A 228,608-nucleotide genomic window follows, 5' to 3' on the forward strand; every position below is an offset into this window, starting at 1 on the left:
CCGGTACAATACCGAGGCCATCTCTTAGCTGCCTAAGGCTCTTTTTATAAACTGTCCATATTATGGGGTACAGTTCATGTCTGGGTGGAAGGGAGTCTTTTTTGATTCCGGAACAAGCGCAGTTCATTTTTCTCCTCCGAAAACGGTTGGCCGAGTCCTTGTAGAGTTTGTCCCGAGGAGACTTGGATGTTCGTCCGCAGAAAGTGAAGGTGCGGAACTCCTGCAGATACTGGAAAAACAAAAGGGCTCTCTACAAGCTGAGACGGATGATACCATGTCATCCGTCTTTATTTGAATAAAACCCAGGGGGTGACAGCGGATTGTTGTTAGTATTTCCTCTTTTCCCATTCTTCGCTGGAAAAGGAGAGGGGAGTTCCATTCATTTCAGCCCCATGGATGTACCATCCGCGGTTGTTGACGGAGGTATCCGTTTCGTAGGTGAACCGGACATATTTCGTTTCTGCCGGAATGGTAAGAGATTTTTTCTCCCATGCCTGGCTTCTGCCTGTAAGGGACAACACTTCTTCCCAACTGCTGCCGTCTGTGGAGGTTTCTATTTTTCCGAAATCGAAACCGCTCTCGATCTGGTGCCATGTGGAGAACGAAAGGGTCCGGTCTTTATAGAGGTTGACTTCAGCGGTCATGGAACGGGATAACTGGTCACCATAGCCGGCGAACCACGTCTCCTTCTTCGATTTTGGTGCCGTTACCGGGATGGCATCAGCAACGGTACGGGCAAAGGCCCGGCGGGTAGGCGAGGTGGAAACAGTCTCCCTCGTCGGATGAACCCGGTTGGTGAGCAATATCGCAATGGTCTCGTTTTCTGGATTCACGACAATCGATGTTCCGGTATATCCGGTGTGTCCATAGCTGGATGGGGAAGAAAGAGCATCCATAAACCATCCCTGCTGGAGCTCCCAGCCAAGGCCGTGATCATCTCCAGGAAACTGCGGGATCCGGTTTTCAGTCAACAGTTCGACGGTTTCAGGTTCAAGGATTCGTGTACCCCCGTACTTTCCATCTTTTAAGAACATGTGGGCAAAAACGGCTAAGTCTGATGCGGTTGAAAAAACGCCGGCATGGCCGGCAACCCCGTCCAGAGACCAGGCACTTTCATCATGGACGTCTCCCCACACCAGTCCACGGTTTGTCCAAGGCTGATATTCCGTTGCAGCGATACGATTCTTCAGATGTTCCGGCGGGTTGTACATCGTGTCATCCATGCCAAGGGGGGCGGTAATTTCCTGTTGAACGAAAGTATCCAATCTCATGCCGGAGAGCCGCTCCACGAGCGCGCCGAGGGTGATCATGTTGAGGTCGCTGTAGGTGTAGGTAGATCCCGGAGCGTGTTCAAGCGGGTATTGAAACACGTGCTGCAGCCGGTCGTTACGGTCACCTTCCACCTGATAGAGAGGGATCCATGGCTTAAAGCCGGAAGTATGGGTCATGAGCTGTTCAATGGTTACGTCTTCTTTTCCATTCCCTGCAAATTCGGGGATGTGTTTGGCTACAGGGTCATCCAGCTTGAATTCACCCTGCTCGTAAAGCTTCATCGCTGCTGTCGTCGTGAATATTTTGCTGATGGAGGCCAGGTCAAAAATAGTGTCTTTGGTCATGGTGATGGGGTGGGGTGTTTCTGTCCGGTCTGCATCTTCATAGCGGACTGCATACCCGTAGGAGTTTTCTTTAACAATGTGTCCGCGCCTGGCAACGAAGGCGACAGCTCCGGGCATGACGTCATTGTCGACAGCGGTCTGCAAAATGTTATCCATATGCTTCAGTGGTTCTGTTCTCATTCCTGCACCTCGAATCGATCCTGGATGTAACACGGGAAGCGTTGGATAGGTACGGTCCCATGCGTGGTTATTGGGAGAGGATGTCCCCTGTTGGTACGGATTGACTTTCGACGGGATTTCAAGACTTGCCTTCGGTGAAGCTTCGACAACCCCTGAATATAACGTAACCCCAAGAGTCGTTGTGAGTATGATTGACAACGCTTTCTTCCTCATCACATTCCTCCTTAATTTTCCATTCTTCTTTCATCTTAAAAGAAGTCCATATAGATGTCTATACCACTTTTGAACGGTCTATTGAAAATACTGGTAATTATCGGGAACCATGGGCCTCGTTTATGCAGCGGGCCTTTTTAACCAATTATCAGAAAAATCGTCATTTTAGCAAAGTTGATAGAAGACCGTCGTGACAGTCTTTAGGAGATGTATATAGGACTAATTGATAATGATAATAGTTATCAATTATTATTGACATTGAAAATCATTATCAACTAAGATGGTATTGGATCAACAACAAGACGATAAAGGAGTTGGAAACATGAGTGTACATACGGAAGTTTCAAATCATCAGCTGCTGGAGCAGCAGGAGAAGAGAGAATCGAACGCCCGGTCCTATCCGCGACGCATTCCACTGGCGATCAAGGAAGCGGAAGGCATTCATATCACAGACGTGGAAGGGCGGAGATACATCGATTGCCTGGCCGGTGCGGGGACGCTTGCTCTCGGTCACAATCATCCTGTTGTGACTGCGGCGATGGAGAAAGTCCTTCATGACCGTCTGCCTTTACATACATTGGACATTACCACCGAAGTTAAAGAAAGCTTTGTTGATGAGCTGTTTATGAGTCTGCCGGAATCTTTCCGTGAAAGGGCGAAAGTGCAGTTCTGCGGTCCGACAGGAGGAGACGCGGTTGAAGCAGCGCTTAAGCTTGCTAAAACCGCGACAGGAAGGCAGAGTATTTTAACCTTCCAGGGAGGATACCATGGCTCCACACACGGGACGATGTCCATCAGCGGCAACCTCGCTCCGAAGCAGCGGGTGCAGGGACTTGTTCCTGATACCCATTTCCTTCCTTACCCCTATGATTACCGCTGTCCATTCGGCAGAGGTGGCGAAGAGGGAGCTGAGCTGAGTGCTGCCTATATCGAACAACTCCTGGATGACCCGGAAAGTGGAATCCTTCCCCCAGCTGCAATGATTTTTGAAACAGTTCAGGGTGAAGGAGGATCGATCCCGGCCCCGGTTGAATGGATCCAGGAGATGCGGAGGATTACGAAGGAACGGGGAATTCCGCTGATTATCGATGAAGTTCAAACAGGCATCGGCCGTACGGGAAAACTGTTCTCGTTTGAACATGCAGGGATTGTTCCGGATGCTTTCGTCCTGTCCAAAGCGATTGGAGGGAGCCTTCCTCTTTCTGTTCTCATCTATGACCGTGATTTGGATGCTTGGGAACCGGGCGCGCACATTGGAACCTTCCGGGGCAACCAAATGGCGATGGCGGCAGGGACCGCAACTTTGAAATATGTGAAAGATCATCGGATTCCAGATCATGCCGAGCAGATGGGAAGGATTTTGATGCAGGCTTTAAATGATATCCAAAAGGAATACCCTCAGCTGGGGGATGTCCGAGGCCGCGGGTTGATGATCGGAGCTGAAATCGTAGACCCAGCAGGTAAGGAATCTAAGCGGGGCAGCTTCCCGGGAGATGGCAGACTTGCCAGTCGTATTCAAAAGGAATGTTTTGATCGAGGACTCATTTTAGAGGTAGGAGGGCGTCACGGCGCTGTCGTCCGTTTTCTGCCGCCGCTGATTATTACGAAAGAACAGGTGGAGGAAGTTACGGATATCTTCCGTAAAGCTGTTGAAGCAACAGTGAAAGGATATGTCAATGAGGACTGAATCCAGGAAACAGACTGATCTTTTCGAATCCTTTTTCCTTCACCAGGAGGAAGAGAGTCTCCAGGCATTTCAAAGTCAGGTGGAGGCGGTCATGCAAACATTCACGGAAACATTCAAGCAGGCGGATCATCCCTTCTCCGGCGCACAACCGGAGGAAATCCGCAGGCAGATCGAGGCCGTCATGGATATAACAGAAGAAGCCCGCCCTTTCCAGGATGTGCTGAAGGAAGCAGTTCAGCCTGTCATCCGCGACAGCCTGCATGTCTCCCATGAAAAAAGTATGGCGCACCTTCACTGTCCCCCGCTCCTTACGGGAATTGCCGGTGAACTGCTGATCGGAGCTTTGAATCAATCGATGGACTCGTGGGACCAGAGCCCTGCCGCTACTTATGTGGAGGAGGCCATGATCCGGTATTGGACATCCAGGGCAGGCTACGGCAATCAGGCGGATGGCGTTTTTACCAGTGGAGGAACTCAATCCAATTATATGGGACTCCTGCTTGCGCGTGATGCTTTCTGCCAGAAAAATTGGAACCAGAACGTTCAGAAGCAGGGACTGCCGGAAGGCTTCACAAAGCTGAGGGTCCTTTGTTCAGAGGAAGCTCACTTTTCTGTGAAAAAGGCCGCAGCACAGCTTGGTCTTGGAGAGAAAGCTGTCGTTTCCGTACCGGTCGATGAAGAGCACCGGATGGACTGTTCCGCTCTACGGCAGATCATAATGGAAATGGAAGAACAGGAACTGCTTCCTTTTGCCGTTTTTGCTACTTCCGGAACAACAGATTTTGGAAGCCTAGACCCATTAGAGGAACTGGCAGACATCTGCAGGGAAAATGACATCTGGTTTCACGTTGATGCCGCTTATGGAGGAGGGCTCCTTCTCAGCAGTCACCGTCATAAACTGGCCGGTCTGGAGCAGGCAGATTCCATGACCCTCGATTTTCATAAATGGCTATACCAGCCAATCAGCAGCGGTGTATTTCTACTGAAGGATTCCGATCATTTTAAATGGATTGCCCATCATGCCGATTATTTGAACCCGGAACAGGATGAACAGGAAGGCGTTCTGAACCTCGTCAACAAGAGTGTCCAGACGACCCGGCGTTTTGATGCATTGAAAATTTTCCTGACGTTGAAAACGCTCGGCACAGATTTGATCGGCAGTATGATCGACCAGACGATTGAGACAGCCCGGCTGGCGGCGCAGGAAATGACAAGGCGGTCTGCTTTTTATCCGGCAAATCCAGAACCACAGTTGTCGGCCGTCGTCTTTCAGTACAGACCGGATGATGGTGATGGGGACGTGGATCGCTTGAACCGGAGACTGCAGCAAGCGTTATTTCAGGACGGAAGAGCGGTGGTAGCGAAAACGAAGGTCCATGGAGAAACCCATCTTAAGCTTACAATTTTAAATCCGAGAACGTCGATCGATGATGTGAAGGACGTACTTGATCGTGTCGAACAAACAGCAGTACACCAGAGGACAGAAGGAGGCAGCCTTGATGAGAGTTGAAGAAAGAGCCGAACAGGCTTCGATGCAGAGTTTCCTTAATTGTTATTTAAGAGAAACGCAGGAATTTGAACGAATCGATACAGAATATCATCCATTCCGGGAGGAGGGGCAGACCGTGCTTCGTCTGCCTCTTGGCAGACAGGACATTCACCTATACGTAAACGTAGACTACTGGTCCTTGACAGGCAGACACCTTTTCCGGTTTCCCGCATATTACAAAACGGGTCGTTCGGGAGATTACCATACCCTGGATTATGTGACGATGACGACGCTGATCGTAAAGGAATGGCTCATCGGAAACGGCCGTGAATGGTCTGAGGACGAACTGGTGCTGAGGGTTCTGCTCAGCTGCAAAAAAGTCAAAGGCTATATCAAAAAGCGTGAGGGTGATCAGGAACAGCTTTCTGATGAGTTCTTTACATTTATAGAAGCTGAACAGTCGCTCCTTTTTGGTCATCTTCTGCACCCTACTCCAAAAAGCAAGCAGGGCCTCACGGATCTTCAGGATGATCTCTATACACCCGAACTGAAAGGGCGCTTCCAGCTTCATTATTTCAGCGCGGATCCGTCCATAGTAGCGCAGGATTCCAGTCTTTCCAAGCCGGCTGTCGAATGGATCAAGGAAGAGGCGGTCAAAGGAGATCGGTCCGATAGAATGACAAAAGAATGGGAGAAAGGGAGATATCTGCTGCCGCTTCATCCGCTGCAGGCGGAGAAGGTACTTCAGGAACCAGAGGTTCAGGAGCTTCTCACCAAAGGGCTGTTAACAGACCTCGGACCGGCAGGGGCGCCTTTTACGGCTACTTCTTCCTTCAGGACTCTATACAATGAAACCTCCCGTTTTATGTATAAGTTCTCGGTACCTGTGAAAATTACAAACTCTCTCCGCATCAATCAGCCGAAGGAGCTGGCGCGTGGCGTGGAAGTATCGAGACTGCTGGATACAGAGCTTGGAAGGGAGATGAAGGAGAACCATCCTGATTTTCAAATTATTAAAGATCCTGCTTCTGTAAACGTGAGAACAAATCGAGAGGTGTCCGGTTTCGAAGTGGTCCTCAGGGAAAATCCGTTTTATAACGATGAGACCCAGGTTACGGCAGTCGCGGCCCTCGTTCAAGATCATGCTTATGGGAAAAAGGCGAGACTGGCTTCCATCGTCCACAACCTGGCTGAAAAAGAAAAGCGGGCCACCGAAGATGTGAGTCTCGATTGGTTTGACCGCTATTTATCCATCAGCCTGGATCCGATTCTCTGGCTGCTGTCCAACTATGGAATTGCGCTCGAAGCTCATCAGCAGAATTCAGTCGTACGCTTAAAAGAGGGGTATCCGGAAACGTTTTATTACAGAGATAACCAGGGGTATTACTTCAGCCGTTCATCTGCCGAGAAACTATCGGCCCTTCTGCCATCCTTGAATGAGGAAAGTGACACGATCTGTGACGATGTGGTGGCTGAAGAACGGCTCCGCTACTACTTTTTCTTTAATCATCTTTTTGGAATGATCAACGGCTTCGGTGTAAACGGTCTGGTGGAGGAGGAAAAGCTCCTGGACCTGCTTCGTACCCGTTTGGCAGATTGGCTGCCGATGAATGTGGTTCACACACTTCTGGAGGAAGAGAAGCTTCCATGTAAGGCCAACTTGTTAACGCGACTGTATGATATGGATGAACTTGTCGGTCCGATGGAGTCCCAGTCTGTATATACGAACGTGTATAACCCTCTGGCTGCGAAGGTGGGCGCACATCATGAGGTTTGATTATGAAATCTATGATCCTGCCATCGCGCGGACGCTGGCATTCAGACAGGCGCAGGAAGGGGACGGGCCGCTCGTACATAAGTGGATGAATGAGGACCATGTCCATCCATACTGGCAGCTGAACCTCCCCTGGCCGGCCTTTCACACCCATTTTCAGAAGGCAGTGAATGATCCTCACCAAACGCTTTATATTGGATGTATACACGGGATGGCTATGAGTTACTGGGAAGCTTACTGGGTGAGGGGGGATGTCATAGAAGACTTCTATCACCCGCATCCTTTCGATCAGGGCATTCACCTGCTGATTGGTGAGAAAGATTTTCTGGGCCGCGGGTACGCCCTGCCGTTATTAAAAGCCATGGTGCAGTTTCAATTCAGTCACGAGGATACATCAAAGGTCGTGGCTGAGCCGGACATCCGCAATGAAAAGATGATTCACGTTTTTCAAGCGTGCGGATTCAAGCCGGTGGGACCGATCACACTTCCTGATAAAGAAGCACTTTTAATGTTTTGTGAGCGGGAAGAGTTCGAAAGGAGATGGAAAGATGAAGCATTCATCCGTATATGATGTGATTGGAATAGGACTTGGGCCGTTCAACCTCGGGATGGCAGCGCTCCTTGATCCTGTCGAGGACGTCTCTGCGCTCTTTTTCGAAAAGGAAGAGGAATTCAACTGGCATCCGAACATGCTGATTGAAGGCACGACCCTCCAGGTCCCTTTCTTTGCTGACCTTGTCAGCATGGCGGATGTCCGAAGTGAGTACAGCTTTCTTCATTACCTGCAGGAACATCAGCGGCTCTACCATTTTTATTTTTTGGAAAAGTTCCATATTCCACGAAAAGAATACAATGCCTACTGCCGCTGGGTGAGCGGACGCCTTTCCTCCTGCCGCTTCGGCCGAACCGTTACCCGTGTAGAGGTGGTGGAAAAGGACGCCGGGTCTGTTTATGAAGTGGGGGTCCTTCGTGGATCGTCAGGGGTGGAAGAGGTGTATTACGCAGAGAATGTCGTCCTCGGAATTGGCACACAGCCCTACATACCACCTGCTTTTCAAGAGGCGCTCGGAGATACGGTTTTTCACACCTCTGAGTATTTAAAGAAAAACCTCCATCCCGACCAGTCGATTGCTGTCCTTGGATCCGGCCAGAGCTCTGCGGAAGTCTTCCTCGATCTTGCCCGCAGCCAGCAGGAAACCGGGGGACGTCTTCAGTGGTTCACAAGGTCGAATGGATTCTTTCCTATGGAATATTCAAAACTCGGCCTTGAATATTTTTCGCCGGATTACATCGATTTCTTCTATGAACTGCCGCAGGAAAAGAAGGATGCGCTCCTTAAGGATCAAGGGCTTTTGTATAAAGGGATCAGCGCGGAAACCATTGCGGATATTTATGACCATTTATATGAACGGACCATTGAAGGAGCGTCCCCGGACATCCATCTCCAGGCCATGACGGAACTGACGTCCATCCAATGGGAAAACGGCCGGTGGGCACTGAATGGTGTTCATAGGGTCAAAGAAGACAAGGTGGCGGCAGAAGCGGATGTAGTCGTTCTGGGAACGGGCTACCAGCCTGCGGTACCTCTATTTCTACAGCCGCTGACGGACAAGATTTTATGGGATGATCAAGGCCGTTTCCAAGTGGAGAAAACGTATGAACTGAAAACAAACCTGAATACGCGGGGGGATCTTTTTGTTCAGAATGGTGAACTTCACTCCCACGGGGTAGGGGCACCGGATCTGGGGCTTGGTGCACACCGGAATGCGGTCATTATCAACCGGCTGGCCGGCCGGGAGGTATACCCGGTACAGGCGGAAAATGTGTTTCAGACTTTTGGAGCATCCAGGCAGCCGGAACATTCAATCATAAAGAAATGAGGGATGAACATGTATAAACAAGCGGAAGTTTCCAAGCAATTCAACGAAGCGGACTGGAAAGAAGTCAATCGTAAGCTGATGGCGAAAATGCTGGCCGAATATATGTATGAAGATATGATCCACCCAGAGGTGGCTTCGGAGAATGGGAAGAAAAAAACATTCGTCCTCCAGGCCCCGCACGGACGGGTATATACATTTGAAGCGGTCAGCCGCCTGTTTGACAGCTGGGATGTGGCAGAAGCATCCATAACGGTCACACAGGACGGCGTAGTGAAAGAACCGTATGATGCGGTTCAGCTTCTCATTGATCTTAAAGATAGGATTGGCATGAAACCGGAAACGACGGGGCACTTGATCAAAGAGCTTCAGGCAACCTTAACAGCAGACCTTTACTTGAAAAATCAAACAGACCGGACCTCCCGTGATTTGATCGACCTTGATTATGCAGAGCTGGAGGGCTGCATGACCGGACATCCGTGGATCACCTACAACAAAGGCCGGATCGGCTTCGGTTATGATGACTACTTGAAGTACGCGCCGGAACAGCAGGAAGAAATATGTCTTTCCTGGCTGGCCGTTCACCGTAGTCTCGCTGAATTCCAGGCTGTGGAAGGGCTCTCCTACAAGGAACTGTTGGAAAAAGAGCTCAGCCCTGAAGAGAGAGAACAGTTTGCAGACGTTGTGAGAGAAGAAGGAAAAGATCCTGACGACTATTATTTCCTTCCTGTCCATGAATGGCAGTGGAAAAATAAGATTGTGCTGCATTTTCCGGGCGAATTGTCCCGAAAAACAATCATTCCGCTCGGTGATGGTCGGGATAAATATCTGCCGCAGCAGTCCATCCGTACGTTCGTCAACCGAAGTGTACAGGAGAAACACCATGTGAAGCTGCCAATGAGTATTTTGAACACCCTCGTCTACCGTGGTCTTCCCGCTGAACGGACAAGGATCGCTCCGAAAGTGACAGCGCTCATCAAGGGGATGTATGAGAAGGATGATTTTCTTAAACAGGAGTGCCGGGTGATTCTTCCTGGAGAGAACGCCAGCATCAATGTAGATCAGCCTCATTTCACATCCGTAGACCAAACACCGTATCAATACTTGGAAATGCTCGGGACGATCTGGCGGGAAAGTATTTATACATATATAGACGAAGGAGAGCAGCCCATCACTCTTGCCGCACTGCTTCATAAAGACTATGAGGGCACCCCTTACGTACAGGAACTGATGAAAGCGTCAGGCATGGAGCCGGAGGAATGGATGCGCCAATTTTATAAAGTGGTCATGGATCCGCTTCTGCATTTCCTGTACCAATACGGGACCGTATTCAGCCCCCATGGTCAGAACACGATTCTAGTATTGAAAGACTACAAGCCTCACCGCCTGGCAGTCAAAGATTTTGTTGATGATGTCAATGTGACGGATCAGCCGTTCGAAGAGCTGGAAGGTCTCTCTCTCGAAATGAAGGACGTACTCCGCAGTGAGCCGCCTGAAGGGTTGACTCAATTTATTTTTACCGGATTGTTTATCTGCCACCTGCGTTATTTCAGTGATGTACTGGAAACGTATGAGCTGTTGGATGAGGAAACATTCTGGGAACTGCTCGCAGAGGCGATCCACGATTATCAGCAGAGATTCCCTCAGTTGAAGGAAAGATTTGAGTTATTTGATTTCTTTAAGCCGACGATGACCAAGTTGTGTCTGAACCGGAACCGTATGGTTGATTATGGATATGGAGATGGTGATGACCGACCTCATGCATCGGAGCATGGTCAAGTAACGAATGCGCTGGCCGCCTTCAAGAAAAAAATTAAACAGACAACTTGACGAAAAGAGGGATCATGGTGGAACTTGTCGTACAAAAATACGGGGGAACATCCCTGCAGACCGCTGAAAGGATGGCTCAGGCGGCAGATCGGATCATCAAGGAAACAAAGAAAGGGAGGCAGGTCGTTGTTGTTGTTTCTGCCATGGGCTCTACAACTGACGACTTGACGGCCTTGGCCGGACAGGTTACCACACGTCCTGCTGCAAGGGAACTGGATCTCCTCCTATCGACGGGGGAGCAGGTGTCCTGTGCGTTGATGGCGATGGCGCTGCAGGCACGGGGAATAGAGGCTGACGCGCTGACCGGGTCCCAGGCTGGTCTTGAAACCGATGCGACTTACGGATCGTCCATTGTGAAAAGCGTCGATCCCCTCCCTATCCGTCAAAGGCTGGAGGAAGGGAAGGTCGTCGTCGTCAGCGGTTTTCAAGGCTGTCCAGGCGGTCATGAGGTGACAACGCTCGGCCGTGGAGGATCGGATACGACGGCGGCGGTACTGGCAGCAGCCCTGAAAGCCGCCCGTTGTGAGATTTTCACTGATGTGGACGGGGTCTATACTGCAGATCCAGGTACAATCAAAGGAGCGCAGAAATATGAGGAGATGGATTTTGAAAGTCTTTCAGCACTAGCAGAACTCGGGGCGTCCGTTGTTCATCCGCGAGCTGCTGAAGCTGCAAAATCCGGTCACATCCCTTTAGTTGTCCGTTCGAGCTTCACGGAACAGGAAGGGACGACCGTGCTTCCTGCCAACGCGCGCACCTATGCCTTTCCGGTTATTGGAGTGACTTATGAAACCGGATTATCCCACCTCTCCATCCATGGAAGTATGGATATGAAGAAACTGGAGGAAGAGTGGAAGGAAACGTTGAACCCTTGGAAGGCCGCTCAACATACGGGCGGATGCCAATACCGTGTCATCATCCGTGATGAAGACGTATATGATACGAGGTCTTTTCTTACCCGATTCTGTGGTAAACTGGCGTGCCGGGTGTCTGAGCATGCCACAGGAAGAGCATTAGTGCACGTGGTTTTCAAATCCGGGGAAGAAAAACAAAATGCGGAGGCGTTCCTTCAACAGCTTCCGCTTCCGTCTGGCGTTATCGTACAGAGTCAGCCGCATGTCTGGAGCATCGATGTTGCTGAGAATCACAGAGTGGATGTCTGCCAGGTGCTTCATGACTATTGTATGAAAAGAGAGACAGATCCCGTATCAGCCGCAAATTAAAAATCCCTGATCTCAGCAATGAGATCAGGGATTTTTTTTAGGATAAGCTTTCACAGACGAGCCCATCCTGATCCGAACCATCCAGCCGGTGCGGATCGTCTCCGGGTCCGCCGGCGTCTTCATAAAAAGCCTGAGCTTCTTCCTGAGTATCAAAATCAGAACAGTCCTTGTCAAAGCCTTCGAAGGTGTCTTTCGTATTGTTTGATGAACGTTTTTCTGCTTGTTCCACTTCAAAACCTTCAGCGAATCCGTCCTCGGTCACATAACCTGGAAGACTCCATATCCCTTTTTCACCGTCGGAAGCTTCCTGTTCCGCTTCCTTCAAATCTCCCGCGTGTGTATAGGGAGGGTCATAGACGTAGGCATAGCGGGCAAGGCCTTTTTCCAATAGAAGCTCGTTGAAAGATGTATCACTGATCCATATGTAGGCAAGCAGCCGGCCGTATTTGTCGCGTTCCGGTCCGTCAAACTCCAACTGTACTTCTTTCCCGGTTAATGTATCCTTTGCAAATTGACTTGCCTCCTGCCCGAAAGGCTGCACAGGTTTGTCCGGGTGGACGGTCTCCGGTGTATCCACCAGAAGCAGGCGGACGGTTTCTTCAGCGCCGTTCCACTCCACGCGAATGGTGTCGCCATCGACAACACGGGTCACGGCGGCAGTTTCAAGATCTCCTGAAGCCGACTGCTCCAGCTGGCAGCCGGTGATGAGAATGGAAGAAAGAAGGAGAAGGATCACAGGTTTGATCCATGAATGTGTATCAGGCATCTGGTGTACTCCTTTCCCTGTCATACGACGATCTTTATTCTACGTTTCTTTGTCCGCTCCTTCAATGGACGGGAAGACCTGGTTTTGACCGAACGTTTCATTTATAGAAACTTTTTTTCTTTTTTTGAAGAGGTATGATGAAGGGGGATACTATAGACACGTGCGAAAGCGAGGAATGATGATGAAACAGTATGAAGCGGCAACGTTGAAAAAAGGATTGCGCATTCTTGATGCCCTGACAGAGAAGGATATGACACTTACGGACGTCATGCACCACTTTTCCTTCAAAAAATCCACAGCTTTCCGTCTCTTGTACACGCTTGAATCTATGGGATATATAAAAAAGACCGGCCATGTGTATCGTTCTTCTCACAAAACCGGTGCGGGACTGGACCAGTATGAACCTATGTTCAACTGGCTGTCTGTCCCTCCGCTGATTGAAATGAGTGAAGAAGTAGAGGAGACGGCCTATGTCGGCGTGTTGTTTAAGACAGATGTGGTTACAGCCCAGGTCGTCGACGGCCCTCATTCCATCCGGGCGCATTCCCGTGTGGGCGACCGGTCTCCTGTCCATTTGAGCGCCCTCGGAAAAGTGATGCTTGCTTTTCTGGGGGAAGAGCAGCAAAGCCGTGTATTGGAGGAGTTGAAATTGACACCTAATACGGATCGGACGTTTGTGGATTCCCATCTTTTCAAGGAGCATTTAAAAGTTATCCGGAGCCAGGGCTATGCGGTTGACGATGAAGAAACAGAAAAAGGTCTCCGCTGTATAGCTGCTCCTGTCGTACTTCAGGGAAAAGTCATTGCGGCTATTGCGGTTTCCGGACCGGCAGAGCGGCTTCACCGGAAGCGTGATAAAAGCGTTGGAAAGGCATTGACTGCCTGCAGCACCCTCCTCGCACAATTGTTTGAAACAGCAAAATCTTCATAAAGGGAGAAAAGGTGTATGAAGGAAATATCAACAAAAGTTTATATCGCACTGAGTGCCCTTGCTGTCAGCGCGTTTGCTATCGGAACCACCGAATTCGTTATCGTCGGGCTCCTGCCGACGGTGGCCTCAGATCTAGGCATCACGGTAACAAAAGCAGGAACGCTTATCTCTGGTTATGCAGTGGCCATTGCCATCGGAACCCCTGTTGTAACAGCAGTAACAAGTAGAATACCAAAAAAATTCTTTCTGCTTTTATTATTGATGGTGTTTTCAGCTGGAAATGCCGCTGCAGCTATCGCCCAAACGTATGAATTACTCCTGGCGGCTCGTGTGGTAACAGCTGTGGCTCATGGAGTGTTCTTTGCGGTTGCTGCCACCGTTGCCGCTGATTTAGTACCGGAGCATAAACGGGGAAGTGCCATTTCCATTATGTTTACAGGTTTAACGGTTGCGACGATCGCCGGCGTCCCTATGGGTACGTACATCGGTCAGAACGCAGGGTGGAGGGTCACCTTCATTGTGGTGGCGGTTCTTGGCCTCCTTGGCCTTGTCACCACATTCTTTGCCGTGGATCGGATAGCGAAGTCAACCACGGGTCCCACAGTGAGCGACATTATCGTTCTCGTTAAGCATCCGAAAATCGTTTCGTCCTTGATGATGACGGCTCTTGGTTTTGGAGGGACCTTTACCATTTTTACGTATATGACTCCCATTCTTGAAGAAGTGAGTGGTCATCCTTCTGACTGGATTTCCCTTTTACTGCTTATTTACGGAGTGGCTGTAGCGGTCGGGAATATTCTTGGAGGGAAATGGGCAGATGGCCATCCGGTCAAGGCACTCCGGTACATCTTCGGAGTACAGGCCGTCGTACTGCTTCTGCAGATGCTCCTTCTTCCAAACAGGATTCTGAGTATAGTATCAATCGTCCTGCTTGGGCTGTTTGCCTTTATGATGTCACCGGGCGTCCAATCCTATATTGTAACGCTCGCTGAAAAACTGGCCCCCTCTGCAAAAGACCTGGCGTCCGCCTTTAATATCGCTGCTTTTAATGTGGGGATAGCCGCCGGATCTGCTCTCGGGGGAATGGCCGTGAACAGGTTCACGCCTCTTGACGCGGCATGGATGGGAGCCCTCATGGCCGCTGCTGCCTGTGTTTTGGCGGTTTGGAATACGAAGAGTGACCGAAAACAATTTATTTAATGGAGTTGATTTATCATGAAACAACAGTTGGAACATCTGGAACAAAGGCTGACATTTAAACAATTCACGAATGATGATGCCCTGAAGCTAGGGTTGACACTTGTGGATTATGCTAAAGAAACAGGGGTATCCATTGCGGTGCACGTGGAGAGAAACCGGGTACCGCTGTTTACCCATCTCATGGAAGGTACGTCAGAAGAAAATGTCTCCTGGCTTTACCGGAAGAAATCGGTCGTGGACCATTATCATCACAGCACCCAGTTTATTGCAGCAAGGTTTGAGGAGAATGGAACGACTCACTCGGAAAGCTCTCTCCTTGACCCCGCCCGGTATCAGGCTGTCGGCGGTTCCTTCCCAGTCCGTATCCCACATGTGGGAGTGATCGGGTCGGTGACAGTGGCAGGACTTACTCCACAGCTTGACCACGAATATGTAATCGAAGGTGTGGAACGCTTCCTGGCAGAATAGGAACAGAAAGGAGAGAGCCGTATGAGGCCGGCTCTCTCCTTTTATTTGGGCTGCCTTGCATGCTCCTCGTTCATTTCTTTGAGAAGAAATACGATTCGCTCCCGTTCCTTGGGGGAAAGCTCATCATAGCGGTCCAGCTCAGATTGTACATACCGGATTGTCGGATTTCCTTCTTTCGGCTTTTTTACAAAATAGGTCGTAATGGAACCTGTAAGCATCCCGATCAGCCCGATCCCTATGACCATCAGAAAAATGGCGACGAGCCTTCCGGAAAGCGTGGAAGGGGCAATGTCTCCGTAGCCGACTGTGGTGACCGTCACGATCGACCACCACAATCCGTCTGCATAAGAGTAAATATTTTCCTCGGCATGCCGGATAATGACCGACGAGGCAAACAGCATGACGGACGAGAACAGGAGAACACGGTCCAGTCCGTTAGTCCTGAGAATTTTAAGCAGGTGGGGGAAGTGACGCCGGACAATGAGCAGCATTCGCAGAAGACGGAACAGCCTGGCCGCACGGGCAAGCTGAAAAATGCTCTCTAAAGGAATGGCGGCAATGACTTCAAGCGGATGCTTTTTTATGTATTGAAGTTTGTCCTTTGAACGGAGGATCCGGATGGCAACGTCGACGAAAAACAGCAGCCAGACAAACCGGTCCAGGAAGATGGCAGCTGGATGATCCGACCATAAATACATGACGGATAATAGTGCAAGTGTGAGTAGAACGGTTTCGTAGATGACGGCCCATTTTTTTACCATCAGAAAAATCCCTCCCTGAATGCGTGTACGTCCTCCTATCTATTATAAATCGGTCTGCCGAGTTGACAACCTGCTAGTTTCTTCGAGAAACTGGGACTATATGAAAAGAAGGAGAGATACATATGGCATTTGTCATTACGCAGCCCTGTGAAGGCGAACAGGCAGGAGAGTGTGTCACTGTCTGCCCGGTCGACTGTATTGAACAGGGGAAGGATCAGTACTATATCAATCCCGATATCTGTATCGACTGCGGAGCCTGCGTGTCGGTGTGCCCGGTGGATGCGATAGTTGAAGAGTATGAGATGAGGCCGGAGGAAGAGCCATATCTTGCAAAGGCCGAAGCCTTCTTCGGGGTCGAATGACGCAGGGAAGCTGGTAAAATAAGTATTGTTAATAAGCAGGAAAACCGGGTAAACAAAGAGAAGTAATGATATAATCTTTTAATCTTTGTACAGGAGTTGATTGGATGCTGATGTCGGCTTATCCGCCCGAAAAATCATTCGAGGACAGGTATGCTTTAATTGACCACCTGAGAAATCTCGGCTACACCGAAGACCTGCTTGGTAAGAAAACGGTGGAGATGACGCTGCCGGAACTGCAGCAGATCTACATCAATCTGGAGTATCAAAGAGAAGAGCGTGCGTAGAAAAAGCTGAGGGAACGGCGTATGTTCTATCGTTGACTTTTAGGTTTTAAGTTATATTGAAATAGAAAAACCGGAGCGGGGAGCTCCGGTTTCAGGGGAGACACATCCAGGTAGAGTTTGTTTCATGCCTCGACGTTCATTATAACCTTTTCTATATTGAAAAAACAAATATCCACTGTCAACCAGTGATGAATGAACCAGAAGGTGGTGAATACCTCTGGTTCTTTTTTGTAGATTGGAGAACAGACGTCCGTCCCCCATCATCGATTAGTAGTAAAACGATGCACCTACGATAATCAACAGGATGAACAATACGACGATCAGGACAAATGAACTTCCATAGCCACAACCACCGTAGCCGCCGTAACCGTAGCCACCATAACCACAGCCCATGCTTTTCACCACCTTTTTTTCTGCTATATCACAAACTATGTAGAAAAGGGGGAGGAGGGCAGGGCGTATGCCCGGGCCAGCCGGGTTAAAGGCTTCCTGCCCTTCCGATGGTCAGGTTCATAATCGCAGACAGACGAAAAGAATAGTGAAAAACATCCATACAACCCAAGCAGAAGAAGGGTGGAAACCGTCAGAAGGAACGGGTCCACCTTTTTTCTTTTTTTTGAAGAAAAATCAGAGCGATCCGACAATAAGTGATCAGGAAAAGAATCGTGGGGGCTGTCCCACCGGCGGTCCTGTATTAGGAATTGGATGATCATTCCTGATCCGTGCCCGCAAGTCAACTCACCGGTGAGAACCGGAAGATCGATAGAATCCATCATAGTAATACAGGAAAAAGGGCTCGGCAATTACAAGTGATCGAAACGAGTATAGTTGTACCGCTCCTTTTTTGACAATGAGAAAGAAGGGGTTCTCTCTAATTGAACGTTTCTTCATTCCAGGATTTCATCTCCCGGCAAAGTGACATACACCCATCGTTTATTTTTCTTTTTTCTCTTTTAAAGCCCGTCATGGAGATAAAAAAGAAAAAAAGAAAGTCTTTCCAAACGGAAAAAGTCAACCGTCCCAACGGTGTAAGCGCTTCACGAATTCATTGAATAATTGGAGTGTTCAGAAAATTTACTGAAAAGCTGTTGACCTTCTGTGAAAATCCGTTTAGAGTAGTCCTCAATCAACCACATCGATTACACCCAATCGTCCGGTTGGTTCATGTGGAAGCCCTGAACTTGGACCCTGTATAAGTGGAATACTCACCTTCTATAGAGGGTCCATATTTTCTTTATCATTCTTTAACTATTTTACACATTAAATAATAAAAGAAAGGAGTGCTGAGGATGAGCAGCCAATGGATTTATATGAGCGGCGAGTACGTGAAGAAAGAAGAGGCCGTCGTTTCTGTCTATGATCATGGTTTCTTATATGGAGATGGGGTGTTCGAAGGCATTCGCGTTTATGAAGGTAACATTTTCAAGCTCGATGAGCATTTAAACCGCCTTTATGATTCAGCGAAATCGATCATGCTCCAAATTCCATATGAAAAGGAGGAGCTTGAGGAAATTATCGCAGAGACGGTCCGCCGCAACCAGCTGGAAACGGCATATATCCGGGTTGTCGTTTCAAGAGGATCAGGCAATCTTGGTCTGGACCCATCCAGCTGTGCAAATCCGCGCCTGGTTGTCATTGCTGAAGCACTCGCTTTATTTCCAAAAGAACTTTACGAGCGGGGAGTCCGGCTTGCATCTGTCTCCAGCAGAAGAAACCGGCCGGATGTCCTTCCACCGCAGGTGAAATCTTTAAACTACTTAAATAACATTCTTGTAAAAATGGAAGCCAATCAGGCGGGTGTGGATGAAGCGCTCATGCTGAATGACCAGGGGTATGTAACGGAAGGTTCCGCCGACAACATTTTTATTGTTAAGAACGGGACCATCTTTACACCACCAACCTATCTAGGTGCCCTTGAAGGAATTACAAGAAACGCCATCATGGATCTCGCAGAAGCGAAAGGCTATACCGTCAAGGAACAGCCGTTTACACGGCACGATGTGTATGTTGCAGATGAAGTTTTCCTCACTGGAACTGCTGCAGAAGTCATCGCCGTCGTCGAAGTTGATCAGAGGCAGGTAGGAAATGGGAAACCGGGTGTTGTGACCAACCATCTCTTGTCTGAGTTCAGACAGGTAACAACAACAGATGGTTACAAGGTATACGGCAAGGATCAGGCGCACGTAAGCTGATTAGACGCATTTTGAAAACTGAATCAACGTAAAACAATGAGAGGAAAAAGGGATAAGGCCTTGTATTCACAGAGAGCCGGGGTTGCTGGAAGCCCGGAAATACATCTTATTCTGACATCATCCTTGAGTGTCCCCGCTGAACGGTATGCTTAGTAGGCCGGACCAGGTGTATCACTGCACCTGTTATCAAAAGGAGTTATGACGACTCCATGAGGTGAAGCTTTTGAGAGCTTCATGAACGAGGGTGGTACCGTGGAAGTAAAGAGAGACCTTTTCACCCCTCACGTTCCTGCATCATTCTGGTGGTGCATGAGAACTTGAGGAGGAGAAGGTCTCTTTTTTATTCGACAAAGAGCAGGTGGAACAGCGGAAAATCCGCTTTATTCTTCACAATTACTGCAGGAGGGATGAAAAATGAAAGCACAGGCAAGTGCGGAACAAAAGACCGCAGTGAAAACAGGGGCCGATTTACTTGTAGAAGCATTGATTGGCCAGAGTGTTGATACGTTGTTCGGTTATCCAGGAGGAGCTGTGCTGCCGATCTACGATGCCATTTACCGGGCGGAAGGCAGCTTTGACCACGTGCTTCCAAGGCATGAACAAGGAGCCATCCATGCAGCTGAAGGCTATGCCCGTGTTTCCGGCCGTGCTGGAGTTGTTATCGGCACATCAGGACCAGGGGCAACGAACCTTGTGACCGGTATTGCCGATGCCATGATGGATTCGATCCCACTCGTCATCTTCACCGGACAGGTGGCGAAAGGGGTCATTGGTACAGATGCTTTCCAGGAATCGGACATCATGGGAATCACTACACCCATCACGAAGCATAACTATCAAGTTCAGAATATTGAAGATCTTCCGAGAATTGTGAATGAAGCTTTCCACATTGCCACGACCGGACGACCGGGCCCTGTCGTCGTGGATATTCCGAAAGACATCAGTTCAACCGTCTTTGAAAAAGACCTCAACAAGGATTTTCATCTTCCAGGATATCAGCCGACGACGAAACCGAATCCTATGCAGATCAATAAGCTGCATGAGGCCCTTCTTGCAGCTGAAAAGCCGGTCGTTCTGGCCGGATCCGGCGTTATCCATGCCAAGGCTTCTGAAGAACTGAGGACGTTTGTAAGAAATTACGAGCTTCCGGTCACCTCTACTCTTCTGGGTCTGGGAAGTTACCCCGGAAGTGACCGTCTCTCCCTTGGCATGGCCGGGATGCACGGGACCTATGCAGCAAATATGGCCCTGTACGAATGCGATCTGCTCATCAACTTCGGCTCGCGGTTTGATGACAGACTGACAGGCAATTTGAAGCATTTTGCACCACATGCCAAAGTGGCGCATATCGATATCGACCCTGCAGAAATCGGAAAAAATGTGGAAACCCACATCCCAATCGTATCAGATGCGAAAGCGGCTCTTACATCGTTGAATGAAAAAGCCGTGCAGAACCTGGATCACCATAACTGGATGATGAAGGCAGAAAAGAACAAACAGGATTTCCCTTTGTGGCATGACCAGCCGGATGCAGATATCGTCCCCCAGTGGCTTCTCCAGAAAGTCTATGAATATACGAAAGGAGAAGCAGTTGTAACGACAGATGTCGGCCAGCATCAAATGTGGGCGGCACAGTATTACCAGTTTGATCAGCCGAACCGCTGGGTCACCTCAGGAGGTCTTGGGACGATGGGGTACGGTTTTCCAGCTGCGATTGGTGCTCAGCTGGCAGATCGGAAATCCACCTGTGTGGCGGTCGTCGGCGATGGCGGTTTCCAAATGACGCTGCAGGAACTGTCCGTTCTCCAGGAGCGGCGGCTTCCAGTCAAAGTTCTTATCGTCAACAATCAGGCGCTCGGAATGGTAAGGCAGTGGCAGGAGAAGTTTTACAGTGGACGCTACTCCGAGTCGATCATGGATGTCCAGCCTGATTTTGTGAAGCTGGCGGAGAGCTACCAAGTACCTGGATATAAAATTGAAACCCAGGGACAGCTGGAGGATGTACTTCCTGAAATTCTGAGCAATGATCAGCCGGCCCTTATCGACTGCCGGGTTCTACAGAAAGAGAACGTCTATCCAATGATTGCACCAGGAAAAGGAATCCACGAGATGATTGGGGTGAAACGATGAAACGCATCGTGACAGCAACGGTTCATAACCGGAGCGGTGTCCTGAACCGGGTCACCGGTCTCCTCGCTAAACGACAGTTCAATATTGAAAGCATATCTGTCGGCCGCACAGAAACCGAAGGAGTATCCAAAATGACCTTCGTCGTCGAGGTGGAGGATGAGAGGAAGCTGGAGCAGCTGACGAAACAGCTGAACAAACAAATCGATGTCCTGAAAGTATCGGACATCACGGACAAAGCCATCGTAGCAAGAGAACTGGCGATGGTGAAGGTCATCAGCAACCCTCAGATCCGCAATGAAATCCAAAGCATTATTGAGCCATTCCGGGCGTCGATCATTGATGTGAGCAAGGAAAGCGTCACGGTTCAGGTGACTGGTAAATCCGACAAGGTTGATGCTCTCATCGATCTGCTCCGCCCTTATGGAATAAAAGAATCAGCAAGAACCGGGCTGACCGCCTTTACGCGCGGCCACCAGCCCCAGGTAGCAGAATTCAAATCTTACTCCCTATTAAAATGATGAAAGGATGGATGTAACATGGCACACGTATACTACCACAATGATATTAAAGATGAGGTTCTAAAAAATAAGAAAGTAGCTGTCATCGGATATGGCTCCCAGGGCCATGCCCACGCATTAAACCTGAAAGAGAGCGGTCATGATGTCGTTGTTGGTCTTCGTAAAGGGAAATCATGGGATAAAGCTGTGGAAGACGGTGTGGAAGTGAAGACAGTTCCGGAGGCTGTAGAAGGTGCCGATGTCGTAATGATCCTTCTTCCGGATGAGTATCAGCCGAAAGTGTACGAAGAACAGATCAAGCCGAATCTGAAATCCGGTGCAGCGCTTGCTTTCGCCCACGGATTCAACGTTCATTTCAATCAGGTTGTACCTCCTTCCGATGTGGATGTGTTCCTAGTCGCTCCAAAAGGGCCGGGACACCTTGTCCGTCGTACATTTGAAGAAGGAGCAGGGGTGCCGGCCCTGATTGGTGTAGAACAGGATGTAACAGGTGAAGCCAAGGAGGTCGCCCTTGCTTACGCGAAGGGAATCGGCGGCGGCCGTGCCGGTGTTCTGGAAACCTCCTTCCAGGAAGAAACCGAAACAGATTTGTTCGGTGAGCAGGCCGTTTTATGCGGTGGTTTGACCAGCCTCGTCAAAGCAGGCTTTGAAACATTGACAGAAGCCGGTTATCAGCCGGAAGTTGCTTACTTCGAATGTCTTCACGAATTGAAACTGATTGTAGACCTTATGTATGAAGGCGGTCTGGAAGGCATGCGTTACTCCATCTCCGATACCGCTCAGTGGGGTGATTTCGTCTCAGGGCCACGCGTCGTTGATGAAACTACGAAAGCCCGCATGAAAGAAGTCCTGACAGATATTCAGACCGGTAAGTTTGCTAAAGGTTGGATTCTTGAAAACCAGGTGAATCGTCCTGAGTTCACAGCAATCAATGCCAAAGAAAGCCAGCATCAAATCGAAAAGGTGGGTAGAGAGCTCCGTGAATTAATGCCGTTCGTCAAGAAGTCCCAATCCAAAGAAAAGGATGTGGTCACTCATGGCTCACGTTAATGTCTTTGACACGACTCTGCGCGATGGAGAGCAGTCCGCCGGGGTCAACTTGAACCGTTTGGAAAAAATGGAAATTGCTAAGCAGCTGGAAAGGCTTGGTGTAGACATTATGGAAGCAGGGTTCCCTGCTTCCTCCCAGGCGGATTTTGATGCAGTCAAAGAGATTGCCGATACGGTGCGCGGCTGTTCAGTGACAGGACTGGCGCGGGCGAACAAGCGCGATATCGATATTGCGTGGGAAGCATTGAAAGGCGGAGCGGAGCCGAGACTTCACGTCTTTCTTGCCACCTCTCCGATTCACATGACGCATAAACTGAAAAAAACGCCGGATGAAGTGGTGGAAACGGCGGTGAATATGGTCCGCTACGCCCGCGAAAAATTCCCTTATGTCCAGTTCTCCGCAGAGGATGCGCTGCGCTCGGACCGGGATTTTCTCGTTCACATCATTGAACAAGTCATTGATGCGGGGGCTTCAGTAATCAATCTGCCGGATACGGTCGGTTTCACGACACCGGATGAAATCGGCAGTCTTTTCCGGTATGTAAGGGAGCAGGTGCCTAACATTGATCAAGCGGTCCTCTCTACGCATAACCACGATGATCTGGGGATGGCCGTCAGCAACTCCCTGGCAGCTGTCGAAAATGGAGCCGGTCAGATTGAAGGGACGATCAATGGAATTGGCGAGCGTGCGGGAAATGCCGCTTTAGAGGAGATTGCCGTTGCCTTTCAGATCAGGCAGGACCGCTACGATTTCCAAACGGGGCTGGTTCTTAAGGAAATTAAGCGGACGAGTGATCTTGTCAGCCGTTTGACCGGGATGCAGGTTCCGGGGAACAAGGCGGTTGTCGGACGCAATGCCTTTGCCCATGAGTCCGGCATTCACCAGGACGGTGTCCTGAAGGAAGCCACGACGTACGAAATCATTACACCGGCTATGGTGGGCATTGATTCCAACCGGATGGTTCTTGGCAAACACTCCGGCCGGCATGCCTTCAAGCAGAAAGCGGAAGAGCTCGGCTTTGAATTGAACGAAACGAAGCTGAAAGAAGCGTTCGCATCTTTCAAAGATTTGACCGGCAAGAAAAAAGAAGTCACCGACGATGATCTTTTTGCGATTCTTACCGATACGCAGACCGAACATGAAGACCAGCCGAAATACGAACTGAAAGCCTTCCAGGTCCAGTACGGCAGCATCAACCGCCCGACCGCTACGGTTCTTTTAACGAAACCGGATGGAGAAAAAGCGGAAAAAGCCAACACCGGCGAAGGAAGTGTCGAAGCGATTTATAACACACTGGATGATTTGATTGATGCGGATGTTCATCTGCAGGATTATCAACTCAGCTCCATTGGAAGAGGACGTGATGCACTGGCAGAGGTTCACGTCCAGCTGACTGTCAACGGGGTAAAGGCCTCCGGACGTGGATCGGCTCAGGATGTGCTGGAAGCTTCCGCCCACGCATTTTTAAATGCGGTCAATCGTACGCTTTATCAGCATAAACGTCACGAAGGCTACGAAAAAGTGCAGGTATAACAAAGGGGGATGTACATGGAGAAACATATAGTTTTACTGCCGGGCGACGGCATCGGTCCGGAAGTAACGAAAGCAGCCAGACAGGTGCTGCAGGCGGTCGCCGACCGTTACCAGCATACCTTTACATTTGAAAGTCATGACATTGGCGGAGCAGCCATCGACCAGCATGGGACACCGCTCCCGGATGATACGGTCCAGGCGGCTAAAAAAGCCGACGCCATTTTCCTTGGAGCTGTCGGGGGTCCGAAATGGGATCAGCTGCCGGGTCACATGAGGCCGGAAAAAGGGCTGCTGGGTATCCGCAAGCAGCTTGGATTGTTTGCCAATCTCCGTCCTGTCCAGGCATTTCAACAGCTGCTCCATGCTTCCCCTTTGAAAAAGGAAGTCGTTGAAAACAGTGATCTGTTGATAGTCCGGGAGCTGACCGGCGGTTTATATTTCGGACAGCCGAGTGAGCGTCGCAATAACGGACAGGAAGTCGTGGATACGCTGGCTTATGAGCGCCATGAAATTGAAAGAATCGTCAATCAGGCTTTTCAAAGCGCCCGTGTCAGAAGAAAACACCTGACATCGGTAGATAAAGCCAATGTCCTGGAATCCAGCCGGATGTGGCGGGAAATCGTTGAAGAGAAAAAGGCGGATTATCCGGACGTGACTGTCGAGCATATGCTCGTGGATGCCGCAGCGATGAAGCTTGTAACGAATCCATCGTATTTTGATGTGATAGTTACGGAAAACATGTTCGGCGATATTTTGAGCGACGAAGCCTCTGTCTTAACCGGTTCTCTAGGCATGCTTCCATCAGCAAGCCTGAACGAACAGAGTGTCGGCCTTTACGAACCTGTCCACGGTTCGGCTCCGGACATTGCCGGACAGAATAAAGCCAATCCAATTGCAAGTATTCTCTCCACTGCCATGATGCTGAAGCACTCCTTCGGTATGGAAGAGGAAGCCGAACAAGTGCAAACAGCAGTGACCGGCGTACTGCAGGAAGGGTACCACACCGCAGACATCGATTTGAAAAACGGTGTAAAGGTCAGCGGAAGTGAACTGGCAGCTAAAATCGTTGACCAGATTAGTACGAGTGATGCAACAGAAAACATTATGCGCTGCTATGTATGAGCGGTACAACAGAGAAAAGAAGGGAGCGGAACGGAATGAGTCAACCAAAAACCATTGTTGAAAAAATTTGGGATCAGCATGTCGTCCACGAAGAAGAAGGGAAGCCGAATCTTCTCTACATCGACCTGCATCTGGTTCATGAAGTGACCTCTCCCCAGGCGTTTGAAGGGCTCCGCATGAGCGGAAGGAAAGTGAGGCGGCCGGATCGTACGTTTGCTACGATGGATCACAACGTGCCGACCATCCACCGCAACGTCATCAAGGATGAAGTTTCCAAGAAACAGATGGAAACACTCGAGACAAACTGTAAGGAATTTGGAGTACGGCTGGCGGATATCAACCACCCGGACCAAGGCATCGTCCATGTCATCGGTCCGGAGCTTGGGTTAACCCAGCCGGGCAAAACAATCGTCTGTGGAGATAGTCATACCTCTACACACGGGGCTTTTGGCGCCCTCGCATTTGGAATCGGCACGAGTGAAGTGGAGCACGTGCTGGCCACTCAATCTCTCTGGCAGGCCAAGCCGAAAACCCTTCAGGTTCATGTGGAGGGAGTTTTGGGCACAGGAGTGACAGCCAAGGACTTGATTCTGGCGATCATCGGTCGATATGGCGTCCGTTTCGGTACCGGCCATGTAATAGAATACACGGGCGAAGCGGTCCGTAATCTGACGATGGAAGAACGAATGACGGTCTGTAACATGTCGATTGAAGCGGGCGCACGTGCTGGTTTGATTTCACCGGATGAGACCACAGTCGAGTATCTCCGTGGGAAGCGTTACGTACCTGAAGGAGAAGATTTTGAAGAAGTCAAGGAGCAGTGGCTGTCACTGGCATCGGATGAAGGGGCGGAATACGACCAGACCCTTACCATCCATGCTGATGAAATTGAGCCCCAGGTTACATGGGGGACCAACCCTTCTCAATGTGTTCCTGTCGGCGGACGTGTCCCCGATCCGGAGCAGGTGGAGGATGACCGTGACGGCATTGAGCGGGCAATGGATTATATGGGCCTTGAGGCGAATCAGGCAATCGAATCCATACCTGTTGACCACGTGTTTATCGGATCCTGTACAAACTCCCGTTTGAGCGATCTGCGCCGGGCGGCTGAAATCGTCCGTGGCGGCCGTGTCCACGAAGGGGTCAGGGCTCTTGTTGTCCCTGGCTCCAAATCAGTAAAGGATGCAGCAGAAGCCGAAGGCCTGGACACCATATTCCTGACTGCCGGATTTGAATGGCGCGATGCCGGCTGCAGCATGTGTCTGGCGATGAACGATGATATCGTTCCACCGGGTGAGCGGTGTGCGTCAACATCGAACCGTAACTTTGAAGGCCGTCAGGGGAACGGGGCGCGTACCCATCTTGTCAGCCCGGAAATGGCAGCGGCAGCAGCTCTTGAAGGCCGTTTTGTAGACGTCAGAAAATATGCCAGTGCGGTAGGAGGGTGAACAGATGGAACCACTAAAACAGCACAAAGGTCTGGTCTACCCATTGAATCGATCGAATGTCGATACCGATCAGATCATTCCAAAACAGTTTTTAAAACGGATTGAGCGTCAGGGATTTGGTCAGTTCCTCTTCTACAACTGGCGGTTTGATGATGACGGCTCTCCACGCGGGGACTTCTCCCTGAACAGTCCGAAGTATGATGGAGCCTCGATTTTAGCAGGGGGAGAGAACTTCGGATGCGGGTCCTCCAGGGAACACGCCCCATGGGCGATCCAGGATTATGGTTTCCGTGTCGTCATAGCTCCGAGTTTTGCTGATATCTTTTATAACAACTGCTTCAAAAACGGGATTCTTCCCATTCAACTGCCGAAGCCTGTTGTGGATCAGCTGATGGAAAAGGCGGAAGCGGAGGCTTATGAAGTGGCCGTGGATCTTGAGGCACAGACGATTGATGGCGGCGGTTTCGAAGTGGCATTCGATATCCAGCCCTATCACAAAGAAATGCTTTTGAATGGCTGGGATGAAATTGCCGTTACGCTGACTTACGAAGATAAGATCGACCAATTTGAAGAAAAACAAAAAGGAGTGAAGACGTTGGGGATTTCTTAACGCTGGCTAAAGTAATGGATGCACAGGAACAGCTGCAGGAGGTTGTGCACCGCACGCCGCTGCAGACGTCAAAAACCTTTGATGAACGGACAGGGCATCACGTCTATTTGAAGATGGAAAATCAACAGAAAACCGGTGCGTTTAAAGTCAGGGGAGCTTCCTATAAAGTTGCCTGCCTAACGGAAGAGGAAGCCGCCTGTGGAGTCATTGCCGCATCCGCAGGCAACCACGCCCAGGGGGTGGCGGTTGCTGCAGCGAAGCGGGGAATTACGGCAAAAATCTTCATGCCGGAAGGAACACCACAGGCGAAGGTGGAAGCAACGGAAGGCTACGGAGCATCCGTCGTCCTTACCGGTGAATCCTTTCAGGAAGCTTATCAGGCAGCACGGGTCGAACAGGAACGGTCCGGAGCGACTTTCCTTCATCCCTTTGATGATTATGAAGTCATGGCCGGTCAGGCTACGGTGGCTGTGGAAATGCTTCAGCAGCAGCCGGATCTTGAACGCCTTTTCGTACCAATCGGAGGAGGCGGGCTGATCAGCGGCGTCGCTTTTGCTGCGAAACAGCTGAAACCGGACATTACGGTGATCGGTGTTCAATCAGCTAAAGCACCATCCACCTATAATGCGCTTTATAAGAAAGGACCGGAAAAACTGACGTCTGTTTCCACAATCGCAGACGGCATTGCCGTGAAAGAGCATGGAAGGTTAACGTATACGTGTATCCAGAAATACGTGGACCAGGTCATCACCGTGGAAGAACATGAAATCGCCCAGGCGATGCTTCTGCTGCTTGAACGGGAGAAAACCCTTGTAGAGGGGGCTGGTGCCACAGCGCTTGCCGGCCTTCTCCAAACATGCCACACATTTGAACAGCAGCAGTGCGGCGTTGTTTTGAGCGGCGGGAATATGGATCTCTCCCGGCTGCCACTGGTCCGAAAGCTGGCCAACCCAAAAAAGGTTGTCATCGCATAAGGTAAGAGGATTAAACCAGAAGAAAACCGGCAGCGGTTTCTTCTGGTTTTTGTAGGTTGAATAAAGAAACAAAGGCGGATGGTTCGTCTCAGAGGGAAGGGGATGGTACAATACTCGTGAATCTATTTATTACATAAGAGGTGAAAATGATGAATCAATTTTTACAATATAACCCGACTCGTCTGTACTTCGGCAAAGGCCAGATCGAGCAGATGGGCAAGGAAATCACTACAGGGTCGAAAGTGCTTGTGGTATATGGCGGCGGAAGCATTAAGCGGAACGGTGTGTACGATGAAGCTGTCGGCATGCTGAAATCTCTTGATTCCGACATTTATGAACTTTCCGGTGTGGAGCCCAACCCACGCTTAACGACGGTACAAAAAGGTGTGGAGATCTGTAAGCAGGAAGGGATTGATTTCCTACTGGCTGTCGGCGGAGGCAGTGTGATTGACTGTACAAAAGCAATCGCAGCTGGTGCACAGTACGATGGAGATGCCTGGGATCTCATTACCGGCAGCGCTCCTGTCGAAAAGGCGCTTCCGTTTGGTACCGTCCTTACGCTGGCCGCAACTGGTTCGGAGATGAATGCGGTATCTGTCATCACAAACTGGGAGACAAGAGATAAACTTGGCTGGGGATCGCCGCACGTATTCCCGACGTTCTCGATTCTGGATCCTTCCTATACATTTTCTGTACCGGAACACCAGACAGTGTACGGCATTGTCGATAGTATGTCTCACGCGTTGGAGCACTATTTCCACCGCACTCCGAATACACCAATGATCGACGGGTTTATCGAATCGCTGCTTCGCACAGCTGTTGAATATGGACCTAAACTGATGGAAAACCAGCAGTCCTATGAGTACCGCGAAACAATGATGTATATAAGTACGACAGCTTTCAATGGTACGCTGTCCAATGGAACCGATGGAGGCGACTGGGCGACACACCGCATCGAACATGCGCTCTCAGCAGTATATGATATTCCCCATGGCGGCGGTCTGGCCATCTTGTTCCCAAACTGGCTCGAGCACGTGCTCCAAGAAGATCCAAGCCGCGTGAAGCAGCTGGCCGTCAACGTCTTCGGTATCGACCCTGAAGGAAAAGGGGATACCCAGCTGGCTGAAGAAGGGGCGGCAGCCTTAAGGGAGTTCTGGAACTCCCTCGGCGCTCCATCCACTTTAAAAGATTACGATATTGACGATCAAGACTTTGATTCCATCGTTGAGAAAACATTCATCAAGCCGGGGGTCGGCACGTATAAAGAACTGGACAAGGAAAGTGTCCGGGATATCCTGCGCCGTTCCCTGTAAAGTGAAAAGACCTGAGAGGATTGTAGTCCTCCCAGGTTTTTTTTTAATAGAAAAATGAATTTTTGTAAGCATTTACCTCTTATTCATAGATTAGTTAGAAAATTTACATGGGGGTTACATTTCAATTAAATCTATGTATTTTATCTGGGTATTCAATGATTTCAAGATATAATTGTAAGCAATTGCAGAAAAATGTCGAAATTAATCAAATGAACAAGGAGACATTCGATTGAAAAAGCTTACAATTATATTGACACTTATCCTTCTAGCTGCCAATTTCTCTATTACCACCGTGTATGGGGAGACTAAACCTGATTCTCCTGATATTCTTAGTGAATCAGCAATTGTAATGGAAGCAAACACCGGGAAGGTCATTTATGAGAAGGACGCCGACCGTGAGATGTACCCCGCTAGTCTGACTAAAATCGCCACAGCGATTTATGCGTTGGAAAACGGAGACCCGGAAGATCAGGTGACGGTTAGTGAAGAAGCGAGGAATACAGGCGGATCGAGTGTTTTCCTAATGGAAGGGGAGCAGGTTTCTCTAAAAAAGCTTGTCCAGGGACTGCTGATCAACTCAGGGAATGATGCCGGGACGGCTATAGCTGAGCATATGAGCGGCAGTGTAGACAGCTTTTCTGAAGAGTTGAGTGTCTTCCTACAAGAAAAAGTCGGAACGGAGAAGACCCATTTTACCAATCCGCACGGTCTCTATGATGGTCAGCATACGACAACAGCAAGAGATCTCGCTTTAATCACCCAGTACGCGATGCAGAATGAAACCTTTATGGAAATCTTCGGAACCAAAACCATGGACTGGACGGGAGAATCATGGGAAACCACGTTATATACCCATCATAAATTGTTCCGTGAAAACCCGTACGAAGGCATCACAGGCGGTAAAACCGGTTTTGTTCCACAAGCCGGCTTTACGCTGGCAACGACAGCATCCCGTGAAGACACAGATTTCATCGCCATCACAATGAAGACACCGTATCAAGATCAAGTGTACACCGATACGGAAAAACTCCTGGACTACGGATTTGAAAATTATGAAACATCCTTCGTCCCAAAAGAGGATCTCCTTGGAGACAATAAGGACGAATATATTCTACCGGGAGAGATTCCCTATACCTCTTTGAAAGGGGAAGGGGTGGAAGCTTCGGTAGATGACAACGGGAAAGTGACGATCAGCAGTGAAGAAGGCACGCCGTTGACATACTATCAGTTGGAAGAGAAGACGGATTACGTAACGAACGTTCCGGAAACCGCTGATGCACAAAAAAAGCAGGACACCTGGACGGATTATCTGAACTATTTGATCATACCTCCAAAGTTCTGGGCGTTGGAAGTCCTTCATTTCTAAGGCTGATGAATACGAAGGATATCCTTTTTCAGAGGATCTTAAAAGAAGGGTGGCAGGATTGTTCCTGCCACCCTTCTTTTTATTTTTTATAACGGTCAATCGTTTCTTGAAGACGGCGGGCAACGGTCTGAGGGTGCCCCGTCAGCTCCTCTTTTGTAAGCGTCAGCGACGCACGGCTTTCATCCATTTCAAGCGCTTCAGCGAATAATCCGCCAAGTCCCCGGGCACGGCGGTCTACTTCAAGCATGACTTCGACATGGGTTTCATTAAGGAAGAAAATGGTCTCCAGTTCATCTAGGTAGGAGCGGTAGTTTCCGCCAGGTGCGAATTCGAATTCCTGTACATACCCGTGCCGTTTGGAATATTCCATCTCGACCTTTCTTAATCGGAAGCCGAGCTGGTTTTCCAGCGCCTCCAGAATGGTTTGAATGTATGGATGGGGAGCAATGGTGACCGGATCGCGGTCTTCTGGATCAAGTGCTCTCGGAATATCAAGTCCGGTTTCAAACCATATCGGAAGACGTCGTCCAAGAGAAGACGGAACGTGGAAGGGGATTTGGATGGAAAAAGGAATTTCCTTTGTCTCTCCCTCTTGAACCGTGATTGGTCCGGATAGTGCGTATTTCTGCAGGGACACTTCTTCTTTCACTTTACGGTCATCCACCTCGCGGACAGCTTCAGTCATTAAAAAGATATGAATGGCGTCAATCGACTGTTCCACGTCTCCCCCTTGAATAACGACCTTACCGTGAACGTCTTCACCCGGGATGAATTGATCCTTTTCCAGCTGGGTATCCACCTTGGCGGCTCCGACACCGACACTAGCTAATAATTTTTTGAACATACGATCTCCTCCTTTTGTATTGTATACGGATGAAAAGAAGAATTGGGTTCAAAAAAATTTGTTCAGCTTCTTCATGGGTATAAAGGCTCTATTGCAAGGAAGGTTCAGGGTGTTGGTTTAGGATAAAAGTTTCAGATGAGTGCTGGAAGGGAATGAAGTTCTTTCAGAGGCTGTTATTCTTTATCAAGGTAAAATATTTTGTTCAAAAAAGTGAAAATTTTCTATATTTGGTCGATATTAGAGAATAAGGACCAGGTAGAAAGGAAGAGGCTAGTGTTACATAAAAAAAATCGAACGATGTTGTTGTTTTCAGCGGTGGGATTGGCTTTGATGTTTTTGATTCATCTCATTCACAGAAATAGGATGCACCATTGGTCAGCTGCGGATTTCAGTGCCTACACGCCGTATCTGTACATGTACATGGTGGTGCCGTTGCTGCTGTTTATATTATCTTCCGTATTCTATTACAAAAATAAGACCCATCAGGCGCTGCCGTGGATACACGCGCTTCTTTTTACGTTTATCAGTATCGGCATGATCACGAACGGGGAAGGGATGGTCGTTTACCATTTTTCCATCTTTTTAGTTGTTGCTCTTGCCGCCTTTTATGACCGGGTGGCGCTGCTTGGCTTGATGACGATTGTTTTTGGTTTGTTTCACTTCGGTGCTATGTTTACAGGTACCGAATTTTTCTATGGAACGTCAGATTATACGTGGTTTATGTTCGCGCTGCATGGGGTTTATCTCCTGCTGACAAGTGCAGGGACTACCTATCAGATTGTCTTGAAAAACCGGCACGTCCAGGAATTGAAGGCCCTGTCGGATGAAAAGCAGGAAGAAACCAAGCGGTTGATGGAACAGCTTCAAACCGTGGGTGCTGCCCTTAAGGATACGGTCCAGCTGTTAAACCGTTCTTCCCAGAGCTCGAGCGATTCTTTTAAAGAGTTGGAAGATTTAATAGAGCGACGTCATGAGAACACGGATCTTCAGGTCAAAGAAGCGGTGAAGAATGCTGACGACCTTTCGCATATGCATGAGGCCGTGGAAAGCATGAATCAAAACCTTCATGGGGTCCTGGACCAGGCGGCACAGACGGCCCGGGTTACCCAGGTAGGGGAAAATTCGCTGCATCAGATTATGGATCAGTTGAACCAAACTGAATCAAGCATTCAGCAAACGAATGAAACCGTCCAGCTGTTAAGCACGTCGTCGGAAAGTATTTCACAGGTTACGAAAGACATCGCATCCATTACAGAAAATACAAGGATGCTTGCTTTGAATGCTTCCATTGAAGCGGCTCGGGCAGGAGAACATGGCAAGGGATTCAGTGTGGTAGCGGCCGAGGTACAACGGTTGTCTCAACAGTCGGAAGCTTCGACAAGGAAAATCTTTGAGATCGTGGAAACCATCCAGCATTACGTTCATCAGGCTGATCAGCGTTCAAGTGAAGGAATGGAACGTATGACTGCGAGCCAGAAGCATTTAGACGAGATGGAGACGAACTTCAAGGATATTCTCAAGCAGTCACAGCACGTAAAGGGTGAAGCAAAGGAAATCCAAGCGTTTGGCGAAAACCTGACAGTAACAGCAGATGGGTTATCCCGTTCGTTTGAACAGCTTTTATCTTTTATAAAAGAGGGGAAAATCCAGAACGATCATATTCGAGATGTGTCAAAAGGACAGCTGAAAACAATCCAAACGATGGGGGAAGAAGTTCAACAGCTGACGGATATGATCTTGGACATCCAGCAGATTACGGAAGAGATGGATGCCAGCCATTTGGAAGATTACAAAAGGCCTCTGCCTGCGTTGAAAGATGTCAGTTGATCAGTTTAAAAAACCCGGCACATATGGATGCCGGGTTTTTTCGTCGTTCATCATATGGGGGGGGAGGTGGTGAACATGCCTGTCAAAGGGTATTTTTCTGTGCTCTATTTTTAATCTGTAAGCCTCCCCAGAGAAAGAGGGGAAGCAGAAAGCCATGGGTGACTGCATAAGGCAGCCATGTGTCAGCGACAAAGTTTTCATAGTAGGCCATGTCCGGATAGGCGACCAAAGACAGGACAATCATTCCCATGCCCAGTGGAAGGAGGAGGATCCGATGATTGTCGATGTTAAGGAATTGGGCAATACCAACGGAAGAGGCATAATAGAGGACCGTCAGTTTGAAAAAAATCGTAATCATCCAAATAATGGCGATGATGATTTCCAGCCCTTCCATAAAGCCTGCGATGTTTATCTTCTCAGCTACATTATAGGTTGGATAGGCATTCAGTGAGGTTAAGTCACTTCCGAGTACTAAAAGACTCAGGATCGTTATGAGAAACAGAAATCCACCACCAATCATGCTGCCGATGAACCATCCGTGAGCTGTTTTGGGACTTTCTTTGACATAAGGGATCACCATCAGGAGCGCGACCATTTCAAGGTAAGGCGTGCCGATCATCACCGTTGATCCATCGATAATCTCCTTGCTGGTACTGTCGAAAAAAGGACGGAGATGATCCATATTCATTTGAGGGCTGATCGAAAATATAAGAAACAAAAAAAGCAGTATCATCCACGGCATAAAGATTTCAGCAGATCGTCCGATGGTTTCTACTCCGAGATAGCAGCCCACAATGACGACGAGTAAAAAGAACAGATGAATAAATGTCAGGGGAGTTTCCGGTATAATCTGGGTCGTCATGAAATCACCGATGTTCCTTAGGACGAGAGCGGATAAAATATAAAGGAAAGCAAGATAAAAGAAACTGAATAATCGACCAAGCCATGCACCGAACACGAAGGTGCAGGCCTGGACAAAAGACTTCCCCTTCAGGCTTTTCCAAACCAAAATGTAGAACAGGACAAGAGAGGCCCCAACCAGGATGGAAAGCAGGACAGAAACCCATGCGTCATGCTTCGCAGCTGACGCAATAGGGGAAGGCACAATCAAAATGGAGCTGCCAATGGTGAAGAAAATGACAATAAACATAAACTGTCTTGGGCTGATGGCTGGCTGATTCAATACGTTCGACCTCCTTTAAAAGTCAAACCAGGAAAAAATCCATGCATAAAAAGCTTTAACATAATCAAGTGGGTTGGGAACATTCATCCCCCTGGCTTCCCATATACTCATGGTCACAGCTGTTAGCAAAGCGATTATGAAGCACGCGATTTCTTTCTTGTTCTGTTTTTTCCAAATTCCTGGGAATTGGAGTGAAAAAATGACGGAGGCGGCGAAAATGATCCCGATGATTGGCCACATAAGCTTATCCTTTCTTATCGATCTGTCGCGATGAATTTCCTCTTGAGCGAACCTCTGCTTTGACATCTACTTGCACACGGACATCTTTGAATACTTCGTCCCATTCGCTTTCTAAGGTTTTCCAATCATTTTTTTCATACCGGTGAACCGCCTGACCAAATCCGAAGATATCGCTTTCAAAATCACTCTGTGCAGCAACAATCGCTGATTGGACGATGGTTTCGATTTCTTCTTCCAGTGCTAGATTGATCTGATCAATGCCTTCGGGCTCCCCAATACTGATATCACAGTTCATTTCACCGATGTTCCCCTCCGCTTCAATCAATACGGAAATGCTCGGAGTATCTCCATCCATCTCTGCTGTAATGGACGATGTTGAACGGAGGAGTTCCACGCTCGATGTTTCACCATTCTCACAAGGGTGGGTCACGATGGTACTGCTGACTTCCCCTGTTATAAAGTTGAATCCTAAGCTTTGTTTTTCTGTTAACCATCCGGCAAGTCTGTCTTCCTTGAAGACGGCTGTTTCGTCCAGCTCCAGTGTTGTCGGTGCATCCGCCTGTTCAACGTTGGACATCCGGTTACCTACATCCTCCTCCCCGTTTAATAGAAGACCTCCGAGAACAGCTTCCTCACCGGGGCTCCGTATCTTGGAAATCAAGGTATCAATGTGTACGCCTGTCGTGACCCCCCAATGGCTCTCCGCGTTCTCAATCGAATTCATCACTTTGTTTGCAGGGATTTTTTCATAAGGCGTAAGAACACTTAGGATGTTCTCCACCGAGGCATTCTTGGCAACGGTTATATAATAGGATGGGCGAAATTCATGGTCTCTGTATAAAAAATCGAGGGCAGGCATGATCCCGTCTTCTGCTAGTGATTCACCGATGACGACAAGTCTCATTTGAGATAAGTATATTTTCCTTGGTGTTTTAATCGAAAGCTTTCTAAAAGCTTCAAACAGCGTCTCTCCTGTAATGGTATAGGTGGAGACAGGGGGCCGGGTGGTCGGAGCCTCCGTAGCGACTTCGGACGGGTTGATGACCTGGACGGTGATCAAATATTCTCCCTGATCATTTTTGTCAATCCCGGTAGCAACCGCAATCCCCAGCTCATCCAGCTCTCTGCTGTTCCAACAGCCGGTCAGCATGGCTAGGCAGATCATCGCTGATACAACAGCTCTCATCGTTGGAATTTTCATGACTGCTTCTCCTTCGTTCCGCCGTGTTTAGAACCTTTATAGTCTTTCGTCAATGCAGCGGATTTCGTGAACAGCTTCCAATGAGGCAAACGAAGAAGCACATCTTTTTGGTCCTTCGGGATCATTGGAGCAAGCGGGGACATGTAAGGAACCCCGAATGACTGTAAACTGCAGAGGTGAAGAACCATGGCGATTAATCCTAGAATGATCCCGTATAAGCCGAATGTCGCTGCCAGAGTCATAAAAACAAAACGCAGCATTCGTATTGGGATCGCAATATTGTAGGAAGGGAACACAAAGCTGCTGATCGCTGTAATGGCTACGACAATAACCATGGCGGGAGACACGAGCCCGGCCTGGACAGCGGATTGTCCCAATACGAGAGCCCCTACAATGGATACAGCTGAACCTACGGGCTTAGGCAGCCGTACACCGGCTTCCCGCAAAATCTCAAAGGTCAATTCCATAATGAGCGCTTCAAAGAATGCAGGAAAGGGAACGCCATCGCGCTGGGCTGCTAAGCTGACCAGCAGCGTAGGCGGAATCATTTCCTGGTGGAACGTAATGAATGCGATATACAGGGATGGTGTGAATAAAGCAATGGTGAAACAGACGAGCCGCAGCAACCGAAGGAGGGAGCCGATATCCGCTCGTTGATAATAATCTTCACTGGATTGAAAGAAATGGATAAATAAAGCAGGGACCAAAAGGACATCCGGTGTCCCATCGATGACAATTGCAATCCGGCCTTTCGCTATGCCCTCAGCAATGGCGTCTGGTCTTTCTGAGTAATAGATCGTTGGAAAGGGAGAGTACTGGGCATCCTGAATATATTCTTCGATGTAGCCACTTTCGAAAATGCTGTCGACGTCGATTTGATCCAGACGCTGGTGCACTTCCTTTACCACCTGTTCTTCAGCCAGCCCTTCGATATAAACTACAGCAATGTCCGTTTGTGAAAGTCTGCCGATGGTTTTCCCATCCATCCGGAGCTTTGGATTTTTAATCTTTCTTCTCAACAGAGCCGTATTGGTACGGAGGGTCTCATTAAAAGACTCTTTAGGTCCGCGGATGACCCCTTCAGAGGTTGTCTCCTGGACACCCCGGTCCTGCCATCCTCTCGTATTCGCCAGGAGGGCTCTGTTTTCATTTTCAAGAAGAAGGATGGTTTCTCCACTCAACAGGGAAGAAAATAATGGACGGAAATCATCGGTCTCCAATAACTCACCTACAGGGAGGGAAACCGTTTTGATCCGGTCGTACAACTGGTCGGAACTGGATGCTTCTACAGGCATATCTAGCATGAGGGAGCTCATGATATAATCATGGATCGTATCTTTATCCACCAGACCGTCTATGAAGAGAAAGGCGCATGCTGTCTCATTAATCATCACCCACCGAACAGCCAGATCCGAGCTGAAACCCAACTGCTCCTGGATATGAGCCACATTTTCACGAAGAGAGAAAAAGAGAGGATGGGGCTGTTCTTTTGGAGTTGTTAAAGGGGACCGGCTGTTTTCTGAATGATTCTCCATCAAGTCCTCTCCTTTTCTGTCCTATTTTATAAATAGCATGCGCAGGGTCAGAGAGATTATGATTTTTTTCTTTATGTAATCTCAGGCGGGTCTCTGTGATGAATAGGAGGAACCGGTAAATTTTTAATGGAAGAAGGAATAGAGAGGATTTCTACACGAAGACGTGGAAATAGGGTTAGAATAGAAGCAGAAGATGAAGGAGGGAAAATGCATGGGGTATGAATTGAAAACAAAGCAGAATGACCGCAGTGTCATAGAGTTTATTGAAGAGGTGGAATCAGAAAAGAAGAAAGAAGATGCCTACCGTCTCCTCGATATCTTTACAGAAACCAGCGGATATGAGGCGAAAATGTGGGGAACAAGCATCATCGGTTTTGGATCCTATCATTACAAGTACCCTACCGGCCATGAAGGAGATGCACCACTCGTCGGTTTTTCTCCCCGAAAAGCCCGGCACAGTCTTTACTTCGCAACAGGGGATGATAAAAGAGCCGAACTTCTGGAGCAGCTGGGGAAGCATAAATCGGGGAAAGCCTGTGTCTATGTCAATAAGCTGGAGGATATCGATACGGATGTTCTGCAGGAGCTGATCAGACAGTCGATCACTTTCCTGAAACAAACATACCCGGACCAATAAAAGAATGCCTCTCCCATGCAAAGGGAGAGGCATTCTTTTATCGCTGTTTATGGTTGAACAGTTCCATGAAGGCGTGATACATTTCCGTTCCTTGAACCGTAAATAATGACAAGGCTGTTAAAGAAAACAGGCCGATCATAATCATTCTGAACCAAAACATTGGTGGTCCCCCTTTACTTTTTTGATATGGGTTCATCAAAAAGGAAAGGGTGATAAGTAATTGGATTGGTAAAAGATTGTCGTCAGCCATGTGGGTCTGCCCGTATTCCACGCAGCATCCGTAAGGGAAAGCGGGGCGATCCGGTGATCCGTCCGGGCAGAGCCGGTGAAAAAGATTCCATCCACAGCCGATGGCTCTTCTTCAAGTGAAGGCTCCTCCTCCGTCACCGTGGGGCTTTCCTGAAGATCTGCTTTTACAGGGATGCGGGACAGATCCGGATGGGAAAGCATAAGGCCCAGGCCCACCATCCATATCAGCATGAACAACGGCTGTAACTTCTTCAAAAAAGCCCTCCTTTCCGCTTCAGGATAATCCTATTATACAAAAGACGCTTTTATGTGCAACCGATTTGTTTGTTAAGAAAGCTGATCGAGGCTTTCATTCATATCTTCCGCTTCATTTCGGTAATGGAAATAAAAACCTGTCCAGATCACTGCATAAATGACGAGGAACACAGCCGTGAAAATCAGGAAGCTTCCTAAGGTCAGGGTCAGCCATCCGGCATAAATCGCCAGCGGGTAATAGCCGAGAGTTACCGTTAAAAAATGAAGAAGGGTCTGCTGGATAAGGTGGAATGACTGGATTTCGAAGTATAACGGGCTGACAGCAAACAACCAGCCCGCCGCCATGGCCGCCATAGAATTTTTAACGAAGTCACCGCTGTCCAGGACAGGCGTGTCTCCGAAAAAGATCAGCGCATAAACAATGACGGTGGATAAGAAGGCTCCGAAGAAAATGCCCCCTGCACTTCTGATTAGAAATGTTTTCATCTGCTGTCCCTCCTGTTCATATTCAGCATCTCTTTGATATTCCCCACGTAGTGTCTGGATGCATATTCTTTTTCTCCTGATTTGAAATACACGCAGAGGGTGCCGTTAAATGAAGGCTCAAACCGGCTCATTTCATATAGGTTGGCGAGGACGGACTTGGAGATTCTGACAAACCGCTGGGAAGGAAGGGAGCGCTCCAATTCGTAAAGTTTGTCCTTAACCTTGAACGAGGCGTCTCTGGTATAGGCAAACACAGCCTCATCCTCGGATCGGAAAAACTGGATATGCTCCGGCTTGAGAATATGCTGGCTTTCACCGTTTTTTCCGACAACAAAATCCTGTTTTCTTTCATGAAGGAAATCGAGGATTTCCTTCACTGTATCATCGACTTGACTGCAGTGGATTGTAATGCTTGTTTCCGGATGGTTTTCATCCACGTCAATACTCACTTTCATGGCTCACTGCTCCCTCCTGCCGCTTTGGAACTAATTTTAGTATAAGCGTGGTTTGGCTATTCTGTAATCATCATACCGGCGAACCGCTGTTTTGGAAAGGTGAGGGGTGGATAAGAAAAAGTGACCTGCAAAAAGGCCCGCTGTCAGGAGCGGACCGGGCTTTGTATGTACTGCCAGCCGAGTAAAGCCATTTCCAGGGCTACCCGCTGTTCGGAGCGGAGAAAGTGAGGTCCCAGGATTTCCTCCAGTTTCTGTATCCGATGATAAAGGGTCTGCCGGACAATGAACAGGCGCTCCGCCGTATCTTTTTTAGAACCATAGCTTTCCAGATATGCCAGGAGGGTCTCCAACAGTTCGGTGTCATGAGATTCATCATAGGAAAGAACATCTCCGAGAGTGTCCTGAATGAAAGATTCAAGGCGTCCCTGCTTATCATCTTCCACGATCAGCCGCCACGGATGGAGTTTTTCATAAAACGGAATTTCAAGCTGAAAAGCGGCTTGGATATGGGCGGCTTCCTGTGTGCACCGCATGGCCCTGGGGATTTCTGATAGGTTTGTAAACAATGGTCCATAGCTGATGGTATGATACATACTGCGTACTTTTTCCTTCATCACCTGCAAAGATCTGAACAGCCGTTCTGGAACGTCTTGTTTCCGTTCATCCAGAAGGAGAAGGACGAGTTCGTCCCGATGCTGAAGCGGGAGTGGATGAAAGCCTTCCTTTTGAAAAAAGGATTGGAAAATGTCCCGCTGATAGGGGATGCTGTCATCATATCCCGTCAACAAGCAGGGGATCCCCCGTGCCTCATTTTTTCCGATGGTCTTCTGGAGGTAGGGCAGCACCTCTTTATCCGTCATTGTGTCCTCCAGCCACCGGCTCACCCAGTTTTCCTGACGGGGCATGAGCCGGGAGGACTGTAGAATCAGCTGGTTGATATCCTTGGATATATCGATGAACCGGACTTCCTTGTCAAAGACGACGACGGGAAGGTCATGGTCATCCGCCAGCTGCAGGAGTGAAGGGGGAAGCTGGTTGATATAATCACCGAGTTCTATGCAGAGACAGGTGACTTTTTTTTCGATAAGCTGTTCAAGGAAGGAACGGGCATGCTGCAATTCCTTTCCCCATCCGATCCCTGTCGTCATGACACATTCACTGCCGTGAAGCAGGTGTTTCACTTTCGTCAATTCAAGGATGTGCGCCCAGGAAACAGTCTTCTCCAGACCACCGCGGCCGGCCAGAATGGAAGCATGCTGGAACTGGGGGCGCATCAGCATGTCGTGTACCGTAAACATCATAGGGGACATAGAAAAATCAACCTCCTGTATGTTTTTACATTGTGTACATGGGTTGATCCTGAAAGTGGTCCTGATGTCTAATGTGCATCTCAGCGGTCCATGCTATGGTTAATAATAATCTCTCAATTCAAATATATCTGAAAATTGTCGATGGGGAAAGGTTTCTTTAGTGAAACAGGATGTCGGTATTAGATAAAGGAGGATCTATATGAAAGAGAAAAAAACCTTCGAGGATGACCCGCGGTACCGGGTGGCCGACAGGGAAGCGCTGATCGGCGTCGGCCTTGTCATCCTTAACTTCCTCATGTGGTTCGGCTCGGCGTACGGGCTCGGATCAAAACCGGTTTCGGAATACAATTATATTTTCGGGCTGCCGGACTGGTTCTTTTACAGTTGTGTGGTAACGACCGTTGTCATCATTCTTCTCGTAATTCTTGCTGTGAAGTATTTTTATAGGGAAGTCCCGCTGGATGAGGAGGATGAATCATGAACTGGGCAGTTGTTGTCCCCCTTTTAGTTTTTCTCGTTATTATTTTCTGTATCGGCTTTTATGCATCGAACCATTTGAAAACCACATCCAATTTCCTGCAGGAGTATTTCCTTGGCAGCCGGCAGCTGGGTGGGTTTATCCTTGCCATGACGATGATTGCTACATACGGCAGCGCGAGCAGCTTTATTGGCGGACCCGGTGTCGCTTATACGATGGGTCTCGGCTGGGTGCTCCTTTCCATGACACAGCTTGCTACAGGATATTTCGTTTTATCGGTACTTGGAAAGAAATTCGCTATTATGGCAAGGAAAATCAAAGCCGTAACGCTGATCGATTTTCTGAAAGAACGCTATCAAAATAAATGGGTCGTCATTTTGTCAGCGCTCAGTATTATCCTGTTTCTGTTTTCGGCTATGGCGGCCCAGTGGGTGGGCGGCGCCCGGCTGATCGAGTCATTAACGGGGCTTTCCTACACAGCGGCGTTATTCATTTTTGCTGTTTCTGTACTCGTCTACGTCATTATCGGCGGCTTCCGCGCGGTAGCGATTACCGATACCGTCCAGGGCGTCGTCATGTTCTTCGGGACGCTCATCATTTTGATCGGGACCATCATTGCAGGCGGTGGAATCGGACCGATCATGTCGGATCTGGCAGCGGAAAATCCGAATTTGATTTCCCCGTATGGCGCGGATCAGTCACTCACACCGCTTTATGTGTCTTCCTTCTGGATTTTAGTCGGTGTCGGTGTCGTTGGTCTGCCGCAGGTGGCGGTGCGCGCAATGTCATATAAAAGTTCGAAAGGAATGCACCGCGCTTTGTTGATTGGTACGGTTGTTGTCGGGTTCATTATGCTCGGCATGCATTTGACGGGTGTCTTTGCCCGCTCTGTCCTTCCAGGTATAGAAGTCGGAGACACGGTCATGCCGAGAATCGCGATGGAAGTGCTGCCGGCCTGGCTCGCCGGAATTGTACTTGCTGCCCCGATGGCAGCGATTATGTCGACGGTGGACTCGCTGCTTTTGCTGGTCAGCTCTGCTGTCGTTAAGGATGTGTATTTGAATTATGTGAAGCCCGAGGCGGACGACCGGACGATCAAAAAAATCAGTATCGGTGTCACGACGGTTATCGGTCTGCTCGTCTTTGCTATGGCGGTCAATCCGCCCGAGCTGCTGATCTGGTTGAATTTATTCTCCTTCGGCGGTTTGGAGGCGGCCTTTATCTGGCCGGTGATTATGGGCCTGTATTGGAAAAAAGGCAATGCAGGCGGAGCAATGGCCTCGATCATCACCGGGGTCGGAAGCTATGTTGTATTCCATTCATTCATGCCGAATGCTTTCGGAATGCATACGGTCGTTATGCCGGTGCTGTTGTCGTTCGCTGCGTACGTTCTTGTCAGTCTCATCACGATGAAACATCATGCCAAGGTTCAGGATGAAGTCATTACCAAACTATGGAGTGCATAGAGGAGTGGATGGAATGATCTTGATTGATGAAAAAGCACGTGTAGAGAGGGATACAAAAGAAGTGGTCGATCTGACGCAGGCGCTCGTCCGGATTCCAAGTGTCTACCGGCCTGGAGTGAAGGATGGAAATGAAGAAAAAACCGCCCATTATGCGGCCGCTTACTTGGAAGAGATGGGGATGGACGTCCATGTGGAGGAAGTCGAACCGGGCCGGCCGAATGTCATTGGAATTTATGATACCAAAAGGCCTGGGAAGACCTTGTTGTTTGAAGGTCATACCGATGTGGTGACAGAAGGAGATCCGGCCCGTTGGACGTATGATCCATTCGGAGCTGAGATTGTCAAAGGACGGATGTACGGCAGGGGCACGAATGATACGAAAGGAAATCTTGCCTGTGCCATTACAGCGGTCCATTCCTTGATCAAGGATGAAGAGGAGCTGAATGGGAAAATCATTCTGTGCATTCCTTGTGATGAAGAAGGGATGATGATCGGCATTAAACATTTTATCCAGCAGGGATGGGCGCGTGATGTAGATGGAGCTGTCATATGTGAACCGGAGGAAAACCAGCTCTGTACCGCTCAAAAAGGGGCGATGAGGATCCAGATTGATGCCTACGGCCGTCAGGCGCATGGGGCAATGCCCCTTTCCGGGCTGAATCCGAATACGAGGATGGCGAAGATCATCACGGCTTTGGATGAACTGGAGCAGAGGGAAAAAGAGAAGACCGGGAAGCATGAGCTGCTTGGGTGGCCGAGCATCACACCGACAATTCTGCAGGCCCCTGTATCCGGTGAACCCCAGATCAATGTAGTGCCGGAACAGTGCCGGACAACGTTGGATATCCGTACAGTTCCAGGCCAGGATCACGAAGCTTTAAAACGGGACATCCAACAGATCCTGGATAGGACGATGGAAGGGGATGCGGGGTTCGATGCGGAAATGATCGTTCTGGAGGAGCGCCCCTGGACGAAAACGGACCGGGAGAACCCAGTGGTAACGGCGGTGGCGGAAGCCTATAAAAAAGTGACGGGCAAAGCGCCGGTATATAACGGTGTCCCCGGAGCCACAGACGGAACATTTCTTCACCTTGCCGGCATCCCCATTTTGACGACGGGTGGAGGAGACCGGGAAGTCCCCCATCAGGTGGATGAATACATCGACATCTGTGATCTTGTGGAAACGACCCAGTTATACAGGCAGACAGCACTCGAATTTCTTCAGGAGCCGAAAGAGTCATGAAGCTCGCGGTCATGGCAGGTGACGGCATCGGCCCCGAGGTAATGAACGAAGCGCTTAAAGTGTTGAACACCCTCTCTTCTCTGGATTCAACACTTCAGCTTGAGATGGAAGAGCTGCCCTGGAGCAGTGCGTATTACATGGAAACCGGCAGGATGATGCCTGCGGACGCTCTCAGTTATCTGCAGCATTTCGATGCCATCCTATTCGGAGCGATCGGAGATGCCCGGGTGCCTGATGAAGTGACCATCTGGGATTTAATCATGCCAATCCGGAAGGAGTTTCAGCAGTATGTGAACGTACGGCCTGTAAAACAGCTGAAGGGCGTCGCCTCCCCGCTGGACACGAAAGCCCCGATTGATTTCGTCGTCTTTCGTGAAAATGCAGAAGGGGAATATTCCCATATGGGCGGGAGGATGTATGGACAAACCAGTCAGGAGATGGCGGTGCAGACGACGGTCATGACGAAGGCAGGCATCCGCCGACTGAGCAGGTATGGTTTTGATTATGCGAGAAAGCATGGTAAAAAGACCGTCACAAGTGCTACAAAATCCAATGCGATCATTCATACGATGAAGCTTTGGGATGATGTGGTCCGGGAAGTTGGGCAGGAGTATCCTGAGATTCGTCTTTCTCCTGTCTATATCGATGCACTGGCCGCCTACTTTATCAACCGGCCGGAATCGTTCGAGGTGGTCATTGCCTCGAACTTATTCGGAGATATACTCACAGACCTCGGGGCCGGGATTGTGGGGGGTCTCGGCTTATCCCCTTCTGCGAATTTAAACCCGGAGGGACAGTTTCCATCCATGTTTGAGCCCATACACGGATCGGCTCCGGATATATCAGGCAAAGGCATCGCCAATCCTGTAGCACAGATCTGGTCTGCGGCATTGATGTTGGAGCATAATGGACGGCCGGATCTGAGTGATTTGGTCATGAACGGTATGGAAGCTGTTCTTGCTGAACAGGAGATCCGCACCCCTGATCTTGGTGGGAAATCCAGCACAGCCGATATGGGCGATGCTATTATCCGTGCCATCCATGCCCAAACGTAAAGGAGGAATCAGAAAGTGAGAGTCAAAGGCAGACATATCATTGTTACAGGAGCTTCTGGAGGAATGGGACAGGCGGTCATTTCCAGACTGTTGGAAGAAGGAGCCTCCGTAACGGCGGTAGACCGGGTCCGCATGCCGGACATAGACCAGCGAATGTATCCATTTGTGGAAGCGGATTTGACGAAGGAAGAAGATGTGGAACGTGTTGTGAAGACTTCCATTGAACAGAATGGACAAATCTACGGCGTCGTCAACGCTGCTGGTATGGCCCAGGCTGCAGCCCCTGTTGAAGAAGTGACAACAGATTTCTGGGATATGGTCATGAATGTCAATGCAAAAGCGGCCTTTCTCATGTGCCGGGCCGCTGTTCCTTATATGAAAAAAGAGCAGTGCGGGGTTATTGTGAATATTGCCTCCATTGCAGTTGAACGGGTGAGGCCGGGCCTCAGTGCGTACATTGCTTCCAAAGGAGCTGTGACTGCTTTTTCGAAAGCGCTTGCGATAGAGCTGGCTCCTGACAGCATCCGTGTCAACGTCATTCACCCCGGTCCGTCTGATACCGGCATGCTTGGGGAATTTGTCCGGCCCGGAGAGAATATGGATGATACAAAGAGGGAGGTGTTTCAGAGGTCTGTGCCACTGGGACGGTTGATTGACCCTGATGATATTGCCCATGCCGTCGTATACCTCGTTTCTGATGAAGCACGTATGACGACCGGCAGTGTTTTTTCCATTGATGGCGGCCGCGGATTATAAAGGGGGAAATGAATGTGCGCATACTTAAGAATTTAATTAATGGTGTCTGGTCAGAACCTTCTGCCGGTGCACGGATGGATATACATAATCCTTCGACTGGAGAAGTGATCGCCGATGCTCCCGCAAGCAGCAAAGAGGATATAGACCTGGCCGTATCGGCAGCAAGACACGCTTTTAGTGCAGGAGACTGGCCGTTGGTGAAGCCCTATGAACGTGGACAGATGCTTCTGAGGGTGGCTGAGATGATCAGGGAGAATAAAGAGTCTCTCGCCCTTCTTGAGACGCTTGATACGGGAAAGCCGATTTCACAGGGAAGGGCGGATGTGGAGGCAGCGGCCCGTTATTTCGAATTTTATGGGGGAGCCGCCGATAAAATCCACGGGGAAACCATTCCGATTGAACCGGGGGTGCTCGACTATACCCTTCGGGAACCTGTGGGCGTCACGGCTCACATCATTCCTTGGAACTATCCGCTTCAAGTAGCCTCGAGAAGCTGCGCAGCCGCTTTAGCTACAGGCAATACGGTCGTCATGAAACCGGCGGAACAGACGCCTCTGACTGCCGTGGAGCTGGGGATGATTCTCCAGCAGGCAGGGGTCCCTGATGGAGTCGTCAATCTCGTCCTTGGAGAAGGACATACCGCAGGAGCTCGCCTGGCTGGTCACCCTGATGTGAACCATATAACGTTCACAGGATCTGTGCCGACCGGGACGGAGGTTATGAAAGCCGCTGCTGAAAACATCGTCCCTGTCACTCTGGAGCTTGGGGGGAAATCACCGAACATCGTATTTCCCGATGCATCGCAGGATGAAGCGGTCGAATGGGTGGTCAAATCGATCATTCAAAATGCCGGCCAGACATGCTCCGCAGGTTCCCGCCTGCTCGTTCATGCGGACTGCAAAGCTTCGTTCGTAGAGAAGGTGATTCATCGAATGAACCATTTGAGCATGGGTCCTGGAGAAAGCGACCCGGATATCGGTCCGATTTTATCGGAGCAGCAGTGCCGGCGGATCGAGAACTTTATGAAGAAGGTGGAGGCAGATGGTGGGAAGTTTCTGCTTGGTGGAACACGTGCCTACGTTTCAAATGCACCTGGAGGCTGTTATTTCAAGCCGACGATTATCGACGGGCTGAGGCCTGAAAGTGAGATAGCCCGAGAGGAAGTCTTCGGTCCTGTCCTCTCTGTGTTCGCCTTTGAAACCGATGAGGAAGCGGCTCATCTTGCCAACAGCACCGAGTATGGACTTGTCACAGGTATTTGGACGAAGGACGTGTCACGTGCCCATAAGCTGGCGGAAAAAGTGAAGGCTGGACAGATCTTCATTAACAATTACGGTGCCGGCGGAGGGATACAGATGCCCTTTGGCGGTTACGGCAAGAGTGGGTTTGGTAGAGAGAAGGGGCTTGAAGCTTTAAGAAACTATACACAACTGAAAAACATCGCCTTGAAAATGTAATGTCTCTGTATACGCCGGCTTTCACGCACGCATGCTAACAGAAATGCAGAGGAGGCGTGCCGCATGAAGGATGCACCTTATCATTACGATGGAAGTGTTCAATCAAAGGGAAAATATGAGCAGCCGGAGGAAGTTGTGATTCCAAAGGACATCAGTCGTCATCTGTCTGGTAATCCATATGTGAATCAAGAGGACGACTCGTTGTAAGAAGAAACCACATAAGATTGGACCCAGCCTGTAGAAAACTTCTGTTTTCCTACAGGCTGTTTTCATGCCTTCAGGTGATCATTCCGCTCCTTTTTCCATAATTTATTGCTTTTCTGTTGTAGTAAGTTTCCTTCTTTGCTGCACACTAATGAGCATCAGAGAATGGAAAGGAACGATGAACCGTGGCTGAAGTGCTGTATATCACAGCCCACCCTCATGATGAAACTGCTTCTTACAGCATGAGTGTCGGCAAAGCATTTATTGAGCAGTATAAAACCGCAAACCCAGAGGATACGGTTACGCCGATTGATTTGTATAAGGAGTCCATCCCTCACATCGATGCGGATATTTTCAGTGGCTGGGGGAAACTGCAGTCCGGAGGTGAACTCACCCCGGACGAGGAAAGAAAAGTATCCCGGCTGAAGGAATTAAGTGATCAGTTTACGAGCGCTGATAAATATGTCTTTGTAACACCTATGTGGAATTTCTTTTTTCCACCGGTTATGAAAGCCTATATTGATTCCGTTGCGGTGGCAGGGAAAGCTTTTCAATATACGGAGGAGGGTCCTGTTGGTCTGCTGACGGATAAGAAAGCCTTCCATATCCAGGCGTGCGGCGGCATTTATTCTGAAGGACCGGCCGCAGGAATGGAGATGGGGCATCGGTACCTCAAGACCGTCATGCAGTTTTTCGGTATTCCCTCGATTGAAGGGTTGTTCGTTGAAGGGCATGCGGCTATGCCTGATAAAGCCGGGGAAATAAAGTCGACAGCTGAAGCGAGAGCCAAGGATGCCGCAGAAACGTTTTAAACTTTCAAGATCCGCTGGACAGGCGGGTCTTTTTTTGTGAAAAAATGACAGAATATTGTTTTAATTATGGGATAAATGGGAAAATAATACATGTTATATCTTTAAATCATGTCACGGAATTCAGCAGCCGACGCTTAAGGGAGTCTATTATTTTGAGGAGGAACGAAATGGCTACAAACAACCGGGCGGTAGCGTACACAGGAAATGGCGGCGTAACGGTCAAGGAAATCGAATTCCCCGAACTTGTCCTGAAAGATGGGCCGGGTGTGAATCCGAAGAATGTCGGGCGCAAGTGTGAACATGGAGTCATTTTAAAAGTCGTCTCCACCAACATCTGCGGAAGTGACCAGCATATGGTCCGTGGACGGACGACGGCACCGGAAGGGCTCGTGCTCGGCCACGAAATTACAGGAGAAGTCATTGAAACAGGAAGAGATGTCGAGTTTGTCAAAAAAGGGGATCTGGTGTCTGTACCTTTTAACATTGCGTGCGGAAGGTGCCGCAATTGTATTGAAGGGAAAACCCACATCTGCCTGCATGTGAATCCCGACCGACCTGGTTCAGCGTATGGTTATGTCGACATGGGTGGATGGGTAGGCGGCCAGGCAGAATATGTGATGGTGCCTTACGCAGATTTTCAGGTTCTCAAGTTTCCGGATAAAGACGAAGCGATGGAGAAAATCCTTGATTTAACGATGCTCTCAGACATTTTCCCGACGGGATTTCACGGTGCCTATAAAGCTGGTGTGAAAATGGGTTCCACTGTGTATATCGCCGGCGCGGGTCCTGTCGGGCTTGCTGCTGCTCACTCCGCCCAGCTTCTCGGTGCGTCTGCTGTCATCGTCGGTGACTTGATTGACGAACGGCTGGCGCAGGCGGAGAGCTTCGGCTGTGAAACGATCAACGTTGGAAATCATGACAATATCTCTGAACAAATCGAACAGATTCTTGGTGTTCCTGAAGTGGATGCGGCTGTAGACTGTGTCGGTTTTGAAGCTCACGGCCACAACCATCAGGAAGCACCGGCAGCGGTTTTGAACTCCATTATGGACGCAACAAAAGCAGGGGGCGGACTCGGTATTCCCGGGCTTTATGTAACAGAGGATCCCGGTGCATCTGAGGAAGATGCACGGCGTGGACTGCTTAAGCTCGATTTCGGGCTAGGCTGGGCTAAAGCGCAGTCGTTTGCGACCGGGCAGACGCCTGTCATGCAGTATCATCATGGATTGATGATGTCGATATTGAAAGGAAAAGCCGACATTGCGAAAGCGGTCAATGCCACCGTCATCGGTCTTGATGAAGCCCCGCGCGGCTATGAGGAGTTTGATGGGGGAGCCGCTAAGAAATTCGTTTTGGATCCTCACAATCTGATCCGTACGTAAAAATGAAAACGCATCCCTCATTGGAGAGGGATGCATTTTTTTATGAGAGAAAAAGCTGGACATGTGTTCTTCCGCTATCAGGATCCGACTTTGCGGTACTCCTCCGCCATCGGAAGCTCCTTTCCTTGTGTGAATCCGCTGATGATGACGACAAGGCCGATGTTGCAGATCAGGCCGAGAATCCCTGGGTTAATATCCAGCGGTGTAGTCGGTGCAACGAGCTGGAAATAATAGTTCACGACTGTACCGGTGATCAACCCTGTAATGACCGCGGGTTCTGTGACTTTCTTCGAATAGAGCGCTCCGTATACGCCCGGGGCGAACTGGACGATTGATCCGTATGCACCAAGCAGGAGGGCAATCAATCCCTGGCCTCCAAAAACAGTAATCACATAGGCGAGTCCCCCAATGACAAACACACCGATCCGCATGATTAAAAGGGTGGTTTTGGAGGAAAGGTCGCGCTTGATATTCTTTACAAACCCGTCGGTAAATTCGAGGGAAGCACTGTGAGTAATGGCATCGGCTGTACTCATGGCTGCTGCCAGGGCACCGGCTCCGACAAGACCGTACACCCAGCCTGGCAGTGTAAGGACCGTCGTGATCAAGTAAGGGAGAATCTCGTCAGGTGATCCAATTTGGGACGGATCAATGACATTGACAGCTGAAAATCCGACGAACAACAAGGGGATCAAGAACAGGGCGAATACAGGATAGACGAGAACGGTCTTCTTAATGGTCCGTGCTTTCGTGGCATAGGACTTAGAAAATAAATGAGGCCACATGAGAAAGCCGATGGTGGAAACGAGAATCGTTGTCGTATAAGCCATCGCACTCATCGTGGATCCCTCCGCGCCGATCTGAAGGAAGCCCGGAGCGGTCTCTGTTAAATTCCTGAACATATCTGGAACACTGCTGTGGAGCTGGTTCACAATGGTCAATCCTACCGTCCAGGAGATAATGATCATTAGAATGCCCTGGAAAACATCTGACCATGCGGCTGCCCGCAGACCGCCGGTTGCTACATAGACGACGACAATGCCGTAGGACAATAAGGCACCGAGCCAGAAAGGAATGCGGCCCTCTGTCATAATGCTGAAGATGTAAGCCATTCCTTTCATTTGAGTAGCCAGATACTGGATAGAGGCGAGCAGGGCAATGATTCCGATCATCATGGCCAGCACACGGCTGGAATAACGCAGCTGCATGAAGCCGGCGACGGTATATATGTTATGTTTCCGTCCGATCCGTCCGATTTTCGGACCAATGATGTACCAAGGTAAAATAGCGAAAGCGGTGTATGTGATGATATAAAGCGCTGGAGCACCTCTGGAGAAGGCCCACCCCGGAGCCCCGAGGAAAGAGAAGGCACTGAAGACGGCTCCCCCCATTAAAAACCACATGACGAAGAGACCGAGGTTCCCTTTAGCTGTCGTGAATTCTTCCAGAGACTGCTTATCCTGATTGCGGCCGGCAAGTACGCCGATCAATAATGCGATGACAAGATAAGCGATCATCATAATCATTGCAATCTGCCACTGAGCCATTTACTGGACCCCCTTTTCATCTTTGTCCGGATCGAGACGATAAAGAAATAATACAATGATAAAGGTGATCAGGATCCAGAAAATCACCCAGAATACCGAGAAGGGGAGACCCATGATGAAGGGCGTCTCCCGGTTACCAAGGGTGAAAAGCGGGAAAACCATCAACAGGAAAGGGATGGCGAGGGATAGACAGTAGATTTTTATAAAGCGTTGTTTACTCAATAGACGTCCTCCTTTTGTAACGTATACACGGTTTTTCCATTCAGGATGGTCATTTCGACCTGCATATCCGGAAGCTCGGAAGCAGGACATTTCATAATGGAACGATTCAGTAGGATAAGGTCGGCCGCTTTGCCTGGTTCCAGCGTTCCCTTCCTATGTTCTTCTTGCGAAGCGTAAGCGCCTCCCCACGTATAAGCCCGGATCACCTCCTCTAGTGGAGCCGTCTGGTTTTCTCCTATGATCCGGCCGCTTTTACTGCGCCGGGTGACCGCTGCATACAGGCCGTAAAAAGGATTTGGAGTGGTAATCGGACTGTCTGACCCAATGGCGTAAGGAATGTATGGATCCGAATAGCTTTTTAACGGGAACATATGGTTGATGCGTTCTCCATAATCTTTCTCATAACCATCACCGAATTCATAAAGGAACGATGGGTTCGGAATAGGAACCGCTCCGGTGTTTCGAATCCGTTCGACGAGGTCGGAAGGTGCGATTCCTGCATGCTCGATCCGGTGGCGGGGAATAGCTGCTGGTGCCTGATCGAGCGCTCGCTCAATGGTGTGCAGCATCATGTCTACGGCTTCATCGCCCATCGCATGAGCGGTTATCTGCCAGCCACGACGGTGGGCCTCCAGAAGTGGTCCGTCGAGTTGATCCTGGGTGATGTATAACATACCTCTGTCTTCGGGGTTGCTGTTATAGGGTTCTCTTGTACGGCAGGTAGGACCGCTGCTGCTCCCATCAATAAAAAGCTTCGCCGGTCCAATTTTGAACCATTCATCACCAAGGCCTGTTGAAATGCCGCTTTCCAATCCCGCACGAACCATTTCCGGAGCGTTGGACAGGGAACCGTACAGAGCATAGACGCGCTGCTTCACGATGCCTTGCTGGACAGCCTGCTGTAAATAGCGGATATGCTTCGTCCCATAACCGCCGGCATCATGAACACTTGTAATGCCGTAGGATAAGAAGTCCTGAGAAGCAAGCGCTAATCCGTGGAGAACTTCTTCTTCACTGTAATCCGCGTGCTGGAAGACGGTCATATGAGCGGCTTCCAGCAGCAGGCCGCTCAACTGTCCGTTGATTTTGTGATAAGACCCGCCCACCGGGTCTGGAGTGGTTTCCTCGATTCCTGCCATCTCCAAGGCTTTGGTGTTTACGCAGGAGATGTGTCCGCACGTCCGGACGACTATGATCGGATGGGAGGTGGACACTTTGTCCAAGTCCCACTTCGTTAGATGCCGATTCTCGGCCAGTTCGTTTTGATTGTAGCCCCAGCCGCGCACCCATTGGCCTTCAGCAGTTTCCGCAGCCCTTTCTGTCAGTGCCTTCAGAACTTCAGGAATCGTCCGGGGTTTTTTACAGTTGACACCGAGGACATTCGTTCCGTAAAGCTCGAGGTGGACATGGGCGTCAATGATTCCGGGCATGAGCGTTCTCCCCTTTAGGTCGACAACCTCTGTGTGGGCGCCGGCGGTTTTCATGATTTCATCGTTCTTTCCCGTTTTGAGGATGCTTTCCCCCTGGACTGCAAGTGCGTCATACACATGGAAATGTTCGTCCGCTGTGACAATTTCACCGTTTATAAAAATTTTGTCTGCGTGCATACGTTCCCCCTTTCTAAGCTCCGGCAATTTCCATCGCTGTATGATAAAGCAGTTCCACCCCTTTTTGTAGATCTTCCATTTCTGCATATTCCAGCGGGTTATGGCTGATCCCTTTTTCACACCGCACAAAGATCATGCCGTAATCACTGATATAGGACATGAACAGGGCGTCGTGAAACGGACCGCTCATGAGGGTGGGAGATTGATAACCAAGCTGTTCATCGTGCTTCTTCATAATCTCTTTAATCCAGTCCGCGCAGTAGCGGGGATCACTCTTGGTATCTTCTGTAATGGAGTAGTCGAGGTTCAATTCTTTACTTGTTTTTTCTATTAATTGATAGAGTTTTTCTTCCAGGCGGTTTCTCGCGTCCAGGTCGATATCCCTCAAATCAATGGTGAACTCGACCTTTTCGGCAATGATGTTTCTGGAGTTCGGGAAATTCTGGATGCTTCCGACCGTTCCGACGGTATTTGGTGTTCCTTCCCTGAGGACAAGTTCATTGAATTCTTTTGTAATGATGGCAGCACCGAGCATGGCATCCTGTCTTAAATGCATCGGTACAGATCCGGCATGGCCGGCGAAGCCTTCCAGGGTCACCGTAAGCCAGATCGGTCCGGAGATGGCTGAAACGATGCCTACAGGCTTATCTTTTGATTCAAGGACAGGCCCCTGTTCAATATGAAGCTCTAAAAAAGCTTCAATATCACCTGGCTTGTAGACGGGACTTTCCGATAAATCCGGCTCGACACCGAATTCCCTTAAAGCCTCGAGCCGGGTCATCCCGTTTTTATCTTTTCGAAGTATCTCCCCTTCCTCCAGCTGACCGATGAGGCCGCGTACACCAAATACCCCTTTGTTAAATCGGGATCCTTCTTCATCAGCAAAGCAGATCACTTCAATCGTGCGTACCGGCTTTATGTTTTGCTCTTTCATTGTATGTACAACTTCAATCGCTCCAAGAGCTCCGGCGGTTCCATCAAAACGGCCCCCGTACGGCTGGGAATCAATGTGGGACCCCATCATGAGAATAGGTTGATCAGGCTCGGTGCCCTCTGTACGACCGATCAAATTGCCGAAACCATCAATTCTGGTCGTCAGCCCGGCTTCTTCCATCCATCCTTGTACGACATCAACCGCTTTCCGGTCATCCTTGGAATGGGCGAGCCGGTTCACACCCGTTTCTCCAATTTTCCCGATCTCCGCAAGTGTCATGAGATGATCTTTATACCTGTCCTGATTGATCTGCAACAATCATCGCCTCCTTTGTTTTTATCACTATATCAACATCTGAATTGTCTGACAATTAACATAATGTAAAACGCTGTTGGATATTGGTGGAAGGTGTGACTATTCCTTTTGTCAGGCATAAAAAAACCCTCCGGCAGGTCCGGAGGGAAAAGGATCAAAAGGTCAGCGTCTCTCCATCCTCAGGGATGTGAATAGACGGATAACCGCTCGTATAAGACTTCAACTCTTCTCTAGTTAACAGGCAGTGGTTCAGGGATTCCATGTGCACAGCGAGTATCTCGGACTCTGGTGCAGCCTGGGCGGCAGCTGTGACATCTTCTTTCGTCATCGTAATCGGCCCGCCCTCTAAAAATTGAGCGGCCCCCGCGTTCACTACGATGACATCAGGACGGCGGGAGGCCAGCGTCTGTTCGACTTCTTCATACCAAACCGTGTCCCCGGCAATATAAAGACTTTTCTCACCGTCTGCTTCAAAAAGGAGACCGGACACCTTTCCCGTTATAGCTGTCATTTCTTCCGATCCGTGACGTCCCGGGGTGCGGGTAATCCGGATGCCTTCTATATCCACACCATTTTGGAAGGAGTGGACATGGGTGAATCCTGCGTCCTGCACAGCTCTCACGTCTTCCTCATTTTGAGCGAACAGAGGCGTTTCTTTGGCTAGAACAGCCTTCGCTTCGTCATCAAAATGATCAGGATGAAGGTGGGTGATGAAGACAGCGTCCACATCGGTCAGACTTTCGGCATCAACAGGCAGGGGGGCGGTCGGGTTCCTTAAATCCTGATGCGGCGAATTTGGAAAAGCCGGCATCGCTCCCTGTGTGGAAAGGAATGGATCGATTAAGAAGGTTTTTCCTCCATAGTTCAATTGTAATGTTGCATTTCGAATCAGCTTGATTTTCATAAAGCCTTCCTCCTTTTATCTCTGTTGACAATAGCGTACTATGAAGGGAAATAGGAGTACACCGCATTAATCAAGTGTTTGGCTGAAAAGAGTTGAAATATGAAAGGAAGGCAGAAGTCATGGACAAAACCGATGAGAAAATTATAGAAGAGCTGAAAAAAGATGGCCGGATGACGATGAAGGAGCTGGGAGCTCATGTCCATCTCACAGGACAGGCAGCAGCGGCAAGAGTCTTGAAGTTAGAAGACGAAGGGCTGATTGAATCCTATACAGTCCGCGTGAATGAAAAGAAGATGGGCTATCCTGTCCACTGTTTTTTGAATATCTACACAGACAGCCTGAATCATCAACCCTATTTTACATTTCTCGAGAACCATCCATCATTCGTCAGGAATAATTATAAAATCAGCGGGGAGGGGTGCTATTTACTGGAATGCCGTTTTCCTTCCAATGAGGTGCTGGATGAATGGCTGGTAGAGCTTAATCAACGGGTGAGCTATAAATTATCCATTGTCATCCGTAGCTAGAGGAGCATTCAATGGAGAACCCCCTGTCTTTCAACTCTTTACAGATAAGGTAAAGAAAGTCTTGATCCAGACCCATCTCGGCAGCCTGACGGTAGGTCAGTAGGAGAAGGGGATCCGACAAGGTTTTGATTGACGAAGCTTTCAGGTGAACGATTTGTTTTTTGTTATCGTCACTGTTTTCCATAGGACGCGGGGGTGTTTTACTCATGGTTATGCCTCCTGAGCGGAGCCGGTTGCACTACTCACTCCCTGTGATTCAAGTGCCCACATTAAAAATCACAGTTCATCGTGTCTCGTTTATTTTATTTTGATACGTATACCCTTCCATTCACAAAAGGAAACGACCTGAACATCAGGGGGCTGTTTCTTATAATCGTCGTTGTTTATACTCTATTATTACCACAAAATGACTGATTTTGTAATAGGAAGAAAGACCGTGATGCACAGATGTGTATACGTTTTGTACATCTTCTTTTACAAAGGAATGACAATTTTCATAGACAAATCTGTTGGAAGATGTCGATAATAGAACAAATGGGTGCAAGAAGAGAAAGAGGGATGAGGTTGTTTGTGATCATTCAGGAATTTTTTATAAATATCTGCATCGTAATTGCCCTCGTTTTTATGTATCTGCAGGTTCGGTGGACGAAACTGCTGCCTGCGGTTTCTAAACAGAACAGTCAGTGGATCGACGGGGTTGCAGGCGGATTGCTTGGCATTTTGCTGATGTATTTTTCTATACAGGTGACAGAACAGACGATTATTGATCTGCGCCATCTCCCCGTCATGCTTCTGCTCTTATACATAGGGATCCGCCCGGCTTTGTTGAGTGCTGTCATCATTGCTTCCGGACGGCTGTTGTATGGGGTCAATCTTTCTTCGATGGCCGCTGTCATCTTAATGATTTTCTTGTTTATCGGTTATATGTGGCTGTACCAGAAGGTTCATCACAGGGAGAGTCCGCTCAAATCCTCCTTTCAAATGCTGCTCTGGTCGAACATCGTCTTTTCGATTGTCATTTCCTTGGTAATCAGGGACTGGGGCACACTGCAGTTTCTCATTCCCATCTACTGGCTGATTTCATTTATCGGTGGGATGCTGGCTTCCTACCTCGTCCATTACCTGCGGAGGTCTCATTATCTTTTTAAAACGTATGAAGAGCAGTCATCCGTCGATTATTTGACTGGGTTATATAATGTGAGGGAGTTTGACCGCCTCTGGAACCATAGTGTGAGAAACGCCGTGGAAAAAGAGGAAGCGTTGACTCTGCTTGCCATCGACATTGATTTCTTTAAGCGCGTGAACGACACATATGGGCATGCGGCCGGTGATGAAGTACTGCGGCAGCTGGGGAGTACCTTGAATGAGGTAACCCGATCCTTTGATATCGTATCTAGAAACGGTGGAGAAGAGTTCACTGTTATCCTTCTGGACTGCAGCAATGAAGCCGGCAGGGCGAAAGCAGAAAGCATTCGGCGGACGGTGGAACACCAAGAGTTTCTCCTCCCTGATGGAGAAAAGATTTTCATTACGGTCTCTATTGGGGTGAGTACATATCCTGACCATGTGTCAACAGCGAAGGGATTATTGGAAAAAGCGGACGAGTCGTTATATGAGGCGAAACACTCGGGGAGGAATAAAGTTATATCTGCATGAAAAAGGATGCCTGTGAGTCAGGCATCCTTTTTATTTTGTTATTTGTTCTAAACGATTTAACAGGTCATCAAGCTCCTGGGAGATTTTGAGGAGTTCTTCATAGCTGCGTCCATCTTCATAGGCTTCATACATTTTAGCCCGGACGCCTTCGATCTTTTCATTCAAGTTTGACAAAAAAGTTGTATTCAGCATAAGACACCTACCAAAGAGACCTTCCACTATAGTGGAAGGTCTTATTCATAGTGATAGATTATACAGAAGGTTAAAAACTTCTACAAATTTTATGCCTTTTTGATCTGCTTTTTATCGGCTTTATATATCAGCCAAAGAGCGGCGAGTAGAAGGATGAACGCTGCGATACGCTCCCCGTCCAGGGGAATTCGGAGTCCTCCGAACCATCCGAAGTGATCGATCAGAATTCCGGCGCCGAGTTGTCCGATGATGGTGGAAATGTTGGTGGCAATGACACCGATCTGCGGAACAGCGAGAACGGTGAGAAACAAGTAGCCGACTCCGAACCATACAGCACTCAACTGCCAGGCAGGAGCCTCCAGAATTTTCATAACGTCGCCACTGCCGAAGAAAAGGACGAGCAGAGCAAGCATGAGTGCTCCTGTTATAAAAGTGAAAAAGGTCGTTTCATACGTGCCGGCTTTTCTGCTTAATGCTCCATTGATGGAGCTTTGTGAACTGAGTAGTGTACCCCCTGCCACAGAGGCGGCGATAATCAGTAAGCCCATAAGAATCCTCCTTTAATAAATGAGAAACAGTGATATAGTCATCAGGACAACAGCAAAGATTTTTTCTTTAGGAACAGGAGCGGCCCGGCTTCCAAGCCATCCTCTCGATTCAATCAGCAGACTCATGAGAAGCTGCCCGACAATGACACTGATCATGGCGGCACCTACACCGACCACCGGTATGGCAAAAATTAATATAGTTAAATAAATGATGCCCAGCAGTCCGCCGCTCATCTGCCACCTGGGCGCTTCGGTGGTGGCAGAAAGCTTTCCTTTACCAAAAAAGAGTACAATAAGTCCAAGAATGATGGATCCGGCTGCGAAATTATAAAAGCTGCTTTCAAGTTTTCCAATGGTCTTTCCGAGTTCTCCATAAACAGCTCCTTCGATACTGAGGGAAATGCCTGCCATCAGAGCAATGAAATAAATCCAGATTTTCATATGAAAAGTTCCTCCTTTGAACTCATATCTACATATCTAAAATTATCGATATATCGGTGGTAAAAAAAGAGCTTAAAGCTCTCTTTTTATAAATTCCGCGACTTCCTCAATTTTTTCCTCACGTCTCCGGTAATAGGTCCATTTGCCATGGCGTTCGGATTCCAGCAGTCCGGCATGCTGCATCATCGCCAGGTAATGGGAGACCGTCGACTGGGAAAGGGCGGCTTTTTCCTGAATATCTCCGACACAGACGCCGCCTTTTTCATTGATGTTCTTAGATAGATGAGCGGTCGGCTTATCGAAATGCTTTTCAGGATCTTTCAACCACATAAGCATATCCAATCTTGTCTGGTTGGCTAATACTTTGAAGATATCGATGTAATTTTTCATAGGCCTATATTAATCGAGGATTATCGATATGTCAACGACCGTGCCTTTCAACGGCCCTCTTGTCATAGAGAAGTGGCATGTTTCTATTTCTTCTACATAACCTACTAGTAACAAGACTAGACGAGGAGTGATCAAAAATGGGTTTCACATACGGGAAAACAGAACTGATCCAGGAGCTGCAGGAGCTTTTTGCAAGGCATAACGTTCGTTCCGTTGAGGTGAAAGAACCGGGAACCTTATTTTTAGTAGAGGCCGATGGCTCCCTTTCCATTGGTGTGAGGGCCGCCATCACATCTTTTGAAGAGAAACCAGGCGCCAAAGGCAGTCGGTTTAAAGTGATCCAGGGGAAGAAAAAAACCTGAACCCATTTATCAAAGGGGTTCAGGTTTCTTTTTATTTGGCTTTTTTCCAATAGGCTGCTTCCTTACTTGAACGGAGAGGTGGGAATGTATCACCGCTGCTGAGTTCGATATGTTTTTCATCTTCCGTAACGTTATTATTCTTGCGGCCATCGGCTAAACCATCAAATTCATAAGTACCTGATTCAGGAGCTTTTTCGCCTGTCTTATAACGATCTGCCATACGTATACATCCTTTCCATTTAATGATTTCCTGTGCGCACATTAGCTCTATATCCGGGTTTTCTTCGTGTTAAACCATTTTGGATAAAAATGGGTATTATGTCGTATGTGCATCCCTGAGTGCGTGATGATTGACATATTCAACGAAGAAGATTATTATGATGATTGTTATATAGTATGTATAGCAACATTATGAATTCGAACTAAATAGGCGGAAGGCCTGAATATATGCTGGAGGGATTTTTTAATGACAAAAGTATTGTTTGTTAAAGCAAATTCTAGACCAATTGAACAATCCGTGAGTGTGAAGCTGTATCACACGTTCCTGGATCATTATAAAGAGAATCATCCGGATCACGAAATTGAAGAGCTGGATCTGTTTGAAGAAAATCTGGGGTACTACAATACCGATAAAATCAACGGCATGTTCAAACTGTCTCAAGGGATGGAATTGACTCCCAACGAAGAAGCAGCCACGAAGACAGTCAATGGATATTTAAACCAGTTCCTGGAAGCGGACAAAGTCGTTTTCGCCTTCCCATTGTGGAACTTTACGATACCGGCAGTTCTTCACACCTACTTTGACTATCTGGCTCAAGCAGGTAAAACGTTCCGTTATACGGCGGAAGGACCTGTTGGGCTGCTTCCTGATAAAAAAGTGGCTGTTTTGAACGCCCGAGGCGGTGTTTATTCCGAAGGACCCGCTCAATCTGCTGAGATGGCGGTTAACTACGTGGAAAACATTCTTGGTTTCTGGGGCATATCAGACATTACGACGCTCGTTATTGAGGGGCATAACCAATTCCCAGACCGTGCGGAAAGCATCATTGAAGAAGGTCTGGAAAAAGCAGAAAAAGCGGCCGTTTCCTTCTGACTTTTTCAACGCATCCCATAAATTGGGCTGCGTTTTTTTAAGCATAATGGTTGCTAAAGGTCAGGATAACCCCTACTCTTAGCATAGACTTTTAAAAGGGAGGGTACACCATGAATATCCAGAAGGGAATTCAAATCAGCGGCATTCTTCAATTGAACGAATTTAAGAAATGCCACGCTTTTCATTTTAAACGCATGAAATTATGGACTTTGTTCAGCACAATGGTGCTGTTTACGATATTGTTTTACGGATCTGTGGATGGAGCCTGGTGGCAGAAGGGACTGGTTTCTATAGGATATGCCTTGATCCCGGCTGCTTTTGTCTTCCTGATCATGATGTTTGTCCTCCATCTCCGCTCGACAGGCGTTTACAAAGCCGATTATTATGCTAAAAATGCATGGACGTATACGATTGATGATAAGGGCATTACCGAAAAGATAAAAAAGCAGAGTCACTGCTACTTATGGAAAGAAATTGCGACGTTGAATGAAGTGTCAACGATGTTTGTCCTGTATACGAAGGATAAGCAGACGATCATTCTGCCGAAACGATATTTTGCTTCCGTCGAACAGCAGCAGGAATTCAAGGATTTCGCTGACCGTCATCTCAGAAAACAACCATATAAACGCTGGATTCCAGCTTCCACGTAAACGCAGAGCTTTTTGCTCTGCGTTTTTTGTTTGTAGAAAAAGCCTGAGTTAACCATTTAGAGTTGTTTATGATGAAGGCTGTCTGCCGGAATATGAAAAAGATTGTCCTCCATCCAGCAAGGGTGAGCTGGATGGAGGACAATCTTTTTCGATTTTAATGAACTCCCAAGGAGCGGTGCCCCTTCCACTCCTGCGGAAGAACGAGTGGTCCGAGATCGCCGAGCGTGGGTTTTGCGAGGAAGCTCGGGCGCTCGTCCGCGGAAAGGGAAGGGGCTTTCGCTCCTGGCGGTAAGAAAGAAAAAAGCTTGTAAAGAAACAGGGGTCTCTCTACAAGCTGTAAACGCAGAGCCTTTGCTCTGCGTTTTTTTATGGTAATGGATTGCCTGCTTGTTGAAAAACGTGCAGAGGGTGGAAAATTTGTATACATTCGAGGGATATTCCGTAAGCGCTCCAGGTTCCTGTGCTAAACTGGAGAAAGCAGGAAAACAGGAAAACAGGGAGGAGTTGAAAGAAGATGGAGGAAATCCGCAACATCTTTTGTGTAGGGCGCAATTATAAAAAGCATGCGGAAGAGCTTGGCAATCAGGTGCCGTCAGAGCCGCTCATTTTTATGAAGCCGACCCACGCGTTACATACAACGGAGGGGGAAGTCCACTTACCATTTGAGCAGGGGGAGATCCACTTTGAAGGAGAGTTGGTTGTAAGGATGAGAGAGGACTACCATCCGGATAAACCGCTCGATGCAATGCTCGACGGCATCGCCCTCGGCATCGATTTCACAGCGAGAGATGTACAGTCGAAGCTCAAGGAAAAAGGTCATCCCTGGACAATGGCGAAAGGCTTTCCTGGATCAGCTGTAGTCAGTCGGTTTGTGCCTTTCCCAGGGGAAGAGGCTTTTCGTGAGGGGGCATTTTCCCTTTTTAAAAACGGAAGAATCGTTCAGAATGGGTATCCGGAACGAATGATTTTTTCCCTGCGGGAGCTTATTGACGTGATCGGAGGCCGTCTCGGGCTCGGCCAGGGAGATATCATTTTCACGGGTACACCGGAAGGAGTAGGACCTGTTGCGCGTGGGGATGTTTTTACATTTGAGATGGAGTCGGGAAGTCAATCATATGCCTTCGGACCTCTTCATATCCAGTAAAGAAAGCAGAGAAAAAGTATAGGTCTTTTCTAGGAGCTACCCCTTTTATATGAAAAGAATCTCTTGGACATGTTCTTACATACATGGGGAACAAGAAGAAAAAGAAACGATCAAAAAAGCTGCCGATAAATTTCTCGACAGCCTGGAAAGCGGAGCCATCAGGCTCCGCTTATTTTTATTCATTCATTGAAGCTGCTTTCCTGTCCAACCACTCAGTCGCATTGGATTTGGTTTAGTTTTTCCGTCAACTTCATATTTTCACCGTAATCGACAGGACAATCAATCAGTACAGGCCTGTTTAAAGAAATGGCGTGTTGAAGGGTTTCTGTAAGATCATCACCCTTCTCTACTGATAGAGCTTCAAAACCGAATGCTTCTGCCAGTTTGGGGAAGTCGGGGTTTCCGAAACCTATATGAGAAGAGCGCTCGAATTTCTTCTTCTGATGCCATTCAATCAATCCGTAGCCTTCATCACGCCATAACAGAATGATCAGAGGAAGCTGGAGTCTTACTGCCGTTTCCATTTCTGCTTCTGTCATCAAAAGAGAGCCGTCACCACACACGGCTACAACCGTTTTATCCGGGTGAGCCAGCTTAGCTCCTACAGCGCCGGGTACAGCTACTCCCATGGAAGCAAGCCCGTTGGAAATCAGGCACGTGTTAGGTAGGGCGGCCGGATAGAGGCGGGACATCCACATTTTATGTGCGCCCACGTCGGAAATAACGATGTCCTCATCCTTCAAAGTCAGGCGCAGGTCGGAGATGATTTTCTGCGGTTTCAAAGGAAAGGAGTCATCATCTTTATGGGCGTTCATATCTTCAAGCATCTGACTGCGCACATGTTCCGCCCATGAAAGGTCCCGCTCCTGACTTGAGAGGGATGTATTCAACTGAGCCAGGTTTTTACGAATGTTCCCAATGACATTCACCTTGACAGGATAGTGGGAATCGATTTCAGCTGTTGCCGTATCGATATGGAGGACAGGGGTGCGGCCGGAAGGGTTCCAGCTTTCCGGAGGTGTCTCTGCCATATCAAAGCCGATCGTGATGATTAAATCAGCTTTGCTGAATCCGCAGGTAATGTAATCTGTCCCGCTACCTGCTGCAAATAGATTGTGTTCATGCTTCCAAGAGAGTGCCCCTTTTCCCATGAAGGAGTGGACAACAGGAATGGAGGCTTTTTCGGTCAACTCCTTGAGTTCCTCAGAAGCTCCTGCCCTGGTCACTCCATTTCCGGCTAAAATGAGTGGAAACCGTGCTTTCTTTATGATTTCCGCTGCTTCCTGGATCACGGACGTTTCTGCTGTCGGCAGAGTGGAGCGGCTGATTGGCAGCGGAGCGCCCTCTACTTTGGTTTCGGCAATATCTTCGGGAAGATCGATGTGCGTCGCCCCCGGTTTTTCCTCCGCGGCAACTTTATATGCTTTCCGTACGGCCTCCGGGATCATTTCACCTGTCTTGATCTGGGCATTCCATTTGGTCACAGGTTCATAAATATCGACAAGGTCATAGTACTGATGGGACTCTTTATGCTGACGATCAAGGCCTGCCTGACCGGTAATCGCAATCAATGGGCAGTGGTCCATGTTTGCGTTTGCCACGCCTGTTAATAGATTGGCAGCACCGGGCCCGAGCGTGGCCAGGCAGACACCGGGTTTTCCGGTCAAACGTCCATACGTACTTGCCATAAAAGCTGCACTCGTTTCGTGTCTTGCTGTGACAAATTGGATGGATGAGTCCAAAACAGCATCCATCACATCAATATTTTCTTCACCCGGCACGCCGAACATGTACTCGACGCCTTCATTTTCCAAGCATTGAATCAGTAGTTGAGCTGCATTCATCGTCCTATTCCTCCTGTCCTTATTATCTTGTGTAAACGTTCCCTGTGAGCAGAAACTCAAACAAGATCTGGAATCGAATGCCAGTTTCGATGAATGTGGAAAGCTTGTAAACCGCGCCATGACAGCTTTTTTAATCCTGTCATGACATCTGTGACAAACATGCGTTTAGATTGTCTTGAGATAAGAGTTGTAACCGCTTTATCATAAGGTTACAGAAGAAACACACGAAAGAGACGAGGAGGAAACATTATGAGTGAAAAGCAGCAAGCTGGTTTCCGTGCCCGGGTACAGAAGTTTGGCAGCTTTTTAAGTAGTATGATCATGCCGAACATCGGCGCATTTATTGCATGGGGACTTATTACCGCCTTATTTATACCAGATGGATGGTTTCCAAATGAAGATTTAGCCGAAATGGTCGGTCCGATGATTACCTATCTCCTTCCATTATTGATTGGTTTTACAGGTGGACGTCTTGTCCACGGTCTGCGAGGAGGAGTGGTTGGTGCGACAGCGACGATGGGGGTTATCGTTGGAGCAGACATTCCGATGTTCCTTGGAGCCATGGTGATTGGTCCATTCAGTGGCCTTGTCATCAAATATGTAGACAAACTGTTTGAAGGTAAAGTGAAATCCGGTTTTGAAATGTTGATCAACAACTTTACGGCCGGTATTGCCGCAGGTATTCTTGCTATCATTGGTTATTATGTGGTCGGACCGGTTATGGCTGGTCTGACAAATATCCTCGGAAGTGCTGTAGAGTTCCTGATCGGTGCCGGACTGCTTCCTCTGGTCAACGTCTTTATTGAACCAGCGAAGATTTTGTTCCTGAACAACGCCATCAACCACGGTATCCTGAGCCCGATTGCAGTGGATCAAACGCAGGATCTTGGAAAATCAATTCTTTTCCTGCTTGAGTCCAACCCAGGACCTGGACTTGGTGTCCTGTTAGCCTTTACGATCTTTGGAAAAGGGGTTTCCCGCCAGACAGCACCTGGAGCTGCAATCATTCATTTCTTCGGTGGGATTCATGAAATCTACTTCCCTTACATTCTATCCAAGCCGGCCCTGCTTCTAGCTGTTATTGCAGGTGGTGTATCAGGGACAGCAACCTTTGCCGCTCTTGGTGTCGGACTGACAGCTACACCGTCCCCGGGTAGTATTATCGCTATCGGGACATTGACAGCACGTGGAGATCTATTGGGAGTCATTGCAGGTGTATTGATTGCCGCCCTCGCTTCCTTCCTTGTTGCTTCCTTGATTCTGAAGCTGAGCAAGAAAGAGGACGAAGATGATTTGAACCAGGCGACAGCTCAAATGGAGCAGATGAAAGGGAAGAAGAGTTCTGTTTCCAGTCAGTTGACCAAGGATGAAGGAACACAAGAAGCTTCTAAAGAGCAGGCTCCTTCTGGAAATACAGAAGAAGTTCCATCTGTACGTGAAGGGGATATTGACCGGATCATCTTCGCCTGTGACGCCGGTATGGGGTCCAGTGCGATGGGAGCATCTCTTCTCAAAAATAAATTCAAAAAAGCAGGCATTCATATTGATGTGACGAACATGGCGATCAATGACCTGCCATCTGATGTGGACATCGTCATCACGCACAAAGATTTGACAGAGCGTGCCATGCAGCGTGTACCAGGAGCCCATCACATTTCCGTGGACAACTTCCTGAACAGCCCGCGCTATGATGAGCTTGTCAATGAACTGCAAAATGATGAGAAGCCTGAAGAATCCCAGGAAAAAGCGCAGCCTGCGCCATCTGGAAATACCGGAGAGGTTCCAGCCGTGGATGAAAAGGAAATTGACCGGATCATCTTCGCTTGTGACGCCGGCATGGGATCCAGTGCAATGGGAGCTTCCCTTCTTAAGAACAAATTCAAAAAAGCAGGGATCAACATCGACGTAACAAACATGGCGATCAATGACCTGCCATCTGATGTGGACATCGTTATCACGCACAAAGATTTAACAGAGCGCGCGATGCAGCGTGTACCGGGAGCGCACCACATTTCCGTGGACAACTTCCTGAACAGCCCGCGCTACGATGAATTGGTCAATGAATTGAAAGAAGACGAATAAGCACGAAGTAAAGGAAGCCCACGCGGCTTCCTTTTCAGCTTGTAGAGAAACCCCTGTTTCTTTACAAGCTTTTTTTCTTTCTTACTGCCAGGAGCTCAAGCCCCTTCCCTTTCCGCGGACGAGCGCCCGAGCTTCCACGCAAAACCCATGATCGGGGGTCTCGGACCGCTCGTTCTACCGCAGGAGTGGAAGGGGCACCGCTCCTAGGGGATTCTTTAAAACGCTCATCCTTGCTGGATGGAGGACAGACTTTTTCATGTTCCGGCTGGCAGCCGTCATCAGCGCCTGTTCTTTTCCACGCAAGCCGCAACAGCGCAGCTCGTGCCGTTCTTTTGAGTATGCGAACCTGCTTAGTGCACAATCTCCCTCCTATATGTTCTAATGTCGGCAGGAGGAGCGTTCGGTGATGGTGCCTGCGGGAACAGCACGCGTCTGGTCCATCTGTGAGCGTTCTGTTGGAGGATGTTTTCTTTTTTAATTTTGTCACAGCCATCGTGACGATAGTGGGTTTACTTTCTGTTGAAAACCCTTACGAACCGGGCTAAGATGGAAATATAGAAAATAAACTAATTAAATGTTGTCAACGAGGGAGGTGAGGCAGATGTATGTGACAGCCCGCGAAAGAAAGATTTTAGAGCAGCTTTTTTCGAGGGAAGAGACCGTGACGATCAAACAGGTGGCTGAGGATCTCGGTATAAGCACGAGAACCGTCCACCGTGACTTGAAGGGAATTGAAAGTGTTCTTGAGGAGTACGGGCTCCATTTATCCAAACAATCCGGAGGCTGGCTGACTCTGGAGGGCCCCTTTGAAAACCGCCGACAGTTCAAACGGGAGCTTCACCAGCAGGAAACGGTGGATTATACGCCGGAAGAACGCCAGGTGCTTATTTTATCGAAGCTGTTGGAATCGCGTGAGCCCGTGAAATTGTCCGCTTTAGCTGCGGATTTAGGAGTAACGTCAGCGACCGCCAGCAATGATCTTGATAAAGTGGAAATCCATTTGGAGAGTTTTGATCTTACGCTTGTCCGCAGGCGTGGGTACGGTGTGGAAGTCAACGGAGCTGAATCGGGTATCCGTAAGGCGATCAGTTCGCTGATCATGAAACACTTGAATGAACTGGATTTGTTCTCGATTCTTCAGCAGAATATGCAGGCGGAGAAAAAGCCTGTTTCCTCCATTTCCGGTCAGGTGCTTGAATTTGTTCAGCCGGACAAGCTGACGCTTATTGAAACCCATGTTGATCAATTGAGGGACAAACTGCATTATCCACTCGCAGACAGTGCCTATATTGCTCTGGTCATCCATCTTGGGCTTGCGATCGAACGGATTCAATACGGGGAAATCATTCTTATGGAAGAAGAACAGCTGGATAAGCTCCGGCACTCCAAGGAGTTTGAATTTGCCAGGGAGCTGACACGGATGCTGGCGGATGCGTTTCAACTGGACATCCCGGAAGCGGAGACAGGTTTCATTACGATGCACTTGATGGGAGCCAAAGCGCGTTATGACCGTCATTCGGTACTAGAAGATTCAAGTATGAGCGTAGCGTTCAAGACGAAACAGCTGATCACAGAAGTTACGAAACGGACAGGCATCCATTTTCAACAGTCCGACCGCCTGCTCCACGATTTGGTGGCCCACCTGAAGCCGAGTTTATACAGGCTTCAGCACCAGATGGGGATTGAGAACACGTTTACCGATCAGATGATGGTGGATTACCCGGAGCTTTTCGTCCATATCGAAGAAAGTCTTGCTGAAGTTTTTCCTGATCTTTACTTTCCGAAAGAAGAAGTGGCCTTTGTTGTCATGCATTTCGCCTCCGCTCTCTTAAAGTTGGAAGGCAGAAGGGGACTGGATATCCTTGTTGTCTGCTCAAGCGGAATCGGGACAGCTAAGATTCTGGCCGCCAAGCTTCAAAAACGATTCCATGAGATAGAAACCGTAGAGCACCGTTCTCTTTTTGAGCTGAAGGATATGGTGAAGGAAAATTATGATGTGATCGTTTCTACGATTGAACTCCCGGATATAGAAGACTATGTCAGGGTGAGCCCGGTCCTGCCGCAGAAGGATGTTCATAAGCTGGAGCACACCATCCGGCGTGTCCAGGTGTTTCAGCATTTGAAAGAAGCGAAAAAGGATTCGAAACCCTCGTTGACCCGGGTGGACTTCCGGCAGGTGAGAGACAGGCTGAAAAGCTGGAGGAGCTTTGCTGATGTTATTGATCATCTGCTGAACAGGCTCCGTGTTCTGGAGGCAGATGGTTATGATATACCCAGTGTGTTGACAGCGATGACGGATCGCTTGGCTGCAGACGGTGTCATTCCAAACGGTCCTGCTGTTCTGGAAGCCTTGTTGGAACGGGAGCAGAAAGGCGGGCTCGCCATCCCTGGTACATCCCTTGCGTTGTACCATACACGCAGTGAGTCGGTGAAAGAGCCCTCCTTTACAGTTAACTTCACTCATGAGCCGGTGAAGGCTGTCGATATGGGTGGGGAACACGCTGACGTACACACCATTCTGCTTATGCTCGCACCGGCGGATATGAGCAGGGAGGGTCTCGAAACACTGAGTTACTTGAGTTCGCTGATTGTTGAGGAGGAAGAATGTGTGGCTGTTCTGGAATCCAGAGAGGAAGACACCATCGTCAATTACCTCAGCACAAAGCTTTATGAATATTTACAAACTAAACAATAAGAGGAGAATGAATCATGTCTAACAACATTTTGACAAAAGAAAACATTGAACTGAACCAAACCCTGGCGACGAAAGAAGAAGCGATCCGTTATGTAGGCGGTATTTTAAATGGTCAAGGTTATGTAGAGGCGTCCTATATTGATGAAATGCTGAAACGTGAAGAGCTGACTTCCACATACATGGGTAACTTTGTAGCGATCCCTCATGGTACAGAAGGTGCAAAAAAAGCGGTACTTGAAACAGGGATCAGTGTTGTGACGGTACCAGAAGGTGTGGATTTCGGAGGCGGAAACATCGTGAAGCTGTTGATCGGTATTGCTGGTAAAGGCGATGAGCATCTTGAAATTCTTTCTCAAATTGCGATTGTATGTTCGGAAGAAGAAAACGTACAAAAGTTAATTGAAGCAGAAAGCAAGGAAGAAGTCATTCAAATGTTCAGCGAGGTGGAATAACATGAAGGCCGTTCATTTTGGAGCAGGAAATATCGGCAGAGGGTTTATCGGGGCTCTGCTGGACCAGTCAGGATTCGAAACGATTTTCGTCGATGTCAATGAAACGCTGATCAATCAGTTGAATGAACGCCGGAGTTACACGGTGGAGCTTGCCGGCTCAGCTGAATCCCTGGAAGTCCATCACGTTTCCGGTTTGAACAGTATCCAGCAGGAAGCGGCCGTTATTGAAGCGATTGCTGAAGCGGATCTGATTACGACAGCGGTCGGCCCCCACATTCTCTCTGTCATCTCAGGCCTCTTAGCTAAAGGCTTGAAGCAGCGCAGCCGGAACAACGGTGGTTCTGTGAATGTGATCGCCTGTGAGAACATGATTGGTGGTAGTGAATCGTTAAAAGCCTCCGTTCTGGAGCATCTTGAGGGTGATGAAGCGGACGCTGTGCTTGCAGAAACAGGTTTCCCGAACGCAGCGGTCGACCGTATTGTTCCTGACCAGTTTAACGAAGATCCGCTGGCCGTCAAGGTAGAACCTTACTATGAGTGGGTTGTGGAAACGCCGGCAATTAAAGGAGAGCGCCCGGCTGTCGAAGGCATTACCTATGTCAGTGATCTAACGCCGTATATTGAGCGGAAATTGTTTACCGTGAACACGGGGCATGCGGTTCCTGCTTATCTCGGCTATTATTATGGTCATAAAACGATTATGGAAGCGATGAATGATCCAAAAGTGAAGGATGTTCTTCGTGGTACGCTTGCTGAAACAGGGGCCGTTCTTGTAGAGAAATACGGCTTTGACAAAGAAACACATCAAGCGTATGCCGATAAAATCATCGAGCGCTTTGAAAACCCGGATCTATCTGATGAAGTGACCCGCGTCGGTCGTGCCCCGAAAAGGAAGCTTGGACCGAAAGACCGTCTGATTCGTCCAGCCTTCGAGTATGCTGAACGTATGAACGAAGAGCCGTCCCACCTGGCAGAAGTTATTGCTGCCGCCCTCTTGTATGATTATAAGGAGGATCCGGAAGCAGCTGAAATCCAGGAAGAATTGAAAAACGAAGGACTTCAATCCACGTTGGCCCGCGTTTCAGGTCTGGACGCCGGTCATCCGCTCGTCCAGCTCGTAGAACAGAAATACAATCAAATGAAAGCATAAAAACAACCCCCGTCCAGTGTGTAAGCCTGGCGGGGGTTTTCCTTATATCCGGTCCCTGCGCTCTTTATCGGATATGAGCGGGCAGGTCGGGCAGCATTTGCTTTTATCCGCATCATGGAGCATATATTTCATGCAGCAGTGCCGGCGGACATAAGTTTGTTTTCCCTCTTCAGAGGTGTACCAACGGAATTTGAAGTAGAGCGGATTGCGCTCATTTTCATGGAATAGCTCGTTTGATGTGAACCAGCGGAATACTTTTTCCAGCTGATCCGGATCCACCCCTTCTTTTTCAAGCGCACACATGCGCTGATGCAGGTTGTGGGAAACGATGGAACGCATATGGGCAGCCTTGCATTTGGAGACGTGGGCGGCTGTCTGGAACAACGGCTGGAGATGATGTACGATGAACGTACGAATCTGTGCTTTTACATATTCCTCGGATACATCTTCGACTTTATGGGCGCAGTCTTCCGCAAGGATGTAATTCATGACGTTCTTTTCTTTCTGTTGAATCCCATAATGCTCCGGGTGTCCATCAAACAAAATGCCATGACGGACGATGGATTCAAACAGACCCATCGTAAGAACCGAGTACATTTTTCCAAATAACAGCCCGGCAACAGACAGATTCGGGGCTGCAAGATTGTCCGCCTGGGCGGTCAACAGACGCTCAAGGTTTTCTTTGTTTTCAATCAGGTCTGTGACGTTGTGTGAGACATGTCCGGCATGCGGTCTCCCGATATAGATGCGATGGTTTTTTTGAATATTTTGGAATGCAGTCTTCATAAATATGACTCCTACATGTGATTTTATAGTGATAATCATTATCAAGTATAAAATATTTTCTGTCTTTGGACAACAGGTAGAGCATAACCAGAGGGGGAAGAAGAGTATTCTAACGTTACAGGCAGTATGGGGAGATTATTCCCTATTGTTTGAGGGAATAGACCCCGGTACATAAAATGAACCCCGGCAAGAGGTGACAGAAATGAAAGAAATAAGTAAACTTCAACATCAAGAAAAAGCGTCGTTGTCTGTGCTCCATCAGCTTCTTCAAGCCATCATACGTGAGCATGTTTTTGCTTATGAATGGAAGAATGGGGACAGAGAAATCCACTTGAAATCCAAAAGAGGAATGATCCATGTAATCGTGGAAAAAACATACATGCTCGGCCAAATAGACATCAGCCGTGTCTTTCATATAGACGATAATGGGGCAGAGTCTGCGGTCACAACGCCGGAACAGCTGCTGGATTTCCTGTATGCCCCTGATGAAAAAGAGTCCGTCCAGCGGTTTTATGATGAAATGGTCAACAGTGCTTCAAACTATGCCCTGGCCCTTGAGGCGGCATCCATCAGGAAAACGACAGCCGTTAATGAAGCCTGCAGACGGGGAGCGGAAACGATGCTGTCCTATGTGGAACATAAAAAACGGGAGAATGCTTCTTTCAGTCCACTCGTCTATTTTGAACAGTGGGTCATTCAGGGACATACAATCCATCCCGGATCACGCACGCGAATGGGTTTGAGTACGGAAGACATCCGCACTTTTGCGCCGGAATGGGCGGGGAATCCAGGTGTCATTCTTGCAGCGGTACATAAAGACGTCTTGCGGCAGACGACGATGGGGGCGGAAACAGCTTCATCCATTTTATTCAAAGAATATAAAGGACTGGAGCATGCTTTTGAAGCGGCCTGCAGACAGAAGGAAGTCAACAGGGAGGACTATGAACTTCTTCCTGTCCATCCCTGGCAGTGGGAGCATACGATAAAACCGGACTATAAGGAAGAACTGGACAGCGGTCTGGTATTTCCGGTCCCGGCGTACACCCTTCCAATGACAGCCTTGATTTCTTTTCGTACCCTTGCTCCCGAAGGAAGCGTCACCCGCCATCATATAAAAACGGCTGTGAACGTACAAATGACGAGTGCAGTCAGGACCGTGTCCGCCGCTTCAACAAAGAACGGTCCTGCCTTATCCCGTCTTTTTGAAACCCTGTTAAGTCAGGACCCTGATTTGGCCGGGCGTCTGTCTGCGATGAAGGAATCCGCCGGTCTACACTACGAACCCAAAGGTCCGTTATCTGCTGACGTCAGACATGAAAAGCAGAAGAATCTGGCAGCCATTCTACGTGAAAATCCGGAACAGGATCTGAATGAAGACGAAGTCGCTGTCCCGGCGGCTGCTCTTGTAGCTGACTCCCCAATCAGCGGTCGGTTAATTGCCCGGGAAATGATGGAGTCGATGGAACATTCAACGGCAGCATCTTTTATCAAAGCCTATGCGGAGGCTGTCCTCCCGCCGATTCTGACGCTTTTGACGAAGTATGGTATTGGAATGGAAGCCCATCTGCAGAATTGTGTGGTTGTATTTTCAAAGGGACGGCCTGAGCGTATCATTTTGAGAGATTATGGCGGCATCCGGATGATGAGCGGGCGGCTCGAACGCTTTTTTGATCAGCTGCCGATTGATCCGGCTACGAACCTGCTGACCGAGCAGCCGGAGGATCTCCTGCATGTCTTTTCTCATGCGCTGCTTCATAATCACTTCGGCGAAATCATTACGGCTCTCGCAAGATCCCTTGGCTGTGGAGAGGATGAGATGTGGGATGAAGTCCGAAGGGTTATTCATGATCAATATGAAGAGTTGAAGAAGCTTCCTTCCATTCAACGAGAGGCGGAAGAAGACGAGAGGGCCTTATGTTCCGGCCCGTCTAAGATGAAAGCCCTCGTTCAAATGAGACTCACAGATCAATATACAGACTATCGTTATGTGGATGCTCCCAATCCACTGACAAAGGAGGTGACGAAGAAATGATTCCTACAGATCTTCACACGATGCCCCGACCGATTTTTGAAGAGGAGAAGTGTCTGGAGTTCCTGACCACTTCGTACCCGGAACTCGTATCCTATTTCCATAAACATAGAGATAACGGGAGAAAGGGAATTCTGCATAAACTGGCCGATTCGATCCTTCGCGAGAACATTCAGGGGATGTATCAAACCGCTCGGAAGGTTGAAGTGGAGCGTGGGACGCTGCTGGCAGATGGAATCCCCGTCTCCGAAGAGCCTCTGTATAAGGGGCTGAAAAACCAGCCTCTCGAAGAAGGCAGGGACTATCTGTTCATCTGCCGGGGTGATTATGGTGTCTTATTTCCAATCCGCCGGGTATCTGCCTTCCAAATGATTGAAACGGCGGAGGGAATCCTGTTTGTCTCCAGCGAAGGCTGCCGGCGTGTGGAATCAGCGGCTGACCTTCTTCATCTATTATTTTCCGTGGAGGATTTTCCGAACCTGTTCCCATTTACACGGGAACTGAATAATGGAACGGCGAATTTAACAATGGCACTTGCTTTTGATGAGGTATGGAAGGATGGAGTGAAGAAGGAAGCCTATAACCTTGGAGCGGATACACTGTTTTCTTATCTGGCCTCTAAAAGAGGGTCCGGATTTTCGCCAGGATTGTTTTTCGAACAACTTGTCGTCGAGGGGCATCATTTACACCCGGGAGCTAAGACGAAACTCGGTCTTTCCTATCCAGATGTGTTCCGGTTTTCACCTGAATTTCATCAGCCGTTTACCATCCGGTTTGCGGCTGTGAGGCGGAGTGCGCTTGTTATGACAGAGACCGGCCTGGAGGAGTACTTTTCGGATCAGGCAACGGCTGCCCGACGGGAGCTTGCAGATAAAGGGTATGAAGCGGGGGAGTATGAGGTGATCCCTGTCCATCCGTGGCAGATGGAAAACGCTCTTCCCGTTATTTATGAAAATGAGATAAAAAGCGGGGTGGTTGTTCTATTGGATCAGCCATACTTGGATGCGGAAGCTACCTCATCGTTTCGAACTGTGGCCCCGAGAGGGAATGAACCGGTCATGAAATTGGCGGTCAACAGTCAGATGACATCCACGATCCGGTCGATTTCGATGCAGACGGCTGTGAATTCCACTGTCTTTTCCCGTCTGATTCAGGACATCTACGAGAAAGAATCAGATATGAAGAGCTTCGTTCCTCTGATGGAGCTTTCCGGTGCGGCCTTCCAATCGGACGACCGCCTTAAAAGCAGGAATTTAACAATGCTGCTGCGGGAAGACATCGATCATCATTTGGAGGATGAAGAATGGGCGGTGGCTGGAATGGCCCTCTATGCCGAATCTCCGATCAGCGGCCGGACCGTTTTGAGAGATATAATCGAAGAACTGAGCCGCTGTGAAAAACTTACGATAGCAGAAGCATCGGAATCCTTTTTCAAGACCTATGTTGAGAAGGTTCTTCCCGGTTATTTGAAGCTGATGGTGAAATACGGCATCGCCCTGGAGGGGCATTTGCAGAACAGTATTCCCGTCTTCAAAAACGGCCGTCTTTCCCGTTTCTTCTTTCGTGACTGGGGCGGATCGCGCATTTATACAGACCGTCTCCGCAGCCGCGGTCATACCCCGGCGTTTGCCGCTGATTCTGTCAGTGTGACAAACAATTTGTCCGATATGCACCATAAGCTGTATTACACGGTCTTCCAAAATCACCTCGGGGAAATCATCCGCCAGCTGAGTGAGTGGACAAATGCCGGAGAGACGTGGTTCTGGGACGTGGTGAAACAGCAGTGTGAACAGATACTGGACGAGCTGGCAGTTGATGAAGCATCAGACAAGGCTGTGAAGGAAGACCGTGATTTCCTCTATCAGCCTGTGGTCATGCACAAATCGTTGACAAAAATGCGTCTTACGAACAGTCAAGGGTATGGGTACAATGAAGTGCCGAATCCGTTAGGGCGTCAGGTTGTGGAGGAATAAGGAATGGATATCCAGAAGATCATCAATGAAGAGCATCAAGGAAAAGACCCCGCCTGTGCGTATGTCTATGACCTGCAGCAGCTGAAAAGCCATGCGGAATCACTGAAGTCGAGCCTGCCGGACTTTTGTGAATTGTATTATGCTGTAAAAGCAAACCCGGACCCTCATGTTTTATCGGCGCTTACTCCTATCGTAGATGGTTTTGACACAGCATCAGAGGAGGAGATGAATAAAGCAGGGGGAGAACGGCCGCTTCTTTTCGGTGCGCCTGCTAAGAAAGACAGGGAAATCGCATCCGCTGTAGAAAAAGGGATTCGGTACATCAATGTGGAGAGCCTCCACGATCTATACCGGATCAATGAAGCGGCTGGGAAATCTGGAAAAGTCATGCCTGTCCTGCTGCGCGTCAACCTTCGAAAGGATGTGCCGGAAAGTCATCATATGATGTCTGGAACACCCACCCAGTTCGGTATTGATGAATATCAGATGCCGGATATTCTGAAGGCTGCGGCCGGACTGGATCATGTCGATGTGAAAGGTTTCCATTTTCACGCCATGTCCAACAACCTCGATGCGGAAAAGCACGTAGCTTTTACCGGTCTCTGCATCCAGAAGGCTAAGGACTGGGCCGGTGCGTTCCATCTGGATCTGGAAACCGTCGATGTCGGGGGAGGCATCGGTATTAATTACTGGGACCCGGACACACCTTTTGACTGGACGACGTTCGTTAAAGGTCTCCAACAATTAGAAAAAGAAGCCGGGGACATGACAGTGATTTTGGAGCTGGGACGCTATATGACAGCCGGATGTGGTTATTATGTAACAGAGGTTCTGGACGTGAAGAAAAACCATGAGCATGCCTTTGCCCTTGTCCGCGGCGGCTCCCATCATCTACGTCTGCCGGCGGCGTGGAAAATGAGTCATCCGTTCCAGGTCATTCCTGTAGAGGGGTGGGAGAAACCCTGGCCCCGCCCTCAGGTTTTGGACCGGAATGTAACGATCGCAGGGGAGCTCTGCACACCGAATGATGTGCTCGTCCGCGGGGAGAAGGTGGATGCTCTTCGTGTGGGTGACCTTGTCGTTTTTGAATTTGCCGGAGCGTATGCCTGGACGATTTCACATCATGACTTTTTAAGTCATCCTAAACCTCAGATGATTTATTTGAATGAATAATGTAAGCCGTCCATTATAGGAGGCTTCAAGGCTGTCGAGAAAGCTTTCGACAGCTTTTTTTAGTTTGGATACTGTTAAAGCTTGTTGCTGATATACGAAGAATGCAAACGATCATTCTATTATGATAACTTTAGATTTTTTACTTTCACGATGTAATCATTGAATTTTTTGCCCCGAATTGGATATATACCTTGAAACTGAGTATTCCAGTAAAGGGCAGGTTAGTTGAAGACTCAGTTTCGAGATAATTGTATCCTTATAACATAACTTTCTGTGGTAAAATGTGGATTAAGCTAGTTCTTTTCACATGCAAAAGGGGGATTATATGATAAGTGAAATTTTCTTGAGAAATGTAGCAACTTATGACAATGAGGGTGCAAAAATTAAAGGATTAGAAAAAGTGAATTACTTTTATGGAAGCAATGGTTCTGGAAAAACAACTATTTCTGAAGTGTTGCGTAACTATGACCAATTTCCAGATTGCCATATAACGAAAGCTAAACCTGACCACAAGATATTTGTTTATAATCGAAATTTTGTTGAAGAGAACTTTAGACAGAACGAATCTATAAAAGGTATTTTCACTTTAGGAAAAGACCAAAAAGAAACCATAGAACAAATTAAGGAAAAAAAAGAAGATATAGTGAAACATAGAGAAAAAATTAGCGACTTGAGGGAAGGGTTAGAAAAGAAAGAAGACGAAAGGTCCAGTAATGAAAGGATTTTTATGGAAGAGTGTTGGAGAATAAGAGATAATTATAAACCATATTTCAAAGAGGCATTTACAGGTTATAATAAGGACAAAAAGAAACTACTGAAAAAATTTATAGAGGAAACTGATAATAATAAAGAATTAAAGGACTTTGAAAACTTAGTCCAGAGAAAAGAGGCACTTTTTGAACGGGAGCTTGTTAAAAGAGACACTATACGTCTCATACAATCCACTATTGAGTTCCAAGATATTTCTATCCTAAATACAAAAATAATTGGTGCAGATGATGTAGACATTTCTAACTTAATAAATAAATTAAGCATAAGTGATTGGGTACTACAAGGGCATGAACATATGCATAATTCTAATGGTATTTGCCCATTCTGTCAGCAAGAACTCCCAGAGGAGTTAGATGCTAAATTACATAGTTACTTTGACCAAACATACTCTGATCAAATAAATAGGTTGAAAAATTTTTCTGAGATCTATGAGAAATATGCAGAAGGTATTATATTCCAATTAAAAGAATTAATTAAAGAAAAAAATGATTATTTAGACAATAGTAAGCTCCATGATATCTTTCTATTAATTGAAGCTAAGATAAAGGACAATATGAACCTAATTAAGAGTAAAATTAATGAACCAAGTAAGGTTATTGTTTTACGAGATGTTTCTCAGAACATCATTGATGTAAATGCTGAAATTAAAAGAGCAAATGAGTTAATCACAGAAAATAATGTCTTAGTGACTAATGCCAAAGAAGCTAGAGAGATATTAATTGAAGATATATGGAGATATTTGATTGAGCAAAATAAGAAGAATTATTCCAGATATAAGTCAAAAGATGTTCAGTTGTTTAAAGAAATAAATGGAAGGGAAACTGGATTGAAAAACAAGGTTAACCATAGGAAACAATTGGAGGAAGAGCTTTCTCGACTTCAAAAGCAAGTTACAAACATTAAACACTCAGTAAATGAGATAAATAAGAGGTTAAACTCCTTTGGTTTTACAAATTTCAAATTAGATACCGCCTCTGAGAAAGGTCATTATAAGATAGTACGGGAAAACGGGGAAGATGTAGATAATACACTAAGTGAAGGTGAAAAGACGTTTATAACTTTCCTTTATTTTTATAATTTATTAAAGGGCAGTACAGATAGTGAAGAAATCACTACTAATAAAATAGTAGTGTTAGATGATCCGATATCTAGTTTAGATAGCAATATTCTGTTTATAGTAAGTAATCTTATTAGAGAAATTATTGAGGAGGTAAGAAGCGATACAGGAGATGCTAGACAATTGATTTTACTGACACATAATATTTACTTCCATAAAGAAGTTTCATTCAAACAATCAAAACAATCTCGCAGCGACGAATCGTTTTGGATTGTTAGAAAAACAGATAACAAATCTTATGTTCAACAATATGATGAAAATCCCATTAAGTCTTCTTATGAACTTATGTGGAAAGAGTTATTCCATTTAAAGAACCAAAGCTTAATAACCACTCAAAACGTGATGAGAAGAATTCTGGAAAATTATTTTACTTTCTTTGGAGGAATTAATTTAACAAATATAGTCAATAAGTTTGAGGATGAAGAAAAAATGATCTGTAGATCATTAATTTCTTGGTTACACGATGGTTCCCATCATATTAATGAAGATTTATATGTAGAGAGAAGTTTAGATGCTGTGGAAAAGTATTTAGATGTATTCATGCGGATTTTTTATAAAATGGGGCATGGTTCTCATTACGAAATGATGATGGGAAATGTTGAACAAGTTGTAACTGAAGATGGTTTAAGTGAAAACGAAATAGATATAGGAAACAAAGAAGCTGCATCTACAAGTGAATAATAAGTTATAGCAAGATAACAATTATAGAGGAGTATTTAAATGAACAGAGAAGAAGTTGAAACCTATTTTAGAAATCATCAGCAGGAAGCTCTAAGGCGTACTAATGAGCTTATGAAAAGTCACTTTGGAAGGGTATATTCCAATTTTAATGGCCTTATAGGTGGTAAATTTAGAACTTATGGTGTAGACGTAGGTGATTGTGATACAGCAGAAGAATGTGTTGAAGCTTGGTTGGAAGGGAATGAAAAAATTTATCAACGTGAGAAGAATCAATCTGATAAGTCTTCTTATAGAATAAAATTAATGCTTCAAGACGAATACCTTAGAAAGTTTATTGAGAATTTTGTAGCAAAAGCTTACTTCAAAAATAAGTAACTTTAGTTAAGCACTAAAGCCATAAAACCCCTGGCTTTGATTATCTTGAAATCGAGTCTTCAATTAACGGGGGCTTTATTTTAATAAGCCTTTTAAAAGGAGGAACTTCCGCGAAATGGAAGAACCTCTTTTTTTTTCAAATTTAGAAGGTTAGATAACTTTTAAGTTTATGTCCAAAAATTTTCGTACTTTATGTCACAGTGTGATATAGTCGTAGTGTGACATACTTAAAAATGGAAAAAGGGGCTAGATTAATGAAAAAGCCTGAAAAAACATACATACCTATGACCGAAACGGCTTTCTACATCTTGCTTGCATTAACTGAACCCCGCCACGGATACGGCATCATTAAACACGTAGAGAATCTGACAAAAGGAAGAATAAATTTAGGTTCGGGGACCGTTTATGGCACATTGACGAAGATGCAACGCGATGGTTTGATCGTTAAATACGCAGATGGTGAGCGGAAAAAAGTATATGAAGTTACAGAAGACGGTAAAAGGATCATGAGAATTGAGATAGAAAGATTGAATGAGCTTTATAACAATGCGATTCGATATAGGGGGGAGTTTTTATGACCACATCGATTTTTCGACCCTTTTGGAGTTACGACCCGATTAAAACGGAACAATGGCTAGAAAAGAAAGCAAGTGAAGGGCTTATTTTGACTGGATTCAATCGGTGGTCAAGGAAGTTCCATTTTAAAAGAGAGGATCCTAAAACCTGTGTCTATAGACTTCAATATGAGAAGGTTGACCACTTCCCACAAGCTTTAGTAGAGGCGGGCTGGAAATCAATCACGAAAGAAGGTCGTTGGAGAATGATTCGCCATGAAGGTGCTGCGAACAAGGAGCCTCTAAGGGATAATATGGCCTCAAGAAACAAAGTTCATTTCTATACTTTCATGGCTGTTTTCATTTATATGCTTGTCGTTGCCGGGATTGTTGGAATACTTACTCTCACAGTACTTTTAGGTGGTGGATCGGCGACGTTCGTTCCCAGTCCTTATTGGGCAATAACCATTACTGTAGGACTGACGCTTTGGACTGTAGTTCCTTATTCAACACTGACGTTACATAAAGGATTGAAAAAACTAAAAGTAGATCCATCATTTTCTACAGAACGGAACTCGAGCCTTATCAAGTTTACGAAATGGCGGTTAGCCTGGGCGTTTGCTCCTGACCGTTTAGAAAAATGGTTGGAGTGTATGGAACAAAAAGGATATCGCTTAGAAAAAGTCAGCAGATTTGGACTTCGTTTTTCCTTCAGTGAAGGAGAACCGAGAACGGTAAGCTATGCGGCCGATTTTCAAAAAGCGGTTGAGTCGGACTATTTTTATATGCATAGTGATCAAGGATGGAGTCAATTGTTTCATTCTTCTTCTCCGTTCATGTCTTGGACATTATGGGCGAAAACGTACACTAATGATGAGGAAAAACCCCAGCTGTACAGTGACCCACATCAAAAGTTAAAGCATGCCAAACGAGTTACTCTGTGGCAGGGGGGCATATTTTTACCTTTGGTGATTCTATATATATGGTTAATCACAATGAAGATCAGTAGTATTCTTCAGGGGGAAATTCTAGATTCTACCTTTTGGGTGGTAGTTGTGCAAACCATCGTCATTATAGAATTCGGTTATTTTTCTGTTCGTTCCTTATTGTATTATAGGCGAGTAAGAAAGACGATACAGTGAAGGGACAGAATAACTCCGATCCACCGCTTTAATAAGGCTGGGGTGTCTTGAATACTGGATTGTTATGTTTTATTAAATCTTCATTTATCTTGAATTCAAGTCTTACATAAACGGGGGCAATTCTTAAACAGTTATTTTACTCACTTTCTGTATTTGTAGTGAAAAATTTGGTGATGAAAAAGTAATGAGAAGGGGATACGTTATCGAAAAAGAGAAGGATGGTAAAGTAATATTATTAACTATAGGTTGGTTATCGGCTATATTAGCTTTTGGTTTTTTTCCATTTTTTCTTGGAGCAGTTGCTATTAGTATGGGAGTTGTTTTGAGAAGGGATTATGATGTTGGTAAACAAGGGACTGGATTAATTGTGATAGGGATTATAGGTATTGTTGTTGGTACGGTAATAGGTGCTTTAGCACCCTGGTAAGCGTGTTTGAGAAGAGTGCTTTTGCGAATATTTAGAGTCAATAATTTAATATGGCATCTTTCCAGGCATACAATGCGCACCTTAAAAACAGCGTACAAAATTAAATTAAAACTGTGCTTCTGTGCCCTTATTATTAGGTTCTGTTAGTATAGAAAATAGGACTTCCATAATTATGGAAGTCCTATAATGTTTTGGTGCCTTTGAAGCTTATTTTTGTTGCTCCATTTTGTCGGGAAAAACAATTTCATCGAACACTCCAACAGAAGCTTCGTCTTTGACTTGGACAGAAACTGAATACTCATTTGGATTTGCGCCATTAAATAGCTGATACATCATTCCAGCCATCCCTAAACTGAAAGAAGCGGAACTATCCAAGCTATTTACGTACCTTTCCTTTTCTACAACCATTGTAAAATCAGTTAAGGAATCGTTGTAAGTGATTTTTTGTAGAGAAGCATAGTTTAAATCTCGGCTTGTTTTTAGTTCCTCAATTGTCTCAGGAAGATTTGTTTTAATTTCCTTCATTATTTCTTCACGTGTGGAATTGGACATTTTATAGGAATACGACCCGTTCTCATTCGCCGTTATGCTTACTTCTCCTTCTACACCTTCAATAACATCTTCTGATGTCTGGCGTTGAAAGAGGTAGGCAGGAAGGTTAACCTCCACTCTGTCTTCAGTTTGGGGTTCTTGGTTTACACTTTCCTGTTTGTTTTCTTTATCAATATCAATCTTTTCTTCGTTAGAGCCACAAGCAGCTAGCATAATAAGTGAAAACAAAAATAAAATAGTAAGTACTTTTTTCATATGATAACTTTCAGCCTTTCCATCTTTGTATTTCTAAATTGAATTGCTTTTGAGGTTAGGTTTTACCCGTTCCTTTAACAAATAAGATTTTTCATACCTCAAACATAGACAACCTAAGTGTATCATAGGTTTCAACGCTTGGTATTAATTCCCTTTTTAAGAAATTCTAAATATTAAGCACCCACTAAAGTCGGTTGTTATTTTAAGATCTGCATGAGAATATCTCCAAATGTAGACCTCAAGTATAGAGTGCGTTAGTTTGGAAGCTCGAAGGTATCTCTAATTCGAGTCTTCAAGTAACGGGGGCGATTGCTTAATAGAGCTTTTGTCTAATGTGTAATGCGTGACATTCTAATTATCTATAATTTGGAGGACCATTAATGGAGATTACAGCAATAAGTGATATTTCCCAGGCTAAAGTCATTGATTTTTTCAAGCAGCATTGGGGTAGTACAGAAATGGTTATTTCTTCTGGGATTTATGATTGTAGTAAACTGGACGGATATGCGGTGTTAAATAGTGACAAGACAGTTATTGGTTTAATTACTTATATAATCACCAACGATACATGCGAAATTATTTCTTTGGATAGCAAAGAAGAAAATAAAGGGGTCGGGACCTCTCTTATAAAAGCAGTTGAGAGAGGTGCATTAGAGAAAGAATGTAAATACATAAACCTTATAACCACTAATGATAATTTATTAGCCCTTAGGTTTTACCAAAAGCGAGGCTATGTTTTAGCGAATATATTTAGAAATGCAGTTGGAAAAGCAAGGGAATTGAAACCTGAAATTCCATTGGAAGGTAATGATGGTATTCCTATCAGAGACGAAATAAAGTTGGAAAAGTTTTTATGCTAACGTATACATCGATTGAAAATTCATTCTAACATCTTGAAGTCAAGTCTTTCGTTAACGGGGGCGATTGCTTAATAAAGGCATTCGTTCTAAATCCTTAGAATTAATTGACTTAGTATAAACATTACAAGTAATATGCCAATTCCTAACACGCCATATCCAAGATGTCTACGTTCTGACAAATACTCCCCTTTAATAGCTTTCCAATCTGGATAGAAAAAGCTAATCACTCGGACAGCTATTATGCCAATCATAACTAAAACGACAGCTAATACTTCCATTAGTATAACTCCTTTTACATATCTAGTTTCCTTTTCCTTTCTGTGTAAAACTAAGAGGAGTAAGTTTGTTGTCGTTTATAAATTTATCTTGAAACTGAGTCTTATAAAAACGGGGGCAATTCTGAAACAGAAGAACTCCTCTTCTTAACGTCTTGGGTAGGTTAGTTGAAGGTTTAGGGAGGTTTTTTGTGCCAAAATCAGTCTTAGGAAAGTTATGCTTGTTAATGTTGGTTATATTTTTCATCCAGATTGTTTTGTTTGTGAGAATGATGTCTATTAACTTTTTTGGAGCCATGGTTCAATTCATTAAATTCACTCCATATACAAGCGTAGTTGGCATCATACTTGGGCTAACGAGTTTAAATAAAGAAAGGGAAAAGAGAATAGTACCTGTTATTACACTTATCATCGGTGTAATATTCCTTTTAATATTTCTTCTCTTCCTATTCGGTTTTTCCTTTGGTGGGTAATTTTACATCAGGTCTAAAGACAAAGTATTATTTTGATTTCGAGTCTTATGGAAACGGGGGCGATTGTACAATATAGTAATTCACGCTTAGATAGTCCTGTAATCACTTCAAATAACAGAAATATGGAAAGTGAGGAAAGCTTATGATTAAACCAAATGCTTTACAAAAGGGGGATCGGGTAGCAGTTATCGCTCCGGCTGGACCACCAGATAAAGATCACCTTTTACAAGGAAAACGCGTATTAGAAAAGATGGGACTTGAAGTTGTCCTTGGTCGTCATGTGTTTGATGTAGATGAAGAGCCTGAAACTGTCTATCAGAAGCGGGTTTCTGACTTGCACGAGGCGTTTTTTGCCCCTGCTATCTGCGGTGTTGTTTGTGCAAATGGAGGGTTCGGAACAGCAAAAATTGCTCCTATGATCGATTACGAAAAAATACAAAGTAACCCTAAAATATTCTGGGGGTACAGTGACATTACATATCTGTTGAATGCCATTCAAAAATCGACTGACCTAGTTACTTTCCACGGTCCTATGGTGGCTTCCGATCTGAATGACGAACAAAGAACAAAGGAGACAGAGTCCTCGTTTTCTCCTTTGTTTACCAAAGAAATAATGACCTATGATTCTCATAAATCTGCTCTTAACACTCTAGTTCATGGTACAGGAGAAGGACATTTAGTTGGAGGGAATTTAACATTACTAACGAATGGATTGGGCACACCTTATCAAGTTGACACCAAAGGGGCAATTCTACTAATAGAGGAAGTTGGAGAACCAGCGTTTCTTGTTGATCTAAAGCTTACTCATCTGAAACAGGCAGGGGTGTTCGATGAGGTTCAAGGTGTAGTCTTAGGTAACTTTCATGAGGAATCAGCTGAAGGTTTGGAATTAAGAAAAGTGCTTCAAAACTTCTTCGTAAGTGCTTCTTTTCCTGTGGTTGATAATTTTCACTTTGGTCATTGCCAGCCAAATTATGGTGTACCAATCGGGGTAAATGCAAAACTTACTACTACTCCGCCTCAATTGTTTGTGGATTCGGGAGTAAAGTAATTCATCTATGGGGTTTGAACTTATGGGTAGCAACTGAAATACCTTTCATTCAAGTGATAGACTTATCTTGAATTCGAGTCTTCAAGTAATGGGGGCAATTCTTTAACAGAAGAATTGCCCCCATTCTTAATGTATTGGGCAGGTTTCTATAAGACTCAGTTTCGAGATAGTTAGCTTTTGAAACTTAATTCAAACAAAATCGTACCTGTACTATGAGTTTTAAATACAAATTTTGTCTTTGTCCTGGAGGGTTATTTATGGTTGGAATTAATGTAAGAGAAAAAGACGGATATGTTATTATTTCGTGGCATTTTAGTAAAGTGGAAATACATAAGACTGACATTATAGAAGTTATTGATGATGATACTTATGGTGGCGAAGAGAAAACTGCAGTAAGAATGGGGTATCCATATGCCACGACCGAAAGACTTTTTATAAGGACAAATAATCAGAATTATATTCTTTTCACCAACAACACATCAATAAAAGGGAAAATTGAAAGTATGATGAACACATAATTTTATTGGAAGTGAAGGCAGCAAATGCCTTGATTTCGAGTCTTCAATATAAGGGGGCAATTATTCAATAAGGTAGTTGTCTTTTATATCTAGAAAGTTACGGGGGTGCGACGGGATGCCTTAAGAGGGGGAGTAATATGATAGTAAACACAAAACAATATGAAGTTTGTAATCTCCATTACAAAGTAAGATCTGCACAATTCAAAGACGCGCAAGCTTTATCTGAATTAAGGTTACAGATAGATGGTGAAACTGAAAATTTGGATAGAGTTAAAGGAGAAGCATACATAAACGAAGAAGGATTTAAGGATATAATCAAAAGTGACTCAGAAAGTTTGAACACCATTTTCTTGGTAGCTGAAGTAAATGGAACCCTTGTTGGTTTCTCTAGATGTGAAGGAAATGCATTAAAAAGAAGTTCTCATAAGGTAGAGTTTGGTGTAGGTGTATTGATGAATTATTGGGGATATGGAATAGGAAAGAACTTCTTAAAAGAAAGTATTAGTTGGGCAGATGCAAATAACATAAAGAAAATCACTTTGAATGTCCTGGAAACAAACGAGAAAGCAATAACTCTTTATAAAAATTATGGTTTTGAGGTTGAAGGTGTATTACAGAAAGACAAGTTGTTATCTGATGATAATTACTACAATACGTTGTTGATGGGGAGATTAAATTAATTATAATCGTAATTATCTTGATATCGAGTCTTAAAGAAACGGGGGCAATTCTGAAACAAAGGATTACCCTCTTTTACTTTTTTGTAGGTTGGCCTAAGAATTGAATTCAAGATATTATATCTAAAAGGTTTCTGTTTAGAGTTGTGCAATTGCTTAATTATTGAAATAATTGGAAATTAAAAGGGGAGAGCGATGAGAAAACCAACCAAGTATTCTGTAATACTAACATCTGTGATATTAATTGCTATACTTGCTTTGGCTGTTCTATACTCAAATGATTTTATTTTTATTTCTTTTTGGTTTGTTTCTATTATTTCAGTAGCAGCATTAGCAGAAATTATTCTTTCATCCAGAGAAATTTACCTCTCAAAAAGCAAAAAGGGGATATTAATAAACAGTTTATGCTTGCTGATTTGTGTATTTGTACTTTTGATACCATTAACTTTTATCTACTTTATAAACCAATAAAGGTAAAACGCAATGTCTAGAAATCGAGTATTTTGTAAACGGGGGCTTTACTGAAATAAAGACAAGTATGGTGAATCAAAAATAAGCAGAACTTACTGCTGATTTAACTATACTCACTTCTCTACAATTCTCAATGTTTTTCATTTGAAGCGATTCATCCAAATTAAAGATAGGGGAAATCAATTATTTTTGATAAATTGTTGTTCCCGAAAACTTAATATATTATTTCGAAAGATGTAACTTTAAGTTTAGAGAGGATGTTTTACATTTTTAAAAAAATATTTGCATGGTTTTATTTAGCTCTTCTATTATGTTATTTGAGAATGAGCCTTTTGATTAAAAGAAGAGAAAATGTACGCAGCATATTAACACGCGTAGAAAAGACACTTAGAGATTCTGGGGTAATGAATGAGAATTATGAAGAGGGTACAGTCAGACCTGGGAATAAGACCATTGAACGACTGCTTCATGCTTTTGTAGTGAACAGGTCTTATTCAGGAGAAGAAGAATACTATGTGTACGTAGCACTTTCATTAGTTGAAAATCATTGGACCATTTTCAGGAAAATTTCGCTTTTATTTGCGCTTGTCTTTGTGTTGTTGTGGATCGGAATTCGAATATATGTGAGTTATTTCTTTTCCATTTCAGGAATTATTGCAATGGGTATGTTTCTTTGGCTGTTTGCAGCGCCCCTTCTTGGTTTATTAAGTGGTATTTTGGTTCCTGGGTGGAAAAAATATCCTTTAATACTTTTAAATCTGGGCCTTCTGATTTTTATCAATTTCAGTCTGGTATAAGGTATTCCGTACTTCTGCCGCTTAAATAAATATTGAACAAAAGCCCCCCCGTATGTACAAGACTCGATTTCAGCATTTATTAGCATTTGAGGTGAAAATTGTTATGTGGAATTTTATTTATTTTTTATTTTTGGTAGCAATCTTATTTTTCATTAATTTAATAGTGAATGAATATTTTAGTAAGCACACAAAAGCTTTTAAGGATTTGATTGTTATCTCACTAATACAAGGTGTAATTATAAATGGAATCCTTTATGGTTTCCAAATAATCAATAACTTTACATAACTGTTTGAGTAGATTAATGTTTCTCAAAAGAGATACTGGCACACTGTGCTTTCCTTATATGTGAACCTGATATTAGGTAGAAGCCAGCTTTAATTACCTCGAAATCAAGTCTTCCTGTAACGGGGGCTTATCATCAATAAAGGTTACCTCCTGTGATAGAAGAACCTTCAAGGAAATCGAGTGATTAGCGAGGGATAGTATGTATGAAGCTATTATAGAATGGAATACTGTAGCAATATAAGTATCTCGAATTTAGTCTTCCTGTAACGGAGGCAAATCCTAAACCTAATGGTGCACCTTTTATTGAAGGATATTCTTAATTTGGGTCAGCCTCAAGTACATATCTTATCAAGATTAAGAAACTAATACCTTCCTAAATACGTCTTGATAATAACAAGACGTATTATAAGTAACTGGAGAAGGGTGGTTTTATTGAAAGAGAACAAAAAGCACATGATTCGGTGGAGAAGCTTTACCGTTTTTTCGTGTACTATAGGATTGCTGGTTGGTATATTTTCAGTTATATCAGATAATTTACCATACTTTGGTGAAAAGATAACGATGATTGAATTTGTCGTATCCTATTTAGCAGTCATGATCAATTCTTTGCCAGTGTGGTTTTCACTAGCGATGGTGGCTGGTTTTTTATTTGCAAGGGAATTGAAAGGGTCTGTAATTGTAGGAGTAATCTATACGCTAGCAGCTATAACGTTTTACTTTGTAATTAGCAATATCTATGGAAGCAACACAGTAACTAGTTCATTTGTTGAAAGAGTACTCAGGTATTTGTTGTGGTACATAGTTTCTGCTGTTGGGGGATTGTTAGGTGGAAGTGCAGGATTTTTATTGAAAAAGAACCATTATACCATCCTAATTCTAACTATAGGGTTAATGGTGCAGATAATCATAAATGGGGGAAGTAGCTGGAACAACATGGTTGGGATCGCTCAAAATACAACATATTGTTTAATGCTTGTAAGTACAATTATATATTTAATAATTCAAGGGAAGAGACATAGCTTATACATGCAAAGCTAAACGGGCTAAGTCTACATCTTCTCCAACATACCTTGAACTCGAGTATTCATGTATAGGGGACTTTAGTTGAATAAGTCAAATATAAAAAAGGAACTTTCATAAAATAGGAAGTTCCTTTTGTAGTAATATCTACAGTAAACTTTAACAATGCCTTCGTTTTAAAGTTAGAGAACATTAAGCTGGTCCGGAGGGCTGTGTAGGCCATATGTGGCCGAGGCAGACATCCACCGATAAGCAAGAGTGGCCACGGAGAAGACCAGGACTTTTACAATATTTAAAAGCTATCCTGTGGACGGTTTCATGAGCATTTATTCTATCAATCTATTCATCTTATTGTATGATGAATAGAGAAGAAAAGGAGGAAAGGCAATGGCATCCAGTAAACGAAACACATCCGGTCCGTGGAGACCTTTTCTTTTTCTCCTTTTAGCGGCTGGTCTTGTTTACCTCATTGTACAGGAAGCTGGCGGTGGTGGAGTGATGAGCAGTATCGTTGAGGAACAGACGGACCCGCTATCAAACAATGTCCGGCAGTATGAAGAGGAAGTGGAGAAATACGCAGCCGAAGAGGGGATTGCAGACCAGACGGATGTGCTGCTTGCCCTTATGATGCAGGAATCCGGCGGCCGAGGGGATGACCCGATGCAGGCGTCTGAGTCCTATTGCGGGGAAGTCGGCTGTATAGAAGATCCGGAAGTATCCATCAGGCAGGGAGTGTCCTACTTTGCCACAACGCTGGAAAAGGCAGATGGCGATGTCAAGCTTGCTTTGCAGGCCTATAACTTCGGGGCCGGTTTCATCGACTATGTCATGAACCGTGGCGGTGAATATACACAGGAACTGGCCATTTCTTTTTCAGCAGAAAAATATGAAGAGTTGAAGGGTACGGGGGAATACAGCTGTATCCGGGAAGAAGCTGAGCAGTATGATGCCTGTTATGGGGATATCTATTATGTAGATGCTGTACTTGATTATTATGAAGAAGAAGGGGGCGTATCATGAGTGCTTTTACAGCGGTCACCTATGATGTCTGTCCGCACGAATCATTATTTGAAGCCATGAACAGCTATGTAATTGAAAAGGAAGAGGATATAAAAGCCGCTGCAGCCAAAGCGGCCGCCCAGGATGTGGCTCCTGTTGTCCACGTATACCAAACGCCGGTGGAGGATGAATCAGCTCCCCTGCTTTATAAAGAATACACCTTTGACGCATACACGTGCCGCTGTGGTGAACCCCGGGAATGAAAACTCATTCCCGGGTTTTTTTGTGTGGAAGAAGATTGAAAACCTTCAATTATTTTGAAATAATAAATAAAGATTCATAGAAAGGGTGACGATTGGTGAGGGCAGTTGGATTAAACCATCTTCTTTATTCGGTCTCAGACTTGGAGCAGTCCATCCATTTTTATCAGGACATTTTTGGCGCGCGTCTGCTTGCGAAGGGGAAAACGACCGCTTATTTTGATCTTGCAGGGATATGGCTGGCCCTTAACGAAGAAAAGAATATACCGAGGCCTGAGCAGGCGTCCTACACGCATACCGCTTTTTCCATAGAGGAAAACGAACTCCCATCAATGGTCTTGAAGCTGGAGGACCGGGGTGTAAACATTTTGAGCGGCAGGGAACGGGAAGACGGCGATCGGTCATCGGTCTATTTTACAGATCCTGATGGGCATAAATTCGAGTTTCATACCGGGACATTGGCGGACAGGATGGATCATTACAAAAAGACGAAGCCGCATATGGAATTTTATGATGACTGATCAGGAGGGGCAGGATGGGATACAAAGGTTCATCTATTTATGACAAAAATGAATTTTTTGATGCTTTTTTACACCGGCGCAACCGCCGTGATAGTCCGAATAATGCGATGGAAAAGCCGGCTTTTCTAAACATGATGGGAAAGGTTCATGACCAGCGGGTGCTGGACCTCGGCTGTGGAGATGGCTCCTTTGGATTGGACCTTTGCAGGGCCGGCTGCCGGATCTATGAGGGAGTAGAAGGGTCAGCAAACATGCTTAAGGCCGCACAGGAAAACCTGAAAACCGCCCGTGCTCGTCTTCACCATACAATGGTGGAAGACTTTAGAATGGAACCGGAATCCTATGATCTGATTACTTCAAGGATGGTGCTCCATTATATAGAAGAGGTGTCCGTAGTCTTCCGAAGCGTCTATCAAGGCCTGAAGCCCGGCGGCCGCTTTGTATTCAGTGTGCAGCATCCGCTTCTGACATCGACTACAGCGCCGTCTGATCAGCCTGGAGGGCGTACGAACTGGGTGGTGGATGATTATTTTCATAGAGGAGAGCGGAAGGAACATTGGATCGATCATGAGGTCATCAAATATCACCGTCCCGTAGAAGTGTATGTTCAAGAGCTTCTGCAGGCGGGGTTCCGGATAACGGGACTGAAAGAAGGTTGTCCTTCTCCGGATGCATATAAAACGAAAGAGGAATATGAGCGGCGCATGAGAATTCCGCTGTTTTTGATTCTGGGTGGTGAAAAAAGGTGAAGTTCGTCTTACCAGTGATAGCTGTGTTGTCTCATGACGCGATCATCCTTCCTAAAGCGAAATTCTTGAAGAACGGTCCTTAACAAGAAAAGATTTTTTGTCGGATGCCGGCTGGGTACATGTGCATGGATAAGGAGAATCTGCATGCTGATCAAATTAATGAAATGTAAAGTGAGTCCTGAAAAGAAAGAGGCTTTTTCAGAAGCGCAGGCTTCATGGAGTCTCCTCAGAGAAATCCCGGGGTTTTTAGGGCAGGCCGGCGGCTGGAGTAAAAAACATCCCGACCGCGCCTTTATTATCGCCTTCTGGAAGGACCGTCACTTTTATGATGCTTTTATGAAGGACAGCCACGATGAGGTGTTTCATCAGTCCGGACAGGAACGGACTTATGAAAGGCTGGACGTCCAACTGTATGAATCACTGTACAACATCACAGGCACCTCCCCCGCAGACGTTTTGGAGAAGGCTGCCTTCCTTCGTCTGGCTTTCACGCAGGTGAAAAAAGATAAACTCGACAGCTTTCTTACCATACAGGAAAACGTTTGGAATCCAGGGATGGCTGCTTCACCCGGTATGACTGGCGGATTTTTTGCGGGACATACGGAAAGTGAGTCCTGTTACCTCATTTTATCGAGCTGGGCCAAAGAGGTGTATCACAGGCAGTATCAATCGGATGTGTTTCCGAAGCTGTTGACAAACGCCAAGCCTGGAAACCTCGTGGTGACACTTACAGGAGATGGATGTGTGCTTGAAGAGAACTGGCGGGTAACCCCTGTTTTAATGGGGCGGCATTCATGAGTGGAGGAGAAGCGGGCTGCCAGACAGAAAAGGAAAGATCGTAGGGTTCGAACTGAGCATCCCGCAGCCCGAAACAGCGGCCTCGTTTTATAAAGATGTGTTCGGATGGGACGTTGGGGATCCTTCCCATGGGTATGCACCGGTTTCCACTGAAAAGGAGAACGGCATCTATGGCGGCATTTCCAAAGGCGGTGGTGACTTTCCACATCGCGTCCGTATCCATATGGAAGTCTATTCCATTGATGAAACGCTTGCAGAAGCTGAGAAAAGTGGGGCGCTTGTAGTAAAGGGGAAAATGGAATCGGAGGATTTTTCCCTCGCCTATCTCGTTGATCCGACTGGGATCGAATTTGGACTTATCGAACGAAAGGAGCGTTCCTCATGAATCTGCATGACCATTTGTATCAACAGGAAACGGAACTGTTAACGCTGGAGGTGAGGTCTTCCAAAGAAGAGCTCGACCGGCGGCTTGCTGATGACTTCCAGGAAATATCCAGTACAGGGGCAGTCTTCGGAAAAGAACACGTGATGGAACGTCTGCCGCAGGAAGAGGACCGCGGTCTGACATGTGAGCAGTTTCAAGTACAGCAGCTCGCCGAAGATGCTGCACTGACCACCTTCCTGCTTCATATCAAAGAGACAGGGAAAACGTCATGGCGGAGCTCAATTTGGAAAAAGTACGGAGAAACGTGGAAGATGGTTCATCACCAGGGGACCCCGACTCCGAAATGAACGCACGCACAGGACTTGTTCCTGTGCTTTTTTGTGCGGTTATCTATGAAAATAAGGTTTTATCAATAATTTTCTGGAGATGTCAATTCGTTTATGAATCTATCAACGAAATGGCATATCTATCAACGAACAGGCTGATCCAGGCATTTTCAGCGGTTTGCAAAGAGTGTGGAGAGGGGTAAGAGAAGAGTAGTTGACCTTGGGTGAAAGGAGATCATCATTATGCTATTCCGTGGTATTCATCCTTCCGAGCCCTCCAAAGCCTCTGTCGTTACAGTCATCATCGGCTTCTTTTTGATGGGTGCGGCGTTTTACGGCTTTATTGAGCTGGCGGAGGATGTGATGGAAGACGAAAAATTTGCGGTCGATCAGGCCGTGTCGAATATAACAGCATCGCTGTCCACCCCTGGAATTGATCAGTTCATGGGAACGGTGACGGAGCTTGGGTCTGTCTGGTGGATCACGGCCGCTTCTGCTGTGACGCTGATTTATCTCGCTTTCTTTTCTAAAACGAGCCGGTGGCTGTGGGTGTTCTTCCTCGTCAATATGATCGGCATCAGTGCGTTAACAAAAGGGTTAAAGCTGCTGTTTGAGCGGCAGCGGCCGGAAGTGCTGGAGCAGTATGACGGTGTGGGCTACAGTTTTCCGAGTGGTCATTCGTCAGGAGCGATGGCGTTTTACGGGTTTTTGATCTATATGATCGTGATCAGTCCCCTTCGCAAAAAATGGAAATGGACGATCAATGTTCTTTTATCAGCGTTAATCGTTCTTATTGCTGTAAGCCGGACGTTTATCGGGGTGCACTATTTCACCGATATCGCAGCAGGTCTCGCGCTTGGTCTCGGCTGGCTGCTGATTTGTATAGCCTCTCTGGAAATGATGATGTGGCGCCGGCGCAAAAACCATCAAGCCTCTGAAAAACAAACGATGTCGTCATGAGGAAACGTCCGGCTCTTCAAAAGAAGGGCCGGACGTTTTTTTGTTCGGTACCCAAATGTTTCCAACCGGGTGTTACAATGGATGGGACAGGAGGGAGAGCGATGGGTAAATATGCCAATCAGCTGAAAGATGAATACTTCCACGAGAGGCTGAATCGATTACGAAGCGAAGGCTACATCGATGAAGAGACCTATACTTATATAAAAACACAGGATCAACACTATAAGGAAGCCGTGGCCGCAAGGATCGAGCGGCAGCAGATATCCGAACCGGCTGAAAAAGAAAGGCCGAAGCCGGCTGAACCGGTAAAGAAGGTGAAAAAACAAAAGTCTCCCGAAGAGGTGAGAGAACGGAACATTACGTGGTCCTTGATCCTCGGAGTAGCCCTCCTGCTTATGACGGGGGTGATTCTTGCAACGAGTCAATGGGACCAGATGGGACCAGGAGCAAAGCTCTCAGCCATCATTGGAGTATCTCTCTTCTTCTTTGCGCTCAGTTACGGGACGAAAAGGGTGCTTGGAATTGAAAAGACGGCTTTCGCCTTTTTGACACTCGGCAGTTTATTGATCCCGGTGGCAATACTGGCCGCCGGTTATTTTGAACTGTTTGGCAGCTATTTTTCGTTGGACGGAGAAGGGCGCTACATCCTGGGCGTGTCAGGGACACTGATTCCACTGCCTTTATATATCCGCCATGCCATGGTTTACCGCTCGCGGCTGTATGTATGGATATCGCTGGTTTTCATGAGCATGACCACGGCATTTGCGGCCGGGGCGCTGCCTGTCGGTACAGATGGGTTTTACCTCATCGTTATGGTCTACAACGCTGCTCTGCTTGGGGGGTATATCCGTTTTAGAAAACAAAAGCGCTGGCAGCTGTTTACGAGAGAACTACCATTATATACCCAGCTGCATCTTGTCTTATCGACTCTGTTCATGCTCTTCTTTTTTGAAGAGGAGGTCTTTTACAGCTTTAACCTGCTGCTTACAGCGGCCATGTATATGGCGATGGTATTTATTTACGGGACGAAGGAATATCAATTCGTCTTTTCCGCAATGCTCGCCTATGCTGTCTATCAGCTTGTCGAACACTCGCCGCTGCAGCACATCGAAGAGGTGTTATTTCCCGCGGCAGGTCTGCTTTATTTAGGTTTTGCCTATGCCGTGAAGCAGCAGGGCTTTGTCAAAAAGATGTTCCACTATACGAGTGGTGTCGTTTCTATTTGTGCTTTTATCTATATTACGTTCCAAAGTCTGCAGCTCCGGGCTGAACAGGATTCCTGGCTGCTTCTGGCTGCGTATCTGATCATCATGATCAACTATCTGCTGCTTGCTGTCGTTTCAGGACGTGCCATTTTCAAGTATATGGCACCGGTTTTTTATATAATCAGTGCCGCACAGCTCTGGTCACTGATTGGCAGTGGACCGATGTATCTGTTTGTCTATACTGCCGCTGCACTTCTCTGCCTGTACCCAGGCCTTTGGGGAGAAGGCCGCTGGATGAAGCCTGTCAGGTTCAGCAGCTTTTACATAAGCCTGCTGGCAATGGCTGCTTGTATTACGCTGACTTGGACGATGGAGGCCTATGGGCATCTATCGCTTCAGTTTCTCGTGAGCTCAGCGCTCGCAGTGGCTGTCTACAAAAAGGGAGCTGAACAGGACTGGCGATGGACAGCCCAGTGGTTTCATCCTGCAGCCCTCTTGATTTCCATGATTCTCATCTACCAGCCGATGACAGACCGGCTTCCGGCGTATGGAGATGGTTTTGGATATTCGTTTCATTTGGCCTGTTCCGGGCTGCTCCTGTTAGCGGGGGCAGGCGGTTGGCGGCTCTTAAAGGAAAAACCAATGGAGATAAAGACTTTTTACATCGGGCAGGGCACCTATATCGCAGCCATGGCACTGCTGCTTGTCGATCCGCTCGTGGATCAGATATTTGTCCGTCCCCTGTTATTGTTCATCGGTTTATTCGTCACGTACGGTCTGACGGTCTATGGATCCAAAGCATCCCTTTGGATATTTCCGGCCTTAACGACAGCGGGTTTTTATTTGTCGCTCATCAAACCCCTGCCGCTTCCCGGATTTGACGGAGCGCTCGTATACAGTCTGTTTGCACCGGTATTGCTGCTTGTCCTTGCAGAAAAAGGGAAAGCACTCGGGCTTCGTCCGTCCTTTTACTTGCTGGCTCATGGTATGCTTCCGGTCATCATCGGGTTGATGTGGCTGACGACGCTTGGAACAGAGGGCGTTCATCCCCTGTTTTTCCTTGTACCTCTGGGTGTGTACAGCTGGAGCTCCTGGCGGGAAGAACGAGAGATTGGCCGGCGGTTGATGCTTTATGCCGCTGCCTTCCTTGTATATGTTTTGATTTACACGCTTTCAGAGCAGTGGGGTCTTTGGACGCTGATCCCGGGCGAATATGCGTTTATGATCACCACGGTTATTCTCGGGTTCGTCTGGACCTTTTTGTCTCAGCCTTGGAAAAAACTCCTGGACTGGTTTTTGATTCCATTTTCCATTCTTGGTCTTGCGCTGATCATGAGCCGGAGCGGCCTTATGGCTTCCTGGGAAATTGCACCTATGTGCGCATACGTCATCATCACGCTTGTGTTGATTCATCTCCGCCGCTGGTGGTATGTCCTGTTCCTGCCGCTGCTTCTCACGCTGTTGATGTGGGAGAACATCGGACAGATTTGGGGCAGGGACGTATTGATTCCGGTTCTTGCAGCTGCAGCTGTGCTCGTGTACGGGGCAGGTGGGTACCTGTTCCGTTCCCTCGTCCCTTCCAGACAGAAAGTGGATGCCTATGCGTTCACCGCCCTGCTTTATATCGGTTTTCTTACGATCTATACGGCGGCCTACGGGAACGCATGGGTGGAAGTCCTGCCGCTGCTTCTCACAGGCTCATGGATGATGGTATCCGCTTCAAGATGGAACCGTCCCTTGTTTGATAAGGTGTCCTACACGATCGGGAGCGGCTGTTTTTACATTGCTTATCTTTGGATCCTTGTTGACTATGAGGCCTACGTTCCTGATCTATTGGAAGCTGAACTGTATACCCTGCCGCTGCTGTTCGTCCTTTATCTGTTACGAAAACGAACGTGGCACGAGTACAGGGGGGGCATGAGTCACGTGCAGTCCGCGCTCCTTCTTTTCATTGCGGCCTACCTTGTGAGCGATGCGATCATCAGTCATACGCTCTGGGATGCGTGGATCATCGGCGGTTTGTCTGTAGTGTCCATGGTGACGGGGATGCAGCTTAAGATCAAATCATACTTTTTTACAGGAATGGGTGTGCTCATTTTTAATGTCATCTACCAGACGAAGCCCTACTGGGGCCGGGCGCCGTGGTGGGTGTACCTGTTGACGGCAGGACTGTTATTGATCGGGACGGCCAGCTACAACGAATGGCAGAAGCAGCAGTCCGGCAAAGGAAAACCTGTGGAACGGAAACTTAAAAAATTGTGGCTGTCCCTTAAACAATGGGATTAGCACGCTTTTAGGCTTCTGTCATAGGATGGGGAGAAAAAGGAGGGTCTCGATGATGAATCATCCGTCTCATATGTCTCCCCGGACCGGAGGACAGCAGCAGGGAGCGAAGGATTTCTGCCATCAGCACCTTTATCAAATGATCCAGATCGAAAATCATGATGGTTCCGTTCATGCCGGCATTCTGCACAGCTTCGACGACGAACAGCTGTATTTGCTCAAGCCTGCCGGTCAGCAGCAGGTGCCGCAGAGCCAGGGCAGTGCTGACAGCCGTTTGTTCTTCCCGTTTTTCGGTCCTTTCGGTTTATTCGGCTTTCCGTTCTGGGGCATCCGCCGTTTTGGTCCCTTTTATCCTTACTACTGGTATTGAACGGGGCCGCCTTGTTTACGTATATCATTTAACCCGTCCCAGGATAAGAGGAGAGGACGGGTTTTTGTGTGAGTGATTCTGGATGCACATCCATCATCCAGCCACCCTCTCTGGTTCATCCCTTGAATAGGTGGCCAGGCGGTTTGTCTGTATGAATCCGCCGATGATCAGGAGGATTCCAAGCGTGGAAAACAACCACCCTCCACCGAAAAAGGAAAGGAAGAGGCCGCCTGTGAACGGACCAGCGGACCGGGAGAAATCCCAGTGCAGGCCGAACAAGGCGAAATATCTTCCTTTATGAGCCTGCGGGGCAATCGCGCTGATGAACGTCTGCATCGGATTGAGCACCAGAACAGCCCCAATACACAACAACAGCTGTGATACAATAAGTCCAACGAAATGAGAGGAAAACGCAAAACCAAATGCAGCCGCTGTATAAAACAGCCATCCGGTCTGGATGACTCGGGTCCGCGGCCATTTTTCCGCCCAATGGGCAAGCAGGACTTCAAAGCAGATGAAGAAGAGCGTGCCGGTCATCTGCAGGACCGAAAACGTCCAGAGGTAATCTTCCGTGTTCTCTTTCAAGTAAACCGGCCAGTTGGTTTCCATCTGGGCATGAAACAGACTGATCGGCAGCATGCTGCAGGCAAGGAAGGCTGGTTTTTTATAGGGGACAGGCTTCCGCTCTGAAACTCCTGTAAGGACACCGGTCCATGACTCCGGCAGCCACAGCCAGACGATCAAGGCATAGATGAAGGTGAGCACAGCCATCAGAGCGAACAATAACGGTGGATGCCAGCTGAAAAGCACCGCTCCAACAGCAGGTCCGGCCAGTGCGCCGATATTTGAACCTGTCTCCAGCAGCGCAAACGTCCGTGTTTGTTTTTCTAAAGGAACCGTTTCTGATATCTGCGCCCTGGCCGCAGGGATGTAGACAAACCGTCCAAGTCCATTCAAAAAAGCACAGACGGCAAACGTCCATACATCGGCAGCCACGATAAATCCGACCATCGCCGTTATTTGAAAAAACAGGGAGCCTAAGAGCACTGGTCGTCGGCCGAAGCGGTCGATCCACCTGCCAAAAAGCAGTGTGAAAAGAATTTCCGTGAAGGGCTGGATCCCAATGATTAAAGCAGCCAGTCCCAGGTTTTCTTCGAATCGGTCATACATATACAAGGTTAAAAACGGAAGTAAAAGGATGGATATAAAGGATATGAGCGTATGACCGCCGGCTTGAATCATTATCGTCCGTGTTACCATCACCAAGTCCCCTTTCCTTATGAAGTAAACCTATTGTATTGGAAAGAAGGAAGGACGGACGAGGCGGTTCTTGCGGTTATATCAGCAAATCTTGCTCAATAAAGGAAGATGCAGCATGGAAATGAGGCTCGATCTCGAGCATACCGGAGTTTTACTATTCGATTTACAGCAGGGGGAGGCGGATGAAGCTCACCCTCACGACCATTACCAGATCAGCATTCCGATGTCCCGGAGCATCGCAGTCCGCCATAACGGTACGCATCTGCATCTGGATGCGGAAAAAGCACTGATTGTGCCTCCTGGTGATGTCCATCAGCATGAAGCTTCCGGGGGAAAAGGGATGATCATGCTGATCAGCTTTAACGAGACTGTTGTCCAGAAGGTCCTGGAGGGGCGGCTTGGACAAAGTGCCTCCCCCGTAGATTTTTCAGCACTCCAGCCCGTTCCCGCTGCAGTCGTGAAGGAAGCAGAAAAACAGATACAGACAGCTGCTTTTAAAGGAATCGATCAGGTACTGTCCAACGAGGAAGCTTTTACAGAAACCATCCTCACCCATATAGAGGGCTCTCACACAAACTTATGGCAGCAGGCAGCAGCCGATCATCTTCACCGTCCAGAAGGGATTGCTGCCCAGGTACAGGCCTTTGTAAATGAACATTTCAGGGAGGATCTGACGCTGGATGTGGTTGCCTTTCAAATGAATATGAGCAAATACCATCTGCACCGGGTGTTCGTGAAACAGACGGGACGGACGCCAAGAGCGTACATTCATGAGATCCGGCTGGAGGAAGCGGCAAGACAGCTGATGAATCCGGGACGTGATATTACGACAACGGCCTTTGATGTGGGGTATCAGTCCCTCAGTACGTTTTCCAGGGCCTTTAAAGCCCGTTTTGGTGTAACGGCAAAGGTGTATGCCGATCAACATCGGTGAAGGGGAGCTGTTCTTTTTCAATGGCGAACGAACGTTTTCCGTCCAAAGTTGTAGAAAAAGTTCCGTCATTTCCCGGAGTCCGATTTTTCCTTTCAGAGATAAGGTAAGAGCAAGGAGGAATCGAAATGAACATAACAGTGATCAGTGGAACACCAAGAAAGCAGGGACGGACAAGGCAGGCAGCCACAAAGGTGGCGGAGAAGCTTCAAGCTTCGCTTATTGATTTGAGTGAAGACCAGCTGCCTTTATTTGATGGTACAAAACAGCAGGAGCATCACCCGGCTGTCATGAAATTCAAGAAAACCGCAGCGGAAACGGACGCGTTTGTCTGGGTATCGCCGGAATATCATAACGGGATGAGCGGAGCCTTGAAAAATGCACTCGAATTTCTGGATGGGTCCCATTTCAAAGGGAAAACAACCCTTCTGTTTTCTGTCTGTGGCGGAGGAAAAGGCGGTATAAATGCGGTCAACCAGATGAGGACGATCGGCCGGGGCCTGTATGCCATGATACTTCCGCAGCAGATGGTCTTCGACCCGGAGGATTTCGATGCGGAGAGCGGATTAAAGAAAGGAACGGAGGACCGGCTGGACAGCGTCCTTGCTGAGTTTCACCAATACCTTCCCGTAACAAACTGATGGAAACGGAGGAAAAGGATGCGTGCGTATGACCGTGTGGAAGAATTAACAATCATGAAAGGGATCGCGGAAACTTTGAATCTTTGTAACGACATGAATGAAATGCTCCAGGCTGTCCTTGAGAAGCTGTTGGAGCTGACCCATTTGGAAGCGGGCTGGATCTTTCTCGTTGATGAGGAGCCGCATTATACGCTGATCGCCGATTACGGTCTGCCGCCGGCGCTTTCCAGAGAGGAAAAAGCGCCGATGTGTTCGGGTGACTGCCACTGCCTGCACCGCTATTGGAACAACAAACTGACAGAGCCGGTCAATATCATCGAGTGCAAACGGATCACAGAAGCTGTGAAAAACAGACGTGGGGACACGGAGGGAATCTCTCACCATGCGACGATTCCCCTCGGCGATGGGACGGAATTTTTCGGGATGTTGAATGTCGCAGCCCCTTTTAAGGAACATTTTTCAGAGGAAGAACTGACCTTGATGCAGTCCGTCGCCTATCAGATCGGAACCGCCATCAAGCGGACGAGGCTGTATCATGAGGAACAGAAAAGAGCAGAGCTTTATGAAAAGCTGAATAAGGTGGTTCGTTCCATCAACAAGGAAGAAGACATCCCTGGCTTATGTCAGACCACAGTCACGAAAGGAATGGCTCATTTTGGCTGGCAGGCGGCAGCCATGTACGTGAAGAAAAACCATGTGTACATAAAACAAGCGTCAAGCGGCGGGGAATTCTCGGAAGAGATTAAGCAGGTTCCAGAAAAAAACGGAGAATCAGAGGCCATCCATCACATCACCATAAAGGACGAGACCGTGGGGCTGCTTCATACGGTCTCAGGCAGCAGACACCCTTTTCAGCGCAGAGATACTGAAGTCCAACAGGCCCTCGTCCGGAATATGGCTCTTGCAGCTGAGAGCCTGAACCTTCAGAAAGAACGCCGGGAGCTTTTGCTGCATGAAGAAAGGAAGCGTCTTGCCAGAGATCTGCACGATTCAGTCAATCAAAAGCTTTTTTCCCTTTCTTTAACTGCCCGTGGAGTAAAAGAAATGATTCCAAATGACCAACAGGACCTCCGGGAGATGCTGGAGGACATGCTGCTGCTTTCACAGGAGTCCCAGAAGGAAATGCGGTCGCTGATCTGGCAGCTTCGTCCGGTCGGGATTGAAGAAGGATTGAGTGCAGCTTTGAAAAAATATGCCGTCCATCTCGGCATCACGGTGGATATCGATATGAAGCAGGTTCCGGACTGGTCGGGAAATGCGGAGGAAACATTATGGCGGATCGGCCAGGAAGCCCTCAATAATATCAAGAAACACACCAACGAGACCACCGCTGCCGTCCACTTTTATGAAACAAAAACAGGGGCAGGTATGGTGCTATCCGATTGTGGTCCTGGAATCGATGATCATGAAGATGTCGAGGCCCGTACCCTTGGATTGACGAGTATGAGAGAGCGGGCCGAACTGGCCGGCGGTTCTTTTTCCATCCATAGTGTGAAGGGACGGGGCACAGAAGTACGAGTATTTCTCCCTCATAAGGGAAACCGAAAGGAGCGGATGGAATGAGTATACGGGTGATGCTCGTCGATGATCATTTAATCGTTCTGCGCGGACTGAAGTTCTTTTTGAATACCCAGCAGGATATCGAAGTGGTGGGAGAAGCGGAAAATGGCCGGACGGCATTGGAAAAAATGGAGGAGTGTTCTCCTGATGTCATCCTGATGGATTTGATGATGCCGGTGATGGACGGGGTAGAGGCGTCTAAGGAGATTCTTCAACGGTATCCAGAAGCGAAAATCGTCGTTCTGACCAGTTATTCCGATCAGGATCACGTTATCCCCGCCCTTCAGGCAGGCGCGTCCGGGTATCAGCTGAAGGACGTAGACCCGGATGAGCTCGTCCGGACCATCCGCGCCGCTCACCGAGGTGAAAAGCTGCTCCACCCGAAAGCGACCCAGCTGTTATTAACAGAAATGAACCAGGGTCATAGAGGTAAATCGGCGGAGGTCCCGTTCAGATTAACAAAACGGGAAAAGGATGTGCTTTACCAAATAACCCTCGGGAAGAGCAATAAGGAAATTTCTGCGGCTTTGTTTATTACAGAAAAAACGGTCAAAACACATGTGAGTCATCTATTAAGCAAACTCGACGTCCATGACCGCACACAGGCGGCCATCTTTGCGATGAAGGAAAAAATGTTCGAAGAATCCAGCAGCTGATTGAACTGTCCTCTTTGGAAAGGAGGAATCCTCTTTTTGGAGTCGAATGTAAATAAATAGAATATCCAAAAGGAGGAGTAGCCTGTGAGCCGTCTGGTACATTTTGAAATTCATGTCGATGATATGGAGAGGGCGAAGGAATTTTACAGCCGCGTGTTCGGATGGACGTATGAGGATTACAGTGAATATGCAGGGATGCCTTATTACGGAGCTGTGACCGGGGATGCCTCTACACCCGGCATTAACGGCGCCCTGATGCAGCGTCAGGGACCGGCCCCGGAAAAAGGGCAGGCGGTCAACAGCTTTGTCTGTACGATGAGTGTCGAGAATTTCGACCGTACCGAAGCTTTGATCAAAGAGCAGGGGGGCACCGTAGCTATGCCGAAATATGCGCTGCCTGGTATGGCCTGGCAGGGATATTTCCATGACACGGAAGGCAACCTTATCGGCATTCACGAACCGGACGAACAAGCGCAGTAAGAAAACCCCTCTCGAAGGGGTTTTTTATTTTGGGGAGAGATGGTTAACGATGTGGATTACGGAGCGTCTGGAATTAAAAAGCTATAAAGAATGCGACGTTGATTTTCTTCACAGCATGCTTTCAGACCCTGAAATGATGACTTATATCGGAAATGGCAAGACAAAAACGGAAACTGAAGCCCGTGAATTCCTGAATTGGATCCATACTCATGAGGAATCAGATCCTGATCTCGGCTTGAAGGTTCTGGTAGAAAAGGAGAGTGGGGAACGTATCGGGCATGCCGGCTTGGTCCCCCAACAGGTTGACGGAAAAAAAGAGGTGGAAATCGGTTATTGGATCACCACCGAATTTCAAGGACGGGGATATGCAAAGGAGGCGGCAGCTTTTCTACTGAGATATGCGAGGGAGTACCGCGATGAGGAACGATATATCTCCCTCATCCAGCCGGACAATACAGCATCAGCTCATGTCGCACGTTCGATCGGCATGCATAGGTCTAAGCGGATGCTTATGAAAGAGGGAGAGGTAGACATGTATATGATCACTATAAAATAAAGGAGAGTCCCAGTCTTCTTTTTTTAATGTCAATACTCGCTCTACTTAATTATAGTATAACTACACTGTCAAAAGTATTTGACAGTATGTTTGGGTTTTATTACCATTTAAATGTAAAATACTTTTGACAGTCAGCTGAAGAAAAAAGGTGGGAACGAATTGAAAAACAAGATTAAGCCGTTAAGAGAAAAGCTTGGGGTTTCCCAGGGAAGACTTGCCGATCTGTGTAATGTCAGCCGTCAGACGATCAATGCGATAGAAAATAACAAGTATGACCCCACCTTGAAACTGGCATTTAATATCGCAAAACAGCTAGGAACCACTGTTGATCAAGTATTTAAACCATAACCGTAGAAGGGGACGTGTAAGATGAATGTATTTTTAACAAACTTAGTTATTCCGTTTATCTGGCTTGGTATTGTAGGGGTGTTGTCCGGCAGTCAAGAATTTATCTTCAAGCCTAAAGAAGATGAACGAAAACAGTGGATTAAACAAAAAGCAGTGATACAAAGCTGGTCAACAATCATTCTGTTCATGCTTACAAATCTTCTCTTTGAATTCTTTAATGTGGGAGATTCCCGCTTGGAGGGCATAAAAACAAATTATCCTGAGTTGTTTTATTTAACGATATTATTCCTGAGTTATTGTGTATTCTATTTTATCAACAGCAGGAAGGTAAGTGCATAGAAGTCTGCCGGCAACGAACGATGTACTTAAATGAGGTGGTTTTATAAAAAACATCATTGAATTATTGTCCAGCTTTTTATTTGTTACAGGATGGTGCATCACAGCTGCTGCTGTCTGTTACCTCATTCCAGCCCTGATGCTAGGAGGGTCTTTCCTGCTCCTCTCTATTTCGAGTATTTTATTGGGAATGCTCTTCGTTTGGGCTTCTAAACAGGTATAGATAATGATCGACACTTACATAAGGTTGGGGAACAAAAGGCTGATGCCGAACAAACCATTTATCGCAACTCCATCAATCCCACCCAATCATCTTACTCCAGCAAAAAAATGATTGGCGACAGATATATATAGGATTAATCACGGTGACTATGCTGGATTTTTATCCGCTGATCTATCATTGAAAATAACAGCAATAATGGGAAAGAGCCCACATTGGTTTAGTAATTCAAATACATAGGTTTGACTTGAAGGGGGGGCGTTTCGTGAAGGGAATCTTTAGAGCATTAGATGGGAATATCGAGCAAGTGGATAAAAGAATGGACAACCTCTTAACTTTTATCGGGATCTTTGTAGTATTTATCGTTTCTAAAGTGTTTGATACATCACTGATTTTCTTCATGTTCCTTATCATGGGTCTACTCTTCCTAAGGCTGGTCTGGGATATCATTCATTTAAATTCAAGAGAACAAAAGCGTTACAGGCAGACATTGAGTATCGCTGTGCTGTTCCTGTTTTTGGCCGTTATTTTATGGTTTGTTGTAAGGATACTACTGCCTTACCCATTGGGAATTCTTTATTCATGAACAAAAAAGGATGTCAGCTCGGTCCGTGTTTAACGACTCTCATTATAACGATGACGCTTATTCAATAATTGATGTGGTAGAAGAGAGATGTTGTTCCAGATGTTATTATATCCTTCACATTAGATAAAAACGACAAAGAAGGGCGCCTGGTTAAGGCTGCCCTTCCTTTTCGTTAAATAGTCCAGCTCCGTTCGATTTAATATGTAAATCGCGCTGTGGAAATGGAATTTCAATATTTTCACGGCTGAACGCTGCATAAATGCTGAAGTTCAGGTCACTTTTGATCGGGATCAAGTCCTCCGGTTTGGATATCCAGACAAACAGCTCAAAGTCCAGTGAGGAATCGCCGAAGCCTTTAAAGTTTACGAAAGGTTTCGGATCATTGAGGACATACGCATTCGCTTCGTGAGCGTCCGCGGCTACCTGCAGAAGAGCGTTCTTCACGTTTTCCACATCGGAACCATAGGCGACACCGACCGGAATGGTTAGACGAAGGCGTGGGTCGGAAAAGGAACGGTTGACCACTTTTTCTTCAAGAAAATACGAGTTCGGAATGATGATGTGCTCATTTTCTAACGTGCGTACGATCGTCGCCCGCATGCTGATCCGCTGAACATCACCAACCACATCATCAATGAGAACCCGGTCGCCTACTTTGATCGGCCGTTCGAAAAGAAGAATCAGTCCGGAAATAAAGTTGGAGGCAATGTTCTGCATCCCGAAACCAATGCCGACGCCGAGCACTCCGGCAAAAACGGCAAGGGCGCTGAGATCAATGCCTACTGTCGTCAAACTGATATAAAACGCGATCACCATGATGACGTAATGGATGACACGTTCCATAGTGAAACGGGTTCCTTTATCTAGTTGATGCCGGTCATAAAAGAACGGAAAGATGTACCTGTTCAAAATCCGGGAAATCCGGAAGGCGAACGTCAGAATCAGAAGCGCCACGATAATGAGAAAAAGGGTGACATCCACACTTTCTATAGGGATGAGCTCGTAGAACAGCCATTTGGAATCGGCAAAATAAAAAATGATAAAGACGAGAATCCCATTGTAGGAAAACCAATTGATTAAAGATAGAAAAGCTTTTTCTGCCCGTGGACGACTTGAAAACAGGCGTTTCACAAGTCCTGTTAATATCCATCGAAGGAGGATAACGGCGGTCAGGAAAAGGATGACGGCTAAGATATCCTCCCACGACCAGCTTCTCCAAGAGTCCAAAAAACCACCTCACTTGTCACGTTTGTTTGTTCATCCTACTATGTCTTTTACCCTCCGTCAAAAAAGCTAAGCCCAGGCTTGATTCTTTTCCATAATTCTCTCTAATTTGACACCCGGCCGCCGATATAAGAGATAGATGAAAAGAAGAGAGGGAAAAGACGAGTGGAAATGACAGGTTCCTATAATACATGGTTTGTAATTTTATCGATTGTTGCAGCTGTGGCCGCATCATTTGCTTCGTTGACGATGGTGGAACGGTTGAAAAAGGCTTCTGGACTGACGAAGTGGAAATGGATAGCAGCTGGAGGGCTTACGCTGGGCGGCGGCATCTGGTCGATGCATTTTGTTGCGATGCTCGCCTACGACATGGGCATGCCGGTCCGGTATGATTCATGGCTTCTGACAGTCAGCATCCTTTCCTCAGCGGGAGCGAGCTTTCTCGCGTTTTATTTGATGAGTCGCGGATTGAAAAAACGGATCGACGCAGCTGTCGGTTCGATCGTAATCGGCCTCGGCATCATTTCGATGCATTATATCGGCATGGAAGCGATGATCATGGAGGCCGCGATCCGGTATGATGCGCAGCTTGTTGCCGCTTCGGCAGCCATTGCTTTTGCGGCTTCTTTTACCGCTTTAATTGTTTTGAAGAGTTTTATGAATTATCCAAGAAGGTTGAAGCGTTTTAAAATAGGGGCCTCCTTGGTGCTCGGGGCCGGGATCAGCGGAATGCATTATACTGGAATGGCATCAGCAAGCTTTTATCATGTGGAAACGTCAGCTCAGACCGATCCTTTTATAGACCCGACGCCGCTCGGGTACATCGTGACGTTCGGAGTGTTTGTGTTAATCGGCCTGTTTATTTTAGTGAACCGATACGATACGAAAATGGAAGAGCACAGCGATCATATCCTTTTCATGGATAACCTGTACCAGACCATTGTGGAATCGGCGAATGATGCCGTGATCACCATGAACCAGGAAGGGAAGATTCTCGCCTGGAACCAGGCAGCTGTCGATACCTTCGGGTTCAGCCAGAAGGAAGCGGTCGGCCAGCTGATCAATATCGTCGTTCCGCCTTCGTTTTATGAAGCACACCCTGAAGGGGCGGCTCTGTTTTTGCAAAAAGGAGCAGCGCGTGTGATTGGACAGACGGTGGAACTCGAGGGAATGCACGCCACAGGAAGGGTATTCCCCTTGGAATTATCCTTATCCTCGACCTCCAACGACGAGCAGACGTATTATACCGGAATCATCCGTGATATATCGGAGCGTATTCAACAGCAGGAGCGGATCAATGAGCTCGTGTATAAAGATGAACTGACCCATCTTCCGAACCGGAGAATGCTGAACGATCACTTGGAGACCGTGCTTATGCAGGCGCATAAAAACAACGAGGAAGCCGGCGTCTTGTTCTTGGATCTGGATCGATTTAAACAAATCAATGATGTGTATGGACACAAAACAGGGGACGCCTTGCTGAAGCAGGTAACAGAGAGACTGCAGGCAGAGTCAGGAGATCACGATTTTGCTGCCAGGCAGAGCGGGGATGAGTTTATTCTGGTTTTGAGAGAGACAAGTTCCTATAAAGCCGGCATGGCTGCCAGTCAGCTGCTTGATGCTCTGCGGGAGCCTTTTTTCATTGATGAGGTGGAACTGTTCGTGACGCCGTCGATCGGAATCAGTCTTTATCCGCAGGACGGCCTGGAAGCGGATGACCTTATTAAATTTGCAGATACAGCGATGTATCAGGCGAAACAAGAGGGCGGCAACCAGTATCAATTCTTTACGATGGAGATTAATGAAGTGATTTCCAGGAAAATGATGCTGGAAACCGGTCTGAGAAAAGCGGCCGGACGCGGAGAAATCGAGATTTACTATCAACCTCAGGTCGTTATTGGTACGGGGGATGTGAAAAGTTTCGAAGCGCTCGTTCGTTGGAATCACCGTGAACTGGGACTTGTCTCTCCGCTGGATTTCATTCCACTTGCTGAGGAGACAAAGCTGATCATTCCACTAGGGAAATGGATCCTCAAAAAAGCCTGTACTCAGTTCAAAACATGGCTTGATGAAGGTCATGAGCTTTTTCATATCTCTGTCAACATTTCAGCCGTCCAGTTCAACGATCCGGGATTTGTGGATTCCGTTAAGCAGATACTGGACGAAACCGGTCTGGATCCGAAGTACCTTGATCTCGAGTTGACGGAGAGTGTCGTACAAAATCCACAAACAGCGATTCCTTTTATGCATGAGCTGAAAGCGATGGGGATTAAAATATCCCTCGATGATTTCGGGACCGGGTATTCCTCCTTGAATTATTTGAAGGACTTCCCGCTTGATACCCTTAAAATTGATAAATCGTTCATCCAGACGATCCACAAAAGTTCCAAAGACAGGGCTGTTGTAGATACGATCATCCATATGGCTCTCAATTTGAACTTGAACGTCATCGCAGAAGGTGTAGAAACGCCGTCCCAGCTGGATTACTTGATTTCAAGGAAATGCCACCAGTACCAGGGGTATCTGTGCAGTGCCCCGGTGCCTCACGATCAAATCACCACCCGTTTTTTCCAGCCAGTTAAAGGAGCACCTCTGACATAAAAAAGCTGTCGGGATCATTCCCGACAGCCTGGAACTCTCTTTCCTTTTGGAAAGGGAGTTTTTAGTTTTCTTTTAAGGCTTCAACCATTTTCTCTGCAGCTTTTTCACTGGACATCGGGTTCTGGCCGGTTACCAGATTACCGTCGCGGACCGCGTAGGCGCTCCAGTCATCCCCTTTGGAAAATTCGCCGCCTTTGTTGCGCAGTTCTGTCTCCAGCATGAATGGCATATGCACATCCAGACCCATGCCGATTTCCTCGGAGTCTGTGAATCCGGTCACTTTTTTGCCGCTGACAATCGGTGTGCCGTTTTCATAGGTCGCATGTACAAGACCACTAGGACCATGGCAGACAGAGCCGATAACGTTGTTCTGTTCCGCATGCTGCTGCAGGACATACTGAAGTGTTTCGTTTTCCGGGAAGTCGAACATTGTCCCGTGTCCGCCTGGAAGGAAAATACCGTCAAATCCGTTGGCATCTTCTTTGGAAAGCTTCGCTGTATCCTTCAGCTGTGCTTGAGCTTCCGCCCATTCTTTCACTTCTTCTTCAGGAATACTGTTGGGGTCGAGGGGAACTTCTCCGCCCTGGATACTTGTTACTTTTACCTCATAGCCCTGCTCTTTGAAGGCATTATAAGGAACAGCATACTCCTCAAGCCACAGGCCTGTTTTATGATCATCTGTGATTTTAGTGTGATTGGTTACGACCATTAGAACTTTTTTGCTCATGATGGTACCTCCTAAATAAGTGATGTTACACGATAAGTTATACACGATGAAGGACAGGAACGAAAATAGTTTGCTCAAACGGGACACATTTACTCATCTGCTATACTTGAATGTGGATAATCAGGAAAATAAAGGGGGGGTGTCAAGTGAGGAAGGTGGAGGTTGTCTCCTACGATTCGAACTGGTCTTTTTTATTTGAACAGGAAAAGCAGCTTCTGGAAAAAATTTTCAGTCCAACACTGGTTGAGGTTCATCATATCGGCAGTACTGCTGTTCCTGGACTTGCGGCCAAGCCGGTGATTGATTTACTTCCTGTCGTCAGTGATTTGAGAGCGGTCGATGAAGCTGCCGCTGCAATGGAGGAGGCAGGATATGAAGCGAAAGGTGAGAACGGATTACCCGGCCGTCGTTTTTTTCAAAAAGGAGGACAGGATAGAACCCATCATGTGCACGTATTTGAAGTGGGAAGTCCTGAAATAGAGCGTCATCTCGTATTCCGTGATTATCTTCGGACGCATGACGCGGAGCGGAACGCTTATGGCCGGTTGAAAAAGCAGCTGGCGCAGGCACACCGTTTTAATATCGACGCGTACATCGAGGGAAAAGGTGGGTTTGTCCAACAACTTCAACAAGACGCATGGGACTGGTCACGCAGCTGAGAGGATATATAGGTTGAAACTCTATCCAAAGAACTGCTTCCTTGGGGCTGTTTTGTGGAAATTATCTGTTAATTATTATAATATTATGTAATATTTGGTAAGGTGTAGAAGATCCCATATTCGAGGAGGAAGACGTATACATATGCGGAAATTATCCAATGCTGCAGTCCTGACGTTGACGAGTCTTGTTTTGTTTTTTCCTTTTCAGCCTGTCCAGACAGAAGTGACGGCTTCTCTGGAACATGAAGAATTGGTTGATCAACTCAACCTTCTATTAAGTGATGAGAAGCTGGACGGAGCGCTGAGCGGTGTGAGTGTCCGCTCAGCCGACACGGGGGAGGTCTTATATGAACATGATGCTCATGACCGGTTGAAGCCGGCCTCCAACATGAAACTGCTGACGGGAGCGGCTGCCATGGACACGCTGGGACCTGAGCACACGTTTGATACGCAAGTGTTTTCAGAAGGAAAAGTAAAGGGCGGTAAACTCCATGGCAACCTTTACTTAAAAGGGAAGGGAGATCCGACGCTTTTGTACGAGGATTTTCATGGCCTTGCCCAACAGGTGAAGGACCAAGGGATCAGGTCAGTCAAAGGAAACCTGATTGCAGATGACACATGGTACGATGATATCCGTTTGTCTGAGGATATTTCCTGGAATGATGAAACGCGTTATTACGCCTCTCAGATATCCGCCCTGACGGCTTCCCCGAACAAAGATTATGATGCAGGAACGGTGATCGTCGCTGCCTATCCAGCGGCGGAGGAAGGGGAAGAGGCCGTTGTCGAAGTGACACTGGAAACAGACCACGTGACGATTATCAATCAAACGAAGACGGTTGCTGAAGATGGAGAGAAAGATGTCACGATTGAACGGAAACACGGTACAAACGAAATTATTGTGGAAGGGACTATTCCACTTGAAGGCAGCCGGTCCCGCTCCTGGGTGGCGGTTGATGAGCCGTCTGGACTTGCGCTTGACCTTTTCCAAAGAGCGTTGGAGGAAGCCGGCATAAAGGTAAAAGGAAAGCTGACGTACGCACAAACACCGGAGAAATCCGACCTTGTTGCATCTCATACATCGATGGCGCTTGAGGACCTGTTCATCCCGTTCATGAAGCTTAGTAATAACGGACACGCCGAGGTATTAATCAAGGAAATGGGACGGACCGTTTACGATGAGGGCAGCTGGGATAAAGGGTTGGATGTCGTAGAAGAGTATGTGCAGACGATTGATGTGGATGCAGATACGATGCGTCTGCGCGATGGGTCCGGCATGTCGCATGTCAATATGGTTCCGGCCGATGAAATCTCAGAACTCTTATATAAAGTTCGCCAGGAACCGTGGTATGACGCGTTCTACACATCCCTTCCCGTGGCAGGAAAGGAAGAAAGTTTTGTTGGTGGTACATTGAGGAACCGGATGCAGGACACAGCAGCTGAAGGGAATGTCCATGCCAAGACAGGGTCATTGACTGGTGTGACCTCGCTTTCCGGCTATGTTACAGCGAAAAGCGGAGACGAGTTGATTTTCTCCATCCTTTTGAATAACTATTTAGGCTCAGTTCAGGTGATTGAGGATGAGCTGGCAGTAACTCTTGCTGAATATGAGGGATAAGATACTAAAAAGGTGGTCGGGAAAGTGTTCCGACCGCCTTTTTGATTGTTGTGGCAGACAGAAAATGATGGCAACGGATGTCTTTTTCTCCATCGAAAGACGTAGAAAACATCGGTCTGTCCCCTGATGTGATTCCTTTCCCCTCTCTTTACCATTAAGGTATCGCTGTGAAGGAGGAATGAGAAATGCTTATTGAAAAAGTCATGCTGGATACACGGCCGCTCAAGGATATGAAACATTTTTACGAAGAGGTCCTCGGTTTTAAGGAGAGAGAATCGGAAGAAAATCAACTGACCATTGAAGCTGGGAGAAGTACCATCACTTTTCAAAAAGTAGAGGAGGGAAATCCTTTTTACCATTTCGCCTTTGATATCCCGGCAGACCAGTTTCAGGTGGCGAAAGAGTGGGTGAAGGCACGTACCCCGCTCCTAAAAGAAGAGGATCAGGATGAGGTGGCCTTCGAGCATCTTCAGGCCTGCGCCTTTTACTTTCAGGATCCCGCCGGTAACATTGTCGAGTGTATCGCAAGGCGTACGGCTCCACAGAGTGATGGACAGCCGTTCTCCATAGAGAGCCTGCAGAAGGTCAGTGAAATGAGCTTTGTAGCGGTGGACGCCGGGCAGGGGGGTGAAGTTCTTGAACGGTTGAATCTCATTGAAAGAGAAAAGCGCCCAATCCGGCCGCACCTCCTGAATTTTATGGGGGAAAAGGAAGACGAAAGCTTTCTTTTGCTCCTCGAACCGGGTAGAAAGTGGCTGTTTTCTGATCAGATGGCGGAGGTTTATCCTGTAACGGCTGTCCTAAAGGGGAGAGGGACCGCGTACGTGGGTGAGGGCGGTCTCGTTTCTGTCGAAGAGTGGGAGGGGGGTGTGTAAATGGAAAAGATGCTGGGTTTGTGGCTGGATGAAAAGGGCAGGTACGGGATTGCTAAAATGACTCATCCGGTCTTCGGTGTTTCCTATCATCCGCTCCGCTTTGCAGGTCATGGAACGTATACCATTATCAATCAGCTGTGGTATACGACGTATAACGGAGCAAGGCAGTATTTCCGTCAATTCACAAACAATGATTTTGCATCAGGACGGATGAGGAAAGCAGGTCATGGGAATGTGCAGGTGAATAATGGAAGCATCCGATTTCCTGCCTGATTTTTGAAACGTTTCTCCTTGTTGACCGTACTAAAGGTGAACGTCCCAGCAGAGAGAGGGAGGAATGACTTGTTTACAGGGGAACGCATACATCTGCGAAAAGTAGAGGAAAAAGACGCAGCCATCTACCATCAATGGAGAAATGATACGGAAGTCATGAAGACAACCCAGCCCTACCTCGATGTCCACACCTATGAAAGCACCGAACAATTCATCAAGATGATCACCACCACAGACACATCGAAAAGTTACATGATTGAAGAAATTGAAACATCAGAGATCGTTGGAATCACTTCCATGATCGGGATGGATTACAAAAACAGGCATGCGGAAGTGATCCTTGATATCGGCGAGAAGGAGAAGTGGGGAAAAGGGTACGGCCGTGAAGCGTTTGAACGGCTTTTGGATTACAGCTTTCTGGAATCGAACCTCCACAAAGTGTCGCTCAAAGTCTATGCGTTTAATGAACGCGCCGTCCGATTGTATGAGCATACAGGTTTTACAACAGAGGGACGTCTGAAGGAGGAGCTTTTCCGAAACGGTTCATGGCACGAACTGCTTGTCATGGCCCTTTTTCAAACCGATTATCTAAGAAGGAGTTGAACCCGGTGCCGAAACTATGGATTCATCTGGAAGGATTACTCGTCCTCATTTTGTCGTTTTATTTTTACACAACGACCGGCTATTCGCTCTGGTTGTTTCTTCTTCTCCTTCTTGCACCTGATGTATTCATGCTCGGCTATATCATAAATACGAAGGCGGGAGCCGTCCTATACAATATCGGCCACACCTATGTAGTGCCGGGACTTTTTCTCCTCTCCGGTCTATATTACCAGTGGGGGCTTGTAACCGCTTTGGCGCTGATCTGGACGGCTCATATCGGGATGGATCGGACCATCGGCTACGGTTTAAAGTATGGCACAGATTTCAAACATACCCACCAGCAGAGAATATAGGAGGGAATCGATGATTACAGTTAGAAATGCCGTCAAGAGGGATGCTTCCGGCATCCGTGAGGTCTGTATCAAGGGGAATCAGGACACGTACGCAGCGATTTACAGCGAGGAATACTTGCAAAACGTCATCGATGAATTTTATAACCTGGACCGCATCCAAAAAGAGATTGTTCCTGCAGGGAGAGACTGGAGCGGCTACCTAACTGCTCTTGAACATGACAGGATTGTTGGTGCAATTGGCGGCGGAATGATCGATCAGAAGGCCGGGGAAATCTATGTCCTCTATCTCGATCCGGATTACAGAGGCCGGGGAATCGGTACGAAGCTGCTGGAAGCCTTGACGAAGCAGCAGAAGGATCTTTATGGAGCGGAAGAACAATGGGCTTCGGTTCAAAAAGGCAATGATAAGGGCATTCCATTTTACGAAGCCAGAGGTTTTGTTTTTCAAAAGGAGCAGCCGGGTTATGGGGAGAGTAAGGAAGCATCTTCTTACATCTCTCTCCGTTACAGGCGGGGGCTTCTGCCTTAAATAAAAGGTTCTGTTAAAGTTTGGTGTTGATGTTTGAATAATCGAGTGAGATTTCACAAGGATATTTATCTTGAAGCTGAGTCTTTCGCTAAAGGGCAGCATTCCTGTGAATTAACACGATATATGGTCGAAAAAATGAGGCATCATAAAAAGCCTAAAGTTCATTTTAATTTGCTTCTTTATTTATCGTGTTGTGTGGAAGGTGACAATGAGGGTCGTCTAGAAGGTGATTATCTATATGAGGTTTTGCATGAATTATCCCAAAGTTCAAATAAGAATGTAAAAGGATTTGCAATGTATTATTTGGAAAAATTACAAAGTAGACTAAATGGATAACACTCTTCTTCTAGTAAATGGTGTGTACGCTATTGAATCACACAAAATGTCTTAAAATCAAGTCTTTCTGTATCGGGGGCTAATCTTTGATAATGGTTGGTTCCCATATCTAAATATATAGACGGATATTATTTAATTAGCCAGCCATTTAATTGAATTAGTGGATGGCTCAGTATTATAACACTCGAAATAATTGGCATTGTAAGACGGTCATTAATTATATAGATAGAGGGATATAGAGGGGGGGGTTATATGTCTAAAATTGATAGTATGTTAGCAATTTTATGGATGCTTCGTACAGGTGAAAAAATTACTGCAAAACAAATTTCGGAAAAGTTAGAGATGAATATAAGGACTGTGTATCGTTATATTGATACAATTTCAACAAGCGGCGTACCTATTATTTCAGAACCAGGACATAACGGTGGTTACACTTTATTAAACAATTTTATTGAGGCTCCTCTTTTTTTTGATTTTGAGGAGCAAACTTCGCTATTTCACGCTGCTGTATTTGCAGAAGAAGCCGGATATTATGGTGGTGAGGCACTAAATAGGGCCATTTCAAAACTAAGTAACTACTCAAATAAAGAGCAGGAAACAAAGGTAAACCAACATTTAACGAGTCTTGAAGTGATCAGTCGATCAAGTTCATTTTCTATGGAACCTTTTTTGAAGGAGTTGGAGCAGGCCGTAGCAGACGGGTATTCAATAAAAATCGTTTACCATAAAAGTGGAGAAAAACAGTTAGATGATAGATTGATCGATCCGTATAGAATGATTTATTGGAATAATAAGTGGTATGTAATTGGGTTTTGTCAATTTAGAAATGATATCCGTAGTTTTAGAGTAGATCGGATTGAAAGTCTAATGTTAACCGAAAATAAGTTTAACCGGCCCAAAAATTTTTCAGCACGTGACTTTTTTACAAGAAATCTTCTTCCATCTATAGAAGATAAGGAAGCGGCAACTTCTTTCGTTATTAGTGGGGATAAAAGTGTATTGGATGATATATGTCATCATTGGTTTTTAGGACATTATTTACAAGAACGGACTTCAAATCGAGCCGTCTTTCTTCTAGAAAAAGATGTGCTCCATACATACGTACCCTATTTACTTTTACCGTACAATCAGTCAATTAAAGTTATTGAGCCAATCAGTCTAAAAAAACGACTTGTTGAAGTTCTGTCGGAATTAATAAAATTTCATGAAGTATAATCACTTCCCTGACACTAACTGTCAGGGAAGTTTTATTATACTAGCTATATCAAATGTGATTGGGGTGTTATTGGATGCAAACAAAAAAAGTTTTTTTATATGTATTTGATACAATGTCAGACTGGGAATATGGATATTTAATTGCTGAACTAAACTCAGGAAGGTATTTTAAAAAAGATTTAGCACCTTTAAAAGTAATGACAGTAGGAGCTAATAAAGAAATGATTACAACGATGGGAGGACTGAGCATAAAACCAGATATGTCCCTTGATGAAATTACACTACTTAGATACTAGAAAGCATACAAGTAATAACTTAGAATATACTAAAATGGTATGTCCTAACTATAAAGGAGAAAAGTTCTATGAGTTGGGATCTGCGGTATCTGATGCGAATTTAATTACTGCATCAGGGGTAGCTCCTCTGGAATTTGCCCTGGAGGTACTGAAAAAAATAGATGTATTTACACCAGATACATTACATTCATGGTATAACCTAAGTAAGGCTCATAAACCTGAATACTTCTTCCTGTTAATGGATTCAATAAATAGATGAGCTAAATAAAGCAAATTTGCAGATTTATATTATTCTAAATAATTACCATGCTTTTTGGAAGTGAGGGGACGGTTTTAGCGCTTCAGATTAAGGCATAAGAACTCCCTAGCTTTGATTATCTTGAATTCGAGTCTTATAAAAATGGGGCGTTTATTCATTAAGAATCATCGTTTGTCTTAGCATTCAGATATTATTTATTAAACATTAGTGTATGATAATGAAATTTTATAAATCTGCACTTTTTATTAGATGATCAGTCCAATCTATTTCTCTACTTCATCATAAATTATAGTAATGCACTATATCTATTATGAGAGGAAGAGTTAATATGGCTGAATGTCTTTCAAGTAATATCCCGCGTACGGTTAAAGTTAACAAACAGCAAGCATTCAATGTTTGTGCTTTAACTACAGGCGACCCCGAATTAGAATCCAGAGTTATTGTTACTTTAGGGAACCCGTCACAAAAAGAAGATTTTGATTTAGTTATTTTTATTGGGGGAGCCTTTTTACCAGTAGAGTTTAATGAATATGGAGTTTTTATTTTCGAAGAACCTATGTTAAACAGCTGTGCCTTGTTATTCATCACGTTTAAAGAAAAAGGAGAGTATCTTTTTGAACTAGATTTAGTTCAAGATGAAGGGAATTTACCTCTTGCTAATCTAACTCTGGAAGTTACAGCTGTTAAGGGAGAGTAATATTCTTAGATAAATTCAATGATTTATTTACAAGCTTTTCAATATCGTGCTAAGCAATAGGCATCTTGAATGCGAATTTAAACGGGAGCGATTATTCATAATGAATAATCGCTCTTTTTTAGTTACTGTGTTATAAGTTTTATTTTATTTTGAGACAAACGTTTTTACCAAAGAAGAGGATTTGAATACTCATTCAATCAATCGACAGTACGATCAAAGCTAATGAATACACCAAGTGGGGGGCATAGAGACCTCCGTAAAGATGATGCTGTCACAGGTTACGGTTGGGAATGTTGGAATACCTGGTTTCTCCAACAATCTAGTGACTAGGTATGATTACTCATTTGAATTAAATTCTGTACAGTTGACAGACATTATTGGTATCGAAGTTTTCAAAAGCTGAATTTGACTTCTAAATATTATTACTCATTTAACCATAGTCACTGGACATGACGCTACATGTAGGACATTAAAACTTACACTTCCTAGTATTTTACTCTTTATAGCACCTAAACCTCGTGAACCCATTACGATACTATACACTTTCGATTCTTTTGCTTCTTTCGCAATTTCATAGTCTGGTGAACCAATTCTTATTTTTGTGTGTACAGTTACCTCTTGATTCTCAATGACATTTAGTGCTTCATCCATTACTTCTTTCGCATTTTCTTGCTGGTACCTACGCACTTGTTCTTTGCTTACAAAGCGGTTAATATTAGGAGAATTGTAATTATATTGAACATTTAAAAGAAGAAGCTCAGCATCGATTGCTTTAGCTATCTCAATTGCATGTTTTAAAGCTCTTAACGAAAAATCTGAACCATCAATTGGAACTAAAATTTTTTGTGACATTAACATTCGCTCCTTTAGAGGAATTTATTAACAATATCATTTACCAACCCAGAGAAAGCGCTTTCGGTTATTCTGATAAAATAGCTTAATCCATACGGCTATTCATTGAACCTTTGACTAATTCGATGTGCTAAGGTATTCCTTAAGTTTATTTTATCAGATTTTTTGTCATATAATAACTTTTATATTGGAGGGAGCAGGAAATAAAACTAAGCTAAAAGATGCGATAATATATGGTTTAGTGAGTTGCCGAGTTAGGCTGATCAAATTCATGATTTTGACAGCATTCTCTTCAATATCTTGATTTGAGTCTACTGTAATGGGGACAATTGCTTAACAAAAGAATTGTCCCTTTATTACGTGAAAGCTTTTCTCCTAAAAGCATAGAGCTGCATGCACTATTTTTAAATCATTCACGTAATGAGGAGGGGAAAGTGTGAGAAGGAAGTTAGGAATAATTTCTACTGTTTTATTTTTAGTAAGCCTAGCTGCATACATAACGATGCTGTCAGGTAATGACGCTTTTCTTTTTGCTGGTGTAGTGATTGCTGTATTAGGGTTGGTATTTGCCATGTTCTCTGAAAAAGGAACATACAGAAAGATCGGATTCATTGGCAATGGATTGATTATCTTAGTGACAATAATTATCCCCTTTATAGTTACTACATTTTTTTGGAATACACCCTGAATCTGAATGGGAAAAGGAGATTATTTTGAATTCAAGTCATCACGTAACGAGGGCGTTTGCTTAGTGAAGTAATCGCTTTTATCATTAACTTTAGAGGAATCAAGATTATATTGTATAAGCGAATGAGAGGAAGTGAAGGGAAATAGTTAGATATATGGCTGTTCTTTTAATAGGTATCGTAATTATTGTGGCAGGGTGTGACGATAGCATAGATGTGTCAGAAAGTAAAAAAGCAAATAGTACTCAAGAACAGCCTGCCTCTACGGAAAGGCAAGAAAGAGAATCTGATGGATATAAAATGGATACGGAGAATTGGGAAATGGGATCGTTTGATACAGTTAAAAAAAAGGTGGATATAGGTGAATATCAAACAGGTCCCATATCAATTGATGTTAAAAGGGTGAGTTTGAGGAAATGGAACTTTAATACTGAAGCCTATGAATCTTTGCCAGAGGGCGAACAACAGGTTCTTGAGTTATTTATAAAAATTGCTACAACAGATAATGAAATTAATTTTACTGATAAGAATTTTCACGTAACTACAGATACTGGCGAAACTTTTAGAGAAGCTGGAAAGCATTTAAGTAGTTATCTTAATGGAAGATATATGTTTGAAGCAAAAACCTCACGCACCCTTGTTTACTACTTAGAAGGGAATCTTGAGGAAGTAAATAAGGTGAATTTTATAATTGATGCTCCTACTAATGAAAACGGAGAGTCGTTGGGTGAAAATAAGGAATTTATAGTAGAATTTTAGTTTCGTTTCGGTTTATCTAGAGTTATCTTCCTGTAGGGTAGCATGATCGTATGCAATCCTTATAACTCAAAATCCTAAACACCGTGACTTGACTAGGATTTTCCAGCAGAAATAAGGTTAACCTTATTGTTTTATTCCAAATTGATATAATAAGATAATTTCTTCTTTTATTGCATTAAGAGCTTGGTTAACGAGATTTGACCGGCTTGTTAATCTGGAGCAAGTGCGGTAGTATTTGTTCTGCTTTTATACGTGAAATCGAAGCTTATTTACTATAAACGAAGCACAGAGTGATCAACTCTGTGCTTCGTTTTTTAAAAATAAAGTTTTATAGATGTTTTTTGCAATTAATCCAACACTGCCTGGCATTTGATTGATTAAGATGGTTAGGCAAGCATGTTCGTTTGGAAAATATAGGGCGAGTGATTCGTACCCTTGTATTCCACCACGATGACCGACTGCATTTGTTTCATCATAAAATTGAAATTGAGCTAGCCCTAATCCATATTTTTCTGTCCCCTCGCCAGTATATGAAAAACTCATCATTTCTTTTAGAGATTCGTCTTCTAGTAATTCCCCGCTCATGAGCGAAAAAAGCCATTTATTAATCTCATCAGGGGTCGACACCATTGCTCCAGCTGTCCAGGGGATAGAAGGGTTGTAAAACGAAAGTTCTTTTCTCTCCCTTGTTTCTTCCGTTAAATCATCCGTTAAACTGGAATGTCCATGAGTAGACAATCGCATGGCCTGCTTTGGAAGACTAGTGTTCTTAAGTTCTAAAGGGTGAGTAAATAACGCATCCAAGACGTCGGATGCCGATTGACGGGTTATCTCTTCAATGATCATACCGAGGATAATGAAGTTCGTGTTGGAATAGTTAAATGGAGCGCCGGGCTCTTGATTTGGAGATCTTTCTGCTGCTGTTTTAATTAAAAGGGCCGGAGGCAAATAGTAGTCTTGTATCCCATATGAAACCAGTGCTTTCCCTTCATGCTTCATTGATATGTAATCTTTTAATCCGCTTCTATGTTTAAGAAGGTGACGGATCGTTAAGTTCGGGTGTAGATTTGGGTGATGGACAAAGTCTAATACTTTTTGATCAAGGTCTAATCTTCCTTCGTCTTTTAATTTCAATATAGAAGCCGCTACAAACATTTTCGTAAGGCTGCCGACTTGAAACCGATCATTTAAAGAAAATGGTCTTTTGGTGCGGGCAGATGAGTATCCGCTCTGTAAAAGTATGTGTTCTGTATCTGAACGCATACTCATACTAATTCCGGTAACGTTTTTCAAGTGCACGGCTTCGTCAAGAATGTCCTGGACATCCTGCATCGTTTCACTTCCCCATAGTTTATCATTCCATTATAAGGAAATTTATTTAAAAATCAACTCGCTTAGAAACTGAATGAAGACCATGCTCTAGATGGTCCAAGACAGGCAGCTCCCGCTAGCTCTTTGGGATGTGATACTAGTAACTCCACTTTTTAATTGTTATTTTTAGTTAAATTATAAGTTTTCTGAATAGTATACCATTCAGTACCTTGCAATGTTCAGTACTGAATGGTATATTATGGAAGTAGAATGGAGGAATATCCTTCCATTTTTTGTAGGAGGAAATGATTATGAATGCGCAATTTAAAAAAGGGGCCCTCGAGTTATGTGTGTTGGTTCTGATCTCAGAGAAAGATCGATATGGATATGAACTCGCTCAAGACACCGTTGGTTATATCAATATTGCTGAAGGAACGTTGTACCCGTTGTTGAGAAGATTGAACAAGGAAGGTTTTTTGGAGACTTACTTAGCACCTTCCTCAGAAGGTGCTGCAAGGAAATACTATTATATAACGAGTCATGGAAAAGAAAGGATGGATCGGCTGGTGGAGGAGTGGGAAGATTTCACCAGTTCCGTGGACCATCTTTTAAAGAGTATGGGGAGGGAGTAGTGATGAGAAAAGAACTTTTTTTTCAAAGACTCAAGAAGGGACTATCGAAGCTGTCAGAAAAGGAAAAAGAGGAGATCATACTCGATTATAAAGAGTATATTGATTCGGCCATTGGGGAAGGAAGAGGCGAAGAAGAAGTTATTACCCAGCTTGGGAACCCTGAAAAAATTGCAAAAGAAATTGAAGCGGAAATGATTTGGGACAGTGCCGAGAGAGATCGGTCTGTTACGCAATTTCTCCGAGCTTTGGCTGCGTCCTTAAGTATCAGCCTATTCAACATTATTTTGGTGTTAGGTCCGGCGGTTGCGGTATTGACTCTGTATATAGGATTTTTCATGGGATCAATCGTCCTATCATTATCACCGTTGGCGTTTGGTCTTTCCCTTCTTATGGAGAATTCAGTATTTATACCTGCTGAATTTTTTCTCTCCATCGTTTTAGGAAGTCTGGGCATAATGCTGACTATGGGATCATGGTTTGCCGGGAAAAAATTATATCTCTTCAGCCTCGTTTACTTAAAATTTAATAAAAAAATGATCATGGGGGAATCACAATGAAAAAATTTATAATTGGCGTCTTTAGTGTGTTTATCATAGGTCTCCTTGGACTGGCTGTTTCAGTTTTAACAATGGATCGCTTTAAACAGGAGGTACGTGCCAACGAAGAATACCCTGTAAAAAATGTTCAGTCCATAGATGTCCAAATGACCTCGATGGATGTGGAAGTGTCCCGTAGTAACGACGACAAAATTAATGTCTCCTCCAAAGGAGAAACTAGAAAGGAAGACGAGTCTTTTTACCAAGTGAATTTGGAACATGGAGGACTGGAAATCCATCAGACAGAACAAAAAGATTTTCAACTATTTTCTTTTTTTAGAGCTAAGGATGCAAAGCTCAAAATGGAAGTTCCTGATAAAATGTTCAATCGCCTCACTATGGAGACTACGTCCGGAGACGTGATGATTTCCAACGTTCAGGTGCAAGAAGCCAATATAAATTCTACATCTGGATCGATTGAAATAAAAAAGAGCATCTTCGAGGAAGACTTCACTTTGAAAACAACCAGCGGTGATGTAAAAGTCCTTTCAAATACTATTCATAATGGAAAATATCATACAACAAGTGGTTCCATTTCAGATGAACGTACGGAAGGGGAAAGGATAAACTATCAAACTATATCAGGAGATCTGCAAGTGAATCGCAGCCTCCCTGTCAAAGGTACAAAAGTCCAGACAGATAGTGGGGACGTTTCCTTTCTTTATCACACATCCTCCGAATCTTTAGCGTTAGACTTTGAGAGTAACTCAGGAGACCCTGTTATAGAATGGGTGGATATGGTTTTTAAGGATAAGTCAGATCATAAAATTATTGGAATGACCAGTGAAGAGAATTCTGCTAACCAATTAATGGTGCGTACACAATCTGGAGATTTTAGTTTACAAAAAGAGTAAATGGAATTGGACTTAAACTACAACCTCAGACTAGCATAGTGCTTTTTATGAAAATGGCTGAAGTCATAAAAGTATATGGCTTCTTCGTTCTTGATTATATAAACTTGAAAACATAATTCCATATACCTTGAATTCAAGTCTTTTGCTAACGGGAGCGATTATTCAATAAGAATAATCGCCTTTTCTTTAACTAAATATAGGGGCGGTGATGTGAAATTGAAAAATCACACGGTTAATATTGTTATTTTTTCCATGAAACTGTAGATTTGATATGATATATTTGTTTATTATTGATTAATTAGACAAATCTCTTATAGAAAAATGGGATAAAATCATAACAGCTTGGAGAGGGGGGATGTTATTGAATAGGAAAAGCACAACGGGAAAATGGCCGGCCTATCCAGGGATAGGGATTTTTGCAGCGGGCTTTTAATTTAGTGAGATTAAGGATAGCAAAAGGTAGGATATTTCAAAAAAGAGTCTATGAGTCTTCAAGAATTATATCGATTGCTCCATAAAGAAATGGGCATCAGATATAAGTTTCTGTGAATCAGCTTTTCTCACTAAGGTGATTAATTTCTCTTTCAATAAGACACACAGAAATTTCAAAGGCTTCTATCCGCCTTTTAGCTAAAGTGATTTGAGATTTATATCTATCAGGATTTTCTTTAGCTTCAAAAGTTTTTACAGTCTCTCTAAGTTTGTTTAGTGTTGAGTCAATTTGACGTTTTGCTTCAATTAAATCAGATTTTTTAAGATCCATTTAAGTGCCTCCTTTTTTATTGATTCATGATTACAATTTATTTTACTTCCGACAAACAAGATGTTTTAGCATATAGGATTTAAAGAGGACTGTCAAAAACGTTTGTCTAGTCTTTATGGTCTCTTGACGGGTTTCCATAGAATTGGAAGATTCTATATTATTAAAACATATTAACTAAGTTTTATCAGAGCCAAACAAAGAAAGCACGCCCGTGAACTCCGGGCGTGCTTTCTTTTATAAGAACATGGACACAAATACAGCGGTGATGAAGCTGGCAAGCGTTCCGCCTATGATGGCTTTCAAGCCTAGGCGGGCAACCTGGGACTGCTTCTCCGGAGCCAGCGATCCAAGACCAACAATCAGCTGGCCGATCGAGGATAAGTTGGCAAAGTTACAGAGAGCCACAGACATGACGGCCATGGTCATCGGAGAAAGATCCCCGGACATCTGCTTCAGGTTGGAATAGGCGAGAAACTCATTCGCCGCAAGCTTCGTCCCAATCAGGGAAGCAGCCTGGAAGGCATCTGAAAGAGGAATACCGATAACGACAGCGAATGGATAAAAGAGATAGCCGAAAATGGTGGATAAATCTGTTCCGATCAATCCTAATCCACCATTGACCAACGCAATGACGCTGATAAAAGCGATCATCAATCCACCGATGCTCGCTGCAAGCTTTACTCCATTGACGGCGCCGTCTGAAATCGCTTCAAAGACGTTCGCCTGGCCGGACTTTTCGAGCGACACGGTTTCGTTCAGCTCAGAGGTTTCTGTTTCCGGCTCCAACAGCTTGGCCATAACAAGGGAAACGAAGGGCACGCTGAAGATGGCAATCAATAGATACGTCAAATCAATGCCCATTTCTACATAGCCGACGAGGATCGCCCCGCTGGCAGAGGCTGTTCCCCCGACCATGATCGCAAAGGTTTCCGATTTGGTCATACGGCTCAAGTATGGCTTCACCAGGAGAGGCGCTTCGGCAACTCCTAAAAAAGTATTCCCAACCGCGCTGAATGATTCGACCTTTGAGGTTTTCAACAGCTTTCCAACGATCGTGCCGAGGAACTTCACTATAACCGGCAGGATACGGAGGTAGTATAAACCGGAAATAAGGGCGGAAATAAAGATAAGGGCACCTAAGACATGGATGGCAAATACAAAGGTGACGCCTGTTTCTGCAAGCAGTGGTCCAAAGACAAAATCGATGCCGGCCGAGCTGTAATCAATGATGTGCTGGATGAATAGAGCAGCCTTTTTCAAAGCGGCTTGACCGATAGAAATGTTCAGCATCGTATAAACGAACAGCCCTTCAATCAATAAGCCGGTCAGGATGGTCCGCCACTTAATGTTTTTTCTGCTGCTGCTCAACAGCCACCCCAGTCCAATAAGGGCAGCGAGTGAGAGCAGTCCGGTGATGATCTGCATGATGTAGTCCTCCCTGAAAATGACGGATCCCTTAAGGTGATTAGACGTCAGACGACAAAAAGGCCTCTTTCCTTTATACAGAAGGAAAGAGGCCTGGGGATCCAGCTGTGCATAGAAGATCCCCGTCTGTTCTTTCCTTATAGTCCGGCTCTTTACGGCAGCCGGGTAGAAACTTGCGGACCATATTTCCGCATGTATATAAGGAATCCGTTTGAAATGATATGTCTCGCATTCTAGCAGAATCAGAGAATGCGAACAATGGATATCCGGGAAGTTGTAAAATTGGGAACTTTCAATCCCGCATCCTAGAAAAGGAGCGCAGCTACAGGTACAGCCGCGGCTGCGAGGACAGGGATGACTGATGTCATAGAAAAGCTCGGACGGGCCGGGGCAAGAAAACCAACCGGGTTATCCGCTGGTGAGGCGAGGTAATGGACGAGCCGGCTCCATCGGCTCTTTTGTCGTGGGATATCCGGTACATCGACATCGTATTCGGCCAGCTTTTGGGCAAGTTCTGTGTGATCATGTGTCTTATTTTTCACAGGTCTTCCACCTCCAGATGCGTTTTTAAAGTTTGAATGGCTTGGTGAAGTCTCGATTTTACAGTCCCTAAGGGGATGTGAAGGATGGCTGCGATCTCTTTTTGAGGAAGATCATGGTAGTAGTAAAGGAGAATCACAGCCCTCTGCAGATCTGGAAGTTCGCTGACTGCCTGCTGGACCGTAAGCTTTTCAGCAGGGTGCAGTGAACTTTCTTGTGAGGGAACTAAAAAGGGCAGCAGGCTCCGCCACTTTTTTCTCCGGTTCAATTTATTAATCATTAAACGGTACGCGATCTGAAATAAATAGGATTTCAAGGCACCTTTAGACGGATCATATTGGTGCTTGTTTGTCTGCAGGCGGAGAAACGTATCCTGGACGATATCGACACTGAATGGTTCATCTCTCGTATAACGGTAAATAAACGAATACAATGGCCCGTGAAAGGCGGTATAAATCTGTTCAAAAGCCTCTTCATTCCCCAACTGCCATGCCTCCATAACGGCTTCCGGCTGGTTCACGAAGCTTCACCCATCCGGGCACGGACAGACTTCAACGTCCGGCTGAGGCGGCTGAATAAATAAAGGAAAACGACAATCGTCCACGCCTGTGCCTGATTCGTAAAAAACTGCACATAAGGATTTTCAACGGTCGCGCCTGAACTGATCATCACGTTAAGAACCTGTACGCAGATGATCGTATAAACCGCCAAAACGACAGTTAAGGTATCAAAAACATTCCAGCGTAAAAAGAGCTCTGTTTTCTTGTAATCAATCTTTCCGTTGCTGCGGACGATATACTTCTTTTCCATCGGAATCGTGACAGACAGTATGACCACCAACCAGACAAACATGATACCCATCGAAATGATAAAACCGATGCCCATTCCAAGTCCTCCTTTGATCTCTTCTAACAACTATACCAATGAGGAAGAGGAAAAGTTCGCGTGAAAAGGAAAAAATTGTTTTATTTTTCGCCTTCTGAAATAATGGAAGGAAAATAGGGAGGGAGAGTGAGATATGTTGGAACGAATGGATACATTCTGTCTTCATGTTCGTCATCTTTCAGAAGCAAGGCGGTGGTATGAAAGAATCTTAAATGCTCAAACGGCTTATCAGGAGGAAGATTACTGTGTACTGACTATTGGCGGCGGCGCGCCGTTGACGTTGGAAGAGGGCGAAGTAAAGCCGGGGTCCAGCTACCCGATTTTTTACACAAAGGATTATGAAGGTATGTATATGTACCTGCAGGAAAAAGAAGTGAAAGTTGGAGCGAAAAAAGAGGATGAAGCCAGACAGTACTTTGATTTTTATGATCTGGACGGCAATAAGCTGCAGGTGTGTTCCTATGAGTCATGAAGGGGGTATTATTGGAATGACAGACGCCTATATCCTATGGTTACCTGGTTACATCCAGCGGTGATGATGAATTGAGCACCTACCTGAAGAAAGAAGTACATCAGCCGGTGCGGTAAAAATCCTTCGATTTAATACTTCCGTAAACCACAAAGGGCCTTCATCCATGTATAATAGAGGAAGAGAGAAAACGGGAACAGTGCCTTTGTTTCCGGTCGTTCTTGGACAATACTGGAGAAGAAAAGGAGGCCCTGCATGCGACACGATATACAACCGAATGAGCGCGCTTTTTCAACGAAAGAAGTGGCTGAAGAAGTAGGGATCGCAACTACTACCGTTCGTCGTTATGGGCAGATTCTTGAACGGAATGGATACGAGTTCTTTAAAGATGGCGACAGGCGGATCTTCGTCGCCTCGGATATAGAAGCCTTAAAGGAAATCCGCGATACGGACCTCCCACAGGATGAACAGGCAAGAATCGTCGTGGAGGAGCAGAAGGAGAAATTGAAGGGGTACACAGAAACGGCGCTGACTGTATCGGATACATATTCCTCTGCTCTTGGAAATCCCGGTCAGACCGAGGAACTCCTCAAACTGCTTGCCGGAGAGCTCGCCGCCTCAAGAGAAATGAATGTCCAGTTGAAGCAGGACATGGCCGAGCTGAAAAACACGGTCTCCCGTCTGCAGCAGGATCACCACGTCATCAGCTCAGGTGTCGGTAACTTTTCACAGAAAACCCATACGAAGCTTGACCGGATGATGGAAGATCAGAAGCAGCAGTATGAAGAGATGCTGGAGAGAGAAAAAGAAAAAAGTGAACTGCTTAAAGAGGAACTTCAGACGATGCGTGCCGAACAAAAGCAGGAATGGCAGGCACAGAATGATTTCAACCGCCGTCTGGAAGTCACCGTAAAAAACACTAAAGGTCCCTGGGAAAAGCTGTTTTCCCTGTTTCGAAAATAAATCGAGCGGGAACGCTCTTTAACGTAAAGAAGGCGCAGCTGTTTTGTGAAGGTAGAAAGGACGGGCTGGACGTAACGGGTTTTGGACAAAAAAAGGGGGATCTCATTGATTGAAAATCTTCTTTGGGGCGGTACGCTGCTCCTCGTCGTAATGTTGATGGTGTTTGTGGACATTAAAAGGGAAGGGCACCACAGAAGCCATCCCAGCCGCCTGCAGATTCCCGAAGACCAGCCGGAACAGAGTACGATTAGCAAAGGAAGTACCCGGAACTGACAAAAAAACCTGTTGAAAAAAGATGCATCTCCCGCTGAGATGTTTCTTTTTTTATGGTCAAGCCTGGTCGAAAGGTTCGCAGGTCAACACGAAGGATGGTTGTCGAATGGAAGTATTCACGGAGAAAGTGCTTTACATAGCTTTGTTCATTTTAGTCATCCATACCATTGAAACGCTGGCGTATGCGGTGCGGATGTCAGGTGCAAGAGTGGGCCGGATCGCCTCAGCTCTTGCCTTGTTTAATTTGATGGTCATCGTTTCACGGATGGCCAATATGATGCAGCAGCCATTTACCGGAAGTTTGATTGATGCAGCTCCGGTCGAGAACACACTGGCTTTTGTTGAAGATCAATATCGAATCATCATCGGAGCGTCAACGGTGGGGACACTGGCCGGGATTGTCCTCCTGCCCACGTTTATTGCTCTTTTTTCCAGAGCCATCGTCCATTTATCCAACAATGGAGGATCTGTTCCGGTGCTGTTAAAGACGTTTACAACGAAGGATTATTTCAAGAGGGGCCTTCATCTATTCGCGCTTCCAAAACGGAGTTACTTAAAGGGCTTTTCGTTATCTAACATTCCGAAGCGCTTGTTTTTTGTCAATATGTTGGTAACGTCCATTTATACGATTGGAGTCCTCTCGGCACTCTATGCAGCGCTTCTGGCTCCGGACAGAGCATCAACAGCGATCATGGCATCCGGACTCATCAACGGCGTGGCGACCATTCTGCTTGTCGTATTCGTAGATCCGAAAATTTCAGTGATGGCGGATGATGTCATCCAAAAGCGCGGAAGCTACAGCCAGCTGAAGAACGTATCCCTGCTTATGATTACGTCACGGCTGCTTGGAACACTTCTTGCTCAGCTGCTGTTCATACCAGGAGCTCATTACATCGCCTGGTTTACGAAGTTTATCGTTTAATGAAAAGGAGAGATGTGGATGATGTTTACGTTTGTTCCTTTGACCATGGACCTGGTGGATGAGATTGGTGCTTGGGATTACGAAGGGTTCGTTGAACAGGTAATCATGACCCCTTATTATGAATCGTACAACGGCGACGGAATACTGAAGGGCCCTGGCGGCTGTGATGGTTATGCCGCTCTTTTCGATGGAAAAACGGTGGGGTTGTTCGAATTTACTCAAAAGAAGGATTTCCTGGAAATCGGACTCGCCCTGAAGCCTGAGTGGATCGGGCGGGGATTCGGAGAGACCTTCGTCCGTGAAGGGATCGCTTTTGGTGTTCAACAGTATGAGGGGATTTGTTCAATTATCCTCACTGTTTCCGTGGAAAATGAATCCGCAGTGACGGTCTATAAGAAAGCAGGTTTTTCCATCGTACGTGAACGGGCCGGTGAAGTGGAGATGGAAAAGTTTATAAAATAAAACCCGCTTGTCGTGTGGGTGATCACGTTCCGCTAATCGGTGGATGCTTGCTGCGGGCACGGCTTTAGTTCGTGCTGCTCCCGCAGGCGTCACCACCGAACGCTCCTCGTGACAGTCACATAGTGAGTTGATAAAAAGGCCGGACTTCTGTTGAACAGAAGTCCGGCCTTTTTATATTGCCCCATAAGGAATGACATTTGCTCCCATAAGAACCTTGTACCACAGGATAACATGCCGGATGTCTCACGATAGGGAATTCAAAATCATTTCGTATAAAGGTATGGTGTACGCATGCCTGCAAGAACAGGAAATGTGCAACCTTCACACAGCCGGAGATGGGCGAAGGAGAGCCTTTTTTGATTCCGGGAGGTGCGAAGACTGTTCCACTCCTGCGGAAAAACGAGCGGCCGAGGCCCCACAGGGTGGTTTTCCCGAGGAGGCTCGGACGTTCGTCCGCGGAAAGGGAATGGTCTGCGCGTCTGGAGGCATTAGAAAAACATGAGGCATTTCTATAAGCTGACGCAGTGCATTATGAACCGGGTTTTTTACTGCATCTGTTGTTCGTGCAGGTGGAGCTTGGTTTCTTTCGGTTTCGTTTCGGCGATGATTTTTCCTCTGCGGATCGACCAGCGGACAGCGGCCTGTTGTCGGACGGCTTCATATTCATCAGCCGCATCCAAAACGATCAGGTTGGCAGGTCTTCCTGGGTGGATGCCGTAGTTCTCATCCAGATTGAGAATGTCGGCACTGTTCTGAGTGATGAAATCCATCCCCCGGACAATCTGGTCATAGCCCGTCAGGTGGGAAAGGTGCAGTCCCATATGAAGCACTTGAAGCATATTTCCTGTTCCGAGTGGATACCACGGATCGAAAATATCATCATGTCCGAATCCGACATTGATTCCAGCTTCCTGAAGCTCCTTGACTCTTGTCAGTCCCCGTCGTTTCGGATAGCTGTCAAACCTTCCCTGCAGGTGGATGTTGACGAGCGGATTGGCGATGATATGAATGCCGGAGAGCTTGAGCACACGGAACAACTTCGATGTATAGGCGTCGTTGTAGGAGCCCATCGCTGTCGTATGACTGGCCGTGACTTTATGACCGATGCCGCGCTCAAGGGCTTCAGTCGCCACCACTTCGACAAACCGTGACTGTTCATCGTCGATTTCATCACAGTGGACATCGACGAACCTGTCATATTTTTCTGCGAGATCAAAAGCGATTTTTAACGACTGAACGCCATACTCTCTTGTGAATTCGAAGTGGGGGATGGCTCCGACGCCGTCCGCACCTAACTGCAGCGCTTCTCCAAGGAGTCCGGCTCCGTTTTTATACGAAAGGATGCCTTCCTGTGGAAATGCGACAAGCTGAAGGTCCACAAAAGGCTTCATTTCCTGCTTTACTTCAAGCAGCGCCTTCAAGGCGGTCAGGTCAGGGTCTGTCACATCGACATGTGTTCGTACGTGCTGGATGCCATTGGCGATCTGCATGGAGAGCGCCTGTTCCGCCCTTGATTTGACATCCACATGAGTCAGCTTTTCTTTTCTCTCCGACCAGCGCTGGATGCCCTCAAAAAGGGTGCCGCTGTGGTTCCAGTCCGGATCTCCGGCTGTCATTGTTGTATCCAGGTGGATATGCGGCTCTACAAATGGGGGGAGGACAAGGTTCCCACCTGCATCCAAGGTCTCGCCATCATAGTCATTCCCAGCGTCCTGAGTAACGGATGTAATTCGTTCGTCATCTATTTTTATTGTCCAGCTTCCATCTTTACCCCTTAATCGTGCATTGGTGATGATCATATAACCTCTCCTTTATTCTCTTTCATATCATGTGCGGCGGCTTTCTGTGTCAGTTTTGTTAGGAGGATGTAGACAAGTGCTGCCCCGGCAAGAGCGTTGACAGGTGCCATTCCCGGAACGAACTGGGAGGCAGCCACACCGGCTGCCCAGGCGGCAAGTCCCTGCCAGCGAAAGTTTTTCAGTGGTGTATCCTGATACGCATGCTTCCGGTAGTTCAGGAAGTAATCAGCAAGCAGCACGGCACCAATCGGCGGCAGGGCTGTTCCCAGGACTGTCAGCCAGCTGACGAAGTTGTTATACAGCCACATCGCAAGCAGTGTCCCGACTACTCCGTTGAAAATAACCACTTTGTTTTTCGTGATTTTCGTAATGCTTGAAAAACCGAGTCCGGATGCGTAGAGGGCGTTGTCGTTGGTTGTCCAGATGTTCAAACCGAGAACGAGGATGGCCGGAATGATCAGCCCCTGCGTGAACATCACTTCAGAAATGTCCGCCTTGCCTGTAGCCATCGCTCCGACTGCCCCGAACAGGAACATGAGCGAGTTTCCGATGAAAAAGGCAGCCACAGTACTGATGACGGCCGATTTCTTTGTTTTCGAAAACCGGGTGAAATCTGGTGTCAGCGTCCCGGCGCTGATAAAGGATCCGATGCAGATGGTTAAGGCAGCCGTCAGACCTATCGATTGTTCCGGTGTGTACTGCCAAAGACTGTCCATCCCTCCCATATCCTTCGTTGCCTGGAACACAGAAAAGCTTCCCAGCACAGTAATCATCGGCACAGCGATAAAGCTGAGCAGCATAAGGGCTTTCATTCCGAAAAAGGCGGTTGCTGTCATAAGAAGGCCGGCACCGGCAATCAACCAGACCATATCAAGGCCTGTTGCCTGATGTACCGGGAGGGCGAACATGACAACACCGACACCGAACCACCCGACCTGTGTTCCTCCAAGGAGAAACGAAGCCAGGTATGAACCTTTTTCTCCAAACGCCCAACGGCTCAACAGGTGTGTGGAAAGCCCGGTTTTGGCGGAAATATAAGCGAGCCCGCCTGTATAGGCTCCTAATATCAGATTTCCAAGCAGAACAATCATTAAAAACTGTGGAAAGGTCAACCCCATTCCGAGCGTCCCTCCGGACCACATGCTCGCCGAAAAGAACGTCAATCCCATCATGACCATCAGCATTTTCCAAAACCCCTGCCGTTCCGACTGCGGGACGGCGGTTAATGCATAATCCTTCATATATCATTCCTCCAGTATCTTTGTGTAAGACACTGGTACCAGGGAGCGGAAGGGGTCAGGAAACGAAAAAAAGCTTCCTGCCGTTTCCGACAAGAAGCCTCCCAAACGTCACCAGAAAGAAGGGGCGTCTGCCGGCTTCTCTGGTGGTCGTTTCCTATACGCGCTGTCCTTGTCAGCCTCACGGGACTGAATTAAAGGTACCAGTATGATATTGCGTTCATTATGCCTTTATCCTTCTGCTTTGTCAACATCATTTTCTTAACTTTTCAACTTCAAGCGCTTTCATTAAAAAGGCAGGTGTCACCTTATGCTAAGATAGTATAAAAGAGTGATAAGGAAGAAAGGAGAAAATCTATGTCATCCATGTCTGAACGTTTCTATAAATTTGCTGATCAGGAGTGTGGCGGGTCAAGCCCTCTTTACCAGCATCTGGCTCAACAGATCGCTGAAGACAAAGAGATCCTTCAGCTTGCCGAAAAGGCTGCGGAAGGACAGCCTGTGCCCAACCTGCTGTTCGGAGCTGTGCATTACCTTTTAATGGTAGAAACCGAGCATTCACTGCACTCGTTTTATCCGACCTTTACGAGTATTCCCAAGCCGGAGGAGCAGGCTTATTCAGCCTTCAAGGACTTTGTCGCTACGTATAAAGATGAGATCCAAACGCTTATGCAGGAAAAACGTGTGCAGACGAATGAAGTACGTCGGTGTGCCTACCTATACCCTGTCTTCTGCCACATCGCAGCCCGTACGAACCGTCCGCTCGGCCTGATTGAAATCGGCACGAGTGCGGGACTGCAGCTGCTTGTAGACCGTTATTCTTACAGCTATGGCAGGGATACAATCTATGGTTCCGCCCGGTCCCAGCTGCATCTTTCGTCACAGATCCGTCATGGAACGCTCCCGTCTTTCCTACAGCGGCCTCCGTCCATATCAACAAAAATTGGTGTGGATCTCCACATTTGTGATGTGACGAACGAGGAGACGATGATGTGGTTGAAGGCGCTTATCTGGCCGGAACACAAAGAAAGACGTGAAAATCTGGAACAAGCGGTGCAGGAGCTCCGGCTGAATCCGCCGGACTTTTTTGAAGGAGATGGCGTGGATGTCCTTCCGAAGCTTGCCAGGCGTGTTCCAGTAGAGGAGACGCTGTGCATTTTTCATACCCACGTCGCCAATCAGATGCCGGATGATGGAAAACACCTTCTTCATAAACGCCTTATGGATATCAGCAGTACCCGCCCTGTGTTTCATATCTATAACAATATGAGGGATGAAAATCTTCATATGGATGTTTATGAGAACGGGAGAATTGAAACCCATACCATTGGAGCGACAGACGGCCACGGCCGCTGGTTCGACTGGTTTCTTGAAGAACCCGTTCCAGAAAGGACAAAACAATGACGACGACTTTTGATAGGTTAACGGTTCCTACGGAGGAGCACGTCGCGGCCTTCAACCGCTGGAACAATGATGAGGAGCTCATCCCACTGATTCGTCCCAATAAAAACGCCGAAGAGCTGTCCGGCAGAAGCTCTATGACACTGGCAGATTTGGAAAAACGACTGAGCGACCATACGATTTTTCTGATCTATGAGGATGGAAAGCTTGTCGGCGAGATGAATTACATGATTGATCCACCGCACCTTTTCAAAAAAGAACCCCGGTCTGCATGGATCGGCATTACCATTGGTGAACCTGAGGGGCGCGGGAAGGGGATTGGTGCCCTCGCCATGACTTACATCGAGGGGAAAATCAAGGAAGCCGGGTTGAAAAGGATTGAACTCGGTGTATTTGAATACAACACAAGAGCCCGGCGTCTGTATGAAAAAATGGGCTACAGCGAAGTGGCGCAGCAAGCGGAGTTCACGTACTGGCAGGGACGGATGTGGGCAGACGTGCGGATGGAGAAGCAGATCATTCATATATAGGAGAGGTTGAGAAAGGAGCGGCCTGTCGGCAGCTCCTTTTCTATATCTCACTCTTCTGTTTCTTTGAAAAAAACGTGTACACAACATAAGCGATAACAGCCACGACCCCGATGTTTTTGAACGTCGTATATCCAATGTCACCTTGAACGATCTCAAACACAATAAATCCAAGTATAACCAAGCCTCCGAGCGCTATAAGGATAGCTTTCGTTTTCTTTTTCATAGCATCCTCCCTTTCCTTTTATTCTCCCCTACCCTTTCTGATGAGTAGTAAACAGAAATTGGAAAACAGGGAATATCCGTTCTTATGGAACCCTTCCCTGTCAATTTGTGATTTTTCTGAAAAAAGGGATTGCCAGGATGTGAAGAATTTGGCATAATTATTCTCGTCATTACTATTCAGGGGGTGGAAGGATGGAACAGGTAGTAGCCATTTGGAAAGATGAGAAAAATGGGCTCGGCATTATTGAGGTGAAAGATCAAGTGTTTGGTTCATCATTTCACCCGGTCTGTTATCAGAAAGAAAGCGAAGGAAACTACTCCATTATCAATGGGTTGTGGTATACGACCTATCACGGTGCACGCCAGTATTTCCGTGCGAAAACAAACCCTTATAGTGGATACGGGCGTATGCGCAAAATCCAGTAGCTCATCCTTTAGGGAGGCAAAGCTGTGAAGGGTAACACAAGGAAACTTCTGCCCAGCAGGTGGACGAATTCAGGTGCCTCTAAAATTTTACATATCACAAAAGTCTCTTTGAAGAAGTTTTCTTACCTGAATCAGGATATCCATAATCAACGATACAGGCCTCGGCTTTTTTTGCAGATTCATGGAATGATACGTGGCAGCACCCTCATGTATTTGATTTTGAACGAACCCCGGAGACTTCTCCGGGGTTTTTGTTATGAATATAAAGACCTAAGACATTTGTTTTAAATCTATGAAAATAGTTAAAAATGGTAGAAAAAACGATGTATCCATTGATTTTTTGTTCGTTATAAAGGAAAACGCGGCAAAATAAGACTTTTCTATTTGAAAAAAGCATTTTATAATGAACACAATCATTCGTTAAAACGAACAAAAAGAACGAGTTGTTCTGCTGAGCCTGTCATACAGGACTGCGGAACGAACCAATGGAGGTAATCGAATGGAAAATGTGGTACCCATCCCGTCTGTTCAGGATGACCGGCCGACGCTGAATATCCATGGCGTCAAACATACGTACATGAAACCGAGAATTACAGCATTCATTCCCGCCCACAATGAAGAAAAGTCCATCCGGGACTGCCTTGCCGGCCTCGGTGATCAGACGCTCCCAAAAGACGTGGAGCTTGATGTTATTGTCATCGCCGACAACTGCACAGACCGGACAGAAGAAGTTGCTCTCGCTGCAGGAGAAGAATTCAATCTTAATTTGAAAGTGTTGACGACCATCAATAACAAGCAGCGCAAAGTAGGCGCGTTAAACTCTGCCTGGAAGAGCATCTACGGTGATCCTCTGGACCTCTACGATAAGAAACCGAGTGTTTATGAGGAATTTTACAAAACCTCGGTCAAGGCGATCCTCGGGATGGATGCCGACAGCCGCCTCGCCCCGGATGCTCTGACGCAGCTCTGGGAAGGCCTGATGAGCGCCAGAAACATCGGCGGGGTGATGGCGAAGTATACGATGCGCATGCCGAAAAAGAAAAGCCTGATTTCTAAAGATGATGTTCATTATGAAGAAATGATTGCAAGCGGTCAATATGGCGGTCCGATGACGCGCTGGTGGACCCATCAGCAGAAGCAGGACATGGCAAGCTGGCTGCTTGATCTTCAGTACCGGGGGGGAAGCACCTATGTTCTCGGTGGGCAGGCAACGTTGTTCCGCCCGGAAGCTCTCCGGGACATTATTGAGGAAAACAAACTCGATGGTCCGTGGCAGGATGAAAGTGATGTAGAGGATATGCTGTTAACCTGGCAGATCCAGAAAAAGTGGAAAACACTCATCAGCCCCAAAGCCCGCTGTTTTGTAGATTCGATGCGTTCCTACCACACCTTCCGTCAGCAGCGGAACAAATGGCAGGGAGGGACGGTGGAACTTCTGACCAACAGCGACATCGGCGTGAAATCGAAACACCGTTCGAAAATCTGGCGTTCCCAAATTAAAACATTCATCGATTTGATGATCCGCCTGTTGTTCATCAGCCTTCTGACCGTATCGGTGGCAACCGATCAATTCTTCTGGTCGTGGATCTGGCTGACACCGATCATCCTTGCTTCTGTCCTGAATACGATTCTTGCCTTGAAAACACCGATGCACCGACCCATTGACGTCATTCTCGCCGGGTTATTGATCAGTCCTGAGATGTATATGTGGGTAAATTTTGTGACCTTTTCCCACGTCTGGCTCGGCAAGCTTTCCGCCCATAAAAAAGATGGATGGGCCATCCAATACAGTGCTGAGCGTGGAACAACGAGGAGTAAACTGGCGGAAGGTCTGGTCGGAATCGCAGCCGCTGTTGGAGTACTCGTCTATCTGGCCTTCCATTACCGTGACTTCCTGACAAGCACCCCTGTTCAGGAAGCGGTGTACCCTTATCTCGACACAGGCTGGGTGATGTTAACCGTACTTACCATCTATACCTCATTGTTAATGGCGTACCAAATCTGGACGCTTCGTGGAAGACACACAGCATAATCACTTGAATTAAAGGAGGACGTTAGGATGAAAGTAAAAAAAGCGATTATTCCAGCAGCGGGTTTTGGGACGAGGTTTCTTCCAGCAACGAAAGCGCAGCCGAAGGAAATGTTGCCCATTGTTGACAAACCGACCATCCAGTACATTGTAGAAGAAGCCATCCAAGCGGGTATCGAAGAAATCATCATTGTGACAGGAAAAGGGAAGCGGTCGATCGAGGATCATTTTGACACGGCTTTCGAATTGGAAAAAACGCTGCTGGATAAAGGCAAGCAGAAACTGCTGGACCAAGTCCGTTACACGACCAATCTCGCTGATATCCATTACATTCGGCAGAAAGAGCAGAAGGGACTCGGTCATGCAGTCTGGTGTGCCCGCCACTTCATCGGTGACGAGCCGTTCGCTGTGCTTCTCGGTGACGATATTATGAGGAGTTCGAGACCGGGCATCCGCCAGCTGATGGATATTTATGAAGAAACACAGTTCCCGGTCATCGGTGTGAAAGCTGTACCGATGGAAGAGACCCATAAATACGGGGTCATCCAGCCGGCTGCCCAGCAGGGACGGTGGTACGATGTGGAAGGCTTTGTTGAAAAACCAAAACCGGGAACGGCCCCGTCCAATATGGCGATCATCGGCCGCTACGTCCTGACCCCTGAAATATTCGCCTTCCTGGACCGGCACGAAATCGGAGCTGGTGGGGAAATCCAACTGACGGACGCGATTGACCGTCTGAACGACATCCATTCTGTCCATGCCTGGGAGATGGAGGGGCGTCGCTATGATGTAGGGGAGAAACTTGGGTTTGTCCAGACCACGATTGATCTTGCTCTTGAACGTGAGGAGCTTCAGGAAGACCTGTATCAGTATATGAAGAAAGTGGTCGAAAACTATGAAATCATGCGGATGAAAACACAGATTTCGTAAATAAGAACCGTTTCTGTCTGTTCACAGACAGAGACGGTTTTTTAGATTGCCGCTTAACAAGCGTATGAAAATGAGGCCCCGGGCCATGGCTGATCCATGTTACGATGGAAACAGGCTGGAAAATGTAGATGCTTCTTATAAGGAGATAGGGAACATGGACAACTCCTACGCGGTCGGGTGGGGAACGCTCGCCTTGATCAACGCCGGCCTCGCTCAGGGGAGAAATCGGACAGGATTGTATTGGTTTTTGTTATCGCTCCTGCTTGGTCCGCTGGCGATATTGATTCTTTTATTCGTAGAAAAAAGGGGAGGGTGATCTTAAAAAAGTACGCTGGCTCCCGTTCGAAATGGACGACATACATAAAAAGATAGATAACCTGATGATGAAAAGAAAGAAGGAGGGACATCAATTGTGATTGTCGGTCGGATTGTATTTGTTTTAGGATTGTTTTTTGTGTTTTTTAGTGCGGTCGCTGCGGTTGTGATGCTTTTTACGGGCAGGGGAGGATCTGTCCTTCCGTGGTTTGGTCTGTTGAATGGCTTCATGGCCATGGGCGTCGGCGACCTTGTTATCAAAGCGAATCAGACGGTGGATTAGGTGATGATGATGGGTGGATTTTTCGTTCTTGTAGGTGTAGGTTTGTTTTTATATGTCGTCTTTACCGTGAGTTACATGGATAAAAAGATGAGAAAGCAGGAAAGGGATATAGAGGAAGTGAAATCTCTTTTAAAAGTAGTGATTAAAGAGCAGGAGCGGCGCAGGGAAGGAACATACTGGAGGGAGTGAATGCTGTGAATCTATGGATACTCATCGGGGGCGGGATTGTGCTCCTCTTTACCCTGGATTTTTTGTTGAAAAAGCTGTTGGGGATAAAGAAGACCCGGTACGTGCAAGAAACATCAGGAAAAAAAGCTTACCAATGGGTGAGAGGTGTGGCCGCCGTTGTCTTTGTAAGTCTTCTCTCGCCTGTCCTTTCTCTGGAGTCTACCTTTTATCTAAGGGTATTCTGGGTCAGCTTTCTTGTCATCATGACAGGCATTGAGGTTTGGTTTGAATACCGATACATCAAAATATCCAGGCAGTTTATCAAAACACTCGCCCTCGGGTCGGTGTTGATCACTTTTGCCCTATTCATCCATTAAATTAGGAAAGGCGGGAAAGAGGATGAAGCTTGAAAATGCCGTTTTTTTGAATGCGGAAGGATGTTTGGAAAGAGGCGGGTTTCGCATAGTGAACGGGAAAATCACCTTTCAACCTGACGCTCAGGAGGAAGAAGTGATGGATTGTGAGGAGTACATCATTGTGCCTGGATTAGTGAATGCCCACTTTCACAGCTATTCCCCTTTAGCAGCCGGGTTGATGAAAGAGATGGCTATTCAGGACTGGGCTGGTGATTCTGACCAGGGCCGCATCCAGCAGCTGTTTTTTGATTATCTCGATCATTATATGTCCCAAGAGCTTTTCTATAAGGTGGCGCAGAAGAGTTACATCGAAATGGTGAAAAGCGGGATAACCTTCGTGAGCGACTCGGATCCCGGCCCATCTCCGTGGCAGCTGAGTGAAGCGGTGAACGAACTGGGAATCCGGGGAATCGTAGATACATATGAAGAAATCGGGGAGTATCATAACAAAATCAACGGACGAGTGATGTTCGGAACGCACTTGCTGGAAGAGGAAGACGTGACCGAAGAGGAACTGCTAAAGCTGCAAAATGAGAAAGAAGCGTACAAGGCGGTCCGGATGACCCACTGCATGGAAAACAAGTGGCGCCACGACCTTGTTTACGAGGCGTTCGGCCGGTCCAGCGTCGAGCTCTATCAGGAGCGCGGCCTGTTGGATGAGGAGACTGTCCTTTTTCACGGTGTCTATCTGTCTGAAAAAGATATCGAAAGGATTGCAGATCATGAAAGCTCCGTTGTGCACTGTCCGTTATCCAACCTCGACACCGGAGCAGGGGTGGCGGATGTTCCTCTTATGATTGAAAAAGGGGTGAACGTCTCTCTCGGCACCGATTTCGTCCACACGAATATGTGGGACCTTATGAAGATGGTGTATTACGGATTGAAAATCCACCAGCCGGTCGACCGCTTTTCCGCCGTAGACGTGTGGAAGATGGCAACAGAGAACGGCGCGGCCGCGTATGGAATGCGGGACAAGCTGGGCCGGATCGCAGAAGGCTTTGAGGCGGATCTTGTGTTCATCAGAAAAAATGAATATACAGGCACTTTCTTTGAGAACGAACGATTTTCCGATGCTCTCCACAACCTGTTATTCCAAACGAGGGACGAGGATGTGGCGCACGTCATGGTCAAGGGGGACTGGGTGATGAAAGATAGAAGGATGACGAACATCGATGAAAAGGAAATCAATGAGGCATTTGTAGAAATACGTCAGGAATTCAGGGAATATGTGGCCCAGCGGGAGCTATCCTGATGCAGGCGGTCCTGTTTGATCTGGATGGCACGCTGCTTGACCGGGACGCTTCTGTACGGATGTTTATTACCAGGCAGTATGAGAGATGGCAGGAGGCGCTCAGCATCATTCCTAAAGAAACATACGTGCAGCGGTTTATCGAACTGGATGACCACGGATACGTTTGGAAAGATGTTGTCTATCAGCAGCTGATTGAGGAGTTTGATATCAAAGGTGCAGCGTGGGGAGAATTGCTGGACGACTATTTGAAACATTTTCAAGATTCTTGTGTACCCTTTCCTTTTCTCATTGAAATGGCAGAGGGTCTGCAAAGCAATGGGTGGAAGCTCGGAATCATAACAAATGGACACGACCCCTTCCAAATGGACAACATGGAGGCGCTCGGCATCCATTCTTATATGCAGGAAATTCTTATCTCCGAATCTGAAGGCGTAAAAAAGCCGGATTCAGCCATTTTTAAAAGATCGGCCCGGCGTCTGGGAGTGCCGGTGGAAGCCTGCGTATTTGTTGGCGACCATCCGGAAAAAGATGTCCAGGCAGCAGCAAAAGCAGGTATGAAAACCGTTTGGAAGAAGAACCCGCTTTGGAAAACAGCAGAAGCCGATGCTGTGATCACCGGATTAGAGGAAATTCCTGTAGTGCTGCGTAACTTACTGAAAAAAGAGAAAGCGGATATCATTCAAGGGCACTGTCCCGGTCTGTCTGTGCATGCTATGGAAGGATATGAGCTTGGTCAGAACAATGACGTCTACCTCATCAATGTGAAGTATGTGTTCCGCTTTCCGAAATACAAGGAAGGGGTTCAGAAGCTCATTCAGGAAACGCGTGTCCTTGATCATATTCAAGGGAAACTCCCTCTTTCTATTCCTGAACCTGTATACAGGTTTTTGGATGATCAGGAGCCGGAGAATGCTTTTGCGGGCGTCCGGTGGATCGAAGGAGAGCCATTGTGGCCTGAGGATATGGAAAGACTCGAGGAGTCCTTGCAGAAACACATCGCAGGACAGTTGTCCTCGTTCCTCTGTAGACTTCACAACATACCGACCGAACGTAGGACAGTAGAGAAGACGACAGCGGAACAGATAAAAGCTGACCTTGAAACGTTATATGCAGACATCCAGCATCGATTGTTTCCTTTCATGTGCGGCCCTTCCACGATAGAGGTGAAAGATACTTTCGAAACCTTTTTTGAGCAGGAACGGTTTACGTTTTCCACAACGCTCATTCACGGAGATTTTGGTCCGTCCAACCTGCTCTGGGATAAAAAGAGCAGGCAGGTCACAGGTGTGATAGACTTCGGAGAAACAGGCATCGGCGATCCTGCCTATGATTTTGCAGGTCTTCTGTCCGGTTACGGCGAAGCTTTTGTTAAAGAGGCATTGTCTCTGTATCCAGGCGGGGCGCAGATGTTTGAACGTGCCCATTTCTATAAACAGACGTTTGCTTTGCAGGAGGCGCTCTACGGTCTGAACTATGGGGACAGGGCGGCTTTTGAAAGCGGAATGAGCAGGTATCAGTGATGGAAAAAGGAGGGGAATGCATTGGTCAACTATCATAACCGTACGTTTGTATCCGTCGAAAACAGCCCAGGTGGGGAAGTTTCGTCCAAAACACAGTTTACGTATTACCAGGAGGGCCGCATCCTTTATGCGGATTATGCAGGTGGAGATATTATCAAAGGGCGGCTGATTGGAATTGTCCATGAGGATGATACGCTCGAATTCAGATACAACCATATCAACACCGATCATGAAATCAGAGGAGGTAAGTGCCGGTCTGTGCCGCACATCAACGAAGATGGACAGCTGGAGCTGCATGAACAATGGCAGTGGATGGACGAGGAACAGACAACGGGTTCGTCCATCATTAAAGAGGTCGAGTCACGGGAGCTGCACCGTACATTTAAAGAGAAGAACCTGTAAATGCACGATCGAGGGGAAGAAAGAAGGCACGATCACGGACAGCCCGGGATCGTGCCTTCTTTTTATTCCTTTACATACTTTTCAAAATGCCGGCCCCAGTGCGGCTGAGTTCCGTCCGCATCCTTAAATCCATAAACGTCGGAAAGTCCCCACGTACTCAGTGCCTGTCCGTTAAACCGGGCGGCATCCGGATCGAGTACGAGGTTTTTCAACGCCTCTCCAATGTAAGCCGGCGATTCAGAGGCGATGAAGTGAGGATCGACCTCGGCGCCCTCCCTCCAGTTTTCCTCTGTCACACCAAAGTGTTCCAGCATCGCTTCGGAACGGAGGAACCCCGGTGTCAACGAAACAGTGGTAATGCCAAAGGCTTTCAAATCCTCCGCCATCGCTGCGGCCATGTGGATGTTCGAGACTTTGGCAAGGCTGTAATAAAAACTGCCGCGGTAATTGTAGTCGGTGCCATCCGTTATTTCTACAATCAAACCGGAGCGGTTCTTTTTCATAAGCGGTACAGCATGATGAGCCGTAATGATGTGAGCCTGCACAGCCTGATTCAGGAGCTGCAGCCCTTTATTCATATCATGTTCCGCGATATCTTTTCCCCATTCAGTCAGCGGGTCTCCGCCCCAGATATCATTGACGAGGATGTCGAGTTTTCCGTCTTGTTCCTCTTCAATCTTTTGAAAAAGTTTTTGAACATCTTCTTCTTTCGTGTGGTCGACTTTGACGGGGATGCCTGTCCCGCCGGCTTTTGTAACAAGTTCCGCACTTTCTTCAATCGTTTCCTTCCGCCCCATCGGGGATTGTGCTTCTCTTGTTGTCCGTCCGGTGACGTAAACGACAGCTCCGGCTTCTCCGAGTTTGACAGCCATTGCTCTGCCTGCTCCCCGGGTTGCTCCTGCTACTACAGCGATTTTATTGTTCATGGTCATATAATCTTCCTTTCCTTTGCGTTACCTGTATCCTACCTTTAATCTATGACAAAGAGTGTCATACTTAAAAAAGAGGAGGGAATTTTTTATGAAAGCAGAACGTTTGATAAAAATCCTTCTGCTTCTCCAGCATGGACAGACGATGACAACGCGCCGGATGGCTGAGGAGCTGGAAGTATCAGAACGGACCATCCACCGTGATATGGAATCCCTGAGTGCTGCCGGACTTCCGGTGTATGCAGAGAAAGGAAGAGCAGGGGGATGGAGACTCGTCGATCATTGGAAACAGAAGCTCAGCTGGTTGAAGGAACAGGAGATGCTGGCTTTATTTCTTCCACCAGCAGATAAAATCATACAGGATCTCCACATGGATGATAGCGGGGACGACCGAATGCAGAAGCTGCTTTTATCACTGCCTGAACATTCCAGAGAGGCGGCGCGGAATGTATGGTCCCGTATATATGTAGATATGGGCACATGGAAAAAACGGGGGGAGGAAACAGGTCCTTCTCTGGATATTTTGAAAAAAGCGGTCATGGAGGAGAAAAAGGTTCAATTGATTTACGAAAAAGCTGATGGGACGGTGACAGAGGGAACCATCTGCCCGCTCGGTTTGATTGCCAAGTCGAACCAATGGTACGTGGCTGCGCTGAATGATCAGGGAGAGTACCGGAACTATAAACACGCGCGGGTCCAAGCGGTAACAGAAACAGACGAAACGTTTGAAAGACCTGCTGACTTTCATCTGGCTTCCTATTGGGAAGCGTCTAAAAAACAGTTCACACGCAATCTTCCAAAGTATCCTGTTACACTCCGCGTTTCACCGGAGGCCTACCGCCGCCTCTTTTTTACTCCGCGTTTTGTCACGCCGGATGGAGAAGGCCGTAAAGGGGCTGATGGCTGGGTGGAGCAGCCATTGTTGTTCAACACAGAAGAAGAAGCGGCCGGTTTTGTCACAGGATTCGGCGGACAAGTGAAGGTGTTGAAGCCTGAAGCACTCATTGGAAAAATTAAAGCGAGAGCACAGGGCATTCTGGACCTTTATAAATGAATCTCAGAAAGGCATGAACCCTCCTGTTTTTTTGATATGATATAGAAGAAGGAAATGTCAGGAAAAGGGAGGACGAAAATCATGGGGAAAATAAAAGTAGGACTGTTGTTCGGCGGGAAATCCTCGGAGCATGAAGTGTCGCTTCAGTCTGCGAAAAACATCATGGAAGCGGTGGACCATGAACGGTATGAAGTGACGTTGATCGGTATTGATAAGCAGGGGGGCTGGCATTTAAGCAGCCCGGATAATTACTTAATTAATGAAGACCATCCGGACAAGATTGAGCTCCATATATCCAACAATAATGTTGCAGTGGTCCCGGGCCGGGAAAAGGATCAAATGATTTCCCTCACAGGATCAGAAGCATTGGAGCAGCTCGATGTCATTTTTCCGATCCTCCACGGCCCCTTAGGAGAGGATGGGAGTGTGCAGGGGATGATTCGGATGGCCAATCTTCCTTATGTCGGTCCCCATGTACTAAGCTCCGCGGTGTGCATGGATAAAGACATTACGAAAAAGCTGCTGCAATCAGCCGGGTTTCAAGTTGCTGACTGGTTGACGGTGAAACGTTCGGCATCAAGTGCTCCTTCCTTTGAAGAAGTAGAGAACAACCTTGGTGTTCCTTTCTTCATTAAACCGGCGAATCAAGGGTCCTCCGTCGGTGTCAGCAAAATCAGGACAGAAGCGGAGTATAAAGAAGGCCTGGACAAAGCGCTCCAGTATGACCACAAGGTAATGATTGAAGCGTTCGTGGAAGGCAGGGAAATCGAGTGTGCTGTGCTCGGAAATGATCATCCCGCCGCTTCCACCGCTGGAGAAGTGCTGCCCAACAGTGATTTTTATTCCTATGAAACGAAGTATATTGATGAAAACGGAGCGTCTCTGCAAATCCCCGCTGACTTGGATGAGAAGGTTATGGAGAACATCCGCACTCAGTCCGTACAGGCGTTTGAAGCTCTGGAATGCCAGGGCCTTGCACGGGTGGACTTCTTCCTGAAAGAGAATGGTGAGCTGATCATCAATGAGGTGAACACGCTGCCCGGTTTTACTAAAATCAGTATGTATCCAAAACTGTGGGAAGCGAGCGGTATTTCTTATCCGAAGCTGATTGAGAAGCTGCTGGATCTCGCCATCGAACGGCATCATCAGGATCAAGCATTGAAGAATACCGTTGACTAATCGGAGGAAGAACGCTTCATAAGCGAGGCTTCCCTTGTAATCAGAATCGCTGCGATAAGATGAAAGAACCAGTCCCATGGTGTGTAGAAAATCATAAGAGAAGCGGCTATCCCGACAAGGTTTCCTGCGATGGGAAGGCCGCTTTTTTTTGCGAGTAGAAGGACAAGCAAATGAACGGCTGCCATTACCGTGAACGAATAAGGAATGAAGATTAAAAACGATCCGTAAACGGGGACAATGGTCATAAACTCTATACTGCCGGTGATCCATTTTAGGACCTTGATCGTTTTCATAGTCGTGCTCCCTCCTTTCTCTTTCATTTAAAAGGGGGGAGGAAAAAGCGTCAAGGGAATGGACTGATATATTGGGGATTTCATTGATATATTTGGATTTTGATTGATATATCTCAAAAAAAATCGATATATGCCCCAAAAAATTGATATATCCACTATTTAATTGATATCCTTCCAAAAAGCCATAAAAAAGAAAGCCGTCTTTCAACCGCTCTCTCAGGCAAACCTGCTTTCCTTTACCTTCCACTGCTTATCTGAATCGATGACCCGGTTCAGTTTAGTGCAGAACGTTTCCGCTTCCAAGAGGGTCGCGAATGTTTTAGTCAGATGGCTGCTTGAATCTTTTAATGTTTCCACTTTCCCATTCCGTGTGCGTTCTATAAGGAACATCTTTGCTCAGCCTTTCTATATCAGCAGGTTTATTTACTATATTTATATAATATTGTCTCACGAATATGGATAGAAAGGAACAGCTCGATGTGTTTTGACATATTCCTTTAATATTGTAAAGGATCATGTAATAAAAGACATAAGAAAACCCTCCAGTCAAAGCTGGAGGGTTTTCTTATGGGTTACTTGGCTTTCTTCCAATAAGCAGCGTCCTTATTGGAGCGGGTTGGCGGAAATGTATCTCCACTGCTCAACTCAATATGTTTTTCATCTACCGTTACGTCCGCATCGTTCCCGCTGTTTACCAATCCGTCGAATTCGTACGTGCCGTTTTCAGGTGCTTTTTCTCCAGTCTTATAACGATCTGCCATCTCAAAAAACCCCTTTTCATTTATGTTTGTTACATAGAGAATATACCCATCTCTATTTCCTATAAACGTAAAAAACACATAGAAATGGAAGTTGTTTATTATTCGGGAAAAATGATTGGTGTAATTAAATGACAGCTGCGTATAAAGAGGGAGGAATAAAGATTCCGCTCCCGTGGTTTAGTTATATGGTGATGGTCGGTATGGTTCAGCCTCCATGTATCCTTTTCACTTACTTCCAAGGTATAAAAAAGGGTACCATGCCACAAAAATGTGCATACTTACGTGGCCTTGAATGCTGTGCTATGCTAGGTCTGCATCACCGAAACAAACCAGATTCAAGGAGGGAAGCGTGCAGGTGAAACCATCATAGGGACGATCGAAAGTTCGGAGGGAACGGACAGCAGGACGCCTGTGAAGCCTTGGTGATGGAATGGGACTCGGAAAGAGAGAAAGCAGAGGCCCTCTGCAGCCAAAGGCGGACATTGACGACAGCTCTACTTTGAACGAGCTCAATAGGCGGATGCCGTTTTACCTTTTCAGGCGGATTTATCCTGAACGATAGAGATCAGCTGTAACAAATCCCGGTCTGAATGGAATTTTCAGGTGCTTTAAACAAACCATATAGAGAGTAATCCTATCATTGATATTTAAAAGGAGACGATTGGAATGGAACCGATTCAAGCATTAAATCAAAGATACTCAACAAAGGAATTCGATCAGACGAAAAATATCTCTGCTGAAGAAATTGAAAAAATTAAAGGGATGCTCCAACTGGCCCCATCTTCTACAAACGTCCAGCCATGGCATTTCATTCTCGCAACGACAGAAGAAGGGAAGAAGCGTGTCGCCAAAGGTGCGGAAGGAATGTTCAGCTTTAATGAACCGAAAGTACTGGACGCTTCAGCTGTTGTCGTTTTCGCAACGAGAACCGAGATTACCGATGAATTCCTGCATCATATCAGTGAAAAAGAAGATCAGGACGGCCGATTTGCTGAACAGAAATTTAAAGAGATGAACCATAACGTGAGAAAAATGTTTGTGGATACCCACAAATATGACATGAAGGACCTTTATCACTGGTCTGAAAAGCAAACATACTTGAATGTGGGGAGCTTCCTGCTTGGTGTTGCTGAACTTGGTATCGATGCTGTTCCAATGGAAGGCATGGATATGAAAGCACTGGATGAGGAGTTCAATCTCCGTGAAAAAGGATTCACGTCCAGCGTAGTTGTATCGCTCGGCTACCGTACGTCTACAGACTTTAACGCGGATCTGCCAAAATCAAGACTGGATCAGGCGGAAATCATTGAGGAAGTGTAAGTATAGATAGAAATAAAAACAGGTAAGGCTGCGGCCTTACCTGTTTTTATTGATTGTTTTTCCATCATGAACTGGATTCCATAGAGGAGGGCGGGAGGATGGACGCAGATGAAATGCCTGATCGTATGGTTATACTTCTTCCATTTGTAGGCTGCTCCACTCCCAGCTTTCTGCTTTAAGGGAGGCATTGATGGTATTCAGGAGAGTCTTTCATCATCCATACCTATTTAACTTGCCGAAGGGGAATGTGAAATTCAAAGAATTGCTAGGAAGAATGGGTCGATTCAGTTGAAGAAAGTGGTCCGATGACGAGGCTGTTATAGGGTTTCTTAAGGTGCGTGCGGAGGTTCGCCTATGCTGGATATGGAGCTGCATTTAAAGAAATATACAAAAAAAGACTTCCCAAAAGGGAAGTCTTTTTCAACGAGTAACGATTACTTTTGAACGTTAGCCGCTTGTGGTCCGCGGTCGCCTTCAACGATTTCAAACGTTACTGTTTGGTTTTCTTCTAGAGTTTTGAAACCTTCGCCTTGAATAGCAGAGAAGTGTACGAATACATCGTCTTGTCCTTCTACTTCAATAAAACCGAAACCTTTGCTTTCGTTAAACCATTTCACATTACCTTGTAACATAAATTGTTACCTCCTGCGTGGATCTGATCCACATTGTATTACTATAATTGCTCTGCATATTCATTCCAGACGAAAGTCACTCAAAAGTTCCTTCTGCTTTCATTCCTAAACGAACAAGAATAATTAATTACTACTATAACAGCAGCTATGGGATAAGTCAACAACACAGAAAAAAATCCCGGCTTTTTTTAATAAATGGTTTGTTCAGGCTGAGGGTTAAACGTTAAAGACTTCTTTTAAGTGATGACGGAGTTCCGACACATATTTTTCGATATCCGGATTCTTCATAACATCATGCGCACCGAAGCTCTTCAACGGTTCAAGACCTACATATTTGTTCATATTGTGCAGGTGATCGAGAGCTCCTTCAATGTCCTGTCCCTTAAAGAATTTTTCCGAATCGTTGAATGCGTATTCCGGTGCATTCCATGTTGTGGAGAACATATATTTTCCTTCTATTAATCCACCGTGACCGTATTCGCCACCACCGCCGAAGAACACGCCGGGTTCATAAACGGCATCAATATAAGTTTTGAAAGCACCTGGAAGGCTGAACCAATTGATTGGTGTTTGGAAAATGATGGTATCTGCCCATTTGAACTTCTCCTGCTCTTCTTTCACGTCGTAGCCGTCTTGAACGACCGTTGTTTTGATATTGTAAGAACCTTCCAGGCTGTTGATGATTTCATCGAACAAAGTTTTATTTAAACGCCCTGGTGAAAAGGACCAGTATTCGTGTCCGTTAATGATGAGTATGTTTTCCATGATGATTCCTCCTAATGGTTATATAGTTCGAAAACCATCGAACTGTTATGTATAGTAGCACCTTTTGTTAGGTTTTGCAACGATTTATATCTTACGGAATAAGTGACCCACGGATGTGTTTATAACCATAAAAAAAAGAGCCGCACAGGCTCTTTGATCTCAAATATCTTCTTCTTTGACTACCGTAACAGCCTTTAATAACCCTGGGAATTTTTCGTCAACTTCATCTCTTCGTAGAGAATAGATATGCTCCTTTCCTTCAATTCTTGCTTTAATCAGTCCGGCTTCTCTCAACACTTTTATATGGTGGGAGACCGTTGATTTCGGCAGCATCAATTTCAGGGAATAGGCTGTGCAGTTATTTTCGATGCTTTCATCTAAACAACGAATGATTTTTATTCTATTCGGTTCACTTAATGCGTGAAGGACTTTGGTAAAAGGAATGGTTTCAATAGGTGGTTGATAAGGTGATTTCATACAGGTCATTTTAATGTGTTCATACTTGAAAAGCAAGCGTAGAGGTTTTAGGGGCGGGCTTTATTCGTTTGAGAATGCATACAGGGGATTCATGCTGAACGTTGTACGTCTGGTCAACTCCATTTATTTTATATTTTCAGAATAGGGCTAATATTTACTATTGTTGGAAGCGTCTTCATTTTTAAATACATTACTTATATACTGAAAACGGCAGGAATAAATAAAAACGGCAGAAATATTTCTCGGACGTTTTTTATTTTGCAACAAGAGAGGAGAAATTTATGTTGGAAAACAAACGTAAAGGATTGTTTCAAAAAGGATTGGATGTCATTGAACGCGTGGGGAATAAACTCCCGCATCCAATCACATTGTTTGCTGTCCTGGCTCTGTTGGTTGTTCTTATATCGGCTGTAGTCTCGAGCTTCGGAGTCAGTGTGGAGCATCCTGGTGAAGAAGGGGAAATGGTTGAAGTCAAAAACCTGCTCAGTGCCGATGGCATCGAGTACATTTTTTCCAGTATGACAGACAACTTTATCGGATTCGCGCCGCTTGGGGTTGTCCTTGTGACGATGATCGGAATCGGGCTCGCAGAACGGACAGGGCTGATCAGCGCGTGCCTTCGCGGTTTCGTATTATCTGTTCCTCGAGCGTTGATTACATATGGTCTCGTATTCGCTGGTGTCATGTCCAGTGTAGCCTCTGATGCCGGTTATGTAGTGCTTCCGCCGTTGGGAGCCGTGATTTTTGCCGCTCTCGGACGCCACCCGCTTGCAGGTCTGGCTGCGGCTTTTGCCGGTGTTTCCGCCGGATTCAGTGCCAACTTGTTTTTATCAGCGACCGATCCCCTGCTGGGAGAGCTGACGATTGATGCGGCAGCGATTATTGACCCTGCCTATGCAGATGGCATGAACATTGCGATGAACTATTACTTTATCATTGTATCGGTCTTTCTCCTCACCTTCGTTGGTGGGCTTGTAACTGAAAAAGTTGTTGAGCCGCGTCTTGGTGAATACAAGGGACAGTTCCGCGAAGAGTTAAAAGGGCTTGAGGCCGTAGAAAAGAAAGGGTTGAAATGGGCAGGTATTTCGATAGCTATTGCTGTTGTATTAACGGCATTGTTGATTCTTCCTCCGGGCGCACCGCTGAGAGGGGAAGATGGTGCGATTATCCAGTCGCCATTCATGAGTTCCCTTGTACCAATCATTACAATTCTGTTCTTTATTCCAGGGTTGTTTTACGGCATTGCCACGAAGGAAATTAAAAATGACAAGGATGTGGCCGAACAGCTTTCAGATACGATGGCATCGATGGGGATGTTCATTGTGCTCGCTTTCACGGCTGGTCAGTTTGTCGCTTACTTTTCAGAAACCAATATGGGGCTTGTGATTGGGGTTTATGGTGCTGAACTGCTCGAATCCACCAATCTTTCGGGCATCCCATTGATTCTAGGATTCATCCTCGTTGCGGCTGTCATCAATCTGTTCATCGGCAGCGCATCCGCAAAGTGGGCGATGATGGCCCCGGTGTTCGTACCGATCATGATGCAGCTCGGCTATTCTCCAGAGCTGACACAAATGGCGTACCGGGTAGCCGATTCAACGACGAACATTATTACACCACTGATGACCTACTTTGCGATCATTATCGCCTTCGCTCAGAAGTACGATAAGAAAATGGGAATCGGAACACTGATTTCCGTTATGTTCCCATACACTGTTTTCTTCCTGATTTCCTGGACGATCATGCTGATCATCTGGATGATGACAGGAGTGGATTTAGGGCCGGGATCACCGATTCATTATTAACAAATCCAAAGGACGTCCGCCATTACGGCGGGCGTCCTTTTGTATTCTTCACGTAAAAATAATTGTGTTACAATACAGATAATTACAAATATGGGGGGTGTCATACCTGAAGGAAGGTCGAAAGGATATGAGCGAAAAGGAAAAACTGGAGGAAATTGAACGATTGTATGCGGTAGAAGAACGCCGGAGTGTCATCCTGAAAAAGCAGACAGGCCGGGGGCTTTATGAGCCTGTGGAAACGACGGAAGAGGGGGCACTTCTTATCGATTTAGACCATCCCCGACAGCGTGAAATATGGAATATCGATAACGAATAACTCCGTATTAAGAAAGCGAAATAACCGCAGGCAGCAGAATGACATCCTTCATCCACGAGTTTGCTACCTACATAACACCTCTTTAAAACTTCAAAGCTGTACACTAGAGATCTTTCCCACCAGGCTGCGGTCGTCCATTCCAAGTCTTTGTGATTAAAAATATCTAAAGGTGGGGTTGTCGTGAAGCACTATGCCGTCTTTCAAATGCCTGAAATCATCCACTATGGGCGTGGAGCCTTTCAAACGATTGGAAAAGAAGCGTCTCTCAGGGGAAGGAGAGCGTTGATGATCAGCGATCCTGTCATGGACAAGCTGGGATATGTCAACGAAGGCCGGAAGTACTTAACTGAATCTAATATGGAGAGCGTTGTTTATTCAGGAGTTGAATCTGAACCGACAGACGTTTATGTAACCGAAGCTCTCGAATTGTTCCGAACAAAGCAGTGTGATGTTGTGATCTCTCTGGGAGGCGGAAGCTGTATAGATACAGCTAAAGCCGTTGCTGTCCTTGCATCGAATGAAGGGGATATCGGTGATTACCGGGGCGGAAAGAAACCAGTGGATGTAAAGCCGGCTCCTCATCTGGCGGTACCGACAACAGCGGGGACCGGTTCGGAAGCAACGGATGTAACCGTCATTACGAACACCACGGATGATGTGAAAATGATGATCAAACAGCCGGCCTTTTTGCCGGATGTGGCGATTGTTGATCCGGCGCTCACTCTATCTTCACCGAAGCATGTCACAGCAGCTACAGGAATTGATGCCTTAAGCCATGCGATTGAAGCTTATGTATCGAAAAAATCTCATCCAATGGCCGATTCTATGGCTCTTTCCGCTGTGAATTTGATTGTCCAGCATTTGAAAACGGCTTATCATGATGGGGATAACATCGATGCGAGAGAAGCGATGTCCTTGGCTGCGATGCAGGCGGGGATTGCGTTTTCCAATGCCTCTGTCTGCCTGGTTCACGGCATGTCGAGACCGATTGGTGCGCTATTTCATGTTCCCCATGGGTACTCAAATGCGATGCTGCTGCCCGCTGTGCTGGAATTCAGCAGGAATGAGGGGGTGGATCGACTGGCCGACATAGGGAGGATTTTTTCTTCAGGCGGTCTATCTTCCAATGAACAAGCGGCAGATCACGCGGTGTCTTCCGTTAAAGAGTTGTGCCGGGAGCTGCACATCCCCAATTTAAAAGAATGGGGTATTGATAAACAGGATTTTGAAAGCGTTATCAATAAAATGTCTGCGGATGCATGGGACAGTGGAAGTCCAGCCAGCAATCCTAGAGTACCGACGCTTTATGAAATGGAAGAGCTGTACCGCATCTGCTTTGACTATGATTTTTCACAACTGTCACCCGCAGGACGGAACAGGGGATAGCAGGAATAGGAGAAGCTCCCTCACAGGATGTGGGGGAGCTTCTTATGAACACCACTACCTGATCAGAGAAGAGGAACTGTAATGGCATGGTCATTTTTCAGAAAGTCGTTTTTCGAGTTCACTTTGACTTCCATAGGTATACTGCTTATTGGTTCAATGCCGTATTTATTTTTTAACATCCGATCCCAGATGGATGTGCTACTCATGATTGAACGGAACGAGTTGGATAATACACTTTTTCTACATGATACGATTGTCTTGAACTTTCAGGAATACGTCGGACACATATGGAGTACGGCCCAGCTTCTGCTGGACGGTGGTTCGGCTGTATATTACCATCAAGGCCGCTACTTTCCACTTTTTCCAGAGCTGTTCGACTTGTTCATAAAGTCGATGTTTTATCTAGTATCAGGACTTGCTCTCGGTCTGGTGGCTGCCGTTGGATTTGCGGTTGTGATTATGGTTCAATCCAGTAAACGACGGTCGTTTCCGAAAATGGTTGTGTTCGTCCTGGAATCTCTCCCGGATATCTTCATCATCCTTGTTTTACAATGGTTGATCGTGTGGGTCTATAAGAAGACAAATATTCTGCTGTTTGATATCACCAGTACCTTTGATGGTGATCCTGTCCTGCTGCCGATTCTCGTGTTGTCGATTCTTCCCGGTATTTATATAACCAAATATCTGTTGGTGACTTTTGAGTTGGAGGAGGAACAGCCCTATGTAACGCTGGCCAGAAGTAAAGGGTTGAGCAGGTGGAGGATCCTGATCATACATATGTTTCGAAATGCCTGGCTGACGTTGTTCAATCATTTTAAAAATATATTCACTTTCGCTTTAGCCAATCTTCTGATGCTTGAAATTATCTTTGATATCGATGGATTCATGACATTTTTATACGAGCACAGTGTGCTGAATCCGGAAATTCTGACCTTCAGCTTATTTCTGGTATTTATCCCTTTCTTCTTGGTATTCATTGTCATCCAATGGGGCCTGGAGTCCAGATTTTTGAAGGGGGGAGGCAGCCATGACTAATGCCCGCCGGTGGATGGTGGTGATCGGTTCTGTTTATCTTCTTATCTTATTGGCAGCCAGTTTCAGTTACACGCTTTTGATTGAACAGGGACAGGCCGATCCGAAAAAATTGTGGCTGGACGAAAATGGAGATTTGAAAGCTGTTGCGCCATTTCCTCCATCGTTTTCCTATCCGCTGGGCAGTGATGCGGATGGGAAGAGCTATTTTATTAAAATCATCGAAGGAGCGAAGTATACGATCGGTCTTTCTGCCATCATTGCGATGGGCAGGGTTTGTTTCTCAGTAGCAGGAGGATATCTTCTGTTTCGCCTGCCACCTTCCATCAAACAATGGTTTAAAGGACTATCCAATGCCCTTCATTATGCTCCGGCAACCATCTTTACGTATGTGCTCATTACACCGGTCGTCCTAACCTTCAGCTGGAGTTATGACCTGACAACGAAGATTGTCTTTCCGTGCTTGGTGATTATCGTAGTGGGGGTACCGGTGCTTTCTCTTTATGTGCAGAAGGAAATCGACCTCGCCTACCGTCATGAGTATATTGAAAGCGCCAGAATCATGGGTGCGGGGAAATTCCGTATTTTCAGGAAGCATCTATCTCCGTACTTAAAACCGAAGCTTGCCGTTATGTTTGTTCAGCAGATCGGGCAGTCGCTGATTATTTTTGCCCATCTCGGACTTTTAAGTATTTTTATAGGAGGATCGGACACAAGAGTGATGGAGTATGATGTGAAAACGGGGGAAGCTGTGACAAGATCTTTTTCCATGTCAAACGAATGGGGAGGGATGATCAGCGAGAACTTTCAATACTTCCGTCCGTTTCCATGGATGGTCCTTGCTCCTGTGACTGCTTTTGCCCTGACCATTCTTGCTGTCAATATGATCGCCTATGGATTGAAAGGGGAGCGGCCGGCGGAAAGGGTGAAGGAGCAGGGAATTCATGAGGAACAGGAGAACGCTTCCTTGGATAAGGAGAAGTTCCGGATGGTGAAGTGAAACCACCCCTGTTCTTTAGCGGCTGGCTTGCTCCCCGCCCTTTTGCCAGTCCGATTCCGAATAGCAGGCCGGACTATAACGTTCGCTTTGTGTAATAGTGGCGGTTAGGCTGAATATATTCAGCGCTCATCTATAAGCCTACTGTTCTCCTGAATCCTTCCTATTTTGCGCCCTGACAGCCGCTGATATCAACGTACTTACGTGAAAATCTGCGGTCTGATCAGGATAGGTTTGGACGTCCTGGTTTGTGAAAGATAGATAGAGAAGGGAAAGGGTCATCCCGCAGTTTTGAAAAAGGAGGGTGAAGGTATGAGGCGCCGGACAGAAGTGCGAACGAAGAAGGAAAAGAATAGAGACATCGGCGGCTTTGTTTTTATGATTTTATTGATAGCGGCTCTTCCGCATCTGTATGAAACCTTCAGTATTGCTGTGAATCTCGTTCTTGTATTGTTTGTTTATGGACTGTTGATGCTTCTGATTACTCTTTTTTCAAGGAATTGATCTGTCGTTTGAAAGTCTTAACTGTGTACCCCTTCCATAAAGAGAGGGAGAAACATTGAAACAGCTTCCATCATATGGAATGATAGAAGGGTGCTTTTGTAGAGTGGGAAGGAGATGCCATGAATAAATTCTTTATTTGCTGTCCCTTCCAAAAAGTGGCAAATGGAAGCTTGAAGCCTCGATTGATGATCGGCCGCATGAATTTTTCTTCGTCCACGTTTATAAGAGGGATGAATAAGGAGAAGGAGTTTTTTTATTGAGACGTACATACAGTTTATGGTCGGCAGGGTTGAGTGTATCCGCAGTTCTGCTGATTGTTTTGTCCTATGGGGCCGCTCCGGCTGATCCTGAGGGCTTTGGAAAAATCATGATACAAACCTGCTTTTTCGGAGCGCTGGCTTCAGCAGTGGCAAGTCTCGCGCTGAGCTTTCTGGCTTGGAAGAACAAAGAGAGAGGTTTCTTAAAATGGACGGCTCCACTTATCCTTTTGGGGACCCTGCTGGTGTTTCTCGCTCTATTCGTTTTCATGGTTATCAGTTTTTTGTAGTCGGAAGGAGCAGGGAAAATGGAAAAAGAAAAGTTATACAGGAGGACAGCTGCGTCCAGTCTGGTCATCAGTCTGCTCATGTGGGTGCCGAATCTCGTTTTTCAGACAGCCAGCCCTTTATGGCTGCTGACTTTTATTATCGCTCCCATCGGGGCTGCCTTTGCTTTACTTGCAAAAAATTACTGGCTCATAGCAGCGAATATAATCATGTTCTTCAGTTTTTTCATTCTGATGGCGGGTGGCTACTGGATTCAGTCTCTTATAGATGGACAGCCTTGAGCAAGGGGATAAGATATCATCGGTCTAATTCTTGAAAGGGAGCGTTTTCGGTCGGATTACCGGTCACAGTGTACATCCGCTCTTGTAGAGAAGTAACAGCAGAAATAAGACATTGAATAACGCAGGATATAGAAATATTTATCTTTTGTGAAGGTTACATAACAACTGCGGGGAGGTGAAAGGATGTTGATGCAGGTGTTTTTTATGTTTGCTGCATTATCCATCCCAGTTTCAATTTTGTTTGACAAAGAGGCGGTGGGAGTACTGGCGTCCTTGTTTTTTATGCTGGTGGCTGCCTTTTTCAGTAAACCGAGGTTCAGCAAGTAGTTCATATGTACAAAGGTGAAGCAGATAGTTCTTGAAGCACAAGGAAAAGATGGATGACTTAAACACCCTTATGTTCGTAAGGGTGTTTCTTTTTTGATAAAATAATGTAGTTTGAATTAGGAAAGGAGGTGGAAGGTTTGCTTGAATCTTCCATTAAAAATGGTTTTCGAGTTCTTGAAGGGAACTGGCTTAGAATAATCGGAGTCGTGTTTCTCTGTTACATCATTAAATTGATTGCCGGCACTCTGCCCGTCCAGGGAACGATCATCATCAATTTCGACCCATTGGCAGTGCTGAACTCTGAGACGTTGTTATCTTTAGTCTTAGCTTCTGTACTGAACAGCTTTCTCTTTTTTATTATGGTTGATTACATAACAAATACCGCCTATACGATGCGGCGTCGTTTTGCTAAGGCATGTGCTTTTCCTTTTCAAAACTGGCAGCTGCTGTATAAAGGGGCCATTGTCTTTTTCTTATCCAATGTGCTTCTAACTATCATTGGGATGATGGCGATTTATGCAGCGCTCGGCGGCTTGGTTTCCATAGCGGGTGGAAGTCTCACGGTACTGGCTTTGTATGGAGTGCTGCTTCTTATATTTGCCGGCGTCGTCTGGCTGTTTTTAAGTATTTCTCAGGCTGTCTATATTCTGTACCATGATCCGGATATAGGAGTGATGGCAGGTTTGAAGCAGAGCTTTTCAATGATGAAAGGCTCCAGATGGCCGCTGCTCGGGCTGTTTCTACTCATGATGGTCGCAACAATGCTTGGAGCGTTGCTTATCGGACTTGGTGCTTTCGTGAGTATCGCTATTTTCGAAGTCGTGCGCCTGTCTTTTTACAAAGAACTTCTGCAGAAAAGGCGCAGGGAAGAGTGGCACGCAAAAGTGAATGGATGATCAATGTTCTGCCTGCTCCAATTGAGCAGGCTCAGGCTGTAAAAAAGGTCCGTGTTATCTAATTAGAGTTGCCCGCGTGTCGTGTTGAGAAGTACGTTCCGATTATCGGTGGCTGCTAGCCGCGGGCACGAACCGCAGGCGTCACCACCGAAAAATCCTCGTGCCGACGCCTGCGGGGAAACAGATTTACCATATTTGAGCATAGCTTCGCAGACTCAAAAGAACACTACAGGCTGCGTAACTTCCGCTTGCGTGGGGAAGAACATATTCGTGACTAAAGGTTGAGGACAACTCCTTTGGAGACACTAAAAAAACGCGCTTTTTTCTATGAGAAAATCCTGCTCTAATTGAGCAGGATTTTTTTGGAAGTGAATTGAAATCAGATTTGCCGGACTGTTATATTTATATATCTATTTGCTTGGGGTAAATGGGGATATATTCTACAAGGCCTTCTTTGATTAATCGTTTGATTTCAATAGAACCCGGGTAATGCTATTCCAGAAAACTAAAAGGAATGCAAAGGATGGTTCTATGACTAAACGAGTGGAAATACCGACAATATCAATGATTGGTTTATTGGCTTTATCCATTATTTTCGGTTGGTTCAGGTACGGATACGGATTGTTGTTCACTGAATTCAGTGCCACATTTGATCTTTCGGCGTCCCTGCTCGGAGTGATTTCCAGTATGACGTTTATTACGTTTATGGCGGGCGCGCTTATGGTGATTCTTCTTGTATCTAAATTCGGAGCCCGGCCGATGATTTTGGGAGGTATCTTTGCTGCTTCAACGGGTCTTTTAATCGCAGCGCTTACGGACAGCTGGCTCATTTTTGCCGCCGCCTGTCTGTTGGCAGGCTTCAGTCCCGGGTTGACCTGGTCGTCTTTTTCAAAAAGTGTGACCCAGCACGTAGAGGAAAGGGTGCAGGAGCGGACGCTTGCCATCATCAGTACAGGTTCTTCTGTTGGCTTGATCTTTATATCTCTTTTATATTTACTTCTGAACGGGGACTGGCGGATCATCTGGGGCGGGGGTGCCGTGTTCGGTTATTTTATTCTTATATGGGCCTGGCGTTCTGTTCCCGAAAAAAATGCAGAAACTATCGGGTCCCCGATTAAGATGGCGGATCTGCGTCCTCTTTTTACAAAAGAAGCCAATCCCTTTTATATCGCTTCGTTTCTATTTGGCGTAACAGAAGCAACGTACTGGACGTATGCGGCAGATTTCGTCCAGGAAAACTTCTCGATCACAAATGCCAATGCCGTCTTCTTTTTGATTACAGGAATGGCTGGTCTTGCCGGTTTGTGTGCGGGTGACATAATCAGCAGACTGGGCATGCGGATGAGCTTTATCGTGACCATCCTTATTTATTCGTTGAGTATTGCCGTTCTGTATTTGTTTCAGGGCTGGATTCTGGTATGCATTTCAGGTGCTCTGTTCGGGGCTTCCTTTATGCTGTATGCAGCCTACCTGCCGATATGGAGTGCGAAAGTTTTCCCGAATATCCCTGCTCAAGGCTTCAGTATCTGTATTGTCATTTTGAATGTCGGAGCGGTTATCGGTCCGGCGGTCTTCGGCTGGATTCTGGCTTATTCACCGTATGAGCTCATTTTCCTGCTGCTTGGAATCGTTGGATGCCTGAAAGTTTTTGCTCTACCTGTCACTGAAAAAGCGTAAGAAAAGCCCGTCCTGCAGACGGGCTTTTTTTTCGTGAAACAACGTGCATGGCCATCCTGCATGAACAGTCTCTTTCGTGATACAATACAGATAGTACCAATTATTGGATGTTTTTGAGGTGAAAAAGAGCCTTGAGTGGCTGAGGCGGTAGATATCATACATATAAAAAGGGAACGTTTAACAATGAAGATTCGTATGGGAAGAGAACGGGGTCTCCTGCTATTAACTAAGGAGGTGGAAGGATCGTGGATTGGATCGATATCATAGGGTTGTCTGTATTAACCGTTTTGTTTTTATCCATCTATAATTATTTGTTCGAATCCAGAAAGTAAATGTGAAAGGTACATAAAAAAGGCTCCAGACCATCGGCATGGAGCCTTCCCGTTATGCTTCTGCTTTTATAAGCTCATAGTATTTGTATAACGCCTGTGTTCCGTTATTTTCACCACCGGCCTCTGCCAGCTGATCATACAGCTGCTTTGCGAGCTTCAGACCCGGAATGGGAATGTCCAGTTTTTCTGCGGACTCGATGGCAATCTGCATATCCTTAATGAAGTGTTTGACGTAAAAGCCGGGGTCGAAGTTACCGTCGATCATCCGCGGACCGAGGTTGGAAAGGGACCAGCTGCCGGCAGCACCGAATTCGATGCTTTTCAGAACGGTTTTCGGGTTGAGGCCGGCTTTCTCTGCGTAAAGGATTGCTTCTGTCACACCCATCATGCCTGAAGCGATGGCAATTTGATTGGACATTTTCGTATGCTGTCCGGCACCGGCTTCTCCTTGAAGGACGATGTTTTCCCCCATGGCTTCGAAGACAGGCTTGATTGATTCAAATGCATCCGCCTCTCCGCCGACCATGATGGTCAGCTTTCCGTTACGCGCACCGACATCACCTCCGGACACAGGAGCGTCAAAGGCGTGAATATCCTTTTCCTTGGCTTTGTTAGCGATCGTCTTCGCTAAGTCAGGAGAGGAAGTTGTCATATCGATGACAGTGGAAGCTGGTCCGGCATTATGTAAAAGGCCGTTTTCGCCGAAATATACTTCTTCCACATCCTTGGGATAGCCGACAATCGTAATGATGATGTCGGATGCTGCTGCTAGGGAAGGGATGTCCTCACACCAGCGGGCACCGTCCTCAATAAGTTCGACCGCTTTTTCTTTTGTCCGGGTAAAAAGAGAAAGGGGATACCCGGCCTGCATCAAATTGCGGGCCATGCTTTTTCCCATGACTCCTGTACCGATAAATCCTATCATTGGTTTGTTCATGCGTAACCATCCTTTCCAACAGATTTATATGTAGTATAACAATTCTGAAAACGAAGAGATAGGTAAAGGCTTGGAATGTTTGCTTATAAGAAAGAAGGGAGAGAAACAATGAAGAAAATATTTTTTATCAGTTCAGCGGCCATTATTATTTTGGCAGCGACGGCTTTTCTATTGATATACCAAAGTCATGCAGAAGTGATGGAGAAGACGAATGACTGCTATGACATGGGCGGCCTGCCCAAAATGGAAAAGTCCGGATTCATGGAGAAACATTTTGAATGTAAAGTGGAAACAGAATAAACGTCAAGCAGGAATTCCAGCAGGAGAACGGGAAGATAATGAGTGTAGACCATTATGAATGGAGGCTGACCATGAACTCTACTGTCAAAGGGAATAAGCTTGTCTTGGAACGTGTCTTTCAGGCGCCTGTGGAACTTGTTTTTCAAGCCTATTCGGAACCGGATCGTTTGGAAAAATGGTGGGGTCCGGAAGGCTGGGAGACGAAAGTGAAGACGTTCGAGTTTATGCCGAACGGAGTCTGGCATTATGGAATGACGTGTGTGGATGAAGACATGGGAGAGTTTTATGGGATGCAGTCATGGGGGCTTGGAATCTTCCAGTCTATTGAACCGATGAAAAGGATACAGTATAAGGATATGTTTTCAGACGCGGAAGGCATGGTGAATGAACAGCTTCCGATGATTGACATTGATCTTCGGTTTATTCCGGAAGGGAAAGAAACAAGGCTGGTCATTGAAAGCGAGTTTGAATCTGAAGCCGAACTCCAGAAGCTTTTGGAGATGCAGGTCATTGAAGGGATGACATCCCAGTTCACCTGCCTGGATGAGTATTTGTCTAAAGTGAAGATGCATTAATGAAAAGAGCTTGGAGGAAAACATGACGTTTTCCTCCAAGCTTTTCCTTGTTTCTCCATTAAAATTCCTGATAAACGACTGGTTACTGACCCTGCATCACTCCGGATGATCTGAATCCTGTCACAGGAAGGCGCAGTCCGTCATTCAGTACAATTTCCGGGATGGATAATTCCATATATCGTCACTGTTTGAATAAAGTATGGTTCTTTCTCTATCTGCCACTTCCATTTTATAGTAAACTGAATTTGTCAGAAAATATAAGATTTTGTTTGAAAGACGCTAGTCTGAAGACATGTTAGAATATATGAAAAGCAGCATCATAGAGACCTCCCATTTTCATCTGGTTGGATCGACAGACAGGACCCTGTCTGACTGCAAGGAGGACGAAACATGGTTGAAAGCATCGTTGATGTGGATTACAAAGAAGTGATGGAGTATTCGCTCGACCCTTTGATCATTCACACAGATTACAAGATTATCTACATAAATAAGGCAGCTGAAAAGCTGTTTCAAACGACGAAAGAGGAAGTAACGGGAAGCAGTCCGCTGGATATATTCCAGGAAACGTCCAAAGGGGCCATTCAGAACCGGATTCTTTCGGCTTATGAGAAAATTAGCGGATGTGATTGAGGAGACGGTGTACCGGATGGACGGAACGCCTGTGCCTGTCGAATTATACTGCCACCCTGTCAAAATGGGAGATCGCAGAGCCATTCAATCCTATATCCGTGATATTACCGAAAAAAAGGCTATCGAGGAAAAGCATCAGGCCGTCGTGAAGGAGATCAACGAATTATCCGCCACCATCGTACCGATAATGAATGAGACAGCTGTGCTTCCCCTGACAGGGAAAATCGATCAGGAAAAAGCCGGGCAGATTCTGGCCGTCATTCCTGAGAAGGTGCAGAAGCAGAAACTGAATCATTTAATCATTGATTTTTCCGGAATTTATACGTTCGATCGTGTTGTCATCGATTCATTGTTTAAAATCAACCGCGTGCTTTCGCTTCTCGGTGTCAAAACGATTGTTACAGGACTGCGCCCCGGAATGGCCATAGAAGCCGCTCACATGCACATGGACTTATCGGAAATTCCGGCCATGGCGGATGTGAAAGAAGCCCTTTCCTATCTTGGTGTCCATTCGACACAGTCATCATGAATGCGATTGAAAAGCAAAGGACCTTGGTACCATCAGGGTCCTTTTTTCATTGTAAGTATGAAAGGAGGACATACAGTGGAAAAACAAAAACGAACGAACCAACCACCTAAAGGAGTCGTGCGTGGCGTGCTTCTGTTAGGCACCGCTCTCCTCTTATCCATGATTCGTGGAGTAACAGGCCTGGATTCAGCTGGACTTGGAGAGGTTTACATACCTTTGCTGATCGGGGGATTCCTGCTGTTTCTATTATTCAGCCTGTTTCTGCTTTGGAAGATCTACCGCGGGAGGGAGTGGGCCAGAATCACTCATCTCGGATTGTTTACCTTCAGTTTAATCAGCAGTATGGGGGAGACCGTTACGTGGTTCGATTCCGCCCCTTTTTTCTTTTGGTTATATGTTATGGAGACGCTCCTTGTCATCGGGGGCTTTGTGCTGTTATTTCAGCGGAAGTCGTCCCAATGGTTTATGAAGTAGTAAGGTGAGTCCATCGTCTCATGTTTACCGGTCTCAAAACGTATCGCTTTTGTTTGTCCTTTTCCTCTGCAATAATTACTAGCAGAGAAAAAGGAGGAGGAAAGATAATGACAAACAATGTTCCAACATCTGTACAACCATTATTTGAAAAATTCAATAGTGATCAGCTTGAACTTGCAAACCGGACCGTAATGGCGCCGATGACACGCGGTTTTTCCCCGGGCGGTGTACCGAATGAGGAAGTCGCCGCCTATTACCGCCGCCGTGCGGAAAACCATGTCGGTTTGATTGTCACAGAAGGTACAGGGATCGGTCACCCGGCTTCTGTATCAGGAGAAAACATTCCTCTTTTCTACGGCGAAGAAGCGCTGCAAGGATGGGAAAATGTCGTGAAGGAAGTGCACGAGGCCGGTGGTAAAATCGCGCCGCAGCTCTGGCATGTGGGCATGACCCGGAATGAAGGCGACCTCCCAAATCCGGAAGCCGCTGCAGTCGGTCCGTCCGGTCTGAACCTGGATGGTGAGAAAATCAACGAACCGCTCACAACTGAAGAAGTGGAAGATCTTGTAGAAGCCTATGCGGCCGCTGCCGGCCACGCGAAACGTATCGGCTTCGATGCGATTGAAATCCACGGCGCCCACGGCTATTTGATTGACCAGTTTTTCTGGGAGCAGACCAATAAACGTTCAGACCGCTTCGGTGGAGATCTTGTGGGGCGTACACAGTTCGCGGTGGAAATCGTGGAAGCCTGCCGCCGTGAAGTTGGTCCGGATTTCCCGATCATTTTCCGTTTCTCCCAATGGAAGATGAATGATTTTCAAGCGAAACTTGTTGAAACATCGGAGGAGCTGGAGCAGTTCCTGAACCCTCTCGTTGAAGCCGGCGTGGATATTTTCCACTGCTCCACCCGCCGTTTCTGGGAGCCGGAATTTGAAGGCTCTGACTTGAACCTTGCTGGATGGACGAAGAAAATCACAGGCAAACCGGTCATTTCCGTCGGTTCTGTCGGACTTGATGGTGTGTTCACATCCTTCACCAGCACAGAAACATCAAGCCTTGATGGATTGATGGAGAAACTGAAGAACGATGAATTCGATCTTGTAGCGATCGGTCGTTCCCTGCTTCATGACCCGGCATGGGTGAAGAAGGTGGAAGAAGGTCGTTCCGATGAACTGAAGCCGTTCGATAAAGAAGCTCTTGGTAAACTCTATTAATATAGTAGAAAAGCAGGCATGGAATTTCCGTGCCTGTTTTTTTTGGTTGTCTAGGGTAGAGAAGGATAATAGAGGTGAAGGGGCGAATGGTTTGTATAGGAGTTTTCTAAAATTCTCTTTTGAAGGAGGGAAATCAATGGAAGTGAAGACAGCAGATTTATGTGATGACTATCCGGACAAGCTTCGTATAGCCTCCCCTGGATTAAAAAGCTTTGGTGGAGTAAAAAGCTTTCACGGTCCTATATCAACCGTCCAGGTGAAGGATGACAATGTGCTCGTGAGAAAGGCGCTTGAAACCATCCCTCCAGGAAATGTATTGGTCGTCGACGGCATGGGCTCGCAGAACTGCGCCCTTATGGGAGGGAATCTAGCCGCTATCACTGAGAAGAGGAACCTTGCTGGTGTCATTATCCACGGGTACATAAGGGATTCGCTTGAAGTGGCGGACACAGACGTCGGCGTTCTTGCTCTCGGGACTTTTCCGTTGAAAAGCAAAAAGGAAGGGAAGGGAGAGGAGAGTATTCCTTTAACTTTTGGAAACGTTGTCTGGCATCCGGGGGATTATGCGTACGTGGATGAAGACGGAGTCGTTCTTGCAGAAGAAAAGCTCCATGATTGATTCATAGGATTGTCCATGTATAAAAAGCTATCATTCTGTCTATCCTTCTAGTAGAAAGGGTGATGGTGATGCAGTATATGGAGAAAACGAATCAAGTGATGCTCGAACTGATATCCGGGGAACGCCTGTCATTCGGAAATTTTTCCTATGAAGAAGGTGGATTTACAGACGGAAGAAATACAATTCCTGAATGGGAAGTGCGCCAGTTTGTCCTCAACTATTTCCTGACACTGGAAAACTTGAAAATTAACGCTTAAAGCTGCTGATGAGACTAAACGTTTACAGTTGTAGAGGTACTCCGTGTTCTTCCCGTCCAAGGTAGTCTGAGTCCGTATCCGCAGCCTGCATTCTCGTATGAGCGGAATGTGACCATAAATACAACACGCGGGCAGCTATACGTTTAAAAAAGCTTGAAAACTTCTGATAAGATCAGAAGTTTTTTTGTTTTATAAGAGTTTCCATGTTTGGAAGAGAGACAGATGGGTTAATGGTTCCCATAAAAAGGAAGGGGGCTCACTTATGAAAAAAGTGAAGCTTGGCCGCAGTGAAGTGGAAGCTACCCGCATTGCTCTTGGAACATGGGCCATCGGCGGCACAGGATGGGGCGGGACGAACGAGGACGAATCCATCCAGACGATCCAGGCCGCTTTGAGTAAGGGTATCACGACGATAGATACGGCACCTGCTTATGGGAAAGGGTTGGCCGAGGAGCTTGTAGGAAAAGCCATCGCCTGTTCACACGTTCCGAGAGATGAACTGGTCCTTGCTGCGAAAGGCGGGGTGGATTGGACGAGGGAAAGCAGCTGGCGGGACAGCCGGCCGGATCAACTGGAGAAGGAACTTGAAAACAGCATGAAGAGGCTGCAGACGGATTATCTTGATATTTATCAGGTCCACTGGCCGGACCCGGATTTTCCTATCAAAGAAACGGCAGAAAAGATGCGGTCGTTTTATGAATCCGGCCATATCAGAGCGATTGGTGTGTGCAATTTTAGTCCGGAGCAGATGGACGAGTGGCAGAATTACGCTCCCATCCATACCGCCCAGATGCATTTGAATCTGCTGCAGCGCTATCTCATTGACTGGTTCGAATACAGTCACAATCATGAAATCGCCACCCTTTCCTGGGGATCGCTTGCTCATGGTATGCTGACAGGGAAGTTTGATAAAAATGCTTCTTTTCCGCAAAGTGACCTAAGGAGTCATATTGAGCTCTTTCAAGGGGGACGTTTTCCACAGTTGATTGAAGCTGTAGAATCCTTAGAGGAATTCGCATCTAAACGCGGCCACAGCCTCATTTCATTAGCAGTCCGGTGGCTGCTGGATCATAAGCCTGGTACCGATGTAGCCTTGTGGGGGGCGCGGAAACCGTCCCATCTGGAAAGAGTGGAAGAGGTGGATGACTTTCAGCTTTCCCGGGAGGAATTGTTGATGATAGATGAAATGTTGTACAGCCACACGCATGATCTGCGAAATGGATCACTGAAAGAGTACGGTCCGCCTGTACGGTCTGAAATATAGGCGGTAATGGATAGAGCAGGAATTTTTATAGTTCTTCCTGCTCTTATTTATGTATACCGAACGGTTTAACTGGATAATTTTTTTCAGATTGCTTATCCTGTACATAGAGAAGAAAAGAGTTGAAGGAGGTCATTCATAAATGAAAGCCATGCAGGTCACAGGTTATGGTGGTATCGAAATGCTTGAAGAAAAAGAGGTGCCTGTTCCAGAACCGAAATCTGGTGAAGTTCTTATTAAGGTGGAAGCGTGTGCCATTAACAACACGGAAATCTGGATGAGGGAAGGGGCATACGGACAGGGCAGCCAATCCGGCTGGCGCCCGGAAGGTGTTCAGTTTCCGAGGACTCCAGGATCGGACATTACGGGTACGGTTGTAAAAACGGGTGATCGGGTGGAACCTTCCCTTGAGGGAGAGAATGTCGTGTTATTCCCGTTCACATCGAGCGGAGAAGAAGGACTGGAGCACATCTCAGAGGATATGTCCTTTATAGGCTCAGAATATGACGGGGGATATGCCGAGTATGTCGTCTGGCCGGCTGAACTTTGTATGCCGATGCCGTTGGAGGATTTCACGGAGAGTGCGGTCTTCTCCGTCAGTGGATTAACTGCATGGCATATGGTTGAACAGATTCAAATTAAGCCTGGTGAAAAAGTGATGGTGACGGGAGCCAATGGCGGCGTTGGATCTTTGAATGTCCAGATTTCTTCTCAGGTATTTGGAGCAGAGGTGATCGCTGTTGTGGGAAATCTTGATAAAGCAGAGCAGTTGAAAGAACTGGGTGCTTCTCATGTCGTTTCCTATAAATCTGATAACCTCGATAAAGATATTCTTGAAGCCGCCGGCGGTCCGATTGATGCTGTGCTTGATGTGGTCGGAGATGCTTTATTCTCGACTTCCCTTCAAGTGTTGAAAAAAGGCGGACGCTTCTGCACATCCGGTTCTGCAGGCGGTCAAAAGACAGAGCTCGATTTCCGTACGCTTTATTTGAAACACATTACGATGTATGGCTCTGTGCTCGGAACAAGAGAGGAATTCAAGAAGATGCTGAAAGCTATATCAGAAGGTAAATTAAAACCCGTCATTGAACGCACCTTTCCGCTTACGGGGGCGAGGGAAGCCCAGCAATTCTTTAAAGAAGCTGGAAAGCTCGGAAAAATTGTCCTGCTTCCGGAAGGAGAATAAGAAGAAAGACCGGACCCATCTGCGGTCCGGTTTTTTTGTTTGTCATAAAGGAGGCTGTCCTTCTATGATAAGATGAAACTAAAACAAAAGGAGGGGGCAAAGCAGCATGAAACAGGTGGTCGTCCTGCTTTTCTTTTTTTCGGATTATCGTCAGGGTGCAGTCAAGGGGAGAGGGTAGAAAAGGATGAGGAAATAACTTTTGCCACCGACGCGCAGGCGGAAGCCTATTTTCTTGACGAACATGCAGAGAGTGATGTGGAAGTTATGCTGACAACGAGCGGGGAGAAAGTATGGATTGTACGTGCGGGGAATCACACCTACAGCATCTTCGGATTGAAGGAAAGGAAGGAAGAGTATGCGATCGTGAGGGTTTCCGCTCAATTATCCCTTCATAATACCAATCGGAGGAGGAATGGAAGTCTCCTCTCCACATGGAACGGACTACACGGTTTTGTTCGTGAAGAAAGGAAGAAGGAATGACCTGGCAGGACCAGTCACAGTTACGTATCTTCCTATTTTCAATGGGGAGGCAGAAGCCGCTGTACATAACGGACACATCCTGGATACGGAGGACTCTCATTCTGGTGAGAGCGCTGTGAAATCCTCGGAGACGATCCAATAAAGAGCATCTGGAAAGGAAGAGGGGCTTCCGGTCAGAGGCTCTTTTTTCAATGGAATAGAAAGGCGGTTCACCTACTCCATCTGCCGATAAATAGTAGAGAATTGTCGAAGGATGTGATCAGATGATAGGTAGAAGGATGCAAAGTTGCTTTAAGGACATGTTCAGGAGTTTGAGAAGCAGACAGAAAGGCAATAGATTCCCAGACCGTGAGTGTGAAAGTTCAGCAAACAGAAAGGAAAGGAGGCATCAGGAACGGTTTCTGTTGTTTACTCTATACATCATGACGGACCCCTGTCGAAGTGAGTCGGCACATTTTTAACAGCAGTTTACAAAATCTGCTTCTCTTCAAGGGGAATGCAGGTTTTTTGTATGTAAATATGACTAGTAATTCCTTTTATTTCCTTGAAAGCGTATAACTTGTGTCGATTTATTAACAATGTCTTGACTCTTCTTTGACAAAATCGTGAACGGTTGTTTGCATTTTTGTAATTTCTGATATAATTTATCAAGCGTTATGATCTATAAGAACAATATAGATTCTTAGTTTCATACTTATATAGGTTGGTTGATAGGAGGGTGAAAACTAATGAAAGCTAAGCATCTTCGCAAAAGATGGTTAGGGCTGCTTCCACTTGGATTGATTTTGTTCCTTAGTGGGTGTGGGCAGCTTGAGATGACAGTGCTCGATCCCAAGGGGCCTGTAGCAGAAAGTCAATATGAACTGATTAAATATTCTCTTTGGTTTATGTTAGGCATCATCGTTGTCGTATTCGCTCTTTTTGCGTTCATGGTCATTAAATATCGTGAAAATCGTCCCGGACGTAAAGAAAGCGATTATGATCCGAATCTGCACGGCAATACCACGATTGAGATTATCTGGACTGTCATTCCGTTAATCATCGTTATTCTACTGTCGATTCCGACAGTGACGACATTGTTTGATCTGGAGAAATCTCCAGAGCCTGCAGAAGGGGAAGAGGCCAAGGAGCCGCTTGTCATTCATGCAACAACAGCCGACTGGAAATGGTTCTTCAGCTACCCTGAAGAAGACATTGAGACAGTCAACTATCTGCACATTCCGGTGGACCGTCCGATCGAATTCCATCTGACATCCGCGGATTCCATGACAGCTTTGTGGATTCCTGCTCTTGGCGGGCAGAAGTACAACATGGCGGGAATGATGAACATTCTTTACCTGGAAGCTGACGAAGAAGGCGTCTATGACGGACGTAACTCTAACTTCAACGGCGAAGGATTCGCTGCTCAGACGTTCAAGGTTCATGCAGAACCTGAAGAAGACTTTAACAGCTGGGTCAGTGACATCCAGAACGAAGCCCCTGAGCTTTCGAAAGAACAGTACGAGGAGCTTCTGAAGCCTGGCTTGACGGAAAAGGATGAATATTCGTCCACACACCTGGAGTACTACGACCACGCTAGTCACGAAGGGATGGGCTTTGTAGCCGAAAACTATGCAGAACTCTTTAAAGAGAAACTGCACCTGGATGAAATTGAAAAACAAGAAGAATTTCAATAGAACGTTAAGAAAGCAGGTGAAAACATGGGCATTACAGATATATTAGTCACCGGTGAGCCGATTATATATGCCGCCATGGTATCCATAGCGCTTGTATCCATCGCCATTCCTGTCCTATTAACTTACTTTAAGAAGTGGGGCTGGCTCTGGCGTGAATGGCTGACGACTGTTGACCACAAAAAAATCGGTGTCATGTACATTCTCAGTGCATTGCTGATGTTATTCCGCGGCGGTATGGACGCCCTGATGATGCGTGTCCAGCTCGCTTTTCCGGATTTGGGATTCCTGGATTCCCAGCACTATAACGAAATTTTCACAACGCACGGAACGGTCATGATCATCTTCATGGCGATGCCGTTCCTGATCGGATTGATGAACATTATTGTTCCATTGCAGATCGGAGCCCGTGACTTCGCGTTTCCTTGGTTGAACGCCATGAGTTTCTGGTCCTTCTTCATTGGAGCGATGCTCTTCAATATTTCCTTCGTCATCGGTGGTTCACCAGATGCCGGATGGACAAGCTACACACCACTTTCCGGTGCTGCCTTAAGCCCGGGACCGGGTCAGAACTTCTACCTGATGGGTCTTCAACTATCCGGTATTGGTACACTGGCAACGGGGATTAACTTGATGGTAACCATCCTTAAGATGCGTGCTCCTGGAATGAAGCTGTTCCATATGCCGATCTTTACATGGTCCACTCTTGTGACATGTTTCATTATCGTATTTGCGTTTCCGATCCTGACTGTTGCGCTTGCACTTCTTACGATCGATCGTATCTTCGGAGCTCACTTCTTCACGCTGACAGCTGAAGGACTTCCGATGATGTGGGCCAACTTGTTCTGGATGTGGGGACACCCTGAGGTTTATATCGTTATCCTTCCGGCTTTCGGTATCTTCTCGGAAATCATTGCCACATTCGCGAAAAAGCGTTTGTTCGGGTACCATGCGATGGTCTGGTCAATGATCATCATTGCGCTGTTAAGTTTCCTTGTATGGGTGCACCACTTCTTTACAATGGGAGCCGGAGCGTTTGTTAACTCTGTATTCTCTATATCTACGATGCTGATCGCAGTGCCGACAGGGGTTAAAATCTTTAACTGGCTTGCGACACTCTATAAATCGAAAATCGAGTTTACGGTTCCGATGCTTTGGTCTTTGGCCTTTATTCCGAGTTTCATTCTCGGTGGGGTTACGGGGGTTATGCTCGGAATGGCCGCAGCGGACTATCAGTTCCATAACTCGTACTTCCTTGTTGCGCACTTCCACTATGTGCTGATTGCGGGTACAGTCTTTGCCTGCTTCGCAGGTCTTGTATTCTGGTATCCGAAGATGTTCGGTCACAAGATGAACGAACGACTTGGAAAATGGGCATTCTGGATCTTCTTCTTCGGATTCCACGTCTGCTTCTTCCCGCAGTACTTCCTTGGTCTTGACGGAATGCCGCGCCGCCTGTTCATTACGAACGTCGTCGAGTGGCTGCCGTTGAACGTCATTTCCACAGTTGGAGCATTCGGAATGGGACTTGGTTTCATTGTATTTGTCTACAACGTCTACTACAGCTTCCGTCATGCGGAACGCGAAAAAACAGGAGATTCCTGGAACGGGAACGGCCGTACGCTCGAATGGGCGACAACGACGCCGGTACCATTCTACAACTTCGCTACCGTGCCTTACGTGGATGAAATCGATCCTTACGTACGCATGAAAGAAGAAGGTAAGACAACCTATGACGAATCGCAGCTGAAGCCGATTCACATGCCGAGCTACAAAGCAACGCCGATTATTATGATGGCATTCCTCGGTCTTGCAAGTTTCGGTCTCGTGTTCGAATGGATGCCTGTAGCCATCTTTGGTCTGATCGGTGGAGTCGCTGTTATGATTCTCCGTTCCTTCGACTATGATGACGGCTATTACGTGTCTGTAGAAGAAATCAAACGCATTGAGCGAAAAGCAAGGGGGTTATGATATGGCTGCTGAAGAACTGAAAACCGGACCATTGGAATACCGGACTCAGGAAGGACGCATGACCATTCTTGGCTTCTGGATATTCCTTGCCGCAGAAGTTGTCCTGTTTGCGACACTTTTTGCGACGTATGCCGTGTTGTACGGCCGCACAGCGGATGCGCCGACACCAATGGAACTATTTGAGCCGGGCATTGTCCTTGTCATGACCTTCCTGCTTCTAACAAGTAGTTTTACGTGCGGTCTGGCCATTCACCAGATGCGCAGAGGGAATGTCAAAGGCCTGATGACGTGGATGATCGTCACACTTGCGCTTGGCTTTGGATTCCTTGGCTTTGAAATTTACGAGTTTGTACACTATGTGCATGAAGGAGCCAGCTTAACGTCCAGTGCTTACTGGTCTGGATTCTTCGTCCTTGCCGGAACGCACGGGCTTCACGTAACGCTCGGTACCGGCTGGGCCATCCTGCTGCTCATCCAGATTGCAAGACGCGGTCTGACGAACGTAACGAGCCGCAAATTCTTTATCATCAGTCTTTACTGGCACTTCCTTGATGTTATCTGGATCTTCATTTTCACATGCGTATACCTCATAGGGATGGTGATCTAAGATGGCAAAAACAGATAAGAAAGTACCTATGAATCACGTTATCGGTTTTGCATTGTCCCTCATTATGACACTGCTTGCTGCCTGGGCGGCCATTCAATCCGACCTGCCTGTCACTTGGGTGATCGTGTTCATCATGGTTCTCGCGTTACTACAAGCGGGCGTCCAGTTGTTCATGTTCATGCACATGACTGAAAAGGAAAGCGGTGGTGGTGCGGTTCCATGGAACATGATGTTCCACGGATTCGCTCTTGCGGCTATCCTTGTAGCCGGTTCACTCTTTACAATGTCATTCGGGTTTGACCACGGCGATCATGGCGATCACGGGGGAGAGCACGAAGAACACATGGAGATGGATGATAGTGAAGGAGACCACAGCGGTCACTAAAATACACGTGCGGGGGTGAGAAGGAATGGAAAAGAGAGATGAAATCAATCAGGAAGAAGCCAGGGTCAGCCATTGGCCCTGGAAGGACCTGGTTGGGTTTATCCTATGTATTGCATTAACAGCATTTTCACTGACAGCGGTCCTGTATTCCTCTTACCAGCCCACCTATGTATTTATGATTCTGACCGGACTGGCGTTTACACAGGCAATGATTCAGCTTGTGAAGCTCCAGCCCGGGCAATAAAAAAAAGACACGCCTCTTCCTGACGTATCAGGAAGGGAGCGTGTCTTTTTCTTTGGCGAGATTTGCCTGATATCCGGGGCTTTGTTCAACCGTAGCAATGATGAACAGGATCCAGGCGATTTGTGATCCGATCAGACCCGCGTAAAACATGGACCACGTAACGGAAAAGGCTGCGGGAGCCGTGTATAGGATGATTTGGAAGTAGTACACCCACATCCCGACAAGCAGGACGGATTGGGCAACTGCAAGAGCCGGCTTTTTCAACTGTAAGAATAAAAATGGCGTAACGGTAGACAATAGAAGGAACATGACTAAGACACCCACGATATTCATCTCCTTTTCATTCTGTAGATGTTGAAAACGTTTTCTTTATATATACATTGTAACAGAAAGTTCTCATTTTGGACACAAAATGTTCGAATTTATTTCAAAAAAAGGCTTGCGCCCTTATTATACGGTGGATAGAAAGGATTTATACATGGAGTATTAGTGACAAAAAGCAGAAAAGCCGCCGGGGATATCCACGGCGGCTTTGTTTTCCGATGGTATCCACCGGAAGGGTTTATTCAAACAGATCCCAAATATCGTCTTCCACTTTTTCACTGACAGCACCAGGGCCGCCGAGAATGGTGAACATAAATGTTTCATTCTGCTCCACATAAGCTTTGACGGTTGGATCGAGCTTAGTTTTTGGAGTGAGCAGAAGAGGTGTGCCATAAGAAAGGACAGAGCCTGATAATGCATCAGCGAAGTGATCCCCTGTAGCGATGGTCACTTGGAACGGATCAAGGTCAAAATAGTCAGCAATGGCCACCGAAGTATCGTAGCGGTTTTTACCGGATATACGATCAGGATCAGGAAGCTGCTTGAACACTTTTGAACCGACTGCACCTGTGCCGCCGACGACAAAAGAAGTGTCATAAGATTTCAGCGCCTCAGCCGTCGCTTTGGGAAGACTGTCTTTTTCCGTTAATAAAATCGGCATCATGTACATCGAAGCTACCGGTCCCATAGCGAGAGCATCAGGGAAATTACGGCCGTAGGCAACAATGACTTCATCTGTTGGAGGAAGTTCATCAGCGATGGCAGCTGCTGTCGCATACCGGTCTTTGCCCGCAATACGGTCGACTTCAATACCAAGCTGCTTCAAGGATTTTTCTACCTGTGTAGAAACCGCTCCCGTTCCTCCAAGGATGGTCACAGATTTCGCATTCAGCAATTGGAGCGTGGATTTCGTAATGTCAGGAAGGCTGTTCTGCTTTGTTAACAGAATCGGAGCCGCATACATAGAAGCTAAAGGCGATCCGGCCAAAGCGTCCGGGAAATCCTGTCCTGTCGCAAGGAAAACGTGTTCGACCGGGTAGCCGCCGCTGCTTCTGGCTGCGATGAACGCAGAGGTTTCATACCGGTCCTTTCCGTCGATGCGCTCGATGTAAGGCTCTTCTTCATACACGTAAGAATAAAGGTAGTACATTTCCCCGCTGTTCACATTTTTCAGGTCGGAAGCCTCCAGGTAATAGGTGCCTGGCTTCAGGTAATAATCTCCGAAGTATCCGAATTCATCAGTCAGTTCATCAAAAACTTCCACTTTCTTTTGTTTTTCATCGTAAACAGTGATGCTCAAATCCATCTTTGTTTTTTCCTCTGTATGAATAGAAAGGCCGATGTTTACTTCTTCATCGCCGTCAATAGTCAGCTTATAAAGGTCTTTGTCTTTGTTTGTGAATGTCCCGGTGACAAGATCATCCGTGGAGATCTTATTGGCCTGGGTAAAGGTATTATTGGGTTCCTTTTCTTCGATAAAACCCCAATCCTCATTATTTGTACCAAGAAGCCGGATTTCATTAAGGTTCGGTTTTTCAACCTCTGTCTCCTTCTTCGATGTATCCACCGCTGCTTCTGCGGAAGGTGTGAATAGTGTGGCTGCAAGTAATAGTGCTGCTGACAATCCCCATGTTTTTTTCAATTCGTTCGTTTCTCCTCTGCCCATTTTATTCGTACTTTTTGTACAGGTCACTCAATCTCCATCGTTCCAGGCTTCACCTTCCATTTCTTAACACTAAGAGGATTATATAGGAATAGATGAGAAAAGGGTATCTATTTTATCAGCCAAAATTCGACAAGGACATGAACTTGACAGATCTTTTATTGAACAATGCGGTTTAGTTTGAAATAATAAGAAAGAAGACAATCCTAAGTTAAACAATGGTACGGACATGGAAAGGAAGCGTAATTTTTTGACACAGACAAACGAAGAAACCTTGTATCTCGCTAAAGCAACGAAACAAGATATAGCTGACTTATACTACTGGTCATTCATTGAGGAGCGACAGGAAGCGAAGGAATGGAATGCACCCTATATAGAGGAAAAGAAAATGAACCTGGATGAATATGAAGTGCTCTGGCAGAAAGAGCTTGCTCCAGGAATACCGGACGGCCTCGTTCTAAGGATGGACGACCACGTCATCGGCTATGTGGGGTCCTACTGGCTGGACCGCCAGTCCGGCTGGCTGGAGACTGGTATCGTTATCTTTGACTCGCGGTATTGGAACGGAGGGTACGGTTCCTTTGCGTATGAGAAGTGGATCGAATACATCTTTGAAAATACATCCATCCACCGCCTCGGCATGTCAACGTGGTCAGGGAATACAAGGATGATCCGGGTGGCTGAGAAAACGGGGATGATTGAGGAAGCCAGAGTGAGACAGGCCCGTCTTGTTGATGGGGAATATTACGATGCGGTGAAAATGGGGATGCTCCGCTCGGAATGGGAAGCCTTCCGCCGTAAGCCGTAAAAAATAAAGGGGGAGACGAATGAAACATCGTATCCATACATGCTTTATTCATCTGGTATATTTTGATCGGACGAAGGAATGGTATAAACGCGTGCTGCCTTTTGACATTCAGGAAGAAGGAGATGGGTACTTGACGTTTGATTTGGAAGGAACCGGCCTTGTCCTGCTCCAGGCACAGACAGATTCGATACGTCCGCTGCCTTATGCCCCTTTTTTTCTGGAAACGGATAATATTGAAGAGACGTACCGGGAGTTAAAAGCAAAAGGAGTCAAAGTCGATGATGTGGAGTCCTTCGGAGGTTCCATCTATGGCTGTCACTTTTACGATCCGGAAGGGAATCAGCTTTTAACGTGTTCCGTCGAATAAAAAGAACCGTGACTGATGACAGTCACGGTTTATTGGTATCCCTTATACTCAGCTTTCTGCAGGCATTAGAGAATGGTCGTTGTTTCCACATTCCGGACATTGTGTCCAGACGACGTAGGTTACTTTTTCGTCAAAGTTTTTCTGTACGACTTTAATAACTTTCAGCTGGTGATGTAAGCAGCTTGTGCAGCGATCTTTAACCAACTGTCCGACTTCCATTTTCATCATGTGTATCACTCCTGAACTCTTAAAGATTAGTACCGAAGCTTCAAGAGTTATCCCAGTATAACGTATCAGGAGGAGCAGCGTCAAAGAAACGGCAGCTTATACTCGCTGGTTTGTACTAAACGGTCCATAGACTGTGGAGGCTGTCCCGCATTTTTCAAACGTAACCGCCCTCCTACGGGGGCGGTCTTTTACGTTTGCACTCTTGTCAGTGCGTTCTACCTTTTTTTCAAGGCCAGGGTATATACCTTTTTAGCACGGACAGTTGCTTCTGCATCCGGCTTAAACCCTTCAAACCCGTGACAGGCTATCTGGGAACAGGTGGAATTCTATATCTACACCAGCTTCTGCATGCTTTATCACATAGGCTATCGTTTCTACTTCGGAATGGGTTGAGCTGGCCGACGCAGGTATACGGATTAGGAAGGCGGCTGTAATCCGTTTCTTTTGCAGGGGCGGCATAAGAGGAACGTTGTCTGTTCCATGCAGAGGTCCAAGGTACATCTGCCATGATGCAGCAGTGAAGAAAGAAACAAGGAAAAGATTGGTGGGATATGACTGGGTGGATGGCTGAGAGGTTTTTTGTCGAACGAAAGGAGGTATAGAACCGAAGAGTCCGAAAAAATCCTGACAAACGGCATTGACAGGTACGGGGGAGTGGGGTAGCATATGAAATGTAATGAGATTGAGAATCTTTATCATTTAGTTGATTTAAGGGTATAAAGGGAACTGGATGATGGATTCCGAATTGAATAAAAGAGAGGATGCTACATATGAAGAAGTTTTGGCTTTTTGCACTTATACTCGGCCTCGTTCTGCTGGCTGCCTGCGGCGGAGGAGAAGAGGGAGAATCAGCGGAGGAGTCCTCCGGAGAGGAAAGCACAGAAGAATCCTCATCTGATGAGAGTCGTTCTGTAACGATTGAGGATGCTTCAGGAGAAAAGACGATTGAAGGAACACCAGAAAACGTCGTCGTATTGGAGTGGACCTATGCGGAAGATCTGCAGGCACTTGGCATGGAACCTGTCGGCGTCGCTGATCTGGATGCTTATGGAGACTGGGTGAACGTCGGAATTCCATTCAGTGACTCTGTCGAGGATGTAGGAACGCGTCAGGAGCCGAACCTTGAAGCTATCTCCCGTCTTGAGCCGGATTTGATCATCGGTGTCCAGTTCCGGCATGAAGCGATCAAAGAAGAACTTGAGAAAATCGCTCCTACCGTCATGTTTGCTCCATACTCGGAAGAAGCTGCCGAGGATCAGTTCGCCAACATGAAGGAAGAATTCAATACAGTCGCGGAAATCGTTGATAAACAGGACAAAGCTGAAGAAGTTCTTACCAATATGGAAGATACGTTTTCCGAGCAGCAGTCCCGTTTAGAGGAAGCTGGCAAAGAGGGCATGAACTACGTGCTCAGCCAGTCCTTCACCCTGCAGGATACGCCGACACTTCGTTTGTTTACGGACAATTCCATGGCCGCTCAAGTGATGAACAACCTGGGTATGACGAATGATCATGAATCCGAAGAACTGGAAGTATACGGGTACACAGAAACAACGGTGGAAACCCTGCAGAACTATCAGGACACGAACTTCTTCTATATCGTACAGGAAGAAGATAATATCTTCGAAAACCAGCTGGCCGGCAACCCGGTTTGGGAAGAACTGGCCTTCGTAAAAGAAGACCGCACCTACCAAATGCCGGGGGATGCCTGGACATTCGGTGGACCGCTGTCTGCGGAAGTGCTGGCTGAACAGGTCGTGAATGCGGCACTGGAAGAAGAATAAAGTGAGTGTGTGCACATGAACACAACCATGAAGAACACAATAATGGCGGTCTCCACCTTCGGGGGTGGAGCCGCATTGTTGTGTCTTTTAACTTTTATACATATCAATCAAGGAAACGTAGACCTTCCGTTTGCGACGGTGATGGATGCGCTTTTCCGTCCGGAGAATACTTTGGAGCACCATACGGTTAGGACGCTTCGATTACCCCGGGCCGTTATGGGGATTCTTGCCGGCGGAGCTCTTGCCGTTTCCGGTGTCATCCTGCAGACGGTCACGAAAAACCCGCTTTCTTCATCAAGTACGCTCGGCATTCACTCCGGTACGTACTTCGCTGTTGTCGTCACAACGATTTTTCTGCCGGCTGCATTGGTGGGCAATGGCATTCTCACAGCCTTTCTGGGCGGGATATTGACATTCGGCTTTGTCTACGTTTTATCCGGTGGTGGAGATGCGACTCCGGTGCGTATGGTACTGGCGGGGATGATTGTCACCTTCTTGTTTTCCTCCCTGACATCGGTCCTGCAAATCTTCTATGAGAATGAAACACGTGGTCTCTTCCTGTGGGGATCAGGGACTCTCGTTCAGAACGACTGGGGCGGAGTGGTCTTTTCGCTTCCGCTTATAGCCGTGTGTGTGCTGATTGTTCTCGCTTTTTCAGGGAAATTAGACACACTGACTCTCGGAGATGATGTGGCGACGGCGCTTGGTCAGAATGTGAGAAACGTGAAGCTCATCACCATTCTGGCTGCGGTGCTGCTCACGAGTGTGACCGTCAGCATTGTCGGGCCGATTGGATTTGTCGGTCTGATCGCCCCCCATTTAATGAAGCTGATCGGCTACAGGTCACATCTGCTGCTTATTCTCGGCTCCTTTTTGTGGGGAGGAAATGTGCTGCTGCTTGCTGATGTTCTCGCCCGTATCATCGATCCCTCTTTTTCTGAGCTTCCTGTTGGGGCGATCACGGCGCTTGTCGGTTCGCCATGGCTCATCTGGCTTGTCCTGCGGATGAAGCGCAGCAATTCTCAGGAAAGCGGAGCGGTGATGGCTGGCCGGAACTCCATCAGCATGCCTCTAGGAAAAGTGCTTCCTGTTCTGGCGGCAATTATCCTGGTGACTGTCGGCGTCAGTCTCGTATCAGGGAACTACGGATTTGAGCCGCTCGTCGGTTTTCAGGCTTTCTTCGGGGAAGGCAGTACGTTTATGCAGGACATGATCGTAAATTTGAGGCTGCCGCGGGCCCTCGTTGCCTTGTTCAGTGGAGCGGTCCTTGCATTGAGCGGCCTCATTTTTCAGGGGGTGCTGAGAAATCCACTCGCAGACCCGTCCGTCATCGGTATAACCTCCGGGGCCGGAGTAGGGGCGCTTATGACGATGTATTGGTTCAGTGTATCTGCCATCTGGATCCCTGTCGGAGCTATGGCCGGAGCGGTGGTCTTTTTCATCATCGTGATGGTTCTCGGAGCAAAAGCCGAGTTTCAACCGACGGTGCTTGCTCTGCTCGGCATCGGTATTTCTGCTTTCGGGTCTGCGCTTATTCAGATCATGGTCGTGCAGGCTGATCTTGGTGTAGCATCTGCGCTTACGTGGCTGTCCGGAACAACCTATGCAAAAGGGTGGGACGAGCTTATCCAGTATCTGATCTGGCCGATTCTGCTCCTTGTCCCTGTCCTTGCATTTTCGATTAAAACGCTTGATGTGTTAGGTCTTGGGGATGATACAGCCAAAGGGCTGGGCCTGCGTGTAGTGAATGTGAGGTTCCAAATGGCATTGATGGCTACACTTCTCGCAGCTTCCAGCGTGGCGGCTGTGGGTTCCATCGGTTTCGTAGGACTGATCGCCCCGCACCTGGCCCGGCTGCTGGTGGGAAGTGCCAATCAGAAGCTGCTGCCGGTCACCATGCTGATTGGAGGCGTGCTCCTAGTGACGGCGGATTTATTCAGCCGGACGCTTTTGGCACCTAACGAAATTCCATCAGGAATCCTGGTGGCCATCATCGGTGCCCCATACTTCCTTTGGTTGATGAAAAGAAGGGCCTCATGATGGAATCATTTCATCAACCATTCGTGAAGTGAAGTACGAGTGGTTGAATAGCAGGAAGACAGGGGATCAGCGACCCTGTCTTCTTTTTTTTGTTCACATCGGACTTTTTACAAAATTCAAACGCTCACTCTTCATTTCCGGGTGAAATATGCTAAGATAGGGAGAAAAAGAACGTGAAGGGGAGAGGTTTATGAAGCTGCCATACATCAAATGCCACGGGTCAGGGAACGATTTCATCCTCATCGATGAAATGGAACACGACCTTTCATTTACAGAAGAAGAACGAAGGAACTTGTCGCTGCTTTTATGTGACAGGGGAACGGGGATCGGATCAGACGGCATTTTATTCGTAATGCCGAGTGAGAAAGCGGAAGGCCGTATGCGGATGTTCAACTCCGACGGATCGGAAGCGGAAATGTGCGGCAACGGACTGCGCTGTGTGGCGCGCCATATGATTGAAAAGCTCGGGAACGCATCGATTGCCATCGAAACACAGGAAGCGGTCCTGCCTGTCAGCCAGGTGGCTGAAATTTTTCCGGATATTGATACGTTTTCGGTTCAGATCGAGCCGGTATCGTTTGCACCTGCTTCACTTCCAATGATTCATGATGGAGAGCAGGCGATGGACAGTGCTATCCCTGAACTTTCTGATAAACGGACATTCACTGCCCTCAGCGTGCCGAATCCCCATATCGTCAGCCTGATGGATAACGTGGATCAGGCTGAGCTTGAACAAATCGGCCGCAGCGCCAACGAACTGCCTGAGGTTTTTCCGAACGGAGTGAATGTCAGCTTTGTCCAGGTGCTGGAGAAAAATAAAATCTTCGTCCGCACGTATGAACGAGGCGTAGGGCTGACGAATGCCTGTGGTACAGCCATGTCCGCCTCGTCGCTCGTATCCACCATTCTGGGTCCGAACGACCTTGATACACCGATTGTTGTCATCAATAAAGGCGGTCTCGTCAACTGTGTTGTTGAAAAGAACGACGGACGTTTCTCCATCCAGCTGCGCGGGAATGGAACGAATGTATACGAAGCTGTGGCTGATGTCGATCTTGAAAACAGCCGCTTCGAGGTAACAGGACAGACGTTTTTTGATAAGGAAAACGAAACGTATGAAAAACTGGAAGCCTATGCTGCTTCCGAAATTGGAGGGTAACTGATGTTGAAGACGTTTCATGTACGCACAGATCATCATGACCAAATGATTGATGTGACCAGCCAGGTGCAGGACTGGGTCCGTGAAGAAGGCGTGAAGGACGGCGTCGTCATCGTCTCTTCCATGCACACCACCGCCGGGCTCACGGTAAATGAAAATGCCGATCCCGATGTGAAAACTGATATGCTCCGCCGTTTCCGTGAAGTGTATCCGTGGGATCACGCCGAAGATAAACATGCAGAAGGCAACACAGCTGCGCATATGAAAACGAGCACCGTCGGTCATGCTCAGACGTTGATTGTAGAAGACGGCCGCCTTGTACTTGGCACGTGGCAGGGGCTGTACTTCTGTGAGTTTGACGGTCCACGCAGTCGTAAATTCGTAGCTAAAGTCTTATAAGGGAAAGAGCAGGCACCCGCCCTGCTCTTTATTTAGGTAGAAAAGCCTGTCACATTCGGGCAGCAGGCCATGCTATAATTTAGTAAGGATAGTGGTTCCTGCCAGTTGAATAGGGTGTCGGCTGATCCCCATGTCTCAAAGATGGAGGGGGTGATGCCTCTGAGTATGTATGAATCGCTGATGGTGATGATCGCGTTCAGTTCCCTGATCGTGTCCTTGCTTGGTTTGATTGTAGCGATTTTACGCATAAAAAAATAGACTCCCTATTCTGACGTGAATGCGGGTGAGTCTATTTTTCATGTAGGCTGCGCCCTTTGGCAGACCAGCTATCCGTAGAGGGGATCACAGTGCCAGCTGTGGTCCCTTTTCTTATGTTTATCCTTTATCTGCTTTTATCATACCACATTTTCCGAAAAAAGAAACCTGAACGAGTGTTTCTGTCCATGGCCCGGCTGCGGGATATCGGTCGTTTTTCGGTTATATCAGCCGAAACGGAGCAGATATCGGTCTTTTTGTGGATATATCGGCCAAATCTGCAGCATATCAGCCAAATCACCGATATATCGACCTTCACCTCCGATGCGGTCATATAAAAATATCCAGCACGCCTGAACAAAGGCATGCTGGATAGTAATCAGCAGATCGAATCTTTCGGGTTCGGGTTTTTCAATCCGAACAATGGCCGCAGGAACAGGGCGAGATACGTTCCGATCAGCGCCATAATCATCCATACCCAGCCGTGCAGGCTGAAGGAGGCAATACCGCCGAAATACGCACCGATGTTACAGCCGAAGGCCAGGCGGGCGCCGTATCCCATAAGGATCCCACCGATGATGGAAGCGAAACCGATGCCGGGCTTGATTTTACCCGGCTTGAAGTTCCCTTGGGCACTGGCAGCGATAAAGGCACCAAGGATGATACCGAAGTTCATGACACTTGTAGAGTCTGCCAGCACCGTCTGATTAAGAGGAGCTGGGTTATCAGACCAGTACTGCCAGCTTGCCACATCGACACCGAACATCTGGATGAACTGGGATCCCCAAAGCGCAAATGCAGATGTAATACCCCACGGGTTTCCGCGGACAGCAAGGGTGATGGCGTTCAATACACCGAGGGCAACAGCAGCGGCCAGCAGCGGCCACGCACCACGCCACAGACGTTTAAGCCCGGTGGTCGTTTTCAATGGTTCCATGCGCGGCGGGTTCTTTTTCCTGGCGAACTTCACCGTCACACCGTAAATGCCAAGGAAGATGAGAAGCTGGAGAATCCACCCGCCGAAGTAGCCGAGTCCTGTGGATTCAGCAAGAGAAATTGCCGGAAGGGCCGGAGTTTCCCGCCAGAATCCGATGTGGTAGGCACCGAGGACAGAACCTGCGATAAAGCCGAGCAGAGTCAGAACCATGGAAGACTTTCCTCCACCGACCGTATAAAGAGTACCAGATGCACAGCCGGAACCGAGCTGCATGCCGATTCCGAAAATGAAAGAACCGAAAATGACACTCACGCCTACAGGGAAAACGTATCCTTGTGGAGCGGTTCCGGTAAAGCTGAAGCCTGTACCTAAAATGATGGCAAAACCTGTTGTGGCGACAGCAAGCATCAGCATGTGCGACTGCAGTCCCTGGACGTTACCGACAGAAAGCAGTCTTCTGAAGACTGATGTGAATCCGAAACGTGCATGGAGCAGTACGAGACCGAAGGCGAGTCCGATGATGAAGAGGACGCCCTGCGTGACATTGGTGATGCTGATAATCGTTATAAATAAAAGCAGGGATGCGATGATTCCCACCCACATGAACGGCTTTTGAACCGGATCAAGCGGGGCAGGAATTGTGGACCGGCTGGACGCCGTCTGATGAACTGCTTGTTGCTGCATGTGCTATTCCTCCTAATTCCGATTTGTTTAATGAGCTTTAAACATTCTAACCGACGAGTCTTCTATTTGTAAACCAGTTTGCATACAATGGTTGTACAAAGAGAACACAGATCAGTCTTTACGGAGATTTAACACTATATGGCAGATACAAGTGGTACACTCAAAGTGTGGACAGGAAGATTGAATACAATTATTGGAGGGATGTCTTATACCTGTCGTTCGCTCATATGTCACTCGCTGGTTTTTCTTTGTTTGTATCAACTCAAACCGAAGAACTTCTTGGCGTACATCAGGCGCACCTCCCCCTACATAAGATATAATGGAAAGCGGCGCGTTACGCGTGGCTTTTTTTGCTTGATCTGCATAATTTTCATGCAGGAAAGGGAATTCTACGATTAGCAGACAAAAAAGCCGGGTAAGGGTACAATAATACGTCTACGTAGGAAGGAATGATTGGAATGCCGAAAAAGAAGGAATGGCACGTTATATTCCTCCTCGACAGCAAGCGGGTCGTCACCCATGATCTTGAATTGAGTGAGGAAATGGACGAAAAAGAAACCTCCGAATTTATCGTCAAACAGCTGGACCGTGGCACTTGGTGGTTCCTTGAGGATGGTGTAGCACTTCACACAAGCGGAGTGGAAAGCTTCTACCTTGACCGCTGTGCCCGCCGCACACGTTTCAGCAGAGATTGACGCCCACCTTTCTAACTTATGGGGAAGGATTGGGAAGTATGATAAAAAGACCGGATGATATTCATCCGGTCTTTTTTCACGTCTCCAGAAATGGCTGGGAGTAATGGACTGTGCCGTTAATGCCTTTCAGGGCGCCGGGCTGCAGTTCAAGAGCCATGAAATACTCTCCCGGTACTTCAAAAGGCGCTTCAATACCCCAGTGGGAGGCGGGGTGGAAACCGAATTTAGGATAGTAATCCGGGTGACCGAGTACGATGACGGAAGAAAAGCCGAGCGCACCTGCTTTTTCCAGGCCGTGTTGAATGAGCTTTGACCCGATACCCTGCCGCTGCCTTTCCGGGGCGACGGATACCGGCGCAAGGGCGAGGGATACGTCTTCTCCAATCGTGATTTTGGTGAGCAGGAGATGGCCGATGATTTCACCGTCATCAACGGCTGTCAAGGACAGTTCAGGAATAAAAGCTTCAGTGGTGCGCAGTCTTTCGACCAGCAGGTGCTCGGTCTGATCGCTGTGCTCTTCCAGCGCAAATGCGCGTTGAATAAGCTTTCCGACGGACGTTACGTCAGACGGCTGTTCCTGTTGAATACGTACAGGCATAAAAAAACTCCCTTCATTATCTATAAGGGAGTTTCTCACAATCGGCGCATTCATAAAAGGATTATTCCAGAATTTCTACTTCGATCTGACGTCGGCCGTAATCAAAGGCATCCCTTTCCTCTGCCATAAATAAGTCAATCCGGTGACCTTCGATGTCTCCGCCGATGTCTCCGGCCGTGGCTGTTCCGTAGCCGGGAACCCGGACTGTTGAGCCGAGCGGTATGACGGAAGGATCGACGGCTATGACTTTCTGCTCGGGATTGGCGCGCAGGTCGATGCCCGTGTAGGTCGTTCCACTGCAGCCTTCGCAGAAAGCGGTATAGGCCGTCGCTTCAACGGCTACCGTACGTTTCACATCTTCCTTTTTGTCTTGAGACGCAAAGGAGGCCTTTTCATCTTCTTTATCTTCAAAGCGGGTGTGCTGGTCTTCTTTTTCATCAAGGGTGGTTACTTTTTTATCAACAGGCTGGGCCGTCTTATCGGTTTCCTCAGCACTTGAAATATGGTCGATTCCGGAAAACAGGGTAAGCATGACAGCAAAGGATAGGAAAAATTTCATCATGTCATCCACCTCTTTCGCATTAGATCTGAGAGCAGTATAACAGGCATGTCTGTGGATAAACAAATACAAAATACCTACAGATTGATTACATTTCTATGACATTCGACGGGCGCGGATTTTCTTTTGGGAGACGGGACCGGGACGCAGGGAGCATTCGTGAAAAAAACGAAAAAAGGGACGATAGACGTTTACGAATCTATCAATGGTCATGCTATAATAGTTGAGGATTATGTACGATTCTGGATCACAAGAAAGCTGTGAAAAAAGGAGGACCAGACCATGATCACATGTCCTCAATGTAACCATGAAAACGCCGAGGGATCGCGTTACTGTTCCCAGTGTGGAGCATCCTTATCGGAAGAATCCCCGGCTGATGCTGAGCAGAAACGATCGTGGCTGCCCATTCTTACACCTGCGATAGTCCTTGTTGTGGTGGGGGCGGCCCTTTATTTTGTCTATGACCAGGAAGCAGGTATAAATGAAAATGTAGCCTCATGGAAGACGGAAGCGGAGGAAGCTGCGCTTGCCGGGGATTACCGTGAAGCAGAGAAGCTGCTGACGCGTGCCATCCAGGAACGTCCGGATGAAGAGGCGCTACAGGAGGAGCTGAGCCACGTACAGAGTGTGCTCCGTATGGAAAAGGAACTGGAAGAAGTGTCCAAGCTGCTGGAAGAAGGAAGCCTGTCGAAAGCTGATAAACAGCTGTCTGAAGTCCAAACGGCCTTACGACAGGAAAACGGCCGGCTCTATCAGACGCTCGTTCCAACAGTGAATGAGATGGATTCCAGATTTACTCTACAGGAAGTGAATGAGGAACTATCCAAAATTACAGATGTGGATGAGCTGGCTGCCAAGCTGAATACCCTTTCTGATTTGAATTTGGAAGAAGCTGCCAAGGTTCGGGAAAAGATATATGAGAAAATCGTCAACCGTTCCACGAAAACGGCAGAGGCAGCGGCTGAGAACAAACGATACACCGAAGCCATCGCTCTGATTGATGAAGGGCTTCAGTACGTCTCGAACGATGAAAAGCTGATCCAGCTGAAAGAACGGGTGCAGCAGGAGAAGCAGGCGTTTGAACAGGCCGCTCAGGAACGTTTGGAAAGTGCGATGCAGCAGGCCGCCAAGGATGAGCTTCGTAATGAGACCGAGGCCTTGGAAGTGGTGGATATCCAAATGGAAAAAGATGAATTCGGTGATTATAAAATCAGTGGCGAATTGAAAAGTCTGGCCACCCAGGTGATCAGCACAATCAGCGTGAAATATGACATTAAGACACAGGACGGAGAAGTCGTCCGTTCAGAATCCGCCAAGGTGTACCCTAACTATTTGAATCCAGGCAGTACAGGCAAGTTTGAGAAAATGTACTACAACCTGGAAGAAGGGGAATACATGGTGGAAATGACAGAGCTTGAATGGTTAGTAGAATAGGAGGATGCGGCAATGAAACGCTCCTGGATGATCAGCCTGATCGTCTCTTTACTTATCGTCGGAGGCGGTACGGCGGGCGTTTTCTATATTCTGGACACGGTGCCGGAACAACTCGCGGTGTCGGCTGTGCTCAATCAGCCTCCTGAAGAAGATGAGAAAAACGCAGAAGTGCCAAAAGAAACACAGGACATTATCTATGAATCTCAAAAGCTTGTCGTCCAGATTGAACTTCCGGACGGCACAATCGGCTCCGGCTTTTTATACAATGACAAGGGCGACGTAATTACGAATGCCCATGTTGTCGCTAATGCCGAAGAGGTCTCTGTTATTACGACGGACAGTAAAAAGATGCCTGGAGATGTGATCGGGGTCAGCCGCGATACGGATGTTGCGGTTGTCCGTGTACCCGGGCTTGAGGGGCGCGATCCGCTCCCGATCCGGACAGAAGGCTATGCCGAGCTGCTGGACGAAGTACTTGCGCTGGGAAGTCCGCTCGGTCTGCAGAATACGGTGACACGTGGTGAAATCAGCGGCGTGGACCGGACGCTGGATATCGAGCCGTTCCATTACGAAAACATGTATCAGATTTCCGCGCCGATTTCCCCGGGAAACAGCGGAGGTCCGCTGCTTGACCGGAATACGGGCGAAGTGATCGGAATCAATTCAGCCAAGCTGGATGAGGAAACAATCGGTTTCAGTATCCCGATTGCCGATGTGCTGCCGATGGTTGAGCGCTGGAGCGAAACGCCGATGGAGTCGCTGCCTGAATTCCCGGAGCTGAATGAACAGGTGCAGTCTCCGGTTACCGGTACAGATGCAGAACAGGCGACGTACATGGTGCAGTATTTTTATGACAGCATCAACCAAGGAGACTTTGTGACGGCCTATTCCCTGATCAGTTCAAGCTGGCAGGAGAAAACGTCGTTTGAAGAGTTCCGTTCGGGGTATTACAATACGCTGAGTGTATCCGTCGATAACCTTGTCGCTGATCCGAAGGACGATCAGGTTGTCGTGACCGCCTTCATCACCGCTGAAGAAACCGTGGATGGAGAGGTCAAGGTAAAGAAATATAAAGTGGTGTATCCGATTCAGAAGGAAAACCAGTCGGTGAAAATCATGCAGGGATCCGGCGAGGAAATCAGTAACGAATCCAAAGAGGAAGAATAACGACGAAACCACCGCTCATGATGAGAGCGGTGGTTTTTTTATCGGGTATGGATTTCTACAGCGCCCCGGATGCCTGATTCAATGGCCCCTTCAATCCATCCGTGATAGGAGGAGGTATGTTCGCCTGCGAAGTGGATTCGGCCTTCCGGCAGAGGGATGATGTCTTCCAAATCCCGGCTCTGTCCCGGAGTGAAAAGGGTGAAGCAGCCGGCAGAGTAAGGGTTTCGGCTCCAATTGTAGACGATGCTGGTCATGTACGTATCATAGACGACCCGTCCGTACACCTTCGCGAGGTCGCTCATCACTTCCTCTACGGCCTGTTTTTTACTGAGGCTGTTGAATAACAGCGCATTCTGTCCCCAAGTGTAGCTGGCAAGCAGAATACCCGGCCCTGGTTTTCCACCGTCATGGCTCGGCTGGTAAATGAAGCGGGAGGGATAATCGGTAACGATGTTCCCGACCGGATATTGCTCCCAGAATTTATAAGAAAATTCTATGCCTATTTTCACCGCTGGAACATTGATGATTTCGTGGATCGCCGCCCATTTTTTTATGGAAATCGTGTCATACGGACGGACATCGATCCATTGGAAAGTCGTAAAAGGTATGGTCGTCAGGACATAATCTCCGGTCCAGGTGGAATAGCCTCCGGTTTTCTCATTTTTTGACACGACCTGCACGCCGTCTTTGTAATGATTGATTGCAACGGCCCGTTCGCAGAAGTGGATGGAGGAGGAGAGGTCCGGGTAAAAGGCCCATGGCAGCCGGTCATTCCCGCCTATGATTTCCCTGAACTTCGTATCCCCTTGGAAAATCGGAAACGTGATGTCGGTGAGGATATTCAGAAATGCGAATTCGGGGAAGCCTTCGATTCCAAGCAGGACCTTGATTTTCCTCACAGCATTTAAGGACATGGAAGGTCCGTAGGGGTTGTTCCGTAAATATTCACTCATGGAAAGGTCCGAATAGCGGTCTCTGAGGTGTTCCTTTTCAGCATCACTGCTGTTGTTATACACATCGAGGAACGGCTGGACGGCCGACAGAAACAGTTCTTTGGCTGTTTTTCCCTGCTCCTCCGCATCTACAGGAAAATCGAGAATGGCGGGGTTTTGTTCATAAATGCGGTGGTACACTTTTTTTCCATTAATCAATAAGAGATCATCTTTCCGTGTGTTTTGAAAAGGATTGGTTTCCAGTCCGAATTTGTCGACATACGCATAAACGAGCTTATGATTGGTCGGTATCCGCATCGCCCCGACATCGAGGTAATTGCCATTCGTGAACGGGGCGCGGACCGTATAGACTCTTCCGCCCAGCCGGCTGTCAGCTTCAAGGATGGTCACCTTATGACCGGCATTCTTTAATAAACTCCCTGCCACCAGTCCTGCCATGCCGGCACCGATAATAATCACCCGCTTCTTTTGAGCAGATGATGTGAGACCATTATGAATGATACGGAGGAAATCATCTGGATATGTAAAGCCCTCGGATTGATAATTAGTCATGGAAAACACCCCCTTTTATGGCTATTCAGTCCATGGGATGAACAGTACCGTTCTATGGATGTATCTTCCAACCTGCATATTCATGGCGGACGGTACATGAATTAATAAAGGGGGGATGGTCAATGTATCAAACATTCCGACAGGACGGATCTGACAGGCAGATCCGTGTCCAGGGATCAGGAAGTGTTAAGGTGAAGCCGGATACAGCTGTTGTTCAGCTCGGTGTTGTGACAGAAGGGGCCGATCTCACTACGGTTCAGGATGAAAATGCAGCGGTCACCAGTATGGTGAAGAATCAGCTGATGGCTGTAGGTGTGGAAGAGACGGACATTCAAACATCCGATTATTCCGTGTTCCCGCAGTACGATTATGTGGATGGGAAACAGGTGTTCCGCGGATATCAGGTTTCCCATATGCTGACCGTGACCGTAAATGATATTGAACAGACAGGCGCAGTCATTGATGCAGCCGTCCAAAGTGGTGCCAACCGGGTGACGAACATCGAGTTTACGGTGAGTCAGTCCTATTACTATTATCAAAAGGCCCTTCAAATCGCCCTCGGGCAGGCTCTTGCCACTGCACAGACGATCGCGAATACGATGAATGTGAGACTCGAACAGAAGCCGGTCCGCGTTGTAGAGGAAAAGAGTCCGGACGTTTCACCTCTACAGCCTTATGCTAAAACACAGATGCTCAGTGAGAGCGCTGTGCCGATCGAGCCGGGGATGATGGAGATTACAGCCCGGGTGGATGTCTGGTTTCCGTTTTATCCTTAAAACACAGGGGTTGTTCCTGTGTTTTTTTTATATGGAGATAAAGGTCTCGGTTTAAAATGTTGTGCCGAGGAAAAACATCCATTACAATGAGCAGTAAATGATATTCGTAGTTAAGGAGAGGTCACATGGAAAACTTACTGCTCGCTTTCGGGCTTACCTTGTTTGCAGGGCTTGCCACCGGAGTAGGAAGCATACTTGCATTTTTTACATCGACAACGAATACACGGTTTTTATCCCTGTCGCTCGGTTTTTCGGCTGGAGTGATGATTTACGTATCCATGATCGAAATTTTCTTCAAGGCTCAGGATTCGCTTGTAAGTGCGCTCGGAAATGAGATGGGTCAGTGGATTACAGTGGTGTCCTTTTTCGGAGGTATGCTGCTTATTGCCCTCATCGATAAAGTGATTCCGAAAGCCGGCAATCCTCACGAAGTGAAAAAGGTGGAGGACATGACACAGGACAAGCAGAAGGACCGCGACCTTTTGAAGATGGGAACGTTCACAGCCCTCGCCATCGCGATCCACAACTTTCCAGAGGGGATTGCCACCTTTACCGCAGCGTTGAACGATCCGGCTCTTGGGATTGCTATTGCCACGGCGATTGCCATTCATAATATCCCGGAGGGAATTGCGGTTTCTGTACCGATTTATTTTGCCACAGGAGATAAGAAAAAGGCGTTCAATCTTTCCTTTTTGAGCGGATTATCCGAGCCGATCGGGGCTATTCTTGCCTATCTTGTGCTCATGCCGTTCTTGAATGATATGGTTTTTGGGATTCTTTTCGCCGGTGTCGCGGGTATTATGGTCTTTATTTCGCTTGATGAACTGCTTCCGGCCTCCAGAAGGTATGGGGAGCCTCACTTATCTATTTACGGCGTTGTCGCCGGAATGGCAGTCATGGCGCTGAGCCTGCTGTTGTTTATTTAATAAAAATCCCCCGGCTGCCTGATGGCGCGCGGGGGATTTTTTAATACGTCTTTCCACTGTAAAGATCTTCAATGACACTTTGGATGCCCGCTTTTTTTCGCTGGATCAGCCGCCAGTTGATGGTGATGGATTCCTCCTGCCTGCTTCCAAGACGGGTAAGGTCATCCTCGACTTCGACCGTATGCGTGCTCAGTGCCTTGAATTTTTCAGCGGCTTTATCCTTGAGCCACGCTGTAATGTGCTCGTTCAACTGAGCTGTCTGCTCATCTTTGGAAGCGAGGGAGGTGCGGAATGTAAACTTTCCCTGATGGAATGAAAAGGTCGTCTCTTCTGAGTCTGCCTGATCAAATAACAGCTTATAGGAGCGGCCGAGATAGGTGATTTTCTGTCCCTCTTCCAATGAAAAAGGTCCAAGGTAGAGGTCCTCGTGTGTTCTCTGCCAATGATTTATGATCCATTCGGCTTTCTTTTCTACAAACGCATGAATTTTTTCCTCTGATTTTTCCTCAGGCGCCGTTACCTGTATCCCGTTTAAATCATCCAGATATATTTTTGTGAACTGCAGCTGCGGCTGTTTATGGACGGTATATTGTATCGTTGTCTGATTATGCTGTAGGAGCGGCATATCAAGACCTCCTTTACATGTCGGTGTTGTTGTAAAAAAACAGTGCCCCTGAATAGAGGAGCACTGCTTAGAGGTTACAGGGTGATTTTCGCTTCCCGCTTCTGAAAATCGACGTCCTGGTAATACGAGTTCTTCACAAGAACGTTCGGACCGAGGCATTCCACTGCCGGGCAGTGACAGTTGAGGCTTTTCGCTGTATCGGTCTGCATCCACTGGTGGTATGCGTCTTCCAAGGAAGTGTCCTGGATGTTGCCAAGACCGGGCTCGTCCCCGAAGTCGGTGACGATAATGTCGCCGCTGAATATGTTGACATTCAAGCGGGAGCGCCCATCCGGGTCGTTTCTTACCGTCACATTTTTCGCGCTGTACAGGCGCTTCAGCATGTCCAGATCCTCGTCATTGGTACTGCATGGATAGTAAGGAAGGGTGCCGAACAGCATCCACGTATCTTCATCACGGTGATCAAGCAGGCGGTTGATTCCTTTACGCATATCCTCAAGGCTCAGTGTTTCAAGTGCACTGGCGAAGTCCACCGGATACATCGGGTGGATTTCATGCCTTGCACACTTCATTTCTTTCACATGATCGTGGATCGCTTCCAGGTAAGGGAAGGTGCGGCGGTTCAGCATCGTCTCCGCCGATACCATGACGCCCTCATCCGCGAGACGCTGGGAGTTCTCCACCATCCGGTCGAAAAATTTCTTCCGGTTTTCCTCGGAAGGCTTGCGCTCCATCCGGGCAAAGCCGGTGTGGATGAATTCCTCAAGCGTTCCCCAGTTATGCGAAATATGTAAAACATCGAGATAGGGGATGATCGGAATATAGCGCTCATAAGGAAGCGTCAAGTTGGAATTGATCTGTGTGCGTACGCCGCGCTCATGGGCGTATTTTAACAAGGGGAGCACATAGTTTTCGACGGATTTTTTCGACATCATCGGCTCCCCGCCTGTGATGCTCAAAGTCCTCAGGTGAGGAATCTCGTCCAGGCGCTTCCGGATCAAATCCATAGGGAGCGCTTCAGGGTCCCTCTGCTGCAGGGTATATCCGACCGCACAGTGCTCGCAGCGCATATTGCACAGCGTCGTCGTCGTGAATTCAATATTGGATAACGTCATATGCCCGTGTTCCTTCACGTCCATGTAGGCTTCCCACGGGTCATACTCAGGTGTAAGCTTCTGAAGCTTCATGTTGGTACTCATAAAATATGAAACTTCCTTTCTATTTGATTAATTCGGTCTTAACCTTTCCTATTCTAACATTATTCAAGCTTGAACTATACCATTCCTTCCTGTTGAACGTGAAAAAGCAGCAGGAAACGCTTGCACATCGAAAAAGGAGTTTCCCCGTGTGACAGCGAAAGGAAAAGGGTAGACGAATAGATAAAGGAGGAGACCATTGATGCAGCCAACCGTTATTATTACCGGATCCTCCAGCGGATTCGGACAGCAGACCGCTGTGAAATGTGCAGAAAGAGGCTTCCGTGTGATTGCCACGATGCGGAATATGGAAAAAGCGTCGGTTTTCCAAAATGCAGACCTGCCGGAAGACGTGAAGCAGAAGATTGAAGTGTGGCAGCTGGATGTTACGGATGATCCATCCATTGAACGTTTTAAGGAAAAAGCAGAAAAACTGGAGCGGGTGGATGTTCTCGTGAACAACGCCGGCTATGCGGTAGGAGGGTTCCTCGAACAGGTTCCGCTTGAGGATTACCGCCGGCAGTTTGATACGAACGTCTTCGGTGTTATAGCCGTGACGAAGGCCGTGCTGCCCATCATGCGGCGCCAAGGGTACGGAAAAATACTAAATGTCAGCAGTGTCAGCGGCTTGATTGGTTTTCCCGGTCTATCCGCGTATGTATCGTCCAAACATGCGCTGGAAGGACTTTCTGAAAGCCTGCGCTTTGAGCTGCAGCCGTTCGGCATAGATGTCGCCTTAATCGAACCTGGATCCTTCCAGACGAACATATGGTCTTCCGGAATGGCGCTTCCAGAAGAAGTGCACAATCCTTCATCTCCCTATGCCTCTTACATAAAAGGACTGTGGAGTGCCTTGAACGAAGAGTCACGGGCCCAGCCGGATTCGGTCGCCGACCTCATGACAGGGCTGATCCAAAAAGACAAGCTGAAAAAACTGCGTTATCCTGTCGGGGCGGGCGTCCGTACCAACGTGCTTTTGAAACGGCTTCTTCCATGGGCATGGCTCGAGAAAACGGTATTAAAACGAATCTTAGGTTCCAACAAGGCAGAAGGAGGAAAAACAGATGGCCGAGTACAGCATTCTTGATGGGGCAGAGGAAATCAAATACGAGGGCAATGAGGTGGGGATTCTCGTTTCCCACGGGTTCACAGGGACGACCCAGAGCATGCGTCCGCTCGCTGAAGCATACGCACGTGAGGGATATACCGTTTATTGTCCGCGGTTGAAAGGACATGGCACAGCACCGGAAGATATGGAGGCGACGTCCTATAAGGACTGGATTGAATCAGTGGAGAGCGCCTACCAATGGCTGAATGAACGGTGCAGCTCTATTTTTGTTGTCGGTTTATCCATGGGAGGAACGCTTGCCCTTTATATGGCCAGTGAGCATAAGAGCGTCCAAGGGGTTATTCCGATCAATGCAGCTATCGATATCCCCGTGATGGAGGAGAGCGCGGCGACAGAAGAACGTTTTCTTGATGCCATCGGATCCGATATTAAAGACCCCGATCAGGATGAACTTGCCTACGACAAAACACCAGTCAAATCCATTACCGAAATTACGGTCTTAATGGATCATGTGAAAAAGCGGCTTGACACGATTCACTGCCCGATTCTGATTTTCGTCTCGGATGAGGATCACGTCGTCCCGCCAAATAATTCAGAGGTGATCTTTGATTCGGTCTTTTCGGAGCATAAGGAGCTTGTCCATATGGAAAACAGCTACCATGTCGCAACTCTTGATCATGACCAGGATTTGATTGTCGAGCGCAGTCTGGAATTCTTCCAGAGGTATACGAATACAAAATAGACTCTATTCCCCGGGAAATAAGATTTGTCATCGGAAAGAAGTTTGATATAATAGATGCATAGCAAGAAGAGTAATCGGTACAAAGCCTACAAGGGGAGCCTAGCGGCTGAGAGTGAACCTCGTTCAGACCCTTCGAACCTGTCAGTTAGTACTGGCGCAGGGATGGCGGCTTTTTTGATGGTGCAATGCATTCGGGATCCCTCCATCAGGAAGCGTCCCTGTCTGCATTGCTTTTTTTGTGTCTTTTTTTAAAGGAGGAATGCTGGAATGAGAAACCGCAGAGTACTATTTTTAGTTGAAATTGCGATCTTTTCCGCATTAGCACTACTACTGGATATCATCCCGTTTTTATCATTTAAATTATGGGCCCAGGGCGGCTCGGTTTCGTTTGCAATGGTTCCGGTCTTCATTATGGCCTTCCGCTGGGGCGTGAAGGGCGGCGCAGCGACCGGACTGCTGCTCGGCATCTATCAGATTCTGACCGGTGCCTATATCATCACCCCTTTGCAGACGCTGTTGGACTACATTGTGGCGTTTGCGGTGATCGGTGCGGCAGGAATCGTGGCCAAACCGCTTTGGAATGCGATCCGCTCCAAGGAAACGAAAGCCTTGATCGGCTGGATCATTACCGGCTGCTTTATTGGCAGTGTACTCCGTTTTTTCGGTCATTTTGCGGCGGGTATCATCTTTTACGGCGAATTCGCTCCGGAAGGACAGCCGGTCTGGCTGTATTCCCTCGTTTATAATGGTGGATACATGCTGCCTGCGTTTATCCTCAGCGCTTTTGTAATCAGTCTTTTGTTTATACAGCGTCCGAAGCTCGTGCTTCATTAAAATGAAAAAAGCCTTCTGCCACAGCGGCAGAAGGCTTTTTTTTCCATGTTTCAAAAGGACCGGTGGAGTGAAAAGACAGGCAGAGACCAGGGGGGATAGGGATGAAAAGAATAAAAGGATTACTAAAGAAGAAATGGGTCTGGCTGCTGCTTTTGATTGTGCTGCTCCTATCGGTCATGATCGCCTATCATACTTCATGGAAAGCGCTCCCTGAAGGTGTGTCCTATAAAGGGGATGTGCACCAGATGGAGGATATCGAGTTTTTCCGGGACCTCTCCTATGAAAATCAAGAGGGGGATACGGTTCATGATCTTCAGGTTTTTGAAGAAATGTATTCCACTATAGGAGGAGCGGATGATTTTATTGTCGCTGATATGTTTCTCTTCAACGGCTACACCAATGGGAAGCATGAATTTCCCGAAATCAGCAGACGTCTCGTGGATGCCATATTAGAACGGAAGAAAGAAGTGCCTGACCTTGAAGTTGTCTTCATCACCGACCAAATCAATACCACCTACGGATCCTATGAGTCGGAAACGATCCGACGGCTGGAAGATGGTGGGGTGAACGTTGTCTTAACTAACCTGGACAAACTGAGAGATTCCAATCCGTTATACTCCAGTGCCTGGCGCCTGCTGTTTTCATGGATGGGGACGGAAGGGGACGGATGGATCGGCAACCCGATTGCCAAGGAGGCCCCTGACGTGACGCTCCGATCCTACATGAAGCTGTTGAATATTAAAGCGAACCACCGGAAGCTGCTAGTGACTGAGGATTCGGCAATTGTATCCACGGCTAACCCTCATGATGCCAGTGGGTACCATGAGAACGTCGCTTTCAAAATGACTGGTCCGATCATAGAGGATATTTTGGAAGCGGAAGAAGCGGTCGCCCGCTTTTCCGGTGAGGAGTTCATCGAATACAGCAGCTATGAATGGGAAGAGCAGGGAGGACCGCTTCAGACACAGTTCGTGACCGAAGGAAAGATCTATGACGCCGTGCTGGAAGAGCTGGAGGACGCCGGTAAAGGGGATAACGTATGGATCGGGATGTATTATTTAGCGGATAAAAAGGTGACCGCCCGGATCGATGAAGCGGCCAACCGCGGGGCTGAAGTGCGTATCATTATGGATCCCAACAAAACCGCATTCGGCCATGAAAAGCCGGGGCTCCCCAATTTGCCGGTGGCTGCGGAGCTGAAGAACCTCGGAAATGAGAACATCAAGCTGCGCTGGTATGACACGAACGTCGAGCAGTATCACACGAAAATGCTGTATGTAGATGGTCCGGATGATGACGCGATCGTTGCCGGTTCTGCCAACTATACGAGAAGAAACCTGTCCAATCTCAACCTGGAAGCGGATGTCGTCATTCAAGGGCCCGGGGACGAGGAGGTTTTCCAGGAGGTTAACGACTACTTCACGCGGATCTGGTCCAATGAAGACGGCCATTATACAACCGAGTATGAAACCTACCAGGATAACCTGACGTCCATCCGCTATGCCACGTATTATCTGCAGAAGTGGACATGGTTTACAACTTATTGAACGGAAGCCCCTGACGCATCTCTTGCGTCAGGGGCTTTTTATCAGGAAAGGACTGCCTGAGCTTTCGCAGGATTGGTTATGATCAGAAGTACCTTTCCTTCATCCAGGTCTTCTTCATATTGTCCAGCTTCTTCTTTGGAGAATCCGATTTCCTGCATCTTCGTACGGAGCTCATCGCCTTTTTTACTGAAGATATTCGTGATGACGCTTTTCGCATCCTGCTCGGAAGCACCGATCGTATTCGCATTCACACTCTTCGAAATCCGTTCGGTCCGGTCATCATCATGGGACAGGATGTAAATCTCTTCGTTATCAATGCCTTCGTTCTTCAGCTTCTCCACCATATCCTTCAACTGTTCATCATTTGTGTATTCACGTACAAGTGGTTTCATGTTTTTCACCGCTCCTTTGTTTATAGAATGTTCTACAGTGAAATTACCCGTTATTTTCCAGTGTTAATCGGAAAATGGGTAGAGAAGGAGATCAGAATGTGTTGTCGAATGGTAAGGATATTGGAGGGAAAAGAGATGAACAATCAAATCATTGCTACATTTTCAATCGCCGCCTATGACCCCGATCGTGAAGAATGGGGCTTGGCGGTACAGTCGAAGTTTTTAGGCGTCGGCTCCGTCGTACCATGGGCGAAAGCAGGTGTGGGGGCGGTGGCCACCCAGGCCTTTGCCAACCCTGCCTATGGCCCGGATGGGTTGAAGCTCCTTGAGGAAGGTCTGTCTGCGGAGGAAGTCATCAAAAGGTTAACGGACGATGACCTTCAAAAAGAAGACCGCCAAGTCGGAGTCATCGACAGCTCCGGCCGGGCAGCGACTTTTACCGGAAAAGATTGTTATGACTGGGCCGGGGGGATTACAGGGAAGCATTATGCTGCCCAGGGAAACATATTAGTGAATGAAGAAACGGTGACCGATATGGGAAATGCGTTTGAAAAATCGGAAGGCCCGCTGGCCGACCGGCTCATTAGAGCCATCCAAGCGGCGCAGGAAGCAGGAGGAGACAGCCGTGGAAAGCAGTCAGCGGCCATCCTTGTTGTAAAGGACCAAGCAGGGTACGGCGGACTCAGCGACATCGCTGTGGACCTCAGAGTGGACGATCATCCTGAGCCGATCAAGGAACTGGAGCGGATTTACCGGCTTCATCAATTGTACTTTGGTGAAACGAAAGAAGAGGATATCCAGCTGATCGATGAAGATGTAAAAAGGGAAATGGCCGGCCATTTAGTCCGTCTTGGTTACCTCGAAAGTAAGGAAGTTGATGACAAGGTGTTCTATGAATCCTATACGACGTACCTGCATACCGAAAACTTCGAAGGTCGTGAGCTGGACCAAGGGAAAGTCGATCGGAAGGTGCTGGATTTCATGAAGAGTCAGTCGGAGAAAAGCTGAAGTAGATCGAGAAAGAGGGGGTGCGTTATGGAGGTCGCAGCAATTACATCGGTCGTTTTGTTTTGTTTCGTGGCTGTGTTTCAATTGTTACTCGCGTCCGGTTTGCCGCTCGGGGAAGCGGCCATGGGTGGTTCCCACCGCGTCCTGCCGGCTAATTTGAGAGTCGCCAGCGCACTGAATGCCCTGCTGTTGGTTTTTATGGCCGGCATCGTTCTCCAGCATGCGTTTCAATTCTCTGATCTGCTCCGTTTTTTACCCACTACGATTCTCATGTGGGTAATCATCATCTTTATGGGCATCAACACGTTGATGAACTTAATATCAAGGAGTAAAAAAGAACGTCTGATCATGACTCCTATTTCAGGCCTGTTGTTCATCCTTTGTTTATGGGTGGTGTGATTTAAGGCGTCTCTTTGAGATAGGGAGAATGATCAACATAAGGGTTCCGGCTATTCTTACCAGCAGCCGGAACCCTCATTTTAAGAGAAAACATCATACCTATGGTGCAGGGGAATAGAATTAGGACGTCTTTTTGAGGATGTTTACGTATTTTTTTACATAGATCAACAAACTTAAAATAAACAAGGCTTGAATCAATCTAGTCAGCAGTCCGACAGAAATATGGGTGTTTATAGAGAATAGGATGAGGGGTTTTTCTATATTAAAGCCTAACAAAATATGGAGAAAAGTATATATTCCTGTCAGTGAAATGAATACGATTAGTATTTTTCTCAAGTTTTCACCTTCGATCATGGTTTATATAAGGAGGGATGAGAAGATTTAGATCCAATCAAGTTTTATAATAAAAGCTCTGTTAAAGTCTGTTGTTGATATTTTAAACGATTACTAAATCGTCTCCGTCTGGAATTAGGGGTCCGGTCCGTTGTTTACTCAGAGCATGGGATGGCAGGGAAAACCGTCCGCTTTCCGCGGGGAACGATGAGCCTCCTCGAACTTCGTTCTCCGGGGTCTCACCTTGTTCCTTTTTCCCGCAGGAGTCTACCTGTTTTCCCTGCCATCCCTTTCGTAGTGGTGTAACGGACTTCGGTTATGCCCTTTCGAACTACCCTTCTTTGAAGAGGCGGCCTTGGGAATGGCGAGACTCCTGTGGGATGAAGGTACATCGTGAGACCCCGGAAGGCGCAGCCTGAGGAGGCTCACGGTACCCCACGGAAAGGGAGTCATTCCCAAGGCCGCCTCATACAAACCCCATGACAGAAAGGGGTGATAGGAGCTCACATGTTAAATAACAACACCAAGCAATAACAGAGCCATAATAAAAAGAGAAGGGTTAGTACAGTCAGGAATTTTTCTTCTTTTATATATGGTATCATTTACCTTTTTCGTATACTAGAGTATAGATAAGAGGGATCAGGATATATCTTTTTGGAGGTGGCTTGATGGGCTTTTATTATTTCATTTTACTTGTCGTAGGTGTTGTTATAGGAGTAATGGGAGGAAAAAAACTTTTCCATTCCTATACGAACCCTTCTGCATGGGCTCAAATGGTTATTGGAGTCGTGTTCGCTGTTTCGGCCATCGTTTTGTTTCAGCCGGGGAGCTCAGATGTTATTTCACAGGTGCTGCTGAAGCTGCAAGACTTTTTCCTTTGAAATACATGAAAAAAGAGAGATTTTTCTTTTGGAAATCGGTGTAGTTTTAGTAGAGGGGGAGTTTGAAAAACAAGCGCTGGTTTGTCAGAGGGATCGTAGTCGGAGGGGCCATTTCTACTTAGTTAGGTAATGAAGGCTTGGAGATCGTGCAGGAAACGCTCAAATGGTGGTGATTATAGCAAAGAAGAAAAGCAGCGTCTTAAGGACGCTGCTTGTATTTTACTTTTCTTTTATATGAACTTCTTGATTTCTGCACTGAATTCTTTCGGTGCTTCCTGAGGAACCCAGTGGGCGGACTCGTCAAACCTTACTAGTGTACTGTCAGGCAGATCTTTAATGAGTTTTTCTGCAGTTTCCACCGGCTGCCACTCATCTTTTGTTCCCCATAGTAAAAGAACAGGCTGCTTGATGGTGGAAAGCTTCGACGTGATTGCCGTCGTTTCATTTGTATTCAACGCTGCGGCGTTACGTACGAGGCTCAGCTTGCCTTCCTCATGCAGGTAAGGAGCCATGATGCCCTGTAAAAAGGTTTCAGTCAGCTGTTCCGGATGAGCGAACACTTCTTTATACGCTTTGGATAGAAACGCTTCAAATTCCTGCGTGGACTCGTTCTTCTTGGAAGGGTGTCCCATCACGAGCATATCTTGAATCGGCCAGGAATCATAAGCGACGGAATTAGAAAGCACGAGCTTGTTAATGCGTTCCGGTGCTTGAAGAGCGAGAAGTAAACCAACGCCTCCACCAATATCATGAGCAACAAGATTCACTTGATCCAATCCTAATTCGTCCATAAGCTTGAGCACCATATCCGCCTGCACATGAAGGGAGCGGTCGAACTGGTCGCGCTGATCGGACTGTCCATAACCGAGCAGGTCTGGAGCAATCACGCGGTAGTCTTCCTCCAGTTCAGGAATGACGCTCTGATATAAGTAGGACCAGGTAGGGATGCCGTGCAAAAGCATAACAGGCGTCCCTGAGCCTACATCCGTATAATTGATTTTAACCGGTTCTTCGACGATACCTTCCAACATAACAGATTGTTGTCTTTGTTTAAACGTTTCTTCATTCATAGTTGTAGTTTGGTTCATTCTTATACCTCCTAGGATAAATCGTATGATTGAGTTACTTACGCATGTTTTTCGGCGATACTGACAATTTCTTCTTTCGGTTTGAAACCTACTGATTGATCGACAAGTTCACCATCTTTGAAGAATAAGAGTGTGGGAACGCTCATCACACCATATTTCTGAGCGGTTTCCATATTTTCATCAATATCTACTTTTACAATGTTCATTTGATCTCCTTGTTCTTCATCAATCTCTTCCAGAACAGGAGCGATCATTTTACAAGGACCACACCATGGGGCACCAAGGTCTGCGATAACGAGTCCGCTGCTTGTCTCCTGTGCAAATGTTTCGTCTGTGGCGTTTCGAATAGCCATATTCCATTCCTCCTTGTAACTGTATAACCACTAAATAAATATTTAGTAGTTAGAAGGTTACATGATGCTGAAACAGACGTCAACCGATGAGGCATGGACTTTTTAAGTATTTGGAAAAGATACGTCTGAACAGGAAGAATGATTAAACGTACTGTTTGTCTTCCATAGGCTTATCTGCTATTTTCTGTAAAATAAGAAATAATAAGAGAATGGCAGTTCAAATCGGTTAAGGTGGTGATTATTTGGTGGTTACAGAAGTGAATAGAAAACTTAGATTCTTGGTTATCAGCTTAAGTATTGCCTTGTTATTGCAGGGGTGCGGTATCGGTAACGGAAACTCGGCTCATGTAGATACCGCTGTTCAAAAAGTAAGCCAATTATACGAAACAAATGATTCCAAAAAGGTCAAGCAGGGAGAAGTTAGTAAAATTAAGCCATCGACAGACCAGGAAATGATAAAGGAAGCTTTAGAAGCTATTGATAAGATTGACAAAGGTGAGAGTGGGACTGATAAGAATGCTATAGTCGCTTTTGCACTCCGATCTTCTGTTCAAAATGCACAAATCCAATTGAATGAACGGGAAGGTACTTCTAAATCACTGGATAATTATTCAGGAGGTGGAGCATTAGAAAATGAATACCAACCAAGGAAGAAAGATGTGGTGTTGAAAGACAATCAATTGAAAAATAAAAATATATTGGAAGAATTCATGAATTCTGCTGGTGGTGAAAACAAAAACAATGACAGCGAAATCAGAGTAATAAAGGATGAGGGGTACAAAGGTGTGCTGATTTATGATTTAGAGGCGAATTATGATGAAAGTGCCGGTCAGAGCTGGATTTCAGTGAAACCTGATTTCAGTTATTACAGCGCTTCTGAAAATAGAATACAGGATGTTTTTAATACAAGACAACAATGCGGGTATATGTCCAAAGATGAACAAAAAGGTTTTTATATATTGAATGATTGTCGTACACACTCGGCCTATCGATTTCTACCCATTGCAAACGGTGATGGATAGTCATGTATTTTAACCTGAATCTATGAAGCTGCGCTTTTACAGAGTAGGAGGTTCTCTTTTTGTTTTCTTGTGCATCGCAAAGAAGTACGATCTAATGTTAAACGGAAGATCGTGCTTCTTTTTAATTAAGTCTTTTCCATTACACCTGACATAACAGGGATGTGGTCATTTTCAAGGAGAAGTTATTAAATTATCCCTTGAGATATATAAGCATTTAATTATATAATGATGCTGTAATCTTAAAAACGGTAATATCGAACGAAAGATGTGAGATTTAAAAAAAGCCAGCGGCAGTATGCCCGGTTTAATACGATTATGAATATCCTTGAGGAGGTTTTACATATGAGAAAGGTAGAAATTTTCGACCCGGCCATGTGCTGTTCCACAGGCGTCTGCGGACCGAGTGTCGACCCGAACCTGACCCGATTGGCTTCAGCCGTTTATTCATTGGAGCAAAAAGGTGTGAACATTAGAAGATTCAACCTTGGTAATGAACCAGAAGTTTTTGCTGAGAATGGAGCGGTAAACGAGGTACTACAGGAGAAAGGGGCAGATGCTCTTCCTGTGACTCTACTGGACGATCAGGTTGTCAAAGTAGGAGAATACCCGACCAATGAAGAGTTCAGTGAATGGCTTGAAATTAAAGGAGAAGAATTGACGCAGAAACCGAAAGTCCGTGTTTCCATCAATATGGACAAATAAAGGAGACGTAGTTATGCATACATCCTACCATCCACGTACACATGTTCAAACGCCGTACCTGTTTTTCACTGGAAAAGGCGGGGTTGGAAAAACATCCGTCGCCTGCGCCACAGCGGTAAGCCTGGCGGATCAGGGGAAGAAGGTTCTGCTGGTGAGCACGGATCCTGCCTCCAATCTTCAGGATGTGTTTAATATGGAACTGACTCGTGAACCTGCAGCTGTTCCCAGTGTGAGCCATCTGTATGCCAGTAATATTGACCCGGAGGAAGCAGCAAGAGCCTACCGGGAAAAGACCGTAGGACCATACCGGGACAAGCTGCCTGAATCGGTCGTCAACCAGATGGAAGAGCAGCTTTCCGGAGCGTGTACCGTTGAAATTGCCGCCTTTGATGAATTTTCCCATCTGCTCGCAGACGATGGCATATTCAAGGACTTTGATCATGTCTTGTTTGATACGGCGCCTACAGGGCACACGTTAAGACTTTTGACCCTTCCAACAGCATGGTCCGGATATTTGGAGGAATCGACGCATGGAGCTTCCTGTCTGGGACCGTTGTCCGGCCTCGGGGACAAAAAGAACATGTACCAGAAAGCAATGGATACTCTCTCCAATGGGGAGAAAACGACATTGGTCATGGTGGCAAGGCCGGAAGAATCCACACTTCTGGAAGCATACCGGGCATCCGTTGAGCTTGGAAAGATCGGGATTGAACATCAAATGCTGGTGATCAATGGTGTCTTCCAGCCGTACGATGCCGGAGATGAAGTGGCGTCTGTCTTTTACAGTGAGCAGCAGGAAGCCTTAAAAGAGATCCCTGACGCCCTTCAACAGATCCGCACGTATTCTTTACCTTATGTTCCTTATTCCTTGACGGATATTCAGCACATGCGCCAGATTGTGAGTGAGTCGCCGGTGGCTGAGGTGGAAATTACAGAAGAAAGCGTGGATGTTGAGCCGCTTCCTTCATTAAAAGAGGTCGTGGACGACTTCTCAGCGAAAAACACGCGTGTCATTTTTACGATGGGAAAAGGCGGCGTCGGAAAAACATCGGTGGCTTCGGCAATTGCCGTTGGATTGACTGAAAAAGGTCACCGTGTCCACTTAACCACGACAGATCCTGCTTCTCATGTAGCTGATATGTTCAAGGACAGCCGGGTCCATGAGAACCTTACCATCAGCAGCATCGATCCGGAAGTCGAAGTGGAAAACTACAAAGCCGAGGTCATTGCAAACGCTGGTGAGCTGAATGAAGATGAGCTTGCTTATCTGAAAGAAGACCTGGATTCACCTTGCACCGAAGAGATTGCCGTCTTCCGTGCCTTTGCCGATGTTGTAGATTCTGAGGAGGAAATCGTAGTCATTGATACGGCGCCTACCGGTCATACGCTGCTTTTACTCGACTCTTCTGAAGCCTATCACAAGGAAATGAGCCGCTCCACAGGTGACATACCAGAGAGTGTAACGAAATTACTGCCGAGACTTCGGAACCCGGAAGAGACAGGTGTAGTCGTCGTAACTCTCCCGGAAGCGACTCCCGTATTTGAAGCAGGCCGTCTGCAGGAAGACTTGAAGCGGGCGGAAATTACTCCGAAGTGGTGGGTGATCAACCGTAGTTTATATGCGGCAGGAACGAAGGACCCTGTTTTAGAGGCTCGTGCAGCCACGGAAAAACAATGGATCAGAAAGGTTCAGAACGAATTGTCTGCTCAAAGTGCGCTGATTCCATGGGGCGCAGCAAAAAATGCCGGATATGAACAATGGAAAGTCTACATTCAATCTTAATGATGAGGTGATGAAACATGAAAATTACAGAAAATGCAAAGAGTACATTACAGGGAATGATTGAAGAAAATGGAGCGGAGGGAGTCCGTTTTTATTCCATGGGAGACGGGTGCTGTGGTCCACAACTCGGCATTTCCCTCGACGGACCGGAAGAAAACGACGTTGTGAATGACATGGACGGCCTGAAGGTTTCCATTGATCAGGATGTCAAAGATACAGTGGATGGCTTAACGTTAGATCAGGAAGATACACCGGAAGGAGCACAGTTCGTCCTGCTTGGTATGGACCAGTGCTGCTGAGAAAAACATCAAGATAAAACCTGGAGGGTGACACCGAAATGAAGATCATCATTATTGGGTCCGTTGCAGCAGGTACCTCTGTCGCTGCAAAGGCACGAAGAAACGACGAAAATGCAGACATTACATTATACAATGCGGATTACGATATCTCTTATTCCATCTGCGGGATTCCTTATTTTTTAGGCGGCGAAGTGGACGAATTAGAGACCCTTACACCAAGAAGTTCCGAATGGTTTAAGAAACGCTACAACGTAGACATTCACACCCGTCACGAAGTCGTAGAGATCAATCCGGATCAAAAAGTGGTCACAGTGAAAAATCTGAACACCAATGAAATCATCGAAGATCATTACGATACACTGGTCTTTGCTACAGGAGCGGCTCCAACGACGCCACAGATCGACGGAGTGGAGATGGAGCATGTCTTCCATGTAAGGAACATCCAGAACACCGCTTCCATCCATTCGTATATGCAGGCCGAAAGTCCGGAAAAAGTGACGATTATCGGCGCAGGCTTCATCGGACTAGAGATGGCTGAGCAGTTGAAGCATAGAGGACTGGATGTAACGATTGTCCAGCGCAGCAATCAAATTATGCCGCACTTGGATAAGGATATGGCCTTCCGGGTGGAAGAGCATTTGAGAGCAAACGGGGTCAACCTATTACTCAATGAAGAAGCGGCAGCAATTTCAGAGACTTCCGTAGAAACAACCAAGGGAAGCGTCATCGATGCGGATATGGTCATTTTAGCTACAGGTGTACGCCCGAATACGAAGCTGGCTGAACAGATCGGTGTAGAATTAGGCGTATCCGGGGCCGTCCAGGTCAACGAAAAGATGCAGACGAATCTCCCTGATGTTTATGCCGTTGGAGACGTCGCGGAGAGTTATTCCATCGTTACAGGAAACCCGCTCTATCGTCCGCTTGGGTCGACAGCGAATAAAATGGGCAGGATCGCCGGAGATGTCATCACCGGTGGAGATCTGGCCCACCGCGGTATTTTAGGGACAGGAATATTAAGAGTCTTTGACTTAGCTGTCGGCTATACCGGCTTAAGTGAAAAAGATGCGGTTATGGAAGGCTATGACATTGAAGTTCTTCACAATATTAAGCCGGCAAGAGCGGAATACCTGGGTGGTAAGGAAATGGTCATTAAAGCCATCGCCGATCGTAAAACGGGCCGGATTCTAGGTGTGCAGATTGTCGGGGAAGACGGCGTTGATAAGCGCATCGACGTGTTCGTGACGGCGATTTCCTTAAAAGCGAGTGCCGAAGATCTCTTCCATTTGGACTTAGCTTATGCGCCACCATTCAGTACCACTAAAGATCCGGTCATGTATACAGGTATGGCTCTTCAGAATGCGATGGACAAAAAGAACCGGATCATCACGCCGCAGGAACTGACGAATCGAATCCAGAACGGGGAGAAGATTCAAGTCATTGATACACGAGCGCCGAAGCAGTACGAAGTATCCAATGTGGAGGGAGCGGTCAACATTCCATTGGCTGAATTGCGCGCGGAAGCGAAACAGCTGGACCCTGCCATCCCGACAGTGACCTACTGCAATAAGGGTGTAACGGGAAATGCCGCCCAGAACGTGCTGATCAACATGGGATTTGAGGAAGTTTATAACCTTTCCGGGGGAAATAAGAATTACCAGAGTTTCTCTAAGGCTAACCAGTAAAGGTAAGCGTTGAAAATCAATAGAAGACTGAAAGGTATTCGGTGTCGGTTTTTAAAAAGTGGATGCACGAATGATCTTAAGAAGTTTTCCATAGCAGCAACCCCGGCAGAGTTTGTGAAAAGCTCTGCCGGGGTTGTTTATGTTCAGGAACTGGAAGGGTCTGACTTATTGGTGAAGGCAAGGACCAGCGTCATTGCAATGATACAGAACATGCCGAGCCATTGGAAGGATCCAAATGGCTCTTTTAACCAGATGACCATCGTTAATACAGCAGAGAGGGGCTCCAGGTTACCAATCAGGCTGGTTTCCTTCGGAGAGAGGTGCTGCAGACTCTCAATGTAAAACCAGAAAGCGAACATCGTACCAAATAGGACGACCATCACAAGATAAACATAGATTTCCATTGTAAAAGTGGAGAATGCTGCCTGCCAGGGGGGATGTATGAATCCAAGGGTAAATCCACCAATGACCATCGCCCACCCTACTACAATAAGGGAATCGAACTTTTTGAGCAGGGGAATGGCATAGAGCGTATAAAAGGCTAGAGATGCCCCTGATAAGAGACCCCAAAAGATCGATATACCAGGCACGGATAATTCAGAGAGTGAACCATTGGTCAATAATAAACCGGTGCCGAGTAATGCAAGCGTCACAGTGAATCCATCACGCCTCTCAAAGGTCGTCTGTTTTCGTAAAAGCAGATAAACAATGATCATAACAGGTGCCAGGTATTGGAGTAATGTAGCTACAGCCGCATTCCCGTGGTTGATGGATGCCATATAGGTATACTGGACAGCCAGCATACCCAGTAAGCCGAAAATGATCAGTGGAACAGCCGTCGTTTTATTCTTCCATATGCTGAAGATGGGAGAAAAACCTTTTCGGAAGACTTGTATGGCCAGTAATAGAATGCCGGCAAGGAGTAAACGGACCGTCACCAGCCAATTGACTTGGATGCCAAAATCCTGGAACAGCTTTTGTGAAACGGTACCTCCGACGCCCCAGAAGATGGCCCCTGTTATTACAAGAAACAATCCTTTGCTTTTTTGAATGGTATTCATAGTGTATATCACCTCAATAATAAAACGATAGTGTTATAATAGCTGAGATGAAACCAGTAAAATACACAAATCGACTGAAAAAATATAAGGATATTGAGGTGGAACAATGCAGATCTTTGATTTTGATCTGGACGGGAAATTACAGGAACTTACGGATCACCGGACGATTGAATTACCGGTGGCTTGTTATGAAACGACCATTTCCAAAAACGTGAATGGCTATATCCCTCTTCACTGGCATGAGGAAGTACAGTTTGTCCTCATAACGGAGGGGGAGGGTGTTTTTCAAGTCAATGAAGAAAAAATAGAAATAAAAGAAGGTGAGGGACTGTTTATAAACAGCGGCCGCCTGCATATGGCCGAAGAACAGGCACCATCAACGTGTGTCTATATCTGCTTGAATGTCTCTCCTCATTTCCTTGCCCCTCAGGAACTTTATCCCGCGTATGTCTATCCTTTTGTGAGACAAGCCAATGTGCCTTATATATTCATAGGGAAAGGTAGTGAATGGGGAAGGGATCTTTTGAAAGCCATCCGAGACGTTCACCACGTTATTGAGAGCGAGGCCTTTCATTATGAACTGGAAACATCTCTGTTGATCAATCAGATATGGAAAGCGTTAATCGATCATGCACTGAAACCGGATGCCGCCGAGGGGGAGTCTGTCACACAGCGCAGGATGAAAAAGATGCTGAGCTTTATCCATCAGCATTACAGTGAAAAGATCAGTCTGGATGCTATTGCGAAAGCCGGGCAGTTGAGCCGGTCGGAGTGCTGCCGATACTTCAAAAAGGTATTAAAGAAAACGCCATTAACGTATGTCACAGATTATCGTATTCAGCAAAGTATTCATCTCCTTCAACACCCTGATTCGAATGTAACGGAAGTGGGGTATCAAGTGGGATTTAACAGTTCAAGTTATTTTATTAGTAAGTTCCGGGACCGGATGCTCAAGACTCCTCTGGCTTATAAGAAAGCGGTACTGCAGGAAGAATAGGGTGTGCAAAATAATCTTCTCACACTGGTATTTTCTTTTTCATGAATGAGCAGAGTCAGGAGGCAAGTCCGGGTTTTTGGAAAATCAGTTGATCGTTTTCCCTTATTAAAGAATGAGTGCAAACAGCCGCTCCTTTTGGAGAAATGCAGTAATACGGCGGGGTCAACCTTTGGTTGACTCTACCCTGTTGCTTTTTCACCGGATTTTTGGAATGTTAAGAAGGTAACTTGGACCGGAAAAGGAGCATGGAAATCATGGATAATATTTTTGTGGGTGAGCGATTGACGAATTTACGGAAATTGAAAGGACGCACACAGGCAGATGTGGCAGCTCAATTTGGAGTGAGCAAACAGGCAGTATCCAAATGGGAAAAAGGGTTGTCGATGCCCGATGTTTTAATCCTCCCTGATCTTGCTGCATATTTTGGCGTGGAGATTGGATACTTCTTTGATAAAGCGCATGAAGACTCTACTCGGGTTCCGCTTAAAAAAGAAAAGGTCGCTATTCAAGTACGTGACCTTACGAAAAGGTATAAAGGTGCCGATGCTCCTGTATTGAAGGGAATCAATATAGACATTTACGATGGACTATCAACAGCTATCATGGGGCCTTCCGGCTGTGGTAAGACGACGTTTGTGAATTGTATTTCCGGATTGGAAACCATTACGGGGGGCAGCGTGATCATGTTTGATCAAGACATTGCCAATCTCAAAGAACCTAAGTTGACGGAATTCAGAAGAACTCATACCAATTATATATTTCAGCAATATAACCTTGTAGATGTATTGAATGTTCTGGACAATATCAAGCTGCCTTACAAAACTTCGGGTCAGAAGATCGATCGTGCTCGGTTGAAAGAGCTGATTGAAAGATTGGGGCTGTCCGGCAAAGAGAAGATGATGCCGACGAAATTATCCGGAGGACAGCAGCAACGGGTGGCTATCGCCCGTGCCTTGCTTGGAAAAGGGAAGCTGATCCTTGCTGATGAGCCTACAGGTGCCCTGGATGTCAACACGGGAAATGACGTACTGGAACTTTTGCTTGCAGGATCCAAGGAATTCGGCTCACCTGCTGTCATTATTACCCACGACAGCAAAGTTGCCGCAAAATGTGATATTGTCCACTTTTTATTAGACGGGAACATTGTAAAAACATTGGAGCGTCCGGATGCGTCTGAAGTATCAAAGGTGATGGTGAGGTTGTCGGAGAATGTTTAAGTTATTAGTACATGACCTTCGTAAAAACCTTCCATTGTTCTTTGGGACTTTCCTTGCAATTATTGTCACGAGTTGTATCATCAGTGCCTGTCTCACCCTTGTATTTTCATCCGTGGCTGGTTGGGATTCGGGTAAACGGTTTGAAGGGATGGATCTTGTCGTCATGGCGGATCAAGACATTACAGTCTCCCACAAGGAAGAGGATGGTGATGTTAAAAAGGAATCAGAAAAATCCAATGGCAGAGTCCCACTAAGTCAAGAGCAGCTATCCTTTTTACAGGAGACCTATGATGCTGTTCCTGATTATACGTTTCATGTCGAAGTGGAAGGTGGAAATGATCTAAAATTGGCCGGGCATAACTTCCGGTCAATGGAGCTGAGTGATTTTCGTTTGAACGGATCCCGCCCAGCGCCTGACCAAGTCGTAGTAGATGAAAATTTTGCGGAGAAACATAACCTCCAGATCGGAGATGACCTTCCGATTACAACGAAAAGTGAATCTAGAGAATTTCAAATTAGTGGGATTGCTCTAAGCGAGGTTCCAGGTATGTATGACCTGCAGAATTACATTTTCTTTGAAGACGCTGCAGCAGAGGAAAAGGCTGTAGGAAGCTTTAGTGCAGGAATTACTACCTCTTCCCCGGATGATGTGGAAACCTCACTCAAAAAAGATAACTATACCGTATTGAGTGGGGCAGATAAATCAGAGGCAGAGCTTCCGAACATCGCAGATGAAAATATATCGTTGATGGTCATTTTTATTACGATGGGTTCCGTCTGCCTTGTGATTAGTTTGTTTGTTATAAGCGGGACCGTCCAATTCTCCATTCAGAACCGCTTTCGAACCCTGGCCCTATTGCGCGTCATCGGGCTGAAAAAGAGCCAGGTCCAAATGGTGCTTGCTGGACAGGCATTGATCATTGGTTTTGCTGCATCCTTGATCGGCATTCTTCTTGGGATTCCTTTAGCAGAATGGATTGTTAAAGCCTATCAACGGCTGGGAATTGTTCAGGAAGGCTTTCAGGTGACGCCTATATGGATATGGGAAGGTGTCGTCCTATCCGGGATTATGGTGCTCTCCCTAATCGTTACACTTCTCACAGCAAAAAGACCTTTATCCGTGTCTCCTATTTCAGCCTTGAAGGAAGAAGGGGACTTTACTCGGAAAACATCCGCTGCCGGCACGATTACCGGTGTGATTTTGATACTGGGTGGAGCCGCCATCCTGATCTTCACACCCATGAGCGGTGGTATCGGTATAGGAATGGCCTTCTGCGCATGCTCCTTATTTCTCGGCGGGATCATGAGTCTGACACCATTGTTGATGAAAGCCTTTAACTGGATTCTTTCCGTGTTTTTCAGACGGCTGGGTAAAAGTTTAGGACAGGTCGCTTATGCAAATATTAAAGAGAAAGCTTCTAAATTTGCTGTTGCTTCTGTCTCGATTTCTATCATGATGACACTGGGTACCGTCATGATGCTGAATAATATCACTTACATGGATGCTGTCACACAGCAGCAATATGATTTTGCAAAGGAGTATTCTTACGTTAAAGAAAATATTGCTCCCTCTGAGATCGATGGAGGTGAAAATATTCTGGGGCTGACAAATACCGAAACACTCCTCCATCAAAAAGACGACCTGCTTGATCTGAATATGCTGGTCACTGTGGGGAACGTGCCGGACTTAAACATCATTGAGGGAACGTCCACCATCTCTGGTGATTCGATTCTTCTATCCAACAGATTCAAAGAAGCTCAGCCGGGGGATACCCTATCTGTATTTCTTGAAGATGGCACACAAAAGAACCTGACCGTTAAAGGCATCTTTCAATCAGAGGGACTTAATGATGAAAGCTTTAATAGTGTGACTTCGTTTGAAACGGTGGAGGAAAGCCTCTACGATTATTCTTTAGCCTACGTTTATTCCGACACACCACTCCCGGGATCGGAAAGAAACAATTACGCTTATTATGCAGACGCGCCATCCTATGATTTACAGCTGGGGGCTTCCCTTCTTCTTGGGGTGATCGCATTGATCTTATCTATTGTCGCTTTGTTTAATACGTTTGCGGTGATTATGTCTGTAAGAAAACAGGAGTTTAATGGATTGAAGGTCATTGGCGCAAAGAAAAATCAAATAGTCAAGATGACATTCATTGAAGTCCTTATTGTGACTGTAACCGGTGTGCTTATTGGTTTGGCTGTTTTGGCTGCCTGTGTGGGTGCCTATTCCTATGCAACGACAGGAGTATTTGATTGGATCGTAGATACAAGAATATTTATCGGCGTCATCATTCTGTCTTCTCTATTAGGACTGCTTGCGGGTCTCATCCCATCTTTTACAACAATCGGAAAACTAAAGCGGCAATTCCGTGTCGAGTAATGCTTCCGTGGATAAAAGGAATAGTTAAAAGTCAGGGCCTATGGGTTGTATGAATATATATATGAAATGTCTCGAAAAGAGCGGCTGCTTCCATTAAAGTGGCCGCTATTTTCCATAAAATAGTAATCATTTGAAACCTCCCTTTTCCTTATACGTACATATAAGGTGGAAGGTGAACCTTCTCTGAGATTTGATGTATAGGAGGAGGTTTTATGGTTAAAAAGCTGATTAGTGTGGTATCTATTTTGATCCCAACCTTTTTAACGATTTTCATTCTGAACTTTTTATTCGATATCATTCCTTTGAACATACAGGGGCTGCCGATCATCTTACCGTTTGTATTCTGTCCCATAGGAGCAGCCCTTGGTTTGATCGGCTATAAAATGAACCGGGACAACCTGGCACGGGCAGGAATGATTTTTAACATCGGTCTCTTCTTGTTCCCGATTGCTTTTAACATCATCGGGACACTGAGCGGAGGCGTTTGAAGCGAATAATCATAGACCAACATCCAGCAAAGAAAGGAGTTCTTCATGGATCTTATTTTAGGTGCAGTCCTCATCCTTTGGGGTGTCTTTATCCTGTATGCGTCCATATTCAAGATGAAAGGACAGATGGATTATGTGGATGATACCCGACTTGGATCAAGCGGATACCTGGAGTGGGAAAGTGTGGTGAAACTACTGAACAAACTTCCTTATCCTCTGGCAAAGAGTGTTGTCATGACTATAGGAAGTGGATTCATTCTGCTTGGTGCCTGGGTCATTTAGAAAAGTACTTTTCTATTTCAGCAGCACGATAAGATGTTTTGGGTGAATGATCTAAGCATTGATAAAGGAGGATCCTTATGGACGTTAGGGAGTCATTCAAGGAGAAAAGCTGATGTACAATCCGGACTTGCATTTTCACATTGGATATTATGAAGGGTATGACCTGGAGGTTGTCGCATACAAAAGAATCTGGGAACCTCTCTGGGATGTTTATGTTGATGATTCTGGACCTGGCACCTTATATTCTCAGGTAATGAATAAAGGACTTGGGGTTTCTGTTGCCCATTATGGAATCCTCATTTTTTCCATTGATGATACAAAGAACTTTGAAAAGCAAGCTTATCATTCGTTCGAAAAGTGGTTAAGACACTATAAATTGATAGACGTGGATGCTTAAGCAATTTGTTCAGCTTGGAGGTGCGGGAAATGGAAGCGGTCCTTACGTTTACCTCTCTTATCGCAGTCATCATCGCAAAGGTCTTAAAAAACAAAAAACGCTTAGCGCAACTGACGGCCTTCCAAATGATCGGTGTGGGTGCAACATATGTGGTCAGCGTTTTTATCGGATTTATACTCATTTATTACGGAGGGAATTGGATAGCATCAAAGGTGCCGTATAAGATTTTAAGCACACTCGTATTTATTCTGATTGTGATTGCAGCGCTATCAGTATGTGTTTCTCTAATGAATAAGACTATATATAAAATCACGAACGGTCTTCTTCCACGTGAGGAGCATGAATGAACAGGTGAGAGGGGGAACTGGGGTGGAAACAACTGTGCTGTTTTACAAAATAGATAAGGAAGAGGTTGAGTCAGCTGATTACATTCTTTGGGCTTATTCCATGATCGAGGCGGGGGTTTCCTCCCCTTCTCTTTTTATATTGGCTGCCTTTAGGAAAGATGCCAGCATCTTCGAAGTGGAAGACTATTTCAAAAGGGCCTGCCGTGAACTTCATGTGAATAACCGTCCTGATTTTGCTGCATGTGCTCGAGCTTTTATGAAGGTGCTGGCCGATCATATAGCGAAGAGTAAGCATCCATCCACTACGTTTGAGCTTGCCTCCCGCATATTTCACATCGTAAGGGACCTGGAATATCCTAAGGACTTAATGGTCTGGTACGATATCAGCGAAAGCATCGATCTGCTCGCGTATGATCCGTTGCATTCTGACATGAATGAAGCTGACTTGATTTCACTAATAAAAAGAGAAGCGGCTTCTTATCAAGCGGGAAGCTCCTGATCTAAACTGTTCAAGGAGGCGGTCCCTTTCCGGCATCATTCTGATGAGGGAAAAAGTTTTTCATTCCGTGCAGGTCTCCATGCGCGTTCAGCAAGTTTGTGAATCATTTCAGTGTTTAAAACCTGGGTTTACTAACATTAAATCGATAAGGAAGGGTGGAAGAATGGATCCATTGATGAAAAAGAAAGTGGAGTCATTGAGTGGAGAAGAAGTTCGTTCAATGGTTTTACAATCATGGTTGATGCTGGAGTACGTGGAGAACGGACATCTATCGCCAGATGAATATGTAGAACGGATAAAAGCCGTGAAAAAAAGCGTGGATCAGGTGTATAAACAGCAAATGAACCCTTTATCCGGCGATCAGACAGATGTGAAAGAGGTCCATATCGTGTTTGGCCACTCCGCATATGGGGCGCTCAAAAATACGCTTGAAAATCATAAAAGAGACAAAGACATGGTCATCAACCTCCCTTTGATGTTTTCTATCGGGCCGGTCCGGAATCTGGATCAGCCAGGAGGGCTGCAGGAACGCCTGAACTGGCTCTATGATCGCATTCACATGGATGATGAAGAGATTTTCACGTATGTTCAGGAAAACAAACAGGCCATGGAAAGCATCCGGAACATTCCTGATCATATCCAGACGACCATCTGGGTTGGAAATAATGCCCACGAACAGCTTGGCCTGCGTTTCGTTCTGCAGCTGCTGAAAACATGGAACGGTCGTGTAAGGACAATCAACGTCAGTGAAAGTCATATGAAACGTTCCAAAGGATATCCCATCCATACGGGTGAAATCTCTCCAGACCGGATCGGGGAAATGATTCATTATGCTTCAAGTGAACCCATTCCTTTTGAAGCGAGGGATCGTTTGGAGAAAGACTGGCTGCGGTTATCCTCAGAAAACAGCGAGCTGAGAATATGGAGTGAAGGGGTCTTTTCAAAAACGGTCGACTACTTTGATCCCATCATTATTCAAACCGTAAGAAGTCTTCATGAAGATGCCGGTTGTGTTGATTTTATCCCAGCAGCCAGGATCATAGGAGAAGTGATCGGGCATTCGCGGCAGGTGGTCGGCGATGCTTTTATAGAGTACCGGTTGATTCAGCTGGTTCTTGAAAACAGATTGGATATCAAGGGGATCCCGAGAGGCATGCGGTACTTTGCCGTGAAAGTCAAAGAGGAAACAGATTGGGGATGTTCATAATTACAAAGATCCTTATTGGAGTCGGCAGCAATTTTGTTAAGGAGAAGGAATTGACCTTATGGAAGAATCAGAGTATATAACTAAATTTTATATATACATAGTCATCGGTGGAGTTTTGGTCGGTTTAATAACATTCCTGACTATCAAAGATATCATTAGAAAAAAACCTTTTGGTATCAGATTTACCCTCTATTTAGTATTTACAATGAACTTCGGAATCTCAGCCATTCTTACGAGCATTTCCAGTATTAAATCCACTAAGGAAATCCTTGAAATCGATGGCAGCGGCGTTTTACTGAATCAGTTAAAGCCTTACAGTGTTAATCTCCCCGTATTTTATCTAATTGTTAGCATCTTAACCCTTTGCGGGTATGCTTTATCTCGCAGGGCGGAAAGTGACAAGGATGATCGGTGATCGTTTTATAGAATACCGGTTGATTCAGTTAGTTCTTGAGTACAAATTGGATATTAAGGGGGTTCCGAGAGGGCTTGAGGTACTCTATCGTGAAAATCCAAGAGGAACCGGGAAGAGAATTTTGGTAATAAATGGATGTAAGGGTATAGAGATAGAAAAGGAGTGTGTGTGAAAAATGCGTGCGTCTGTATCTTTACTCTGTATTGTAACTGCCTTCATCCTGATGATCATCAATCCTGAAGCTCCCGCCGGGTCTTTCATCGAGGAGTACCGTCTGATTTTTATCATGACGATGCTGCTGCCTGTCATCGGCTTGTTGATAGGTCTGAAAGCTCAGCGTTGGAAGACATTCGTCGTGTTATCGAACATCCTCGTCATTTTGACGACCACTGTTGTCGATGTCATGGCTGTTCTTTCCTTTCATGAAAAGGATATCGTCACAAAGTTTCGTATCGAAGGGAAGTATGTGTAACCAAAAGGAGGTGATGACTATCAAAGTTTTCGAAGTTGTGCTGCTCCTCTCTGCTATAGCTGCCGTTTGTACATATCTTTTTTATAGAGCAGATTTTCTAGTATACACAGCCCTGGCTGGTGGCATCGGTTATTCGGTCATTCATCTCATCCGCACCTATGAAAGAAGGAAAAACGCTGTATTAGGACATCCGGACGCCAAATACTACAATACTTTTGATTCCTATGATGACGACTATGTCACGGGGGATCTTTTTGATGATATCAGCGATCATGACGGTTTTTGATCATATATACGGAGGTGCGTCTATGTCCAACCATTCCAATGATGATCCGTCTTTTAATGATGCCATCGATCATCAAAAGAAGATCGAAGGGTATCCAAAACCGAGTGAGGGCGGACTGCCGGGCCGATTAAATGGATTGGGTATGTTTTGTTCGGAAGTATTGCCTTGATGATGCTTTTTTGCTCTTATTGGAAATTTCATATGGAATTAAAGGAGTCGGGAACATGTTCAGCTTTACAAAAGTGCAGGAGGCTCATATCCAAAAAGAGTGTAGGCTTCACAACTCAAACCCTGCCTACAATAAAATCGCATATGATAAGGAACTTTTAACGGTGGATGACATAAGAGAGCAGTGGAAGGAAGCGGAGGAACTCGGTAATGAAAGACATTTAGTTGGTTATGGTGAGAGTTTTATAGGCATTATTGAATACGGCATGCAGTCGCCAAACTCCGGAAATCCATGGCTGAGTCTACTGTTGATGGACAGCACCTATCATGGTCAGGGTTTTGGGAAAAAGGTGTACAGGGTTTATGAGGAACTTATGAAAAAGCGGCAGGCGGACGTGATTGAAATGGCTGTTCATGCGGACAACCTTCCTGCCGTAAAGTTCTGGACTTCTCTTGGTTATCTTAAATACAGAGAACGTTTTTATGAAAACAAACGGATGTATAGTTACTATAAGCTGCTGCATGGGAGAGGGGAGGAAACTGGGGATGAGTGAGGAAAGTAACGCTGTTTTAGAAACTCCGCGCTGTTATGTAAGACCTTTTACTTCCGTGGACATTGAGGCGTTCATGAGCTACCGGAATGATCTGGACTGGATGAAATACCAGGGGTTCAAAGGATTCACCCGTCAGGTCTATGAAACGACCCTGCTGAATCCGCAGAGGGTGGAAGAGGGTTCTCAGCTGGCTGTTATAAGAAAAAAAGACCAAGTGCTCCTCGGTGATGTATTTTTGCTGCAGAAGGAGGATGATTTCTGGATAGGCTATACGATTGATCCTTCCTATAAGCGGCAGGGCTATGCATACGAGGTCGTCCATGCCCTGATTCACTGGATCCGATCCAAAGGGGATTACGTGATCAAGGCAGGTGTGGAAAAAGAAAACCTTCCATCGATCAACCTGCTGGAGAAATCAGTATTTCGGAGGATGGAAGAGGAAGACGACGAATTCGTTTATGTATGGAACGGCGGTTAAGGAGTATCCATCATCATCCAAGCGACGACGATAAAGATGATACTGTAGAAAAAAGCCAATACAGCAAAACCTGTGACGAGCAGATCTTTTTTATTCTGCGTCCTTGAGAACGAGACGATGGATAATATGAGAGCGGCTGCCGGCAGCATCCAGTTGAACAGGAATAATACATTCTCGTGGAAGGAAACAGCATCCATCAGACTGAGATTCTGGACGATCAGAGATAGTATGATACATAGGATGGCCAAGTGTCTGAATCCCTTGTGATTGCCAGTCATGGATATAACCTCCTTTTCTCTATTCATGTTAGCAGTGGGCGTTTGACGAGACAAGAAGGGGGCAGTTCCATTCACCTGTTCATTAACGGTTTCCCTGTCTGTAAAGGAGGCCGCTGTTTTATTTTCGTAATTCTTATACCAAATTCCTATTCCTGCTAAATCAGTAATGGAAGCGCAGTCGGAGGCATGTTCAAAAACCCCTCTTAGCTTCGAGATGTTTTGTGTAGAGCTTAAGCGGAAATACATAATTAAACAAAGCAAACTACACAACTTTTTATAAAGGAGAATTTGAATATGCGTACGATTTTGAAGCATTACATTAACGGTGAATGGGTGGAATCCACGGGGAACGACACCGAGGACGTCATAAACCCTGCCACGGAAGAACCGATGGGTCAAATTAGTTTAGGTACGAGGGAAGACCTGGATAAAGCTGTTCAAGCCGCCCGCGATGCTTTCCCGAGTTTCTCTCAAACTTCTAAAGAAGAGCGTATTGAAATGCTTGAGAATATAGCCGAAGCCTATGCCCGACGCAAAGATGAATTCATCGACGTGATGACGGATGAGTTAGGTGCACCTCTTGAAATTTCGGAGAAGATTCACTACAGCATGGGCTATAATCATTTTGCCCAAGCGGCCGAATCTCTTAAAACTATTGAATTTATGGAGCACCGCGGCAACCATACGGTAGTCAAGGAATCTGTCGGGGTCAGCGGCTTAATCACCCCATGGAACTTCCCGACAAACCAAGCTTCAACGAAAATTGCCAGCGCATTTGCAGCAGGAAGCCCTGTTGTATTAAAACCTTCGGAAATGACGCCGTTCGCTGCCATTATGTTAGCAGAGATCTTTGATGAAGTGGGCGTACCTAAGGGAGCGTTCAACCTTGTTAACGGTACAGGCGAAACGATAGGTGATGGCATCAGCTCCCATCCTGATATTGATTTTGTATCCTTCACGGGTTCCGCGGGCGTAGGAACGAAAATCATGCAGAATGCTTCTGAAACGATTAAAAACGTCGCTCTTGAACTCGGAGGTAAATCTCCATTGATTGTTCTGGAAGATGCGGATATGAAAGATGCGGCCCGGAATGCAGTAAGCAATATCGCCACGAATACAGGGCAGGTTTGTTCTGCTGCGACCCGGATGATTGTTCCAGCTTCCAAGAAGGAAGAATTTGAACAGGCCGTCCTGGACGTTCTTCCTGAATTTCCGGTAGGGCATCCTCGTGAAGGAAATTATGTCGGACCCCTTGTATCCAAGAAACAGTGGGACACCGTTCAATCCTATATTGAAAAAGGGATGGACGAAGGTGCAAATCTGATTGCCGGTGGTACAGGACTTCCAGAAGGACTGGAAAAGGGGTATTACGCTAAACCAACGATTTTCACGGATGTAACGAACGATATGGTCATAGCCCAGGAAGAGATTTTTGGACCTGTGATGAGTATTATTACGTATGACACCATCGATCAAGCCATTGAAATAGGTAATGATGTGGTGTATGGATTAGCAGGGTATGTTTATGGTAAAGATCCGGAAACACTTAGAAAAGTTGCCACATCCATCCGTGCAGGACGTATCAAGATAAATGATGCCTCTCATGATTTTAATGCACCATTTGGTGGTTATAAGCAGTCAGGTATTGGTCGTGAGTGGGGCGATTATGGAATTGAAGAATATCTTGAGAAAAAAGCGATTCTTGGGTTCCCATCTTAATTGGTCGCTGATTTAAGAAGAGCTGTTCTCCTGGAAGGGGAGGACAGCTTTTCTTTTTTTAGTAAGGTCCAACTGAATTTTATCAGAATCTTTATAAAAGAAGTCTTGAGCCATCTGAGCTCAAGGCTTCTTTTTATTTCGGTTCCCGAAAAAAGTCGGAAAAAGTAGTTGCAAAATGGTCATTTTATGCTAGTATCATTAGTAATCATAAAATTCAGAATATTGGTTCGATTATAGAACCACTTAGAAAGCGGTGAAGCCGAGTGAGTTCAAAAACCGTCGATAAGGCGCTTCAGGTCCTTGATATGTTCACGCTGGAACATCCGAAGTGGGGACTCCGGGAATTGTCCCGGGCGCTTGATATGAGTCATACCATTGTCCACCGGATGCTGACCACCCTCGAAGAACGGGGATATGTATACCGCAGCGTGGATACACAGAAATATGAGCTTGGCATTAAATTCCTTGAGCTCAGCAACATCGTCGAACAACATTTTCAAATCTCTGAGATCATTCATCCCATCATGCATAAGATTGCTTCCGAAACCGGGGAAAGTGTCGTCATGACGCTTCTGGATAACGAGGAAGGGGTCTTCTCCAAGATTGTAGAAAGCAGCCGCCTTGTCCGTTTCGCCGGCTCAGTCGGCCGTCGTTCCCCGCTCTATATCGGGGCTTCCCACAAAGTCATCCTTTGTCACCTGCCGAAAGATATCCAACGAAGAATTGTTCACGAAGGGGCTGTCCAACACCCCGGCCTCATCCCGTCAGAAACCGATATGCTGGAAAAACTTGAGGACATCGAAAGAAAACGTTGGGCGTATTCCTCCGGTGAAACGATCAGTGATGTAGCCGCGGTTTCCATTCCCTTGTTTGATTACGGAAATATGGTCCTCGGCTCATTATCGATAGCCGGGCCCAGCTATCGTCTCACAGAAGAAGTAGCGGAACACATTTTACCTGATCTCATTCGTCACAGAGGAGAGCTTGATTCTGTTTTAAGCAAAGTTTGTTTTCCGACCAGAAGGAACTATCTTCTTGAAAGTCTTCATTAAAGGAGGGGATCACACATGTTGAAGGTGGAAGGCCTCGTGACGGGCTACCAGGGAAAGGACGGGTTTGTCCGGGCGGTCGACGGGGTGAGTTTTGATATTGAAAAAGGAGAAACCGTCTGCATCGTCGGGGAATCCGGCAGTGGTAAAAGTGTCACATCGATGTCTGTGATGAGACTGGTCGAGTTTGAAAATGGGGAAATCATAAACGGGTCGATCGAGTATATGGGTGAAGAACTGACAACCAAAACGAATGAAGAAATGAGGAAGATCAGAGGAGCAGAGATCTCAATGATTTTCCAGGAGCCGTTGACCGCGCTGAATCCTGTCTTCACCATCGGCCAGCAGATTGTCGAAGCGATCCGTTATCATGAGCCGCTGAAGAAAAAGGAAGCAATGGACAAGGCGGAGGATTTGCTGACCCTTGTCGGGCTTTCTGAACCGAAAACAAGGTTGAAGCAGTATCCTCACGAATTGTCGGGAGGGATGAGGCAGCGGGTCATGATTGCCATTGCACTCGCCTCCAAGCCGAAGCTTCTCATCGCAGATGAACCGACAACAGCGCTTGATGTCACGATTGAAGCGCAGATCCTCGAGCTGCTCCGAAAGTTGAGGAACGAAGAGGACATGTCCATCATGCTCATCACCCACGATATTGGTGTAGCGGCAGAGCTTTCCCACAGGATCATCATCATGTATGCCGGGAAGGTGATGGAGATTGCAGAGACGAGCGATTTGTTTGAACTCCCGCATCACCCTTATACAAAAGGACTGCTTGAATCGATTCCGAAAATGAGCGGGGCCAGAGGAGAGCTTCTTCCGACCATTGAAGGAACGATTCCAGGCGTGAACCAGATGCCTGAAGGCTGCCGGTTTGCGCCGCGCTGCAGCTTTGCCACAGAGAAGTGCCATCAGGAAGAACCTCCGCTTCAAAAAGTGGGCCGGCGTGACGTCGCCTGCTGGCATGTGGAAGAGTTCACTGCCTCTCAGGTTGACCCTTTTCACAGAAAGGAGGATCCCGTTGAATCAAAATCATAAAGAAAAGCTGTTGGAAATTCAGCATTTGAAGAAATACTTTGAGATTAAAGGAGGTGGGGCCTTAGGGAAGCGGAAGCAGACGCTGAAGGCGGTGGATGATGTTTCTTTTGATATTTATAAAGGAGAGACACTCGGGCTTGTCGGGGAATCCGGCTGCGGGAAATCGACGCTCGGCAGGAACATCTTAAGACTTCAGGATCCGACGGACGGCCGGGTGCTTTATGGTGAGAGTAATATTCTTGAATATTCGAAGAAAGACATGCGCAGACTCCGCAAGGACATGCAGATCATTTATCAGGATCCGTTCGGTTCTTTGAACCCGCGTTTCACTATCGGGCAGATTATCGGGGAGATGTATGAGATTCATGGTCTTGCCAAAGGCGCAGAAAAAGAAAGAAAGGTTAAGGAATTGTTGGAGCTCGTAGGATTGGATGCGAGCCGTTATCACAGCTACCCCCATGAATTTTCCGGAGGACAGAGGCAGCGGGTGGGCATAGCGAGGGCGCTTGCGCTTGAGCCGGAATTCATCGTTGCGGATGAACCGGTGTCCGCTTTGGATGTGTCGGTCCAGTCCCAGGTCATTAACCTGTTGATCCAGCTGAAGCGGGAGATGGGATTGACGCTTTTGTTCATTGCGCACGGACTGAATGTCGTCCGGCATATTTCCGACCGGGTGGGTGTGATGTACTTAGGAAAACTCGTCGAACTGTCGGATACGGATTCGATCTTCAATGATCCTGCACACCCTTATACGGCAGCACTCTTGTCGACTGTACCGGAAGCCGATCCCGAAGCAAGGAAAGAACGCATCGTTCTTAAAGGGGAAGTGCCTTCACCAGCATCTCCACCTTCAGGGTGCAATTTCCGGACGAGGTGTCCACTTGCAACAGAACGATGCAGTCAGGAAGTTCCAGCATGGCAGGAAACGCGAAACGGCCATTTCACGGCCTGCCATTACCCTTTGGAAAAAGGGCAGACGTTAAAAGAAGCTGTCGCTCAACGTCAGAAACCATCTGACAACAAAACTAATAACCTTATTATGGCATAAGAGGTAAATAAAAGGAAGGGGAATATCCTTTGGCTGAACTCATTCAAAAAGGCAACCAAAAAGTCTATGACGGCTATAAGTCTTTTCAATATCTTGAAGCGGGCGTCGATTATAAATCTTACACTCTTGCAAAAGAAGTGGACCGTGTCCCGAGCTTTTCCTATCCTGTGACAAATGAGCAGGAAAATGAGGTCCAGACGATCCTGGAAGAGGATTTGATGATTTCCATGCATGAGCATACGTTCATTGCACCGGAAGATCTTAATCAGTTTTACGAATTCCGCCGGCAGGGCAGGGACTTCACAGCCTTTGAAGCTCTGAGCCGTTCAGGTCTTGATGTCATTTTTGAGAATTTCATGGACGGAACAGCGATGATCACCTCACTCGCAGGGTGGAAATGGTCGGATGTCATTCACGACCTGGGTATCCGCTTCAGCGACATCGCCCATCAGGATATGGTGATCAAAGCTGAGCGTATTGAGGACTTGTCCAGGGCGAAAAGAGAAGGGAAAATCGCTTTTGTCGGAGCCTTGGAATCGGCATCCATGATTGAAAATGAGCTGGACCGTCTTGATGTGTTGTATGGCTTCGGCATCCGGACGATGGGTGTCTGCTACTCTGAATCGAATATGCTGGGCTCGGGCCTCCGTGAACCGAAGGATGCCGGCCTTTCCGTTTTTGGAAAACAGGCGGTCGAACGGATGAACAAGCTCGGCATCACTGTGGATGTTTCTCACGCCGGTGATCAAACGGCACTTGATACGATTGAAACGAGTACAAAGCCGGTCACCATCAACCATGCCGGTGCCCGTGGTGTATGGGATACGAAGCGTATGAAGCCGGACAGTGTCATCCGATCCTGTGCTGAAAAGGGAGGGGTGATAGGAATTGAGGCAGCTCCGCACTCCACCATATCGGAAAATCATCCGCACCACAATATCGATTCGTTCATGGAACACTTCGAATATACGGCGAACCTGGTAGGGATCGAGCATGTAGCCTTTGGTCCGGACACCTTATTCGGTGACCATGTCGGCCTTCATGATACACTGGCCGGTCAATTATCCATCAAAAGTGCACAGAAATCCTCGATGGAGCGTGTCGATTATGTCAAAGGATTGGAAAACCCGGCGGAATGCTTTCCGAACATCGTCCGCTGGCTTGTCGCTAAAGGATACAGTCGGGAAGACATCCGTAAAGTTACCGGCGGCAACATTATGCGTGTGCTGAAAGAAACGTGGGCGAAATAATAAGAGAGGGACGATGACGATGAATAAAAAATGGTGGGTCTTTTTATCAGCTGCACTTATGGCGTTGTTCCTGGCAGCCTGTTCCTACGGAGGGGAAGAGGAGGCAGAGGGAGAAGCGACAGCGTCTTCTGAAGAGGCCGTCTCCGGCGGAAAGGTATCGATTCCGATTGTTGCTGATCCAACCTTTAATCCGTGGCACCCGAGTGCCTATGCAGAGTCCAACGTCATTAATCGTGTCATATTCGACGGTTTGACGAAGCCGGGGAAAGATCTGGTGCCTGCACCGGATTTGGCTGAATCGTGGGAGACGTCCGAGGATGGCCTGACCTGGACCTTCCAGCTCCGTGATGATGTCACATGGCATGACGGCGAACCGTTTACATCAGAGGACGTTGTGTTTACGTTCAATGATATTACATTGAATGAAGAGCTTGGAGCGAACAGTGCCTCCTATTTCGGACAGGTGGAAAGTGTTGAAGCAGATGGTGATTACACCGTTATGTTCAACTTATCGAGCCCGGTTGCCGCCCTTCCGGCTTACCTGAGTTTTAATACAGAGATTATTCCTGAGCACATTTTCCAAGGAGAAGATCCATGGGATCTGACGAGCTTTAACAAGGAGAACCCTGTTGGAACAGGACCTTTCAAGCTTAAATCCTATACTTCCGGACAGAGCGTCGTGCTGGAGCGGAATGAAGAGTATTTCGGCGATGCTGCGAACCTGGACGAAGTGGAATACAAAATCCTTCCTGATGCCAATACCCACGTGGCGCAGCTGTTGAGTGGCGAACTTTCCATCTTCGCTCTGGATGACACCTCTGCGGTTGAACGTATTGAGAGTGCGGCCGGCGTTGATGTGGACGGACGTGATACGAACCGTTTCTTCTGGCTGATCGTCAACCAGCAGGAAGAAAGGTTCCAGGATGTGAAGGTACGCCAGGCGATGGAACATGCGCTTGACCGTCAGAACATCATCGATACCGTCCTTCAAGGGTATGGAACGATTGCAGATGCCGGAATTACGCCGGCGTTGTCGGAGTATTACACCGATGATGTGAAGCAGTATCCATTCGATCCGGAAGAAGCGAAAAAGCTCCTTGCTGAAGCGGGATGGGAGGATACGAACGGTGATGGTTTTGTCGATAAGGATGGAGAAAACTTCGAAATCATCTTTGACATCGGTATTCAGGGGGATTTAGAAGCGATTGCCCAGCTTGTTCAGCAGTACTTGATTGATGTCGGGCTGGATGTGCAGTTGAATACGATGGACTGGAATACGATGATCGACAAAGTCGTCATCCAAAGGGATTATGCGATGACCTTGAACTGGTGGCGCTATCCACCGGATCCGGATTTGAAGGCGTACATGCACTCTGATTTTGCTGAGCAGGGGAACAACATCCCGGCTTATCAAAATGAAGAAATGGACAAGCTTCTGGACGCCGGTGCGGAAACGAGTGATGTAGAGGAGCGGAAGGAAATCTACACAGAAGCCCAGAAGCTGATGGCTGAAGAGCTTCCGTACATGTTCCTCTGGTACCCGCAGGAAGTACAGGTGAAGCGCTCGGATATCGATGGCGTACCTGAACTGGCCTTTGGAGATACGCTTCACTATATCCAGGAATGGTATATGGAGGAGTAAGTCATGGGAGAAGTGCACCACCGCGTGCACTTCTCTTTTATAAAAAGGGGGGACCTGTGTGATTCGATTTTTACTTAACCGCTTTGGACAAAGCATCATTTTATTGTTCATTGTGACCGTCATTACCTTTTTTCTCATCAACCTCGCACCAGGTGGGCCCACAGGGGTCATGCGGATGGATGCATCACCCGAGGAGCGTCAGGCGGTAATCGAACGTCTCGGCCTGGACCAGCCGGTGATCGTCCGCTATTTTGAGTGGGTGGGGAATGCAGTCACCGGTGATCTCGGCACATCATTCAACTCCAGTGAAGCGGTCGTGGAAAGGATAGCTGAACGGCTGCCTTACACGATGGAACTTACCGTATTCACGATCATTTTTTCCGTTATTGCAGGCATCATCCTTGGGGTCATCTCCGCCTTGAAACGAGGAAAAGCAGCGGATCACGTGATCAACTTTTCGAGTGTCATCGGTTTGTCGGTTCCTTCCTTCTGGCTCGGGCTCATGCTGATTCTCTTATTTTCTGTTGAACTTGGCTGGCTGCCATCGTCCGGTGTCGGACCGAGGGGCGCGGACTTTGATTTTGGGGGCTGGATGGCTCACTTAGCCATGCCGGTACTGATTTTATCGACGACCGTGCTTCCGAATATCGTCCGCTTCACGAGATCATCGATGCTGGAAGTCATTTCACAGAACTATATCCGTACCGCCCGTTCCAAAGGGGCGAAGGAATTCGTCGTGTTGTATGTGCATGCGCTTCGTAATGCGATGATTCCGATCATCAGCATCATTGGCGTGCTGATTCCGAGACTGCTGAGCGGTGCTGTGATCACCGAAGCGATTTTTGGATGGACAGGAATCGGGACGTTGATTATTGAAGCAGCCAATGGCCGTGACTATCCATTGATCATGGGCATTACCGTTGTCATTACGCTTGTCGTTATCATCAGCAATCTGCTTGTCGACATCATTTATTCTCAAGTCGATCCGCGTGTGAAAAACATGGCATAGGAGGGGACCGAATGTTAGGAGCTTCTATAAAAGAAGATATGGAAGAGCAGCACCGGAAAAAGGAAAATCGGCGCTTCGTATTACTTACAAGATTGAAGCAGAACAAAGTAGCGTTTTTATCATTATGGTTTTTAGTCGTTGTCCACGCCGTCGTCTTTATCGGTCCTGTCCTGTGG

249 protein-coding genes, 3 pseudogenes and 3 riboswitches (1 of these 255 running past the window's edge) are annotated in these 228,608 nt (G+C 46.6%); of the genes and pseudogenes, 188 read left to right on the plus strand and 64 right to left on the minus strand.

The genetic code is table 11. From position 1 onward, the window contains the following. Positions 1-326: 326 nt before the first annotated feature. Positions 327-2,009, minus strand: coding sequence for a serine hydrolase (locus tag QMA39_RS00005; protein ID WP_281657633.1), 1,683 nt, complete (start codon positions 2,007-2,009; stop codon positions 327-329). A 280-nt stretch (positions 2,010-2,289) separates the two neighbouring features. On the opposite strand from QMA39_RS00005, the gene QMA39_RS00010 reads away from it, so the two are divergent. The 7 genes from QMA39_RS00010 to QMA39_RS00040 all read left to right on the plus strand — a co-directional run bounded on the left by QMA39_RS00010 (position 2,290) and on the right by QMA39_RS00040 (position 11,889). Beyond that, positions 2,290-3,696 (plus strand): aspartate aminotransferase family protein, encoded by a 1,407-nt coding sequence (locus QMA39_RS00010; protein ID WP_281657634.1) that lies wholly within the window; start codon positions 2,290-2,292, stop codon positions 3,694-3,696. A 91-nt stretch (positions 3,697-3,787) separates the two neighbouring features. Next, the gene (locus QMA39_RS00015; RefSeq protein ID WP_281657635.1) at positions 3,788-5,206 is read left to right on the plus strand and encodes an aspartate aminotransferase family protein; all 1,419 of its coding nucleotides are present in this window, start codon (positions 3,788-3,790) and stop codon (positions 5,204-5,206) included. Then, a complete protein-coding gene (locus tag QMA39_RS00020) occupies positions 5,193-6,962 on the plus strand; it encodes an IucA/IucC family protein (RefSeq protein ID WP_281658356.1) in 1,770 nt (589 codons plus the stop codon). Before QMA39_RS00015 ends, QMA39_RS00020 begins: the two co-directional genes overlap by 14 nt. Before the next feature lie 22 nt (positions 6,963-6,984). Beyond that, entirely contained in the window at positions 6,985-7,530 is a 546-nt protein-coding gene (locus QMA39_RS00025; RefSeq protein ID WP_281658357.1) for a GNAT family N-acetyltransferase, read from the plus strand. Further along, complete coding sequence (locus QMA39_RS00030; protein ID WP_281657636.1) at positions 7,508-8,839, plus strand: lysine N(6)-hydroxylase/L-ornithine N(5)-oxygenase family protein; 1,332 nt, start codon at positions 7,508-7,510, stop codon at positions 8,837-8,839. Before QMA39_RS00025 ends, QMA39_RS00030 begins: the two co-directional genes overlap by 23 nt. A 9-nt stretch (positions 8,840-8,848) precedes the next feature. Continuing rightward, the gene (locus QMA39_RS00035; protein WP_281657637.1) at positions 8,849-10,666 is read left to right on the plus strand and encodes an IucA/IucC family siderophore biosynthesis protein; all 1,818 of its coding nucleotides are present in this window, start codon (positions 8,849-8,851) and stop codon (positions 10,664-10,666) included. A gap of 17 nt (positions 10,667-10,683) precedes the next feature. Further along, on the plus strand, positions 10,684-11,889 hold the full coding sequence (locus QMA39_RS00040; RefSeq protein ID WP_281657638.1) for an aspartate kinase: 1,206 nt from the start codon (positions 10,684-10,686) through the stop codon (positions 11,887-11,889). Positions 11,890-11,926: 37 nt separating this feature from the next. On the opposite strand, the gene QMA39_RS00045 is transcribed toward QMA39_RS00040, so the two are convergent. Further along, positions 11,927-12,655: a thermonuclease family protein gene (locus QMA39_RS00045; protein ID WP_281657639.1), complete on the minus strand. Its 729-nt coding sequence runs from the start codon at positions 12,653-12,655 to the stop codon at positions 11,927-11,929. Between the two features lie 181 nt (positions 12,656-12,836). Between QMA39_RS00045 and QMA39_RS00050 the strand changes: the two genes are divergently transcribed. The 3 genes from QMA39_RS00050 to QMA39_RS00060 are packed head-to-tail and all read left to right on the plus strand — an operon-like array spanning position 12,837 to position 15,254. Continuing rightward, positions 12,837-13,586: an IclR family transcriptional regulator gene (locus QMA39_RS00050; protein ID WP_035531415.1), complete on the plus strand. Its 750-nt coding sequence runs from the start codon at positions 12,837-12,839 to the stop codon at positions 13,584-13,586. Positions 13,587-13,601: 15 nt separating this feature from the next. Beyond that, positions 13,602-14,786 carry an MFS transporter gene (locus tag QMA39_RS00055; RefSeq protein WP_281657640.1) on the plus strand — a complete coding sequence of 395 codons (1,185 nt, stop codon included), beginning with the start codon at positions 13,602-13,604 and terminating at the stop codon, positions 14,784-14,786. A 15-nt stretch (positions 14,787-14,801) separates the two neighbouring features. Next, positions 14,802-15,254, plus strand: coding sequence for a heme-degrading domain-containing protein (locus QMA39_RS00060; protein ID WP_281657641.1), 453 nt, complete (start codon positions 14,802-14,804; stop codon positions 15,252-15,254). A 41-nt stretch (positions 15,255-15,295) separates the two neighbouring features. Here the strand turns inward: QMA39_RS00060 and QMA39_RS00065 are convergent, their stop codons facing one another. Next, positions 15,296-16,015, minus strand: a complete 720-nt coding sequence (locus QMA39_RS00065; protein WP_281657642.1) for a potassium channel family protein — start codon at positions 16,013-16,015, stop codon at positions 15,296-15,298. A 122-nt stretch (positions 16,016-16,137) separates the two neighbouring features. On the opposite strand from QMA39_RS00065, the gene QMA39_RS00070 reads away from it, so the two are divergent. Together QMA39_RS00070 and QMA39_RS00075 are read left to right on the plus strand one after the other, a co-directional pair. After that, a complete protein-coding gene (locus tag QMA39_RS00070) occupies positions 16,138-16,377 on the plus strand; it encodes a 4Fe-4S binding protein (RefSeq protein ID WP_281657643.1) in 240 nt (79 codons plus the stop codon). Between the two features lie 104 nt (positions 16,378-16,481). Continuing rightward, complete coding sequence (locus tag QMA39_RS00075; protein WP_027953604.1) at positions 16,482-16,661, plus strand: hypothetical protein; 180 nt, start codon at positions 16,482-16,484, stop codon at positions 16,659-16,661. A gap of 267 nt (positions 16,662-16,928) precedes the next feature. Here QMA39_RS00075 and QMA39_RS00080 read toward each other — a convergent pair whose 3' ends face one another. Continuing rightward, on the minus strand, positions 16,929-17,054 hold the full coding sequence (locus tag QMA39_RS00080; protein ID WP_084162947.1) for a YjcZ family sporulation protein: 126 nt from the start codon (positions 17,052-17,054) through the stop codon (positions 16,929-16,931). An 896-nt stretch (positions 17,055-17,950) separates the two neighbouring features. Between QMA39_RS00080 and ilvE the strand changes: the two genes are divergently transcribed. From ilvE to QMA39_RS00135, 11 genes are all read left to right on the plus strand, one after another. Beyond that, complete coding sequence (gene ilvE / locus QMA39_RS00085; protein ID WP_027953605.1) at positions 17,951-18,853, plus strand: branched-chain-amino-acid transaminase; 903 nt, start codon at positions 17,951-17,953, stop codon at positions 18,851-18,853. Positions 18,854-19,267: 414 nt separating this feature from the next. After that, positions 19,268-20,983 (plus strand): biosynthetic-type acetolactate synthase large subunit, encoded by a 1,716-nt coding sequence (ilvB, locus tag QMA39_RS00090; protein ID WP_281657644.1) that lies wholly within the window; start codon positions 19,268-19,270, stop codon positions 20,981-20,983. Beyond that, entirely contained in the window at positions 20,980-21,501 is a 522-nt protein-coding gene (gene ilvN / locus QMA39_RS00095; RefSeq protein ID WP_027953607.1) for an acetolactate synthase small subunit, read from the plus strand. The genes ilvB and ilvN overlap by 4 nt, the downstream gene beginning before the upstream one ends. 18 nt (positions 21,502-21,519) lie before the next feature. Next, entirely contained in the window at positions 21,520-22,551 is a 1,032-nt protein-coding gene (gene ilvC, locus QMA39_RS00100) for a ketol-acid reductoisomerase (RefSeq protein ID WP_206931791.1), read from the plus strand. Continuing rightward, positions 22,538-24,085, plus strand: coding sequence for a 2-isopropylmalate synthase (locus tag QMA39_RS00105; RefSeq protein WP_281657645.1), 1,548 nt, complete (start codon positions 22,538-22,540; stop codon positions 24,083-24,085). The genes ilvC and QMA39_RS00105 overlap by 14 nt, the downstream gene beginning before the upstream one ends. 15 nt (positions 24,086-24,100) lie before the next feature. After that, positions 24,101-25,207 carry a 3-isopropylmalate dehydrogenase gene (gene leuB / locus QMA39_RS00110; RefSeq protein ID WP_281657646.1) on the plus strand — a complete coding sequence of 369 codons (1,107 nt, stop codon included), beginning with the start codon at positions 24,101-24,103 and terminating at the stop codon, positions 25,205-25,207. Between the two features lie 35 nt (positions 25,208-25,242). Next, on the plus strand, positions 25,243-26,655 hold the full coding sequence (leuC, locus tag QMA39_RS00115) for a 3-isopropylmalate dehydratase large subunit (RefSeq protein ID WP_281657647.1): 1,413 nt from the start codon (positions 25,243-25,245) through the stop codon (positions 26,653-26,655). A 4-nt stretch (positions 26,656-26,659) separates the two neighbouring features. Continuing rightward, positions 26,660-27,265 (plus strand): 3-isopropylmalate dehydratase small subunit, encoded by a 606-nt coding sequence (gene leuD / locus QMA39_RS00120; RefSeq protein ID WP_206931797.1) that lies wholly within the window; start codon positions 26,660-26,662, stop codon positions 27,263-27,265. 14 nt (positions 27,266-27,279) lie between these two features. Beyond that, on the plus strand, positions 27,280-28,239 hold the full coding sequence (gene ilvA / locus QMA39_RS00125) for a threonine ammonia-lyase (RefSeq protein WP_027953613.1): 960 nt from the start codon (positions 27,280-27,282) through the stop codon (positions 28,237-28,239). A gap of 149 nt (positions 28,240-28,388) precedes the next feature. Next, entirely contained in the window at positions 28,389-29,552 is a 1,164-nt protein-coding gene (locus QMA39_RS00130) for an iron-containing alcohol dehydrogenase (protein ID WP_281657648.1), read from the plus strand. A gap of 229 nt (positions 29,553-29,781) precedes the next feature. Beyond that, complete coding sequence (locus QMA39_RS00135; RefSeq protein ID WP_281657649.1) at positions 29,782-30,918, plus strand: D-alanyl-D-alanine carboxypeptidase family protein; 1,137 nt, start codon at positions 29,782-29,784, stop codon at positions 30,916-30,918. Between the two features lie 79 nt (positions 30,919-30,997). Here QMA39_RS00135 and QMA39_RS00140 read toward each other — a convergent pair whose 3' ends face one another. Beyond that, a complete protein-coding gene (locus QMA39_RS00140; RefSeq protein WP_281657650.1) occupies positions 30,998-31,762 on the minus strand; it encodes a sporulation protein in 765 nt (254 codons plus the stop codon). A 273-nt stretch (positions 31,763-32,035) separates the two neighbouring features. Here QMA39_RS00140 and QMA39_RS00145 point away from each other — a divergent pair, with 273 nt between their 5' ends. Continuing rightward, positions 32,036-33,589 carry a methyl-accepting chemotaxis protein gene (locus QMA39_RS00145; RefSeq protein WP_281657651.1) on the plus strand — a complete coding sequence of 518 codons (1,554 nt, stop codon included), beginning with the start codon at positions 32,036-32,038 and terminating at the stop codon, positions 33,587-33,589. A gap of 82 nt (positions 33,590-33,671) precedes the next feature. On the opposite strand, the gene QMA39_RS00150 is transcribed toward QMA39_RS00145, so the two are convergent. From QMA39_RS00150 to QMA39_RS00160, 3 genes are all read right to left on the minus strand, one after another. Then, the gene (locus QMA39_RS00150) at positions 33,672-34,772 is read right to left on the minus strand and encodes an endospore germination permease (RefSeq protein WP_281657652.1); all 1,101 of its coding nucleotides are present in this window, start codon (positions 34,770-34,772) and stop codon (positions 33,672-33,674) included. 244 nt (positions 34,773-35,016) lie between these two features. Further along, on the minus strand, positions 35,017-36,213 hold the full coding sequence (locus QMA39_RS00155) for a Ger(x)C family spore germination protein (protein ID WP_206931807.1): 1,197 nt from the start codon (positions 36,211-36,213) through the stop codon (positions 35,017-35,019). Beyond that, positions 36,210-37,748 carry a spore germination protein gene (locus QMA39_RS00160; RefSeq protein WP_206931808.1) on the minus strand — a complete coding sequence of 513 codons (1,539 nt, stop codon included), beginning with the start codon at positions 37,746-37,748 and terminating at the stop codon, positions 36,210-36,212. Before QMA39_RS00160 ends, QMA39_RS00155 begins: the two co-directional genes overlap by 4 nt. Before the next feature lie 211 nt (positions 37,749-37,959). On the opposite strand from QMA39_RS00160, the gene QMA39_RS00165 reads away from it, so the two are divergent. Continuing rightward, entirely contained in the window at positions 37,960-38,385 is a 426-nt protein-coding gene (locus QMA39_RS00165; RefSeq protein ID WP_206931810.1) for a DUF1801 domain-containing protein, read from the plus strand. 37 nt (positions 38,386-38,422) lie between these two features. On the opposite strand, the gene QMA39_RS00170 is transcribed toward QMA39_RS00165, so the two are convergent. The 5 genes from QMA39_RS00170 to QMA39_RS00190 form a co-directional block, all read right to left on the minus strand. Further along, the gene (locus QMA39_RS00170; protein WP_277988067.1) at positions 38,423-38,545 is read right to left on the minus strand and encodes a hypothetical protein; all 123 of its coding nucleotides are present in this window, start codon (positions 38,543-38,545) and stop codon (positions 38,423-38,425) included. A 35-nt stretch (positions 38,546-38,580) separates the two neighbouring features. Continuing rightward, entirely contained in the window at positions 38,581-38,889 is a 309-nt protein-coding gene (locus tag QMA39_RS00175; protein ID WP_281657653.1) for a hypothetical protein, read from the minus strand. 72 nt (positions 38,890-38,961) lie between these two features. Then, positions 38,962-39,375: a DUF3021 domain-containing protein gene (locus QMA39_RS00180; protein ID WP_206931814.1), complete on the minus strand. Its 414-nt coding sequence runs from the start codon at positions 39,373-39,375 to the stop codon at positions 38,962-38,964. Further along, positions 39,372-39,830, minus strand: coding sequence for a LytTR family DNA-binding domain-containing protein (locus QMA39_RS00185; RefSeq protein WP_027953623.1), 459 nt, complete (start codon positions 39,828-39,830; stop codon positions 39,372-39,374). Before QMA39_RS00185 ends, QMA39_RS00180 begins: the two co-directional genes overlap by 4 nt. Positions 39,831-39,973: 143 nt before the next feature. After that, positions 39,974-41,140 carry a PucR family transcriptional regulator gene (locus QMA39_RS00190; protein WP_281657654.1) on the minus strand — a complete coding sequence of 389 codons (1,167 nt, stop codon included), beginning with the start codon at positions 41,138-41,140 and terminating at the stop codon, positions 39,974-39,976. Between the two features lie 199 nt (positions 41,141-41,339). Here QMA39_RS00190 and QMA39_RS00195 point away from each other — a divergent pair, with 199 nt between their 5' ends. From QMA39_RS00195 to fdhA, 9 genes are all read left to right on the plus strand, one after another. Next, positions 41,340-41,621 (plus strand): YhdT family protein, encoded by a 282-nt coding sequence (locus QMA39_RS00195; protein ID WP_281657655.1) that lies wholly within the window; start codon positions 41,340-41,342, stop codon positions 41,619-41,621. Next, complete coding sequence (gene panF, locus QMA39_RS00200; RefSeq protein ID WP_027953626.1) at positions 41,618-43,084, plus strand: sodium/pantothenate symporter; 1,467 nt, start codon at positions 41,618-41,620, stop codon at positions 43,082-43,084. Before QMA39_RS00195 ends, panF begins: the two co-directional genes overlap by 4 nt. A gap of 13 nt (positions 43,085-43,097) precedes the next feature. Further along, complete coding sequence (locus tag QMA39_RS00205; protein ID WP_281657656.1) at positions 43,098-44,327, plus strand: M20 family metallopeptidase; 1,230 nt, start codon at positions 43,098-43,100, stop codon at positions 44,325-44,327. Then, entirely contained in the window at positions 44,324-45,382 is a 1,059-nt protein-coding gene (locus tag QMA39_RS00210) for a tartrate dehydrogenase (protein ID WP_035531157.1), read from the plus strand. The genes QMA39_RS00205 and QMA39_RS00210 overlap by 4 nt, the downstream gene beginning before the upstream one ends. A 15-nt stretch (positions 45,383-45,397) precedes the next feature. Next, the gene (locus tag QMA39_RS00215) at positions 45,398-46,138 is read left to right on the plus strand and encodes a glucose 1-dehydrogenase (protein WP_281657657.1); all 741 of its coding nucleotides are present in this window, start codon (positions 45,398-45,400) and stop codon (positions 46,136-46,138) included. Between the two features lie 8 nt (positions 46,139-46,146). After that, positions 46,147-47,595: an aldehyde dehydrogenase family protein gene (locus QMA39_RS00220; protein ID WP_281657658.1), complete on the plus strand. Its 1,449-nt coding sequence runs from the start codon at positions 46,147-46,149 to the stop codon at positions 47,593-47,595. A gap of 63 nt (positions 47,596-47,658) precedes the next feature. Continuing rightward, on the plus strand, positions 47,659-47,802 hold the full coding sequence (locus QMA39_RS00225) for a hypothetical protein (RefSeq protein ID WP_281657659.1): 144 nt from the start codon (positions 47,659-47,661) through the stop codon (positions 47,800-47,802). Between the two features lie 182 nt (positions 47,803-47,984). Next, positions 47,985-48,611, plus strand: a complete 627-nt coding sequence (locus tag QMA39_RS00230; RefSeq protein ID WP_027953631.1) for an FMN-dependent NADH-azoreductase — start codon at positions 47,985-47,987, stop codon at positions 48,609-48,611. A 167-nt stretch (positions 48,612-48,778) separates the two neighbouring features. Next, positions 48,779-49,993 carry a formaldehyde dehydrogenase, glutathione-independent gene (gene fdhA, locus QMA39_RS00235; RefSeq protein WP_281657660.1) on the plus strand — a complete coding sequence of 405 codons (1,215 nt, stop codon included), beginning with the start codon at positions 48,779-48,781 and terminating at the stop codon, positions 49,991-49,993. Between the two features lie 77 nt (positions 49,994-50,070). Here the strand turns inward: fdhA and QMA39_RS00240 are convergent, their stop codons facing one another. The 5 genes from QMA39_RS00240 to QMA39_RS00260 form a co-directional block, all read right to left on the minus strand. Beyond that, on the minus strand, positions 50,071-51,540 hold the full coding sequence (locus QMA39_RS00240; RefSeq protein WP_027953633.1) for a sodium:solute symporter family protein: 1,470 nt from the start codon (positions 51,538-51,540) through the stop codon (positions 50,071-50,073). Next, positions 51,541-51,762, minus strand: a complete 222-nt coding sequence (locus tag QMA39_RS00245; RefSeq protein ID WP_281657661.1) for a DUF3311 domain-containing protein — start codon at positions 51,760-51,762, stop codon at positions 51,541-51,543. Beyond that, on the minus strand, positions 51,759-53,369 hold the full coding sequence (locus QMA39_RS00250) for an amidohydrolase (RefSeq protein ID WP_281657662.1): 1,611 nt from the start codon (positions 53,367-53,369) through the stop codon (positions 51,759-51,761). Before QMA39_RS00250 ends, QMA39_RS00245 begins: the two co-directional genes overlap by 4 nt. Positions 53,370-53,382: 13 nt before the next feature. Next, entirely contained in the window at positions 53,383-54,618 is a 1,236-nt protein-coding gene (locus QMA39_RS00255) for a Zn-dependent hydrolase (RefSeq protein WP_281657663.1), read from the minus strand. Between the two features lie 154 nt (positions 54,619-54,772). Beyond that, positions 54,773-55,522, minus strand: coding sequence for an MBL fold metallo-hydrolase (locus tag QMA39_RS00260; protein ID WP_027953637.1), 750 nt, complete (start codon positions 55,520-55,522; stop codon positions 54,773-54,775). A 119-nt stretch (positions 55,523-55,641) separates the two neighbouring features. On the opposite strand from QMA39_RS00260, the gene QMA39_RS00265 reads away from it, so the two are divergent. After that, complete coding sequence (locus QMA39_RS00265) at positions 55,642-56,049, plus strand: Lrp/AsnC family transcriptional regulator (protein ID WP_206931835.1); 408 nt, start codon at positions 55,642-55,644, stop codon at positions 56,047-56,049. Here QMA39_RS00265 and sda read toward each other — a convergent pair. Then, on the minus strand, positions 56,036-56,257 hold the full coding sequence (gene sda, locus QMA39_RS00270) for a sporulation histidine kinase inhibitor Sda (RefSeq protein ID WP_206931837.1): 222 nt from the start codon (positions 56,255-56,257) through the stop codon (positions 56,036-56,038). The genes QMA39_RS00265 and sda overlap by 14 nt on opposite strands. Positions 56,258-56,267: 10 nt before the next feature. Then, positions 56,268-56,351, minus strand: a riboswitch (cyclic di-GMP riboswitch). Positions 56,352-56,619: 268 nt separating this feature from the next. On the opposite strand from sda, the gene QMA39_RS00275 reads away from it, so the two are divergent. Beyond that, complete coding sequence (locus tag QMA39_RS00275) at positions 56,620-57,705, plus strand: diguanylate cyclase (protein WP_281658358.1); 1,086 nt, start codon at positions 56,620-56,622, stop codon at positions 57,703-57,705. Positions 57,706-57,735: 30 nt separating this feature from the next. Here QMA39_RS00275 and QMA39_RS00280 read toward each other — a convergent pair whose 3' ends face one another. The 4 genes from QMA39_RS00280 to QMA39_RS00295 all read right to left on the minus strand — a co-directional run bounded on the left by QMA39_RS00280 (position 57,736) and on the right by QMA39_RS00295 (position 59,276). Next, entirely contained in the window at positions 57,736-57,897 is a 162-nt protein-coding gene (locus QMA39_RS00280; protein ID WP_084162951.1) for an aspartyl-phosphate phosphatase Spo0E family protein, read from the minus strand. Between the two features lie 89 nt (positions 57,898-57,986). Next, positions 57,987-58,445 carry a DMT family transporter gene (locus QMA39_RS00285; RefSeq protein ID WP_027953641.1) on the minus strand — a complete coding sequence of 153 codons (459 nt, stop codon included), beginning with the start codon at positions 58,443-58,445 and terminating at the stop codon, positions 57,987-57,989. A gap of 12 nt (positions 58,446-58,457) precedes the next feature. Further along, positions 58,458-58,886, minus strand: a complete 429-nt coding sequence (locus tag QMA39_RS00290; protein WP_027953642.1) for a DMT family transporter — start codon at positions 58,884-58,886, stop codon at positions 58,458-58,460. A 72-nt stretch (positions 58,887-58,958) separates the two neighbouring features. Then, positions 58,959-59,276 carry a metalloregulator ArsR/SmtB family transcription factor gene (locus QMA39_RS00295; protein ID WP_027953643.1) on the minus strand — a complete coding sequence of 106 codons (318 nt, stop codon included), beginning with the start codon at positions 59,274-59,276 and terminating at the stop codon, positions 58,959-58,961. 137 nt (positions 59,277-59,413) lie between these two features. Between QMA39_RS00295 and QMA39_RS00300 the strand changes: the two genes are divergently transcribed. Then, the gene (locus tag QMA39_RS00300) at positions 59,414-59,638 is read left to right on the plus strand and encodes a hypothetical protein (RefSeq protein ID WP_027953644.1); all 225 of its coding nucleotides are present in this window, start codon (positions 59,414-59,416) and stop codon (positions 59,636-59,638) included. 31 nt (positions 59,639-59,669) lie between these two features. On the opposite strand, the gene QMA39_RS00305 is transcribed toward QMA39_RS00300, so the two are convergent. After that, the gene (locus tag QMA39_RS00305; protein WP_027953645.1) at positions 59,670-59,858 is read right to left on the minus strand and encodes a YjzC family protein; all 189 of its coding nucleotides are present in this window, start codon (positions 59,856-59,858) and stop codon (positions 59,670-59,672) included. A 246-nt stretch (positions 59,859-60,104) separates the two neighbouring features. Between QMA39_RS00305 and QMA39_RS00310 the strand changes: the two genes are divergently transcribed. The 3 genes from QMA39_RS00310 (at position 60,105) to QMA39_RS00320 (ending at position 62,525) form a co-directional block, all read left to right on the plus strand. Then, positions 60,105-60,731 (plus strand): FMN-dependent NADH-azoreductase, encoded by a 627-nt coding sequence (locus QMA39_RS00310; RefSeq protein ID WP_027953646.1) that lies wholly within the window; start codon positions 60,105-60,107, stop codon positions 60,729-60,731. 110 nt (positions 60,732-60,841) lie between these two features. Next, on the plus strand, positions 60,842-61,381 hold the full coding sequence (locus QMA39_RS00315; protein ID WP_027953647.1) for a YcxB family protein: 540 nt from the start codon (positions 60,842-60,844) through the stop codon (positions 61,379-61,381). 514 nt (positions 61,382-61,895) lie between these two features. Then, complete coding sequence (locus tag QMA39_RS00320) at positions 61,896-62,525, plus strand: fumarylacetoacetate hydrolase family protein (protein ID WP_281657664.1); 630 nt, start codon at positions 61,896-61,898, stop codon at positions 62,523-62,525. Positions 62,526-62,737: 212 nt separating this feature from the next. Here the strand turns inward: QMA39_RS00320 and QMA39_RS00325 are convergent, their stop codons facing one another. Then, positions 62,738-64,369 (minus strand): acetolactate synthase large subunit, encoded by a 1,632-nt coding sequence (locus tag QMA39_RS00325; protein WP_281657665.1) that lies wholly within the window; start codon positions 64,367-64,369, stop codon positions 62,738-62,740. Between the two features lie 249 nt (positions 64,370-64,618). On the opposite strand from QMA39_RS00325, the gene QMA39_RS00330 reads away from it, so the two are divergent. The 4 genes from QMA39_RS00330 to QMA39_RS00345 all read left to right on the plus strand — a co-directional run bounded on the left by QMA39_RS00330 (position 64,619) and on the right by QMA39_RS00345 (position 70,748). Continuing rightward, positions 64,619-66,451: a PTS mannitol-specific transporter subunit IIBC gene (locus tag QMA39_RS00330; protein ID WP_281657666.1), complete on the plus strand. Its 1,833-nt coding sequence runs from the start codon at positions 64,619-64,621 to the stop codon at positions 66,449-66,451. A 601-nt stretch (positions 66,452-67,052) separates the two neighbouring features. Then, positions 67,053-69,146, plus strand: a complete 2,094-nt coding sequence (locus QMA39_RS00335) for a BglG family transcription antiterminator (protein ID WP_348646582.1) — start codon at positions 67,053-67,055, stop codon at positions 69,144-69,146. Between the two features lie 14 nt (positions 69,147-69,160). Beyond that, positions 69,161-69,598 carry a PTS sugar transporter subunit IIA gene (locus QMA39_RS00340; protein ID WP_281657668.1) on the plus strand — a complete coding sequence of 146 codons (438 nt, stop codon included), beginning with the start codon at positions 69,161-69,163 and terminating at the stop codon, positions 69,596-69,598. 1 nt (position 69,599) lies between these two features. Beyond that, the gene (locus tag QMA39_RS00345; RefSeq protein WP_281657669.1) at positions 69,600-70,748 is read left to right on the plus strand and encodes a mannitol-1-phosphate 5-dehydrogenase; all 1,149 of its coding nucleotides are present in this window, start codon (positions 69,600-69,602) and stop codon (positions 70,746-70,748) included. Between the two features lie 42 nt (positions 70,749-70,790). On the opposite strand, the gene QMA39_RS00350 is transcribed toward QMA39_RS00345, so the two are convergent. Continuing rightward, a complete protein-coding gene (locus tag QMA39_RS00350; protein WP_281657670.1) occupies positions 70,791-71,534 on the minus strand; it encodes a hypothetical protein in 744 nt (247 codons plus the stop codon). A gap of 202 nt (positions 71,535-71,736) precedes the next feature. Between QMA39_RS00350 and QMA39_RS00355 the strand changes: the two genes are divergently transcribed. The 8 genes from QMA39_RS00355 to QMA39_RS00390 all read left to right on the plus strand — a co-directional run bounded on the left by QMA39_RS00355 (position 71,737) and on the right by QMA39_RS00390 (position 81,776). Beyond that, positions 71,737-73,566, plus strand: a complete 1,830-nt coding sequence (locus tag QMA39_RS00355) for an IucA/IucC family protein (RefSeq protein ID WP_281657671.1) — start codon at positions 71,737-71,739, stop codon at positions 73,564-73,566. Then, the gene (locus QMA39_RS00360; RefSeq protein ID WP_281657672.1) at positions 73,563-75,536 is read left to right on the plus strand and encodes an IucA/IucC family protein; all 1,974 of its coding nucleotides are present in this window, start codon (positions 73,563-73,565) and stop codon (positions 75,534-75,536) included. The genes QMA39_RS00355 and QMA39_RS00360 overlap by 4 nt, the downstream gene beginning before the upstream one ends. Positions 75,537-75,539: 3 nt before the next feature. Continuing rightward, positions 75,540-76,709, plus strand: a complete 1,170-nt coding sequence (locus QMA39_RS00365) for a type III PLP-dependent enzyme (protein WP_281657673.1) — start codon at positions 75,540-75,542, stop codon at positions 76,707-76,709. A gap of 325 nt (positions 76,710-77,034) precedes the next feature. Continuing rightward, a complete protein-coding gene (locus QMA39_RS00370; protein ID WP_281657674.1) occupies positions 77,035-79,278 on the plus strand; it encodes an AAA family ATPase in 2,244 nt (747 codons plus the stop codon). A 39-nt stretch (positions 79,279-79,317) separates the two neighbouring features. Continuing rightward, the gene (locus tag QMA39_RS00375; protein WP_281657675.1) at positions 79,318-79,653 is read left to right on the plus strand and encodes a topoisomerase; all 336 of its coding nucleotides are present in this window, start codon (positions 79,318-79,320) and stop codon (positions 79,651-79,653) included. A 254-nt stretch (positions 79,654-79,907) separates the two neighbouring features. Next, on the plus strand, positions 79,908-80,231 hold the full coding sequence (locus QMA39_RS00380) for a PadR family transcriptional regulator (protein WP_281657676.1): 324 nt from the start codon (positions 79,908-79,910) through the stop codon (positions 80,229-80,231). Further along, positions 80,228-81,349: a DUF2812 domain-containing protein gene (locus tag QMA39_RS00385; protein WP_281657677.1), complete on the plus strand. Its 1,122-nt coding sequence runs from the start codon at positions 80,228-80,230 to the stop codon at positions 81,347-81,349. Before QMA39_RS00380 ends, QMA39_RS00385 begins: the two co-directional genes overlap by 4 nt. 184 nt (positions 81,350-81,533) lie before the next feature. Next, positions 81,534-81,776, plus strand: a complete 243-nt coding sequence (locus QMA39_RS00390; protein ID WP_281657678.1) for a hypothetical protein — start codon at positions 81,534-81,536, stop codon at positions 81,774-81,776. A 207-nt stretch (positions 81,777-81,983) separates the two neighbouring features. Here QMA39_RS00390 and QMA39_RS00395 read toward each other — a convergent pair whose 3' ends face one another. Then, positions 81,984-82,583, minus strand: a complete 600-nt coding sequence (locus QMA39_RS00395; RefSeq protein ID WP_281657679.1) for a hypothetical protein — start codon at positions 82,581-82,583, stop codon at positions 81,984-81,986. A 380-nt stretch (positions 82,584-82,963) separates the two neighbouring features. On the opposite strand from QMA39_RS00395, the gene QMA39_RS00400 reads away from it, so the two are divergent. Further along, positions 82,964-83,443: a GNAT family N-acetyltransferase gene (locus QMA39_RS00400; protein WP_281657680.1), complete on the plus strand. Its 480-nt coding sequence runs from the start codon at positions 82,964-82,966 to the stop codon at positions 83,441-83,443. A gap of 86 nt (positions 83,444-83,529) precedes the next feature. On the opposite strand, the gene QMA39_RS00405 is transcribed toward QMA39_RS00400, so the two are convergent. Then, entirely contained in the window at positions 83,530-83,721 is a 192-nt protein-coding gene (locus QMA39_RS00405; protein ID WP_281657681.1) for a hypothetical protein, read from the minus strand. A 612-nt stretch (positions 83,722-84,333) separates the two neighbouring features. Here QMA39_RS00405 and QMA39_RS00410 point away from each other — a divergent pair. The 16 genes from QMA39_RS00410 to QMA39_RS00485 all read left to right on the plus strand — a co-directional run bounded on the left by QMA39_RS00410 (position 84,334) and on the right by QMA39_RS00485 (position 97,867). Beyond that, entirely contained in the window at positions 84,334-85,242 is a 909-nt protein-coding gene (locus QMA39_RS00410) for an LD-carboxypeptidase (RefSeq protein ID WP_281657682.1), read from the plus strand. A gap of 257 nt (positions 85,243-85,499) precedes the next feature. Next, positions 85,500-85,760: a hypothetical protein gene (locus tag QMA39_RS00415; RefSeq protein ID WP_160842218.1), complete on the plus strand. Its 261-nt coding sequence runs from the start codon at positions 85,500-85,502 to the stop codon at positions 85,758-85,760. A 137-nt stretch (positions 85,761-85,897) separates the two neighbouring features. After that, the gene (locus tag QMA39_RS00420; RefSeq protein WP_281657683.1) at positions 85,898-86,440 is read left to right on the plus strand and encodes a GNAT family N-acetyltransferase; all 543 of its coding nucleotides are present in this window, start codon (positions 85,898-85,900) and stop codon (positions 86,438-86,440) included. A gap of 192 nt (positions 86,441-86,632) precedes the next feature. Next, entirely contained in the window at positions 86,633-86,908 is a 276-nt protein-coding gene (locus QMA39_RS00425) for a hypothetical protein (protein WP_281657684.1), read from the plus strand. Positions 86,909-87,240: 332 nt separating this feature from the next. Then, a complete protein-coding gene (locus QMA39_RS00430) occupies positions 87,241-87,705 on the plus strand; it encodes a hypothetical protein (RefSeq protein WP_281657685.1) in 465 nt (154 codons plus the stop codon). Positions 87,706-88,423: 718 nt separating this feature from the next. Continuing rightward, positions 88,424-89,029, plus strand: coding sequence for a hypothetical protein (locus tag QMA39_RS00435; RefSeq protein WP_281657686.1), 606 nt, complete (start codon positions 88,424-88,426; stop codon positions 89,027-89,029). Positions 89,030-89,398: 369 nt separating this feature from the next. After that, positions 89,399-90,031 (plus strand): lysozyme family protein, encoded by a 633-nt coding sequence (locus tag QMA39_RS00440; protein ID WP_027953661.1) that lies wholly within the window; start codon positions 89,399-89,401, stop codon positions 90,029-90,031. Continuing rightward, positions 90,028-90,273 (plus strand): hypothetical protein, encoded by a 246-nt coding sequence (locus tag QMA39_RS00445; protein WP_206931867.1) that lies wholly within the window; start codon positions 90,028-90,030, stop codon positions 90,271-90,273. Before QMA39_RS00440 ends, QMA39_RS00445 begins: the two co-directional genes overlap by 4 nt. A gap of 95 nt (positions 90,274-90,368) precedes the next feature. After that, positions 90,369-90,791, plus strand: coding sequence for a metallothiol transferase FosB (fosB, locus tag QMA39_RS00450; RefSeq protein ID WP_206931870.1), 423 nt, complete (start codon positions 90,369-90,371; stop codon positions 90,789-90,791). A gap of 14 nt (positions 90,792-90,805) precedes the next feature. Further along, the gene (locus QMA39_RS00455; RefSeq protein ID WP_027953664.1) at positions 90,806-91,540 is read left to right on the plus strand and encodes a class I SAM-dependent methyltransferase; all 735 of its coding nucleotides are present in this window, start codon (positions 90,806-90,808) and stop codon (positions 91,538-91,540) included. A 144-nt stretch (positions 91,541-91,684) separates the two neighbouring features. Beyond that, positions 91,685-92,338 (plus strand): YdbC family protein, encoded by a 654-nt coding sequence (locus QMA39_RS00460; protein ID WP_206931872.1) that lies wholly within the window; start codon positions 91,685-91,687, stop codon positions 92,336-92,338. A 58-nt stretch (positions 92,339-92,396) separates the two neighbouring features. Then, complete coding sequence (locus QMA39_RS00465) at positions 92,397-92,723, plus strand: VOC family protein (RefSeq protein ID WP_340689452.1); 327 nt, start codon at positions 92,397-92,399, stop codon at positions 92,721-92,723. Next, entirely contained in the window at positions 92,720-93,070 is a 351-nt protein-coding gene (locus QMA39_RS00470; RefSeq protein ID WP_027953666.1) for a DUF4440 domain-containing protein, read from the plus strand. The genes QMA39_RS00465 and QMA39_RS00470 overlap by 4 nt, the downstream gene beginning before the upstream one ends. A 222-nt stretch (positions 93,071-93,292) precedes the next feature. After that, positions 93,293-94,009: a phosphatase PAP2 family protein gene (locus QMA39_RS00475; RefSeq protein ID WP_281657687.1), complete on the plus strand. Its 717-nt coding sequence runs from the start codon at positions 93,293-93,295 to the stop codon at positions 94,007-94,009. A gap of 101 nt (positions 94,010-94,110) precedes the next feature. Beyond that, entirely contained in the window at positions 94,111-97,500 is a 3,390-nt protein-coding gene (locus QMA39_RS00480; RefSeq protein WP_281657688.1) for a hypothetical protein, read from the plus strand. 49 nt (positions 97,501-97,549) lie between these two features. Next, positions 97,550-97,867: a hypothetical protein gene (locus tag QMA39_RS00485; protein WP_206931879.1), complete on the plus strand. Its 318-nt coding sequence runs from the start codon at positions 97,550-97,552 to the stop codon at positions 97,865-97,867. A 93-nt stretch (positions 97,868-97,960) separates the two neighbouring features. Here the strand turns inward: QMA39_RS00485 and QMA39_RS00490 are convergent, their stop codons facing one another. Then, positions 97,961-99,127: an MFS transporter gene (locus QMA39_RS00490; protein WP_281657689.1), complete on the minus strand. Its 1,167-nt coding sequence runs from the start codon at positions 99,125-99,127 to the stop codon at positions 97,961-97,963. Positions 99,128-99,242: 115 nt separating this feature from the next. Between QMA39_RS00490 and QMA39_RS00495 the strand changes: the two genes are divergently transcribed. The 9 genes from QMA39_RS00495 (at position 99,243) to QMA39_RS00535 (ending at position 105,441) form a co-directional block, all read left to right on the plus strand. Then, positions 99,243-100,061, plus strand: coding sequence for an AraC family transcriptional regulator (locus tag QMA39_RS00495; protein WP_281657690.1), 819 nt, complete (start codon positions 99,243-99,245; stop codon positions 100,059-100,061). Positions 100,062-100,186: 125 nt separating this feature from the next. After that, positions 100,187-100,699, plus strand: a complete 513-nt coding sequence (locus QMA39_RS00500; protein ID WP_281657691.1) for an NADPH-dependent FMN reductase — start codon at positions 100,187-100,189, stop codon at positions 100,697-100,699. An 18-nt stretch (positions 100,700-100,717) separates the two neighbouring features. Further along, positions 100,718-102,262 (plus strand): GAF domain-containing sensor histidine kinase, encoded by a 1,545-nt coding sequence (locus QMA39_RS00505; protein WP_281657692.1) that lies wholly within the window; start codon positions 100,718-100,720, stop codon positions 102,260-102,262. Next, positions 102,259-102,915: a response regulator transcription factor gene (locus tag QMA39_RS00510; RefSeq protein WP_242520168.1), complete on the plus strand. Its 657-nt coding sequence runs from the start codon at positions 102,259-102,261 to the stop codon at positions 102,913-102,915. Before QMA39_RS00505 ends, QMA39_RS00510 begins: the two co-directional genes overlap by 4 nt. A gap of 84 nt (positions 102,916-102,999) precedes the next feature. Beyond that, positions 103,000-103,395, plus strand: coding sequence for a VOC family protein (locus tag QMA39_RS00515; RefSeq protein WP_281657693.1), 396 nt, complete (start codon positions 103,000-103,002; stop codon positions 103,393-103,395). Beyond that, on the plus strand, positions 103,340-103,951 hold the full coding sequence (locus QMA39_RS00520) for a GNAT family N-acetyltransferase (RefSeq protein ID WP_281657694.1): 612 nt from the start codon (positions 103,340-103,342) through the stop codon (positions 103,949-103,951). Before QMA39_RS00515 ends, QMA39_RS00520 begins: the two co-directional genes overlap by 56 nt. 159 nt (positions 103,952-104,110) lie before the next feature. Next, positions 104,111-104,299 (plus strand): helix-turn-helix transcriptional regulator, encoded by a 189-nt coding sequence (locus tag QMA39_RS00525; protein WP_027953680.1) that lies wholly within the window; start codon positions 104,111-104,113, stop codon positions 104,297-104,299. A gap of 21 nt (positions 104,300-104,320) precedes the next feature. Continuing rightward, a complete protein-coding gene (locus QMA39_RS00530; RefSeq protein WP_281657695.1) occupies positions 104,321-104,638 on the plus strand; it encodes a hypothetical protein in 318 nt (105 codons plus the stop codon). A 482-nt stretch (positions 104,639-105,120) separates the two neighbouring features. Beyond that, on the plus strand, positions 105,121-105,441 hold the full coding sequence (locus QMA39_RS00535) for a hypothetical protein (RefSeq protein ID WP_027953682.1): 321 nt from the start codon (positions 105,121-105,123) through the stop codon (positions 105,439-105,441). A gap of 150 nt (positions 105,442-105,591) precedes the next feature. Here the strand turns inward: QMA39_RS00535 and QMA39_RS00540 are convergent, their stop codons facing one another. After that, entirely contained in the window at positions 105,592-106,668 is a 1,077-nt protein-coding gene (locus tag QMA39_RS00540; protein ID WP_206931895.1) for a mechanosensitive ion channel domain-containing protein, read from the minus strand. A 168-nt stretch (positions 106,669-106,836) separates the two neighbouring features. Here QMA39_RS00540 and QMA39_RS00545 point away from each other — a divergent pair, with 168 nt between their 5' ends. Continuing rightward, complete coding sequence (locus tag QMA39_RS00545; RefSeq protein ID WP_281658360.1) at positions 106,837-109,266, plus strand: EAL domain-containing protein; 2,430 nt, start codon at positions 106,837-106,839, stop codon at positions 109,264-109,266. A 61-nt stretch (positions 109,267-109,327) separates the two neighbouring features. Here QMA39_RS00545 and QMA39_RS00550 read toward each other — a convergent pair whose 3' ends face one another. Next, the gene (locus tag QMA39_RS00550; RefSeq protein ID WP_027953684.1) at positions 109,328-109,993 is read right to left on the minus strand and encodes a type 1 glutamine amidotransferase domain-containing protein; all 666 of its coding nucleotides are present in this window, start codon (positions 109,991-109,993) and stop codon (positions 109,328-109,330) included. Positions 109,994-110,139: 146 nt separating this feature from the next. Between QMA39_RS00550 and QMA39_RS00555 the strand changes: the two genes are divergently transcribed. The 10 genes and pseudogenes from QMA39_RS00555 to QMA39_RS00600 all read left to right on the plus strand — a co-directional run bounded on the left by QMA39_RS00555 (position 110,140) and on the right by QMA39_RS00600 (position 117,706). Further along, positions 110,140-110,652 carry a GrpB family protein gene (locus tag QMA39_RS00555; protein ID WP_281657696.1) on the plus strand — a complete coding sequence of 171 codons (513 nt, stop codon included), beginning with the start codon at positions 110,140-110,142 and terminating at the stop codon, positions 110,650-110,652. Between the two features lie 142 nt (positions 110,653-110,794). After that, the gene (gene dacB / locus QMA39_RS00560) at positions 110,795-112,270 is read left to right on the plus strand and encodes a D-alanyl-D-alanine carboxypeptidase/D-alanyl-D-alanine-endopeptidase (protein WP_281657697.1); all 1,476 of its coding nucleotides are present in this window, start codon (positions 110,795-110,797) and stop codon (positions 112,268-112,270) included. A gap of 185 nt (positions 112,271-112,455) precedes the next feature. Then, positions 112,456-113,145 (plus strand): VOC family protein, encoded by a 690-nt coding sequence (locus QMA39_RS00565; protein WP_206931907.1) that lies wholly within the window; start codon positions 112,456-112,458, stop codon positions 113,143-113,145. After that, complete coding sequence (locus QMA39_RS00570; protein ID WP_206931909.1) at positions 113,146-113,418, plus strand: hypothetical protein; 273 nt, start codon at positions 113,146-113,148, stop codon at positions 113,416-113,418. It begins immediately after the preceding gene. 69 nt (positions 113,419-113,487) lie between these two features. Next, complete coding sequence (locus QMA39_RS00575) at positions 113,488-114,021, plus strand: GNAT family protein (RefSeq protein ID WP_281657698.1); 534 nt, start codon at positions 113,488-113,490, stop codon at positions 114,019-114,021. Between the two features lie 5 nt (positions 114,022-114,026). Beyond that, positions 114,027-114,374 carry a DUF4260 domain-containing protein gene (locus QMA39_RS00580; RefSeq protein ID WP_281657699.1) on the plus strand — a complete coding sequence of 116 codons (348 nt, stop codon included), beginning with the start codon at positions 114,027-114,029 and terminating at the stop codon, positions 114,372-114,374. 10 nt (positions 114,375-114,384) lie between these two features. Next, the gene (locus QMA39_RS00585) at positions 114,385-114,903 is read left to right on the plus strand and encodes an N-acetyltransferase (RefSeq protein WP_281657700.1); all 519 of its coding nucleotides are present in this window, start codon (positions 114,385-114,387) and stop codon (positions 114,901-114,903) included. A 588-nt stretch (positions 114,904-115,491) separates the two neighbouring features. After that, on the plus strand, positions 115,492-116,454 hold the full coding sequence (locus tag QMA39_RS00590; RefSeq protein ID WP_206931920.1) for a WYL domain-containing protein: 963 nt from the start codon (positions 115,492-115,494) through the stop codon (positions 116,452-116,454). Positions 116,455-116,528: 74 nt separating this feature from the next. Continuing rightward, positions 116,529-117,009, plus strand: a pseudogene (locus QMA39_RS00595) (DJ-1/PfpI family protein). A 328-nt stretch (positions 117,010-117,337) separates the two neighbouring features. Then, positions 117,338-117,706 (plus strand): hypothetical protein, encoded by a 369-nt coding sequence (locus tag QMA39_RS00600; RefSeq protein ID WP_206931924.1) that lies wholly within the window; start codon positions 117,338-117,340, stop codon positions 117,704-117,706. 426 nt (positions 117,707-118,132) lie between these two features. Here the strand turns inward: QMA39_RS00600 and QMA39_RS00605 are convergent, their stop codons facing one another. Beyond that, positions 118,133-118,558 (minus strand): universal stress protein, encoded by a 426-nt coding sequence (locus QMA39_RS00605; RefSeq protein WP_206931926.1) that lies wholly within the window; start codon positions 118,556-118,558, stop codon positions 118,133-118,135. A 436-nt stretch (positions 118,559-118,994) separates the two neighbouring features. Between QMA39_RS00605 and QMA39_RS00610 the strand changes: the two genes are divergently transcribed. Then, complete coding sequence (locus tag QMA39_RS00610; protein WP_281657701.1) at positions 118,995-119,246, plus strand: hypothetical protein; 252 nt, start codon at positions 118,995-118,997, stop codon at positions 119,244-119,246. 154 nt (positions 119,247-119,400) lie between these two features. Then, positions 119,401-120,003 (plus strand): hypothetical protein, encoded by a 603-nt coding sequence (locus tag QMA39_RS00615; protein WP_206931927.1) that lies wholly within the window; start codon positions 119,401-119,403, stop codon positions 120,001-120,003. 294 nt (positions 120,004-120,297) lie between these two features. Here the strand turns inward: QMA39_RS00615 and QMA39_RS00620 are convergent, their stop codons facing one another. Continuing rightward, complete coding sequence (locus QMA39_RS00620; RefSeq protein WP_206931928.1) at positions 120,298-121,335, minus strand: serine hydrolase domain-containing protein; 1,038 nt, start codon at positions 121,333-121,335, stop codon at positions 120,298-120,300. 290 nt (positions 121,336-121,625) lie between these two features. Between QMA39_RS00620 and QMA39_RS00625 the strand changes: the two genes are divergently transcribed. The 3 genes from QMA39_RS00625 to QMA39_RS00635 are packed head-to-tail and all read left to right on the plus strand — an operon-like array spanning position 121,626 to position 123,396. Then, complete coding sequence (locus tag QMA39_RS00625; RefSeq protein ID WP_206931929.1) at positions 121,626-121,946, plus strand: PadR family transcriptional regulator; 321 nt, start codon at positions 121,626-121,628, stop codon at positions 121,944-121,946. A 2-nt stretch (positions 121,947-121,948) separates the two neighbouring features. Next, entirely contained in the window at positions 121,949-122,503 is a 555-nt protein-coding gene (locus QMA39_RS00630; protein WP_206931935.1) for a DUF1700 domain-containing protein, read from the plus strand. Next, on the plus strand, positions 122,500-123,396 hold the full coding sequence (locus tag QMA39_RS00635) for a DUF4097 family beta strand repeat-containing protein (protein WP_206931937.1): 897 nt from the start codon (positions 122,500-122,502) through the stop codon (positions 123,394-123,396). Before QMA39_RS00630 ends, QMA39_RS00635 begins: the two co-directional genes overlap by 4 nt. Before the next feature lie 550 nt (positions 123,397-123,946). Here the strand turns inward: QMA39_RS00635 and QMA39_RS00640 are convergent. From QMA39_RS00640 to QMA39_RS00660, 5 genes are all read right to left on the minus strand, one after another. Further along, the gene (locus tag QMA39_RS00640; RefSeq protein WP_206931939.1) at positions 123,947-124,159 is read right to left on the minus strand and encodes a hypothetical protein; all 213 of its coding nucleotides are present in this window, start codon (positions 124,157-124,159) and stop codon (positions 123,947-123,949) included. Positions 124,160-124,393: 234 nt separating this feature from the next. Beyond that, positions 124,394-125,584 (minus strand): nucleoside transporter C-terminal domain-containing protein, encoded by a 1,191-nt coding sequence (locus QMA39_RS00645; protein ID WP_281657702.1) that lies wholly within the window; start codon positions 125,582-125,584, stop codon positions 124,394-124,396. Between the two features lie 120 nt (positions 125,585-125,704). After that, positions 125,705-125,806: riboswitch (purine riboswitch) on the minus strand. A gap of 83 nt (positions 125,807-125,889) precedes the next feature. Then, a complete protein-coding gene (locus QMA39_RS00650; RefSeq protein ID WP_206931943.1) occupies positions 125,890-126,126 on the minus strand; it encodes a hypothetical protein in 237 nt (78 codons plus the stop codon). Further along, positions 126,123-126,623 carry an RNA polymerase sigma factor gene (locus QMA39_RS00655; RefSeq protein WP_027953698.1) on the minus strand — a complete coding sequence of 167 codons (501 nt, stop codon included), beginning with the start codon at positions 126,621-126,623 and terminating at the stop codon, positions 126,123-126,125. Before QMA39_RS00655 ends, QMA39_RS00650 begins: the two co-directional genes overlap by 4 nt. Before the next feature lie 17 nt (positions 126,624-126,640). Beyond that, entirely contained in the window at positions 126,641-127,009 is a 369-nt protein-coding gene (locus QMA39_RS00660; protein WP_206931945.1) for a group-specific protein, read from the minus strand. Positions 127,010-127,142: 133 nt separating this feature from the next. Between QMA39_RS00660 and QMA39_RS00665 the strand changes: the two genes are divergently transcribed. The 5 genes from QMA39_RS00665 (at position 127,143) to QMA39_RS00685 (ending at position 130,098) form a co-directional block, all read left to right on the plus strand. Next, positions 127,143-127,481 (plus strand): VOC family protein, encoded by a 339-nt coding sequence (locus QMA39_RS00665; protein ID WP_281657703.1) that lies wholly within the window; start codon positions 127,143-127,145, stop codon positions 127,479-127,481. A gap of 252 nt (positions 127,482-127,733) precedes the next feature. After that, positions 127,734-128,441: a hypothetical protein gene (locus QMA39_RS00670; protein WP_281657704.1), complete on the plus strand. Its 708-nt coding sequence runs from the start codon at positions 127,734-127,736 to the stop codon at positions 128,439-128,441. Positions 128,442-128,546: 105 nt separating this feature from the next. Further along, positions 128,547-128,714: a hypothetical protein gene (locus tag QMA39_RS00675; protein WP_206931947.1), complete on the plus strand. Its 168-nt coding sequence runs from the start codon at positions 128,547-128,549 to the stop codon at positions 128,712-128,714. 106 nt (positions 128,715-128,820) lie between these two features. After that, entirely contained in the window at positions 128,821-129,636 is an 816-nt protein-coding gene (locus QMA39_RS00680) for a lipid II flippase Amj family protein (protein WP_027953702.1), read from the plus strand. Between the two features lie 18 nt (positions 129,637-129,654). Continuing rightward, complete coding sequence (locus QMA39_RS00685; protein WP_281657705.1) at positions 129,655-130,098, plus strand: GNAT family N-acetyltransferase; 444 nt, start codon at positions 129,655-129,657, stop codon at positions 130,096-130,098. A 545-nt stretch (positions 130,099-130,643) separates the two neighbouring features. Here QMA39_RS00685 and codA read toward each other — a convergent pair. Both codA and codB read right to left on the minus strand, forming a co-directional pair. Beyond that, complete coding sequence (codA, locus tag QMA39_RS00690) at positions 130,644-131,897, minus strand: cytosine deaminase (RefSeq protein ID WP_281657706.1); 1,254 nt, start codon at positions 131,895-131,897, stop codon at positions 130,644-130,646. Then, positions 131,894-133,138 carry a cytosine permease gene (codB, locus tag QMA39_RS00695; RefSeq protein ID WP_281657707.1) on the minus strand — a complete coding sequence of 415 codons (1,245 nt, stop codon included), beginning with the start codon at positions 133,136-133,138 and terminating at the stop codon, positions 131,894-131,896. The genes codA and codB overlap by 4 nt, the downstream gene beginning before the upstream one ends. Before the next feature lie 354 nt (positions 133,139-133,492). Here codB and QMA39_RS00700 point away from each other — a divergent pair, with 354 nt between their 5' ends. Continuing rightward, complete coding sequence (locus QMA39_RS00700) at positions 133,493-134,539, plus strand: DUF2332 domain-containing protein (RefSeq protein WP_281657708.1); 1,047 nt, start codon at positions 133,493-133,495, stop codon at positions 134,537-134,539. Further along, on the plus strand, positions 134,536-135,066 hold the full coding sequence (locus tag QMA39_RS00705) for a GNAT family N-acetyltransferase (RefSeq protein ID WP_206931958.1): 531 nt from the start codon (positions 134,536-134,538) through the stop codon (positions 135,064-135,066). The genes QMA39_RS00700 and QMA39_RS00705 overlap by 4 nt, the downstream gene beginning before the upstream one ends. Before the next feature lie 40 nt (positions 135,067-135,106). Here QMA39_RS00705 and QMA39_RS00710 read toward each other — a convergent pair whose 3' ends face one another. Then, a complete protein-coding gene (locus QMA39_RS00710; RefSeq protein WP_027953708.1) occupies positions 135,107-135,289 on the minus strand; it encodes a hypothetical protein in 183 nt (60 codons plus the stop codon). A gap of 191 nt (positions 135,290-135,480) precedes the next feature. On the opposite strand from QMA39_RS00710, the gene QMA39_RS00715 reads away from it, so the two are divergent. The 10 genes from QMA39_RS00715 (at position 135,481) to QMA39_RS00765 (ending at position 143,029) form a co-directional block, all read left to right on the plus strand. Further along, on the plus strand, positions 135,481-135,714 hold the full coding sequence (locus QMA39_RS00715) for a hypothetical protein (protein WP_027953709.1): 234 nt from the start codon (positions 135,481-135,483) through the stop codon (positions 135,712-135,714). A 499-nt stretch (positions 135,715-136,213) separates the two neighbouring features. After that, complete coding sequence (locus QMA39_RS00720; protein ID WP_281657709.1) at positions 136,214-137,746, plus strand: glycosyltransferase family 2 protein; 1,533 nt, start codon at positions 136,214-136,216, stop codon at positions 137,744-137,746. A gap of 27 nt (positions 137,747-137,773) precedes the next feature. Beyond that, entirely contained in the window at positions 137,774-138,673 is a 900-nt protein-coding gene (gene galU / locus QMA39_RS00725) for a UTP--glucose-1-phosphate uridylyltransferase GalU (RefSeq protein WP_281657710.1), read from the plus strand. A gap of 154 nt (positions 138,674-138,827) precedes the next feature. Beyond that, the gene (locus tag QMA39_RS00730; RefSeq protein WP_281657711.1) at positions 138,828-138,989 is read left to right on the plus strand and encodes a hypothetical protein; all 162 of its coding nucleotides are present in this window, start codon (positions 138,828-138,830) and stop codon (positions 138,987-138,989) included. Positions 138,990-139,085: 96 nt separating this feature from the next. After that, entirely contained in the window at positions 139,086-139,271 is a 186-nt protein-coding gene (locus QMA39_RS00735) for a hypothetical protein (RefSeq protein ID WP_281657712.1), read from the plus strand. Between the two features lie 3 nt (positions 139,272-139,274). Continuing rightward, positions 139,275-139,460 carry a hypothetical protein gene (locus tag QMA39_RS00740; RefSeq protein WP_281657713.1) on the plus strand — a complete coding sequence of 62 codons (186 nt, stop codon included), beginning with the start codon at positions 139,275-139,277 and terminating at the stop codon, positions 139,458-139,460. Positions 139,461-139,465: 5 nt separating this feature from the next. Further along, positions 139,466-139,816: a DUF4181 domain-containing protein gene (locus tag QMA39_RS00745; protein WP_281657714.1), complete on the plus strand. Its 351-nt coding sequence runs from the start codon at positions 139,466-139,468 to the stop codon at positions 139,814-139,816. Positions 139,817-139,838: 22 nt separating this feature from the next. Then, positions 139,839-141,107: an amidohydrolase family protein gene (locus QMA39_RS00750; RefSeq protein ID WP_281657715.1), complete on the plus strand. Its 1,269-nt coding sequence runs from the start codon at positions 139,839-139,841 to the stop codon at positions 141,105-141,107. Beyond that, positions 141,107-142,627, plus strand: a complete 1,521-nt coding sequence (locus tag QMA39_RS19690) for an HAD-IA family hydrolase (protein ID WP_348646583.1) — start codon at positions 141,107-141,109, stop codon at positions 142,625-142,627. Before QMA39_RS00750 ends, QMA39_RS19690 begins: the two co-directional genes overlap by 1 nt. A 21-nt stretch (positions 142,628-142,648) precedes the next feature. Continuing rightward, a complete protein-coding gene (locus QMA39_RS00765) occupies positions 142,649-143,029 on the plus strand; it encodes a hypothetical protein (protein WP_051254567.1) in 381 nt (126 codons plus the stop codon). Positions 143,030-143,091: 62 nt separating this feature from the next. Here the strand turns inward: QMA39_RS00765 and QMA39_RS00770 are convergent, their stop codons facing one another. Next, entirely contained in the window at positions 143,092-143,961 is an 870-nt protein-coding gene (locus QMA39_RS00770) for an SDR family oxidoreductase (protein ID WP_281657716.1), read from the minus strand. 88 nt (positions 143,962-144,049) lie between these two features. Between QMA39_RS00770 and QMA39_RS00775 the strand changes: the two genes are divergently transcribed. Next, entirely contained in the window at positions 144,050-145,012 is a 963-nt protein-coding gene (locus QMA39_RS00775; RefSeq protein ID WP_281657717.1) for a YafY family protein, read from the plus strand. Positions 145,013-145,093: 81 nt separating this feature from the next. After that, positions 145,094-146,191 carry a D-alanine--D-alanine ligase gene (gene ddlA, locus QMA39_RS00780; protein ID WP_281657718.1) on the plus strand — a complete coding sequence of 366 codons (1,098 nt, stop codon included), beginning with the start codon at positions 145,094-145,096 and terminating at the stop codon, positions 146,189-146,191. Here ddlA and QMA39_RS00785 read toward each other — a convergent pair. The 3 genes from QMA39_RS00785 to QMA39_RS00795 form a co-directional block, all read right to left on the minus strand. Then, positions 146,188-146,484, minus strand: coding sequence for a hypothetical protein (locus tag QMA39_RS00785; protein ID WP_206931987.1), 297 nt, complete (start codon positions 146,482-146,484; stop codon positions 146,188-146,190). The genes ddlA and QMA39_RS00785 overlap by 4 nt on opposite strands. 216 nt (positions 146,485-146,700) lie before the next feature. Next, on the minus strand, positions 146,701-146,874 hold the full coding sequence (locus QMA39_RS00790) for a hypothetical protein (protein ID WP_281657719.1): 174 nt from the start codon (positions 146,872-146,874) through the stop codon (positions 146,701-146,703). A gap of 182 nt (positions 146,875-147,056) precedes the next feature. Next, positions 147,057-147,245, minus strand: coding sequence for a YjzC family protein (locus QMA39_RS00795; protein WP_281657720.1), 189 nt, complete (start codon positions 147,243-147,245; stop codon positions 147,057-147,059). 666 nt (positions 147,246-147,911) lie between these two features. Between QMA39_RS00795 and nfsB the strand changes: the two genes are divergently transcribed. Beyond that, positions 147,912-148,565: an oxygen-insensitive NAD(P)H nitroreductase gene (gene nfsB, locus QMA39_RS00800; protein ID WP_281657721.1), complete on the plus strand. Its 654-nt coding sequence runs from the start codon at positions 147,912-147,914 to the stop codon at positions 148,563-148,565. A gap of 434 nt (positions 148,566-148,999) precedes the next feature. Here the strand turns inward: nfsB and QMA39_RS00805 are convergent, their stop codons facing one another. The 3 genes from QMA39_RS00805 to QMA39_RS00815 form a co-directional block, all read right to left on the minus strand. Then, positions 149,000-149,197, minus strand: a complete 198-nt coding sequence (locus tag QMA39_RS00805) for a cold-shock protein (RefSeq protein ID WP_027953723.1) — start codon at positions 149,195-149,197, stop codon at positions 149,000-149,002. A gap of 216 nt (positions 149,198-149,413) precedes the next feature. Continuing rightward, on the minus strand, positions 149,414-149,962 hold the full coding sequence (locus tag QMA39_RS00810; RefSeq protein WP_281657722.1) for an NAD(P)H-dependent oxidoreductase: 549 nt from the start codon (positions 149,960-149,962) through the stop codon (positions 149,414-149,416). Between the two features lie 159 nt (positions 149,963-150,121). Continuing rightward, positions 150,122-150,439, minus strand: coding sequence for a metalloregulator ArsR/SmtB family transcription factor (locus QMA39_RS00815; RefSeq protein ID WP_281657723.1), 318 nt, complete (start codon positions 150,437-150,439; stop codon positions 150,122-150,124). A 284-nt stretch (positions 150,440-150,723) separates the two neighbouring features. Here QMA39_RS00815 and QMA39_RS00820 point away from each other — a divergent pair, with 284 nt between their 5' ends. From QMA39_RS00820 to QMA39_RS00870, 11 genes are all read left to right on the plus strand, one after another. After that, the gene (locus QMA39_RS00820) at positions 150,724-152,244 is read left to right on the plus strand and encodes an AbgT family transporter (protein ID WP_281658362.1); all 1,521 of its coding nucleotides are present in this window, start codon (positions 150,724-150,726) and stop codon (positions 152,242-152,244) included. 127 nt (positions 152,245-152,371) lie between these two features. Then, a complete protein-coding gene (locus tag QMA39_RS00825; protein ID WP_281657724.1) occupies positions 152,372-152,560 on the plus strand; it encodes a hypothetical protein in 189 nt (62 codons plus the stop codon). 180 nt (positions 152,561-152,740) lie between these two features. Beyond that, positions 152,741-153,946 (plus strand): iron-containing alcohol dehydrogenase, encoded by a 1,206-nt coding sequence (locus QMA39_RS00830; RefSeq protein ID WP_281657725.1) that lies wholly within the window; start codon positions 152,741-152,743, stop codon positions 153,944-153,946. An 81-nt stretch (positions 153,947-154,027) separates the two neighbouring features. Beyond that, entirely contained in the window at positions 154,028-154,981 is a 954-nt protein-coding gene (locus QMA39_RS00835; RefSeq protein ID WP_281657726.1) for an ABC transporter permease subunit, read from the plus strand. Beyond that, positions 154,974-155,978: an ABC transporter permease subunit gene (locus QMA39_RS00840; RefSeq protein WP_281657727.1), complete on the plus strand. Its 1,005-nt coding sequence runs from the start codon at positions 154,974-154,976 to the stop codon at positions 155,976-155,978. Before QMA39_RS00835 ends, QMA39_RS00840 begins: the two co-directional genes overlap by 8 nt. Positions 155,979-156,287: 309 nt before the next feature. Then, positions 156,288-156,479 carry a hypothetical protein gene (locus QMA39_RS00845; protein WP_281657728.1) on the plus strand — a complete coding sequence of 64 codons (192 nt, stop codon included), beginning with the start codon at positions 156,288-156,290 and terminating at the stop codon, positions 156,477-156,479. Positions 156,480-156,735: 256 nt separating this feature from the next. After that, positions 156,736-157,026 (plus strand): hypothetical protein, encoded by a 291-nt coding sequence (locus QMA39_RS00850; protein WP_281657729.1) that lies wholly within the window; start codon positions 156,736-156,738, stop codon positions 157,024-157,026. Between the two features lie 18 nt (positions 157,027-157,044). Continuing rightward, entirely contained in the window at positions 157,045-157,305 is a 261-nt protein-coding gene (locus QMA39_RS00855) for a hypothetical protein (RefSeq protein WP_281657730.1), read from the plus strand. A 183-nt stretch (positions 157,306-157,488) separates the two neighbouring features. Beyond that, positions 157,489-157,632, plus strand: a complete 144-nt coding sequence (locus QMA39_RS00860; protein ID WP_169516179.1) for a hypothetical protein — start codon at positions 157,489-157,491, stop codon at positions 157,630-157,632. 137 nt (positions 157,633-157,769) lie between these two features. Then, positions 157,770-158,528, plus strand: coding sequence for a DUF975 family protein (locus tag QMA39_RS00865; protein ID WP_281657731.1), 759 nt, complete (start codon positions 157,770-157,772; stop codon positions 158,526-158,528). Between the two features lie 531 nt (positions 158,529-159,059). After that, positions 159,060-160,205, plus strand: coding sequence for an MFS transporter (locus QMA39_RS00870; RefSeq protein ID WP_281657732.1), 1,146 nt, complete (start codon positions 159,060-159,062; stop codon positions 160,203-160,205). Positions 160,206-160,589: 384 nt separating this feature from the next. On the opposite strand, the gene QMA39_RS00875 is transcribed toward QMA39_RS00870, so the two are convergent. After that, positions 160,590-161,474 carry an NAD(P)-dependent oxidoreductase gene (locus tag QMA39_RS00875; protein ID WP_281657733.1) on the minus strand — a complete coding sequence of 295 codons (885 nt, stop codon included), beginning with the start codon at positions 161,472-161,474 and terminating at the stop codon, positions 160,590-160,592. Positions 161,475-161,582: 108 nt separating this feature from the next. Between QMA39_RS00875 and QMA39_RS00880 the strand changes: the two genes are divergently transcribed. From QMA39_RS00880 to QMA39_RS00955, 16 genes are all read left to right on the plus strand, one after another. After that, a complete protein-coding gene (locus QMA39_RS00880; protein ID WP_206932008.1) occupies positions 161,583-161,774 on the plus strand; it encodes a hypothetical protein in 192 nt (63 codons plus the stop codon). A 38-nt stretch (positions 161,775-161,812) separates the two neighbouring features. After that, positions 161,813-162,349 (plus strand): SRPBCC domain-containing protein, encoded by a 537-nt coding sequence (locus tag QMA39_RS00885; RefSeq protein WP_051254570.1) that lies wholly within the window; start codon positions 161,813-161,815, stop codon positions 162,347-162,349. Positions 162,350-162,739: 390 nt separating this feature from the next. Continuing rightward, the gene (locus QMA39_RS00890; protein ID WP_281657734.1) at positions 162,740-162,979 is read left to right on the plus strand and encodes a PAS domain S-box protein; all 240 of its coding nucleotides are present in this window, start codon (positions 162,740-162,742) and stop codon (positions 162,977-162,979) included. Further along, positions 162,954-163,508 carry an STAS domain-containing protein gene (locus QMA39_RS00895; RefSeq protein ID WP_281657735.1) on the plus strand — a complete coding sequence of 185 codons (555 nt, stop codon included), beginning with the start codon at positions 162,954-162,956 and terminating at the stop codon, positions 163,506-163,508. Before QMA39_RS00890 ends, QMA39_RS00895 begins: the two co-directional genes overlap by 26 nt. A gap of 75 nt (positions 163,509-163,583) precedes the next feature. Beyond that, entirely contained in the window at positions 163,584-163,982 is a 399-nt protein-coding gene (locus QMA39_RS00900; RefSeq protein ID WP_281657736.1) for a hypothetical protein, read from the plus strand. Between the two features lie 107 nt (positions 163,983-164,089). Continuing rightward, a complete protein-coding gene (locus QMA39_RS00905; RefSeq protein WP_281657737.1) occupies positions 164,090-165,196 on the plus strand; it encodes an NADH:flavin oxidoreductase in 1,107 nt (368 codons plus the stop codon). A gap of 136 nt (positions 165,197-165,332) precedes the next feature. Beyond that, the gene (gene rraA, locus QMA39_RS00910) at positions 165,333-165,815 is read left to right on the plus strand and encodes a ribonuclease E activity regulator RraA (protein ID WP_281657738.1); all 483 of its coding nucleotides are present in this window, start codon (positions 165,333-165,335) and stop codon (positions 165,813-165,815) included. Positions 165,816-165,883: 68 nt separating this feature from the next. After that, on the plus strand, positions 165,884-166,072 hold the full coding sequence (locus tag QMA39_RS00915; RefSeq protein WP_027953742.1) for a hypothetical protein: 189 nt from the start codon (positions 165,884-165,886) through the stop codon (positions 166,070-166,072). Between the two features lie 262 nt (positions 166,073-166,334). Then, positions 166,335-167,336, plus strand: coding sequence for an aldo/keto reductase (locus QMA39_RS00920; protein WP_281657739.1), 1,002 nt, complete (start codon positions 166,335-166,337; stop codon positions 167,334-167,336). Positions 167,337-167,475: 139 nt separating this feature from the next. Next, positions 167,476-168,519 carry a zinc-binding dehydrogenase gene (locus QMA39_RS00925; protein ID WP_281657740.1) on the plus strand — a complete coding sequence of 348 codons (1,044 nt, stop codon included), beginning with the start codon at positions 167,476-167,478 and terminating at the stop codon, positions 168,517-168,519. A gap of 72 nt (positions 168,520-168,591) precedes the next feature. Further along, on the plus strand, positions 168,592-168,999 hold the full coding sequence (locus QMA39_RS00930; protein WP_281657741.1) for a hypothetical protein: 408 nt from the start codon (positions 168,592-168,594) through the stop codon (positions 168,997-168,999). A 728-nt stretch (positions 169,000-169,727) separates the two neighbouring features. Next, positions 169,728-170,675 carry a cytochrome aa3 quinol oxidase subunit II gene (gene qoxA, locus QMA39_RS00935; RefSeq protein ID WP_206932028.1) on the plus strand — a complete coding sequence of 316 codons (948 nt, stop codon included), beginning with the start codon at positions 169,728-169,730 and terminating at the stop codon, positions 170,673-170,675. A 24-nt stretch (positions 170,676-170,699) separates the two neighbouring features. Further along, positions 170,700-172,643 (plus strand): cytochrome aa3 quinol oxidase subunit I, encoded by a 1,944-nt coding sequence (gene qoxB, locus QMA39_RS00940; RefSeq protein WP_027953746.1) that lies wholly within the window; start codon positions 170,700-170,702, stop codon positions 172,641-172,643. A gap of 1 nt (position 172,644) precedes the next feature. After that, on the plus strand, positions 172,645-173,250 hold the full coding sequence (qoxC, locus tag QMA39_RS00945) for a cytochrome aa3 quinol oxidase subunit III (RefSeq protein ID WP_027953747.1): 606 nt from the start codon (positions 172,645-172,647) through the stop codon (positions 173,248-173,250). 1 nt (position 173,251) lies between these two features. Continuing rightward, positions 173,252-173,635 (plus strand): cytochrome aa3 quinol oxidase subunit IV, encoded by a 384-nt coding sequence (gene qoxD, locus QMA39_RS00950; RefSeq protein ID WP_027953748.1) that lies wholly within the window; start codon positions 173,252-173,254, stop codon positions 173,633-173,635. Between the two features lie 25 nt (positions 173,636-173,660). Continuing rightward, a complete protein-coding gene (locus QMA39_RS00955) occupies positions 173,661-173,879 on the plus strand; it encodes a hypothetical protein (RefSeq protein WP_027953749.1) in 219 nt (72 codons plus the stop codon). Positions 173,880-173,906: 27 nt separating this feature from the next. Here QMA39_RS00955 and QMA39_RS00960 read toward each other — a convergent pair whose 3' ends face one another. Together QMA39_RS00960 and QMA39_RS00965 are read right to left on the minus strand one after the other, a co-directional pair. Next, entirely contained in the window at positions 173,907-174,203 is a 297-nt protein-coding gene (locus QMA39_RS00960) for a hypothetical protein (protein ID WP_027953750.1), read from the minus strand. A 238-nt stretch (positions 174,204-174,441) separates the two neighbouring features. Beyond that, entirely contained in the window at positions 174,442-175,845 is a 1,404-nt protein-coding gene (locus QMA39_RS00965) for a cell wall-binding repeat-containing protein (protein WP_281657742.1), read from the minus strand. A 271-nt stretch (positions 175,846-176,116) separates the two neighbouring features. On the opposite strand from QMA39_RS00965, the gene QMA39_RS00970 reads away from it, so the two are divergent. Both QMA39_RS00970 and QMA39_RS00975 read left to right on the plus strand, forming a co-directional pair. Then, a complete protein-coding gene (locus tag QMA39_RS00970) occupies positions 176,117-176,674 on the plus strand; it encodes a GNAT family protein (protein ID WP_027953751.1) in 558 nt (185 codons plus the stop codon). Between the two features lie 19 nt (positions 176,675-176,693). Continuing rightward, positions 176,694-177,041 carry a VOC family protein gene (locus tag QMA39_RS00975; protein ID WP_281657743.1) on the plus strand — a complete coding sequence of 116 codons (348 nt, stop codon included), beginning with the start codon at positions 176,694-176,696 and terminating at the stop codon, positions 177,039-177,041. A 48-nt stretch (positions 177,042-177,089) separates the two neighbouring features. Here QMA39_RS00975 and QMA39_RS00980 read toward each other — a convergent pair whose 3' ends face one another. Then, a complete protein-coding gene (locus QMA39_RS00980; RefSeq protein ID WP_206932036.1) occupies positions 177,090-177,269 on the minus strand; it encodes a hypothetical protein in 180 nt (59 codons plus the stop codon). Between the two features lie 215 nt (positions 177,270-177,484). Next, positions 177,485-177,782: pseudogene (locus QMA39_RS00985) on the minus strand (alpha/beta hydrolase fold domain-containing protein); the annotation flags it as partial. Positions 177,783-178,039: 257 nt separating this feature from the next. Between QMA39_RS00985 and QMA39_RS00990 the strand changes: the two are divergent. The 5 genes from QMA39_RS00990 to QMA39_RS01010 all read left to right on the plus strand — a co-directional run bounded on the left by QMA39_RS00990 (position 178,040) and on the right by QMA39_RS01010 (position 182,909). Then, positions 178,040-179,053, plus strand: coding sequence for an iron-siderophore ABC transporter substrate-binding protein (locus tag QMA39_RS00990; protein WP_281657744.1), 1,014 nt, complete (start codon positions 178,040-178,042; stop codon positions 179,051-179,053). Positions 179,054-179,068: 15 nt separating this feature from the next. Continuing rightward, positions 179,069-181,093 carry an iron ABC transporter permease gene (locus QMA39_RS00995; RefSeq protein ID WP_281657745.1) on the plus strand — a complete coding sequence of 675 codons (2,025 nt, stop codon included), beginning with the start codon at positions 179,069-179,071 and terminating at the stop codon, positions 181,091-181,093. A gap of 190 nt (positions 181,094-181,283) precedes the next feature. Then, positions 181,284-182,252, plus strand: coding sequence for a diaminopimelate epimerase (dapF, locus tag QMA39_RS01000; protein WP_281657746.1), 969 nt, complete (start codon positions 181,284-181,286; stop codon positions 182,250-182,252). A gap of 3 nt (positions 182,253-182,255) precedes the next feature. Beyond that, positions 182,256-182,651: a secondary thiamine-phosphate synthase enzyme YjbQ gene (locus tag QMA39_RS01005; RefSeq protein WP_206932044.1), complete on the plus strand. Its 396-nt coding sequence runs from the start codon at positions 182,256-182,258 to the stop codon at positions 182,649-182,651. 153 nt (positions 182,652-182,804) lie between these two features. After that, positions 182,805-182,909 carry a putative holin-like toxin gene (locus tag QMA39_RS01010; RefSeq protein WP_224872626.1) on the plus strand — a complete coding sequence of 35 codons (105 nt, stop codon included), beginning with the start codon at positions 182,805-182,807 and terminating at the stop codon, positions 182,907-182,909. 376 nt (positions 182,910-183,285) lie between these two features. On the opposite strand, the gene QMA39_RS01015 is transcribed toward QMA39_RS01010, so the two are convergent. Continuing rightward, positions 183,286-184,527: a YeeE/YedE family protein gene (locus QMA39_RS01015; protein WP_281657747.1), complete on the minus strand. Its 1,242-nt coding sequence runs from the start codon at positions 184,525-184,527 to the stop codon at positions 183,286-183,288. Positions 184,528-184,985: 458 nt separating this feature from the next. Here QMA39_RS01015 and QMA39_RS01020 point away from each other — a divergent pair, with 458 nt between their 5' ends. Continuing rightward, a complete protein-coding gene (locus QMA39_RS01020) occupies positions 184,986-185,222 on the plus strand; it encodes a hypothetical protein (protein ID WP_027953760.1) in 237 nt (78 codons plus the stop codon). A gap of 76 nt (positions 185,223-185,298) precedes the next feature. Here the strand turns inward: QMA39_RS01020 and QMA39_RS01025 are convergent, their stop codons facing one another. Both QMA39_RS01025 and QMA39_RS01030 read right to left on the minus strand, forming a co-directional pair. Then, positions 185,299-185,820, minus strand: coding sequence for an N-acetyltransferase (locus tag QMA39_RS01025; RefSeq protein WP_281657748.1), 522 nt, complete (start codon positions 185,818-185,820; stop codon positions 185,299-185,301). Between the two features lie 61 nt (positions 185,821-185,881). Continuing rightward, a pseudogene (locus QMA39_RS01030) lies at positions 185,882-186,169 on the minus strand (3D domain-containing protein); the annotation flags it as partial. A gap of 492 nt (positions 186,170-186,661) precedes the next feature. Here QMA39_RS01030 and QMA39_RS01035 point away from each other — a divergent pair. Then, positions 186,662-187,813, plus strand: coding sequence for a zinc ribbon domain-containing protein (locus QMA39_RS01035; RefSeq protein ID WP_206932048.1), 1,152 nt, complete (start codon positions 186,662-186,664; stop codon positions 187,811-187,813). 12 nt (positions 187,814-187,825) lie between these two features. Beyond that, a complete protein-coding gene (locus QMA39_RS01040; protein ID WP_027953763.1) occupies positions 187,826-188,980 on the plus strand; it encodes a S1C family serine protease in 1,155 nt (384 codons plus the stop codon). A 38-nt stretch (positions 188,981-189,018) separates the two neighbouring features. On the opposite strand, the gene QMA39_RS01045 is transcribed toward QMA39_RS01040, so the two are convergent. Beyond that, positions 189,019-190,485, minus strand: coding sequence for a flavin monoamine oxidase family protein (locus QMA39_RS01045; RefSeq protein ID WP_281657749.1), 1,467 nt, complete (start codon positions 190,483-190,485; stop codon positions 189,019-189,021). Between the two features lie 122 nt (positions 190,486-190,607). On the opposite strand from QMA39_RS01045, the gene QMA39_RS01050 reads away from it, so the two are divergent. Together QMA39_RS01050 and zupT are read left to right on the plus strand one after the other, a co-directional pair. After that, positions 190,608-191,261, plus strand: coding sequence for an SIMPL domain-containing protein (locus tag QMA39_RS01050; RefSeq protein ID WP_281657750.1), 654 nt, complete (start codon positions 190,608-190,610; stop codon positions 191,259-191,261). Between the two features lie 125 nt (positions 191,262-191,386). Next, positions 191,387-192,187, plus strand: a complete 801-nt coding sequence (zupT, locus tag QMA39_RS01055) for a zinc transporter ZupT (RefSeq protein ID WP_027953766.1) — start codon at positions 191,387-191,389, stop codon at positions 192,185-192,187. Between the two features lie 40 nt (positions 192,188-192,227). Here the strand turns inward: zupT and QMA39_RS01060 are convergent, their stop codons facing one another. Together QMA39_RS01060 and yfkAB are read right to left on the minus strand one after the other, a co-directional pair. After that, positions 192,228-192,812, minus strand: a complete 585-nt coding sequence (locus tag QMA39_RS01060; RefSeq protein WP_206932053.1) for a YgjP-like metallopeptidase domain-containing protein — start codon at positions 192,810-192,812, stop codon at positions 192,228-192,230. Positions 192,813-192,886: 74 nt separating this feature from the next. Beyond that, entirely contained in the window at positions 192,887-194,011 is a 1,125-nt protein-coding gene (gene yfkAB / locus QMA39_RS01065; RefSeq protein WP_281657751.1) for a radical SAM/CxCxxxxC motif protein YfkAB, read from the minus strand. Positions 194,012-194,210: 199 nt separating this feature from the next. Here yfkAB and QMA39_RS01070 point away from each other — a divergent pair, with 199 nt between their 5' ends. From QMA39_RS01070 to QMA39_RS01085, 4 genes are all read left to right on the plus strand, one after another. Beyond that, positions 194,211-195,095 carry an SDR family oxidoreductase gene (locus QMA39_RS01070; protein ID WP_206932054.1) on the plus strand — a complete coding sequence of 295 codons (885 nt, stop codon included), beginning with the start codon at positions 194,211-194,213 and terminating at the stop codon, positions 195,093-195,095. Next, positions 195,073-195,819, plus strand: coding sequence for an alpha/beta fold hydrolase (locus QMA39_RS01075; RefSeq protein ID WP_281657752.1), 747 nt, complete (start codon positions 195,073-195,075; stop codon positions 195,817-195,819). Before QMA39_RS01070 ends, QMA39_RS01075 begins: the two co-directional genes overlap by 23 nt. An 81-nt stretch (positions 195,820-195,900) precedes the next feature. Further along, positions 195,901-195,999, plus strand: a riboswitch (TPP riboswitch). An 87-nt stretch (positions 196,000-196,086) separates the two neighbouring features. Next, positions 196,087-196,653 (plus strand): energy-coupled thiamine transporter ThiT, encoded by a 567-nt coding sequence (gene thiT / locus QMA39_RS01080; RefSeq protein WP_206932057.1) that lies wholly within the window; start codon positions 196,087-196,089, stop codon positions 196,651-196,653. 101 nt (positions 196,654-196,754) lie between these two features. Beyond that, on the plus strand, positions 196,755-198,200 hold the full coding sequence (locus QMA39_RS01085; protein WP_206932058.1) for a phospholipase D family protein: 1,446 nt from the start codon (positions 196,755-196,757) through the stop codon (positions 198,198-198,200). A 41-nt stretch (positions 198,201-198,241) separates the two neighbouring features. Here QMA39_RS01085 and QMA39_RS01090 read toward each other — a convergent pair whose 3' ends face one another. Further along, positions 198,242-198,592: a general stress protein gene (locus tag QMA39_RS01090; RefSeq protein ID WP_206932063.1), complete on the minus strand. Its 351-nt coding sequence runs from the start codon at positions 198,590-198,592 to the stop codon at positions 198,242-198,244. Between the two features lie 135 nt (positions 198,593-198,727). Between QMA39_RS01090 and QMA39_RS01095 the strand changes: the two genes are divergently transcribed. The 3 genes from QMA39_RS01095 to QMA39_RS01105 all read left to right on the plus strand — a co-directional run bounded on the left by QMA39_RS01095 (position 198,728) and on the right by QMA39_RS01105 (position 201,213). Further along, complete coding sequence (locus QMA39_RS01095; protein ID WP_281657753.1) at positions 198,728-199,600, plus strand: DUF1028 domain-containing protein; 873 nt, start codon at positions 198,728-198,730, stop codon at positions 199,598-199,600. 27 nt (positions 199,601-199,627) lie between these two features. Further along, a complete protein-coding gene (locus QMA39_RS01100) occupies positions 199,628-199,999 on the plus strand; it encodes a hypothetical protein (protein ID WP_206932066.1) in 372 nt (123 codons plus the stop codon). Positions 200,000-201,000: 1,001 nt separating this feature from the next. Beyond that, on the plus strand, positions 201,001-201,213 hold the full coding sequence (locus QMA39_RS01105) for a hypothetical protein (RefSeq protein ID WP_027953775.1): 213 nt from the start codon (positions 201,001-201,003) through the stop codon (positions 201,211-201,213). 230 nt (positions 201,214-201,443) lie between these two features. Here QMA39_RS01105 and QMA39_RS01110 read toward each other — a convergent pair whose 3' ends face one another. Together QMA39_RS01110 and trxA are read right to left on the minus strand one after the other, a co-directional pair. Continuing rightward, positions 201,444-202,301, minus strand: a complete 858-nt coding sequence (locus QMA39_RS01110; RefSeq protein WP_242520169.1) for an alpha/beta hydrolase — start codon at positions 202,299-202,301, stop codon at positions 201,444-201,446. Positions 202,302-202,339: 38 nt separating this feature from the next. Continuing rightward, positions 202,340-202,654 carry a thioredoxin gene (gene trxA / locus QMA39_RS01115; protein ID WP_027953777.1) on the minus strand — a complete coding sequence of 105 codons (315 nt, stop codon included), beginning with the start codon at positions 202,652-202,654 and terminating at the stop codon, positions 202,340-202,342. 242 nt (positions 202,655-202,896) lie between these two features. Between trxA and QMA39_RS01120 the strand changes: the two genes are divergently transcribed. From QMA39_RS01120 to QMA39_RS01140, 5 genes are all read left to right on the plus strand, one after another. Then, entirely contained in the window at positions 202,897-203,676 is a 780-nt protein-coding gene (locus QMA39_RS01120) for a hypothetical protein (protein ID WP_281657754.1), read from the plus strand. A gap of 342 nt (positions 203,677-204,018) precedes the next feature. Beyond that, on the plus strand, positions 204,019-204,378 hold the full coding sequence (gene arsD, locus QMA39_RS01125; RefSeq protein WP_281657755.1) for an arsenite efflux transporter metallochaperone ArsD: 360 nt from the start codon (positions 204,019-204,021) through the stop codon (positions 204,376-204,378). 13 nt (positions 204,379-204,391) lie between these two features. After that, on the plus strand, positions 204,392-206,161 hold the full coding sequence (gene arsA, locus QMA39_RS01130; protein ID WP_281657756.1) for an arsenical pump-driving ATPase: 1,770 nt from the start codon (positions 204,392-204,394) through the stop codon (positions 206,159-206,161). A 17-nt stretch (positions 206,162-206,178) separates the two neighbouring features. Then, on the plus strand, positions 206,179-206,460 hold the full coding sequence (locus tag QMA39_RS01135; protein ID WP_027953780.1) for an adhesin: 282 nt from the start codon (positions 206,179-206,181) through the stop codon (positions 206,458-206,460). Between the two features lie 38 nt (positions 206,461-206,498). Beyond that, positions 206,499-208,145 carry an FAD-dependent oxidoreductase gene (locus QMA39_RS01140; protein ID WP_027953781.1) on the plus strand — a complete coding sequence of 549 codons (1,647 nt, stop codon included), beginning with the start codon at positions 206,499-206,501 and terminating at the stop codon, positions 208,143-208,145. Positions 208,146-208,288: 143 nt separating this feature from the next. Here QMA39_RS01140 and QMA39_RS01145 read toward each other — a convergent pair whose 3' ends face one another. Next, on the minus strand, positions 208,289-209,206 hold the full coding sequence (locus tag QMA39_RS01145) for an EamA family transporter (protein WP_281657757.1): 918 nt from the start codon (positions 209,204-209,206) through the stop codon (positions 208,289-208,291). A gap of 112 nt (positions 209,207-209,318) precedes the next feature. On the opposite strand from QMA39_RS01145, the gene QMA39_RS01150 reads away from it, so the two are divergent. The 15 genes from QMA39_RS01150 (at position 209,319) to QMA39_RS01220 (ending at position 219,399) form a co-directional block, all read left to right on the plus strand. Next, on the plus strand, positions 209,319-210,203 hold the full coding sequence (locus QMA39_RS01150) for an AraC family transcriptional regulator (protein WP_281658363.1): 885 nt from the start codon (positions 209,319-209,321) through the stop codon (positions 210,201-210,203). Positions 210,204-210,457: 254 nt separating this feature from the next. Then, positions 210,458-211,420 carry an ATP-binding cassette domain-containing protein gene (locus tag QMA39_RS01155; protein ID WP_169516180.1) on the plus strand — a complete coding sequence of 321 codons (963 nt, stop codon included), beginning with the start codon at positions 210,458-210,460 and terminating at the stop codon, positions 211,418-211,420. Further along, a complete protein-coding gene (locus QMA39_RS01160; RefSeq protein ID WP_281657758.1) occupies positions 211,413-213,806 on the plus strand; it encodes an FtsX-like permease family protein in 2,394 nt (797 codons plus the stop codon). Before QMA39_RS01155 ends, QMA39_RS01160 begins: the two co-directional genes overlap by 8 nt. Positions 213,807-214,018: 212 nt before the next feature. Beyond that, positions 214,019-214,294 (plus strand): hypothetical protein, encoded by a 276-nt coding sequence (locus QMA39_RS01165; RefSeq protein WP_281657759.1) that lies wholly within the window; start codon positions 214,019-214,021, stop codon positions 214,292-214,294. 45 nt (positions 214,295-214,339) lie between these two features. Beyond that, positions 214,340-214,576, plus strand: a complete 237-nt coding sequence (locus tag QMA39_RS01170) for a hypothetical protein (RefSeq protein ID WP_027953786.1) — start codon at positions 214,340-214,342, stop codon at positions 214,574-214,576. A 112-nt stretch (positions 214,577-214,688) separates the two neighbouring features. After that, the gene (locus QMA39_RS01175; protein ID WP_035531197.1) at positions 214,689-214,973 is read left to right on the plus strand and encodes a DUF3986 family protein; all 285 of its coding nucleotides are present in this window, start codon (positions 214,689-214,691) and stop codon (positions 214,971-214,973) included. A 29-nt stretch (positions 214,974-215,002) separates the two neighbouring features. After that, positions 215,003-215,320 (plus strand): hypothetical protein, encoded by a 318-nt coding sequence (locus tag QMA39_RS01180; RefSeq protein WP_281657760.1) that lies wholly within the window; start codon positions 215,003-215,005, stop codon positions 215,318-215,320. 22 nt (positions 215,321-215,342) lie between these two features. Next, entirely contained in the window at positions 215,343-215,819 is a 477-nt protein-coding gene (locus tag QMA39_RS01185) for a hypothetical protein (protein WP_281657761.1), read from the plus strand. Positions 215,820-215,982: 163 nt separating this feature from the next. Then, positions 215,983-217,026: a DUF1835 domain-containing protein gene (locus tag QMA39_RS01190; RefSeq protein WP_281657762.1), complete on the plus strand. Its 1,044-nt coding sequence runs from the start codon at positions 215,983-215,985 to the stop codon at positions 217,024-217,026. A 58-nt stretch (positions 217,027-217,084) separates the two neighbouring features. Continuing rightward, complete coding sequence (locus tag QMA39_RS01195; RefSeq protein ID WP_027953790.1) at positions 217,085-217,441, plus strand: hypothetical protein; 357 nt, start codon at positions 217,085-217,087, stop codon at positions 217,439-217,441. Between the two features lie 175 nt (positions 217,442-217,616). Further along, positions 217,617-217,913 (plus strand): hypothetical protein, encoded by a 297-nt coding sequence (locus tag QMA39_RS01200; RefSeq protein ID WP_281657763.1) that lies wholly within the window; start codon positions 217,617-217,619, stop codon positions 217,911-217,913. A 13-nt stretch (positions 217,914-217,926) separates the two neighbouring features. After that, a complete protein-coding gene (locus QMA39_RS01205) occupies positions 217,927-218,199 on the plus strand; it encodes a hypothetical protein (protein ID WP_281657764.1) in 273 nt (90 codons plus the stop codon). 22 nt (positions 218,200-218,221) lie between these two features. After that, positions 218,222-218,368 (plus strand): hypothetical protein, encoded by a 147-nt coding sequence (locus tag QMA39_RS01210; RefSeq protein ID WP_281657765.1) that lies wholly within the window; start codon positions 218,222-218,224, stop codon positions 218,366-218,368. Positions 218,369-218,423: 55 nt separating this feature from the next. Next, positions 218,424-218,921: a GNAT family N-acetyltransferase gene (locus QMA39_RS01215; RefSeq protein ID WP_281657766.1), complete on the plus strand. Its 498-nt coding sequence runs from the start codon at positions 218,424-218,426 to the stop codon at positions 218,919-218,921. After that, on the plus strand, positions 218,914-219,399 hold the full coding sequence (locus QMA39_RS01220) for a GNAT family N-acetyltransferase (RefSeq protein WP_281657767.1): 486 nt from the start codon (positions 218,914-218,916) through the stop codon (positions 219,397-219,399). The genes QMA39_RS01215 and QMA39_RS01220 overlap by 8 nt, the downstream gene beginning before the upstream one ends. Here the strand turns inward: QMA39_RS01220 and QMA39_RS01225 are convergent. Next, complete coding sequence (locus tag QMA39_RS01225) at positions 219,396-219,677, minus strand: hypothetical protein (RefSeq protein WP_281657768.1); 282 nt, start codon at positions 219,675-219,677, stop codon at positions 219,396-219,398. The two genes, QMA39_RS01220 and QMA39_RS01225, sit on opposite strands and share 4 nt — an antisense overlap. Before the next feature lie 294 nt (positions 219,678-219,971). On the opposite strand from QMA39_RS01225, the gene QMA39_RS01230 reads away from it, so the two are divergent. The 8 genes from QMA39_RS01230 to QMA39_RS01265 all read left to right on the plus strand — a co-directional run. Then, entirely contained in the window at positions 219,972-221,396 is a 1,425-nt protein-coding gene (locus QMA39_RS01230; RefSeq protein WP_281657769.1) for an aldehyde dehydrogenase family protein, read from the plus strand. A 263-nt stretch (positions 221,397-221,659) separates the two neighbouring features. Continuing rightward, positions 221,660-222,448 (plus strand): IclR family transcriptional regulator, encoded by a 789-nt coding sequence (locus tag QMA39_RS01235; RefSeq protein ID WP_206932094.1) that lies wholly within the window; start codon positions 221,660-221,662, stop codon positions 222,446-222,448. Positions 222,449-222,463: 15 nt separating this feature from the next. Continuing rightward, on the plus strand, positions 222,464-223,483 hold the full coding sequence (locus QMA39_RS01240; protein ID WP_281657770.1) for an ABC transporter ATP-binding protein: 1,020 nt from the start codon (positions 222,464-222,466) through the stop codon (positions 223,481-223,483). Continuing rightward, positions 223,467-224,531, plus strand: a complete 1,065-nt coding sequence (locus QMA39_RS01245; protein ID WP_206932103.1) for an oligopeptide/dipeptide ABC transporter ATP-binding protein — start codon at positions 223,467-223,469, stop codon at positions 224,529-224,531. Before QMA39_RS01240 ends, QMA39_RS01245 begins: the two co-directional genes overlap by 17 nt. Positions 224,532-224,560: 29 nt before the next feature. After that, complete coding sequence (locus tag QMA39_RS01250) at positions 224,561-225,781, plus strand: membrane dipeptidase (RefSeq protein ID WP_084162973.1); 1,221 nt, start codon at positions 224,561-224,563, stop codon at positions 225,779-225,781. A gap of 13 nt (positions 225,782-225,794) precedes the next feature. Continuing rightward, entirely contained in the window at positions 225,795-227,423 is a 1,629-nt protein-coding gene (locus QMA39_RS01255) for an ABC transporter substrate-binding protein (protein ID WP_281657771.1), read from the plus strand. 58 nt (positions 227,424-227,481) lie between these two features. After that, positions 227,482-228,432, plus strand: a complete 951-nt coding sequence (locus tag QMA39_RS01260) for an ABC transporter permease (RefSeq protein ID WP_206932107.1) — start codon at positions 227,482-227,484, stop codon at positions 228,430-228,432. An 11-nt stretch (positions 228,433-228,443) separates the two neighbouring features. Continuing rightward, positions 228,444-228,608, plus strand: the start of a protein-coding gene (locus QMA39_RS01265) for an ABC transporter permease (RefSeq protein WP_206932109.1). 729 nt of this gene lie beyond the right edge of the window; only the first 165 of its 894 coding nucleotides appear in the window; it begins with the start codon at positions 228,444-228,446; the stop codon falls past the right edge of the window.

This window comes from Halobacillus sp. Cin3, from assembly GCF_947311855.1.
In the GTDB taxonomy this organism is placed as follows: Bacteria; Bacillota; Bacilli; order Bacillales; family Halobacillaceae; genus Halobacillus; species Halobacillus kuroshimensis.

Bases quoted from the DNA above. Each gene is read 5' to 3' on its own strand.
- QMA39_RS00005 (WP_281657633.1), bottom strand. From the start codon at position 2,009: ATGAGGAAGAAAGCGTTGTCAATCATACTCACAACGACTCTTGGGGTT.
- QMA39_RS00010 (WP_281657634.1), top strand. From the start codon at position 2,290: ATGGTATTGGATCAACAACAAGACGATAAAGGAGTTGGAAACATGAGT.
- QMA39_RS00015 (WP_281657635.1), top strand. From the start codon at position 3,788: ATGCAAACATTCACGGAAACATTCAAGCAGGCGGATCATCCCTTCTCC.
- QMA39_RS00030 (WP_281657636.1), top strand. From the start codon at position 7,508: ATGAAGCATTCATCCGTATATGATGTGATTGGAATAGGACTTGGGCCG.
- QMA39_RS00035 (WP_281657637.1), top strand. From the start codon at position 8,849: ATGTATAAACAAGCGGAAGTTTCCAAGCAATTCAACGAAGCGGACTGG.
- QMA39_RS00045 (WP_281657639.1), bottom strand. From the start codon at position 12,655: ATGCCTGATACACATTCATGGATCAAACCTGTGATCCTTCTCCTTCTT.
- QMA39_RS00050 (WP_035531415.1), top strand. From the start codon at position 12,837: ATGAAACAGTATGAAGCGGCAACGTTGAAAAAAGGATTGCGCATTCTT.
- QMA39_RS00055 (WP_281657640.1), top strand. From the start codon at position 13,602: ATGAAGGAAATATCAACAAAAGTTTATATCGCACTGAGTGCCCTTGCT.
- QMA39_RS00060 (WP_281657641.1), top strand. From the start codon at position 14,802: ATGAAACAACAGTTGGAACATCTGGAACAAAGGCTGACATTTAAACAA.
- QMA39_RS00065 (WP_281657642.1), bottom strand. From the start codon at position 16,015: ATGGTAAAAAAATGGGCCGTCATCTACGAAACCGTTCTACTCACACTT.
- QMA39_RS00070 (WP_281657643.1), top strand. From the start codon at position 16,138: ATGGCATTTGTCATTACGCAGCCCTGTGAAGGCGAACAGGCAGGAGAG.
- QMA39_RS00075 (WP_027953604.1), top strand. From the start codon at position 16,482: ATGCTGATGTCGGCTTATCCGCCCGAAAAATCATTCGAGGACAGGTAT.
- QMA39_RS00080 (WP_084162947.1), bottom strand. From the start codon at position 17,054: ATGGGCTGTGGTTATGGTGGCTACGGTTACGGCGGCTACGGTGGTTGT.
- ilvE (WP_027953605.1), top strand. From the start codon at position 17,951: ATGAGCAGCCAATGGATTTATATGAGCGGCGAGTACGTGAAGAAAGAA.
- ilvB (WP_281657644.1), top strand. From the start codon at position 19,268: ATGAAAGCACAGGCAAGTGCGGAACAAAAGACCGCAGTGAAAACAGGG.
- ilvN (WP_027953607.1), top strand. From the start codon at position 20,980: ATGAAACGCATCGTGACAGCAACGGTTCATAACCGGAGCGGTGTCCTG.
- ilvC (WP_206931791.1), top strand. From the start codon at position 21,520: ATGGCACACGTATACTACCACAATGATATTAAAGATGAGGTTCTAAAA.
- QMA39_RS00105 (WP_281657645.1), top strand. From the start codon at position 22,538: ATGGCTCACGTTAATGTCTTTGACACGACTCTGCGCGATGGAGAGCAG.
- leuB (WP_281657646.1), top strand. From the start codon at position 24,101: ATGGAGAAACATATAGTTTTACTGCCGGGCGACGGCATCGGTCCGGAA.
- leuC (WP_281657647.1), top strand. From the start codon at position 25,243: ATGAGTCAACCAAAAACCATTGTTGAAAAAATTTGGGATCAGCATGTC.
- leuD (WP_206931797.1), top strand. From the start codon at position 26,660: ATGGAACCACTAAAACAGCACAAAGGTCTGGTCTACCCATTGAATCGA.
- ilvA (WP_027953613.1), top strand. From the start codon at position 27,280: ATGGATGCACAGGAACAGCTGCAGGAGGTTGTGCACCGCACGCCGCTG.
- QMA39_RS00130 (WP_281657648.1), top strand. From the start codon at position 28,389: ATGAATCAATTTTTACAATATAACCCGACTCGTCTGTACTTCGGCAAA.
- QMA39_RS00140 (WP_281657650.1), bottom strand. From the start codon at position 31,762: ATGTTCAAAAAATTATTAGCTAGTGTCGGTGTCGGAGCCGCCAAGGTG.
- QMA39_RS00155 (WP_206931807.1), bottom strand. From the start codon at position 36,213: ATGAAAATTCCAACGATGAGAGCTGTTGTATCAGCGATGATCTGCCTA.
- QMA39_RS00160 (WP_206931808.1), bottom strand. From the start codon at position 37,748: ATGGAGAATCATTCAGAAAACAGCCGGTCCCCTTTAACAACTCCAAAA.
- QMA39_RS00165 (WP_206931810.1), top strand. From the start codon at position 37,960: ATGGGGTATGAATTGAAAACAAAGCAGAATGACCGCAGTGTCATAGAG.
- QMA39_RS00170 (WP_277988067.1), bottom strand. From the start codon at position 38,545: ATGTTTTGGTTCAGAATGATTATGATCGGCCTGTTTTCTTTAACAGCC.
- QMA39_RS00180 (WP_206931814.1), bottom strand. From the start codon at position 39,375: ATGAAAACATTTCTAATCAGAAGTGCAGGGGGCATTTTCTTCGGAGCC.
- QMA39_RS00185 (WP_027953623.1), bottom strand. From the start codon at position 39,830: ATGAAAGTGAGTATTGACGTGGATGAAAACCATCCGGAAACAAGCATT.
- QMA39_RS00190 (WP_281657654.1), bottom strand. From the start codon at position 41,140: ATGTCCCCTATGATGTTTACGGTACACGACATGCTGATGCGCCCCCAG.
- QMA39_RS00195 (WP_281657655.1), top strand. From the start codon at position 41,340: ATGAAAGAGAAAAAAACCTTCGAGGATGACCCGCGGTACCGGGTGGCC.
- panF (WP_027953626.1), top strand. From the start codon at position 41,618: ATGAACTGGGCAGTTGTTGTCCCCCTTTTAGTTTTTCTCGTTATTATT.
- QMA39_RS00205 (WP_281657656.1), top strand. From the start codon at position 43,098: ATGATCTTGATTGATGAAAAAGCACGTGTAGAGAGGGATACAAAAGAA.
- QMA39_RS00210 (WP_035531157.1), top strand. From the start codon at position 44,324: ATGAAGCTCGCGGTCATGGCAGGTGACGGCATCGGCCCCGAGGTAATG.
- QMA39_RS00220 (WP_281657658.1), top strand. From the start codon at position 46,147: ATGAATGTGCGCATACTTAAGAATTTAATTAATGGTGTCTGGTCAGAA.
- QMA39_RS00225 (WP_281657659.1), top strand. From the start codon at position 47,659: ATGAAGGATGCACCTTATCATTACGATGGAAGTGTTCAATCAAAGGGA.
- fdhA (WP_281657660.1), top strand. From the start codon at position 48,779: ATGGCTACAAACAACCGGGCGGTAGCGTACACAGGAAATGGCGGCGTA.
- QMA39_RS00240 (WP_027953633.1), bottom strand. From the start codon at position 51,540: ATGGCTCAGTGGCAGATTGCAATGATTATGATGATCGCTTATCTTGTC.
- QMA39_RS00250 (WP_281657662.1), bottom strand. From the start codon at position 53,369: ATGCACGCAGACAAAATTTTTATAAACGGTGAAATTGTCACAGCGGAC.
- QMA39_RS00260 (WP_027953637.1), bottom strand. From the start codon at position 55,522: ATGAAAATCAAGCTGATTCGAAATGCAACATTACAATTGAACTATGGA.
- QMA39_RS00265 (WP_206931835.1), top strand. From the start codon at position 55,642: ATGGACAAAACCGATGAGAAAATTATAGAAGAGCTGAAAAAAGATGGC.
- sda (WP_206931837.1), bottom strand. From the start codon at position 56,257: ATGAGTAAAACACCCCCGCGTCCTATGGAAAACAGTGACGATAACAAA.
- QMA39_RS00280 (WP_084162951.1), bottom strand. From the start codon at position 57,897: ATGCTGAATACAACTTTTTTGTCAAACTTGAATGAAAAGATCGAAGGC.
- QMA39_RS00285 (WP_027953641.1), bottom strand. From the start codon at position 58,445: ATGGGCTTACTGATTATCGCCGCCTCTGTGGCAGGGGGTACACTACTC.
- QMA39_RS00290 (WP_027953642.1), bottom strand. From the start codon at position 58,886: ATGAAAATCTGGATTTATTTCATTGCTCTGATGGCAGGCATTTCCCTC.
- QMA39_RS00295 (WP_027953643.1), bottom strand. From the start codon at position 59,276: ATGAAAAATTACATCGATATCTTCAAAGTATTAGCCAACCAGACAAGA.
- QMA39_RS00300 (WP_027953644.1), top strand. From the start codon at position 59,414: ATGGGTTTCACATACGGGAAAACAGAACTGATCCAGGAGCTGCAGGAG.
- QMA39_RS00305 (WP_027953645.1), bottom strand. From the start codon at position 59,858: ATGGCAGATCGTTATAAGACAGGCGAAAAAGCTCCTGAATCAGGTACT.
- QMA39_RS00310 (WP_027953646.1), top strand. From the start codon at position 60,105: ATGACAAAAGTATTGTTTGTTAAAGCAAATTCTAGACCAATTGAACAA.
- QMA39_RS00315 (WP_027953647.1), top strand. From the start codon at position 60,842: ATGAATATCCAGAAGGGAATTCAAATCAGCGGCATTCTTCAATTGAAC.
- QMA39_RS00320 (WP_281657664.1), top strand. From the start codon at position 61,896: ATGGAGGAAATCCGCAACATCTTTTGTGTAGGGCGCAATTATAAAAAG.
- QMA39_RS00325 (WP_281657665.1), bottom strand. From the start codon at position 64,369: ATGAATGCAGCTCAACTACTGATTCAATGCTTGGAAAATGAAGGCGTC.
- QMA39_RS00330 (WP_281657666.1), top strand. From the start codon at position 64,619: ATGAGTGAAAAGCAGCAAGCTGGTTTCCGTGCCCGGGTACAGAAGTTT.
- QMA39_RS00335 (WP_348646582.1), top strand. From the start codon at position 67,053: ATGTATGTGACAGCCCGCGAAAGAAAGATTTTAGAGCAGCTTTTTTCG.
- QMA39_RS00340 (WP_281657668.1), top strand. From the start codon at position 69,161: ATGTCTAACAACATTTTGACAAAAGAAAACATTGAACTGAACCAAACC.
- QMA39_RS00345 (WP_281657669.1), top strand. From the start codon at position 69,600: ATGAAGGCCGTTCATTTTGGAGCAGGAAATATCGGCAGAGGGTTTATC.
- QMA39_RS00350 (WP_281657670.1), bottom strand. From the start codon at position 71,534: ATGAAGACTGCATTCCAAAATATTCAAAAAAACCATCGCATCTATATC.
- QMA39_RS00355 (WP_281657671.1), top strand. From the start codon at position 71,737: ATGAAAGAAATAAGTAAACTTCAACATCAAGAAAAAGCGTCGTTGTCT.
- QMA39_RS00360 (WP_281657672.1), top strand. From the start codon at position 73,563: ATGATTCCTACAGATCTTCACACGATGCCCCGACCGATTTTTGAAGAG.
- QMA39_RS00365 (WP_281657673.1), top strand. From the start codon at position 75,540: ATGGATATCCAGAAGATCATCAATGAAGAGCATCAAGGAAAAGACCCC.
- QMA39_RS00370 (WP_281657674.1), top strand. From the start codon at position 77,035: ATGATAAGTGAAATTTTCTTGAGAAATGTAGCAACTTATGACAATGAG.
- QMA39_RS00375 (WP_281657675.1), top strand. From the start codon at position 79,318: ATGAACAGAGAAGAAGTTGAAACCTATTTTAGAAATCATCAGCAGGAA.
- QMA39_RS00380 (WP_281657676.1), top strand. From the start codon at position 79,908: ATGAAAAAGCCTGAAAAAACATACATACCTATGACCGAAACGGCTTTC.
- QMA39_RS00385 (WP_281657677.1), top strand. From the start codon at position 80,228: ATGACCACATCGATTTTTCGACCCTTTTGGAGTTACGACCCGATTAAA.
- QMA39_RS00390 (WP_281657678.1), top strand. From the start codon at position 81,534: ATGAGAAGGGGATACGTTATCGAAAAAGAGAAGGATGGTAAAGTAATA.
- QMA39_RS00395 (WP_281657679.1), bottom strand. From the start codon at position 82,583: ATGAAAAAAGTACTTACTATTTTATTTTTGTTTTCACTTATTATGCTA.
- QMA39_RS00400 (WP_281657680.1), top strand. From the start codon at position 82,964: ATGGAGATTACAGCAATAAGTGATATTTCCCAGGCTAAAGTCATTGAT.
- QMA39_RS00405 (WP_281657681.1), bottom strand. From the start codon at position 83,721: ATGGAAGTATTAGCTGTCGTTTTAGTTATGATTGGCATAATAGCTGTC.
- QMA39_RS00410 (WP_281657682.1), top strand. From the start codon at position 84,334: ATGATTAAACCAAATGCTTTACAAAAGGGGGATCGGGTAGCAGTTATC.
- QMA39_RS00415 (WP_160842218.1), top strand. From the start codon at position 85,500: ATGGTTGGAATTAATGTAAGAGAAAAAGACGGATATGTTATTATTTCG.
- QMA39_RS00420 (WP_281657683.1), top strand. From the start codon at position 85,898: ATGATAGTAAACACAAAACAATATGAAGTTTGTAATCTCCATTACAAA.
- QMA39_RS00425 (WP_281657684.1), top strand. From the start codon at position 86,633: ATGAGAAAACCAACCAAGTATTCTGTAATACTAACATCTGTGATATTA.
- QMA39_RS00440 (WP_027953661.1), top strand. From the start codon at position 89,399: ATGGCATCCAGTAAACGAAACACATCCGGTCCGTGGAGACCTTTTCTT.
- QMA39_RS00445 (WP_206931867.1), top strand. From the start codon at position 90,028: ATGAGTGCTTTTACAGCGGTCACCTATGATGTCTGTCCGCACGAATCA.
- QMA39_RS00455 (WP_027953664.1), top strand. From the start codon at position 90,806: ATGGGATACAAAGGTTCATCTATTTATGACAAAAATGAATTTTTTGAT.
- QMA39_RS00460 (WP_206931872.1), top strand. From the start codon at position 91,685: ATGCTGATCAAATTAATGAAATGTAAAGTGAGTCCTGAAAAGAAAGAG.
- QMA39_RS00470 (WP_027953666.1), top strand. From the start codon at position 92,720: ATGAATCTGCATGACCATTTGTATCAACAGGAAACGGAACTGTTAACG.
- QMA39_RS00475 (WP_281657687.1), top strand. From the start codon at position 93,293: ATGCTATTCCGTGGTATTCATCCTTCCGAGCCCTCCAAAGCCTCTGTC.
- QMA39_RS00480 (WP_281657688.1), top strand. From the start codon at position 94,111: ATGGGTAAATATGCCAATCAGCTGAAAGATGAATACTTCCACGAGAGG.
- QMA39_RS00485 (WP_206931879.1), top strand. From the start codon at position 97,550: ATGATGAATCATCCGTCTCATATGTCTCCCCGGACCGGAGGACAGCAG.
- QMA39_RS00490 (WP_281657689.1), bottom strand. From the start codon at position 99,127: ATGGTAACACGGACGATAATGATTCAAGCCGGCGGTCATACGCTCATA.
- QMA39_RS00495 (WP_281657690.1), top strand. From the start codon at position 99,243: ATGGAAATGAGGCTCGATCTCGAGCATACCGGAGTTTTACTATTCGAT.
- QMA39_RS00500 (WP_281657691.1), top strand. From the start codon at position 100,187: ATGAACATAACAGTGATCAGTGGAACACCAAGAAAGCAGGGACGGACA.
- QMA39_RS00505 (WP_281657692.1), top strand. From the start codon at position 100,718: ATGCGTGCGTATGACCGTGTGGAAGAATTAACAATCATGAAAGGGATC.
- QMA39_RS00510 (WP_242520168.1), top strand. From the start codon at position 102,259: ATGAGTATACGGGTGATGCTCGTCGATGATCATTTAATCGTTCTGCGC.
- QMA39_RS00520 (WP_281657694.1), top strand. From the start codon at position 103,340: ATGACACGGAAGGCAACCTTATCGGCATTCACGAACCGGACGAACAAG.
- QMA39_RS00530 (WP_281657695.1), top strand. From the start codon at position 104,321: ATGAATGTATTTTTAACAAACTTAGTTATTCCGTTTATCTGGCTTGGT.
- QMA39_RS00545 (WP_281658360.1), top strand. From the start codon at position 106,837: ATGACAGGTTCCTATAATACATGGTTTGTAATTTTATCGATTGTTGCA.
- QMA39_RS00550 (WP_027953684.1), bottom strand. From the start codon at position 109,993: ATGAGCAAAAAAGTTCTAATGGTCGTAACCAATCACACTAAAATCACA.
- dacB (WP_281657697.1), top strand. From the start codon at position 110,795: ATGCGGAAATTATCCAATGCTGCAGTCCTGACGTTGACGAGTCTTGTT.
- QMA39_RS00565 (WP_206931907.1), top strand. From the start codon at position 112,456: ATGCTTATTGAAAAAGTCATGCTGGATACACGGCCGCTCAAGGATATG.
- QMA39_RS00570 (WP_206931909.1), top strand. From the start codon at position 113,146: ATGGAAAAGATGCTGGGTTTGTGGCTGGATGAAAAGGGCAGGTACGGG.
- QMA39_RS00585 (WP_281657700.1), top strand. From the start codon at position 114,385: ATGATTACAGTTAGAAATGCCGTCAAGAGGGATGCTTCCGGCATCCGT.
- QMA39_RS00590 (WP_206931920.1), top strand. From the start codon at position 115,492: ATGTCTAAAATTGATAGTATGTTAGCAATTTTATGGATGCTTCGTACA.
- QMA39_RS00600 (WP_206931924.1), top strand. From the start codon at position 117,338: ATGGCTGAATGTCTTTCAAGTAATATCCCGCGTACGGTTAAAGTTAAC.
- QMA39_RS00605 (WP_206931926.1), bottom strand. From the start codon at position 118,558: ATGTCACAAAAAATTTTAGTTCCAATTGATGGTTCAGATTTTTCGTTA.
- QMA39_RS00615 (WP_206931927.1), top strand. From the start codon at position 119,401: ATGGCTGTTCTTTTAATAGGTATCGTAATTATTGTGGCAGGGTGTGAC.
- QMA39_RS00620 (WP_206931928.1), bottom strand. From the start codon at position 121,335: ATGCAGGATGTCCAGGACATTCTTGACGAAGCCGTGCACTTGAAAAAC.
- QMA39_RS00625 (WP_206931929.1), top strand. From the start codon at position 121,626: ATGAATGCGCAATTTAAAAAAGGGGCCCTCGAGTTATGTGTGTTGGTT.
- QMA39_RS00630 (WP_206931935.1), top strand. From the start codon at position 121,949: ATGAGAAAAGAACTTTTTTTTCAAAGACTCAAGAAGGGACTATCGAAG.
- QMA39_RS00635 (WP_206931937.1), top strand. From the start codon at position 122,500: ATGAAAAAATTTATAATTGGCGTCTTTAGTGTGTTTATCATAGGTCTC.
- QMA39_RS00640 (WP_206931939.1), bottom strand. From the start codon at position 124,159: ATGGATCTTAAAAAATCTGATTTAATTGAAGCAAAACGTCAAATTGAC.
- QMA39_RS00645 (WP_281657702.1), bottom strand. From the start codon at position 125,584: ATGCAGATCATCACCGGACTGCTCTCACTCGCTGCCCTTATTGGACTG.
- QMA39_RS00655 (WP_027953698.1), bottom strand. From the start codon at position 126,623: ATGGAGGCATGGCAGTTGGGGAATGAAGAGGCTTTTGAACAGATTTAT.
- QMA39_RS00660 (WP_206931945.1), bottom strand. From the start codon at position 127,009: ATGGGCATCGGTTTTATCATTTCGATGGGTATCATGTTTGTCTGGTTG.
- QMA39_RS00665 (WP_281657703.1), top strand. From the start codon at position 127,143: ATGTTGGAACGAATGGATACATTCTGTCTTCATGTTCGTCATCTTTCA.
- QMA39_RS00670 (WP_281657704.1), top strand. From the start codon at position 127,734: ATGCGACACGATATACAACCGAATGAGCGCGCTTTTTCAACGAAAGAA.
- QMA39_RS00680 (WP_027953702.1), top strand. From the start codon at position 128,821: ATGGAAGTATTCACGGAGAAAGTGCTTTACATAGCTTTGTTCATTTTA.
- QMA39_RS00685 (WP_281657705.1), top strand. From the start codon at position 129,655: ATGATGTTTACGTTTGTTCCTTTGACCATGGACCTGGTGGATGAGATT.
- codA (WP_281657706.1), bottom strand. From the start codon at position 131,897: ATGATCATCACCAATGCACGATTAAGGGGTAAAGATGGAAGCTGGACA.
- codB (WP_281657707.1), bottom strand. From the start codon at position 133,138: ATGAAGGATTATGCATTAACCGCCGTCCCGCAGTCGGAACGGCAGGGG.
- QMA39_RS00700 (WP_281657708.1), top strand. From the start codon at position 133,493: ATGTCATCCATGTCTGAACGTTTCTATAAATTTGCTGATCAGGAGTGT.
- QMA39_RS00705 (WP_206931958.1), top strand. From the start codon at position 134,536: ATGACGACGACTTTTGATAGGTTAACGGTTCCTACGGAGGAGCACGTC.
- QMA39_RS00710 (WP_027953708.1), bottom strand. From the start codon at position 135,289: ATGAAAAAGAAAACGAAAGCTATCCTTATAGCGCTCGGAGGCTTGGTT.
- QMA39_RS00715 (WP_027953709.1), top strand. From the start codon at position 135,481: ATGGAACAGGTAGTAGCCATTTGGAAAGATGAGAAAAATGGGCTCGGC.
- QMA39_RS00720 (WP_281657709.1), top strand. From the start codon at position 136,214: ATGGAAAATGTGGTACCCATCCCGTCTGTTCAGGATGACCGGCCGACG.
- galU (WP_281657710.1), top strand. From the start codon at position 137,774: ATGAAAGTAAAAAAAGCGATTATTCCAGCAGCGGGTTTTGGGACGAGG.
- QMA39_RS00730 (WP_281657711.1), top strand. From the start codon at position 138,828: ATGGACAACTCCTACGCGGTCGGGTGGGGAACGCTCGCCTTGATCAAC.
- QMA39_RS00740 (WP_281657713.1), top strand. From the start codon at position 139,275: ATGATGATGGGTGGATTTTTCGTTCTTGTAGGTGTAGGTTTGTTTTTA.
- QMA39_RS00750 (WP_281657715.1), top strand. From the start codon at position 139,839: ATGAAGCTTGAAAATGCCGTTTTTTTGAATGCGGAAGGATGTTTGGAA.
- QMA39_RS19690 (WP_348646583.1), top strand. From the start codon at position 141,107: ATGCAGGCGGTCCTGTTTGATCTGGATGGCACGCTGCTTGACCGGGAC.
- QMA39_RS00770 (WP_281657716.1), bottom strand. From the start codon at position 143,961: ATGACCATGAACAATAAAATCGCTGTAGTAGCAGGAGCAACCCGGGGA.
- QMA39_RS00775 (WP_281657717.1), top strand. From the start codon at position 144,050: ATGAAAGCAGAACGTTTGATAAAAATCCTTCTGCTTCTCCAGCATGGA.
- ddlA (WP_281657718.1), top strand. From the start codon at position 145,094: ATGGGGAAAATAAAAGTAGGACTGTTGTTCGGCGGGAAATCCTCGGAG.
- QMA39_RS00785 (WP_206931987.1), bottom strand. From the start codon at position 146,484: ATGAAAACGATCAAGGTCCTAAAATGGATCACCGGCAGTATAGAGTTT.
- QMA39_RS00790 (WP_281657719.1), bottom strand. From the start codon at position 146,874: ATGTTCCTTATAGAACGCACACGGAATGGGAAAGTGGAAACATTAAAA.
- QMA39_RS00795 (WP_281657720.1), bottom strand. From the start codon at position 147,245: ATGGCAGATCGTTATAAGACTGGAGAAAAAGCACCTGAAAACGGCACG.
- nfsB (WP_281657721.1), top strand. From the start codon at position 147,912: ATGGAACCGATTCAAGCATTAAATCAAAGATACTCAACAAAGGAATTC.
- QMA39_RS00805 (WP_027953723.1), bottom strand. From the start codon at position 149,197: ATGTTACAAGGTAATGTGAAATGGTTTAACGAAAGCAAAGGTTTCGGT.
- QMA39_RS00810 (WP_281657722.1), bottom strand. From the start codon at position 149,962: ATGGAAAACATACTCATCATTAACGGACACGAATACTGGTCCTTTTCA.
- QMA39_RS00815 (WP_281657723.1), bottom strand. From the start codon at position 150,439: ATGAAATCACCTTATCAACCACCTATTGAAACCATTCCTTTTACCAAA.
- QMA39_RS00825 (WP_281657724.1), top strand. From the start codon at position 152,372: ATGAGCGAAAAGGAAAAACTGGAGGAAATTGAACGATTGTATGCGGTA.
- QMA39_RS00835 (WP_281657726.1), top strand. From the start codon at position 154,028: ATGGCATGGTCATTTTTCAGAAAGTCGTTTTTCGAGTTCACTTTGACT.
- QMA39_RS00840 (WP_281657727.1), top strand. From the start codon at position 154,974: ATGACTAATGCCCGCCGGTGGATGGTGGTGATCGGTTCTGTTTATCTT.
- QMA39_RS00845 (WP_281657728.1), top strand. From the start codon at position 156,288: ATGAGGCGCCGGACAGAAGTGCGAACGAAGAAGGAAAAGAATAGAGAC.
- QMA39_RS00855 (WP_281657730.1), top strand. From the start codon at position 157,045: ATGGAAAAAGAAAAGTTATACAGGAGGACAGCTGCGTCCAGTCTGGTC.
- QMA39_RS00860 (WP_169516179.1), top strand. From the start codon at position 157,489: ATGTTGATGCAGGTGTTTTTTATGTTTGCTGCATTATCCATCCCAGTT.
- QMA39_RS00870 (WP_281657732.1), top strand. From the start codon at position 159,060: ATGACTAAACGAGTGGAAATACCGACAATATCAATGATTGGTTTATTG.
- QMA39_RS00875 (WP_281657733.1), bottom strand. From the start codon at position 161,474: ATGAACAAACCAATGATAGGATTTATCGGTACAGGAGTCATGGGAAAA.
- QMA39_RS00880 (WP_206932008.1), top strand. From the start codon at position 161,583: ATGAAGAAAATATTTTTTATCAGTTCAGCGGCCATTATTATTTTGGCA.
- QMA39_RS00885 (WP_051254570.1), top strand. From the start codon at position 161,813: ATGAGTGTAGACCATTATGAATGGAGGCTGACCATGAACTCTACTGTC.
- QMA39_RS00890 (WP_281657734.1), top strand. From the start codon at position 162,740: ATGGTTGAAAGCATCGTTGATGTGGATTACAAAGAAGTGATGGAGTAT.
- QMA39_RS00895 (WP_281657735.1), top strand. From the start codon at position 162,954: ATGAGAAAATTAGCGGATGTGATTGAGGAGACGGTGTACCGGATGGAC.
- QMA39_RS00905 (WP_281657737.1), top strand. From the start codon at position 164,090: ATGACAAACAATGTTCCAACATCTGTACAACCATTATTTGAAAAATTC.
- rraA (WP_281657738.1), top strand. From the start codon at position 165,333: ATGGAAGTGAAGACAGCAGATTTATGTGATGACTATCCGGACAAGCTT.
- QMA39_RS00915 (WP_027953742.1), top strand. From the start codon at position 165,884: ATGCAGTATATGGAGAAAACGAATCAAGTGATGCTCGAACTGATATCC.
- QMA39_RS00920 (WP_281657739.1), top strand. From the start codon at position 166,335: ATGAAAAAAGTGAAGCTTGGCCGCAGTGAAGTGGAAGCTACCCGCATT.
- QMA39_RS00925 (WP_281657740.1), top strand. From the start codon at position 167,476: ATGAAAGCCATGCAGGTCACAGGTTATGGTGGTATCGAAATGCTTGAA.
- QMA39_RS00930 (WP_281657741.1), top strand. From the start codon at position 168,592: ATGAAACTAAAACAAAAGGAGGGGGCAAAGCAGCATGAAACAGGTGGT.
- qoxA (WP_206932028.1), top strand. From the start codon at position 169,728: ATGAAAGCTAAGCATCTTCGCAAAAGATGGTTAGGGCTGCTTCCACTT.
- qoxB (WP_027953746.1), top strand. From the start codon at position 170,700: ATGGGCATTACAGATATATTAGTCACCGGTGAGCCGATTATATATGCC.
- qoxC (WP_027953747.1), top strand. From the start codon at position 172,645: ATGGCTGCTGAAGAACTGAAAACCGGACCATTGGAATACCGGACTCAG.
- qoxD (WP_027953748.1), top strand. From the start codon at position 173,252: ATGGCAAAAACAGATAAGAAAGTACCTATGAATCACGTTATCGGTTTT.
- QMA39_RS00955 (WP_027953749.1), top strand. From the start codon at position 173,661: ATGGAAAAGAGAGATGAAATCAATCAGGAAGAAGCCAGGGTCAGCCAT.
- QMA39_RS00975 (WP_281657743.1), top strand. From the start codon at position 176,694: ATGAAACATCGTATCCATACATGCTTTATTCATCTGGTATATTTTGAT.
- QMA39_RS00980 (WP_206932036.1), bottom strand. From the start codon at position 177,269: ATGATGAAAATGGAAGTCGGACAGTTGGTTAAAGATCGCTGCACAAGC.
- QMA39_RS00990 (WP_281657744.1), top strand. From the start codon at position 178,040: ATGAAGAAGTTTTGGCTTTTTGCACTTATACTCGGCCTCGTTCTGCTG.
- QMA39_RS00995 (WP_281657745.1), top strand. From the start codon at position 179,069: ATGAACACAACCATGAAGAACACAATAATGGCGGTCTCCACCTTCGGG.
- dapF (WP_281657746.1), top strand. From the start codon at position 181,284: ATGAAGCTGCCATACATCAAATGCCACGGGTCAGGGAACGATTTCATC.
- QMA39_RS01005 (WP_206932044.1), top strand. From the start codon at position 182,256: ATGTTGAAGACGTTTCATGTACGCACAGATCATCATGACCAAATGATT.
- QMA39_RS01010 (WP_224872626.1), top strand. From the start codon at position 182,805: ATGCCTCTGAGTATGTATGAATCGCTGATGGTGATGATCGCGTTCAGT.
- QMA39_RS01015 (WP_281657747.1), bottom strand. From the start codon at position 184,527: ATGCAGCAACAAGCAGTTCATCAGACGGCGTCCAGCCGGTCCACAATT.
- QMA39_RS01020 (WP_027953760.1), top strand. From the start codon at position 184,986: ATGCCGAAAAAGAAGGAATGGCACGTTATATTCCTCCTCGACAGCAAG.
- QMA39_RS01025 (WP_281657748.1), bottom strand. From the start codon at position 185,820: ATGCCTGTACGTATTCAACAGGAACAGCCGTCTGACGTAACGTCCGTC.
- QMA39_RS01035 (WP_206932048.1), top strand. From the start codon at position 186,662: ATGATCACATGTCCTCAATGTAACCATGAAAACGCCGAGGGATCGCGT.
- QMA39_RS01040 (WP_027953763.1), top strand. From the start codon at position 187,826: ATGAAACGCTCCTGGATGATCAGCCTGATCGTCTCTTTACTTATCGTC.
- QMA39_RS01045 (WP_281657749.1), bottom strand. From the start codon at position 190,485: ATGACTAATTATCAATCCGAGGGCTTTACATATCCAGATGATTTCCTC.
- QMA39_RS01050 (WP_281657750.1), top strand. From the start codon at position 190,608: ATGTATCAAACATTCCGACAGGACGGATCTGACAGGCAGATCCGTGTC.
- zupT (WP_027953766.1), top strand. From the start codon at position 191,387: ATGGAAAACTTACTGCTCGCTTTCGGGCTTACCTTGTTTGCAGGGCTT.
- QMA39_RS01060 (WP_206932053.1), bottom strand. From the start codon at position 192,812: ATGCCGCTCCTACAGCATAATCAGACAACGATACAATATACCGTCCAT.
- yfkAB (WP_281657751.1), bottom strand. From the start codon at position 194,011: ATGAGTACCAACATGAAGCTTCAGAAGCTTACACCTGAGTATGACCCG.
- QMA39_RS01070 (WP_206932054.1), top strand. From the start codon at position 194,211: ATGCAGCCAACCGTTATTATTACCGGATCCTCCAGCGGATTCGGACAG.
- QMA39_RS01075 (WP_281657752.1), top strand. From the start codon at position 195,073: ATGGCCGAGTACAGCATTCTTGATGGGGCAGAGGAAATCAAATACGAG.
- thiT (WP_206932057.1), top strand. From the start codon at position 196,087: ATGAGAAACCGCAGAGTACTATTTTTAGTTGAAATTGCGATCTTTTCC.
- QMA39_RS01085 (WP_206932058.1), top strand. From the start codon at position 196,755: ATGAAAAGAATAAAAGGATTACTAAAGAAGAAATGGGTCTGGCTGCTG.
- QMA39_RS01090 (WP_206932063.1), bottom strand. From the start codon at position 198,592: ATGAAACCACTTGTACGTGAATACACAAATGATGAACAGTTGAAGGAT.
- QMA39_RS01095 (WP_281657753.1), top strand. From the start codon at position 198,728: ATGAACAATCAAATCATTGCTACATTTTCAATCGCCGCCTATGACCCC.
- QMA39_RS01100 (WP_206932066.1), top strand. From the start codon at position 199,628: ATGGAGGTCGCAGCAATTACATCGGTCGTTTTGTTTTGTTTCGTGGCT.
- QMA39_RS01105 (WP_027953775.1), top strand. From the start codon at position 201,001: ATGGGCTTTTATTATTTCATTTTACTTGTCGTAGGTGTTGTTATAGGA.
- QMA39_RS01110 (WP_242520169.1), bottom strand. From the start codon at position 202,301: ATGAACCAAACTACAACTATGAATGAAGAAACGTTTAAACAAAGACAA.
- trxA (WP_027953777.1), bottom strand. From the start codon at position 202,654: ATGGCTATTCGAAACGCCACAGACGAAACATTTGCACAGGAGACAAGC.
- arsD (WP_281657755.1), top strand. From the start codon at position 204,019: ATGAGAAAGGTAGAAATTTTCGACCCGGCCATGTGCTGTTCCACAGGC.
- arsA (WP_281657756.1), top strand. From the start codon at position 204,392: ATGCATACATCCTACCATCCACGTACACATGTTCAAACGCCGTACCTG.
- QMA39_RS01135 (WP_027953780.1), top strand. From the start codon at position 206,179: ATGAAAATTACAGAAAATGCAAAGAGTACATTACAGGGAATGATTGAA.
- QMA39_RS01140 (WP_027953781.1), top strand. From the start codon at position 206,499: ATGAAGATCATCATTATTGGGTCCGTTGCAGCAGGTACCTCTGTCGCT.
- QMA39_RS01145 (WP_281657757.1), bottom strand. From the start codon at position 209,206: ATGAATACCATTCAAAAAAGCAAAGGATTGTTTCTTGTAATAACAGGG.
- QMA39_RS01155 (WP_169516180.1), top strand. From the start codon at position 210,458: ATGGATAATATTTTTGTGGGTGAGCGATTGACGAATTTACGGAAATTG.
- QMA39_RS01160 (WP_281657758.1), top strand. From the start codon at position 211,413: ATGTTTAAGTTATTAGTACATGACCTTCGTAAAAACCTTCCATTGTTC.
- QMA39_RS01165 (WP_281657759.1), top strand. From the start codon at position 214,019: ATGGTTAAAAAGCTGATTAGTGTGGTATCTATTTTGATCCCAACCTTT.
- QMA39_RS01170 (WP_027953786.1), top strand. From the start codon at position 214,340: ATGGATCTTATTTTAGGTGCAGTCCTCATCCTTTGGGGTGTCTTTATC.
- QMA39_RS01175 (WP_035531197.1), top strand. From the start codon at position 214,689: ATGTACAATCCGGACTTGCATTTTCACATTGGATATTATGAAGGGTAT.
- QMA39_RS01180 (WP_281657760.1), top strand. From the start codon at position 215,003: ATGGAAGCGGTCCTTACGTTTACCTCTCTTATCGCAGTCATCATCGCA.
- QMA39_RS01190 (WP_281657762.1), top strand. From the start codon at position 215,983: ATGGATCCATTGATGAAAAAGAAAGTGGAGTCATTGAGTGGAGAAGAA.
- QMA39_RS01195 (WP_027953790.1), top strand. From the start codon at position 217,085: ATGGAAGAATCAGAGTATATAACTAAATTTTATATATACATAGTCATC.
- QMA39_RS01200 (WP_281657763.1), top strand. From the start codon at position 217,617: ATGCGTGCGTCTGTATCTTTACTCTGTATTGTAACTGCCTTCATCCTG.
- QMA39_RS01205 (WP_281657764.1), top strand. From the start codon at position 217,927: ATGACTATCAAAGTTTTCGAAGTTGTGCTGCTCCTCTCTGCTATAGCT.
- QMA39_RS01210 (WP_281657765.1), top strand. From the start codon at position 218,222: ATGTCCAACCATTCCAATGATGATCCGTCTTTTAATGATGCCATCGAT.
- QMA39_RS01215 (WP_281657766.1), top strand. From the start codon at position 218,424: ATGTTCAGCTTTACAAAAGTGCAGGAGGCTCATATCCAAAAAGAGTGT.
- QMA39_RS01220 (WP_281657767.1), top strand. From the start codon at position 218,914: ATGAGTGAGGAAAGTAACGCTGTTTTAGAAACTCCGCGCTGTTATGTA.
- QMA39_RS01225 (WP_281657768.1), bottom strand. From the start codon at position 219,677: ATGACTGGCAATCACAAGGGATTCAGACACTTGGCCATCCTATGTATC.
- QMA39_RS01230 (WP_281657769.1), top strand. From the start codon at position 219,972: ATGCGTACGATTTTGAAGCATTACATTAACGGTGAATGGGTGGAATCC.
- QMA39_RS01240 (WP_281657770.1), top strand. From the start codon at position 222,464: ATGTTGAAGGTGGAAGGCCTCGTGACGGGCTACCAGGGAAAGGACGGG.
- QMA39_RS01255 (WP_281657771.1), top strand. From the start codon at position 225,795: ATGACGATGAATAAAAAATGGTGGGTCTTTTTATCAGCTGCACTTATG.